The following is a 226,137-nucleotide window of genomic DNA, read 5'->3' as shown; positions in this document are numbered from 1 at the left end:
GGGCAACGCCGTGGTCTTCGCGGGCGCGACCGTCATCGTCGCCCTGCTCGCGCTCAACATCACCGGGATCCCGTTCCTCGGCCTGATGGGCACGGTCGGCGCGGTCGCGGTCTTCTTCGCCATCCTCATCGCCACGTCCTTCACCCCGGCGCTGCTGTCGCTCATCGGCATGCGGATCCTCCGGAAGAAGGAGCGCGCGAAGATCGGCAACACGGACTCCACCCGGGTCCCGAACAAGCCGATGTCGACCTGGCGCGCGGTCATCACGCTCGTCGCCGGCGTCGCGGTGCTCGGCACGATCGCACTCCCCGCCACGCAGATGCGCCTCGGCCTGCCGAGCGGCTCGTCCGAGGCCGTCGACTCCAGCCAGTACAAGGCGTACAAGGCGCTCGACAAGGAGTTCGGCGCCGGGCAGAACGGCCCGCTGCTGGTCGTCGCGAACCTGCCGAAGGCGGTCAGCACGGACGACGTCACCGCGACCGAAGTCACCATCGGTCAGGCGATCGCGAAGAACGACGACGTGAAGGCCGTCCTGCCGATCGGCGCCTCGAAGGACCGCGACATCATCGCGTTCCAGGTGAAGCCGTCCGGGGGCCCGGACAGCGTCTCGACCGAGAACGTGGTGAAGGACCTGCGCGAACTGACCGTCTCCACCGACGACGGCAAGGTCACGCTCGGGGTCGCCGGCAACGCGAGCGCGAACATCGACGTCTCCGAGAAGCTCTCGAACGTGCTGCCGCTCTACCTGGCGGTCGTGGTCGGACTCTCGCTGATCATCCTCATCATCGTGTTCCGGTCGTTCCTCGTGCCGATCACCGCGACGGCGGGCTTCATCCTGTCGGTGCTCGCGTCCTTCGGCGGCCTGACCGCGATCTACCAGTTCGGCTGGCTCGGCAGCGTGTTCGGCGTGCACGATCCCGCACCGATCCTGAGCTTCCTGCCCATCATCGAGATCGGCATCCTGTTCGGGCTCGCGATGGACTACCAGCTGTTCCTGGTGTCCGGCATGCGTGAGGCCTACGCCCACGGCGCGAGAGCGAAGGTGGCCGTGCAGCGCGGTCTGCACGCCGGTCGCGCGGTGGTCACGGCGGCCGCGATCATCATGATCTCGGTGTTCGCGGGCTTCATCTTCTCGGACTCCTCGACGATCAAGCCGATCGGCTTCGGCCTCGCGTTCGGTGTGCTCGTCGACGCGTTCGTCGTCCGGATGCTGCTCATCCCCGCCGCGATGCACCTGCTCGGCCGGAGCGCGTGGTGGTTCCCGAAGTGGCTCGACCGCATCGTGCCGGACGTCGACGTCGAGGGTGCCAAGCTCGAGCGCACCCACCCGGTCGCCGGGCACGAGGGCGGCGCAGAGCACCACGGTTCGCACGCGGCTCCGGCGGAGCCGGACGCGAACCCGCACGAGGGGCACGTGCCGACGCACCGCGCGTAGCGCCCCGCGCACCGCGTGACCGCCTGGAGGCGCGGCTCGACCACCCGGGTCGGGTCGCGCCTCCTGTGCGTCGCGTCCAGGGCCGCGGTCCGCGCCGCCCGCCGCCCCCGCCCCGCCCGCCGCAGATCGACAAAGCCGATGTCGTACGACAGCAACCTTGTCGCAGCCCCGCGCGCGCAACTGTTGCGCCCGCGCAGTTGCGACATCCCCGATGTCGTACGACAGCGGCCTTGTCGCAAGCGCGCGCACGCAAGCTTCCGCGCACGCACACAACCACCCGCACGCCCAATCCGCGCGCACACACCCACCAACACTTCGTGCGCGAACGGTATGGTGGACGGATGACCTGGACCGACGTCGATCCCCTCGCCCTCGACCGGCAGCTCTGCTTCGCGCTCGCAGCGACGAGCCGGAGCGTCATCGGGTTGTACCGCGACCTGCTCGAACCGATGGGCCTGACCCACCCGCAGTACCTCGTGATGCTCGCCCTCTGGGAACGCGACCCCCGCTCGGTGCGCGAGATCGCCCGCGAGCTCCGGCTCGACTCGGCGACCCTGAGCCCGCTGCTCAAGCGGCTGGAGGCCTCCGGCTACGTCCGCCGCACCCGCAGCACGACGGACGAACGGCAGCTCGAGGTGTCCCTGACGACCGCGGGGCACGCCCTCCGTGACCGCGCCCGCGCCGTGCCGCTCGCCGTGGCCGATCGCCTGGGCTGGCCGCTCGGCCGACTCGAAGCCCTCAAGGACGAGCTCACCGCCCTGCTCGACCGCGTCGACACCGTGTGATCCGAACTGTTTCGTGGCACAATGGTTCGTGTACGAACGAAAGGATGCACGATGGGCCGGTTCGGCCAGTGGTACGAGAAGTGGAACAGCACGCTCATCGCGAAGATGGGCCCCTCGCAGATCGGTGCCGGACACCCCGAGGGCATCGACGACCGTTCGGTCGACCGGGGCTGCCCGATCTGCGGCAGGCCCCTCTCCCTGCACCAGGTGATCCGCCCCGAGGGGCAGGTGCGATCGTCGACGCTGGTGTGCCCGCGCGACTGAGGATCTCCTCCACGGGGGAATTGCACAAAGCAACACGTCGTTCCCCCTCCGCGTGAAGCTCTTCGAACCCGCCGACTTCGGCGCCCTCCACCTGTCGAACCGCATCGTCATGGCCCCGCTCACCCGCACCCGGGCCGGTGCGCACGGCGTCCCGAACGACCTGCTCGTCGAGCACTACGCGCAGCGCGCCGGGCTCGGCCTCATCGTCACCGAGGGGACCTGGCCCGTGCAGGAGGGCCGCTCCTACCCCGGCCAGCCCGGCATCGAGACCGACGAGCAGATCGCCGGGTGGCGCCGCGTCGCCGACGCCGTGCACGCCGAGGGCGGCACGATCGTGATGCAGCTCATGCACGGCGGCCGCGTCTCCCACCCCGCGATCGCCGGGACGCCGCGCATCGTGGCCCCGAGCGCGATCGCCGCGCCCGGCCAGACGCACCTCGCCGACGGCACCAAGGCCGACATGCCGGTCCCCCACGAGCTGACCACCGACGAGGTCCGGGACGCCGTCCAGGGCTTCGTCCAGGCCGCCCGCAACGCGATCGCCGCCGGGCTCGACGGCGTCGAGGTGCACGGCGCGAACGGCTACCTCGTGCACGAGTTCGCCTCGTCCGCGTCGAACACCCGCACCGACCAGTACGGCGGATCGCCGGAGAACCGTGCGCGCTTCGCGATCGAGGTCACCACCGCCGTCGCCGAGGCCATCGGCGCCGACCGCACCGGCATCCGGCTCTCCCCCGAGCACGGCATCCAGGGCGTCATCGAGGACGACGCCTCCGACGTCCGCGCCACCTACACGGCGATCGCCGAGGGACTCCGGCCGCTCGGGCTCGCGTTCCTCGACGTCCTGCACGCCGAACCGACCGGTGACCTGGTGCAGCACATCCGGCGGACCGTCAGAGCCCCCTTCGTCGCGAACTCCGGGTTCAGCGCCCTGACGACCCGTGACGAGGCGATCGCACTCGTCGAGGGTGGTCACGCCGACGCCGTGGGCGTGGGTCGCGCGGCGATCGCGAACCCGGACCTCGCGCACCGCTGGGAGCGCGACGCGGAGCTCAACGAGCCGCGGCCGGAGCTCTTCTACGGCCAGGGTGCCGAGGGCTACACCGACTACCCGACGCTGGCCGAGGCGCGCGCGCAGGTCGCGTAGTCGACGCAACCGCTGAGGGACGGGAGGCGCGGTGCCAGCTGGCACCGCGCCTCCCGTCCATCGTCCGGTCGCGTGACGCTGCATGACGACGCGGACCACCGCTCACGGGCGGCCTGCATAGGCTCCGGACACCGGCGGCCCGACGCCGGACGCACCCAGAGGAGAACACCATGCCCGAGCCGACCCTCGCCGAGCAGGTCACCACGTTCAACGACGGCTTCACCGCCCAGATCGGTCCCGACCTGACGGCGGTGTTCGACCAGGAGCAGGCCGCCCTCCGCGCAGCCGGCGTCCCCGACGCTGCTGCCGGTGAGGGACACCGGGTCCCGGACGCCGTACTGGTGACCCCGGTGGGCGCCGCGACGTCGCTCGCGGCGGAACTCGGGCCGGATCTGACGGTCCTGGTCTTCTACCGCGGCGCCTGGTGCCCGTACTGCAACCTGACGCTGCGCACCTACCAGCGGGACCTGCTCCCGGAACTCACGGCCCGGGGTGCGCGACTCATCGCGATCTCGCCGCAGACCCCCGAGGGCTCCGAGGCGGCCGTGGCGAACGGCGAGCTCGCCTTCCCGGTGCTGTCGGATCCGGGCAACGTGCTCGCGGCCGAGCTCGGGATCGTCACCGAGCCGAACGCCGCAGCGCGGCAGGCGCACACGCAGCTCGGCTTCGACGTCGCCGACAGCAACGCCGACGACACCGCGCAGGTGCCGTTCCCGTCGGTCTTCGTGGTCGACGGCGACCGCGTGATCCGGTTCGCGGACGTCAAGGTGGACTACACGATCCGCACCGAGGTGTCGGCGGTCCTCGCGGCGGTCGACCGCGCTGCGGCCTGAGCGGCGGGTGCGTCAGCGCCGGGTGAGCGGCGGGCGGGTCAGCGCCGGGTGACGTCCGCGAGCTCGGTCCACAGGTGCGCGATCGACGCCGCGCCGTCGAGCAGCATCCGGACGTCGATGCTCTCGTCGCTCGAGTGCCAGTGGTCCTCCGGCAACCCGGTGCCGAGGAACAGGACCGGAGCGTCGAACACGCGACCGAGCAGCTCGGCCGGCCCGCCGCCCGCGTTGCCCATGCGTCCGGCGGTGGCCGTCCCGTGCCCCAGCTCCATCGCCCGGACGAGGGCGTCGAGCGCGGGGCCGTCCGGGGTGACGTACGGGTCCTGACCGGTCTCCTCGGGGATCGTCAGCTCGTACTCCACGCCGTCCGGCATCCGGTCGGCGACGAACCGCCGGAGCTGGTCCGCGACCGCGCCGACCCGCTGGCCGGGGACGGTCCGGATGCTGATCTCGGCCCGCGCCTCGCGCGGGATCACGGCGCGGGGGAACCCGGTGGGGTCGCCGGCGAGCAGGGTGAGCACCTCGAGCGACGGTCGCAGCCAGAGCAGTTCCTCGACCGACCACCCGCGCTCACCGGTCAGGCTGCGGGTCTCGGTGCGCTCCACCCAGACGTCCGCGTCGAACGGCAGGTCCCGGAGTTCCTGCCGCCGTTCCTCGCGGGGTTCCTCGACGTCGTCGTAGAAGTGAGGGATCGCGATGCGCTCGTCGTCGTCGTGCAGGGCCGCGAGGACGGCGACCAGCGCGTGCGCCGGGTTCGGCGCCGGGCCGGACACCGCCCCGCTGTACACGTCACGAGCGGGACCGGTGACCTGCAGGGTGGCACCGGTCATCCCGCGCATCGACGTGACCACGGCGGGGTTGCCGTTCTTCCACTGGATGGTGTCGGAGAACACGACGACGTCGCAGGCGAGCCGCTCGCGCTCCTCGTCGAGGAGTGCGGCGAAGTGGCTGGAACCGAGTTCCTCCTCCCCCTCGACGATGTACTTGAGGTTGACGGCCGGCCCCAGCCCGCCGCGTTCGTCGAGGTGGGCGCGGAGTCCCCACAGATGCGCGACCACCTGCCCCTTCGCGTCGGACGCCCATCGGCCGTACAGGCGCCCGTCGCGGAGGACCGGCTGGAAGGGCTCGGTCTCCACCCACTCCTCGGGCTTCGCGTGCCGGACGTCGTGGTGGCTGTAGACGAGGACGGTCGGCAACGAGGGGTCGACGATCCACTCGCCGTAGACGGTGGGCGACGGGCCGGCCCAGAGCACCTCGGTGGTGAGTCCGACCTCGCGCATGGCCGCCGCGAGCCAGCGCGCCGAGCGCTCGACGTCGATGGCACGCTCCGGCTGCGACGCGACCGACGGGATCCGGACCCAGTGTTCCAACTGCCCGAGCATGGTCCCGCGGTGGTCGCCGAGGAACCGTCCGACGGGGCTGTCTCCGCTCGAGTCGGGGGTGGGCACGGTGGTGGTTATGACCCCACGCTCCGCGCAGCCCCGGTCCAGGCGTCCCAGACGGCTCGTGGATCGGACAACGGGACGATGAACGCGTAGACCGAAGGCAGCACGGCACCGTCCGCGGAGACTGAGCGCATGAGGACCATCGGCGTCGAAGAAGAGCTGCTCCTGCTGGACCGGGACACCGGTGTCCCGGTCCCGATCGCCGACGCCGTGCTGGAACGGGCCCGAGCGGACGGGCTCCCGCCGGACGGTGCGGAGTTCGTCGGTGAGATGCACCTGGAGATGCTCGAGGTCATCACCCGCCCGCACGCCGGGCTGGCGACCCTGGGCCGGCAGGTCCTCGACAACCGCGCCCTCGCGATGCGGCTCGCCGCGGCGCACGACGCCCTCGCCGCGCCGCTCGCGACCTCCCCGTTGCCCAGCGCGCCGCATCCGCGGACCGACGAGCGGTACCGGCGGATGATCGAGCGGTTCGGAGCCGTCCCACGCCGGACGATGACGTGCGGTCTGCACGTGCACGTCGCCGTCGAGTCGGACCGGGAAGGCGTGGCGGTGCTGGACCGCATCCGGACCTGGCTCCCGGTGCTCATCGCACTCACGGCCAACTCGCCCTTCCACGGCGGCGAGGACACCGGCCACGCCAGCTTCCGCTCGGTCAGCTGGAACCAGTGGCCGACCGCGGGCCCGGCCGAGCGGTTCGGGACGGTGGCCCGGTACCGCGCCCTGGCCGACGTGATGGTCGGCACCGAGGCGCTGCTCGACCCCGCCATGCTCTACTTCGACACCCGGCTCTCGCAGAACCACCCCACGGTCGAGGTCCGCGTGTGCGACGTCCCGATCGACCCCGTGGTGACGGTCGCCGTCGCCGGCGTCGTCCGCGCCCTGGTCGACACCGCGGCGGACGCGTGGGCGGCCGGGATCCCGGCGCCGGACACCCCGGCCTCCGTGCTCCGGCTCGCGAACTGGCGCGCGGCGGTCGAGGGCCTGGACGGGCACCTGCTCGACCCGGTCACGAACCGCCCCCTGCCCGCGCACGAGGTCGTGCTCATGCTGCTCGAACACGTCCGTCCGGCCCTGACCGCGAACGGCGACGACCAGCTGGTCGAGCGGGCGTTCCACCAGGCATTCGTCCACGGCAACGGGGCGACCCGGCAACGGGCCCTGTTCGCCACGACCGGGGACCTCGGGCAGGTCGCGGTCGCGGCAGCTCGCGCGCAGCCGACGCTGGTGAGCCTCCCGAACACGAGTCGACGAGCCTGACCGCGCCGTAGGATCGTGTGGTGAAGGTGTCCATGCGTGATCGGCTCGTCGAGGCCGCGACCGAGCTGTTCTACGCGCAGGGCCTCCGGGCCGTCAGCGTCGACCGCGTCATCGAACGAGCGGGCACCACCAAGGTGACCTTCTACCGGCACTTCAAGAGCAAGGACGACCTGGTCGTCGCGCACCTCGAACGACGGGCCGAACTCGAACGGGCCGGCATCGGCGCGGCCATCGAGCACGCGGACGGCGACCCCGACCAGACCTTCGCGCTCATCGCCGGCGGCCTCGGCACCATGGCGTGCGAGCCCGGCTTCCGCGGCTGCCCGTTCATCAACGCCGCCGCCGAGTACCCGGACCCGGACAGCGCGGTGCGCCAGATGGTGCAGCGACACCGCACGTGGTGCAAGGACACGTTCGAGCAGATCGTCCGCCCGCTCGGTCTCGCCGACCCGGCCGGGGTCGCGGCGGACCTCATGCTGCTGCGGGACGGGGCGATGGTGGCGGGGTACCTCGACGACGAGGAGACGCTGGCGGCGTCCTTCCTGCGGAGCTGCCGCGGGGTGACGGGGTTGCCGCGGTGATGGGGCCGCGCTGACGAGGCCGCGCTGACGGCCGGACGACGAAGGGCCCCGGCGTTCCCGCCGGGGCCCTTCGTCTGTTCGATGTCGTGCCGTCGGACGGACACTGTGCGCTCGAAGGGACTCGAACCCCCAACCTTCTGATCCGTAGTCAGATGCTCTATCCATTGAGCTACGAGCGCGTGGCCTTGCGGCCGTGGAAGACTCTACAACAGCGGCGGCCCGGGCGCCAATCGAGCGGGCCCGGGCGTCGCCGTCGGCGTGTCGGGCCTCAGAGCGCGACGAGCTCCTCGTCGAAGACCTCGGCGAGGAACACCTCGAGCGCCCGCCACGATCGACGGTCGGCCCGCTCCTGGTACTGCGCGCCGTGGTCCGGCGCGTCCGTGCCCGGCACGGCGAACGCGTGCATGGCGCCGGCGTACGTGACGACCTGCCAGTCGACGGACGGCGTTGCACGCATCTCGTCCTGCCACGCCGCGACCGCGGCATCGGGCACCACCGGGTCGGAGCCGCCGGTGAGCACGAGGAGCTTCGCGCGGATGTCGGCCGCGTCGGACGGGTCGTGCGCGATCAGGGCCCCGTGGAAGGCGACCGCCCCGACGAGCTCGGCACCGGAACGGGCGAGTTCGAGCGCAGCCGAGCCGCCGAAGCAGTAGCCCATCACCACGACCCGGGCGGGGTCGACGTCCGGGTCCTCGAGCAGGCGGTCGAGGCCGGCCCGGACCCGGGCGCGCATGAGCGGGAGGTCCTGGTAGAACGACCCGGCGACCTGCGCAGCGGTGTCGTCACCGGGCCGGACGCCCTCGCCGTACACGTCAGCACCGAACGCGACGTAGCCGAGCCGGGCGAGCATGGTGACGCGCGCCTCCACGTGCTCGTTGACCCCGTGCCAGTCGTGCACGACGAGCACCGCGGGGCGCGGACCGGAGACGGCCGCGTCCTTCGCGAGGACGCCGAGCAAGGGCGTGCCCTCGTGGTCGTAGCGGACGGCGTCGACGCGGACGTCGGCTCCGGCGGGTTCGGGAACGGTCTGGAGGACATCGTCGATCGTGGTCACGTCCGGGAACGCTACGCGTCGATGTTGTCCCAGTCCTCGGGTCCCTCCGAGCCGGCGGGGTACTCGTCGAGCGGCGCGGTGCCGTCCCGCCAGAGCTGCAGGAACGGTTCGACGACCTTCCAGCCCTGCACGGCGCTGTCCCCGCGGACGGACAGGGTGGCGTCGCCCTCGAGGACACCGGCGAGGACCTCGCCGTAGGCGCTCAGCCGGCCCGGGTTGAAGGTCGTCTCGAGCGTGGTGCGGTCGATCGTGTAGGGGTCGCCCGGACCGTTCACGTTGAGCTCGAGCTGCATCTCGTCCGGGGCGATCCAGATGCGGAGTCGGTCCGGCCGCTGGGCACCGGAGAGCCCGTCGGGCACGTGCGGCGAGGCCTTGAACGTGATGAGGATCTCGCGCCGCTGCTTCCCGAGTGCCTTGCCAGAGCGCAGCGTGAACGGGACGCCGGCCCAGCGCCAGTTCGCGATCTCGAGCGTGAGCTGCGCCAGTGTCTCGGTGCCGAGCGTCGGGTCCACGCCGTCCTCGTCGACGTAGGACGGCAGGGCACGGTCGCCGATCGTGCCCGCGGTGTACCGCGCTCGCTTGCCGGCGGCCAGGGGGTCGCCGCCCCACGGCCGGACGGTCCGGAGCACGAGTTCCTTCTGCGTCCGCAGGTCGTCGGCGTCGATCGACGCGGGCGCCTCCATCGCGACGACGGCCATGACCTGCAGCAGGTGGCTCTGGATCATGTCCACGAGCGCGCCGGCCTTGTCGTAGTACCGAGCGCGGCCCTCGAGCCCGAGGGTCTCGTCGTAGACGATGTCGACCCGCTCGACGTGCGACGACGACAGCAGGGGCTCGACGATCCGGTTCGCGAACCGGAGGCCGAGCAGGTTGAGCACGGTGGACCGACCGAGGAAGTGGTCGACGCGGTGGATCCGCTCCTCGGGCAGGAACGAGTGCAGCAGGTCGTTGAGGGCAGCTGCGCTCGACGCGTCGGTGCCGAACGGCTTCTCGAGCGCGAGCCGGGTGCCGGCCGGCAGATCGAGGCCCTTGAGGACCGCGCAGCTCTTCTCGGTCACGGCGGGCGGCAGCGCGAAGTAGATCGCCGGGTCGTGCTCGCACTCGCCGAGGAGCGCGCGGAGGTCGTCGGCGTCGGTCACGTCCGCCTTCCGGTAGCGCGACGCGTCGACGACCGCCTGCAGCCGGTCGGACAGGTGGCTCTCGCCCGAGGCCCCTTCGTCCTCGTTCTTCGATGCCTGCGCGTTCTCGAAGGACTCGCGCACCTGTGCCTTCCAGTCGGCGTCCGAGATGTCCTCGACACCCGCTCCGACGAGCTGCACGTCCCAGTCCTCCTTGACGGCGAGGAGGGTCGCGAGGCCCGGCAGCAGCAGCCGCTTGGACAGGTCGCCACTGGCGCCCAGGATGAGCAGGGAGGTCTGGAGGCTCGACATGCCCCAGACGGTACTCACGCGTTCCGGCGCGTGGCCGGGAGTCGCCGATACGGTGGGACCAGTCCGGCGCGAGGGAGCACCATGAGCAGTGGGTACGGAGGGCGACGCCTCCGCGTCGCCGTGGTCGGCACGGGCATGATCGCCGGGGTGCACGTCCGGGCCGCGCGCGCGGCCGGTGCGGAGGTCCTCGGGGTGCTCGGCCGGAGTCCGGCGCGGTCCGAGCAGGTCGCCGCGCAGCTCGACCTGCCACGCGGGTACGCCTCCCTCGACGAGGTCCTGCAGGACGCGCCCGACGTGGTGCACATCTGCACGCCGAACGACCAGCACCACCCGCAGGCGCTCGCCGTGATCCGCGCCGGCATCAGTGTCGTGTGCGAGAAGCCGCTCGCCATCGACGCCGCGCAGGCGTCGGAGCTCGTGGACGCCGCGCGGGACGCCGGGGTGGTCGCGACGGTGCCGTTCGTGTACCGGTACCACCCGATCGTCCGCGAGATCCGCGGCCGCATCGCGTCGGGCGAGCTCGGCCGCGTGCTGGCGGTGCACGGCCACTACCTGCAGGACTGGATGCTCGACGAGGACGCCTCGAGCTGGCGCGTCGACGCCGGGGCCGGCGGGGTGTCGCGCGCGTTCGCGGACATCGGCTCGCACTGGTGCGACCTCGTCGAGTTCGTCACGGGCGAGCAGTTCGCGACGGTCTCGGCGGCCACGGACATCGTCTACCCCACGCGGCCGGCGGCGTCGGGCCCGTCGTTCTCCGGCTCGCCGGACCCCGACCCGATCGCCGACGCGTCGACGCGGGCCGAGGTCACCACGGAGGACACGGCCGTCGCCACCTTCCGGACCGGGTCCGGCCGCATCGGGAACGTCGTCATCTCGCAGGTGTCCTCGGGTCGGAAGAACCGGCTCTGGTTCGAGGTCGACGGCACCCGCGGATCGGCGGCGTTCGACCAGGAGCAGCCCGAGTCGGCGTGGTTCGGCAACGAACGGGGTGCGCAGATCGTCGTCCGCGACCCGTCCGCGGGCGTGCCCGACCAGCGGCGCCTGGCGCTCGTGCCGTCCGGCCACCCCCAGGGGTACCTCGACGCGTTCGCGGCGTTCGTCGCCGACACGTACGACGCCGTCCGGAGCGGTCCCGACCCCGCGGGGTGGCCCGAGGGGCTCCCGACGTTCGCGGACGGCGCCCGTGCCGCGCACATCATCGACGCCGTGATCGGCAGCGCGGCCGGCGGCACGTGGGAGGAGATCCGATGAAGCTCGGGATGCTGACGGCCTGTCTGCCCGGCTGGTCGCTCGACCGGATCGCCGCGTTCGCGGCCGAGCAGGGCTACGAGCGGCTCGAGGTCGGCGTCTGGCCGGGTACGGGTGGTCGCGAGTTCGAGGCTGCGCACCTGCCCGTCGCGACGTTCACGGACGACGACGCCACGGCCACGCGCGAACTGCTGGACCGCACCGGGCTCGAGATCTCGGCGTTCGCGTACTACGAGAACAACCTGCACCAGGACCTCGACCGTCGGGCCGAGATCAAGCAGCACCTCTTCCACGCCGTCGACGCCGCGCAGGTCCTCGGTGTGCCGTACGTCGGCACGTTCATCGGCCGCGACAACACGAAGTCGGTCCGCGAGAACATGCGTCTCGGCGACCAGGTGCTGCCGGAACTGGTCGACTACGCCGGCGAACGCGGCGTCACGCTCATCATCGAGAACTGCGTGATGGAGGGCTGGCACCCCGACGGCTACCCGGGCAACCTCGCGTACTCCCCGGAGCTCTGGTCCTGGGTCACCGGGCTCGGGTTCGGCCTCAACTGGGACCCGTCGCACCTGACCTGGATCGGCATCGACCCGGTCGAGACGATCCTGCCTTTCGCCGAGCACATCGTGCACGCGCAGGCGAAGGACCTCGAGCTGTTCCCGGCGAAGCGGAACGAGTACGGGTTCTTCGGCAAGGTCGACAAGGGCGACGACCCGTGGGACATGGGCTGGTGGCGGTTCCGGGTGCCCGGTCGCGGTGTCGTCGACTGGCCGCACGTGGTCGACCGGCTCTACGAGGCCGGGTTCGACGGCACCCTCAGCGTCGAGCACGAGGACCCGCTCTGGGGCGGCACCGACGAGAAGGTCCTCGAGGGCCTCCGCATCGCGCACCGCACCCTCCGCCCCCTCATCGCCCAGGAGACCTGAGCGCGTTCAGGGAGCACCGAGCACGGTGGTCGCATGAGCACGACCGTGAGCGACTTCGTCATCGACCGCATCAAGGCCTGGGGCGTGACCCGCGTGTTCGGCTACCCCGGTGACGGGATCGGCGCGTTCGACGGGGCGCTCGGCAAGGCCGACGACTCGGAACGGGCGCTCGAGTACGTCCGGCCGACGCACGAGGAGATCGCGGCGCTGATGGCGACCGCGCACGCGAAGTTCACCGGCGAGGTCGGCGTGTGCGTCGCCACGTCGAGCCCCGGCGCCTTCCACCTGCTCAACGGCCTGTACGACGCGCAGATGGACAACCAGCCCGTCGTCGCGATCGTGGGACAGCAGGGCCTGGCGTCGATCGGCACGTTCACCCAGCAGGAGTCGAACCTCGAACGGGTGTTCGCCGACGTCGCCTGCTACGTCCAGACCGTGGCCTCACCGGGCGCCGTCGGGGTCGTCGTGGACACGGCGTTCCGGACGGCGATGCTCCGGAAGCAGCCCGCGGTCGTCGTGCTGCCCCACGACGTGCAGGCGATGGCGTACGAGGCTCCCGCCGCCGAGCACTGGGTCTCCCGGTCGAGCGACGTCCCCGCGTCGACCCGGATCACGCCGCCGGCCGACGACATCGCGAAGTTCGCCGAGATCCTCAACGCCGGGGAACGGATCACGTTCCTCGTCGGTGCCGGTGCCCGGGGCGCCACCGACCAGGTGCTCGCGGCGGCCGAGAAGACCGGCGCGGGGATCATCACGGCACTGCGCGGCAAGGACGTCGTCCCTTCCGACGTCCCGCACCACACGCAGCAGGTCGGCCTGCTCGGGTCCCGGCCGAGCCTGACCCAGATCAAGGAGTGCGACACGATCGTGCTCCTCGGCACGAACTACCCGTACGGCGAGTACCTGCCGGCGACCGGGCAGGCGCGTGGTGTGCAGGTCGACATCAAGCCGGAGCAGCTCGGACTGCGCTACCCGACCGAGCTCAACCTCTGGGGCGACGTCGGCGCCACGCTCGACGCCGTGCTGCCCCTGCTCGAGACGACCGAGGACCGCTCCTGGCAGGAGCGGCTCGCGGGCGAGATGCGCGAGTGGGAGGCGGAGATGGCCCGCCAGGCCGAGGTCGCGTACGACGACGGCGTGAACCCGCGCCGGGTGATCCGTGCGGTCAACGAGCACCTGCCCGAGGGCGTCACGGTGACCTGCGACGCCGGCACCACCGCCGACTGGTACGGCCACCACATCCGCCTGCGCCGCGGCATGCGCGGCGACCTGTCCGGCCGTCTGGCCACGATGCTCGCGGCGATGCCCTACGCGGTCACCGCCAAGTTCGCCTTCCCGGACCGCCCCGCCGTGTGCACGATCGGCGACGGCGCCTTCCAGATGCTCGGGATGAACGAGCTGATCACCGTGAAGAAGTACATGCGGGACTGGCCGAACCAGCAGCTCGTGATCGTGGTCATGCACAACGACGACCTCGGCCAGGTCTCGTGGGAGATGCGGACCGAGGACGGCAACCCGATGTGGCGCGGGTCGCAGGACGTCGAGACGATGGACTACGCCGGCTACGCCGAGCTGCTCGGGTTCACCGGGATCGCCGTGCACGCGGACGACGAGGTCGAGGACGCCGTCCGCCGCGCGTTCGAGAACCCCGGCGTGACGCTCATCGACGCCTTCGTCAGCCGGAACGTGCCGCCGCTCCCACCGCACATCACCGCCGAGTACGCCATCAACACGGCGAAGAGCCTGCTCAAGGGCGACCCGGTCGAACTCGGTGTCGTGAAGGACTCCGCCAAGGCGATGGCCACCGAGGCCGTCGAGCGGGTCAAGGGAGCGCTCGGCCGCGACTGACGGACGCCCCTGTGAACAACGCGTGACGTGTTGCGGCGCACACTGGCGCGCCTGCTGTGGGTTCTCATAGGTCCGTCGCCGATGAACGCTCACACTCCCCCGCGCCGTCGACGGCGCCGCGTCGGCGGGGCCGCCCTGGCCACCGCCGGCGTACTCATCGCCCTGTCCGTCCCGTCCGCCGCACTCGCCGCCGAGGGCGACACCACGATCGACATCCTCGACGTCAACGACTTCCACGGTCGCATCGAGTCCGAGGGGACCACGGCCGACAAGGCCGCCGGTGCCGCGAAGCTCGCCTCGGTCGTGCAGTCGTACCGCGAGGCGAACCCGAACACGATCTTCGCCAGCGTCGGCGACAACGTCGGCGCTTCGACGTTCACCTCGCTCATCCAGGAGGACGCGCCGACGATCGATGCGCTCAACGCGATGGACCTCGACGTCAGCGCGATCGGCAACCACGAACTCGACAAGGGCCAGGACGACCTGACCGGTCGCATCGAGGACCGTGCCGAGTGGCCGTACATCTCGGCGAACATCGTGAAGACCGGCACCACCGACCCCGCCTTCACCCCGTACCAGGTCGTCGAGAAGGGCGGCGTCAAGGTCGGCTTCATCGGTGCGACCACCGAGGACCTCATCCCCGGGCTCGTCAGCCCCGGCGGGGTCGAGGGCCTCGCCATGGCGCCGATCGTCAGCCAGGTGAACCGGTACGCCGACCAGCTGACCGACGGCGACACCGGCAACGGCGAGGCGGACGTCCTCGTGCTCCTCGTGCACGCAGGTGCCACGACCGGCAACATCGCCGACGCGACCGGCACCGGGGCGTTCGCCAGGATCACCTCGGGCGTCTCGTCGAAGGTCGCCGCGATCGTGTCCGCGCACACGCACGCGACGTACGACCACTCGATCGCCGGCCCGGGCGGCACGCTCCGTCCGGTGATCCAGACGGGCTCGTAAGGCGTCAACTACGGCCACCTGCGCCTCACCGTCGGCGCGGACAAGAAGCTGACCGGCATCACCTCCGAGGTGAAGTCGATCAACGCGGAGACCAGCGTCCCTGCCGACCCGACGTCGACCAACGCCGTCGCCGGCATCGTGACCGCCGCGAAGGCCGTCGCCGACGTCAAGGGCTCCGAGAAGCTCGGCTCCATCACCGCCGACTTCCGCCACGCCGTGCAGTCCGACCGCACCTCGGAGAACCGCGGTGGCGAGTCGAACCTCGGCAACTACATCGCCGAAGTGCAGCGCGCCGCCACCGAGCGCAACGGCTCGCAGGTCGCGTTCATGAACACCGGCGGACTCCGCACCGACATGCTCTTCGCGTCGAGCGGTGCCGGCGACCCGGACGGCACGGTCACCTACAAGGAGGCCGCCCTCGTCCAGCCGTTCGCGAACACCCTCGTCACCGAGGACATGACCGGCGCCCAGATCAAGGCCGCGCTCGAGCAGCAGTGGCAGCCAGACGGCCTCGAGCGTCCGTTCCTCAAGCTCGGCGTCTCCAACGGCTTCGCGTACACCTACGACCCCGCGAAGGGCCGTGGCGAGCGCATCACCGCGATTACGTTGGACGGGAAGGCGATCGCCGCCACCGACACGCTCAAGGTCACCGTCAACTCGTTCCTGTCGACCGGTGGCGACAACTTCGCCGCCTTCGCGACCGGCACGAACAAGGCCGACTCGGGCCAGGTGGACCTGCAGGCGCAGGTGGACTACTTCACCGCGCAGCAGGGCGAGGCCGTCGCCCCGCCGACCGACCAGCGCGCCGTCGGAGCCACGGTCACGCCGACCCCGGCCGGCGGGTTCCAGCCCGGCGACGAGGTCACCCTGGCGCTCTCCTCGCTCGTGTTCTCGAGCGACGACCCGGCGACGGCGGGCACCGTGTCCGTCAGCGCCGGGGACGTCGAGCTCGCGACGGCCGCCATCGACCCGACCGTGGTCGACAAGGGCGACGAGCAGGGACGCGCGACGCTGACCTTCACCGTGCCCGGAGCGGTGGCGGCCGAGCCGACCGCCGCACTGCGCACCGGTGCGGCGACAGCGCTGGCAGCCGCGGTCTCCCCGGCCGCCACGACCCAGGAGCCGCTCGTCGTCACACTGCCGGGTGGGCAGACGATCACCCTCGCGGTGTCGATCCCACTCCCGGCCGCGGTGGACCCGACCGACCCCGCCGACCCGACCGACCCCGCCGACCCGACGGACCCGATGGACGGGACCGACCCGACGACGCCGGGCACGACACCCGGTGGCGGCACCGGTGCGGACACCGACGGCGACGGCGTGGTCGACACCACCGTCCCGACGAACGCGTCCGGCCCGCTCGCCTACACGGACGCGGAGCTGCTGTGGCCCGGCATCGCCGCTGGCGTCCTGGTCCTCGCGGGCATCGTCGCGCTGGTCGCCGTGCGCCGGAAGCGCGCCGCGGACGACGCGACGGTCCTGACGGACTGACGCCGCGCCTCCAGGCCGACGGGCCGTCCCACCCGGGTGGGACGGCCCGTTCCGCGTTCGCACAGGAGGCGCGGCCCGACCCCGCCGGCCGACCCGCGTGACGACGTGGTGCGGGAACCGGCCCATGGCGGCCCTTCCCCACTGCACCGGTGATCCGCGGGGTACGCTCTGCCCTGTCGCATCGCGACGCGTCGCGCCGGGTCGCCTCTCAACCCGGACGGTGGTTCCGCCCGGGGGACTCCGCGACGCGGGTGCTCTCCGTCTCCAGGGAAACGACGGAGGGCACCCACTCCTCCGCCCGCGTGCCCGGCCGACCCGGGCGCCCGCGAGCCGGGCCGAACCGGGCGTACCTGGCCGAACCAGGAACCTGGTCGAACCGGGCGTACCCGGTCGAATCGGGCGTACCCGGCCGAAAGTTTCGACCGGGTATGCCCGAAAAGACCAGGTACGCGGAAGGGCGCGCGGGTCAGCGGAAGAGCTGCTCGCCGATGTACGAGCCCTTCCGGGGCGCCGGCGGCACCGCGAACACCCCGGACCCGATGTGCGAGATGTACTCGTTCAACCGGTCCGATGCCCCGAGCTTCCGCTGCAGCGTCGTGAAGTGCGCGGGGTCCTTCGTGTACGCCGCGAACAACAGCCCCGCGTCGAGCTGCCCGTACTGGTTCAACCCGTCGGTGTAGTTGTACGGCCGGCGGAGGATCTTCACGCCGCCGTTCGCCTCGTGCGCGGCGAGGGCGATGTGCGACGTCGGGTCGATCTTCGTGGTGCCGTCCGACGCCGCGGCGTGGAAGTCCGGCGTCGTGTGCTCGGTGCCACCGGAGAGCGGCGCTCCCTCGATCTTCGTCCGGCCGAACACCCGCTGCTGGTCGCTGACGACGTCGGCGTCCCAGATCTCGATGTTCATCCGGATCTTCCGCACCACCTGGTAGGTGCCGCCGGTCATCCAACCCGCGCCGTCCCCGGGCTCGTCGACCCAGACGAAGCGACGGTAGTCGTCGTCGGTGGTGATGTTGCGGGTGCCGTCCTTGAACCCCATGAGGTTCCGCGGGGTGGACTGGTCCGGCCCGGCCGAGGCACGCCCGAAGCCGAGCACGGTCCACCGCACGGTCGCGGTCCCCCGGGCGATCCGGGCGAGGTCGCGGATCGCGTGGTACGCCACCTGCGGGTCGTCCGCGCAGGCCTGCAACGAGAGGTCGCCGCCGGTGAGGGACTCGTCGAGGTTGTCGCTCGGCAGTGTCGGGATGGCGGCCAGGTGCGCCGGCTTCTTCGACGCCAGGCCGAACCGGTCGTCGAAGATCCCCGGCCCGAGACCGACCGTGACGGTGAGGGACGCCGGCCCGAGGTCGAGCGCCTCCCCCGTGTCCGCGCCGACGCCGTCGCCGTGCGCGGGCTCGACGCTGCCGACGGTCTTGCCGGCCTGCAGCTGTGCGATCGACGCCGACCACCGGGCGAGGAGCACCTGGAGGTCGGTGGCGACGCTCGACGACATGTCGAACGCCATGAAGACGCAGTACCGCTGGGGCGCGGTCTGCACGCCGCCCTGGGGTTGCCGCGCGGCGGTCGCGTAGAACGGGTGGCTCTGCGAGAGGTCGATCGACTCGTCGCCGTTCGTGGCCGCCGAGAGCGGGTTCACCCCGGTGGCGGCGGTCGCCCCGGCTATGCCCGCCACGGCGCCGACGCCGGCACCCGCCGCCGCGACGCCCGCGCCGAACAGCCCGCGGCGGGAGACGCCGCGGGCCGTGTCGTCGTGCTCGGTCGTCACGCGGTGGCGACCTTCTCGGCCAGACGGGACAGCGGGTCCTGCAGCGCCTGGACCTGCTGCGAGATCTTGTTCGCGTCCGCGGCCTTCGTCGCTGCGTCCCACGTGTCGAACCCGCCGAGGTCGTCCGCGTTCCGGTAGTCGTCCATGAGCGTGTTCGTCGCGTCGAACTGCTTCGCGATCTGCGTCGTCAGCGTCGGGTCGAGCTTCGTCAGCCCCGGCTTGAGGTACGCGAAGGCCTGCCGTGCGCCCTCGACGTTCGCAGCGAGGTCGACGAGGTCGATGTGGCTGTAGGCCTCCTCCTCGCCGGTCACCTTGTTCGACTGGACCTCCTCGAGCAGGCCCGCCGCACCGTTGGCGAGGTCCTCGGGCTTGTAGTCGAGGGTCGGCACCAGCTTCGCGAGCAGCTCGACGTTCTCGGTGAGGTCGGACGCGGTCTTCTTGGTGGTGTCGGTGATCGCACCGGCCTGGAACAGGTCCTTCTCGACCGCGTGGAACCCGCTCCACCCGACGGCGGTGTCGAGGTTCGACGCGCGCATGTCGATGAGGTAGTCGAGGTTGCCGGCGTTGTCGGTCGCCTTGTAGCCCTTCTTGACGAACCCGTCGACGTCGCTCTCGACGTGCTCGTAGAACGGCCGGGCGTTCGCGTAGTCGGTCTTCGCGGCGGCGAGGTCGCCCTTGTCGACGTCGGCCTGCAGCTGCTTCACGGCCGCCACCATGTCGGTGACCTGGCCGTCGACGTAGGTGGCGTAGCCCTTCGTGCCCTCGTCGAGCAGGGTCGCGGCGCTGCTGTTCGCCGTCGAGGTCACCTTGCCGGTGACGGTGAAGTCGGTGAGCTCCTTCGTCGCGCCGGGGCAGTACACCTGGTACTTCCCGCCGGTCAGCGTGGCGGTGAACTGCACGGCGGCGAGCCCGGGCGCGAGGTTCTCCTTCTCGCCGAGGATCCGCTGGTCCTGCAGCAGCTCGACCTCGGTGATCGCGGTCGAGGACTCGTTCTTCACCGTGAAGGTGACCGGACCGGCCGGGACCTTCGTGGTGGACACCTTGCACGCGTCCGAGCCGTCGTTCGTCAGCGTGACGGCGACGCGGGACACCTTGCTGGAGCTGCTCGTGTCGCTGCCCGAGGACGGCGAGGAGGCCGCGCAGCCGGTGAGCGCGAGGGCGGTGACGGCGCCGAGGGCACCGAGGGTGATCAGGGGTCGGACGGTCCTACCGAACGGCATGGTCGAGGCTCCTTGCGGGTTCGCCGGCGGGTGGTCCGCGCGACGGGTCGGGACTGGGGATGGTGGTCGTGGGGGCGGGCCGACGGCGTCGGTCCCGCAGGGCGAGCAGCGCCTGGGCGACCGCTGCGACGCCGAGGGCGATCGGCAGCCAGGCCTTCCAGAGCAGGAGCTCGGCGGCTCGGGTGTCCGCGGCCGCCACGGCGGCGGCGGACCGCGCTGCGGTGGCGTCCGGGACGGACCAGACGGTGCGGTCGAGCGTGGTCGTGCGGGCGGACGGGAGGCCCCCACCGGCCAGCGTCAACACCGTGCGTTCGGTGCGGGTCGCGTCCAGGACCCCACCCCGGACCGTCCACACGCTCACGGTGTCGCGGACGGCCCAGTGGGCCGTGAAGGGACCGGGGTTCGTCGACGGCGAGATGCCGACGGGCACGCGGCCGAACAGCGCGACGAGGTCGTCGAGCGTGAGCGTAGCCGGGCGGTCCGCGGCGCTGGCGCTCGTCGTGACGCGCCACCGGTCGGCGGCGACGCCCGCGCGGGTGACGCGGCGGTGGGCCGACGTCGGCAGGGCGAGTCGCGCCTCCTGTCCGTCACCGGCCACGCGCAGTGCACCCGACGACCCGTCGACGTCCACCGTGACGCTCGACGCGTCGCCGCGGACCGCGGTCGTGCGCGGGAGGTCGACGCCGCCCGTCGGGACGGCGATCGCGAGGGCCAGGGCGGCGACGGCGAGCGTGCCGGCGACGACGGACCGGACGACGCTCACGCGAGCCGGTGCCGGACGCCACGCTCGCGGCCAGAGCGACAGCGCGAGGACGGGGACGACGTAGAGGACCCAGCCGAGCACCTCGATCACGCGCGGGTCCGGCGGGATGCCGAGCACGCCGGTGACGAGCGCGCCCTGCACGGAGCCGTTCGGCGCGAGCCAGCTGAGGTCGAGGGTGCGCTGCTGTCCGATGACGATCCAGCCGGCCTCGTGCGCCCGGCGCAGCACGGTCAGCACGAGGCCGCCGGCGACGAACACGAGGAAGACGCCGGTCCCGGTGAAGAACTTCGACAGGTCCAGCCGCACCCCGCCGGTGTAGATGCCGTACCCGATCACCACGGCGCCCGCGATGCCGATGACCGCGCCGAGTGCTGCGAGCCCGGTGTCCGACGACGCCTGGAACGTGGCGAGCAGGAAGACGGCGGTCTCGAAGCCCTCCTTGAGGACGGCGAGGAACGCCATGCCCGCGAGGGCCCACGCCGTGCCGCGGCCGAGCGCCTCGGTCGCGCTCGCCTCGAGCTCCTTCGTCAGGGTCCGCGCGTGCGTGCGCATCCAGACGATCATCCCGGTCACGAAGACGACGGCGACGATGCCGATGACCGCCTCCATGCCCTCCTGCTGCGCCTGCGGGAGCGCTTGCTCGACGACCTGCAGCCCGAAGCCGACCGCGACGCTGAGCACCACGGCGACCCCGACGCCGAGCCACATGGGGGCGAGGGGGACGCGGTTGCGACGGAGGAACGCGGCGATGATGCCGACGATGAGCGTCGCTTCGAGGCCTTCACGGAGACCGATGACGAGAGTGGCGAGCATGGCAAAGGTGAGGCTAACCTAACCCGGCTCCGACCCGCCACTCCGCGTCGATGTTGTTTGATGGTTCTCATGAACCTGCTGTCCGTCGATGGCCTGGCGGCCGTCACGAACGTGCTCGACCTCGCCGGCGTCTTCGCCTCCGCACTGCTCGGCGGGTCCCTGGCCCGGACGATGGACTTCGACCTGTTCGGCTTCCTGGTCGTCGGGTTCGTCTCGGGGCTCGGCGGCGGCATCCTCCGCGACACCCTGCTGCAGAACGGTCCGCCCGTCGCGCTCGTCGACCCGCTCTACGTGCCGGTCGCGATCGCCGGGTCGCTCGTCGCCTTCCTCGTGTCGTTCTCCGAGCTGACCTGGGACCGGCTGTTCACCGTGCTGGACGCCGCGGTCATCGGCTTCTGGTCGGTCGTCGGCGTGCAGCGGACGATCGACGCGGGCCTCGACTGGCCCGCGGCCATCATCATGGGGACCGTCACGGCGGTCGGGGGCGGTGCGATGCGGGACCTCATGCTCCGGCGGGTGCCGGCGGTGTTCGGCGGCAACGCGTTGTACGCCACCGTGGCCGTCGCCGCCTCGTCCGTGATGGTCGTCGCGTCGCACCTCGGCTCGCCGTCGATCGGCATCCTCGCGGCGATCGTGCTCTCCCTCGGGCTGCGCTGGGGTGCCGTCCGGCGAGGCTGGGGCCTGCCGAACGGCCGCGACTGGCAGCCGAAGTCGACGCTCGGGTCGCTCCTCCAGCGTGGGCGGAAGCTGCGTCCCGACGCGATCCGCCTGCTGCGACGACCGGGCCGACGGTCCGGCGTCGGCAGCGTGCACCACGAGAACGAGTCACCCGACGACCACTAGGGGTGTCATCGTCAGGTGGCTCGGCGTAGCATCGGTACCGCCGGGTATCGACCCGGCACACGTCGTCCGCTCGTCCACCGACGCGACCCGAAAGCGGCGGTTTCCGGACGGACGTGTGGTGGGGGGCTTCGCTGATGCCGCGCGGGATCAGACGCGCGGCGCGGCAGGTCCGCCACCGCTGCCGCCCCACCACGATGGCCCCGACCCTCGTCGAATCCGGAACCGCATGAGCGACGACGCCCCCGACACCACCGACTCCGACCAGCCGAGTCCCCGGACGCCGCGGGCCGAGGTGCGCGAACGCCTGCTGAACTCCGGCGCCGAGGTTTTCGCCGAACACGGCGTCCACGAAGCCCGTCTCGACGAGGTCGCTGCCCGCGCCGGGTTCAGCAAGGGCGCCGTGTACTCGAACTTCTCCTCGAAGGAGGATCTCCTCGCCGAGGTCATGCAGCGCGCCACGAACCTCGTGCTCGGCGCGCTGCGGGAACTCGTCCGCGCGGACATCGCCGCCGTCGACATCGGCGACGTCGTCCGGGCGGCGTTCGGGCGCCACGACCAGAGCGCGCAGTTCGCACTGCTGTCGGAGTTCCGCGGGTACGCGATCCGGCACCCCGAGTTCATGCCCGAGTGGGTGCGGCAGCGCCGGGTGCTGCAGGACGGCGTCCACGAGCTCGTCGACCTGTGGTTCGGGGCGCACCCGGAGATCGACCCGGGGATGCCGCTCGAGGACCTCTCCGCTGTGCTCATCGCCGCCAACGTGGGCACCGTGTTCGACTCGGCGGCGTTGCCGGGGAAGAACCCCGGTGAGGTGGTCGCCGGGCTCGTCGAGGCGGTCATCCGCCGGCGCTGAGCAGACCGGGGCGCGGGCCGCGGCGCGGCGCCCGGCCGCCGCGCGCGCCTGGCGGCGGCCCGCCGGGCGCTACGCCGGGCTGCGGCGGGTCCGCCGCCCCTCGTGGGACCAGGCGGAGGAGGGCAGCAGGCTCGGCGGCAGCACGCGCGACCGGACCACCCGCCCGCCGGAGGTCGACGCGTCGAGGGCGACCCGCGCCTCCTGGACGGCGACCAGCAGCGCGTCGGTGTCCTGGTGCACGCCGCCGGCGGCGAACCGTTCGCGATCGAGCGCATCGACGACGGACTCCAGGTGCGGGACGACCGCCGCCGGCACCGCGGCCCGGAGCCGACCGAGCACCGCACGCGCCGTCCGTGCCGCCGCCGCGGAGTCGCCGGGCGGGGCGAGGCCGGGGGCGTAGCCGTGGTCGGCCACGTCGTCGACGACCTCCCGCCAGGCGTTGAGCGCCGGGGAGCGCCCGGCACGGATCGCTCCGAGTCGGGAGCGGCGGCGCGCGGCCCGGACGACCGCCGGGGACACGAGCAGGGCGGCCGCGAGCAGCATGCCGACGACGAGACCGAGCGGCCCGGTGCCGCCACCACCCGTCGAACCGGCCGCCCCGGGTGCGGCGGACGCGCTCGACGAGGGGGTCGCCGAGTCGGCCGGTGCGGTCTGCCCCGGCGCCGGCAGCGGCGTCTCCGGTGCGGCTGGCGAGGGCGTGGCGGTGGCCTCGGTCGACGAGGTCGCCGCCTGGTCGGAGTCCGGCGTCGGCTCGAAGGCGACCCAGCCCGCGCCCTTGATGTAGAGCTCAGGCCACGAGTGCAGCTGGCGGTTCGAGACGGTGTACTCGCCGTCCGCCTGGGTCGTCCCGGCGCGGTACCCGACGGCGATGCGCGAGGGGATGCCGAGCGTACGGGCCATCACCGCCATCGCGGACGAGAAGTGCACGCAGTACCCCTCGCGCACCTGCAGAAACTTCGCGATGACGTCCATGCTGTCGCCGTCGTAGCCCTGCTCGACGGGCGCCGTCTCGGAGTAGGTGAACAGGTCGCTCCGGAACCACTGCTCGAGCGCGCGGGCTTCCTCGTAGTCCGTGCCGGCGCTCCCGGCGACCCGCTGCGCCGTCCGCGCGATGCTGTTCGGGAGCTTGTCCGGCAGCGCCAGGTCGGTGCGGATCTGGTTCGCGGACGGGGTCGCGAAGCCGCGGCCGTCGGCGCGGCCGAGGAGTCCGGACGCGGCGATCGCGTCGAGGTACTCCCCCGACCAGGTCGACGCGCCGTACACCTCGTAGGTGGCACCGCGCGGTGTCGCCGGGCCGGTCGACCGGACGGTGCTGGAGTCGCCCATCCAGCGCCACTGCGAGAGGTCGAGGTTCGTCGACCGGGACTCGATCGAGACCGCTCCGGACGGCACCGGCAGGTAGTTGCTCGAGAGTCCGGTGACCCGGATCGTGACGTCGCCGCGCGAGGACAGCCGCGGGTTGATGCCGACCGCCCACTGCTGCTGGTCGGCGGTCTCGGACTTGCTGGCGTCCGTCGTGGTCGGCACCCAGTCGCCGGTGCCGAACTCGTCGAGGTCGGCGAGCTTGAGGTACTCCGGCTGCCCGTCGGACGAGCGGTACCGGAACACCTCGAGCTCGTTCGGCTGGCGGAGGTCCTGCCCGAGGTTGAGGAGCGTGCCTGGACGACCCGGTTGCACGGGCGACTGGATCGCCCCGGTGACGCCCGACAGCCAACTCGCGTTGAGCGGCACGATCGCGGGCAGGCCGACGGCGACGACGAGCCCGATCGCACCGACCACGGCGGCCGGCAGGGCGCGCTGCACCGGCCGGACCGACAGCCACAGCAGGGCGAGGAACGCGATCGCCGTGGCGATCACGACCACGGGCGACGCCGGTGCACCCGTGACGACACCGGGCACGATGAGGATCACGAGGGCCGGGGCCGCGGCGAGCGCTGCGGTCGGCGCGACGGCGGCGAGGAACAGGGACACACCGGCGACCCAGGCGATCGCGACGGTGACGATGAGCCGGATCGCGTCCGTCTGGGGCAGCGGCGCGGGGTTCAGCCGGATCGCCGCCAGGGTCTCGCCGAGGGCGCCGTCCTGGTCGAGCCAGCCGAGGGGTTGGACGTCGTTCACCACGGCGGCGGCGCATGAGAGGACCACGAGCGCGGCGACGAGCGCCACGAACCGGATGCCGGGGGCGCGGCGCCGGACGGCCAGCATCGTGCCGACGAGCACCGCGGCGACGAGGATGCCCGACACCCACCACGCGATGCCCTGGACGAGGGGGCGCATGGCGAGTGCCGCGATGAGGACGGGCACGGGCGCGAGGGCCACGACCCAGGGGTTCGGGGAGTCCGGACGGTCGACGCGGCGGTCGGACGGGCGCCGGTCGTCCGCGCGGGTCGGGGCGGCGGGCCGCGTCGAGACGCCGCTCACCGGATGCTCCCGGGGGCGTGCGCGCCGACGACCGGGACCACGAGGGTGCGCCAGCCGGCGCGGTCGAGGATGCCGCGCACCACGGGTTCCGGCGGCACGATGGTCGCCAGGATCCCCCGGCTCGACCCGGTCGTGGCGGAGACGAGCTCGGCGGCCTGTTCCGCGGTGCAGTGCCCGGTGACGACGGCGGTCATGCCGTGCACGTCTCGGCCGCGGACGTCGGGGAGGACGTCGGTGACGTCCCGGGCGTCCGACCGGAGCCGGACGTCGGCGAGCCCGACGAGCACGTCGGTGAGGCCGCCGGCATCCCCCGCGTGCCGCGTGCTGCCGCTCGGGCCGTCGCTGACGAGCAGCACACGGGAGGTCCGTGCGGCGAGCGCACGGGCGACGCTGGCGGCGACGACGACCGCGTGCTCGAAGGCCGCGTCGCCGCCGAGGTCGGAGAGCTCGGCGAGGTCGTCCCGCCCGAGCCGCTGGTAGGACTCGCGGCGGACGTCGAGGGCGATGACCGCCTCGGGCGGCTGCGCCTGCGTGGTCTGCCGGACGTGGAGCTCTCCGCGGCGGGCACTCTGCGCCCAGTGCACGCGGCGGATCGGGTCGCCGGGCCGGTACGGGCGGAGCTCGCTGTCGTCCGCCGATCCGCCCTGGCCGACCCGTCCTTCGTCGGCGGAGACCGCGCCGGCGAGCGCTCCGGTGTCGAGCGCGGCGAGCGGGGTCGTCGCGGGGACGACCACGACCTCCTCGGCCGCGACGACGGGCCGGTCGATGCGGAGCAGGCCGAACGGGTCCTCGACGCGGATCGTCACCGGGCCGACGAGGCTCCGACCGCGCTGGACCGCCAGCGCCTCGACGTCGAGCACCGCCGGGGGCACGTTCGGACCGACGGCGGCGTAGGTCTCCGCCGTGGACGCACTGACGAGCGCGTCGTCGAGCTGTTCCCGCACCAGCAGGGTCGTCCGCGGGCCGATCGGCAGGCTCGTGCCGCGGAGCGTGATGCGCTCCCGGTAGACCTCGCCCACCTGCACGATCGCCCGCGTGGTGGTCCGGCTGCCGCGCAAGGGTGCCGCGACCACGAACGCCATCACGACGCCGAGCACGACGAGGACGAGCAGCAGGAGCCCGGCCGACACCGCGACGCTCGTCGTCCCGACGAGTCCGCCGCCGACGAGCCCGATGCCCACCGCGATGACCGTCCAGCCGCGCGCGGTCGGCCGCGGGAACGGCGTGCGGCGGAGCAGGGACAGACCACGGCGCCCGTAGCGGACGGCACCGGACCGCACGGCACCCGCCCGCAGCGCGAGCGACGACGGTGCCGGGGAGCCGGACATCAGGAGCGGACGGCGGTCGCCGTGAACGGCACGACGGTGTCGGAGACGATCCGGACGACGATCTCGCGGACGGTGTCGTCGCCGGTCCCGCCGAGGCCCCTGGCGACCGGCACGAGCCGGTGCGCGAGGATCACGGGTGCGAGGGTGGCGACGTCGTCCGGGGTGACGAACGGCCGGCCGAGGAGGGCGGCGTGGGCCCGGGCGGCCTGGGCGAGGTGGAGCGTGGCGCGGGGGCTGGCGCCGAGCACGATGTCGGGGTGGGTACGGGTCGCGCGGACGATCGCGACGATGTACGCCTCGACGTCGGGGGCGACGTGCACCGTGCGGACCGTGTGGATGAGGGCGCGGAGGCTGTCGACGTCCACGATCGGGCGGAGGCTGGCGAGCGGGTCCCCGCCACCGCGGTTCATGAGCATCTGCCGCTCGGCGTCGGCGCTCGGGTACCCCATCGTCAGGCGCGCCATGAACCGGTCGCGCTGCGCTTCCGGCAGCGGGTACGTGCCTTCCATGTCGATCGGGTTCTGCGTCGCGACGATCATGAACGGGCTGTCCAGCTTGCGCGTCACCCCGTCGACGGTGACCTGCGCCTCGGCCATCGCCTCGAGCAGGGCGGACTGGGTCTTCGGGCTCGTCCGGTTGATCTCGTCACCGATGACGACGTTCGCGAACACCGGCCCGGGTGAGAAGCGGAAGGTCCCCGAGGACTGGTCGAAGATGTTCACGCCCGTGACGTCCGACGGCAGCATGTCCGAGGTGAACTGGATGCGGTTGACCGTGCCGCCGACGGAGGCGCCGAGTGCCTTCGCGAGCACGGTCTTGCCGACGCCGGGGACGTCCTCGACCAGGAGGTGCCCTTCCGCGAGCATCACCGTCAGCGCGGTGCGGATGGCCTCGGTCTTGCCGTCCACGACGGTCGAGACGGCCGCGATGACATCGTCCCCGACGTCGCGGATGTGCTCGATCGGGAAGGCGGGGTCGGTCGGTTCCGGCACGCAGGCCTCCTCGTCTCTGGACAGGTGTCGTGCATGCTACAGCGGCCCGGTGACAGCGGGCGGTGCAGCGTCAGGTCGCGAGCTGCACCCACCGCCCCTCGGAGACGACCCGCACCGAGTCGTCCACGACGGCGATGGCGGTCTGCTCGTCGATGGCGTACGCCGGCACACCGAGGTCGGCGGCCCAGCGCTCGGCGTTCTCGAGGGTGTTCTCCGGGAACGCGTCGAGGTGCGGGAAGATCGAGAAGTCGACCACGCCCAGGGTCCGGTCGTCGGCCGCGTCCGACCACGCGACGAAGGGCGTGCCGATCCGCGGGGTCATCACCATGCTGCCGGCGCTCACCCCGACCCACACCGTGTCGGTCAGCGAGGGCAGCAGGTCCGCGAGACCGGAGGCCCGCATCCAGTGGGCCAGGTACGTCGCGTCGCCCCCGTCGACCAGCAGGACGTCGGCCTCCCGCACCCAGGCGCTCCACCGTTCGACGCCGATCGTGGGCAGGGCGGTGAGCTCCAGGACGCCGACCGAGGCCCACCCCAACCCGGCGAGGTACCGGGAGTCGCTGCCGCCGGCGACCAGGTCCCGGACCGAGACCGGCCCGCACATCGGGTGGCCCCACTGCGCGGTCGGGACGACCAACGCGTGGCTCTCCTCGACGGGCCCGCCGAGCATGTCCACGAGGGCGTCGTGGATCGTGGGGTTCGTGACGCCCCCGGACGTCAGCAGGAGTTTCACGTCGCCTCCGGTTCCGGCAGGGCCAGGGTGTTCAGGGACCACAGCGCGACCCCGTGCAGCCCGAGGTCCGCGGCGAGCGCGACACGGGCGCGGTAGGACCGGGCGTCGGACCAGTGCAGCTCGCGCCCGTCGCCGAGCACGGCGGACCACTCCGCGTCCCGCGCCGACCACCGAGCCGCGCTGCCCGCCACCGTACGCGCCGCGGCGGGGCTGAGTTGGGCGTCGCCGGAGCCGCCCCACACGTACCCGTACCCGGCGATCCCGAGGTCGATCCGGTCCGCCGGGACTCCTGACCGCTCGGCGGCGGCGACCGCGCGCTTCGTCCAGGGCAGTGCGCCGATCGGTCCCGGGTCGCTCCACGGGCCGTGCTGGTCGTAGGTCATGAGGACGAACCGGTCGACGTGGTCCTCGAGCGCACCGAGGTCGTACCCGGTGTCGCGGTACCCGTCCTCGTCGGTCGAGGCCATCACCGCCATCGAGACCTCGGCGTCGGCCCCGAGCCGCTCGTGCACGGCGTCCCCGAGCGCGGCGGCGAACGCGACCAGCCCGGCGCGGTCGCGGCTCCGGAGTGACTCGAGGTCGATCTGCACGCCGCTCATGTCGTGCGCCGCGGCGAGTGCAGCCAGGCGCACCGCGACGCGCGAGCGGTGGTCGGGGTCGGCGAGGAGCGCCGTGCCGACGTCGGGCGAGAAGTCGCCGATCGCGTCGGAGTAGTTGCTGACGAGGAGTTCGGGGGACGCACCCGCTCGAGAGGCCTTGCTCGCGAGCGAGCCCACACCGCCCGGGAGCGCGTTCAGCCCGGCGCCGTCGGCGGCCAAGGTCACGCCGTCGATGCCGATCGTCGCCGCGCGGCCGTCGGTGGCGGTCACCGCGGCGGCTGCTCCGCCACCCGGTTCGACGTAGGCCTCGACCGCGAGGGAGTCGGGAGCGGCCGGACTCTCGGCGGCGCAGCCGGTAAGCGCCAGGGCGACCACGATCGCGCTGCCGACCACGAGGCTGCTCCGCCGGTCCACCCGCACACCGTAGCGCGCGGGGCGGGGACGAACCGCGCCTCCCGTCGGACCCTCAGACCGTCAGACCGCCGCGCCCTCCCGCTCCGCGTCGGCGGCCAACAGCACCCGCGCCGCGGCGGCGACGCCGTCCTCGCGTCCGAGCTCGGTGTCTTCGTGCTCGATGTTCACCCACATCTCCGGGTCCACCTCGTGCAGCGCCTCGAGGAACCGCGACCAGTACGCCGTGTCGTGGCCCTTGCCGAGCGCGACGAAGTCCCACGCGGACGGCTTCGGCCACTCGTTGGCCCACTCGTCGCCGCCGAGGTTCGTCCGTGCCTCACCCGGCGACAATCGGCGGAACGAGTTGTCGAGCACGCCGTTGATCGCCGCGTGCGGGTTGATCCGGACGTCCTTCGCGGCAGCGTGGAACACCAGCGGACCGAGGTCGCGGACGACCGCCACCGGGTCCATCTGCTGCCAGAAGAGGTGGCTCGCGTCGAGCTCCACGCCCACGTTCGTCAGCCCGCCGCGCGACACCAGCTCGCGGATCGTCGCCGGGTTGAACACGAGGTTCTGCGGGTGCAGCTCGAGCGCGACCTTCACGCCGTGTTCCCGAGCGAGCGCGTCGATCTCCTGCCAGAACGGCACGGCCACGCTCCACTGGTGCTCGAGGACGTCGAGTGCCGCGGAGTTCCACGCGTTCACGATCCAGTTCGGCCGCGTCCCGCCGGGCTCCCCCGCGGGCAGACCGGACATCGTGACGACGCGGTCCTGGCCGAGGCGGGCGGCCAGGCGGATGCTGCGCCGGACGTCCTCGGCGTGCGCGGGACCGATCGCCGGGTCGGGGTGCAGGGGGTTCCCGTTGCAGTTCAGGCCCGCGATCGAGACGCCGGTCCCGTCGAACTGTGCCAGGAACGCGTCCCGCGCCGCGTCGTCCACGAGGATCGCGTCGATGTCCGGCACGTGCACCGGCGGCAGGAACCCGCCGGTGTTCAGCTCGATGCCGGTGAGACCGTTCCCGGCGATCACCGCGAGGGCGTCACCGAGCGGACGGTCGTGGAAGATCGCGTTGTACAGACCGAGTCTCATGCGTGCTGCTCCTGCTTCGTCGTGGGCACGTCGACCGACGCCCCGCCTGCCGCGGCAGACCGGGCCACCGCGTCGAGGACCTCCATGTTGTGGACGCCGTCGTCGAACGTGGCGTTCGCCGGCAGCGGGTCGACGGTGTTGCCCGCGACCTCGTCGAGGAAGGCCCGGGCCTGGTACTCGAACATCTGGTTCTGGCCCCAGCCGACACCGGGGGCGTCCATCGCCATGCCGCCGGCGACGTACGGGTGCTCCGGGCCGAGGACGACCTGTCGGTACCCGCCGAGGCGTGGCCCGTCGGACTGCAGGGCGAGGCCGATCTCGGACGGGCGCTCCTGGTCCCACCGGGCGGCGCCGTCCTCGCAGAACACCTCGATGACGAGGCCGTTCGGGTGCGACGTCGCGACACGCGACACCTCGAGCGAACCGACCACCGTGCCGTCGCCGAAGCGGGCGTTGAAGGTGGCGTAGTCGTCGTTCTCGACGTCCGCGGACTCACCCGTGAGCGGTGCGGCCTGGCCGCGCAGGGCGAAGCCCGCCGCGACGGGACGCTTCGTGATGGCGGTGGTGAACATGCCACCGTTGACGCTGCGCAGCCCGCCGGCGAGGAACTCCGCCACGTACGTCAGGTGCGAGCCGACGTCGGCGAGGGCGCCGGTGCCCGGAGCGCCGCCGAAACGCCACGAGAACGGGACGTCGGGCGAGGAGCCGTAGTCGGTCCAGTAGCGGGCGGAGACGTGCAGGACGCGACCGAGCGTGCCGTCCTCGACGAGCTGCCGGATCGCGGCGAGGCCCGGGGCGCGTCGGTAGGTGAAGCCGATCCGTGCGACCAGTCCGCGCTCCGCGGCGTCCGCAGCGGCCGCGGCCATCGCTCGAGCGTCCTCGAGCGAGTCGGACAGCGGCTTCTCGCACAGCACGTGCTTGCCGGCCGCCAGGAGCCCCTCGACGATCTCGCGGTGGAGCTGGTTGGCGACGACGACGCTCACCACGTCGATGTCGTCCGCCGCGGCGATGGCGCGCCAGTCGACGTCGTGGCGGGAGTACCCGAAGCGCCGCGCGGCCTCGACCGCGAGTGGTTCGTACGCGTCGCCGACCGACACGAGCCGGACCGGCGGGAGCGTCGAGCCGAAGACGGACGGCGCGTTCCGCCAGGCCGCCGCGTGGGCCTTGCCCGCCATGCCCGCCCCGATGACGGCGACGCCGATGCTGTCGTGCATGTTCTCTCCTTCGAGAAGGTGCCGTGATGGCTCTGGAACGTTCCAGAGCGGATGCGTAGACTGTACTGCGCCCACCCCATGTCCTGTCAAGGAGCGCACGTGTCGACCACCCGACCGCCGACGATCATCGACGTCGCCGTTCGTGCAGGCGTCTCGAAGTCCCTGGTGAGCATGGTGATGCGCGGAGACCCCGGGGTGTCGGACGCGCGGCGGGCGGCCGTCGTCGACGCCGCGACGGCACTCGGGTACCGTCCGAACCGCGCCGCCGCGATCCTCGCCGGCACCAGGACCCGCACCATCGGCGTGATCGTCGACGACTTCCGGAACCCCTGGTTCGTCCCGCTGCTCGACGGGGTCCGCGACGCACTCGCACCCCACGGACTCCGACTCACCCTCGCGGACACGCGCGCGAACGAGCACCTCGGATCGTCGCCGTTCGACGACCTCGTGTCACTCCGGGTCGACGGGGTCCTGCTCGCCGCCGAGGGGTTCGCCGACCTCATCGTCCCGCCCGACACCCCCGTCGTCGTCACCGGCGCACGTGACGACGTCCCCGACGGGCTCGACGTGGTCGCCTCCGACGAAGCGGCGGGCGGTCGGCTGGCCGCGGAGCACCTCGTCACGCTGGGTCACCGACGGATCGTCCACGTCACCGGTTCGGGAGGCCCGGCTCGCGTCCGCCGCGAAGCCACCGTCGCGCAGCTGGTCGCCTCGGGCCTCGAGCCGCTGGTCTACGGCACCGGGCCGACGTCGGACCAGACCGGGTACGACGGCACCCGCCGCGCCCTCGAGGACCACCCCGACCTGACCGCGGTGTTCGCCGCGAACGACGTCATGGCGATGGGTGCGATCGCCGCCGTGCGGGACGCGGGGCTCCGGGTCCCGGAGGACGTGTCCGTCATGGGCAACGACGAGACGCCGCTGGCCGCATCCCCCCTGCTGCGGCTGACCACGGTGGACCCGCACAACGACGAGGTCGGGCGGATCGCTGCGGCACGGCTCGTGGAGCGCATCGGGGGGACCGACCCGTCGGGCCCGACCCGGACGCCGATCCCGCCGTCCCTCGTGGTGCGGTCGACCACCGCGCCGCCGGCTTCCTGACGACCCGGTCGGCGGCACTGGTCGCGCAGCCCGCCAGAGGGTCAGACGCTCGCGCCCTCGAGCCGGTCGACCGCGACGGCGAGCTCCTCGAGCTCGGGAACCTCGCGCGCTTCGGCGAGCGCCTCCTCGAGCGCCGCAGCATGCACCGGCGTCGCTGCGTCGAGCAGCCGCTGCCCGGCGTGCGTGAGCTCCGTGTAGAGACCCCGCCGGTCGTCGGCGCAGAGCACACGGGTGAGCAGCGCACGCTCCTCGAGCCGGTTCACCAGGCGTGTCGTCGCGCTCGGGCTGAGCGCCGCGGCACGGGCGAGCTGCTGCATGCGCATGTGGAAGCCGTCCTGGCGGCGGAGGGCGTCGAGCACCGTGAACTCCACGACGGACAGGTCGACCTCCCGCAGCGCACGTTCGAGCCGCGCCTCGATCAGCCCGTGCAGCGCCGCGAGCGTGCGCCACCCGTGGGCGCGGACGGCGACGGACGTGTCGTCGACGGACATGAGACCTCCAGGCACACATGGTTGCTTGCGCGGATACCCAGCGTGTGCAACTATCGATATCCCGCGTCTGCAACAACCAGCGTACGCGGGACAGCTGCACCGCACAACGGAAGGACATCCATGCCCGCGGGACTCATCGCCCTCGCACTCGGCGGATTCGGCATCGGCCTGACCGAGTTCGTCATCACCGGACTCCTGCCCGAGGTCGCCGCAGACTACGGCGTCTCCGAGACCACGGCCGGCTGGCTCGTGACCGGGTACGCCCTCGCCGTCATCGTCGGCGCGCTCGGACTCACCGCCGCCACGACCCGGCTCGCCCGCAAGCCCGTGCTCCTCGGCCTGCTCGTCCTGTTCGTCATCGGGAACACGCTCTCCGCCGTCGCGCCGGAGTACGGCGTCATGATGCTCGGCCGCGTGATCGCCGCCCTCTGCCACGGAGCGTTCTTCGGCATCGGCTCCGTCGTCGCGTCGAACATGGTCGAACGGTCGAAGCGAGCCTCCGCCGTGGCGCTCATGTTCACCGGCCTCACCGCATCGAACGTCCTCGGCGTCCCGTTCGGCACCTTCCTCGGGCAGGCCCTCGGATGGCGTGCGACCTTCTGGACCATCGCCGTCATCGGGGTGATCGCGCTGGTCGGCGTGGCACTCCTCGTCCCGGCGACGCGCACCACCGAGGTCCCGTCGCTCACCCGCGAGCTCAGCGCCTTCCGCTCCGGCCAGGTCTGGCTGTCGCTCGGCATGACCGTCCTCGGGTACGGCGGAATGTTCGGCGCCTTCACCTACATCGCCTACACGCTCACCTCCGTGTCCGGGTTCACCTCGAGCGCCGTGCCGTGGCTGCTCATCGTGTTCGGCATCGGCCTGTTCGTGGGCAACTTCGCCGGCGGCAAGCTCGCCTCGCGGTCGATCGACGGCACCCTGCTCGTCGTGCTGGTGGTCCTCACCGTGGTGCTCGCGGTGTTCGCCCTCGTCGCGACCTCACCCATCCTGACCGTGATCTCGCTCGTGCTGATGGGCGCGTTCGGCTTCGCCACGGTGCCCGCACTCCAGACCCGGGTGATGCAGTACGCCGACCACGCCCCGACCCTGGCGAGCGGTGCGAACATCGCGGCCTTCAACCTCGGCAACGCGCTCGGCGCCTGGATCGGAGGGCTCACCATCGCGGCCGGCCTCGGCTACACCTCGCCGATCTGGGCCGGCGCCGGCATCACGCTGGCCGCGGTCGTCCTGACCGTGGTCGCCGCAGCCGCGGCACGCCGCGGCCGTGCGCATGGTGCGGTCACGACGGGGAGCGTCGCGACGGTCTGACGGCTGGTCGGACGGACTGGAGGCGCGGTGTCGGCTGGCACCGCGCCTCCAGTCCGTCTGCAGCCCGGTCCGACTGCCCCCGGGAACGACCGAACCCCGGTCCGTGTGGACCGGGGTTCGTGGTGGAGCGGAGACGGAGGGATTTGAACCCTCGGTCCCCAAAAGGGGACTCCACCTTAGCAGGGTGGTGCACTCGGCCGGACTATGCGACGTCTCCACGTGCTCTCGCGAGCACTCCGACCACCATACAGGAGGACGAGCAGGGTCTCGACCTCCGCGGAGCACCGCGCTTCCCGGACGGTCCCCCGAAGTGGGGACAGGGAGGGGTTGTCCGGTCGTACCCCGGTCAATAGCATCATCGAGACGCGGCCATCACATTCCGGGGCTCCACCCCGTCGCCGCGACACAGCACCGACGTCGCTCCCCGGCGCCGAACCCGACGCGCCCGATCGTGTGGCGCTCGGCCAGGGGGCGACCACAGGGGGCGCGGCCCACCACCGCGCCCCCGCTTCGGTGGACGAGGGCGTGCGCTGCCAGGACGTGGCGTGCGCGGTGCTGATGGACGTGTTTCCCCCGCGGAAGCGACACTCCAGTGGCAGGAGCCCTCGTCGGTGGCGCCGAAGCGTCAGTCTGGCTCAGAACATCGGCGGCAATCCGTCGCTTTCGCGAGGACGGGGCGCGTGGGGCGGGTGCGGCGCCCGGCCGCGGAGCGTGCTCACGCCGCCGCCCGGAACCGCTCCGGGAGCGCGATCAGCGCATCGGCGAGCTCGACGAGCGACGCCGCGCACCCCTCCAGGTCGTCCCGCTCGGCTGCGGTGGTCGCACGGTCGGCGATCGACAGGCGTTCCCGGCGCGCCACGACGGCATCGATCCCGTTCGCCAGGGCCACGTCGTCCGTGAAGAACGCGTCGAGGACCGCACGCTGCGAGAGGAGCCAGTCAGCACTCACCGCCGCACCGTTCCGCCGCAGCCACCACGACCCGAGCTCGACGAACACCCCGCCCTCGGTCGCGCACTCCCGGAGCCAGGCGACGTCGAAGCGGTCCGCGCACGGCGCCGTGCCTGCAGAGGGATCGGTGATCATCGTCCGGGCGATCCGGATCCGCTCGATCATGTGGTCGACGGTCCAGTGCGCCACGACGACCCCGACGTACCGCTGGACCGTCACCAGCCGGAGCGTCTCGAGCGGGACGAGGGCTTCGCGCACCGGGGTCCGGGACACCCGCATGTCCTCGGCGATCGTGTCGAGCCGCATGCGCTGCCCCCGGCGGTAGACCCCCCGCAGGACGTTGTCGAGCAGCCGCGCGAAGACCGCGTCGCGCAGCAGACTGCGCCGGATGCCGTGCGGGTCGTCGTCGCGACCCGCACGGTGCAGTGGTCCGTCCATGCCGCCAGGATCACGCACGGCCCGCTCCCCCGCGTTCGGGAGCGGACGCACGGTGGACCGAGCGGGCTGCTGTCGCCCTGTGGAGGAGTGCCATGCCGGCCACAGTGACAGGCGGCGCGCGGTCGCGCTAAACACTCCGGATACGAAATACTAACGGCGGTCCGCATCCGCCTTCGCGGTCAGGACGGAGAGCGGCTGCGTGACGTCCTCCAGTCCCTTGCGGGCCGCGTCGACGCCGAAGATCAGCGCCACGACACCGCCGGCGATCATCACCGCGGACCCGAGCAGGTACCCCCAGAACAGCGGCTCGCGGGACGACCCGTCGCCGATGAGCGCGCCGTAGATGAGCGGGGCGATGGCACCGAAGATCTGCGCGAGGGCGAAGAAGTACGAGATCGCCTGTGACCGCAGCTCGAGCGGGAAGATCTCGCTCACGGTCAGGTACGCGCTGGACGCCCCGGCCGAGGCGAAGAAGAACGACACGCACCAGAACACGACCTGCACGCCGGCACTGATCGCGTCCGCCTGGAACAGGAACGCGGACGTGGCGAGCACCAGCCCCGAGACCAGGTACGTCGAGAAGATCATCTGCCGACGACCCCAGGTGTCGAACAGCCGCCCGAGGATCAACGGACCGAGCAGGTTGCCGATCGCGAACGGGAAGAAGTACACGCTGGTCTCGGCCGTCTTCAGGCCGAAGAAGTTCGTGAGCACGAGCGCGTAGGTGAAGAAGATCGCGTTGTAGAGGAACGCCTGGGTGATCATCATCGTGGCGCCGACGAGCGTGCGCGTCGGGTACTGGCTGAACAGCACCTTGACGATCGTCCGGAACGGCACGTTGTCCATCGGGGTGACCGTCATGGCCTTCGACTCGTCCACGTCCGGCAGGCGGTGGCCGGTCGACCGTTCGACGGACTCCTCGATCTGCGAGACCGTCGCCTCCGCTTCCTCCTCCCGGCCGTGGGTCATCAGCCACCGTGGACTCTCGGGGATGTGCCGCCGCAGGAAGATGATCGCGATGCCGAGCACCGGGCCGAGGAAGAAGCCGATGCGCCAACCGATGTTCTCGGCGAAGTGCGCCGTGTCGAGCAGGTAGATGTTCGCGAAGGCACCGAGGGCCGCGCCGCCCCAGTACGTGCCGTTGATCGCGATGTCGACGTGGCCGCGGTACTTCGCCGGGATGAGCTCGTCGATCGCGGAGTTGATCGCCGCGTACTCACCGCCGATGCCGAGCCCCGCCACGAACCGGAAGGCCGCGAGGAACCAGAAGTCCTGCGCGAGACCCGCGATGCCGGAACCGATGAGGTAGATGGCCAGCGTGAGGATGAAGAGCTTGCGACGACCCAGGCGGTCGGACATCCGGCCGAAGACGATCGCGCCGACGACCTGACCGACCAGGTAGATCGTCCCGAGGGACGTCACCTGCTGCGTCGAGAGGTCCAGGTCCGCCTGGAACCCGGCGTTGGACACGATCTGGATCTCGAGGCCGTCGAGGACCCAGGACACCCCGAGTCCGACGACCACGCTCCAGTGGAACCGCGTCCACGGCAGTCTGTCCATCCTGGCGGGGACCAGGCTCTTGATCGCCCCGTTCGTCGTGCTGCTCACGAGAGGGGAACGTACGCCGAGATCGCCGGGATGGTTCACCGCCGGTACGGCGACCGGGACGGCAGATCCGGCGCGGAGCCGGATCCCCCTATCGAATCCGGCTCCGACGCCGGAACTTCAATCATTGCAATTGCTATGTAAACGCACAAGGCGACGGACTGGAGGCGCGGTGCCAGCTGGCACCGCGCCTCCAGACAGACAAGGCGTAACGTCGGAGAGGTGACCCGACCTGCCATCAGAACGGTCGGCGAGCTCCGCGCATCTGGTCACTCCCAGAAGTCGGTCCGCGCCGAGATCCGCGACAACCTCCTCACCGCCCTCCGCGAGGGCCGCGACCCCTGGCCCGGCCTGCACGGCTTCGCCACGACGGTCATCCCCCAGCTCGAACGCGCCCTCATCGCCGGACACGACGTCGTCCTGCTCGGCGAGCGCGGACAGGGCAAGACCCGACTCCTGCGCTCCCTGCAGAACCTGCTCGACGAGTGGACGCCGGTCATCGCCGGTTCCGAGCTCGGCGAGCACCCCTTCGACCCGATCACGACCGCGAGCCAGCGGCGTGCCGAGGACCTCGGCGACGCGATGCCGATCGAGTGGCGGCACCGCGACGACCGCTACGTCGAGAAGCTCGCGACGCCGGACACCTCCGTCGCCGACCTCATCGGCGACGTCGACCCGATGAAGGTCGCCGAGGGCCGGAGCCTCGGCGACCCCGAGACGATCCACTTCGGACTCGTCCCCCGTGGCCACCGCGGCATCGTCGCGATCAACGAGCTCCCCGACCTCGCCGAACGCATCCAGGTCGCGATGCTCAACGTGATGGAGGAGCGCGACGTCCAGATCCGCGGCTACGTCCTCCGTCTGCCGCTCGACGTCATCGTGGTCGCGAGCGCGAACCCCGAGGACTACACGAACCGCGGCCGCATCATCACGCCGCTGAAGGACCGCTTCGGGGCCGAGATCCGCACCCACTACCCGATCGAGCTCGCCGACGAGATCGCCGTCATCCGCCAGGAGGCGCAGCTCACCGCCGACGTGCCGGACGCGCTCATCGAGATCCTCGCCCGGTTCACGCGCGGACTCCGCGGTTCGAGTGCGGTCGACCAGCGCAGCGGCGTCAGCGCCCGCTTCGCGATCGCCGGCGCCGAGACCGTCTCGGCCGCAGCCGTGCACCGTGCAGCACGCCAGGGCGAGGACCACGCCGTGGCGCGGCCGATCGACCTCGAGACCGCGGTCGACGTCCTCGGCGGCAAGATCGAGTTCGAGAACGGCGAGGAGGACCGGGCGGACGAGGTGCTCGAGCACCTGCTCCGGACGGCCACCGCCGAGACGGTCCGGTCGCGCTTCCGCGGGCTGGACTTCGCGGTCCTCGTCGAGGCCCTCGACGGCGGCACCATGGTGACCACCGGCGAACAGGTCAGTGCCCGCGCGTTCCTCGAAGGACTCCCGTCGATCGGTGAGTCCGACCTGTACGACCAGGTCTGCGAACGACTCGGTGCGACGAACGACGGCGAGCGTGCCGGCGCGATCGAACTCGCACTCGAGGGGCTCTTCCTGGCCCGACGCATCAGCAAGGAGTCCGGCGGGGGCGAAGCCGTCTATGGCTAGGCAGAACCGTCGGCTGAGCCGCGACGCCCGGTACGGCAAGTACGCGGACGGGCCGGACCCGCTCGCGCCCCCGGTCGACCTGTCCGAGGCGCTCGACGCCATCGGCGAGGACGTGATGGGTGGGACGTCGCCCGAGCGCGCGATCCGCGAGTTCCTCCGCCGCGGCGGACACGCGCAACGCGGGCTCGACGACCTCGCACGTCGGGTGGCCGAGCGCCGTCGCGAGCTGACGAGCAAGAACAACCTCGACGGCACGCTGCAGCAGGTCAAGGAGCTCCTCGACGAGGCCGTCCTCGCCGAGCGCGGCCAGCTCGCGCGCGACACCGACCTCGACGACGGCGATCGCGCGCTCGCCGAGATGCAGCTCGACAGCCTCCCCCCGTCGCCGGCTGCCGCCGTGCAGGAACTCAGCGGCTACGACTGGAAGAGTCCCGCGGCACGGCAGAAGTACGAGGAGATCAAGGACCTGCTCGGCCGCGAGATGCTCGACCAGCGCTTCGCCGGCATGAAGCAGGCGCTCGAGAACGCCACCGACGAGGACCGTGCCGAGGTCGCCGCCATGATGCGCGACCTCAACGAACTGCTCGAGGCCCACGCCGCCGGGACGGACTCGCAGGAGCAGTTCGACGAGTTCATGGCGAAGCACGGCGAGTACTTCCCGTCGAACCCGGAGAACGTCGAGGAACTGCTCGACGACCTCGCCGCCCGCGCCGCCGCTGCGCAGCGGATGCGCAACTCGATGTCCCAGGAGCAGCGGGACGAGCTCGACGCCCTCGCGCAGCAGGCGTTCGGCTCCCCGGACCTGATGGGGCAGCTCGGGCAGCTCGACCAGAACCTGCGGTCCCTCCGGCCCGGCGAGGACTGGGGCGGCTCGGAGCGGATGGACGGCGAGCAGGGGCTGGGTCTCGGCGACGGCACCGGGGTGTTCCAGGACATCGCGGACCTCGACGCCCTGGCCGACCAGCTCGCGCAGTCCGGCCCCGGCTCGGACCTCGACGACCTCGACCTGGACGCCCTCGGGCGTCAGCTCGGCAACGAGGCCACGGTCGACGCGAAGACGCTGCAACAGCTCGAGAAGGCCCTCCGGAACTCCGATGCGCTCCGGCGCGGTGCGGACGGGCAGCTCCGGCTCACCCCGAAGGCCATGCGGCAGCTCGGCAAGAGCCTGCTCAAGGACGTCGCCGAACGGATGTCCGGCCGGCAGGGGGCACGCGACCTCCGACGCTCGGGCGCGGCCGGGGAGCCGTCCGGAGCGACCCGCCAGTGGCAGTACGGCGACACCGAGCCGTGGGACGTCACGCGGTCGATCACGAACGCCCTCACCCGCACGGCGGCGTCCGGGCGGGTCGGACCGGGGGTGCGCCTGGAGATCGAGGACGTCGAGGTGCAGGAGACCGAGGCGCGGACCCAGGCGTGCGTGGCGCTCCTCGTCGACACGTCGTTCTCGATGGCGATGGAGGACCGCTGGGTCCCGATGAAGCGCACGGCCCTCGCGCTGCACACCCTCGTGTCGACCCGGTTCCGCGGCGACGACCTGCAGCTCATCGCCTTCGGCCGCGAAGCCGAGGTGATGGACATCGAGCAGCTCGTCGGACTCGACGCGATGTGGGACAAGGGCACGAACCTGCACCACGCCCTGCTCCTCGCCAACCGGCACTTCCGGAAGCACCCGACGGCCCAGCCCGTGCTGCTCATCGTCACCGACGGCGAGCCGACGTCGCACCTCGAGCCGAACGGGCAGGTGTGGTTCGGCTACCCGCCGGACCCGATCACGATCGCGCTGTCCGTCCGCGAGCTCGAGAACGCCGGTCGGCTCGGCGCGCAGACCACGTTCTTCCGGCTCGGGGACGACCCGGGCCTGGCACGGTTCGTCGACGCCATGGCGAAGCGGGTGGACGGGTCGGTCGTGGCACCGGAGAACGACGACCTCGGGGTCGCCGTCGTCGGCTCCTACCTCGGGTCCCGACGCGGCGGGAACCCGCTGTTCCGCGACGACTGGGGGCTCTGACCGGCCCCCGTCCGTGTCGTCCGGGTCTCAGAAGAGCGGCCAGGGTACGGCGGGTCCGTGACCGGGCGGGGGCGGGAAGACGCCGACTGCTCGGAGCGCGGCCACCCGTGCGCGCAGGGTGTCGACCTCGGCGACGGTGAGGTGCTCGTCGAGCGCGGCCCCGAGGTCGCCGCGGAGCGCCTCCGCCACGCGGTCGAGGCCCTCGAGTTCGTCGGGGTCGAGCGGTTCCCCGATCCAGCCCCAGAGGACCGTCCGCAGCTTGTGCTCGACGTGGAAGGTCAGCCCGTGGTCGACGCCGAACCGGTGCCCGTCCGGCATCGCGAGGACGTGCCCGCCCTTCCGGTCGGCGTTGTTCACGACCACGTCGAAGACGGCCATGCGGCGGAGGGCCGCCGAGTCCTCGTGCACGAGGGTCACGGGGCGGTCCTTCTCGTCGATCGCCTCGAGCACGGGCAGCCAGGGGCTGTCCCCGGCCTCGCCGTCCTCGGCCGGGACGAGGTCCACCGCGTCCTGGTCGAGGTCGACCTCCTGCCAGCGCTGCACCATCCCGCGACCGAACGGCCCGTCGCCCATCCACGTCGGCGGCACGATGTCCCAGCCGAACGCCTCGGACACCAGGTGCGCCGCGACCTCACGGTCGGCGAGCGTGCCGTCCGGGAAGTCCCACAGCGGCCGCTCCCCCTCGATCGGCTTGTAGACGACCGCCACGCCGTCGAGGTCGGCGAGGAACGTGGCGTTCGAGGCTTCTCGGATGCGCGCCCGGATGGACAGCGATCCGTCGCTCATGCGTCCCCGGGCGGACGGCCGGCGGCGACGACCTCGCGCGTGCGCTCGACGAACGCGCGAGCGGTGCCGACGGGGATCTTCACCTGGAAGAGCTCGGCGGGTTCGGGGATCTCGACGACGGCCTCGATCTCCTCACCGTCGTCGCTCGTCTCGGCGACGATCTCGAGCTCGTCGTCGATCGGGTACGCCTCGATCACGACCTGTGCCGTCGCGGGGTCGAACCCCAGGCTCAGGGCGCCGGCGCGGAACTCGGGTTCCACGGGCTGGTCGAGCGGGGCACCGTCACGGAGTTCGACCGGGGCCTCGGTCGGGACGCTGAAGCGGTTGTCCTCCACCGTGGCGACCTCGTCCAGCAGCTCGTCGATCTTGTCGGCGAGGACGGCGGTCTGCTCCTTCTCGAGGGCGACGCTCGTCACGCGGCGGCCGTCCCGCGCCTGGATGTAGAAGGAGCGCTCGCCCGGACGGCCGACCGTCCCGACGACGAGACGATCCGGCCAGTCGAAGCCGTGCACGATGGTGGGCATACCCCGCATTGTAGGAGCGCCGGACGACACTCGTTCAGGGACTGGCAGTGCCTGCCTCGGTGTCCGCGGTCGGCCCGACCTCGTGACCGGCCCCGCCGCCGACCGCAGCGTCCCCGTTCGGCGCAGCAGCGGCCGCGAGCCAGCCGAGGTCGCCGGACTCGGTGTTCGACGCGACGACCTCGGGGCGGTGCTCCCCGTAGCGCACGATGGACACCGAGGCCGGTCCGACCGCGATCCGCTGGAAGAGGTCCAGGTGCATGCCGAGGGCGTCGGCGAGGACGGACTTGATCACGTCGCCGTGGCTCACCGCGACCCACACCGCCCCCGGCCCGTGCGCCGCCTCGATCTCGGCGTCGATCCGGCGGACGGCTGCGACCGCTCGGGACTGCATGCCCTGCATGGACTCGCCGCCGGGGAAGACGACCGCGCTCGGGTTCGCCTGGACCGTCCGCCAGAGCGGCTCCTTCGCGAGGTCGGCGAGCTTCCGGCCCTGCCACTCGCCGTAGTCGCACTCAGTGATCGCCCGCTCGATGCGGGTCTCCGGCGTCACGGTCTGTCGCTCGAGCAGGGCCCGGGACGTCTGGCGGCAGCGCTCGAGCGGACTCGAGACGACCGCGGCCAGCGGAACGGCGGCGAGGCGTTCGGCTGTCCTGGCCGCCTGCGCACGGCCGACCGCGTCGAGTGCGACCCCTGCGGTCCGTCCGGCGAGGAGTCCGGTCGCGTTCGCGGTGGTGCGTCCGTGCCGGACGAGGAGGACGGTCGCCATGTGCCCGATCCTAGGCGGACGACCGCGTCTGCTTGACGCGGGGCCAGTGAAACGTTCTGATGGACCCATGATCGGGCGCCACCGCGCGGCACTCTTCGCCACGTCGACGATGACCGGGTTCGGGATCGCGTCGTGGATCACCCGCACACCCGCGGTCCGTGACGAGCTGGGCGCGTCGATCGAGACGATGGGCATCGTCCTGCTCGGCCTGTCCGTCGGGTCGATGATCGGGATCCTCAGTGCCGGGGTGCTCGTCCGACGGCTCGGCACCCGGCCCCTGATCGTCCTCGGCGGAGCACTGCCCGTCGTCGGCATGCTCCTCGTCGCCGTGCTCGCCCCCGCACAGCTCGCCGTCGGGGTGTGGGCGGGGTTGTTCTGCATCGGGTTCGGGTGCGGCCTCGCGGAGATCGGGCTCAACGTCGAGGCCGCCGCGGTCGAACGGCAGCTCTCACGACCGGTCGTTCCGGTGCTGCACGCGTGCTTCAGCCTCGGCACCGTGCTCGGCGGCGCCACCGGCATCGCACTCACGGCCGCGCGGACGCCGGTCATCGTGCACCTGCTCGTCGCCACCGCCGTGATGGCCGGGCTCGCGGTGTTCGCCGCGGTGAACCTCCGGCCGGTGGACCGGGCGACCCCGGAGTCCACGACCACGCCCGCGTCCGCGTCCGCGACGGCCCTCGTCGCGCCACGGCTCCGGTCGGTGCTCACCCTGCAGGTCCTCCTCATCGCGGTGATCACCCTGGCGATGGCGTTCGCCGAGGGTGCCGCCAGCGACTGGCTCCCCCTCCTCATGACCACCGACCACGACGCGCCGGAGGCCGTCGGCTCGCTCGTGTTCACCGGCTTCGCGCTCGCGATGTTCGTCGGACGGATCGCCGGCACCCCGCTCGTGGCCCGGTTCGGCCGGGTCGCGGTGATCCGGGTGTGCGCGGCCGTCGGCGCGGTCGGGGTGCTGCTCGTCGTCGTCTCGCCGAACCCGGTGCTCGCCGCCGCGGCCGCCGGCGTGTGGGGACTCGGGATCGCCCTCGGCTTCCCGCTCGCGATCTCCGCCGCCGGCGACCACCCCACCGACGGCGACCGGCGGGTGTCCGTCGTGGCGACCGCGGGGTACGTGGCGTTCCTCGCCGGTCCCCCGGCGCTCGGGTTCCTCGGCGAGCACCTCGGCCTGCAGACGGCCATGCTCGTCCCCGCCGCGCTGCTCGTCGCCGCCCTGCTCGCAGCCCCCGCCGTCCGCGCCCGCACCGCGTTCGAGGAGCTCCGTCCCGCACCACTCGGGTGACGGGCTGCGCCGCCCGGACACGCGGTTCGCGGTGGACCGCGCCCGACGCCAGGATGGAAGCGTGCTCGTCTCCGTCGTCTACATGAGCCGCGCCGCCGTCCCCTTCGACGACGCCGCCCTCGCCGAACTGCTGCGCGAGGCACGGCTGCGGAACGAGGCGCTCGGCGTCTCCGGTCTGCTCGTCGCCAAGGACGGCCGCTTCATGCAGCTGCTCGAGGGCCCGGTGTGGAGCGTCGAGGACCGGTTCGCCGTCATCTCGAAGGACCGCCGGCACGGCGAGGTGAAGTCGCTCGTCCGGGAGGACATCGAGCGCCGCCGGTTCGACGGCTGGTCGATGGCGTACCGGGCGCTCGACGACTCGGACGTGGCCGCCGAGGACGGCTTCAGCCCGTTCCTCACCGAGGGCGCCGACTTCCCGCGTTCGTTCGACAGCACGAGCGCGGCCTGGTTGCTCAAGTGGTTCCGGGACCGAGAGCTCCGCGACCGCTGACCGACACCGTCAGCGCACCAGCACCAGCACGACGCGTCAGCCGAACGTCTCGGCCACGACCCCGAGCAGGCGATCCCGGTGCCGCGGGTCGACGATGCCGCCGAGCAGCAGCCGCCACATCGCGTCGAGCGCGGGGAACAGGTCCTGCCGCCCGGTACGCACGGCCGACACGAGCTGCACGCCCGTGAACATCGGCACGGTGGTCGACCCGAGCTGCTCCGCCGTGAGGTCCGTGCGCAGCTCCCCGCTGGCGATCGCGAGCCGGAACACGTCGCTGATCCCACCGATCCACTGGTCGTAGAACGCCACGGTCGCCGGGGCGAACTCACCGCGCTCGAGGGAGAGCCGGATGCCCGCGCTCACGATGGGGTCGGTGAGGAGCATGTCCGCGATCCCCCGCGAGGCGGCGACGAGCGACGCGGTCGGCGAGCTGTCGACGTGGCTGACGACGTCGAAGGTCCGCACGTTCTGCTCGTCGATCACACCGAGCGCGAGCGCCGTCTTGGTCGGGAAGTGGAAGTACAGGGCGCCCTGCGAGACGCCCGCTGCTCGGGCGATCGCGGCGATCGTCGCGGCGGCGTAGCCGACGCGCTCGAACTCGCGGGCGGCGGCTTCCAGGATCAGCGCACGTCGTTCCACCCCTCCAGTCTGAGGGTGGTGGCGTTCAGGTGAGGGCCAGGAGGGTGTTCACCTGCTCGTTGATGCCGGTCAGTGTGCTGATCGGCTTCCCGTTCGCGTACACGTCGTCGAAGGCCGGCTGCAGCAGCGCCTGCACGTCCGCGGGGTTGCGGGTGACGGGGAAGAGGAACGTCGTCTGCTCCTCGACCTGCCGGGTGAAGGCCGAGACGTCGAGTCCGCGCTTCCGGAACGACGCGACCGCCGCCGCCGTCCCGGCCGGCCGCGCGGGGAACACGATGCCGGCCTTGCCGACGATCGTCTGGGCCGCGTCGCTGCCGAGGTACGCCACCCACTTCGCGGCGGCCTCGGGGTCCTTCGCCTGCTTCGTGATCGAGTCGCCGAGCCCGTTGAACATCGACGCGCGGTGTCCGACCGGCCCGACCGGGGTGGGAGCGACGGCGATGTCGAGATCCTCCATGCCGAGGTACGTGCCGATCATCCACGAGCCGTTGAAGGACAGCGCGCACTTCCCCGAGCCGAGCTGGACGTCGGGGCCGGTGGTGGTGGAGAACACGCCGTACTTCGCCATGTAGCCCTTGTCCGCGAGCCGGTAGTACCAGGCGAGGGTGTCCTGCACAACCTTCTCGTCGTAGCGGAACTTGTCGCCCCAGGGGTTCTCGTTCGTGTAGAACCAGTCGATCGACCCGGTGAACGGCGACCACTGGGTCTGCCCGAACCCGTCGCCGCCGGACCCGTTCGACGAGATGCCGTAGACCGCGACGTCGTGCTTGTCGAACCCGGGCTCGTCCCCGCGGCGTCCCTTCGCGTCGACGGTCAGGTGCGCGAGCATGCGCTCGAACGAACCGCCGTCGTCGGGGTTCCACTCGAGACCGGCGAGCTCGGCGTCGGAGACCCCCGCCTTGGCCATCGCCGTGCGGTCGTAGAACATCGCGATGGTGTCCCAGTCCTTCGGCGACCCGTACCGGTGGCCGTCCTTGCCCTTCCAGAGCTCGGCGAGCCCGGACTGGTAGTCGGCGTCGCGGATCCCCTTCGTGGCCTCGAGCTCGTCGAGCTTGTAGAGCACGTCGAGGTCGGAGTACTGCGGGAACTTCGTGAGGTGGTCGGTGAACACGTCGGGCGCGGTGCCGGCGATGAACCCGGCGGTGAGCTTGGTCCAGTAGTCGTTCCACCCGAGCTGCGTGATCTTCACCGTGATGTCGGGGTTCTCGCGGTGGAAGGCGTCGGCGACGGCTTGGTAGGCGGGCAGCTGGTTCGAGTCCCAGAGCCAGTAGCTGACGGTCCGGGTACCGGTCCCCGAGGAGGTGCCGCGGCCGGGCGACGAGCACGCGGCGAGCGCACCGAGTGCCAGGGCGGAGGCGCCGCCGGCGAACAGGGCGCGGCGGGAGAGCGAGGTGGTCATCTGGTGCCTACTTGATTCCGGAGAAGCCGATGGAGTTGACGATGCGCTTGGCGAAGACGCCGAACAGCACGATCATCGGGAGCGCCGCCACCAGGGTCGCGGCCATGAGCCCGGCCCAGTCGGTGCCGGACTGCGGGGTCTGCGACTTGAAGACGCCGAGTGCGACGGTGAGGACCCGCGAGCTGTCGGTGTACGACACCATGAGCGGCCAGAAGTAGTCGTTCCAGCTCGTGATGTACGTCAGGACCGCGAGGGTGGCGATCGGTGCGGACGCCATCGGGATGACGAGCCGGAAGAACACCCGGACCTTGCCCGCACCGTCGATGAGCGCGGCTTCCTCGACCTCCTTCGAGATGCCGAGGAAGAACTGCCGGAGGAAGAACACCGCGAACGGCGTCATGAACATCGTCGGCAGGGCGATGCCGAGCAGGTTGTCGACGAGCCCGAGCTGCTTGATGAGCGTGAAGTTCGGCAGCAGCGTGAAGATCGCGGGGACCATGAGGCCGGCGAGGAACACCGCGAAGACCTTGTCGCGTCCGGGCCAGCGGAGCCGGGCGAACGCGTAGGCGGCCGCGGCGGAGAAGAACACTTGGCCGACCGTGACGAGGGTCGAGACGATGACGGAGTTGCCGAGGTAGCGCCAGAAGTTCAGCGCGGCCCCGGAGCCGCCCTGCGCGAGCGCCTCCTTCGTGGACTGCAGGCCGAACACCCGCTCGAACCCGCCGAGGCTGAACCCGACGGGGAGCAACGAGGTCGGGTCGGAGTTGATCGCGCCGTTCGACGACAGTGCCGTGCGGAGGATCCAGTAGAACGGGAACAGCGTGATGACGATGACGGCGATCATCGCGACCCACGCGAGGATCCGGCCGACGGACGGGCGACGGCGGTGCGCGGCGCCCGGGCGGGGCTGGCGCTTCGTGGTGACGGAACGGGTGAGTGTCGTGGTCATGATCGGGACGCTCCGTTCAGTCCAGGTCCGACTCACCCGAGCGGGTGAGGCGGTACTGGATGATCGTGATGATGCTGAGGACGATGAGGAGCGCGACGGACACGGCCGACGCGTAGCCGAACTGGAACCGGCCGAACGCCAGGTTGTAGATGTAGTTCTGCACGACGTTCGTGGCGTTCGCGGGGCCGCCCTGCGTGGTGACGGCGACGGTGTCGAACACCTGGAACGACCCGATGACGGTGATGATGAGCACCAGCGACAGGATCGGGCGGAGCAGCGGCACCGTGATGCGCCAGAACATCTTCCACTCGCTCGCGCCGTCGATGCGCCCGGCCTCGTACACCGTCTCGGGCAGGGACTGCAGACCGGCGAAGATGAGCAGGGCCGTGTAGCCGACGTGCCGCCAGACGTTGATGAGCGCGATCGAGGGGATGCCCCAGACGTCGCTCTGCAGGAACGGGATGCGGTCGAGCCCGAGGGCCGCGAGCAGCTCGTTGCCGATGCCGAGCTGGGTGTCGAGGATCCAGAGCCACACCAGCGCCGCGACGACGTTCGACACGAGGTACGGCGCGAGGACGATGCCGCGCACGAAGGTCGACTTCGTGAGGCGGTGCATCATCACCGCGATGAAGAGCGCCACGACGGTCTGGATGACGATGCTGATGACGACGTACTCGACGGTGACGACCATCGAGTGCCAGAAGATCGAGTCCTGCGCGAGCCGGACGTAGTTCTGCAGGCCGGTGAACTCCGGTGGGGTGAGCAGGTTGTAGGACGTGAAGCTGAGGTAGATCCCCCGGACCGTCGGCCACGCCAGGAACACGGCGAACCCGATCGCGGCCGGTGCGATGAACACCAGCGCCAGCCAGAGGTCGTTCCGGGGGCGACGCCTCGGGGAGGTCGTCTGGGCACGGGCGAGGGTGGCTCCCCTGCTCCGTGGGCGGGTGGCCGTCAGGGGTGACGACACGGGGCTCTCGGTGGCCATCGCGACTCCTTCGTCTGCGGTGGACTGACGTGCAGCAGTCCGTGAGCGGGGAATCTACACGTGGGGACCGTGCCGCACAAGACGTCACTTCTACGGTCCGTCACGGGGTTGTCACGAGTAGACAAGCGTGTCAGGATGACTCCCGATCGCATCGGAGCGACCTGCTCGGCGACGCATCCCCACCTGGAAAGGTCACTGATGATCTCTGTCGGAATGGTCGGCGCGGGCCAGTTCGCCCCCCAGTTCGCCAAGCTGTTCAAGCTGCACCCGGACGTCGACCGCGTGTTCGTCACCGACCTCGTCGACGACCGCGCGTCGGAGCTCGTCGAGTCGCAGCACCTGGACGGCACCTTCGCGGACTTCGACGCCGTGCTCGCCTCCGACGTCGACGCCGTCGCGATCTTCACGCAGCGCTGGACGCACGGCCCGCTCGTCGTCAAGGCCCTCCGCGCGGGCAAGCACGTCTACTCGGCCGTCCCGATGGCGATCTCCGTCGACGAGATCCAGGCCATCATCGAGGCGGTCCGCGAGACCGGACTCACCTACATGATGGGCGAGACGAGCTACTACAACCCGGCGACGGTGTTCGCCCGGTCCAAGGTCGCCGAGGGCGCCTTCGGCCGCGTGTTCTACGCCGAGGGCGACTACGTCCACGACATGGACCTCGGCTTCTACGCCGCGTACCAGTACAGCGGCGGCGACGACTGGAAGCGGACGGCGAGCTACCCGCCCATGCTCTACCCGACCCACTCCGTCGGCGGCGTCCTCGGTGCGATCCCCGGACACGCGGTCTCGGTCAGCTGCATCGGCGTCAAGGACGACCGCGGCGACGGGGTGTTCGACAAGGACGTCAGCCAGTTCGACAACGACTTCTCGAACGCCACCGCCCTGTTCGAGCTCGACAACGGCGGTGTCATGCGGATCAACGAGATGCGCCGCGTCGGGTACCCCTCGCACATCCGTGAGTCCCGGTTCCGCTACTTCGGTACCGAGGCGAGCTTCGAACAGCTCGCGAAGGTCAGCGTCTGGCAGGACAAGGAGGACTCGTACGACATCAGCGACCAGATCGACACGCAGGCGACGATGTCGCTCGACGACCCGCGCCTGGCCGACGTCGATCCTTCGCTCCGCGACGCGTTCGTGTCCGGGTACGCCGCCGTGCACGACACCTCGCGCCTGCCCGAGGAGTACGCCGGCGTCCCGACCGGGCACGAGGGCAGCCACCAGTTCCTCGCCGACGACTTCGTGCGTGCCGTCGTCGACCGGACCCTGCCGCCGGTCAACGCCTGGACCGCCGCACGCTTCACGCTGCCTGGCATCATCGCCCACCAGTCGGCGCTGCAGGGCGGGGCCCGGCTCGACGTCCCGGACTTCGGCGACGCCCCCGCTCCGGCGAACGCGGCGTCGGACGGGAGCGCGACGGCTGCCGTCTAGGATCGCATCGACCACCGTTCGGGTGCCCGTCCACAGGGACGGGCACCCGAACTCGATGCAGGAGGTGTCCGTGACCGTCCCGACGACCCCGAGGGCGGTCACCCGCGCGGACGTCGCCCGGTACGCGGGCGTCAGCACGTCCGTCGTCAGCTACGTCGTGCACGACGGGCCCCGGCCCGTCGCGGCCGAGACGGCCGCGCGGGTCCGCGACGCCATCCGGGTCCTCGGGTACCGGCCGAACGCGAGCGCCCAGGCCCTCCGGACCGGGTCGTCCAAGATGCTCGGCCTCATCGTCCCGGAGCTCGACAACCCGTTCTGGTCGGAGCTCGCGGTCGCCGTGACCCACGCCGCCGCCGCGCGCGGGTACGACGTCCTCCTCGCGAACAGCGACGGCAACGCCCCCCAGGAGCGCGAACGCCTCCGGAGCCTCTCCGCCCGGCAGGTGGACGGCATCATCATGACGAGCATCATGACCCAGCCGGACCTGTCGACCGTCACCGACCCGGGCATCCCGATGGTCCTGCTCAACACCTTCTTCGCGGTCCCCGAGTACGCGAGCATCGGTGTCGACGCGCTCCGTGGCGCCTACGACGGCACCAGGCACCTCGTCGAGCACGGGTACTCGTCGATCGGCCTGGTGATGGGCCACAGCGGCTCGATGGAACTCCGCGAGCAGGGTTGGATGCGCGCACTCCGCGACGCCGGGATGCCCGACGGCCCGATCGTGCGCTGCGACTTCACCCGTCGCGGCGGCTACGAGGCCGGTCTCCGGATGTTCGGCGACGGATCCGGACCGCGAGCCGTCTTCGTCAGCTCCGACATGCAGGCGGTCGGGGTCCTGCGGGCACTGTGGGAGCTCGGGCTGCGGGCGCCGGACGACGTCGCGATCGTGTCGTTCGACGGCGCGGCCGAGGCGGACTACACGAACCCGCAGCTCACCACCGTCCGGCAGCCGATCGAGACCATGGCGGTCGCCGCGGTCGACCGGGTCCTGGGCCTCGACGCCGACAACCAGTGGCACCGCGACCTCGTTCCCGCCGGCCTGGTGCTCGGGGCGAGTTGCGGGTGCGACGTGCGTCGCTGACGCACCCGCCTGGCGGACGGGAGGCGCGGTGCGGGGCCGACCCGCGCCTCCCGTCCGTCATCGCCTCACGCGACGGACGCACGCTCCGACACCGCGCTGAGCCGCGCCAGCGGCACCCGCTCGTGGGTGTCGTGCGTCAGCGCTGCTGCCTCCACCGCTTCGCCGGTCTCGGCGTCGACGAACCGGAGGTCCGACGTCAGCTCCGACGGCCGGTGCCGGTCCGCCCAGCCTCCGAGCGCCAGGAGCACGAGCGAGAGGTCGCGTCCCGCCGCCGTGAGGACGTACTCGTCGCGGACCCGCCCGCCCTCCGGCTTGTAGGCGTTCCGCTCGAGCACACCGCCTTCGACGAGGGAGCCGAGGCGTGCGGTGAGGACCTCGCGCGGGATGCCGAGGCTCTGCTGGAACTGGCTGAAGCGCGTCGAGCCGGCGAGTGCGTCGCGGACGATCATGAGCGTCCACTTCTCACCGAGGACGTCGAGGGACCGTGCGATGGGGCAGCGCTCGTCGCCGCCGAGGATGCCGAGCATCCGTTCATCCTACTTGGGTTCGGAATGCAGACACAACGTGCTAGGTTCGGTTTTCGTACCTAGTTCTCTCCCGATCGGAGTCCTCATGACCACCCTCACCAACGCGATCGTCCTCGTCACCGGAGCGAACGGCGGCCTCGGTGCCGAGTTCGTGCAGCAGGCACTCGACCGCGGCGCCGCCAAGGTCTACGCGACCGCACGCACCCCGCGCACCTGGGACGACGAGCGCGTCGTGCCGCTCGCCCTCGACGTGACCAGCCAGGAGAGCGTCGACGCCGCAGCCCGGGCCGCCGCCGACACCACCATCGTCGTGAACAACGCCGGCATCGGTGGGGCTGCACCGCTGCTCGAGACCTCGGTCGAGGACGTCGAGCGGGTCTTCGCGACCAACGTGTTCGGTGCGCTCCGGGTCGCGAAGTCGTTCGCTCCGCTGCTCGGCGGCGGGGCGCTCGTCGACGTGCACTCCGTGCTGAGCTGGATCGCGTTCGGCGGCGGGTACTCCGCGTCCAAGGCGGCGTTCTGGTCGCTGACGAACTCCCTCCGCCTCGAGCTCGCACCGCAGGGCACGCAGGTCGTCGGTGCACACCTCGGGTACACCGACACCGGGATGACGGCGGACCTCGACGTCGAGAAGGCCGACCCGGCGGACATCGTCCGGGCGATCTGGGACGCGGTCGAGGCCGGGGAGCACGAGGTGCTGGCCGACCAGATCAGCCGGGACGTCCGTGCGGGGCTGAGCGCGCCGCTGGAGGCGCTGTACCCGGCGTTGGCGTCCGCCTGATCAACCGCGGGCGCCGCGCTCGGTGATCGCACGCGTGGTGCCCGCGATCGAGGCGCGTTCGGCGTCCGTCAGCCCCGCCGCGCGCAGGACCCGGTCGAGGACCGCGCTCTTCCGCTCCAGGTAGTCGTCGATGCCCGTCGCGGCACCGGCTGCTCGGCGCTTCACCTCGGCGTACTCGTCGCGCAGGGCGTCGTCCGCGCGCAGGGCATCGCGGACGCCGAGGTGGTTCCGGAGTGCGAGCGACCCTTCGGCGACGACGTACGTGTTGCTCGGGGCGAAGCGGTCGGGCGTCCGGAAGGCCTCGCGGCCCGGGACACCGAGGTCGCCCCGCGGCTCGAAGCCGATCGCCGCGAGCGCGGCCACGGCGGTGGGGACGTCCTCGGGTGCCACCACGACGTCGACGTCGATCACAGGCTTGGCGGCGAGACCCGGCACGGCCGTGCTGCCGACGTGCTCGACGCGGTGCGGGAGTCCGGCGGCGTCGAGCGCGGCGGAGTACGCATCGCGGAGCTCGGCGAACCGTTCGGGCCACGACGCCTGGTACTCGACGACCTCGATCACGATCGCTCCAGTGCGGAGGGTGTGGGATTCGAACCCACGAGACATCTCTGCCCACCTGTTTTCAAGACAGGCTCCATCGGCCACTCGGACAACCCTCCAGCGACGCGACCACGTGGCGAGACGTGACCGCGTCCCGAGGAGTCTACCCGCGCCTCCCGTCCGCGCAGCGCGCCGGACCGGCCCCGCGTCAGCGCGGCAGGGAGTCGAGTGCCGCCGCGAGGCCGTCGTCGGCCACGCCGCCGGTGAGCTCGTTGCCCGCTTCGATGACGTCTTCCGGCGCCTGCCCCATGACGACCCCGCGGCCGGACGTCGACGCCCACCGCAGCATGTCGATGTCGTTCCGACCGTCGCCGGCGGCGAAGACCCGGGAGCGCGGGATGTCGAGCCACTCGCGCACGCGTTCCATCGCGGTGGCCTTGGTGACACCGAAGGGTGCGATGTCGAGCCACGAGGTCCAGCCGACCGAGTAGGACACCTTGTGCAGACCCATCTGCTCGACGATCTGCAGGAAGTCCTCGGTGTCGTGGCCGGGCGAGATCACGACGACACGGGTGGCCTCGACGCCGAGCAGCCGCTCGAACGGCACGTGCTCCCCCGCGACCGTCATGGTGTCGTCCGGGAAGTTGCCGGAGAGCAGGAAGTGGCCGGTCTCGTCCTCGACCCCGAACGCGGCGTTCTCGAGCGCGCAGTGGATGGTCTGCAGCACCTCGGTCGGGTCGAAGCGCTCCACGTGGGCACGCTCGTAGGAGCCGTCGGGCCGGCGGGCGAGGGTCAGTGCGCCGTTCGCGCAGACGATGTACTTCGGCTCGATGCCGAGGGTGTCGAGCAGGGGCACCGTCATGCCCTCGCTGCGGCCGGTGGAGAGCATGACCTCGTGCCCGGCGGCCTCGACCTCGCGGAGGGCGGCGATCACCGGCTCGGTGACGACGCCGTCCTCGCGCATCGTGGTGCCGTCGATGTCGAGCGCGACGAGCCAGCGCTTGGTCCGCATGGAGCTCCCGGAACCCGAGCCACCGTCGACGAACCGCCCCTGGGCGCTCATCGGGGTTCGATCACCTCGACGCCACCGAGGTACGGACGGAGGACCTCCGGCACGACGACCGACCCGTCGGCCTGCTGGTGCGTCTCGAGGATCGCGACGATCCAGCGGGTCGTCGCGAGCGTGCCGTTGAGGGTGGCGACCGGTGCGGTCTTCCCGCTCTCGGAGCGGTAGCGGATGTCGAGGCGGCGAGCCTGGAACGTCGTGCAGTTCGACGTCGACGTGAGCTCGCGGAAGGTCCCCTGCGTCGGCACCCACGCCTCGATGTCGAACTTGCGGGCGGCGCTCGTGCCGAGGTCCCCGCCGGCGACGTCGATCACGCGGTAGTGCAGCCCGAGGTCCTGCAGCATCTGCTCCTGGTACCCGACGAGCTTCTCGTGCTCGGCCTCGGCCTGGTCCGGGTGCACGTAGGCGAACATCTCGAGCTTGTTGAACTGGTGCACGCGGAGGATCCCGCGGTTGTCCTTGCCCGCCGACCCGGCTTCGCGCCGGTAGCAGGTCGACCAGCCGGCGTAGCGGAAGGCGTCCGACGACTCGTCGAGCGGCAGGATCTCGTCGGCGTGGAACCCGGCGAGGGCGACCTCGCTCGTGCCGGTCAGGTAGAGGTCGTCGGCTTCGAGCCGGTACACCTCGGCCGCGTGCTCGCCGAGGAACCCGGTGCCGGCCATGGTCTCGGGGCGCACGAGCGTCGGGGTGATGAGCGGCTCGAACCCGGCGGCGATGGCCCGGTCGAGGCCGAGCGACATGAGGGCGATCTCGAGCCGGGCGCCGAGGCCGCGGAGGAAGTAGAACCGCGACCCGGATACCTTCACGCCGCGGGGGATGTCGATGATGCCGAGGTGCTCACCGAGGTCGGCGTGGTCCTTCGGCTCGAAGTCGAACTCCGGCTTGGTGCCGACGGTGCGGAGCGTGACGAAGTCGTCCTCGCCGCCCTTCGGCACGTCGGGCAGGACGACGTTCGGGATCGCGCGGACGACGGTGTTGAAGGTGTCCTCGGCGGCGGTGACCGCGGCCTGGGCTTCCTTCACCTGCGCGGCGAGGGCCTGCGCCTGCTGCACGAGGGCGGCCTTCTCGTCCTTCGGGGCCTTCGCGACGGTCTTGCCGAAGGCGTTCTGCTCGGCGCGGAGGGACTCGAACGAGGTGATCGCGCTCCGCCTGGCCGCGTCCGCGGTGACGGCCTCGTCGACGACGGCGACGGACGCGCCGCGCGCTTCCTGCGAGGCCTTGATGACGTCCGGGTTGTCACGCAGCAGCTGGGGATCGATCACCGCACCATCCTAAAGGGACCCCACTGGCAGCGACCGATCGGTACCGTTGGAGCATGTCGACCCCTTCGGAGACCGCGCCCGCGGACCAGGACGCCCTCTCGACCGAGCAGCGGACGGCGGCCGTGGTCTACAACCCGGTCAAGGTCCACCTGCCCACCCTCAAGCGCACCGTCGAGAAACACCAGCAGGAAGCCGGCTGGGCCGAGACCCTCTGGTTCGAGACCTCGGAGGAGGATCCGGGCGGCGGCCAGGCACGTGCCGCGCTCGAAGCCGGTGCCGACGTCGTCGCTGCCGCCGGCGGGGACGGGACCGTCCGAGCCGTCGCCGAGGTGGTGCACGGGTCGGACGCCTCGCTCGCGCTGCTGCCGAGCGGCACCGGCAACCTGCTCGCGCGGAACATGAAGCTGCCGCTCGACGACCTCGGCGGGATGGCGAAGGCGATCTTCGCCGGGCACGACCGGTCGATCGACTTCGGCCTGCTCGGGGTCGAACGGCCCGACGGCTCCCGCGACAAGTTCGGCTTCCTGGTGATGGCCGGTCTCGGGCTCGACGCCCGGATGCTCGCGAACACGCGCCCCGAGCTGAAGAAGCGCGTCGGGTGGCTCGCCTACCTCGACTCCCTGTTCCGTTCCGTGCGGGACACCGACGGCTTCGAGTTCCGCTACCGGCTCGACGAGTCCGCGCGGAACGGGTCGGTGCGCGCACACTCGGTCATCGTCGGCAACTGCGGCATGCTGCAGGCCAACGCCATGCTCCTGCCGGACGCCGAGATCGACGACGGCGTGTTCGACATCGTCGTGATGCGGCCGCGCGGGTTCTTCGGCTGGGTGCGGATCGGCGCGCGGGTGTTCTGGGAGAACGCGATCCTGCGGTGGTTCCGCCGGTCGACGTTGTCGGACACGCTCATCGGGCGGCGGATCACCACGGCGGCGAAGCAGGAGCGCCCGCTGCGGTACATGCGTGGCGAGGAGTTCACGCTGCGCCTCGAGAAGCCGGACGAGTTCGAGATCGACGGGGACCCGGTGGGCGAGATCGTCGCGTTCCGCGCGAAGATCGATCCCGGGTCGCTGGACGTGCGGATCCCCGCGGTCGAGCCGCACACCGGGCGCGGCCGCAAGCGGTAGCGCGGGCGCGCCCGCGCCCCCGCACGACCGCAGCGGAGCCCGCGCGTCAGCGCCCGCCGGACACGATCGCCCGGAGCCACTCGCGCGCCTCGACGAACGCGGTGTCCGAGTAGCGCGCGGGCACCTCGGGCCGCACCCCGTCGGCCCGCGGGTACGACCCGAGGAACGTCACGCGCGGGCTGAACCGCCGGAGGCCGAGCAGCGCGTCCGCCACGCGCTCGTCCCGCACGTGTCCGTCGAGGTCGATGACGAACCGGTACCGCCCGAGCTCGTCGCCGATCGGCCGCGAGGACAGCAGCCCCATGTTGATCCCCCGCGTCGCGAACTGCTCGAGCATGTCCACGAGGGCGCCGGGGTGGTCGGCGGGCAGCTCGACGATGACGCTGGTCTTGTCCGCCCCGGTCGGCTCCGGCAGCGCGAGGGTCTTCGACACGAGCACGAACCGGGTGACGGCCGAGGCGTTGTCCCCGATGGACGATGCGAGCACCTCGAGGGCGTAGTGGTCGGTGATCCCCGGGGGCGCGACCGCGGCGTCGGCGGTGGGGTGCTCGTCGAGCAGGGCGGCCGCGGCGGCCACGTTCGAGGACGCCGGGATGTGCCCGTGACCGCGGACGTTCGCCTCGAGCCACGTGTGGGTCTGGGCGTACGCCACCGGGTGGGCGTTCACCGTGCGGACGTCGGCGAGGGCGGTGCCGGGTCGGGCGACGAGCACGAACTCGACGGGGACGAGGTACTCCCCCACGATCCGAACGCCGGGGATCCGGGCGAGGGCGTCCTGCGTCGCGCTGACCCCGCCGTCGACGCTGTTCTCGATCGCGATGACGGCACCGACGGACCGGCCGCTCATGACGTCGTCGAGCGCCTCGCCCACGTTGTTCACGCTCCGCCAGGGCTTCCCGGCGGCCGCGTCGACGAGCTTGAGGGCCGCCTCGGTGAAGGTGCCAGCGGGTCCGAGGTAGGAGTACGTGTCGGACGGCGCGGCGGGCTCACTCATGCCGCGAGCCTATTGCAGCGGCGCGGCCTGCTCCTGCCCGGTCAGCCGGGCCTCGCAGATCGCCTCCGCGTCGTCGTCGCGCGGGTACGAGGGCGCGGCGAACCGGCCCTCCGGATCGAGCCGCTGGAGCAGCGCGGCGGCGATCCCGTCGAGCTGGCCGACCTGCTCGTCCGTGAGCGCGTCGATCACCATGCGCCGGGCGGTCCGCACGTGGTCGGGGGCGGCGTCGACGATGGTGGCGTACCCGGCGTCGGTGAGGCGGACGTCGGTCGCCCGGCGGTCGTCGGTGGACGGGCACCGGGAGACGAGCCCGCGCTTCTCGAGCCGTGAGACGACGTGCGACAGCCGGGGCAGCGACGCGTTCGTGGCCGATGCGAGCGCGGACATCCGGAGGGTCCGCGAGTCCGTCTCGGAGAGCATCGCGATCACCATGTAGTCGAAGTGCGTGAGGTCGGCGTCGCGCTGCAGTTGCTGGTCGAGGGCGGCCGGCAGGAGTTCCATGACCGCGACGAGCTTCATCCAGGCACGCAGCTGCTCGCGCGTGAGCCACGGGGTCTCGTCGGTCATGTGCGCAGTCTACCGAATGGTTGTCGGTTCAACCAGTAGACGCGGCAGTCCGCCGACGACGGGTCCCGACGAGCAGGACGACCACGACGACGAGCAGCAGGACGCCCTCGACGACGAGCAGCCGGGCCCCGTAGTCGAACGGCAGCACGGTCGGGTTCTTCTGCCCGTGCACCTTCGCCGCGATCTCCGGCAGCACCACGAGCGCGAGGACCGTCCCGAGCACCACCGCCGCCTGCGCGACGACGAGCGCCCACGTCCGGATCGCCCGGCCGGTCCGCCGGAGGAGCATCCCGACCACGACGACGAACGGCGACAGGATCGCGTCGTGCAGGATCACCGCCCCGATCAACCAGGTCGCGAGGCCCCAGATCCGGTTCGGCCGCACGGTCGTCACCATGACGTACGCGCCGAACGCGATGACCAGGACGCCGAGCACGACGAGCACGATGCGTGCGGCCCTCATCGGATCACCTCGATCTTCTCGATCCACTTCGTCTGCAGCACGCCCGGCCGACCCGGGGCGATGATCCGCGCCGGGAACCCGTGGTCGAGGTCGAGCGTCGCGCCGTTCAGCTCGAGCGCGACGAGCGTCGTCGGGTCCTCGGCGAACTCCGGCCCCATGTCCATGATCCGGTAGCCGCCGTGGCGCTCCAGGCTCGTCACCCGGATGTGCGATCCGGCGGGTGCCTGCACCGCGTCGAGGAGGTCCTGCATCTGCACGCCCCGCCAGGTGCCCATCTGGCTCCAGCCCTCGACGCACGAGATCGGGAGGTCGACCTCGGTGGTCCCGAGCGCGACGAGCTCGGCGCGCGAGAACGTGCGGCTGACGTCGTGTCCGACGACCGTGAGGGTCCAGTCCGCGGCGGTCGCGGTGGCGAGGACACCGGCCGCGCGGGCGGTGCGGTTCACCGGCAGGTCGTTCGGCCCACGGTGTCGCTGTCGTGCGCCGAACACGTTGAAGGGTTCGGCGAGCTTGTTCGACTGGCCGGCGGTCAGGACGACGACCCCGACGGTCGCCGCGGCGACACCGGCGAAGAACCCCCGTCGTGCGACGCGCTCACGTCGGCCGGTGCTGACGGCGGACTGTCGGGAGGCGCGGCTGACGTCGTGCGCGTCGGCCTGCGCGAGTGCGGCGGGAACGCCGTCGACCCAACGGAGGACTCTGCCCGTGATCCCGCGGGGGTAGGACGCGGCCACCTGCGGGGCCGCAGCCGACGGGTCGGGGCCGCGCCGCGCCTCCCGGCCGTCCACCGCCGGCGCCAGCAGCTCGCTGCCCACCGTCGGGTCCGCGACGAAGCGTCCGTGCTCGTCGTACGCGTCCCGCTTCCGCCAGTACCGCGTGATGATCGGCAGCTTCGTCCCGATGTGCAGCACGAGCGACCCGATCAGCACGTAGGCCAGCGCGTAGTGCACCTGCCGGAACGGGAACGGCCACGGGTACCACTGGTACGTGTTCACGAGGCCGGTCGCGACCTGCACGAGCGCCGCCGACACGAACACGGCGATCGAGACCCGCTCGAGCAGGTGCAGCACGCCCCGGACGGGCGGGGTCTGCACGAGTGCCGGCATCACCGTGTTGAGCTTCGCGAGCAGCAGCGGGATGATCGCGATCCCCGTCGTGATGTGCAGGCCCTGCGTGAACTGGTAGAGCTGCGCGGGGCGGGTGGCGAACCGCATCCCGGGCAGCGGGTCCTGCAGGAAGTGGCTGTAGAGCCCGGTGCCGAAGCAGACCAGGAACGCGATGCCGAGCAACCGCCCGAGGACGACCGCCGAGCGCGCGTTCCGGTTCGGCGAGGCCATCGCCGCGCGGGCGTCGAGCAGGAGGTGCCGCACGCCGGATAGCCTCGGTCCACGATGAGAGAACGACTTCGCCCCGGCCGACTCCTGCCGACCGTGCTGGCCGTGGTCGGTGTGCTGGCCCTCGCGGGCGTCATCGCCTTCGGCGTCACGCATCTGGGCTTCCTCCGATCCGGTCATCGTTCCTCATTCGTTGCGTGGACCCTGATCGCTTGGGCGGTCTTCGCCGGAGCGGTGCTGGCGCTGCGGTACGTCCCCGCCAGGTGGACGACCCGGATCGTGGTCGGCGGGGCCGTGCTGGTCGGTCTCGCGGCGATCGTCGGGCCGCCGAACACCAGCACCGACTCTGCTCGCTACGCCTGGGACGGCATCGTGCAGCACGCCGGGGTGTCGCCGTACGCGCACACGCCGCAGTCGACCGCACTGTCCGGTCTGCGTCCGGAGTGGCTGTTCCCGGACAAGGTCGACGGCACCTGCAAGAACCTGCTCCCCCGGTACCGCGGGCTCGGTGACGGGGCCGACGGGCACTGCACCGCGATCAACCGTCCCGACGTGACGACGATCTACCCGCCGATGGCACAGCTCTGGTTTGCGGCCGTCCGGGCGTTCGTGCCGGCGTCCGCGCAGTACATACCGTTCCAGGTCGCCGGGCTGCTCGTCTCGCTCGGTGTCACGGTGGGCCTGGTCGTGGTCCTCCGCCGGGTCGGCCGTCCGACGTGGTGGGCGGCGCTCTGGGCGTGGTCGCCCCTCGTCGCGTCCGAGGCGGTGACGAACTCGCACGTGGACGCCCTCGGTGCCGCGCTCGCGACCGCCGGTGCCGTGCTGGTGGTGTTCGGTCGGCCGGTGTGGGGCGGGATCGCCCTCGGCGCGGCCACTGCGACGAAGCTCATCCCCGCGATCGTCTACCCGCCGCTGCTCGGTCGGTGGCGGAACTGGTGGGCGATCCCGGTCGGCATCGCGGTCTTCGGTCTGCTCTACGTGCCGTACGTGCTCTCGACGGGGACCGAGGTCCTCGGGTACCTGCCGGGGTACCTGTCCGAGGAGGGGTACGAGGACGGATCCCGGTTCGCCCTCGTCTCGCTCGTGTTCCGGGGCGACGCGGCGACGGTCGTCGTCGGGCTCTTGGTCCTGGCGGCGGCGTACGCGGCGTGGCGGCTGTCCGACCCGTCCCGACCGTGGTCCGGCGAGGTGCTCCTCATCGGCGTGACGTTCCTCGCCGTGAGCCCGCGCTACCCCTGGTACGCCCTGCTCCTCATCCCGTTCGTGGTGCTCTCCGGCCGGTGGGAGTGGCTGTCGATCGGGCTCGCGATCGCCCTGCGCGGCGTCTGGCCCTCGGTCGACGCCTACCGGTGGTGGCTCGCGATCGCGGTCGTCGTGATCGTCGCCGTGACGCTCGTCCGCACCCGCCGATCGGACTGGGAGCGCTGGGGCAACCGCCTGGTGTTCCGGCGCACCGACAGCCGTCGCGGGCTCGCCGCGGCTGCGCCGACGGGTGCTCGGCGCGCGGACGACGTACGCTGACGCCCATGGCACCCGCGACCCTGCTCGGCTCCACCGGCGGCCTCGTCGACCGGTTCGGACGGCGCGCGGTCGACCTCCGGGTGTCCCTGACCGAGCGCTGCAACCTCCGCTGCACGTACTGCATGCCCGCGGCCGGGCTGCCGTTCGCGCCGGACGACGCCCTGATGACCGCGTCCGAGATCGAACGCCTCGTCCGGCTCGGCACCGAGCGGTTCGGCGTCCGGAAGGTCCGCTTCACGGGCGGCGAGCCGATGCTCCGCCACGACCTCGTCGACGTCATCGCCCGCTGCGCCGCACTGCCGGACGCCCCGGAGCTGTCGCTCACCACGAACGCGATCGGCCTCGCGCACCGCGCCCGGGCACTGTGGGACGCCGGGCTCCGACGGGTGAACGTGTCGCTCGACACCGTCGACCCCGACGTCTTCACCGAGGTGACCCGGCGGCCGTTCCTGGACAAGGTCATCGCCGGGCTGTCGGCCGCCCACGACGTCGGTCTCGCGATCAAGGTGAACGCCGTGCTGCTCCGCGGCGTGAACGACGCGCTCGCCCCCGACCTGATGCGCTGGTGCCTCGACCGCGGCTACGAGCTGCGGTTCATCGAGCAGATGCCGCTGGACCCCGACCACGCCTGGGACCGGACGTCGATGATCACCGCGGCGGAGACCCGTGCGATGCTCTCGGAGTCCTTCGGCCTCGTCCCGGACGACGCGCCTCGCGACGGCGCCCCGGCCGAACGGTTCCGGGTGCTCGCCCGCACGACCGACGGGGGCGTCGGTCCGGAACTCGGCACGATCGGCATCATCGCGAGCATCACCGAGTCGTTCTGCGCGGACTGCACCCGTACCCGCCTGACCGCGGACGGCCACGTGCGGAGCTGCCTGTTCTCGGACGACGAGACCGACGTGCTCGGACCGATGCGCGCCGGTGCGACCGACGACGAGGTCGCGGAGCTCTGGCGACGCGCCATGTGGGCGAAGCCGCGTGACCACGGCGACGACAGCGACGACCTCGTGCACCCCACGCGCGGCATGAGCGCGATCGGCGGCTGACGGTGACGACGGTGCGGTTCTTCGCGGCGGCACGGGCCGCGGTCGGCGTGGACGAGGTCCGACTGTCCGGCGCGGACCTCGACGACGTCCTCGGCCAGGTGGACGCGGTCGACCCCGCGCGCTGGTCCGCCCTGCAGGAGCGGTGCTCGTACCTCGTCGACGGCGTGACCACCCGGGACCGGACGACCTCCCTCGTCGACGTGGCCGTCGTCGACGTCATGCCGCCCTTCGCCGGCGGCTGACCCTCAGCGGGGCGCTTCGGGTCCGGCCGCGGGTTCGTAGACGGTCACCTCGTCGGGCGGCACCGCGATGCGGACGCGCTCGCCGGGGACGAGGGCGAGACCGGCAGCCACCGCGACGGTGAGGTCCGCCACGAGCTCGCCGGCGCGCACACGGACGAGCCCGTCCCGCGGTTCGAGGGCATCGAGGACGCGTTCCGGCCCGGCACCGTCCCGGGTCACGACGGCGACGGTCGGGTGGTAGACCGCGAGCGCGCGCCGGCCGGGTGCCGGTACCGCGTCGGGCCGGACTGGAGGCGCGGCGCGCGTCGTCGACGCCAGCTCGCCACCGCCGTCGAGTGCGATCCCCTGCCCGGTGCCGGTCCCGCCCACGAGCGTCAGCCCGGAGAACGACGCCGCGAACGCACTCGTCGGACGACCGAGCACGTCCGCGGTGGGGCCCTGTTCGACGACCCGGCCGTCCTCGAGCACGACGATGCGGTCGGCGAGGGTGACGGCCTCGAGGGGGTCGTGCGTCACGAGCAGCGTCGGTCGCCCGGTGCGGGCGGTCCGCAGTGCCGCCCGGACCTCGGCGCGGGCGTCGACGTCGAGGGCCGAGGTGGGCTCGTCGAGGAGCAGCAGCGCGGGCTCGGTGGCGAGTGCCCGGGCGACGGCGACGCGCTGGGCCTGGCCGCCGGAGAGCGAACCCGGCGCCCGGTCGGCGAGACCGGCCACGCCGACGGCGGCGAGTGCCGCGGCGGACCGGCGCCGTGCCTCCAGTCCGCCGAGACCGGAGGCGCGCGGACCGTAGGCGACGTTGCGGGCGACGGACAGGTGCGGGAAGAGGTCCGGACGCTGCGCGACCAGGCCGACCCCGCGACGGTGCGCCGGGACGCCCGTGAGGACGCGGCCACCGAGGACGACCTCGCCGGACGCGACCCGGAGCAGGCCGGCGAGCGACTCGACGACGGTCGACTTCCCGGCGCCGTTCGGACCGACGAGGGCGACGCACTCGTCGGCACCGACGTCGAGGCGGACGTCCACGCCGCGCGCCGGCACGACGACGTGTGCCCGCAGTCCGGCGCTCACGCGAGGACCACCCGGGAGCGGACCGTGGCGGCTCCGATGACGACCAGCGCGACGACCACGAGCACCAGCGCGAGCGCGACGGCGGTGTCCGGGTCGATCTCGCGCTGCAGGTAGATCTCGAGCGGGAGCGTCCGCGTGACGCCCTGCAGGCTGCCCGCGAACGTCAGGGTCGCACCGAACTCGCCGAGCGCCCGGGCGAAGCAGAGCACCAGTCCGGAGAGGATACCCGGCAGGACACGGGGTGTCGTGACCGTCAGGAACGTCCGGGTGGGGCCGGCACCGAGGGTCGCGGCGACCCGTTCGAACCGGTCGCCGCCGACCCGGAGCGCCCCCTCGATCGAGGACACCAGGAACGGCATCGCGACGAAGGTCTGCGCGATGACGACCGCCGTCGTGGTGAACGCGATGCGGAGCCCGTGGTCGTCCAGGAACGCCCCGAGCACCCCGAGCCGACCGAACGCGGCGAGGAGCGCCAGTCCGCCGACGACCGGGGGCAGGACGAGGGGCAGGAGCACGAGGGCGCGGGCGACCCCGACCCACCGGGACGTCGACCGGGCGAACAGGACGGCGAGCGGGTACCCGAGGACGAACGCGATGCCCGTCGCGGCCGCCGCGGTGCCGAGGCTCAGGCCGAGTGCGGTCAGCGACGCGGGCGAGGTGACGAGGGCGCCGAACGAACCCCAGTCGACGCGGCCGACCATCGCGACGACCGGCACCACGACGAAGAGGCCGCCGAGCACAGCGGGGACCGGGAGCCACCACGGGACCGGGGTCCGGACCGTGGTGGTCCGGGTCCGGGCCTGGGCCGGCGCCGGGGCCGGGGCCTGGGCTCGGGCCTGGGCCTGGGCCTGGGTCGTCGTCGCGGCGTCCGCCGGCCTCGCGCTGCTCGCCATGCGTCAGGGGGCGCCGAAGCCCGCGGCCGAGAGGACCTTCTGACCGGCCGCCGACCGGACGTACGCCGTGAAGGCCTTCGCCAGGTCCGGGTTCTCGGCCTCCTTGAGCACGCTGATCGGGTAGGTGTTGACCGCCTTGCTCGCGGCGTCGAAGTGCACGCCGTCGACCTTGCCGTCGGCACCGGCGACGTCCGTGACGTACACGAGCCCGGCGTCCGCCTGGCCCGACTCGACCTTGCCGAGGACGTCCGTGACGGACTGCTCCTCGCTCACCGGGTGCAGGTCGACACCCGTGGCCTGCTCGACCTTCGCGGTCGCGGCACCGCACGGCACCGGGGTCGCGCAGGTCACGAGCTGCACGTCGGACGAGGTCAGGTCGTCCAGGTCGCCGATCTTCTTCGGGTTGCCGGGGGCCACGGCGATCTCGAGCACGTTCGTGGCGAAGTCGTGCGGCGAGCCGGAAGCGACGTCCGTGCCGACGAGCTTGGTCATGTTGGCCTCGTCGGCGGAGGCGAACACGTCCGCGGGCGCCCCGTTCTGGATCTGCGTCACGAGGTCGCTCGAGCCGGCGAACGAGAAGGTGATCGTGGTGCCGGGGTGGGCGTCCTCGTAGCGCTTGCCGAGCGTCGTGAAGGTCTGCTGGAGGGACGCTGCAGCGAAGACCGTGATGGAGCCCGTGGGGCCGGAGCTCGCGGAGTCGCTCGCAGCGGTGGTGGTGCCCCCGGTGCTGGTTCCGGAGGCACAGCCGGCCAGCCCGACGGTGACCAGCGCAGCGGCGGCGATCAGGAGTGAGGTCTTCCGCAGATGCGTCGTCATTCCCTGATCGTATCCGCAAGTGCGGTCAGTGGGCGTCCTTCGCCGAGCCAGGCCTGGATGCCGCCGTCGAGCACGACGGCGTCGGTGCCGGCGGCGCGTGCAGTGCGGGCCCACGCGGTGGCGCGGATGCCGCTCGCGCAGACGACGACGAGCGTCGCGGGGTCGGGGTCGGGGTCAGGGTCGGGGTCGGGGTCGGGGTCGGGGTCTGGGTCTGGGTCGGACGGTTCCAGGTCCTCGGGGCGGATGCTGCCCGGGATGACGCCCGTGGCGAGCTCGTCCGGCGTCCGGACGTCGACCAGGACGACGCGGCCAGTGTGGCCGGTGCGGGTGGTGCCGGGGCCAGGCGCGTCGTCGTCGGGGATCCCGTCCGCGTCGGGGATCCCGTCCTCGTCGGGGATCCCGTCCGCGTCGGGGTCGCCGGCGTCGCGTCGCAGCCGCTCGGCCAGCGCCGCCGGAGCGATCCGGGGCGGCGCGTCGTCCACCAGCGCCGCCGGACGACGGGACCCCGGACCGCGCCGGAGCGGACTCTCCGTCCAACGCCACCGCCGGGCGTCGACCGTGAGGACCCGGCCGAGCAAGGGCTCCCCGATCCCCGCGACCAACGCCGACACCTGCGCCGCCATCACCGACCCGATCGCACCGCACAGCGCGGGGAGGACCCCGTCGAGCGCGCAGGACCCTTCGTCGGGCAGCGCCTCGGGGTGGAGGTCGTGGAAGTCGATCGGGTCCGGGCCGGCGTCGTGGAACACCGAGACCTGGCCGTCGAGCCCGAGCACGGTCCCCCAGACGAACGGCACGCCGGCGCGGGAGCAGGCGTCCGAGATCGCGCGGGTGACCTCGACGCTGTCGGCGGCGTCGACCACGACGTCGTGCCCCGCGACCTGCTCCGGACGGAAGCGCTCGGCGAGTGCCACCACCTCGAGCTCGGGGTCGACGCCCCGGACCCGTTCGGCCGCGCACTCGGCCTTCGGTCGCCCGACGTCCTGCGCCGCGAAGAGCGTCTGCCGGGCGAGGTTGGACGTGTCGACGACGTCGTGGTCCACGATCGTGACCCGGCGGAGCCCCAGTCCGGCGAGGTACGTGAGGACGGGCGCCCCGAGTCCCCCGGCTCCGACGACCAGGACGGTGGCGTCGGCGAGGGCCCGCACGGCGCGGTCGCCGGCGCCCTCGAGGGCCGCGGTGCGGGAGAGGAGCCGGCGGCGGTCGTCGCTCATGCGTCGGCCGCTTCGGCGGGGACCTCGACCGACACCATCGTGGCCTTCACGGACGCGACCGCGACGGCGCCGACCTCGAGCCCGAGGTCGCGCACGGCCTCGGCGCTCATGAGCGACACCACCCGGTGTGGTCCGCTCTGCAGTTCGACCTGAGCCATCACGCCGTCGACCACCAGGTCGGTGACGATCCCGACGAACCGGTTCCGCGCCGAGCTGCGCGTGCCGGACGGGTCGTCGAGCTGTGCGCCGCGACCGCGGATGTGGGCCGCGAGCTCGCGCCCGTCGAGCACGGTGCGGCCGGCGGCGTCGGTGGACCGCGTGAACGTCCCACCGTCGACCATCCGCCGGACGGTGTCGTCGCTCACGCCAAGGTACCGAGCGGCGTCGCGGATGCGGAGCTTCGTCATGGTGTTCGCACCATACCGGTATGCGGAACTCTCAGTCTCGCCAGTCGAGGCGCCGGGCACCTGCTCAGCCGCCCCGGCTACCGTCACCAGCGTGACAGCACCCCGGACCGGCACCATCAGCGTCCCCCGCTCGGCGGGGCTCGCACCGGTCCGTTCGCGGCTCCGCGGGGTCGCGTCGAGCATCGGGACGTCGGTCGTCCGCACACCCGAACTCACGATCGGCGCGCTCGGCGTCCTCGTCTCCGCCGCGTTCGCGTGGGTGCCTTCGCTCTGGTACGACGAGGCCGCGACCGTCACGAGCGCCCAGCGCACGTGGGCACAGCTGTGGGCGGAGCTGCACACCGTCGACGCCGTGCACGGCCTGTACTACTCGCTCATGCACGTGTGGTTCTGGCTCGTCGGGTACACGCCGTTCACCCTCCGCTTCCCGAGCGCCCTGGCCGTCGGCGTCGCCGCAGGCCTCCTGGTGGCCCTCGGTCGACGACTCGGCGGCCGACGGCTCGGCATCACCGCCGGTCTCGTGTTCCTCGCCCTGCCCCGCGTGCAGTGGGCCGGGTCCGAGGGGCGCCCCTACGCGACCATCACCACCCTCGCCGCGTGCCTCACGCTCGTCGGACTCACCGCCGTCCGCCGGACCCGGACCGGCCGGAGCCTGAACTGGTGGGTCGCCTACGGTGCGCTCGCCCTCGTCGCCGTGACGTTCAACGTCTACCTCTCGCTGGCCGTCGTCGCACACGCCGTGACGCTGCTCTGGACGATGGTGCTCCGGCGCGCCGAGCTCCGGCGCGCGACGCTGTCCCGGGACGGGCGCGCACCGGGCACCCCGCTCGTCACGGGAGGCGCCCTGCTCCGCTGGGCGATCGCCGCGGGGATCGCCGCCGTGCTCGCGTCCCCGGTGGTCGTCGAGATCGCGTCGCAGTCGAAGCAGGTCGCGTGGATCGCGGGCATCGGCACGCGCACCGGCGCCCAGGTGTTCGCGACCGCGTGGTTCGGTGGCGTGGACGCGTACGCGGCCGGCGCGTGGGCGCTCATGCTCGTCGGCGTCGCCAGCGCCCTGGTCGAGGCGCACCGACGCTCGGCGACCGTCCGCTCCCTCGTCCGTGCCCAGGCGGTCCGCGTCGCGGTCCCGCTCGTGGTCATCCCGACCGCCGCGCTGGTGCTCGCCACCGCGATGGGCAAGCACCTGTACTCCCCGAAGTACGCGACGCTGAGCCTGCCGTTCGTGGCGCTGCTCATCGCGCTCGCGCTCACGCTCGTCCGTCCGAAGGCCCTCTTCGCCGCCGCGGTCGCCGCCGTGCTCGTGCTGTCGGTCCCGACCGCGGTCGCGGTGAAGCAGCCACTCGCGAAGCAGGACTCGACCTGGGCCCGTGCCGCCTCGATCATCGCCGCCGAACGGAGCACGAACCGTGCCGACGCCGACGAGGGCGTCGTCTTCGGCAGCGTCTACGGCCATCCGGGCACCACCGCGGACATCATCCGCGTGGCCTACCCGGACGCGTTCGCCGGGATGACCGACCTCGGCGTCCGCAAGGTCGGCGCGGACAGCGGTGTCCTCTGGAACCAGACCGGCGACCTCGCCACCACGATCCCGAGCCGCCTCGACGACGTCGACACCGTGTGGTTCGTCGGCGGCACCGTGAAGGCCCGCAACATCGAGCCGGAGACCGCGTCGATCCTGGCCGCGAACGGCTTCCGCGCCGAACAGCACTGGAAGACGGGAACGGTCGTCATCACGGAGTACGTCCGCCGCTGACGACCGGGCACCCTGCCGCTCGTGCGGCGACTAGTGCACCACGCGCGCGCCGTGCACCGGACCGGCCGCCCGCACAGCGACCAGGCCCGCGGCGCTGAGCTCCACCTGCACCTCGAGCGCGGTGTCCCGGTCGGCCACGAGGAACGCGACCGTCGGCCCGCTCCCCGACACGAGCCCGGCGAGCGCTCCGGCCTTCTCGCCGATCTCGAGCGTCGTCGCGAGTGCCGGCTGGAGTCGCATCGCCGGCGCCTGCAGGTCGTTGTGGAGGCAGTCCGCGAGCAGGTCCGGGTCGCCGGCACGGAGCGCCTGCAGCACGTTCGCCTCGACCACCGGGGTCGTCGGCGCGGGTGCGATGTCCGCACGGTAGCGCTCACGGTGCTCGTCGAGCGCCCGGTACACCGCCGGGGTGGAGAGCCCCTCGTCGCTCAGGGCCAGCACCCAGTGGAACTCCCCCTTGGCCAGGGCCGGGCTGAGCTCGTCCCCGCGGCCGGTCCCGACGGCTGTTCCACCGGCGAACGCGAACGGCACGTCGGCACCCAGCTGCGCCGCCAGACGCAGGAGTTCCTCACGCCCGAGGGCGGTCCCCCAGAGGGTGTCCACGGCGAGGAGCGTCGCGGCGGCATCGGCCGATCCCCCGCCCATCCCGCCGGCGACCGGCACCTGCTTGTCGATCGTCAGTCGGACCCCGCCGCGGTACCCGGCCGCATCCGCCACGAGACGGGCCGCCCGGATCGCGAGGTTCGACTCGTCCACCGGCACCCCGGTCGTGTCGATCGGCCCGGTGAAGGCGACGGAGAAGTCGTCCGCGGGCTCCGCCGACACGTCCTCGTACAGCGAGACCGCCTGGTACGCCGTCGCGACGTCGTGGTAGCCGTCGTCCTGCAGCGCCCCGACCGACAGGTACACGTTGATCTTGCCGGGGGCGCGCGTCCGCACGCGGGTCGGTGCGGCCAGCGTGGTCATGTGCCCAACCTATCCCGGCCGGGCATGGAGGCGCGGCGCATGCCCGTCGCGCAGCGCCCGGTCCTTCCCACAACGCCCGCGCCCGATCCTTCCCCCAACGGCCGCGATGGAAAGTGGAATCGGGCGTACCTGGTCGAACGTTCCGACCGGGTACGCCCGATTCCACCAGGTACGCCCGATTCCGCAAGGCAGCCCGCGCCCGCCCGCGGCCAGCCCGCACCCCGCGCCCCGCAGCGCCCCGCGCGGTCAGGCCGCCGCGGCCGCCCGGAACCCCCGCGCCAGGTCGGCGAGGATGTCGTCGACGTGCTCGAGGCCGATCGACAGCCGGATCAGCCCGTCCCCCACGCCCGCGGCCGCCCGCTCCGCCGAGGTCATCTGCACGTGGGTCGTCGACGCCGGGTGCACGACGAGCGACCGGACGTCGCCGATGTTCGAGACGTGGTCGAAGAGCTCGAGCGCACCGACGAACCGACGTCCGGCCTCCACTCCCCCCTCGAGGTCGAACGCCAGCACAGCGGACGGCCCAGCCGGCACGTACCGCTGGGCGAGCGCGTGCCACGGCGAGGAGGGCAGCCCGGCGTAGTGCACGCCGAGCACCTGCTCGTGGTCGTCCAGCCACCGGGCGACGGCGCCGGCGTTGGACACGTGCCGCTCCATCCGGAGCGAGAGCGTCTGGATGCCCTGCAGCACGAGGAACGCGGTGAACGGCGCGATCGCGGGCCCGAGGTCCGCGGACAGCTTCGACCGGGTGCGCTGGATGAACGCGCGGCGCCCGAACTTCGCGGCGAAGTCCGTCCCGGCGAACCCGGACTGCTCCGCGGTGGCGAGCTGGGGGAACTTCGACGCGTGCGCGGCCCAGTCGAAGTTGCCGCTGTCGACGATGAGCCCGGCGATCGCACTGCCGTGCCCGGCGAGGTACTTCGTCGCCGAGTGCACGACGATGTCCGCACCGTGCTCGATCGGCCGGACGAGCCACGGCGTCGCGATGGTGTTGTCGACGATGAGGGGCACCCCGGCCTCGTGCGCGACCCCGGCCACCACGGCGAAGTCGAGGACGTCGCCGCGCGGGTTCGGGATCGACTCGCCGAAGAACGCCTTGGTCTCCGGGCGGACGGCCGACGCCCACTCGTCGAGGTCCGTCGGGTCCTGCACGAAGGTGAACGCGATCCCGAGGTCGCGCAGGGTCGACGCGAACAGCGTGTACGTCGCACCGTAGAGCGACGCGCTCGACACCACGTGGTCGCCAGCGCGAGCGACACCGAGGACGGCGAGCGTGGTCGCTGCCTGCCCGGAGGCGAGCGCGAGCGCACCGACCCCGCCCTCGAGGTCCGCGATCCGCCGTTCGAGCGCGGCCGCAGACGGGTTGTTCACCCGCGAGTACGTGTGGCCCGGGGCGTCGAGCATGAACCGGGCGGCGGCGTCCTCACCGGACGGGTACACGAACGCGGCGGACTGGGCGATCGGCGGCACGTTCGCGCCGAAGCCCGGGTCCGCCGAGAAGCCCGCGCGGATCTGCCGGGTCTCGAACGCCCAGCCCTCCTCGGCCGACGAGGTCGAGTCCGCCCCCATCAGACGGCTGCCTCGGACGGCACGACCACGGACGGCCGGACCAGCGGGATGACCCGCTCGCCGAACCGTTCCATCTCCTCCAGCTGCGGCGAGAACTGCAGGAGCAGCGTGTCGACCCCGGCGTCCTCGAATTCGCGGATCCGCGCCGCCACCTGCTCCGGCGTCCCCACGAACCCGGGGCGGAGGCCACGGTTCGACACCGAGTAGTCCTCCAGCGAGGGCACGTGCTCGAGCTGCGACTTCGAGATGAAGTCCTGGTACGACTCGTACGCCTTGCCGTGCTGCACGTCGGTGATCCGGGCGAGCTCGGCCTGCGCCTCCTCCTCGGTCTCCCGGACGATCACGTACGCGGCCATGCCGAACGCCTCGAACGGCGGCAGACCGGCGTCGACCCGGCGCTGGCGCATCTCGGCGATCTTCGTCCGGAGCTCGTCCACCGTCCCGCCGTGGGTGACGTAGGCGTCCGCGTAGCCCGTGATGGCCGCCTTGCCGGCCTCGCTCTCACCGCCGGCGTAGATCCGCGGCGTGACGCGGGGCTTCGGCTCGAGGTGGGCGTTCTGGACGTCGTAGTACTCGCCCGTGAACGAGTACGGCGTCTCCCGCCACATCCCCTTCATGACCTCGACGAACTCCGCCGTGCGCTTGTACCGGTCGTCGTGCTCCGAGAAGATCCCGCCGTACTGCTTCGCCTCCTCGGCCCACCATGCACTCACCACGTTGAAGGTGAACCGGCCGCCGGAGATGTCGTCGATCGTCGCCGCCTGCTTCGCGGTCACCGCCGGCAGGTGGTAGCCCGGGCGCATCGCCGCCATGATCTCGAGCCGCTCGGTCGTCGCCGCGATCGCCGCCGCGAGCGCCCACGCCTCGAGGGACGGCGCCGCCGTGCCCTTGATGTCGTTGAGGTTGAGCTCCGGCACGAGCGTCAGGTCGAAGCCGATGCGCTCGGCGCGCTGCGCCAGGCGCTTCACGTAGTCGAAGGTGACCGGCATGTGCTCGTTGTCGACGTTGCGCAGCCAGCCGCCGAAGAGCGGGGTCCAGTATCCGAATCGCACGGGGTGTGTTCCTTGGGGAGGTGGGGAGTGACGGACTGGAGGCGCGGGGCGGGCCCGCACCGCGCCTCCAGTCCGGTGGATCGTGGTGTTCTCAGGCCGTGGCCTGCGCCGCGTAGGCGCGGTCCAGCAGGCCACCGAGGTAGCGGGCGATGGAGCGCGGCCCGGAGGCCGGTGCGGCTTCCTCGACGGCGGGGTTGTAGTTCGTGTTCGTGTTGATGTCGTACACGACCGTGCGGCCGTCCGCGGTCTCCATGAACTCGACGCCCGCGATCTGGATGCGCTGGTCAGCGAGGAAGGTGCGCAGCTGCTGCACCAGCGGGTGCTCGGCGGTGACCTCGGTCCGGACGCTGAACGGCTCCGTCCCGGGGATCTCGCACACGTCAGCCGGGCAGAGCTCGAAGCTCCCGGCGCTCGTGTCGACGCGGACGGCGTAGACGAACTCGCCGCCGACGAACTCGGCCCGGGTGATGAACGGTTCGCGCGCGGTGAGGTACTCCTGCAGCAGGGTGATGCCGTCGACGGGCTCCTCGAACTCCGGGCTGTCGACGTACGCGTCGAACTCGGCGAGCGAGTCGAACCGGCGGACCCCGAGGCCCTTGCCGCCCTGGTTGTGCTTCGTGATGAACGGCACGTCCTGGCCGGCCGTGAAGTCGTGGGCCGCCTGCTTGAGCGTCGTCGTGCCGAACACCGCCGTCGTCCGGGGCACGTCGAACCCGGCGGCCCGGAGCAGCCCGTGCTGGGCGACCTTCGACACCTCGAGCTCGAGCACGTGGCTGCCGCCGACGACCTGCCGGCCGGCACGCTCGAGCCAGCCGAGGACTGCGCGGGTGTACTCCTTGCTGTGCTCGTGGCCGCGGGTGTGCGAACTGGCCGACATGCGGGACCAGTACACGCCCGGAGCGGGGTCGGCGCCGAGGTCGATCTGGCCCTCGGTGAGGAGGATCTCCTCGACGGGGACGCCTTCGGCCTCGAAGGCGGCGGCGAGCGGCGGGAACCACTCGGGGTTCTCGTGGATGACGTACACGCGCGGAGTGCTCACATCGCCACCCTAGGCAGGTCCTGCTGGGCGGGGCCAAGTGTGTGACGCGGGCTTACTCGCTGAACACCTGCTGGCCGACGACGCCGAGGAGTTCGAGCTTCTGCGCGTCCTCGCTGCCGGGCGGGGCGGTGAAGAGCAGCAGCGACTGCGTCTGGCTCGACGTGTGGAGCACCTGGCAGTCCACGGTGATGCGACCGAGCTCCTGGTGCACGAACGTCTTGTGGTCCTCCCACCGCGTGCCGACCTCGTGCAGGGACCACAGCGCGCGGAACTCGGCGCTGTGCGCCTCCAGGTCGGCGATGAGTTCGGCGGCCCGGCGGTCGTTCGGACCCGCTGCGCCGACGGCGGCGCGGAGCGACGCGACCTGCGCCCGGGCGAGTCGGTCGTGCTGCTCAGGGGCGTACTTCGCGCGCTCGGCGTCCGTCATGAACCACCGCCAGGGCTGGTAGCGCTCGTTCCCCGGCAGGCCCGTCGTGGTGCCGAGCAACGCCGCCCCGAGACGGTTCTCGACGAGGGTCTCGCCCAGGTCGTTCACCACGATCGCGGGCGTGTCCTCGAGCCGGTCGAGCACGCGGAGGATCGCCGGGTCGACGTGGTCGGACCGGTGCACGCGTGCGGGAGCGTTGTGCCCTGCCAGGCGGAAGAGGTGGTCGCGCTCGTCGAGGGAGCAACGGAGCGCCCGGGCGATCGCCGCGACCATCTGCTCTGACGGCTGCGGTCCACGCTGCTGCTCGAGGCGCGTGTAGTAGTCGGCGGACATGCCCGCGAGTGCTGCGACCTCCTCGCGGCGGAGACCCGGGGTGCGTCGGCGCTGTCCTGAACCGAGTCCGACGTCCTCGGGGCGCAGCTGTTCCCGGCGACGGCGGAGGAAGTCGGCGAGCGCGGGACGGTCCATGGTCTTCATGGTGCACCGCGGCGGGCGCTGGAGCCAGGGACCGCCGCTCCCCCGATGAGCGGCCTCTGGATGGCCCCCTCCGGTCGCGGCATCGTGGTCGGCATGGACATCACGAACTCCACCGTCTTCATCCCCGGCGCGACCTCGGGCATCGGCCTCGGTCTCGCCCAGCGCCTGCAGGCCGCGGGCAGCACCGTCGTCATCGGCGGCCGACGCCGTGCACTCCTCGACTCGCTGCACGCCGAGCACGGCTTCGGCACCGTCGAGCTCGACGTGACCGACCCGGCGTCGATCACGGCAGCGGCGGCGTCGGTCGTCGAGTCGTACCCGGCCCTCGACACGCTCATCACGATGTCGGGCATCATGCGCGCCGAGGACCTCCGGTCGTCGGAACACCTCACCGACGCCGTCGCGACCATCGAGACCAACCTCCTCGGCACCATCCGCCTGGTCGACGCGTTCCTGCCGCACCTGCTCGGCCGTCCGGCGTCGACGATCATCACCGTGTCGTCCGGCCTCGCCTACACGCCGCTCGCCGCGACCCCGACGTACAGCGCGACGAAGGCCGCCGTGCACTCGTACACGCAGTCGCTCCGGCAGCAGCTGACCGACTCGTCGGTGTCGGTGCTGGAGCTCGTCCCGCCGGCGGTCGCCACGGACCTGATGGGCGAGGGCGTCGACTTCGGGGGCATGCCGCTCGACGACTTCCTGTCCGAGGTTGTCTCGCTGCTGCAGTCCGGTGCTGCACCGGAGATCCTCGTGCAGAACGTCCTGCCGCTCCGGTGGTCGGAGCGGGACGGGAAGCAGCAGGAGCTCATCGAGATGCTGGCGGCCCGTCGGCACTGACCCGCGACGCGGGCCGCGGTCACCCGGCGGTGGTCGTCCGGTCGGGGCCCGCTCCGTGCTCCCGCCGGGCGATCACCCGGTCGAGGGACCGGTTCAGGACCGGCAGGCCGCTGGCGATGGCTGTCACGACCAGGGCGCCGACGACGGTCCACTCCCAGGAGCGGAGGACGGCGTAGACGCCGGTCCCGACGATCACCGAGACGAGGACCGACATGTGCCGCGGCGCGCGGTCGTCGTCCGGGGCACGGTCCGGGTCCGGTTCGACCCCGGACTCGGGGTCGGGGTGGCGTCCGAGTGCGAGGAACGCCACGCCCCAGGCGACCAGTGCGGCGCCCGAGCACGATCCGGACCCAGGCGGCATCGTCGTCCGGGTGCGCGAGGGCGGCCCGGATCGACAGGGCGACCACGACCGCGCCGCCGAGGACTGGCACGGCTGCCAGCAGGAGGGCGAGCGGGCTGGATCCGGGGCGGCGCATGGTGCCCGAGCCTAGGGCGTGCCGGGGCGTGGCACCCGCGCCGTTCCCCCGGTCAGCGCATCGGCCAGCCGGATGCGCTGCGTGTGTCGCGGGTGCTCTGCACGAACGACTGCGGCGTGAAGATCGGCAAGAGGGACGGATCGACCGCGCCGAAGTTCCGGTCGACCGTGGCGATCCCGTCCGCTCCCGAGGCCATCACCATCGCCGCCTGCACCGAATCGAGCGCCGGGAGGCCGAACCGCTCTCTGTAGTACAGGACGTCCTCGAGCAGGGGTGCGAGTTCGACGTAGACGGCGTCTGCCGATGAGATCAACGATTGCCACCGTGCCAGCATCGACCGCGCCAACTCCGACACGGTGGTTCCGGAACGGGCCCCCGGCACCCCGACTTCTCGTTCCGCGAGGTCGAAAGCATCATCCTGGAGCTGGAGCTCGAGGACGTCGTTGAAGAAGAGCGTTGTCTCCGCAGCGACCATCCGTTCCAGGAAGGCCGCGGCCGCATCGTGTCCGGGCACCGCCCCTTCCAACGCAGCAAGGACGAAGCTCCGTTCGATGACGACGGCCTTCGGCATCCTCGTCACGCCCTCGGTGGGGAACACCCGGTAGGGGGTCCGGGCAGGACCAGCCCCGATCGGATCGGACTCGATGGAGCCCACGCCGTCACAACCCCCGCTGCGATGCGCTGTCGATCCGCGGGGCGACGCTGAAGGTCGATGCACGGAGGATCCCACGGACCCGCTCGGCACGTTCCTCAGGACTGCCGATCGGCCGGGTGCGGCCCGCCTCGATCTCGGCCCGCGTGAGCGTGCGGGGGACGAACATGCCCGCGTGGTCGGCTGGGCGGTGAATGCTGTTCATGCTGCTCCTTCGGTCGGGAGGAACGCTACGGAGTCCGAGCACAGAACCGCGAACATGTCGTATGCACGGCGTCCGAGCGTCGACGGTCGCGCCGTCGCGGCAATGCGGGGAGGATGGGACCGATGAACGACCGACTCGCCACCGTCCAGCGCATCGTCGCCGAAGCCGGCATCGACAGCACCGCCCGCGAACTGCCCGCATCGACGCACACCGCCGCCGATGCCGCAGCAGCCCTCGGCACCGAACCGGGCGCGATCGCGAGCAGCCTGCTGTTCCTCGCCGACGGGGAGTCCCTCCTCGCGATGACCTCGGGACGGCACCGGGTCGACACCGACCTCCTCGCCGCACAGCTCGGCGTCGAGGTCCTCGCCATGGCCACGGCGAAGCAGGTCCGCGAGGTCACGGGGCAGCCGATCGGGGGCGTCTCCCCCGTTGGTCACCCGGCGCCGATCCGGACCGTGGTCGACGAAGCGCTCCGCGAGTACGACGTCGTGTGGTCGGCTGCGGGGACCGCGAACAGCGTGCTGCCGCTGACCTTCGACCAGTTGCTGACCCTGACCGGCGGGACCGTCGTCCGGGTCAACGAGCACTGATGGTGGACGGGCGCTGATGCCGACACGGACCCGCGTCGAACTCGGACGACGAGCGGACCTCGGCGCGGACTGCGCGAACTGCTTCGGGCTGTGCTGCGTGGCGCTGGCGTTCGCGAAGTCCGCGGACTTCCCGTTCGACAAGGCCGCCGGCGACCCCTGCACCAACCTCGACGAGACGGACGGATGCCGGATCCACCCGCACCTCCGCGAGCGCGGGTTCGCCGGCTGCACGGTGTTCGACTGCTCGGGTGCCGGGCAGAAGGTGTCCCGGCACACGTTCGCGGGGCGCTCCTGGCGGGACGACGCGGCGACCCAGCGCGCGATGTTCGCGACGTTCCCGGTGGTCCGGCGACTGCACGAACTCCTCCGGTACCTCGACGAGGCGATCACCCTCGTGCACGGGCGGGCCGACGACGGCCCCTGGGTCGCGGCGTTCGAGCGGGTCCTGGCGCTGAGCGACGGGTCACCCGAGGAACTCGCGGCGGTGGACGTGGACGCGGAGTACGACCGCGCGCGGCCGCTCCTCCTCGAAGCGAGCGAGATCGTCCGTGGTGCCCCTGCCGGAAACCGCGCGGGCACGGCCAGCCGCTCGGGGTCCGGCGCCCGTCCGGGTCCGGGCAGCGACCTCGTCGGTGCCGACCTCCGCGGTGCGGACCTGCGCGGCGCGACCCTCCGCGGGAGCACCGCCATCGCCGCGGACCTCCGTGGCGCGCGACTCGACCGGTGCGATCTCCTCGGGGTCGACCTGCGGGACGCGGACCTCGGTGGCGCGGACCTCGGCGGCGCGGTGTTCCTCACGCAGATGCAGGTCAACAGCGCTCGCGGGGACGCCGGCACGGTGCTCCCCGTCGGGTTCCGCCGTCCGGCGCACTGGAACGCCGGGACCGGGACGACCGGGTCTACTCCGCCGCGGCGAGGACCGTCCGGCCGAGCCGCACGAAGTCGTCGGCGCTGAGCATCTCACCACGAGCCGTCGGGTCGACCCCGCCCGCGGTGAGCAGTTCCGATGCACGAGCACTGCTGCCGAGCACCCCGGACAGGCTCTGCCGCAGCATCTTCCGGCGCTGCTGGAACGCACCGTCGACGAGCGCGAACACCTGCGCCCGGAGCGCTTCGTCACCAGGGGGCTCGTGGCTGTCGAAGCCCACGAGCACGCTGTCGACGTTCGGCACCGGCCAGAAGACCTGCCGGCTGACCTGACCGGCGATCGACCACGAGCCGTACCAGGCGGCCTTGACGCTCGGGGCGCCGTAGACCTTGCTGCCCGGCGCGGCAGCGATGCGGTACCCGACCTCGGCCTGCACCATCACGAGCGCTCGCTCGATCGACGGGAAGGTCGCGAGCAGGTGCAGCAGGACGGGCACGGACACGTTGTACGGCAGGTTGGCGACGACGTGGGTCGGGGCTTCCGGCAGGTCGGACGCCGCGATCGTGAGGGCGTCCTGGTGCACGACCCGGAGTCGGGCATCCGGCTGCATGGCCGCGACCGTGTCCGGGAGACGAGCGGCCAGCCGACCGTCGATCTCGACCGCGGTGACGGAGGCGCCGGTCTCGGTGAGCCCCAGCGTGAGCGATCCGAGCCCCGGCCCGATCTCGAGCACCTTGGACTCGGCGGTCACCTTCCCCGACGCCACGATCCGCCGCACGGTGTTGGCGTCGTGCACGAAGTTCTGCCCGAGCTTCTTGGTCGGCGTGACGTCGAGCTGCGCAGCGAGGTCCCGGATCTCCGCCGGCCCGAGGAGCGAGGCCACGACTACCCGTCCACCGTGACGGGCTCGGCGTCCCACGCGCCGTAGACGAGCTCGGTGTTCGAGGCGATCTGCGCCGCGAGCATCGAGGCGTCGGTCCCGATGGTGTCTGCCATCGACCGCAGCGTCAGCGGGATGAGGTACGGCGCGTTCGGCCGACCGCGGTACGGCGTCGGCGTGAGGAACGGCGCGTCCGTCTCGACCATGATGAGGTGCCGCGGCGCGACGAGCAGGGCTTCGCGCAGCGACTCGGCGTTCTTGAACGTCACGGTGCCGGCGAAGGACATGTACCACCCGCGGTCGGCACAGGTCTTCGCGAGCTCCGGACCGCCGGAGAAGCAGTGGAAGACGGTCTTCTCGGGAGCGCCGACGCGGTCGAGGACCTCGATCACGGCGTCGTGGGCGTCCCGGTCGTGGATCGTGAGCGCGAGGTCGTGCTCCTTGGCGATCCGGATGTGCTCCTCGAACGAACGGATCTGGGCATCGCGGCCGCCCTCGCCGGTGCGGAAGAAGTCGAGCCCGGTCTCGCCGATCGCCCGGACACGCGGGAGCGCCGCCAGCCGGTCGATCCCGGCGAGGTGCTCGTCGAGCAGCCCCTGCTCCTGCAGCGACGGCGCTTCGTTCGGGTGGAGTGCCACGGCAGCGAGGACCCGGGGTTCTCGGGCCGCGATCGCCGCCGACCACTCGGAGGTCGCGAGGTCGGTGCCGACCTGCACGACCCCGCGCACGCCGACGCTCGAGGCCCGGCCGAGGTGCTCCCGGTAGTCGAGGGCCCCGTCGCCGCCGTCGGCGATCTCCATGTGGGTGTGGTTGTCGTAGACCGGGACGACGAGCGCCTCGGGCAACGGCGGGTAGGTCAGGTCCCGCTTGGAGCCGTCTCCGTCGCCGCGGGAGCGGAGGTGGGCGTCGGTCACGCTGCGCCCTGCTCCGTCTGTTCGATGCGCGGGAACAAGCCGGACTCGAGCGGCACGACGGTGTCGGCGCCCTGCCACTCCCAAGCACGGTCGACGCGCTGCTCGGCGATCGAACCGCCGGCACCGATCGACGCCCAGAGCTTCTCGGTGGCCTTCGGCGTGACTGGCGAGAGCAGCACGGCGACGGTCCCGAGCCCGCGCAGCGCGGTGGCGAGCACGGTGCCGAGGCGCTCGCGCTGGGCGTCGTCCTTCGCGAGGGCCCACGGCTGCTGCTCGGTGATGTACCCGTTCAGCGCGTCGACGAGCTCCCACACGGTCGCGATCGCCTCGTGCGGGGCGAAGGCGGCGATGGCCGCGTCCGCACGCTCGGTCACGGCGACGGCGAGCGCGTCGATCGCCTCGTCGGACGCGGCCAGCGCACCCCGCGACGGCACGGCGCCGTCGAAGTACTTGTGCAGCATGGCGATGAGGCGCGACGCCAGGTTGCCGAACCCGTTCGCGAGTTCCGCCTGGTACCGCGCGGAGATGTCTTCCCAGCTGAAGTTGCCGTCCTGCCCGAAGGTGATCGCACGGAGGAAGTAGTAGCGGAAGGCGTCGGAGCCGAACGTGTCGGTGATCTCGGACGGGGCGATGCCGGTCAGCTTCGACTTCGACATCTTCTCGCCGCCGACCAGCAGCCAGCCGTGGCCGAACACGCGCTTCGGGACCGGGAGCCCGGCGGCCATGAGCATCGCCGGCCAGATCACCGCGTGGAACCGGGCGATGTCCTTGCCGACGATGTGCACGCTCGGCCAGAGCCGCTGGAAGGCTTCGTCGTCGTCGCTGCCGTAGCCGAGCGCGGTGATGTAGTTGAGGAGGGCGTCGAACCACACGTACAGCACGTGGTCGCTGTCCCACGGGATCGTGATGCCCCAGTCGAAGCTCGACCGCGAGATCGACAGGTCCCGCAGCCCCTGCTTCACGAACGAGATGATCTCGTTGCGGACGCTCTCGGGCTGGATGAACTCCGGGTTCGACTCGTACAGGTCGAGCAGCCGCTGCTCGAAGTCGGACATCCGGAAGAAGTAGTTGCGCTCGGACAGGACCTCGACGGGGATCGAGTGGATCGCACAGACCTGCTGGCCCTCGTACGCGCCGGTGCCGGGGACGAGGTCACCCGGCTGCTTGTACTCCTCGCACCCCACGCAGTAGAAACCCTCGAACTCGCCCGCGTAGATGTAGCCGTCGTCGTAGAGCTTCTGCAGGAACGCCGTCACGCCGCGTTCGTGCCGTTCGTCGGTGGTGCGGATGAAGTCGTCGTTGGCGACGTCGACGGTGTCGAGGAGCGGCTTCCACGCGTCGGTCACGAGACGGTCGGCCCACTCCTTCGGCGTGACCTCGTTCGCGCTGGCGGTCCGCAGGATCTTCTGCCCGTGCTCGTCGGTGCCGGTGAGCAGCCAGGTGTCGTCGCCACGCTGACGGTGCCAGCGCGCGAGGACGTCCGCGGCGACCTCCGTGTAGGCGTGCCCGATGTGGGGCACGTCGTTCACGTAGAAGATCGGCGTGGTGATGCTGAACGAGGACCCGTCGGACATGCGCACCATCCTACGGGCGGGCGGAGGCCGCATGACGCGCCCCGCGCGCCACCTGTGGAGAACCGGACGGGAGGCGCGGTGCAGGCTCGATCCGCGCCTCCAGACCGGAGACGCGAGCGCCTACCGCGCCGCCAGCGCACCTTCGTACAGGTCGCGTTTCGACAGCCCCGTCGCGTCCGCGACGGCCGCGGCCGCCTCCTTCATGCGGGAACCGGCAGCCACCCGTTCGAGCACGAGCCGCACGCCGTCCTCGATCGTGGCCGCGCCCTGCTGCGCCTGGGCCCCCTCGACCACGATGCAGATCTCGCCCTTCACACCGTCCGCCGCCCACGTGACGAGCTCGTCGAGCGGCCCGCGCCGGACCTCCTCGTAGAGCTTCGTCAGTTCGCGGCAGACGGCAGCGCGCCGGTCGCCACCGAACCCCGCGGCCATGTCGCCGAGGGTGTCCGCCAGCCGGTGCGGCGACTCGAAGAAGACCATCGTCCGTTGCTCGCCCGCGAGCGAGGAAAACAGCCGGCGGCGCTCCCCCGCCTTGCGGGTGGGGAACCCTTCGAACGTGAACCGGTCGGTCGGGAGCCCGGACACGGCGAGCGCCATGAGCACCGCCGACGGACCGGGCAGCGCCGTGACGGTGACACCCGCTGCTGCCGCTGCCTCGACGAGCGGGAAGCCCGGGTCGCTGATCGCGGGCATGCCGGCGTCGGTCAGCACCACGACGTCCTCGTCCCGGGCGAGCTCGACGACCTCGGACGCCTTGGCGCGCTCGTTGTGCTCGTGCAGCGCGATGAGCCGCGGACGGTTCTCGATCCCGAGCGCGCGCATGAGGTGGATGGCGGTGCGGGTGTCCTCGGCCGCCACCACCGTCGCGTTCGAGAGGGTCTCGACGAGGCGCCGCGAGGCATCGCCGAGGTTGCCGATGGGCGTTGCTGCGAGGACGATCACCACCCCATTGTCGTCGCAGCACGCCCATCGGCCGCATCCGTAGGATGTGCGCGATGACCAGCGAGCTGACCGACGACCGTACCGCCGTCCCCGACGGGCCGGTCGGCTCCCGTCTCGACGACTGGTGGGGCCGTGTCCTCTCGGTCTCGTGGCGGGTCGCGGCCTGGCGCTGGGCGGGCCCCATCGCGGTCACGGTGCTCGCGGCCGTGCTGCGACTGGTCGGCCTCGGCCACCCCCACTCGCTGGTGTTCGACGAGACGTACTACGTCAAGGACGGCTGGTCGATCGTGCACCTCGGGTACGAGGGCACGTGGCCGTCGAACCCGAACGACGACTCCCTGCCGACGACGGACGAGCGGTTCGCCGACGGGCAGACCGACATCTACACGAGTGCGGCCGAGTTCATCGCGCACCCGCCGCTCGGCAAGTACCTGATCGGGCTCGGGATGCTCCTGTTCGGGGCGGACGACTCGTTCGGGTGGCGCTTCGCGGTCGCCGTGCTCGGCATCGCGACGGTGTTCCTGACCGCCGTCATCGCCCGGTCGCTGTTCCGCTCGACCCTCGTCGGCACGCTCGCGGGCTTCCTGCTGGCGGTCGACGGCCAGGCGATCGTGCTCTCCCGCGTGACGCTGCTCGACGGGATCCTGACCTTCTTCGTCGTGCTCGGGTTCGGAGCACTGCTGCTCGACCGACGGTGGACTTCCCGCCGACTGGACGCGTGGGTCGCCCGCCGGACCGCGGCCGGACGGGACACACTCTGGGGGCCGGTGTTCTGGTGGCGTCCGTGGCTGCTGGCGATGGGCCTGGCGCTCGGCCTCGCGACCGCGACGAAGTGGTCGGGCATGTACTTCCTGGCGTTCTTCGCCGTGTACTCCGTGCTGAGCGACATGGTGCTCCGGAAGCGCGCCGGCATCGAGTTCTGGTCGTCGAGCGCCTGGCTGCAGCAGGGACCGGTGTCGTTCCTGCTGACGGTGCCGGTCGCCGCGGTCACCTACCTGGCGTCGTGGACCGGGTGGTTCGTGTCGAAGGACGGCTGGGACCGGAACTGGCTCGCCTCGGGCGGGATCCGCTGGACCGGCGTCCTGTCGTGGGTGCCCGACAGCGTGCAGGACTGGTGGCACTACCAGTCCGAGATCTACGGCTTCAACATCGGCCTGCACACGCCGCACTCCTACCAGGCGAACCCGCTGCTGTGGCTCCTCATGCAGCGCCCGACGTCCATGTACTACGTCGGCACGAACGCCGGGCAGGACGGCTGCACGGCGACCCGCTGCGGTGAGGCGATCACGGGGATCGCGAACCCGTTCATCTGGTACGCCGCGGTCGTCGCGACCGTGGCGCTCCTCGTGCTCTGGATCCTGCGCCGTCGGTGGGAGTACGGGCTCGTCCTGATGGGCGTCGCGGCCGGGTACCTGCCGTGGTTGCTCTACGTGAACCGCACCGTGTTCCAGTTCTACACGATCGCCTTCGAGCCCTTCATGGTGATGGCACTCGCCGCTGCGATCGGGCTGGTGCTCGGGTCACGAGGGGATCCACGACCACGCCGGACCCGGGCGATCGTGTGGGTCGGCGTCTACCTCGGGGTCGTGGTGCTCGCGTCGGCGTACTGGTACCCGATGTGGACGGGCATGCAGATGCCGTGGGACTTCATCCGGTCCCACTACTGGGTGCCGAGCTGGCTCTAGTCGCTAGGACTGGGCGTGGAGCGCGCGTTCGATCGTCTCGCGGTCCAGCGGCTCGCCGAGCATCGGCGCTTCGGTCGTACCCGGCATCACGCCGTCGATGAGGACCTCGGCGTAGCGGCGCCAGGCGTCCGGGTCGTGGCCGCGGGTGGCGTCGGCGACGGCACCGAGCATCGTCGTCAGCATCGGGAGGTCGCGGTAGTCGAAGCCCTGGCGCACCACCCCGGCGTCCTTCGCGCGGCGGATGATCGTGCTCACCTGGTCTTCGAGCCGGTCGCGTTCCTGGACGATCGACGGCCGCGCCTTGCCCGCGCGGACGATGGCGTCCGCGAGGGCGCGATCCCGTGCGCGGAACTCGAACACGCCCATCAGGTAGACGCGGAGGGCTTCGCGCGGGTCGGCTTCGTCGCCGGCCCGGGCGGCTGCGTCGTTCATCGCCTCGAACTTGGTGGCGAGCAGGGCCTCGATCAGGGAGTCCTTGTCGGCGAAGCGACGGTAGACCGTGCCGACGCCGACCCCGGCTTCGTGGGCGATGTCGTTGAGGGTGACCGAGAGCCCGCGTTCGGCGAAGCACTTCCGCGCGGTCTGCAGGATCAGTTCACGGTTGCGTGCCGCGTCGGCGCGCAACGGACGCTCGACGTCGGTGGTGCTCACGTGACTCACCGTAGTTGAACTTTCTGGGAATAAGTGGATGCGGACCTTCCGTTTCGGTCTACACTGGTCACAAACGGATGCCGTGCATCCGGTTCTCGATCGAGACCTTCCCACTTCCCCTCCCCTCTGAACGAAGGAGGCTGCCGTGACGGCAGAACAGACCGTGCCGACCCCCACCGGGTCGGCCCCCACGACTCCCCGCTCGACGCCCGACAAGACCAACCACCGCTGGATCGCCCTGGCGGTCATTGCCCTGGCGCAGCTGATGGTCGTGCTCGACGCCACCATCGTCAACATCGCCCTGCCCTCGGCCCAGACGGACCTCGGGTTCGGCACCGACCAGCGCCAGTGGATCGTCACCGCGTACTCGCTCGCGTTCGGGTCGCTCCTGCTGCTCGGCGGACGCCTCGGCGACCTGTTCGGCCGCAAGAACACCTTCATCATCGGGCTCGTCGGCTTCGCGGTCGCGTCGGTCCTCGGTGGCCTCGCGGACTCGTTCGGCCTGCTGGTGGCCGCGCGTGCGCTGCAGGGCGTCTTCGGTGCGCTCCTCGCGCCGTCCGCCCTCGGCATGCTGACCACGACGTTCCGCGACCCGAAGGAACGCGGTCGCGCGTTCGGCATCTTCGGGTCGATCGCGGGCTCCGGCGCGGCGATCGGCCTGCTGCTCGGCGGTGTCCTCACCGAGTACGCCTCGTGGCGCTGGTGCCTCTACGTGAACGTCGTGTTCGCGGTCCTCGGTGTCATCGGCGCCCTCGTGTTCATGGCGAAGCCGCCGAAGGTCGAGCGTCCGCGCATCGACGTCGCCGGCGTCGTCACCATCACGGCCGGTCTGGTCGGTGTCGTCTACGGCTTCTCCAACGCCGAGACCAACGGCTGGGACGCCCCGCTGACGATCGTCATGCTCGCCGCCGGCGTCGTGCTCATCGCCGCGTTCGTGTTCATCGAGACTCGGGTCCCCCACCCGCTGCTCCCCCTGCGCGTCGTCCTCGACCGCGACCGTGGCGGCTCGTTCGTCGCGATCGGCCTCGTCGCGATCGGCATGTTCGGCATCTTCCTGTTCCTGACCTACTACCTCGAACAGACCCTCGGGTTCAGCTCGCTGCAGACGGGCCTCGCGTTCCTCCCGATGCCGCTGTCGATCATGATCTCGGCGACGCAGATCGGTGGACGCCTGCTCCCCCGCGTCGGCCCGAAGGTGCTCATCTTCGCCGGTGGTCTCGTGGCGTCGATCGGGCTGCTGCTGCTCCTCCGCACCGACCTGGACAGCTCCTACGCCGGCACGGTCCTGCCGGCGCTGATCGTCATCGGCCTCGGCATGGGGACGATCTTCTCGTCCGCGATGAACACCGCGACGACCGGGGTCGCCCGGGCCGACGCCGGCGTGGCCTCGGCGACCGTGAACACCATGCAGCAGATCGGTGGCTCCATCGGCACCGCGCTCCTGTCGACGATCTTCGCGGACGTCGTGAAGGACAGCCTCTCGGGGCTGAACGCAGCGCCGACGAAGCTGCAGCAGGCACAGGCGGTCCTCGACGGGTACCACGTGGCGTTCGGCATCTCGGCGGGCGTGCTCGTGCTGGTCGCCCTCGCCGGTGGGCTCCTCATCAACCGCCAGAAGGTGCGGTTGGACAAGCTCGCGCACGCCAGCGCAGCGGTGACGGGGAGCATCCCGACCGCCGCGCACTGACGCACGCGCTGCGCGCACGCTCGACGGCCCGTCCCGGTTCTCCGGGGCGGGCCGTCGTGCGTGCGGGGTCGGGTGGTGCGGCCGCGGCGGTGCGCGGGGTACGGCGGCGGGCGCGGCGGCGGGCGCGGGCGCGGAGTCGGCGCGACAAGGTCGATGTCGTACGACAACGGGGATGTCGCCCGTCCCGGCCGCGCGCGACCCCGAGCGAGTGTTGCGACAAGGTCGACGTCGTACGACAACGGGGGTGTCGCACCACAGCGCACGCGCCACAGCCGCCCCCAACCGCCGACCCCACCGCCGCCCTCACCCGGCCCAAGCCCGGCGTCCCGCGCCACCCACTCGCGCGACCGACCCGCCATGCGCGAGGATCGACTCGTGACCACCACCGAGGAAGACCACGCCGTCGTCGTCTCCGTGAGCCGCGACCCGGGGCACCACTTCAGCAAACCGACCGTCGACGAGGTCGTCCTCGTCGAAGGCTGGGGCATCGAGGGCGACGCGCACGCCGGCACGACCGTCCAACACCGGTCGCGGGTCGCCCGGGACCCCTCACAGCCGAACCTCCGGCAGGTGCACCTGCTGCACGCCGAGGTCTTCGACGAGGTCGCCGAGGACGGGTTCGCGGTCGCTCCGGGGCAGATGGGCGAGAACGTCACGACCCGCGGGGTCGACCTGCTCGGGCTCCCGACGGACACCGTCCTGCACCTCGGCGACGACGCGAAGGTCCGGGTCACCGGGCTGCGGAACCCGTGCCAACAGATCAACGACTTCGAGCCCGGGCTGCTCCGTGCGGTGCTCGGGCGCGCCGAGGACGGGTCCGTCGAGCGGAAGGGCGGCGTGATGGCGGTCGTGCTCGCCGGCGGTGCCGTCCGCCCGGGCGACCGCATCCGGGTCGAACTGCCCGAGGTCCAGGAACCGCTCCGCCCGGTGTGACGCGCAGGCGAAGGGTGCCGGTTGCGCAGTGTGTCGGATTCCCTCGCATCCGTCAGGGGTGCCGGTTACCGTGTGCGGCATGGCCCCCGTCCTGACCTCGCCGCTCGTGTCGACGCAGTGGCTCGCAGACCACCTCGGTGCTGACGAGCTCGTCGTGCTCGATGCTTCCGTGCACACGGTGGGGGCCGGACTCGAGACGATGTGGCAGACCGCGCGGGACTCGTACGAGCAGCGCGGTCACGTCCCGGGCGCCCGCTACGCCGACCTGGTCGAGGCGTTCTCCACCCCGGACGCCGCCGTGCCGTTCACCCGTCCCGCCGCCGAGCGGTTCGAGGCCGCCGCCCGCGAGCTCGGCGTGACGAGCGAGTCCACGGTCGTGGTCTACGACGACGGTCTCGGCGAGTGGTCGGCCCGACTGTGGTGGATCTTCCGCTCGTTCGGGTTCGACTCGGTCGCGGTGCTCGACGGGGGCTTCACGAAGTGGCGGGACGAGGGACGACCGGTGCGCGTCGGCGCCCTCCGGCCCAAGCAGACGTCCACCACCCCGACGGCGACAGGGGCAGCGGCAGCAGCAGCCACCGCGACCTTCCTCGCGGGCGAGGAACGGCCGCTCTGGGCGGACCACGACCGCGTCCTCCGCGCCGTCACGGGCGAGCAGCCCGCGTCCCTGGTGTTCGCGGCGCCGCAGTCCGCGCTCGGCACCGAGCACCCGCCGATCGTCCCGGGCAGCACCACCATCGCCGTGGACGCGATCCTCGACCCGGAGACGAATGCCTACCTCCGCGGGGCGGCCCTGCGGCAGGCGTTCGCCTCGGTCCTCGACGCCGACGAGATCGTCACGTACTGCGGCGTCGGCAGTGCTGCGTGCGCCGATGCGCTCGCACTCACGGTGCTCGGTCACGAGAAGGTCACCGTGTACGACGGGTCCCTCGCCGACTGGTGGCGCCGCGAGCCCGAGTCCGTCGCGTCCTGACCCCGGACCGCGGGACGGCCGCGGACCGCGGGACGGCCGCGGACCGTGCGGCGACGAGTCCCGCCACGACTAGCGTTGACGCATGAGCACCAGACGCGCGGTCGTCCTCGGCGGTACCGGCGGGATCGGTTCCGCCATCGCGCGTGACCTCCTCGACGCCTCCGGAGGCGGCACCACCGGCCGCACCGGCACCTCCGGCCGGAGCAGCGACGACTGGCAGGTCGACGTCGTCGCCCGACGTGGCGGCCCGGTCGCCGACTCCCTCATCGCAGCCGGCGCGACGTTCGTCCCCGGCGACCGTCGCGACACCTCGGTCCTCCGCGAACTCCTCCGCCCCGGCGCCGACCTCCTCGTCGACGCCGTCGGCCTCACCCGCGACGACGCCCTCCAGCTCCGCCCGTTCCTCGACGACGTCGGGTCGACCGTGTTCGTCTCCTCGAAGGCGGTCTACGCCGACGAGCAGGGACGACACGCCAACTCCGTCGACAAGCCCGTGTTCGGCGGCCCGGTCTCCGAACTGCAGCCGACCGTGACGGCGGGCGACGGCGACCCGACCAGCCGCGACGGGTACGGCGCCGCGAAGGTCGCCGCCGAGCAGGTCCTGCTCGACCACGGCGCACCGGTCACCGTGCTGCGTCCGTCGAAGGTGTACGGCGTCGGGATCGGTCGGCCGCGGGAGTGGTTCGTCGTCCGCCGTGCCCTCGACGGCCGGGAGCGCATCCTCCTCGCCGACCAGGGCCGCGGCGTCGACCACACGACCGCCGCGAGCGGCATCGCGTCGCTCGTCCGGCTCGCCGCCGGCGCACCGGACCGGCGCATCCTCAACGTCGCCGACGAGACCGCGCCGTCCGCGCTCGAGATCGTCCGCACCATCGCCGGCCACCTCGACCACCGCTTCGACGAGGTCCTGCTCGACGCGGACGCCCCCGCCTTCGTCGGGACCACCCCGTGGTCGTCCCCGTCGCCCTTCGTCCTCGACACGACGGCGGCACGTGCGCTCGGCTGGCAGCCGCCGGCCTTCGCGACCGCGGTCGTCCCCGAGCTCGACTGGCTCGTCGAGACCGCGCACGCCGTCCCGGCGGGCAGCGACGTGCCGTGGGCGAGCGACCCGTTCTGGGACCGCTTGTTCGACTACGGCCCCGAGGACGCGGCCCTCGCGCTCCTCTCGCTCGGCCTGGACTGACGCCGTGCCCCGCTCCGAGGTCCTCTTCATCGGGGGTCGCTCCGGCGTCGGGAAGTCCACCGCGGCCGAGGCGCTGCACGACCTGCTGGTGGGCGCCGACGTCCGGCACGCGGTGATCGAGGGCGACCTGCTCGACCTCGCGCACCCGGCCCCGCACGTCGAGCACCCGGAGGCGCACCTGGCCGAGCGGAACCTCGCCGCGATGTGGGCCGGGTACCGCGAGCTCGGCCACCACCGATTGATCTTCACGAACACAGTGTCGGTGCTCGAGCACGAGCACCTCGCCGCGGCGATGGGCGACCATCCGGTCGTCACCGTGGTGCTCCTCCGCGCCGGCGACGCCGTGACGGCCGAGCGGCTCACCCGGCGCGCGGGCGGCGTGCCCCCGGACGCGCAGGTCGCACACAGCGCACGGACGGCCAGGAGGCTCGACTCGGCCACCGCGGACACGGTCACCCGGGTGGACACGGACACCATGGCCCCGGCCGACGTGGCGCATCGGCTCGCGATGCTGACGGGGTGGGTCACGGGAAGGAGCACCCTGGGAGCATGAACGACAACCGGCTCGGCACCTCCGTCAGCCCGTACCTCCGCCTGCACGCCGACAACCCGGTCGACTGGCGGGAATGGGGACCCGAGGCCTTCGCCGAGGCACGCGAGCGGAACGTGCCGGTCCTCGTCTCGGTCGGCTACGCCACGTGTCACTGGTGCCACGTCATGGCCCGCGAGAGCTTCGCCGACCCGGAGATCGGCGACCTGCTCCGCCGCGACTTCGTCGCCGTGAAGGTCGACCGTGAAGAACGCCCGGACGTGGACGCCAGCCTGATGGCCGCAGCGAGCGCGTTCACCCAGCAGCTCGGCTGGCCCCTGACGACGTTCACGACCCCGGACGGCCACGTGTTCTTCGCGGGGACGTACTTCCCGCCGACGCCGGTGGGGCAGGTGCCGGCGTTCCGGCAGATCCTCGCGGCGGTCACCGACGCCTGGACCCAGCGTCGGCACGAGGTCGACGCGAACGCGAGTGCGATCGCCACGGCGATCCGGCAGGGTGCCGAGGCGGACGCGGCCACCCGCTTGGGCGAGGTGTCCGCCGGGGCCGAGCCGCGCCTCCCGTCCGTCGACGACATCCGGGCTGTCACCCGACAGCTCGCCGAGGCCGAGGACACCACGTACGGCGGTTTCGGCGGCGCGCCGAAGTTCCCGAGCGCGCCGCTGCTCGAGTTCCTCGCGGACGTCGCCGCGGACGACGGCGCCGGTGACGGCGACGGCGACGGCGACGGCGACGAAGGCCACGGCGACGCCGCCGGCCTCCTCGACCGGACCCTGCACGCGATCCGCGCCTCCGAACTGACCGACGCCGACGGTGGGGTCTTCCGGTACGCGACGAAGCGGGACTGGTCGGTGCCGCACTACGAACGGATGCTCTACGACAACGCGGGCCTGTTGGCCATCGCGGGTGCGGAGCAGTCGCGGGGCATCGCCGACTTCCTCCGCGACACCCTCCGGCGGGACGACGGCGCGTTCGTCGCCGCGCAGGACAGTGAGTCGACGATCGACGGCAAGCGGGTGGAGGGCGAGTGGTACCGACTGCCGCTCGATGCGCGTGCACGGCTCGACCCGCCGCCGCTCGACGACCAGGTGCTGACCGGGTGGAACGGTCTGGCGATCCGTGGCCTGGCGATCGCCGGGGTCCGGCACGGCGACGACGAGATGCTCGACCTCGCCCGGGGTGCCGCCGACGCGCTGCTCGCCACGCACGTGCGGGACGGCCACGTCGCCGTCCGGTCGAGCACCCCGCGTGGGGCCTCGGCCGCGCCGTCGACGATCGAGGACGTCGGGCTCCTCGCCGAGGGGCTGCTCGAGCTCGCGCTCGCGACGGGCGAGGTCGCGTACGCGGTGGCCGCGCGCGGACTGGTGGACGACGGTCTGGCGGAGCGGTTCGACGTCGACCCGGTGCTGGCCGCCGCCGGCACGGCCACGGGCGAACAGCCACAGACGGCGATGCGGTCGGGGACGGTGGCGCTCGCCTCGGCCGCCGCGATCACCGCCGCGCTGACCGGCTCGTCGTCGTACCGCGACGCCGCAGCGGCACGCGTCGCGGACCGGGCGACCACGGGGACCGAACGGCCCCTCGGTCACGCCGATGCCCTGGGCGTCGTGCTCGCTCTGCAGCGGCCGTCGCGCGAGGTCGTCGTCGTCGCCTCGGACCCGTCCGACCCGCTCCGGACGGCGGCCCGCGCGGCCCGCCGTCCCGGCACGGTCGTCGCCCTCGTCACGCCGGAGCAGGCGAGCGCGTGGACGGCAGCCGGGTTCGAGCTGTTCGAGGCCCGCGACGCGCTCGACCCCGCCGGGTACGTCTGCCACGACCGGGTGTGCGGGCTGCCCGCACGCTCGGCGCCCGACCTGGTCGCGCAGCTGCAGTGAACTGCGGCGGCCTGTAAGCTGAAATGCTCATGTCGACCACGCTGCCCGTCATCACCTACCCGCCCGAACTGCCGGTGTCGCAGCGGCGGGACGACATCGCGGCCGCCATCCGCGACAACCAGGTCGTCATCGTCGCCGGGGCCACCGGCTCGGGCAAGACGACGCAGCTGCCGAAGATCTGCCTCGAGCTCGGGCGCGAACACATCGGGCACACGCAGCCCCGTCGCATCGCGGCCCGGACGATCGCGGAGCGCGTGGCCGAGGAACTCGGCGGCGGCGAACTCGGCGGCCTCGTCGGGTACCAGGTGCGCTTCACCGACAAGGTGTCATCGGACACCCGCATCAAGGTGATGACCGACGGCATCCTGCTCAACGAGATCCACTTCGACCGTGACCTGAAGCGCTACGACACGATCATCATCGACGAGGCGCACGAGCGGTCCCTCACGATCGACTTCCTGCTCGGCTACCTGAAGCGGCTGCTGCAGCGCCGACCTGACCTCAAGCTCATCATCACGAGCGCCACGATCGACCCGGAGTCGTTCTCGAAGCACTTCGACGACGCCCCGATCATCGAGGTGTCCGGCCGCACCTACCCGGTGGAGATCCGGTACCGCCCCCTGGTGAACGAGGACGCCGGCGACGACGATGACGACGAGTCCGACTCCCGCACCGGCGACAGCGGCAGCAACGCCGACGACCGCGACACCATGCAGGGCATCACCGACGCGCTCGACGAACTCGCCCGCGAGGACCCGGGCGACGTCCTCGTGTTCCTGTCCGGCGAGAACGAGATCCGCGACGCCCAGGACGCGATCGAGGGCAAGCGCTACCCGGGGACCGAGGTCCTCCCGCTCTACGGCCGCTTGTCCGCCGCCGACCAGCACCGCGTCTTCGAACGGCGGCACACCCCGGGCATCCGACGACGGGTCATCCTCGCCACGAACGTCGCCGAGACCTCCCTGACGGTCCCGGGCATCAAGTACGTCGTCGACACCGGCACCGCCCGCATCTCCCGGTACTCGCCGCGGGCGAAGGTGCAGCGCCTGCCGATCGAAGCGGTGAGCCAGGCGAGCGCCAACCAGCGCTCCGGTCGCGCCGGACGCACGAGCGCCGGGATCGCGATCCGGCTCTACTCCGAGGACGACTTCGACCGCCGTCCGGAGTACACCGACCCGGAGATCCTGCGCACGAACCTCGCCGCGGTGATCCTGCAGATGATCTCGCTCGGGTTCGGCGACATCGAGGCGTTCCCGTTCCTGCAGCCGCCGGACTCCCGGGGCGTCAAGGACGGCCTCGACCTCCTCCGTGAGCTCCGGGCCGTCGACCACGACGGCCGGATCACCAAGACGGGCAAGCAGCTCACCCGCCTGCCGATCGACCCGCGGCTCGGCCGGATGGTGCTCGAAGCCGGACGCCAGGGCGTCGGGCGCGAGGTCATCGCCGTCGTCAGTGCCCTGAGCATCCAGGACCCGCGCGAACGCCCCCTCGAGAAGCGGGCGCACGCCGACCAGTTGCACGCCCGCTTCGCCGACCCGACGAGCGACTTCCTCACCCTGCTCAACCTCTGGAACCACCTCGAGGACAAGCAGGACGAACTGTCGTCGAGTGCGTTCCGCCGCCTGTGCAAGGCCGAGTACCTCAACTACCTCCGCATCCGCGAGTGGCAGGACCTCTACCGCCAGCTGTCCCGTGCCGCCAAGCAGGTCGACGTGCGGGTCGGGCAGTCCCGCTCCGACGACGGCGATGCCGTGCACCGGTCGCTGCTCGCCGGGCTCCTCAGCCAGATCGGCCTCCGCGACAAGGAGAAGCGCGACTACCTCGGGTCGCGGAACACCCGGTTCGTGGTGTTCCCGGGCAGCGTCCTCGCGAAGAAGCAGCCGGACGCCGTGATGGCCGCCGAACTCGTCGAGACAAGCCGGCTCTTCGCCCGTACCGTCGGTCGGATCGACCCCGCGTGGGTGGAGCCGCTCGCCGGGGACCTCCTCAAGCGCACGTACGGCGAGCCCCACTGGGAGAAGAAGCAGGGCGCCGCCGTCGCCTACGAACGGGTCACGCTGTTCGGCGTCCCGATCGTGCAGCGTCGTCGGGTGCAGTACAAGCGCGTCGACCCCGAGCACTCGCGCGAGCTGTTCATCCGGCACGCCCTCGTGGAGGGCGAGTGGGACGCGCAGCAGGCCTTCGACCGCGACAACCGCAAGCTCCGCCGCGAACTCGAACAGCTCGAGGAGCGCACCCGCCGCCGCGACATCCTGTTCGACGACGAGCGCGTGTACGAGTTCTACGACGCCCGCATCCCCGTCGACATCGCGACGACCCGCGACTTCGAGGGGTGGTGGCGGAACGCGAGGCGCGACCAACCGGACCTGCTCACGATGCGCAGGTCGGACCTCCTGGACGAATCCGCGGCCGAGGCGGCGGAGGACGACGCCGAGTACCCGGCCCAGTGGCGGAGTGGCGACCAGCGCCTCGCGATCAAGTACCGCTTCGAGCCGGGTGCGCAGGACGACGGCGTCAGCGTGCAGGTGCCGCTCGCGCTGCTCCCCCGCATGCGCGAAGAGGGGTTCGACTGGCAGGTGCGGGGCCTCCGCAAGGAACTCGTCACCGCGCTCATCAAGTCCCTGCCGAAGCAGATCCGGAAGAACGTCGTGCCCGCCGCCGACTGGGCCGAGAAGATCGTCGCCGAGCTCCCGGACGACGCACCGACCGAGCCGACCGAGTCCTTCCGGTCCACGCTCGCGAAGACGATCCAGCGCATGACCTACGTGCCCGTCTCGGAGTCCGACTTCGACCTGTCGCGCGTGCCCGCGCACCTGCTGCCGACGTGGGCGGTCGTCGACGAGCGGGGCCGACGTGTCGAGGCCGGCAAGGACCTCGCCGCCCTGCAGACCAAGCTCAAGGACCGGACCCAGCAGAGCGTCGCCTCCGCCACGGTGCGCGCTGCGGGCCGTCCAGGAGGCGCGGCTCGCGTCGCGTCCGCTGGCGGCCGTCGACCGGTCGAACAGTCCGGCCTCGTGGCCTGGCCCGACGGCGACCTCCCGGAGACGCTCGACACGAAGCAGGCGGGCGGCGTGATCCGCGCCTACCCGGCGCTCGTCGCCGAGGGCGACGGGCCCAAGGCGACCGTGGGCGTGCAGCTCCTCGCGACCCCGTCCGACCGGGCCGTCCGCATGCCCGCTGGTGTCCGGCGGCTCGTGATGCACGCCGTGCCCTCCCCCGTCTCGTACATCCAGTCGCACCTGACGTCGCAGGAGAAGCTCGCGCTCGCCGCCAGCCCGTACCCCTCGACCGCCGCACTCTTCGACGACGTGCTCGCCGCCGTCGTCGACGCCGGGATCCGCCGGGCCCACCCCGACGGGCTCGTGTTCACGAAGGCGGCGTTCGAGGCCGTCCGCGACGCGGTGTCCGCGACCGTCGTCGACACGATGTTCACCGCCGTGTCCGAGGTCGCCGCTGTCCTCCTCGCACACCGGGCGGCCGAGCGGTCCCTCAAGCAGGCGAACTCGATGTCGCTCCTGCCCGCGCTCACCGACATGCGGCAGCAGATGGAGCGGCTCGTGTTCCCCGGGTTCGTCTCGGTGGCCGGGCTCGACCGCCTCCGCCGCATCCGCGTGTACCTGCAGGGGGTGGACGCCCGCGTGCAGAAGCTCCTGCATAACCCCGGGCGCGACGCGACCTGGATGCGCGAGGTCACCGTCGCCACCGACCGCTACACCGACGCCGGAGGGACCTTCCCGCCGGCCGCCGGCGCGCACCCGGAGCTCGTGCACGCCCGGTGGATGCTCGAGGAGTTCCGGCTCAGCCTGTTCGCGCAGGAGCTCGGCACCGCCGAGACGGTCTCGCTGCAGCGCATCACGAAGGCCCTGACCGCCGCGCGCTGACGGGGCTAGTGTCGCGGCCATGATCGGCACACTCGACGTCATCGTCCTCGACTGCCCGGACCCCCGCGCGCTCGCCCGCTTCTACGTCGAGCTGCTCGGCGGTGAGATCGTCGACTTCGACGAGGACTGGGCCGAGATCGCGCTGCCCTTCACCGACCACCGACCGATCCTGGCGTTCCAGCAGGTCGCGGACTACCGCGCGCCGGAGTGGCCGGGGCAGGACGTCCCGCAGCAGAGCCACCTCGACGTCAAGGTCGACGACCTCGACGCGGGCGAGACCGCGGTGCTGGCGATCGGCGCCACCGCGACCGGGTCGGGGACGGACACGTTCCGGGTGTACCTCGACCCGGCGGGGCACCCGTTCTGCCTCATCCGGCCGTCGGACTGACCGGCTCCCCCGGCCCTTCGGACGTCGTGACCCGGGCGGCCGCTAGCATGTGGACGTGCGGGGGGACGGACAGCAGCGGACGGACGTCCGGCAGCGGCGACGACGCGCGATCGCGATGGCCGCGGGCCTGCTCGCGTTCTCGGTGGTCGCCACACTCGGCGTGACCGGGTACCGGGTCGTCCACGAACCACTCCCGCTGACGTCGACGGGTGGCGGGTTCTGCGGGTCGTGGGTCGGCACCGACGTCCCGCCGGGCACCGACACGTCGCGGATGGCCGCGAGCTTCCTCCTCCGCAATCCGAGCGACCGGGCGGTCCACGTGGACAGCCTCCACCTCCACGGCGGCGCAGGCCTGGAGCGGGTCGACGTGTCCGCGGCCGTGCTCGAGCAGGCACGGGACGACCTGGGGAACGCGATCGGCGACGTCACGAGCGTGAGTGGTGGTCATGCACTGACCCCGCCCCGGGACCTGACCGTCCCAGCCCACGGCGCCCTGCTGGTCGTGGCGGACATGCACCTCGAGCGCAGTGCCACCGCCGGGACGTTCACGGGCGTCAGGGTCGACTGGTCCGGAGCGCTCGGCGTGGAGCACCGCGACCTCCTGGCCGAGAAGGTGGGCATGCTCACGCCGGACGACCAGGACGGCTGCTTCTCGTGATCCGGGCGGTCCTGTTCTCCGCGGTCCGGGGCGCGGCAGGCCTCCGGCTCAGCCGACCGGCTCGACCGCGAGCCCCTCGACGACCGTCACGTTCGGCAGCGCGGTGAGCGCCTTCCCGGGCAGGAAGAGCTTCGCAGCGCGACGGCCAGCGCCGATGACGACCTCGGGAGCAGCGAGCACACGCGCGTCGATGTACAGCGGCCACGATGCTGGCAGGCCGATCGGGGAGATGCCGCCGTACTCCATCCCGGTGCGCTCGACGGCGTCGTCCATCGGGGCGAAGCTCGCCTTGCGTACGTCGAGCAGCTGCTTCACGACGCGGTTCACGTCGAGCTTCGTGGACGCGAGCACGACGCACGCGGCGTAGCGGACCTCGTCGCCGCGCTTCCCCGCGACGACGATGCAGTTCGCCCCGCCGGTCAGCGGGTAGCCGTAGGCCTCCGAGAACGCGGCCGTGTCCGCCAGTTCGGCGTCGATCGGTGCGCCCTCGATCGTCGCGAGCACGTCACTCGGCAGCGCGACGAGCGCTTCGGCGACGGGGATCGCGAGGAATCCGGTGGCGACCAGGGCGGGGACTCGTTCGAGCGTCGGCATGGCTCCACCCTACGGACGGACCACCTGCACGAGACTGGGGCGATGGCGGAACTCCGTGCGATCGACGTCGACCACTGGCCCCGGCGCGAGCACTTCGAGCACTACCGCGACCGGGTGCCGTGCACGTGGGAGATGACCGTCGAGCTCGACGTCACCGACTTCGCCGAGACCGTGCACGCCACGGAACGGCGGACCTACGCGTCGCAGATCTGGGCGATCGCGTCCGTGGTGAACCGGCACGCCGAGTTCCGGATGCAGTTGCTCGAGGACGGATCACCCGCGGTGTGGGACGTCGTGCACCCGATGTTCACGGTGTTCCACCCCGACACGGAGACGTTCTCCGTCCTGGTCGTCCCGTACGACGAGGACCCTGCCCGGTTCCACGCAGCCGCCGTCGCGACGATCGAGCGGTACCGGGACGACCACCGGATGTTCCCGCAGGAGGACCGCCCCAGGAACGTGTTCGACATCTCGACGCTCCCGGGGACGTCGTTCACGGGGTTCGCGTTGCACGTGCGGGACGGTTGGGACCATCTCCTGCCCATCTTCACAATCGGTCGGTACCGGTTCGCGGAGGGGCGCACGATCATGCCCCTCGTCGTGCAGGTGAACCACGCGGTCGCCGACGGGTTCCACGGATCCCGGCTCGTCGAGGAGCTGCAGACGGTGTTCGCCGAGGCGGGATGGGTCCGGAGGTGAGCGGGGAGATCTCCGTCCGACCGGCCGTCCCGAGTGACGCGGCGGCGATGGCGCGGGTGCACGTCGCCTCGTGGCGGTCGACCTACCGCGGGCTGATGCCGGACGCGTTGCTCGACGACCCCGGGTTCGTCGGCCGCCGTGAAGGGTTCTGGACGGCCGAGCTGACGGACACCCGGTCCGACCGGAACCGCATCGCGGTCGCCGAGCTCGACGGCGAGGTCGTCGGGATCGCGATGTCGGGCCCGTCGACGGACGGCCCCGCGGCGGTCCAGCTGTACGTCCTCTACCTGCTCGACGGCCACCACGGCTCGGGTGCCGGCAGCGCGTTGCTCGACGCCGCCCTCACGACGACCGACGATGCGGTGCTCTGGGTCGCCGACCCGAACCCCCGTGCCCAGGCGTTCTACCGGAAGCACGGCTTCACCTTCGACGGCGTCGAGCAAGTCGAGGACGGCGTGCGGGAGCGCCGGATGGTGCGCCCGCGACAGGAGTGACCGTTCCGGCGTGGTGCCGAGCAGGGTGATCAGCCAGCGACGGGTTCCGGCGTCGACGACAGCGATGGTGTGTCCGTGGGCGTCGCGGTCGCGGTGGGCGCCGGGGTCGCAGTGGGCATCGGGGTCGCGGTCGGCGTCGGGGTGGGGGTCGCCGTCGGTGCGGGGGTCGCCGTCGGCTTCGGGGTGGCCGTCGCTGTCGGCGCGGGCTTCGGGGTGGCCGTCGGCGTGGGCGTCGGTGCGGGCTCCTTGACGGTGGTCTTCCGCCACTGCTTCGCCTTCGCGTTCCAGACGATCTGCCCCGACGAGTACTTCTTCCCGTTGTTCAGCACGACGTCGCCGTCGGCCGGGGTCAGCAGCGCCGCGTCGACGGTGACGAACGGCGACACGGCGGACACGCGCTGGGAAGCAGTCCGCGAGACGAGGGCCCCCGGGCGCTTCGTGGACGCCACCACAACACGGACCGGTGTGGCGGCGGCCGAGTTCAGCCGGACCGCGGCGCCGGATGCCCCGGGCTGGGAGCCGTTCTGCACGCTGACGTGTGCCGGCGAGCGCAGCAGCGCGAACGCGCGACCTCCTTGCAGGCCCGCGACGGTGATCGCCGTGCTCGTCGTCCCGTCGGCGTCGGCCACCCACACGGATCCGCTGCTCCGGGTGATCCGGGCGAACGACGCCTTCGTGATCCGGTAGCCCTTCGCGACCGCGTCGATGGCGAAGACGTTGCCGTCACGAGCCGCGGAGGTGTCGTCGGAGACCGAGAGGGTGCCGATCTTCGCGTTCGCGCGGACGAGCCGGACGGAGTCGAACTTCGGCGCGAGCACCGGGCAGGCGATGCCGCTCACCGACACGGTCCCGACGGACGCGAGCGCCAGGGCGAGCCCGACGGAGCCGCCCGCCCCGACCGAACGGTTCGTGATGCCCCGCACGGTCACCGACGACGCGGACGTGGCGGTCACCCGGACGATGCCGGTCGTCGACGCCGGCCTCCCGGCGGGCCACTGGACGTCCTGGACGACGAGGTTCCCGAGCGTCCCGACGGCGACGTTGACCGCCGGTCCGCCGCTGCCGGTCGCGGTGACGTTCGCGATCGTGCCCTCGAACCAGGTCGGTCCGGCGTAGTCGACGATCTGGACCGGCGAGCTGCCGGTGACCGTCCCGGCGAGCCCGGTCGCGGTGAACCGACGGATGTGCCGTTGGACACCGGCAGCGCCCGTGCCGGAGGTGACCTTGAGGAGGCAGAGGCAGGAGCGGCCGTCGACGTCCTCGACGGTGACGTCGGTGATGTCGCCCTCGCAGTCGCCGAGCTTCGAGTGGTCGTGGGACTGGCCGTCGACGGTGGTGAAGGCGACCAGGTCGTCGCCGGTCCGCACGCCCGTGATCCGGCGCACCGCGATCGACGACGACGGGCCCTGGAAGTGGACACCGTCGGACGCGGTGTCGACGAACGCGACGTCCTCCACGGTGACGTTCCGGACGTCCCCGAACGAGACCGCGTACTGACCGCCGGTCTGGGCGCTTCCCGTGGAGTGCACGGTGAGGTCGAGGAGGGACACCCCGGACGCGCGGCGGATGAGCAGGCCGTGCGCCGCCGTCGTCTGCGAGAGCCCGTTCGCGTTCCGGTTCGTCCAGGTCCCGCCCGTGATGGTGATGTCCGTGTCGTCCGGCGGGAAGAGGTACGCCGTCGCTGCCGTCGCGGTCGACGTCGCGGGGACGCTCAGGGTGGCCTTGGTCGGCGACTGCACGGACAGGACCCGCCCGTACATCGATCCGGGAGCGCCGGCACGCGCAGCCCGCGGCCCGACGCCGAGGACCTGGACGGCGCGCCCCACCGACGCCGAGCTGAAGACGGCGGCCTTCGTGGTGACGACCGCGGAGCCGGCCCTCACCGAAGCGGTCGTGGTCGCGGTCGGCACCGATGCGCGGTTGCGGAGCACGTTGTCCGACGCCGGCCCGGTGATGCTCGCGGAGCTCGCGTCGAGGTGCGTGCCGGACGGGATGACGAGCGGCGCGGTGAGCACGATCGTGCCGCGCAGCACCTTGTCGCCGCCGCTGGCGAGCCAGGAGTTGACCGATGCGGTGGGAGTCCTCGGGACCACCGACATGGTCGGAGCGGCTGCCGCCCACGAGGGGCGCGCGGTCACGACGGCCGCGGTGACCGCGGTGAACGCGCCGACGGCGGCCAGGCCGAGCGCGCGGCGGCGCGAGGGCAGGGTGGGAGCGAGGCTCGGGAGCCCAGACATCGATCGGTTCCGTCCATCGCCACGGCGGGCGCTGCTGGCCGTGCGGGGACGGCGGACTGATGGGTACTCACTGCACGCTAGTGGACACGTCACGCACCTCCGATTCCCACGTTCGGGGGGAAGTGTCACGGAGTAGAACGGCCGCATGGTGAACGCCGTCGTCCACGTCGAACTCATCGGCCCCGAGCCGGAGCGGCTCCGTGCCTTCTACACCGCACTCTTCGGCTGGGACTCCCCCGCTGGCGCCCCGGTCGCCGCCGCGATCTCATCGCCGGACGCGTACTCCTTCATCGACCCGGTCGACGGGGCCGGGCCGGTCGCCGGCGGCATCGGCGGTGGCCCGGGGTTCGCAGCGCACGCGGTCTTCTACGTGGGCGTGGACGATGTGGACGCGGCGCTGCGACGAGCGGAGGAACTCGGCGGCACGGTCGTCCTCCCGCCACAGCGCAACGAGGGCGGCGGCGTGGTCGTCGCGCACTTCCGCGACCCCGCGGGGAACCTGGTGGGTCTCGCCGGACCCGTCTGACGGCCCTCTACGCTGGCAGCATGACGAGGCAGTCACCACCTGGACCACGGAGACGGATCGGACTGGTCGGCGCCGGGGGCATCGCCGTCGCGCACGTCCCCGGGCTCCTGCAGCTCGGCGACCTCGTCGTGCACTCGCAGGACGGGGCGCAGGCGCTCGCGGCGACCTTCGCGGACGCGGCTGCCCGAGCCGGCCGGACGATCACGGTCGCCGACTCCCTCGACGACCTGCTCGCAGCGGTGGACGTGGTCGACGTCGTCGTCCCGACACCCGCACACGCCACGGTCGTCCGCGCGGCGCTCGCGGCGGGGAAGCACGTCGTGAGCGAGAAACCGCTGGCCCGCACCGACGCGGACGCCGAGGACCTCGTCGCCCGCGCGGCGGACGCGGGTCTGCAGCTCTACCCGGCCCACGTGGTGCGCTGGTTCCCCGCGTACCGGCGGCTGCACGAGGCCGTCACCACGGGCCTCCTGGGTGACCTCGCGGTCCTGCGCTTCTCGCGCTCCGGGGCCTTCCCGACCCGCGTGCCCTGGTTCGGCGATCGCGCGCAGTCCGGGGGCATCGTGATGGACCAGATGATCCACGACCTCGACGTCGCCCGCTGGGTCGCCGGCGAGGTCACCCGGGTGTCCGCGGTCAGCGTGCGTGCCGGGTCGTCCGACGCCCCGGTCGAGGCCGCGCACGTGCTCCTCACCCACGCGTCGGGCGCGATCAGCCACGTCGCCGGGCTCTGGGGCCCGCAGCACCTCGCCTTCTCGACGGAGTACTCCGTCACGGGCACGCTCGGCAGCCTGTCGCACTCGTCCCTCGCCGAGGAGGACACCCGGTCGGACCTCGCGACCCCCGCCGCGGTGGACGGCTTCCTCCCGGCGGTCGACCCGGCCGAGGACCCGTACGCCCTCGAGCTCGCGGACTTCGTCGCCGCGTTCGACGGCGGACCACTCCCCCGTGTCACCGCGGCGGACGGCGCCGTCGCAGTCCGCCTCGCCAATGCCGCCCTCGCCTCGATCGAGTCCGGCCAGCCCGTGGAGGTCGCGTCGTGACGCTCAAGGTCGGCGTGCTCTCGTTCGCGCACACCCACGCCGTCGGGTACCTCTCCGCCCTCGCCGCGATGCCCGAGGTCGAGGTCCGCGGGTCCGACCCCGACGGGGTGTCGACCGGGACGGCACCGGGCGAGCTCCGCGGCGCCGACCTCGCGACGGCGCTCGGCGTCGGGTACGCGGCGTCGTACGACGAACTCCTCGCGTGGGGTCCGGACGCGGTCGTGGTGACGAGCGAGAACGCGCGACACCGGGAGCTCGTGGAGGCAGCGGCCGCCGCCGGCGCGCACGTGCTCTGCGAGAAGCCACTCGCCACGACGTGGGAGGACGGCCTCGCCATCCGGGATGCCGTCCAGCGCGCCGGCGTGACGCTGATGATGGCGTTCCCGGTCCGCTTCGCGTCGGCGTTCGACCGGCTGCGCGGGACGCACCGGTCCGGGGCGCTCGGGACGGTCTTCTCGGTCCGCGGAGCGAACAACGGCATGCTCCCGAGCACCCGCGACTGGTTCACCGATCCGGAACTGAGCGGCGGCGGCGCGATCGTCGACCACGTCGTGCACATCGCCGACCTCGTGGACGGGCTCACCGGCGCGACGCCCGTGTCGGTCACCGCGCTCGCGAACCGGGTCCTGCACGCCGACCGGGCCCGCGCCGAGACCGCGGGACTGGTGACCGTGACGTACGACAGCGGGATGGTCGCCGCGATCGACTGCTCGTGGAGCCGCGCGGACACCTCGCCGGTGTGGGGCGGTCTGACCCTCGACGTCGCCGGGACCGGCGGCACGGTGTCGGTCGACTTCTTCGGCGCGGCCGCCAGGGGCTCCGGCGCGGCCGACGGGCGGTCGATCGAACTGCGGTACGGGGCCGACCACGACCTGCCGATGCTGCGGACGTTCCTCGACGCTGCGCGCTCCGGGACACAGCCGCAGCCCGACGTGGAGGTCGGCCTCCGGACGCTCTCGATCGTCCTCGCTGCGCAGGAATCGGTGCGGACCGGCGGGACGGTGCCCGTCCTGCGGACCGACGGGCGGGCCATGCTGGACGCATGACCTTCGAGCAGCACGCCCAGTCGTTCGGATCGGCGGCCGACGCCTACGAGCACGGCCGCCCTGGTTACCCGGCGGAGGCAGCCGCCGCCCTGGTCCCGGAGGGCGCGCGACTCGTCGTCGACGTCGGGGCCGGCACCGGCAAGTTCACCCGGACGCTCGTCGGCCGGGCCGCCGAGGTCGTCGCCGTCGAACCGGACCCCGCGATGCGGCGACTGCTCAGCTCGGTGCTGCCGGACGTCCGTGCCCTCGACGGCACCGGTGAGGCGATCCCGCTCGCCGACGGCAGCGCCGACGCCGTGACCTTCGCGCAGGCGTGGCACTGGGTGCACCCGGGGCGCGGCGCCACCGAAGCCGCTCGGGTCCTCCGGCCGGGCGGCGTCCTCGGCCTCGTGTGGAACGTCCGCGACGAGACACGTCCGTGGGCCCAGCGGCTCGGAGCGCTGATGAAGCAGCCGGAGTCGCGGGTGATGGACTACGGCGCACCCGTCGTCGGCGCTCCCTTCGACGACGGGACCTACGAGCAGTTCCACTGGGTGCACGAGCAGGAGCGGTCGGCGTTCCTCGACATGGTGGCCTCGCGGAGCTACGTCATCGTCCTGCCTCCCGCCGAGCGCACGGCCCTGCTCGACGCGGTGCAGCGGTTGCTCGACGACGACCCCGAGACCGCCGGCCGGGCGACCGTCCCCGTCGCGTACACGACGCACGTGCACCGGTACGTGGGGCCCTGACCCCGCGCCGCGCTACGCTCGTGCCGATGCGCGCGACCGTGCGGGACGTGGCTGCCCTCGCCGGGGTGTCGCCGAAGACCGTCTCCAACGTCATCAACGGCGGCGTCGCGGTGCGCCCGGAGACCCGCGAACGCGTGGAGCGCGCGCTCGCCGAACTCGACTACGTGCCGAACCTCTCCGCCCGCGGGCTCCGCAACGGCCGCTCCGGGGTGATCGCGTTGACCCTGCCGGAGATGGGGAGCGCCTACTCCGCCGAGCTCGCACAGTGGTTCGTCGAACTCGCCCGTGAGCGCGGGTGGACCGTGCAGCTCGACCAGACCGGCAACGACCCGGCCCGCGAGCGCGACCTGGTCTCCCGGGCGCGGGCGCACCTCGTCGACGGGCTCATCCTCAACCCGGTGTCGCTCAGCGGGAGCGTCCTCGCCGGCGCCGAGGGGCTGCCACCGACCGTCGTGATCGGCGAGGTCGAACCCGAGCACGTCGACCAGGTGCACGTCGACAGCCCGGCCGCGGCCGAGCAGGTCACGACCTACCTGCTGTCCCGCGGGCACCGGCGGATCGCGATCGCCGGGGCCGCGCTCGCCGAGGGTGCGACGGCCACCAGCGAACTGCGCGAGTCCGGCTACACCGCCGCCCTCGCGGCCGCGGGGATCGAACCGGATCCGGCGCTGCGGGTCCCGCTGCCCGCGTGGTCGACGAGCGCCGCGGCGACGGCGTTCGCGGCGTGGCTCGACGAGCACCCGCTGCCGGACGCGGTGTTCGCATTCACGGACTCGATCGCGTTCGGGGTGCTGCACGTGCTCGCTGCCCGCGGGGTCCGGGTGCCCGAGCAGGTGAGCGTGATGGGGTTCGACGACGTCGACGGTGCCGCGTACGCGATCCCGGCGCTGAGCACGGTGTCGTTCGACCGGCGGGCGTTCGCCACCGCGGCGCTCGATCTGCTCACCCAGCGGATCGAGGACCGGGACGCGCAGCCGCGCACCGTCGTGATCCCGCACCGGATCGTCGAACGCGCGAGCGTCGCCGGCCGGTGACCCCGGGCGACGTCGGCGCCCGTGCGCGCGTACGCTCCGCCGCATGACCGCCTCCGACCCCGTCATGCCGACGCTCGTCGCGACCGTGCTGCAGTCCCCCGAGCCGATCGCGCTCGCCCGGTTCTACGGGGCGCTCACGGGCTGGACCGTGCACGAGGACGGGCCGACCTGGCTCCGGGTGCGGCCGGACTCCGGCCCCGGGCTCTCGGTGCAGTTCGAGCCGGCGTACGTCGCACCGACCTGGCCCGGCACCGAGGACGCGCCGGGGATGCAGCTGCACCTCGACTTCCAGGTGGAGGACCTCGCCGGTGCCGTGGCCCGAGCCGAGGAGCTCGGTGCCCGCCAGGCGGAGTACCAGCCCCAGGAGGACGTCCGCGTGCTGCTCGACCCCGACGGACACCCGTTCTGCCTGTTCCTGCCGGGCGCCTGACGACCGGCCGCCGAACGGGGGCGGTCGGCCCGCCCCCGATCAGGCCGAGCGCGCCGGGTCGGTCGCGGCGAGCACCGCGGTCCGCGTCCGCGGGTCGCCGAGGATCCGGAAGTGGCCGCCGACGGGCAGCCGCACGTTGGTGGCCCCGACGAGCTCGCTACCCTCCGGGATGAGCGTGTCGAACACCCCGTACACCGAGGTGATCCGCGTGTTCACCTCGAGTTCCCGACCGAGCGCAGCGAGCACCGGGTCTGCCGCCCGGAACGCCCGGAGGTGCGGCACGGGGGCGAGCCGTGCCCACCCGGAGCCGCCGAACGGCGTCGAGACCGCGACCATCCGGTCGATGCGCCCGTCGTCGTCGTGGGTCATCGCGTACTTCCCGATGAGCCCGCCCTTGCTGTGCGTCACGAGCAGCACGCCGTGGAGGTCGAGTTCCTCGAGGGTCGCCAGGACCTCCCGCGCGGACTGCGGCACGGGCCGGAGGTTGTGCCGCAACACCGGCAGCACGTGCACCGGGTGACCGCGGTCGTGGAGGGCGTCCATGAGCGGGCGCATGAAGTGCCACGTCTCGTAGACCCCCGGCACGACGACGACCGGCTGGCCGTCGCCGTCCCGGTAGTCGTCGGCGGTGGTCGGTCCGAGGCTCCGGACCTGCCACCGGATCGCGTACCACCAGTCGAGTGCGGCCCATCGGGCCCGACGCAGCAACGGCAGGCGGACTGGAGGCGCGGCTCGGCCCGTGTCCGTCGGCCCGCCTCCGGACGTGGTCGGGTCGGTCATCGCAGGCCCTCGAGCGTCTGCACCCGCTGGAACTCGTCGACGAGCCGGGCGAAGGCGACCGGCTGGCGCTCCTGCACGTGGTGCGGCCCCGGAAGCTCGACGAGGACGCCCCGCTGCGCGGACGACGCCACCCACCCGGACCAGTCCTCGCGGGCGATCGGGTCCTGGGTGCCGCGGACGACGAGCACGGGCTGGGTGAGCCGCGGGACGGTGTCCTCGAGGCGGTGCCGGAGCATCGGCCGGAGCTCGCGGAGGTACTGCGGCACGCTCCGGAGGTAGTCGGTCGTGAGGACGGTGTTCATCCTGATCCCCTCGACGAACGAGTCCCGCGCGAGGTCGACCGCCTGGAGGATCGCCGACCGCCGCTCCGGCACGATCACCGGGCTGATGAGGACGACCGAGCGGACGATCCCGGGGTGGAGCCGCGCGGCCTCGGCGACGACCTGGGTACCCATGGACTGCCCGGCGAGGACCAGTTCGCCGGCCCCGGCGGACCGCACCGCGCGGACGACGAGGTCGCCGAGCTCCTCGATGGACAGCCGTCGTCCGGCGCCGGGGACCCCGCCGAAGCCGGGGAGGTCGACGCTCACGGTCCGGTGTCCGGCGGCGAGGGCCGCCTGCGACCGGTGGAACGAGCGGTGCGACATCCCGATCCCGTGCACGAGGACGACCGTCGGGGCGAGGGAGTCGCGTACGCGGCCCGCGGGAGCGAGGGTGTGGAGGCGCACCCGGAGTCCACCGACCTCGACCGTCTCGACCTTCGCACACACGACCTCGACCGTACGCGGCACTGCACAGTGCGGCGTCAGCGTCGTCATCGCCGGCGCATAGGGAAGCGGTGTGCACTCGTCCCCATGACCGACACCTCCCCCACGGGCCCCGCGGATCGCGACGACGCGTCCGTGGCCCACACCACGACGCCGACCCCGTCCGCCGAGCCCGCTCCCACGTACGCGCCCAGCCCGGCCGGCTGGGGAGCAGCTCCGACGCCGACCTCGACCGCGACGCTCGACGCCCCGGCCCCCGCCTCCGCTGACCCGTGGGGCGCGCAGAACCCCTCGGCACAACAGAACCCGTACGCGCAGCAGAACCCGTACTTCCAGCAGTCCGCGCACTCCGGTTCGTGGAACGCAGCGGCCCCGGCCGGCGCGACCCCGTGGTACGGGTCGGCGGGCACCACGAAGCGCAAGAGCGGACCGAAGCCCCCGTGGTTCTGGCCCGTGGTCGCGGTGGCCGTCGGGATCGCGGCACTCCTGGTCGGCGGCGGCATCGGGTTCGCCATCGGCCACGCGATCGGCGCGCACACGAGCACGTCGACCACGCAGGTGCCGGGCACGAACGGCGGGACGAACCAGTTCCCCGGCGGCGGCACCGGACAGTTCCCGGGCAACGGCACGCAGGGCGGCACCGGGACGGGTACCGGCACCGGGACGGGCACGGGCACCGGCACGGGTACAGGTTCGGACACGAGCGGTTCCGCTTCGAACAGCTGAGCGCTACGCTCCGGGCATGCGCAAGGTCACCGCGGGCCTGTTCACCTCCGTCGACACCGTCGTGGACGAGCCGTACAAGTTCCAGTACGACAGCTTCGACGACGAGCTCGGCGCCGGGATGGGCGCGTTCATGTCCCGGACCGACACCGTGCTCCTCGGGCGGAACAGCTACCTCGAGTGGGCCGAGTGGTGGCCGGCCCACCCCGAGGACGGCTTCGGGCAGTGGATCAACCCGATGCCGAAGTACGTGGCCTCGACCACGCTCGGCGACGACCTGGCGTGGGAGAACAGCACGCGGATCACGGGCGACCTGGACGACTTCGTCCGGGACCTCCGGGAGCAGGACGGTGCCGACATCGCCGTGTGCGGGAGCATCACGGTCGTCCGGCACCTCTTGTTCGCCGGGCTCCTCGACGAACTGCAGCTCATGGTGCACCCGGCGATCGCCGGTGCCGGCCGGAAGCTCTTCGAGCCGACGGACCCGCCCACGCGCCTGCGGCTGGTCGAGAGCACCGTGACGAGCAAGGGCAACGTCCTGAGCACCTACGCGCGGCTCGACGCCTGACGGAGCCGCACCGCGCCTCCCGTCCCTGCCCGTCAGACGGGGCACCCAACCGCGCGTACCCTCGGTGGTGACCATCTCGCCACCAGAGGAAAGCCGGATCAGCATGCCCCAGGACACCCGCCCGCACGTCGTCATCGTCGGCGGTGGATTCGCCGGTGTCGCCGCCATGCGCGAGCTCGCCGATGCGCCGGTGCGGGTCACCCTGGTCGACCGTCACGTCTACAACATGTTCCAGCCCCTCATGTACCAGGTGGCAACGGGCGGGCTGAACGCCGGCGACGTGACGTACTTCCTCCGGAGCCTCCGGGCGAAGCAGGCGAACGCCGAGTTCCGGCACGGCCTGCTCACCGGCATCGACACCGACCAGCGCGTCGCGGAGATGTCCGACGGGGAGCACCTGCACTACGACTGGCTGATCCTCGCGAACGGCGTGAACACGAGCTACTTCGGCACACCGGGTGCGTACGAGTACGCGTACTCGATGTACTCCCGCTCCCAGGCGCTCCGGATCCGCGACGAGCTCTTCACCCGCCTCGAGCAGGCTGCGGCGAAGCAGGGCCCCGACGAGATCAAGATCGTCATCGTCGGCGGCGGGGCGACCGGCGTCGAGATGGCCGGCGCGCTCGCGGAGCTCCGCGACCAGGCACTCGTCGGCGCCTACCCGGAGATCGAGCGCGGCAACATCTCGATCACCCTCGTGCACCGGAGCGGTGAGCTCCTCAAGCCGTTCGCACCGCGACTGCGTCGGTACGCGGCGAAGGTCCTGCGGAAGCGCGGGGTCGTGCTGCGGCTCAACACCGGCGTGTCCGAGGTGAAGCCGGACGGCGTGATGACCGCCTCGGGTGAGTTCATCCCCGCGTCGCAGGTCATCTGGGCCACCGGCGTCGCCGCCCACAAGGAGGTCTCGGGCTGGGGCATGCCGCAGACCTCCGGTGGGCGCATCCAGGTGAACGACGACCTCAGCGTGAAGGGCGTCGAGCGCATCTTCTCCGCCGGCGACATCGCCGCGCAGGACGACGCCCTCGCGCAGCTCGCCCAGCCCGCACTGCAGGGCGGACGCCACTCGGCGCGGCAGATCAAGCGCCTGCTCGAGGGCAAGCCGACCGAGCACTTCAAGTACTTCGACAAGGGCACCATGGCGACGATCGGCACGAACGCCGCGGTCGCGCAGCTCCGTGGCGGGATCACGATGGTCGGGCCGGTGGCGTGGGCGGCATGGGTCGCGGTGCACATCGCGTCGCTCCTCGGCAACGGCAACCGGCTGTCGACGCTGTCGCACTTCTTCGTGCGCTACCTGTGGTTCATGCGGAAGCGGGCGATCCCGATCGTCGGCGACGTCCGGCCCGTGCGGCCGAACGGCGACCGCGAGCCGGAGCCGTGGCAGATGCAGAAGGCGGAGTAGCGCCGGGCTGGGGGCGCGGGGCGGGGGCGCGCCGCGGGGGCGGGGCGCCTCCCGGCCGCGGCGCGGGTCCCGGGCGCGCGTTCGGGACGCGTCTGCGACATTGCGCGTGTCGATCGACGCGTGCCGTGTCGGAGGATGCGCACGGATGCGCTGCGTGTGCATGTTCCGACGTCGCACGCGTCGATCGACGGGTGGAGTGTCGCGGAACCGGCAGCCCGGCCCCGCGCCGGCCCCGCGCCCGCCCCCGCGCGGCGCCCCCCGCGCCGCCTACGCCCGGCGGGCCGCCGCCACGTCGAAGTACGCGCCGGCAGCGATGTCCTCGAGCAGCCCCGGGCCGGTGGGCTCCCACCCGAGGAGCTCCCGCGTACGGTCCGACGTCGCCGACATCTCCATGCCGAAGAACCGGCCGATGAACCCGAAGTGGCGCTCGGCGTCGGCCGGGTCCACCGAGGTCACGGGCAGCCCGAGTCCCTCGCCGATGGCCACCGCGATCGCCCGGGTCGGGATCCCGCTCTCGGCGACGGCGTGGAGGCGCGTGCCAGCCGGCGCCTGCTCGAGCCCGAGCCGGACGAGTCGTGCGGCATCGGTGACGTGGACCGCGGCCCAGTGGTTCGTCCCGTCGCCGACGTAGCCGGAGACACCGGTGGAGCGGGCCGCGCCGACAATCGCCGCGATGAAGCCGTGGTCGCCGGTGCCGTGCGTCGTCGGGCTGAACCGGGCGGCGATCGTCCGGACGCCCTGCTCGACGAAGTCGAACCCGCGGTTCTCGCTGCCGCCGCGCATGCTGTCCGGGCCGACGAACGGGTTGGCGTCCTCCTCGGTGGACGGCCGCCCCTGTGCGAGCCCGGCGACACCCGAGGCGACGACGAACGGGCGATCGGTGCCGACCAGCGCCGAACCGATCGTCTCGACGGCGGCGCGCTCGCTGGCGTTGGTGGCGACCGGGTTCGCCCAGTCGTGCTTGTTGGCGAGGTGCAGCACACCCTCGGAGCCCTCGGCCCCGCGGCGGATGGCGTCGAGGTCGTCGAGGTCGCCGCGGAGGACGGTGACGCCCTTCGCCTCGAGGGCGGCCGCCGATGCGTCTGAGCGGGCGAGGCCGGTGACGGTGTGGCCGACGGCGAGGAGGTCGTCGACGGTGTGGGAGCCGATCCAGCCGGAGGCCCCGGTGACGAACACGTGCATGAGCTTTCCCTTCACAGGTGTCCACGACGTTGATGTCATGAACTGACATCACGCTAGCACTCGATGTCATGCACTGTCATCAGTAGACTCGGTACATGGCTCGTTGGCAACCCGGAACCCGTGAACGGCTGCAGGCGACCGCGCTGCAGCTCTTCGCGACGCAGGGGTACGACCAGACCACCGTCGCCGAGATCGCCGCGACGGCCGAGGTCACCGAGCGCACCTTCTTCCGGCACTTCGCCGACAAGCGCGAGGTGCTGTTCGCCGGCCAGGACGACTTCCTCGGCATGTTCACCGGCCCGATCCAGGCCGCCCCCGCCGATGCCCGGCCCTTCGAGCTCGTCCGGCTCGCGCTCGACGCCGCCGGCGCCTTCTTCCCCGAGGAACGGCGCCCGTGGTCCCGCGCCCGCCAGGGCATCATCGACGCCAACCCCGCACTCGGCGAACGGGAACTCGGCAAGCTCCAGTCGCTGAAGGTCCGGCTCGGTGAGGTCCTCCGCGAACGCGGGGTCGACGAACCGGCCGCCACGATCGCCGCCGAGACGGCCGTCACGGTCTTCCACCTGTCCTTCGCGCAGTGGATCGCGGCCGGCGAGGACCGACCCTTCGGCGCGATCGCCTCCGAGCGCCTCGCCGCCCTCACCGCGTTCGTGCACCCCGGTCGTTGAGGGCCCTCTTACCTTCCGCGAGCATCCTGGAACGCACCCCACCGGACCACCGCGTCCGGACGACATCGACCAGATCTCGCAGGAGGCGTCCGTGGCGACCACCGCGCTCTCGCCGGAGCAGACCGCCGGCACCACCGAGGCGACCGGCACCACCGGGGAAGCACCCGCACGCGCACGGGCGACCCCGCCGCCGCCGCTGACCCACCGCGCGCCGGCGCTCGACGGCCTCCGCACGGTGGCGATCCTCATCGTGATCCTCTACCACCTGCACGTCCCGCAGTTCGAGGGCGGGTTCATCGGCGTGACGGTCTTCTTCGTCCTCTCCGGGTTCCTCATCTCGACCCTGCTGCTCGGGGAGCACCGTCGCACCGGCCGGATCCGCCTCGGCTCGTTCTGGACGAAGCGCCTGCTGCGGCTGTACCCGGCGCTCCTCGCGCTCGTCGTCGTGGGACTCCTGCTCTGGAACTGGGTCGGCGACTACAAGGGCGCGTCGTTCTCCCCCGGCGAGGCGGCGTTCATCGCCCTGAGCTACACCGGCAACCTCTTCCGCTCGTACTGGGACACCACGCAGGGCGTCTTCGCGCACACGTGGAGCCTGTCGATGGAGGAGCAGTTCTACCTCGTGTGGCCGCCCGTCCTCGTGCTCCTGTTCGCGCTCCGGGCGCACCGGCGCTGGCTGATGACCGGACTCGGGGTCGTCATGGTCGGCGGGGCCCTCGCAGCGTGGATGACCTACCGGACGCCCGGCGGCGGTTCGACACCGGACGTGTACTTCTCCCCCGTGCTCGGGATCGTCCCGCTGGCGACGGGCTGCCTGCTCGCGCTCCTCCTCGACGACGCTCGCGTCCGGACGTGGGCTGCCGGTGTCGCCGGCCACCTCGGCACCTGGATCGGGATCGGGCTGCTCGCCGCGGTCCAGTTCTGGATCGACGACGACTGGACGCAGCACGCGTGGTCGTTCGGTGTGGTGCTGCCGGTGACCGGGCTCATCTCGGCGCTCCTCATCGGTGGACTGGTGTCCGTCCGGTCCCCGCTGTCCGTGGCCCTGGCGTGGACGCCGATGTCGTGGTTCGGCCGGCGCGTGTCGTACTCGGCGTACCTCTGGCACCCGCTCGTGATCGCCCTGCTCGGCACCTTCGCGATCGGTGCGTGGGGGAAGGTGTGGCTCGTCGGCGTGGCACTGCTCGTGGCCGTGGCGGCTGCGTACGCGGTCGAGGTGCCGGTCGAGAAGGCGCGGGCTCGAATCCGTGAGGCGCGCCGGCTGCGCGCTTCCGACCGGGCAGCGCGGGACACGGCGGACGCGACCGCCTGAGCGGCGCGGCCGGCGGTGGCCGGACGCAACCGTCCGACGGACGGGAGGCGCGGGTCCGCCCCGCACCGTCCCTCCAGTCCGACGGTCTGCCGGACGGGAGGCGCGGGCCGGCCCCGCCCCGTCCCTCCAGTCCGACGGTCAGTCGCGGGAGCGACGCCGGCCGACCAGCAGCAGCACCACCGCTCCGACCACGAGGACGACCGCGACGGTCGGCGGCACCCGGAACGCGAGGTCCTCGACGACGAGGCCCACCCCGCGTCCCGCGACCAGGACCCGTGCGGCGACCACGAGCACGACCAGGACGACGACCGCACCCGCCACGGTCACGACGACGAGCGACGCCCGCCCGAGCGGGGCGACCGCGCGCGGAGCACGTCGTCGCCACCAGACGATCGCCGCGACCAGCAGCGCGACGAGTCCGAGCACACTCGAGAGGTCCTGCACGAGGGCCCACCACGGGTACCCGGGGACCACGTCGTCCCGGAGCGCCGGGACCGCCCGGACACCCCAGCCGGCATCGTGGGAGAAGGCGTCCCAGACCACGTGCGTCGCGATCCCGACGAGGCACGCGACGATCACCGCGACCGCGCCGCGCAGCGACCACCGCGGACGGCGACCCCAGTCCTCCGGGAGTCGCGCACGCACCCCGGGCACCGCACCCGCCCACGCCGGGCGGACGAGCCACCACCACACGGCGAGCACCACGAGCGCGACCACCGGGTCGATCGTCACGACGCCCGTCCACGAGTGCGTGAACGTGTACGGCGGCAGGAACGGCGCGAAGAGCACCGCGTCCGGCGCCATCGCACCGACGGCGACCGCGGCGACGGGCAGCGGCGTGCGTCGGGCAGCGAGGGCGACCACGGTGTGACTGACGGTGAAGGGCACTCCCCGAGCATGACGGGCATCGGCGGCAGTGCGCTTCGGCCGCGGGGATGACCCGGCTGTGCCGCGCGCGGTCGGCCGCCCGTAGGCTCGGGCCGTGACCACGGAGCGCGTCGACGTCCTCGTCGTCGGGGGTGGGCCCGTCGGCCTGTTCGCGGCGGCACTCCTCGCGGTGCGGGGCGTCTCCGTCGCCGTCTGGGAGCGCCGCTCGGCAGCACCGACCGGATCCCGCGCGATCGGCATCCACCCGCCGTCCCTCGACGCCTTCGCGGCGATCGGACTCGACGGACCCGTGCTCGCCGAGGCCACCCGGGTCCGCAGCGGCGTCGCCCGGAGCCGCGGGCGGGAGATCGGGCGCCTGTCGTTCGACCGCGCCTCCGCCACGCACCCGTACGTCGCGACCCTCGACCAGCACCGGACCGAGTCCCTGCTGCGGTCCCGCCTCGAGGCGGCGGCACCCGGAGCGCTGCGTGTCGGGGTCTCGCTGACCGGACTCGAACGGCACCGCGACCACGTCGACGCGACCGGCGTCGGTCCCTCCGGGGCGCCCGTGTCCGTCCGCGCCGCGTTCGTCGTCGGCGCGGACGGCGCCCGGAGCGTCACCCGCGACCTGCTCGGCATCGGCACGAGCGGGCGGGACTACCCCGACCGGTACGTCATGGGCGACTTCGCCGACGTCGAGGACCCGGCGGACCGCACGGCCGCCCTCGTCGACGTCGGGCCCGCCGGGGTGGTCGAGTCGTTCCCGCTGCCCGGAGGGCGACGGCGCTACGTGGCGCTGGTGCCGTCGGACTTCGCGGCGGAGTCTCCGGACGGTGCCGCTCGGGTCGCGTCCATCGTGGCCGACCGCACCGGCGTCGCCCTGGACCCCTCGACCTGCACCATGCTGAGCGGCTTCCGCGTCCGACGACGCGCGGCCGACCGGGTCGGCCTCGGGCGCGTCGTGCTCGCGGGGGACGCCGCACACGAGATCAGCCCGATCGGCGGGCAGGGCATGAACCTCGGCTGGTTGGACGCCGCAGAGTTGGCCCCGCTCCTCGCCGATGCCGTCGCCTCGGGTGCGGCCGGACCGTGGCCGGAGTACGCCAGGCGGCGGCAGGCGGTCGCGCGCCGAGCGGCGCGGCAGGCGGAGGTCAACATGGCGCTCGGCCGGCCGCTGCGTGCGGTCGGGGCGGTCGGACGGGAGGCGCTGCTCCGGACGGTCCTGTCCCTCCCGACCGCGGACGGGCTGGCCGGGGTCTACGCGATGCGGTGGGCGTAGGCGCTGTGGCCTGCTTTCTCGTCTAGGCGACGAGGCGGGCGCCGGCGAGGCCGAGCTCGACCACCAGGACGAGCGACGACGCGATCACCAGCCGGAAGAGCGTCCGCGACGCCCGCCCCGCCACCACCAGCCGCACACCCACCGCCGCGAGCACGACCACCACGGCCGTCCCCAGCACCGCGAGCACCACCCCCGCACCACGGACCGGATCATCCCCGAGCACCTGCCCGCCGAGCACGAGCAGCGCGGCGACCACGAGCGCGCCGAACGCCGTCACCCCCGCACCCCGGAGCCCGAGTCGGTGCGGGAACCCGTGCACGCCCGTCGCCGCGTCGTCCACCAGGTCGGGCAGCACGTTCGTGCAGTGGATCGCGACGCCGAACACCGCCCCCGTCGCCAGCGCCCACCACGCCGGCCACGCCCCGTCCGGTCCCGCGGCGACGGCGACCACGGGCAGGAGCCCGAACGCGACGACGAACGGGACCACCGACCACACGGTCCGCTTGAGACCGGCGTCGTACGCCCAACCCGCGGCGACGAGCACGAGGTGCGCGACCGCGGCGACCGGGCCGAGGAACAGCGACAGCACCACGGCGACGCCGGCCGTGCCGAACGCCGCCGTGCGCACCGTGCCGACCGCGATGAGCCCCTGCGCGACGGGCTTGTCACTCCGACCCACCGCCCTGTCACGGTCGGCATCGATCCAGTCGTTGGCCAGGCCGATCGAGAGCTGGCCGGCGACCACCGTCAGCGCCACGAGGACCACGAGCCACGAGGGGTGTCCGACCGCGGCGGCGATCACGGCCGCGAGCACCGTCACGGTCACGGTCGGCCCGGGGTGGGACGACGCGACGAGCAGGCGGGCGGTGGAGGGCCTGCGGGTGGGGGTCACACGGTCAGCGTACGGACGGGCCGCTGGTGCCGCCGCTCGACTCCTGGAGGGGCTCGAACGTCACCTGGTCGTGCTTCGTCGTGGCGTACCGGCGTCCGGGGTAGCGGAGACCGCCGAAGTACATGTTCGTGTGCGCGACGATCTGTTCCGCGGTGATGACGACGCCGTCGTGCTCGCTGTCCGTCGTCGTGTGCGCATCGGACACGAGCGTGACATCGAGGCCACGAGCGGCCGCGGCCTGCGTCGTCGTCCGGATGCAGTAGTCGCTCTGTGCGCCCGCGACGACGAGGTGCTCCACACGCAACGCCTCCAGGACCTCCGCCAGGTCGGTGCCGACGAAGGAGTCGCGGTACTCCTTCCGGACCAAGGGCTCGTCGTCCCGGCGCTCGAGCGGTGCCGCCAGCTGCCACGCTTCGGTCCCTTCCGCGAAGTCACCGTGGTCCTGCACCCAGATCACGGGCACGTTCGCCGTCCGTGCGCGGTCGACGAGCTTCGCGACGCGACCGAGGACGCCGTCACGGTCGAGACAGTCCTGGACGACGCCCCGCTGGAGGTCGATCACGAGGAGTGCTGTGGGTGTGGGCATAAATCGATCCTCCCAGGTGGGGTGTGCGTCGCGGAAGGGAGCCACCGGCTAGCGCAGGCGCTCGAGGAGCGCGCTCGCCACGGCAGCACCCGAGGCGGGGTTCTGCCCAGTGATGAGGTTGCCGTCGACCTCGATGTGCGGTGCCCACGCCGGCCCTCCGGTCACCGTCGCGCCGTTCTCCCGAGCGTTCACACGTGCCTTCGGCGTTCCGCCGTCGACCTACCGGAAGCAGGGTCGGCGCTCGGAGTGACCACCGGACGGGACGCGCCGCCGTCAGCCCTGCGCGACCATCCGGTGCGCGAGGTCGAGGCGGGCACGGGATCGTGACGCGGGCAAGCGCCCGCTGATCTCGAGGGTGGCGAGCCCGTGGACGGTGGCCCACGCGACCTCGGCAACCGTGTCGTCCCCGCCGGGGAACGCGGCTCGGATTCCGGCGAAGGCACGACGGAGCGCGTCCGGACCGGTGCCGGAGCCGAACTCCAGGCCGGAGGGCATCGAGAACATGGCGTCGTAGACGTGCGGCTGCCCGGAGGCGAACTCGAGGTAGGCCCGCATCCGCGGCAGTGGTTCGGCGGGCACGGCTTCCAGTGCGTCCGCGATCGCCTCGAAGCCGCCGAGCGCGACCGCGTCGATGATCGCCTGCCGACCGCCGGCGAACGCGGAGTAGATGACCGGCTGCGTCACACCGATCTCGGCAGCCAGGCGACGGATCGTGACGGCGTCCCAGCCTTCGGCCGCCGCGACCTCGCGAGCAGCCCGGGCGATGCGGGCACGGCGGCGGTCGAGGTCAGGGGCTGGGCGAGGCATGACCCGACCGTAGCAGACCGACGTTAACTAACAACAGTAGACAACGGTCAGCGCGAACGCTATCGTCGTTACCGAACAACGTTAGCCAACCTCGGAAGGTCCCCTCTCATGGCTGTTGCAGCCCTCGTCGTCGCAGTCCTCGGCTGTCTCTTCATCCTCTTCATCGGTGTCCGGTTCCTCGTTGCGCCCTCGATCGCGACCGCCGGCTTCGGCGTCGCGGAGGACCGGAGACGCGCCTTCACGAGCATCAAGGGCGTCCGCGACATCACCTCCGGCATCGTGCCACTGGTCGTGCTCCTCACTGCCGGACCGCACGTGTTCGGATGGGTGCTCGTCGCGGCCGCCATCACCCCGATCGGCGACGCGATCATCGTCGTCACCAACGGCGGGACCCTCCGTCAGGCGCTCAGCGTGCACGGCGCCACCGCGCTCGTACTGGTCGTCGCCGGCCTCGTCCTCGCCCTCGTCTAGCCCGCTCACCACCGACCGGAAAGGTCCACCCGTCATGAACACCGCACCCACCGACACCGCCGACATCGTCCGCGCCTTCTACGAGCCGTTCCGCACCGGCGACACCTCCGTCTACGACGAGCTGCTGGCCGAGGACTGGGTGGACCTCCCGCTCGCCCCCGGCCAGGCGCAGGGCCCCGCCGGCATGGCAGGGCAGATCGCGATCTTCCGCCGGGCGATGCCCGACTACGACGTCCAGCACCAGGACGTCATCGTCCAGGGCGACAAGGTCGCGGTCCGCAACACCGTGTCCGGGACCCACCGGGGCGCCTTCATGGGGCACGAGCCCACGGGGAAGCGGATCGAGATGCGCACCATGGACGTGCACCAGGTCCGCGACGGCAAGATCGTCGCCACCTGGCACCTCGAGGACTTCGCCGGCCTGATGGCGCAGCTGAACGCTCCGGCCGACGCCCCCACGCCGGCGCCCTGGGGCTAGGGGCGCTCGTCGACGAGGGCGATGAACCGACTCCCGATGCCCTCGACCTCGCGCCGGACGAGCCCCGCGGTGGGGTCCGGCGCCTGGTACGGCTCGTGGTAGTCGCACATCAGATGGTCCCAGTCGGGCCACCACTTCTTCGGCCGTGCGTCCTCGGCGTACCCGCACACCACGCACTCGAGGCGGACCCAGACCTTCTTCGCACCCGTGCGGTTCGCACGGGACTGCACCAGCCACGCGGGCGGGTCCTGCTCGATCCGGTCGAGCTCGGCTTCGCTGAGGCGCGCCGGGATCCCGTGGTGGGTCGCCATCTCGAGGGGGATGTCGAGCCGGATCGCTGCGTCACGTCGGGAGAGCACCAACCCAGGGTAGGGCCGCCCGCACCAGCCGGAGTACGGTTCCGGCAAGACGGCCGGACGAGGAGGTCCCACCATGTCGCCCACTCCGGAGATCCAGGAGCGCCCCGCAGCGGACTACGCCGCGATCGCGGCCGACGTCACGATGGAGACGATGGCCGATGTCCTCCCACCGTTGACCCCTCGGCTGGCCGAGTACCTGGCGAAGCGCGGACTGGAACCGTGCGGGCCGCCGTTCTGGCGCTACCGCGTCATCGACATGACCGGCGTCCTCCGCGTGGAGGTCGGGTTCCCGCTCGCGGCGGAGCTCGACGAGCAGGTCGACATGCCCGGTGACGTCGTGTCGGGTGTGCTCCCGGCGGGCACCTACGTCACGACGATGCACGTCGGGGCTCCCGACGAGCTCCTCGACGCGACGAGCGCCCTCTTGGCGTGGGGTGACGACGCCGGCCTGGAGTGGGACCGGACCACCGAGCCCGACGGGGACCACTGGACGTGCCGTCTCGAGGAGTACCTCTCCGATCCGGCGGACGAACCCGATCAGACGAAGTGGCGCACGCGGCTGGCGTTCAAGACCCGGTCCGGGGCGCGCTGATCACCACGAACTCGGACGGTAGTCCTTGAGGAACACCCCGAAGACGTCCTCGCCCGCCTCCCCGCGCACGATCGGGTCGTAGACGCGCGCGGCACCGTCGACGAGGTCGAGCGGCGCGTGGAAGCCCTCTTCCGCGAGCCGGATCTTCGTCGGGTGCGGCCGTTCGTCGGTGATCCACCCGGTGTCGACACTGGTCATCAGGATGCGGTCGGTCTCGAACATCTCCTGCGCGCTCGTCCGCGTGAGCATGTTCACCGCGGCCTTCGCCATGTTCGTGTGCGGGTGCCCGGGCCCCTTGTAGGCCCGGCCGAACACCCCCTCCATCGCGCTGACGTTGACCACGTAGGTCCGGCGTCCCCGGCTCGCCGCCATCGCGGGCCGGAGCTTCGAGATGAGGACGAACGGGGCCGTCGTGTTGGCCAGCTGCACCTCGAGCATCTCGAGCGGGTCGACCTCGTCGACGTGCTGCGTCCAGGAGTTGTGGTCGTGGAGGTCCGGGACGAGCCCGCCGGCGTCGATCGCGGTGCCGGCAGCGAGCCGCTCGAGCGAGCTCGACCCCGGCGCCATGGCCTGCTCGGTGAGCTCGTCGGCGCGGGCAGCGGCGGCGGCGAGGATCGGGTGCGCGGTCACCGAGCGTGCGAGCGCCTGCGGGTGCTGGTCGTTCGTGTGCCCGAAGGTGACCAGCTCGGGCAGCGGCCCGTCGGGGAGCGGCGCGAGCTCGGCGTCGACGAGCGGTTGGTACGCGCCGGGCGAGCGCCGGACCGTCTGCGTCGCGTTGTTGATGAGGATGTCGAGGGGGCCGGACGCCGCCACGTCCTCCGCGAGTCCGATGACCTGGGCGGGGTCACGGAGGTCGATGCCGACGACCTTGAGGCGCGACATCCACTCGGCGGAGTCGGGCAGGCTCGAGAACCGGCGCACTGCGTCGCGCGGGAAGCGGGTGGTGATGGTGGTGTGCGCGCCGTCGCGCAGCAGCCGGAGCGCGATGTACATGCCGATCTTCGCGCGTCCGCCGGTGAGCAGCGCGCGCTTGCCGGTGAGGTCGGCCCGTGCGTCGCGCTTCGCGTGGCTCAACGCTGCGCACGAGGGGCACAGCTGGTGGTAGAAGGCGTCGACGACCGTGTACTGCTGCTTGCACATGTAGCAGGGGCGTGCCTTCAGCAGCGTGCCGGCGGTGGGAGCCGCCGTCGAGGCGCTGATGGGCACCCCGCGGGTCTCGTCGTCGATCCGGTCGGCGGCCCCGGTGGCGGTGGCGGCGATCACGCGTCGGTCGGCGTCGGCGACGGCAGCACGCTTCTCGAGGCGGTGCGCCCGCTTCACGGCCTTGAACATCTTCGCCGTCGCCTGGCGGACGCGGACGAAGTCCGGGTGCGCCTCCTCGATCTCGGTCAGCTGCTCGAGGACCCGGAGGGTGACGGCCAGGTCCTCGGGAGGGATGCCGCTGGGGTCGGGGCGCTCGGAGATCACACGAGATCCTACGCCGTCACGGACGCGCGACCGGCACACGCGTCAACGCCCGACTACTGCGCAGGAACGACGCCGCGAGCGTCGCCTCCCCGTCCAGGTACCCGGCCACCATCGCGCCGTCGCGCAGCAACATCAGGTCCGCCGCCACGCCCGCGGGGTCCGCCAGGCGCAGCGGAGCGACGATCCGCTCGAACGTCTCCTTGCACCACGAGCGGTGCCGGTCGACGGTCCGCCGGACCGCGCTCTCCGGGTCCGGGTACTCGGCGGCGGCGTTGATGAACGGGCAGCCGCGGAAGCCCGGCGTGCACGCCATCGTCCCGAGGGTCGCCGCGATGAGCTCGAAGGTGCGGTCCACATCCCCCGCAGCGAGCTCCATCGCCGCGCCGATCCCGTGGCGCTCCTGCTCGGCACGCAGCTCGAGGTGCGCCACGACCAGGTCGTCCTTGCTCCGGAAGTGCCGGTAGAAGGTCACCTTCGTCGTGCCGGCGCGTTCGATCACGCGGTCGACACTGACCGCCCTGAGCCCCTCGGCGGTGAACAACTCGCTCCCGGCCTCGATCAGTCGATCGCGCATCGACACCTTCACCACACCGCTCACGACGTCTCCTCTCGATCGCACTTGCGTTTCCCAGCTCGACTCCCTACCGTGGGTAGAGTGACTAGTCATTCTACCAGTCGCTCGCTCTCTCAGAAAGGCCTCCCGATGTCCTCCACCACCGCTGCCCGTCCCGCGGGGATCGCGGCGACATTGCGCACCCTCTACTTCGTGCGCTTCGCGTTCCAGCTCGTCTGGGCGATCGTCCTGATCCTCACCGCCTCCGCCGGTCTCGGCCCCCTGAGCGTCACGCTGCTGCTGCTCTACCCGCTCTTCGACGTCGCCGCGGCGATCATCGACCACCGGGCCTCGCGCACGACCGGGCCTGCCCCGCTGCTGTACGTCAACATGGGCCTGAGCGTCCTGGCTGCGGTGGGGCTCGGCTTCGCGGTCGCGTCCGGCGTGCCGGCCGTCATGATCGTGTGGGGCCTCTGGGCGGTCACGGCCGGAGCGGTGCAGCTGATCGTCGCGATCCTGCGCCGGAAGCTCGGTGGTCAGTGGCCCATGATCCTCAGCGGTGGGATCTCCGTCCTCGCCGGAGCGAGCTTCATCCTCGGGTCCGCCAAGGCCGAGTCCGTCTCGGGCGTCGGCGGGTACGCGATCCTCGGCGCGGTCTTCTTCCTCGTCTCGGCCATCCGGCTGCAGCGCGCCGCGAAGGCGGACCGGGCGTGAGCGGCGCCGAGTACGACGTCATCGTCATCGGCGCCGGACCCGTCGGAGAGAACGTCGCCGACGGGGCGGTGCAGGGCGGACTCAGCGTCGCGATCGTCGAGTCGGAACTCGTCGGCGGCGAGTGCTCCTACTGGGCGTGCATGCCGACGAAGGCGCTCCTCCGCGACGTCGCCGCCTTCCGCGCCGTCCAGCACCTCCCGGCGGCCGCCGCTGCCGTCACCGGCACGCTCGACCCCGCGGAGGTGTTCGCGCGCCGCGACCGCTTCGCGTCGAACTGGGACGATGCCGGACAGGTCGCCTGGCTGGAGAGCGCCGGCATCACCCTCGTCCGCGGGCACGGCCGCATCGCCGGTACCCGCAGCGTGACCGTCACGACTCCCGAGGGCACCGAGCAGACCCTCACGGCACGACACGCCGTGGTCGTCGCCACGGGCACGAGCGCTGCGGTCCCGCCGATCCGCGGCCTCGCGGACGCCCGACCCTGGACGAGTCGGGAGGCCGTCGCCGCCGACCACGTCCCGGAGCGGCTCGCGATCATCGGCGGTGGCGTCGTCGGCACCGAGATGGCGACGGCGTTCAGCGCACTCGGGTCGTCCGTGACCTTCATCGCCCGCGACGGCGTGCTGCCGAAGGTGCAGCCCTACGCCTCGGAGCAGGTCGTCCGCTCACTCCAGGACGACGGCGTCCGCGTGCTGATCGGCGCGAACCCGGTCCAGGTCCGTCGCGACCTCGGCGGCACCGTGCACGTCACGCTCGAGGACGGCGAGACCATCGACGCGGAGGAAGTCCTGGTCGCCACCGGCCGGAAGCCGAACACGGCAGACCTCGGACTCGAGCGCATCGGACTCGCGCCCGGCGCCTGGCTGACGGTGGACGAGACGCTGCGCGTCCTCGACCACGACGGGGAGACGCTCGGCGACGGCTGGCTGTACGCGGCCGGCGACGTCAACCGCCGGGTCCTCCTGACGCACCAGGGCAAGTACCAGGCGCGAGCGGTCGGTGCCGTCATCGTCGCACGTGCGACCGGAGCGGCCGTCGACGATGCGCCGTGGGGTCGGCACGTCGCGACCGCCGACCACCACGCGGTCCCGCAGGTCGTCTTCAGCAGCCCCGAGGTCGTCTCCGTCGGGCACACCGTCGCGAGCGCGACGGCCGCCGGCGTGACCGTGCGGGTGGCCGAGTACGACCTCGGAGCGGTGGCCGGCGCCGCGCTCCACGCCGACGGCTACCAGGGCCGCGCCAGCATCCTCATCGACGACGACCGCAACACGATCGTCGGCTTCACCGCGGTCGGACCCGACACCGCGGAACTCGTCCACGCCGCCACGATCGCGATCGCCGGCGAAGTGCCGCTCGACCGCCTCTGGCACGCCGTGCCCGCCTACCCCACCATCAGCGAGATCTGGCTCCGTCTCCTCGAGACCGCCGGCCGCTGACCGCTGACCCACCCCTCCCCGGAAGGAACACACCATGCCCACCAAGATCACGCTCATCATCGACAACCCCGCCGACCCGACCGCGTTCGAATCGACGTACGCGCGGATCGACGACCTCGCCCGGCAGCTCCCGGCGCTTCGTCGGGCGGAATCGGCGAAGGTCTGGCCGAAGGAGGACGGGACCCCGACCCCCGCACACCGCACGCTCGACCTGTACTTCGACAGCTACGAGGACGCGTCCGCGGCCGTCACCACGGCCACCGCGCAGGAGTTCTTCGGCCTGCTCGTCGGCTCCGGCGTCACGTTCACGGGGCTGTTCTCCGACGTGGCACCCGCCTGACCCGCAGGGACGAGCGGGTCAGCTCGCCGCGCTCTGCGCGGCGAGCTCCCGCGTCAACGCCGCCACGAAGTCGTCGATGTCCTGCTCCGACGTGTCGAACGCGCACATCCACCGCACCTCGTGGCGGCTGGCGTCCCAGTCGTAGAACCGGAAGTGCTCGCGGAGCCGCTCGGCCACGCCGGCGGGCAGCGTCGCGAACACGCCGTTCGCCTGGGTCTCCTGGCTGAACCCGACGCCCTGGATGCTCCCGTCCGCGATGCCGGCCTCGAGTGCGCCGCGGAGTCGTGCGGCCATGGCGTTGGCGTGGCCGGCGGAGCGCAGGTAGAGGTCGTCGGTGAGCAGCGCGATGAGCTGCGCGGAGACGAACCGCATCTTCGAGGAGAGCTGCATGTTCATCTTGCGGAGGTAGTGCAGGCCGTCCGACGCCGAGGGGTCCAGCACCACGATCGCCTCGCCGTAGAGCATCCCGTTCTTCGTCCCGCCGAAGCTCAGCACGTCGACGCCGGCGTCGGTGGTGAACGCCCGGAGCGGCAGCCCGAGGGTCGCGGCGGCGTTGGAGATGCGGGCGCCGTCCATGTGCAGCGTCATGCCGAGCGGGTGGATGTGGTCCGCGATGGCCCGGATCTCGTCCACGGTGTAGGCGGTGCCGAGCTCGGTCGTCTGCGTGATCGACACGACCAGCGGCTGTGCGCGGTGCTCGTCGCCCCAGCCCCACGCTTCCTTGTCGATGAGCTCGGGGGTGAGCTTGCCGTCCGGTGTCTCGACCGGCAGCAGCTTGATCCCGCCGACGCGCTCGGGAGCGCCGGCTTCGTCGGTGTGGATGTGCGCGGTCGACGTGCACACGACCGCTCCCCACCGCGGCAGCATCGACTGCAGGCCGACGACGTTCGCCCCGGTCCCGTTGAAGACCGGGAAGGCCTGCGCCTGCTCCCCGAAGTGCTCGGTGACGACCTCCTGCAGACGAGCGGTGTACACGTCCTCGCCGTAGGCGATCTGGTGGCCGTCGTTGGCCGCGGCGATCGCGGCGAGGACCTCGGGGTGGATCCCGGCGTAGTTGTCGGAGGCGAAGCCCCGGAGGTCCAGGTCGTGGAGGCGAAGGGTCACTGATCCATCCTAGGTTCGAGCGGGATGCGGGTGCCGTTGACGTCGGCCGGCGAGCGGTCCCAGAGCCGCACGACCTCGTCGCCGAGACGGGCCTCGAGGCCCGCCAGGGCACCGACCACGAACACGACGGCGGCGGCCGAGTCCGGTGCGTCCTTCCGGAACCCCTGGGCGACGGCGCGCACCCAGGCGTCGGCCGCGGCCTTCGCGGCCGCGTAGTTGGCAGCCCCGGCGGTCGGGTGCTCGACGGCCGTGGAGGACACGATCGCGAGCCGCCCGGCCGGGGACGCGACGAGGTCGTCGGCGAAGGTCCGGGTGGTGTTCCGCAGGGTCCGGAACGCGCGGTCGAAGAAGTCCCAGTCCTCGTCGGACTGGCCGGCGATCCCGCCGCCGCCGCGCCAGCCGCCGACCAGGTGGACCAGCCCGTCGACCGGGCCGTGGTCGCGGTGGACGTCGTTGGCCAACGCGTCGACTGCACCACGGTCGGAGAGGTCGCACGTGTGGGTCGCGACGCCCGGGACGGCGGCGACCAGCGCCTCCAGTCCGTCCGTCCTGGCACCCACCGCGACGACCGTCGCGCCGGCCGCCACCAGTGACCGGCTGACGGCTTCGCCGCTGGCACTGGTCGCTCCCGCGACCAGCACGAGCCGTCCGGCGAGCGGGCGACCGTCGGTCACGCGGCGACGTCCGACGTGCCGGTGATGCCCGCCGTCGATGCGATCACCGTCGCCATCTTCTTGTTGAGCGCCTCGTAGAACATCGAGAGCGGGAACTCGTCGTCCAGCACCGCGTCGGTGTAGCCCTTCGGGGCGCCCGCGAGCGTCTCCTCGGACAGGCCGCGCGCCCATCGCGACGCCGGGTGCGGGGTCAGCGTCCGGGTCAGCATCTCGTACGCGGCCAGCCAGTGCGCCGCCTTCGGCCGGTCGATCGACCGCCAGTACAGCTCGTTGATCTGGTCGCTCAGGGCGATGACGACGTCCGGGACGGCCTCCCAGTCGATCGTGAGCCGCGTGTCGGTCCAGTGCAGGACGCCCTGCTGGTGCAGCCACCCGAACAGCAGCTGTCCGCCGAGCCCGTCGTAGTTCCGCACCCGGCTGCCGGTGATCGCGAACCGGAAGATCCGGTCGAAGATGACCGCGTACTGCACCAGGCGGGCGTGGTCACGGATCGCGCGCTGGGCCGCCGACAGCTCGGCGTCGTCGACCGCGGAGAGGGTGCGTTCCAAGCGCACCGATTCCCGGAACGCGGTGAGGTCGCAGCGCAGTTCCTCCAACGAGTAGAGGAAGAACGGCATCCGCTGCTTGATCATGAACGGGTCGAACGGCAGGTCGCCGCGCATGTGCGACCGGTCGTGGATGATGTCCCACATCACGAAGACCCGCTCGGTGAGCTCCTGGTCGTCGAGCATCGCTGCAGCGTCGTCGGGGAGTTCCAGCTTGGTGGTCTCCGCTGCCGCGCGGACCACCCGGCGGTACCGGGCGGCTTCACGGTCCTGGAAGATCGCGCCCCACGTGAACGTCGGGATCGCGCGCATCGCCACCGTCTCCGGGAACAACACCGCGGAGTTGGTGTCGTAGCCCGGGGTGAAGTCGACGAAACGCAGTGCGACGAACAGCGGGTTGCCGTACTCGCCGGCTTCGAGTTCCGCGATGAACTCCGGCCAGATCACCTCGACCAGGACCGCCTCGAGGAAGCGCGAGGAACTGCCGTTCTGCGTGTACATCGGGAAGAGGACCAGGTGCCCGAGCCCGTCGACGCGGTGCTGCTGCGGCTGGAACTCGTTCAGCGAATCGAGGAAGTCCGGGACGCCGAACCCCTCGGTCTCCCAGCGCTGGAGATCACGCTGCACCGCAGCGAGGTACGACGCATCGTGCGGGAACGACGGTGCCAGTTCGTCGACCGACTGGAGGATCGTGGCCGCGTACCCGGCAGCGGCCGCGCGGTCCGACTGGTCCGGCACAGAGCCGTCGTCCGTCTGCAGCGCACGGAACGCCACGACCGCGGCCTGCAGCCGCGACCACGCGGGGAGGGCGGCGACGTCACGGACGGAACGGCGGTCCTCGACGACCTCGGGCTCACCGACGATTGCGTCCTGCTCGTGGTCCTGGACGAACTGCGACATGTCGAACCTCCCGTCATCGGGTTGCCGCGGGATGCGGAGGAAATGCGCGGCGGCAGTTCCTGACGAAATCCTAATGAATGCGCGCAGACGCATTCTTGCGCATTCCTGGCGGAAACGTGCGTGTTCTCGGCGCCGGCGCTCGAGGGCGGCTCCCCCACGCAGGACTTCGTCGTCCTCGTTCTTCCTCGCGGTCAGCGGTTCGGGGTCGGCGCGATCCGGTTCACGACGCCGCCGACACGTCCTGGACGCTGAACTGCTCGACGAGCTCACGCTTGAGCACCTTGCCGCTCGGTCCGAGCGGCAGGGCGTCGAGCACGTGCACGGCACGCGGGTACTTGTACGCCGCGATCTCGGCCGCGACGAAGTCGATGAGCTCCTGCGCGGTGACGGTCGTGTCCGGACGGAGCACGACGGCCGCCTCGATCTCCTGACCGTGCAGCTCGTGCGGGACTCCGAAGACCGCGGCCATTGCCACGTCGGGGTGGGCTGCCAGGACCTCCTCGACCTGCCGCGGGTACACGTTGTACCCGTTGCGGATGATCATGTCCTTCGTCCGGTCGACGATGGTGAGGTAGCCCTCGTCGTCCTTCGTGCCGAGGTCGCCCGTCCGGAACCACCCGTCGACGATCGCGCGCCGGGTGTCCTCCGGCCGGTCGAGGTACCCGTTCATCAGGTTGTGCCCGCGGATCACGAGCTCGCCGACCTCGCCGTGCGGCAGCAGCTCGATCGCGTCCGGGACCGCGGGATCGGCGATCTCGACGTCGACGCCCCAGACCGGCGTTCCGATGGTTCCAGGGTGCGGCGCACGCCCGACGTGGTTGAAGGTCGCGACCGGAGAGGTCTCGGTGAGCCCGTAGCCCTCGTGGATCGGGGCGCCGAAGACGTCCTGGAACCGTTCGAGGACGGCGAGCGGCAGCGATGCGCCGCCGGAGATGGCGTACCGCAGGCTCGGCCTGGCTTCGGTGCGCGTCGCGGCGTCGAGCAGCGCCATGTACATCGTCGGGACGCCCATGAAGATGCCGCACTCGTGCTCCACCATCGCGGCGAGCGCCGAGTCGCCGTCGAACTTCGGCAGCATGACGATCGTCGCGCCGGCACGGAACCCGGTGTTCATCGTGCACGTCTGGCCGAAGGTGTGGAACAGCGGCAGGGCACCGAGCAGGACGTCGCCGCGGCGCATGTCGAACGTCGACATGAGGTTCGTGTTCACCTGCTCGAGCAGGGCGAAGTGCGAGCCCTCGGCGCCCTTCGGCTGGCCCGTGGTGCCGCTCGTGTAGAGGATGGTCGCGGTGTCGAACGGGTCGCGGGGCACGTAGGTGTCGAGGGGCTCCGCGCGCTCGGCCAGCGCCTCGAGCCGGTCCGGGCCCGCGGCGGGCTGGTCCTCGGAGCCGGCGGGGGCCAGCACCGTGACGACGTCGACGTCCGCCAGGGCCGCACCCGCAGCGCCCTCCGCCAGCAACGGTGCCGCGCAGACGAGCAGCGTCGCCCCGCTGTCCCGCAGGACGTACTCGATCTCGCGTCGCTTGAGGAGTGCGTGCACGGGGACCGCGACCGCGCCGAGCGCCAGCGTGGCGTAGTAGACGCGGGGGAAGTCCGCGACGTTCGGCAGGAGCATCGCGACCCGCGACCCCTCGGACACGCCCCGCTCGCGGAGGGCACCGGCGTACGCGAGGGTCTGCGACCAGAGCTCGGCGTAGGTGGTGCGGTGGTCGCCGACGATGAGGGCGACGTCGTCCGGGTACCGGGCTGCCGACTCGGCGAGGATCGCGGCGACCGAGGCGGTGGCGTGGGTCCTCGGAGTGGTGGTGCTGGCGTGGTCGGTGGCGTGCATCCCGGTCTCCGTCTTCCTCGACGACTCCTTCGTCGACGACTTCGTGGCCCGATCCTACGGCGCGGCCACCGCCGGACCGGGAGCGCCGTCCCAGCTTCCCTGCACCCCGCTCCGCGGACAACCTGGCAGGGCGCATGGCCACCGGCGGCCTACGGTCCGACGAACGCCGCGGCCGGCGACACCGACGTCCGGCCGAGCGACGCTGGACGAGAGCGACGACGACGATGACGACCAGCACCACCAGCCCGGGCACCCGCGGGTTCCTCCGCCGCATGACCTTCGCGTGCGCCTGGGGTGAGGGCCTCGACGGGTTCGACCTCGGCGTCATCAGCGTCACCCTGCCCGCGATCACCGTCGCACTGGGTCTCGACCCGGTGCTCGCCGGACTCATCGGCGCGAGCTCCCTCATCGGCATCTTCATCGGGGCACCGCTCGCCGGCTGGCTGACCGACCGGTTCGGCCGGAAGCGCGTCTTCACCGTCGACGTCCTCGCGTTCATCGTGCTCGGGCTGCTGCAGGCGTTCGTCACGGACGGCTGGCAGCTGTTCGTCGTGCGGGTGCTGCTCGGCATCGCGATCGGCGCCGAGTACTCGATCGGCGCCGCGATGCTCGCCGAGTTCGCGCCGTCGAAGGACCGGGGGCGCCGGCTCTCCGGCTTGCTCGTGTCCTGGTACGGCGGGTACCTCATCGCGGTCGTCGCCGCGTACGTGCTGCTCGCGGCGGGGGCGAACTGGCGGTGGATGCTCGTCACGAGCGCGCTCCCGGCGGTGGTGACCGCGATCGCCCGGATCGGGTTCCCGGAGTCGCCCCGCTGGCTGCTCGGGAAGGGTCGCGAGGACGAAGCCCGCTCCGTCGTCCGCGCGCACCTCGGCGGCGACGAGTACTTCCGGCGCGAGCAGTACAGCGCCGAGCAGCAGCGGCCCGGCGGCTACCGCGTGCTCTTCGCGCCCGGGAACCGCGGCCGCCTGGCCTTCATCTCGCTGTTCTGGGCGTGCAACGTGGCGCCGTACTTCGCGATCTTCACGTTCGCCCCGACGGTGCTGAAGTCGCTGCAGCTGTCGAACGAGGCCGCGGGCACGATCACGGTGAACGCGATGGCGGCGATCGGCGCGATCGTGGGCATGCTGACGATCGAGCGGCTCGGACGGCGGCGCCAGCTCATCCCGCCGTTCTGGATCATGGCGGTGGCGCTCGGCGTCGTCGGTGTCTGGGGTTCGGCACCCGGTGTCGTCGTGGTGCTCTGCTTCGCGGTGTTCTCGTTCATGAACGCGCTGCAGGGGAACCTGACCGCCGTCTACCCGATCGAGATCCTGCCCACCGAGGTCCGCTCCACGGGCGTCGGGTTCGCCGCCGCGTGCAGCCGTGTGGGTGCGGCGGCGGGGACGTTCCTGCTGCCGGTCGGGATCTCGTCGATCGGCATCGGCGCCTGCATGCTCGTCGCCGCCGCGATCTGCGTCGTCGGTGCCGTGCTCTCGCAGGTCATGGCCCCGGAGACGACCGGCCGCGGCCTGCACGACACGAGCACGCAGCCGCTCAGGCAGCAGCCGGAGCGGGTGCGCGTCGGCGGCTGAGCACCCCCGAGGCGAGGGCGATGCCGACGAGCACGACGAGTCCGCCGACGGGTTCGTTCCACCGGACGTGCTCCCCGAGGACGAGCACGCCGAGGACCACCCCGACGACCGGCGTCAGGTAGGTCACCGTCGAGGCGCGGCCAGCGCCCCACGCCTGCACCAGGCGCGTGTTCCAGGCGTAGGCCAGTCCAGTGCCCACGCAACCGAGTGCGAGCATCGCGGCCACGATCCTCCAGTCCAGACGCACCGGGCCGGTGGCGATGACGGGCGCGACCAGCAGGAGGAGCCCGGAGGCGAGCGTGAGCTGCACCGTCGCGAGGGTCACCGGGTCGTACGCGCTGCCGACCGCCACCCGCCGCAGGTACGCCAGCCCGACGCCGTAGCAGGCCGTCATCCCGAGGAGCGCGACCTGGCCCGGGACGCTCGCCAGGACGGCCGGGTCGCCGAGGACGTCCCACGGGCCGACCAGCACGAGGACCCCGACGATGCCGAGCACGATCCCGACGACCTGTCGGCCGCGGAGCTTCTCGGACGGCACGAGCACCGCGAGCGCCGCCATCGTCATGATCGGGGTCGTCGCGTTGTAGATGCTCGCGAGGCCCGACGGGACGGTCTGCTCGGCCCACGCCATGAGCGACGACGGCACGGCGTTGAGGAACACGGACACGACGAGCAGGTGCCCCCAGACCCGCCGGTCGCGGGGCCAGCGGCGGCGGGTCGCGAGCAGCACCACGACCAGGGTGGCCGCGCCGAGGACCGTCCGCACCGTCGCGACCTGCTGCGGCTCGAGCCCGTCGAGCCCGATCTTGGCGAACAGGAAGCTCGAGCCCCAGGTGAGTGCGACGAGGAGGTAGAGGACCGCGTTCATGTCGCCTAGTGTCGACACCCACGGCGCATGCGGCAAACGCATGTGCTTCATGTCCGGATGAGGATGACGCATGACCGTCTCGGTACCCCAACTGCGCGCGTTCGTCGCGACCCTCGACGCCGGCTCCTTCACGGGCGCGGCGTCCGCACTCGGCGTCGGCCAGTCCGCGGTGTCGCACGCCGTCGCCGGGCTCGAGCGCGAGGTCGGCGGCCCGGTCGTCCGGCGCGGCGCCGCCGCCGTCGCCACACCCCTCGGCGACCGGCTGCTCGCCCACGCCCGCAGCGTGCTCGCCTCCGTCGACGCCCTGGAGGCGGTGGTCCGGCCCGCTACGGCGCGCGGCACCGTGCGACTCGCCGCCGTCCCGACCGTCTGCCAGGGCCTGCTGCCGCGGCTCCGCGAGCTCTGGGCGGTGACGCTGCCCGACGTGGACGTGCAGGTCTACGAGGGCGACGACGACGAGATGCCCGAGTGGCTCGAAGCGGGCACGGTCGACGCCGCCGTCCTGGTCGACCCGTCCCCGGTGCCCGTGGGCGGGGTCGTCGTCGCGCAGGACGAGATGGCCGCCGTCGTCCGCCGGGACCACCCACTCGCCGACCTGCCGGCGTTGACGCTCGACGACCTGCACGAGGACGGCCTGGTCGCCGGTGGCGGCGGCTGCGAGTACCAGATCCAGCGGCTGCACGAGCTCGAGGGGCAGCCGTTCCGCTACGCCCACCGGGTGCGGGAGATGAGCACGATGTTCGGGATGATCGAGCGAGGCGAGGGCGTGTCCATCGTGCCGACGCTCGGGCGGGGGATGCTGCCGCCGGACCTCGTCATGGTGCCGATGGCGCGGCGGCTCGAGCGGACCCTGGTGCTCAGCGGCCCGACGTCCCGCGAGTGGCACCCGCTCGCGCGGGCGCTGGTCGACGCCGTCTGACGCGACGCGCCGGCCCTGACCGCTGCGTGGGGCGACCGCGCAGGATGGGGTGATGGCCGAGACCCACGTGAAGACGTTCTCCGACCCGCACGAGGCCGCCGCCGAAGCCGCCGGTCTCGCCTGGCTCGCCGAGGCCGAGGCGTCTGGCGGCACCAGGATCGCCCGGGTCCTCGGACGTCCCAGTCCGACGGTGCTCGACCTCGAGCTGATCGACGACGGCTCCCCGACGACCGCGCAGGCGGAGCGCTTCGGCCGGTCGCTCGCGCACACCCACGCCGCCGGGGCCGAGGGCTGGGGCACGCCGGCACCGGGCTTCCCCGCCGGCCCGCTGCGGATGGGGCGATCCGGCACGCCGTTCGTCAGCGCCGCGGACGCCCCGGGCACGTGGGGCGAGTTCTTCGCGGAGTACCGCATCCGCGACTTCGTCCGGCGCATCGTCGACCGCGGCGGGCTGGACGCCGGCGAGGCCGCGCTGTTCGACCGGGTCGCCGACCGCGTCCAGGACGGATCGCTCGGGTCCCCGCAGCCGGCGCTCGTCGGGGACCGGCCGGCTCGACTGCACGGTGACCTGTGGGCGGGCAACGTGCTGTGGCCCGGCGACCACTCCGAGCCGACCGGGGCGGTCCTCATCGACGCGAACCCGCACGGCGGGCACGCCGAGACGGACCTGGCCCTGCTGGCGCTCTTCGGGTTGCCGCGGCTCGAGACCGTGCTCGGGGCCTACGACGCGGAGTCCCGGCTGGCGGACGGGTGGCAGGAGCGCGTCGAGCTGCACCAGCTCGCCCCGCTGCTGCTGCACGTGTTCCTGTTCGGCGGCTCGTACCGGGGCGCAGCACTCCGCGCCGCCGAGCGCTACGCCTAGCCCGCCCGCCCGCCCGCCCGCCCGACCGCCGGGGTCTTAGGAAGCGCCAAGCCGGGACATCGGGTCGTTCGGGGAACGCCCGGAATCCTCACTGGCATGACGACGTACCCGATACCCGTGACCGATGGACGCGACCGCGCGCACAGTGCCGCGCGGGCTCGGCGCCGCACCCCGATCGCCCGCCTCTTCCTCGGCGAGCGCGACGACGCCCGCTGGCTCCGACCAGCCCTCTGGGCCCTCCTCGCCGTGACGGCCGTGGTGTACCTGTGGGACCTCAGCGCCTCCGGGTACGCCAACAGCTTCTACGCCGCGGCCGTGCAGGCCGGCACGAAGTCGTGGGAGGCGTTCTTCTTCGGCTCGCTCGACTCGTCGAACTTCATCACGGTCGACAAGCCACCGGCGTCCCTGTGGGTGATGGTGCTCTCGGCGCGTCTCTTCGGCTTCTCGAGCTTCAGCCTCCTGCTCCCCCAGGCCCTGATGGCGGTCGGATCGGTCGCGCTGGTGTGGGGCACCGTGCGGCGGACGCTCGCCCGGCTCGGCACCACCACGGCGAACGTCGGCGCCCTGCTGGCCGGGTTCGTGGTCGCCGCGACGCCGGCCGCCGCGCTCATGTTCCGCTTCGACAACCCGGACGCGCTCCTCGTCCTGCTCATGACGGCCGGCGCCTACTGCACTGTGCGCGCGCTCCCGAAGGGCAGCTGGAAGTGGATCGCCCTCGCCGGGGTCGCCCTCGGCTTCGCGTTCCTCACGAAGATGCTGCAGGGGCTGCTCGTCCTGCCGGCCTTCGGGCTCGTGTACCTGTTGGCCGCCCGCACCGGCTGGGGCCGCCGGGTGGTCGGACTCCTCATCGCCGCGGGTTCCCTCGTGGTGTCCGCCGGCTGGTGGGTCGTCGCCGTGTGGCTCTGGCCCGCGGAGTCGCGACCGTACATCGGCGGCTCGACGAACAACACCGTCCTGGACCTCGTGTTCGGCTACAACGGCCTCGGCCGGATCTTCGGCGGCACGGGGAACGGCGGCGGCGGCGGCACCGGTGGCACCGCCGGGTCCTCCTTCGGCGGCTCGACCGGGCTGGACCGGCTGTTCTCGTCCGAGATGGGGCTCGAGATCTCGTGGCTGCTCCCCGCCGCGCTCCTCGCGCTGGTGGCCGGTCTCGTCGTCGTCGGACGCCGGCACGTCGCCGACCCGGCCCGCGCCGGTCTCGTCCTCTGGGGCGGATGGCTGCTCGTCACCGGCCTCGTGTTCTCGTACATGTCCGGCACGATCCACCCGTACTACACGGTGGCGCTGACCCCGGCGATCGCCGGACTCGTCGGCACCGGCGGCGCACTGCTCTGGCACGCCCGTGAACGCTTCCTGGGCCGCATCGGCCTCGCCGCACTGATCGGCGTCACGGCCTTCTGGGGCTGGTGCCTCCTCAACGAGAACCCGACGTGGATCCCGTGGCTCCGCTGGGTGATGCTCTTCGGCGGGCTCCTGTCCGCAGCGGCGATCGTGATCGGCAGCGTCCCGACGCTCCGCAAGCTGGTCACCGTCGGTGTCCTCGCCGGCACGCTCTTCGGGCTCACCGGCACCACCGCGTACGCCCTCGCCACCACGACCGTCTCGCACACCGGGTCGATCCCGAGCGTCGGTCCGGCGGGCAGCAGCTCCGGCGGGATGGGCGGCGGTACGGGTGGCGGGATGCCGGGAGGCGCGGGGGGCCCCGGCGGGTCGACCTCCGGTTCCGAGACCGACGGCACCGACAGCACCGACGGCACCCAGCAGGGTCCCGGCGGGACGCCGCCCGAGGGCATGACCGGGGAGATGCCCGACGGCACGACCGGCGGCACGACCGAGGGCACGTCCGAGGGCGCCCCGAGCGGCACCGGCGGCATGGGCGGCGGGAGCAGCACGACCTCGTCCGCGCTGCAGAAGCTCCTCGAGGCCTCGGACGCCAAGTGGGCCGCCGCCGTCAACGGCTCGCAGTCCGCCGCGCAGCTCGAACTCGACACCGACACCGCCGTGATGGCGATCGGCGGCTGGTCGAGCGACCCGGCCCCGACGCTCGCGGAGTTCAAGGCCGACGTGGCCGCCGGCGACATCGGGTACTACATCTCCTCGGGGTCCGGCGGCGGCATGGGCGGCGGCTCGTCCACCGCCTCGGCCATCCAGGAGTGGGTCACGGCGAACTACAGCAGCACCACGGTCGGCGGTCAGACGGTCTACGACCTGAGCGACCCGAAGTGACCGGCGACGACGAGGGCACGGTGGATAGGCTCCGGGACATGCCCGCGCCTCCGCTGCAGCGCACCGACGGCAGCCCCGTCCGTGCCCTCGTCGTGGACGACGAGCACGCGCTCGCGGACGCCGTCGCCCTCGCCTTCGAGGGCGACGGCTGGTCCGTGCGCACGGTCCACCGCGGGCGCGACGTGCTCTTCGCGGTCAGGGACTTCCAACCGGACGTCGTCGTGCTCGACGTGATGCTGCCGGACATCGACGGGTTCGAGGTCCTCGAACGGCTCCGCGACGCCCGCGACGACGTCCGCGTGCTGTTCCTCACGGCACGGGACGCCCCGGAGGACCGGCTCGCCGGACTGACCGGCGGCGGCGACGACTACCTGACCAAGCCGTTCGGCGTCGACGAGCTGCTCGTCCGCGCGCGGATCCTCGCCCGGACCTCGGCCCGGGTGGCGACGACGGGCGGGGCGACCGGGACGAGCGTCGGCGACCTCCGGCTCGACGAGGACGCCCGCACCGTCAGCCGGGCCGGCGAGCCGATCGAGCTCACCCCGACCGAGTACGAGCTGCTGCGCCACCTCGCCCGGAACGCGAACCGGGTGCTGTCGCGGGAGCAGCTCCTCGCGAGCGTCTGGGGGATGGACTTCGGGACGTCGTCGAACCTCGTGGACATGTACGTCTCGTACCTGCGGAAGAAGCTCGACGCCGGACGCGAGCCGATGCTGCAGACCGTGCGCGGGGCCGGGTACGTGCTCCGTCCGACGACGTGAGCCGACGCGGGAAGGCGATCCGCGCCTCCCGTCCGACCCGAGCACCACGCAGGACGCACGACCGGCGGGTGCCGTCGCTGCGGTGGCGGATCGTGGCGGCGGTGGCGCTGCTGCTCGTCGCGACCAACGTCGTCGTCGGTGCCGTGACCGTCGTGGCGTTCCGCGGGTACCTCGTGGAGCGACTCGACGCGGAACTCTCGACCGCCGCGAACCGGACCGTCGGCGGACCGGGCGGGCAGCAGCAGCCACCGCCCACGACCGGCACCGGGTCGGACCCGGACAACGACTTCATCGGCGCTCCCGGACAGGCAGCCGGTACCGTCGTCGCGATCTTCCGCGACGGGAAGGCCGTCCTCGGCGGCTACACCGACAGCAGCGGCCAGCAGCACGGGCTGAGCGCGGCGCAGGAGCGGACCCTCGCCGCGGTCCCGAGCGACGGCGACCCCGCGACGGTCGCCCTCGGGAAGCTCGGCACCTACCGGGTGCAGGCGATCGGCGACGACGGCGACGTGTTCGTCACCGCGCTGCCCCTCGGCGACCTCGACGCGGCGATCGCGCGGCTCCTGCTCGTCATCGGCGTCGTCACGGTCGTCGGCCTGCTCATCGCGGCGTGGGCGCTGACCCTGCTCGTCCGGCGGTCGCTGCGGCCCCTCGAACGCGTCGCGTCGGTGGCGTCGGACGTGACCGCACTCGACCTCGAACGCGGCGACACGGCGATCCCGGTGCGGGTCGGCCCGGCCGACCTCGCCGCGAACCGCGAGGTCGCGCAGGTCGGCACCGCGCTCAACCGGCTGCTCGGGCACGTCGCCCGGGCGCTCACCGTCCGACGGGACGCCGAGGCCGGCATGCGCACGTTCATCGCCGACGCCTCGCACGAGCTCCGCACCCCGATCGCTACCGTCCGCGCGTACGCCGAGCTGACCGCGTCCTCGTCCGACGTCGACGCGATCCACCGGAACGTCGAGCGGATCGGGCTGGAGGCCGTCCGGATGGGCGACCTCGTCGAGGAACTGCTGCTGCTCGCGCGTCTCGACGCGGTCGCCATGGCGTCCGGCCCTACGCCCGACCGGGAACCCGTCGACCTGACCTCGCTCGTGGTGGAGGCCACCATGGACGCCCGCGCCACGGCCCCGGGGCACCGGTGGACCCTGCAGATCGTGGACGACCACCCGCTCACGGTGTCCGGGGATCCCCGACAGCTCCGCCGCGTGGTGACGAACCTGCTCGCCAACGCCCGCACGCACACACCGACGGGCACCGCGGTCGTCGTCTCGCTGCAACGGGTCCGCGACACGGGTGTGGTGCGGTTCGTCGTGGCGAACGACGGGCCACCGATCCCGGCCGAGGCCCTGCCCACGCTGTTCGACCGGTTCACCCGGGGCGAGGCGTCGCGGTCCCGGGAGCAGGGGACGAGCGGGCTCGGGCTGGCGATCGTCCGGGCGGTGGTGTCCGCGCACGGCGGTCTCGTGCGGGTGGCGTCCGAGCCCGGGCGGACGGCGTTCACGGTGGACCTGCCGGAATCGCCCTGACGGGTGCAGGATGGGGTCCACCGGACGAGGGGGCCGACATGCCGAACGACTTCGCACGACTGCCGGAGCGGCCGCGCTCCGAGGACCTGGTGGTCGAGGTGCCCGCGTTCGAGGACGACCGCCCCCAGCCGGAGCCCGCGCCGCCCGCCGCGGCGCCGGAACTCGTCGCGGCGACGGAGTTCGCCAGGGCCTCGCACGCTCCGTCGACGATCCGGCGGACGCAGATCCGGGCGGGGGCGTGGATCGCCGGGGTGCTCGTGGTGGTCGCGGTGGTGCAGATCCTGCTGCCGCGGTGAGCTAGCCGCCGGTCGATCCCGTCGTGGCGAACCGTCGCTGGTAGGCGCTCGGCGGCATCTGCAGGCGCAGGACGAACGCCCGGCGGAGCGCCTCGGAGCTCCCGAACCCGGCGAGCTCGCCCGCGCGCGTGACCGAGTGCCCGCCGTCGAGGTACGCCTTGGCGAGTTCGAAGCGCACGAGTTCGACGTACTTCGCCGGGGAGTCCTGGAGCTCGTCGTGGAAGAGGCGGGTCAGCTGCCGCGGACTCACGCGGGCGAGTTCCGCCATCGCCCGGGATGCTCCAGCGGGCGGTGGGATCCGAGCGGATCGCGTCGACGACCCGGCGGAGCACGGGGCTGCGGGGACCGGGACCCTGCAGGGGCGAGGAGAACTGCGACTGCCCACCGGCGCGGCGCATGTAGACGACGAGGGATCGCGCGACCTCCCGGGTGAGGTCGCTGCCCGTGTCCTCCTCCAGCAGTGCAAGGGCGAGGTCGATGCCCGCGGTCACGCCGGCGGACGAGTACGTCGGCCCGTCCTTCACGAAGATGGCGTCCGGGAGCACCGAGGTGCTCGGGTGTCGGCGTGCCAGTTCGCGCGCGTGCTTCCAGTGCGTGGTCGCGCTCCGCTCGTCGAGCAGCCCCGCCGAGCCCAGCACGAAGGCCCCGGTGCAGACCGAGGCGATCCGACGGGTCCGGTCGGCGAGCGAGCGCGTTGCGTCGCGGAGCTCGTCCGGAACGGGGTGCGACGGGAACACCTCACCGCCGGCCACGAGCACCGTGTCGTAGCGGTCCGACGACGTCGCAGCGGTGTCGACCGGGATCCGCATCCCGATGGACGTCGAGACGTCCCGGCCGTCGGCGGAGACCATCTCGATCCGGTAGTCCCCGCCGGAGAGGTTCGACTCGGCGAAGACCTCCGCGGGGCCGGAGACGTCGAGCAGCTTCACCCCGTCGAAGACGAGCACACCGATGCGTCGTGTCACGTCAGCTCCTGTCTCCGGCCCGATCCGTGGGGATCACGGCCGGCGGAGGGGGGCCGTCGGCCGGACCCGTGGCGATCCTTGGAGGTATTGAAGCACTCGCACGCGAGCAACAGGAGGAACGGGATGAGCGCACAAGTGATCGCCGGGGTGACGGTGCCGGACAGCAGGATGGCCCAGGAGGTGACGGAGCTGGTGCGGACGTCCGCGCCCGACCTGGTCTTCCACCACTCCCGACGGGTCTTCCTGTTCGGCACCCTGCAAGCAGCCCGGGCGGGCCTGGCGACACCCGACCCGGAGCTGCTGTACACGGCCGCGATGTTCCACGACCTGGGCCTCGTGCCACCCTGGCGCGGCGACGAGCAGCGGTTCGAACTGGACGGCGCGGCCGAGGCTCGCGCGTTCCTGACCTCGTACGGCGTGCCCCAGGACGACGCCGATCTCGTGTGGACGGCGATCGCGCTCCACACCACACCCGAGGTGCCGTGGCAGATGGCCCCCGTCATCGCAGCGACGACGGCCGGGGTGGAGACCGACGTGCTCGGGATGCGCCTCGACCTCCTGACCGGAGCGGAGATCGCGGACGTCGTCGCGGCGCACCCACGGCCCGACTTCAAGCGGCAGATCCTCGACGCCTTCCGGAACGGCTTCGAGCACCGTCCGGCGTCGACCTTCGGCACCGTGAACGCCGACGTCCTCGCGCACTTCACGCCGGGGTTCGTGCGGACGGACTTCGTGGACGTGATCACCGGATCCGACTGGCCGAAGTGAGCCGGTCTGCCGCGGCGGGGTCACCGGACGACGTACACCGTCTTCCCCGGCGCCCGCCCCGGAGCCGCGGCCGCTTCGAAGGCCTCGCGCCCGGCGGTCAACGGGAACGTCGCCGACACCGGCACGTCGACGCGACCGGTCGCGAGCAGGGCATCGAGCTCCTGCAGTCGCTCCTGGTTCGCCTCGACGACGAAGAACGTCGAGCGGATGCCGTACCGCTCGACCAGCTCTGCGTCGGGTGGCACCTGCAGCACGACGAGTCCCCCGGCCGGTCGCACCGCTGCGTAGACCCACTCGGGGAGTTCGTCACCGACGGCGTCGACAGCCAGGTCGAACCCGTCCAGGCCGGCCGGCGCAGAGCCCCGCGGCACGACGACCACGTGGTCGGCACCCAGCTGGACGGCCCGGCGGCCCGCGTCCTCCGAGGACACCGTGACGGTCACCTCGGCGCGGAGCTCGTGGCCGAACCGGGTGAGGAACGATCCGACCGCACCGGTGCCACCCCGGACGAGCAGCCGGTGCCCGGGGCCGAGCTGTGCCCGGTCCACGAGCGCCTCCCACGCCGTGAGTGCCGGCAGCACGGCGGCTGCGGCGACGGTGGACGACACCGTCGGTGAGCGGTGGGCAAGGGACCCGACCGGCACGGCGACGAACTCGGCCGCGGCACCGTCCCGGTCGAACGGGACCAGGCCGAACACCGGGTCACCGACGGCGTAGCCCTCGACGCCCGGACCGACCGCGCTGACCACGCCGGCGAACTCGTGGGACGGGATGATCGGCGTCCGGTCGACGCCGCCCACCTCCCACGTCTCCGGCCACGTCAGCTCCGGCAGGGTGATGGCGGCGGCCTCGACCGCCACCAGCAGCTCGCCGTCCGCGGCGGCGGGACGGGGAGCCTCCTCGACCACCAGTTGCTCGGGGCCTCCGCGTGTGTGTGCGCGCACGGCCGTCATCGTCGTGGCGGCGTCGGTGCGCCCGTCGGTGTCCATGGGTGGTTCCTTCCTCCTGGTGGCGTGACGTCGACCGCTCGGCGGTGCAGACGTCGTCCTGCGAGCATCACCCCGCCGCGCCCTCCGCGCCAGGCTCGTCCGGACAGGTTCCCCTCGGATCCGGCCGTCGCTGCGGGGACGGCCCGATCCGAGGGGAAGCCGGCCGGACGTCGGCGGCGGATCGTGCCGACCACGCCCACGCTGGATCGTGCGCGGGACACCGGTCCCGCCCCGAACCGCGAGAGGAGCACCGACGATGTCCCGAGTCATCGCAGGCGTGACCGTTCCCGAGTCCCACGCCATCAGTGCGGCGACCCGGCTGGTGGAGGAGTCCACCGGACCGCTGCTGTTCCACCATTCCAGCCGGGTGTTCCTCCTGGGGTCACTGCACGCCCGCCTGCGCGGCCTCGATCCCGATCCCGAACTGCTCTACCTCGCGGCGCTCTTCCACGACAGCGGCCTGCTCACCCCGTTCTCCGACGTCGAGCAGCGGTTCGAGCTCGACGGTGCCGACCACGCCAGGGCCTTCCTCAGCGCGCACGGCTTCTCCGACGAGGCGAGCACCACCGTCTGGGAGGCCATCGCGCTGCACACCACTCCGGGGATTCCCGGACGGATGGGCCCGGAGATCGCGGCGATGAACCTCGGCGTCCTGACGGACGCCGTCGGGGTCGGACTCGACGCCCTCGACCCGACCGCCGTCGAGGAGGTCCTCGAGGCGCACCCGCGCGGCGACTTCAAGGAGGCGTTCCTCGGGCTGTTCTTCGAGGGGCTCCGGGACCGCCCCGCCACGGTGTACGGCACGGTGAACGCCGACGTCCTGGCGCACGTCGACCCGACCTACCGTCGGCCGGACATGGTCGAGCGGATCCGGGGTGCCGGCTGGGCGTCGTGACCGTGGGTTCTTAGGGACGGCACAGGAGACTGCTTCGGTCCCCGTATCCCCGCTGTCGAGCATGATCGACATGACGGAGACGAACCAGACCCTCGACATCGACATCGTCGTCCCCTGCTACAACGAGCAGGACACGCTCGCCGCCCACGTCCGACGCCTGCACACGTTCTGCCGCACGTCGCTGAAGAACACGTGGCGGATCACGATCGCGGACAACGCGTCGACGGACGACACCGCTCGGATCGCCGACGACCTCGCCGCGATGCTCTCGGACGTCCAGGCCGTGCACCTGCCCGAGAAGGGCCGGGGTCGTGCGCTGAAGGCCGTCTGGAGCGCATCGCCGGCAGCGGTGGTCGTCTACGTCGACGAGGACCTCTCCACCGACCTGGCCGCCCTCGAACCGCTCGTCGCCCCGCTGTTGTCCGGCCACTCCGACGTCGCGATCGGCACCCGTCTCGCCGACTCGTCGCGGGTCGTCCGTCGGGGGAAGCGGGAGTTCATCTCGCGCTCGTACAACCTGCTGCTCCGCACGACGATGGGGGTGTCGTTCTCCGACGCGCAGTGCGGCTTCAAGGCGATGACCCGCGAGGCGGCGGACCACCTCCTGCCGCTCTGCGAGGACGACGCGTGGTTCTTCGACACCGAGATGCTCGTCCTGGCCGAGCACGCGGGACTCCGCATCCACGAGGTGCCGGTCGACTGGGTGGACGACGTCAACTCGTCCGTGCACATCGCGTCGACCGCCACCGAGGACCTCAAGGGGATGTGGCGCGTCTCCCGCGGCATCGCCACCGGCCGGGTGCCGGTCGCCGAGGTGTACGACGCGATCGGGCGGCGTCCGTTCACTGCGCCGCACGTCGGGATCGTCGGGCAGGTGCTGCGCTTCGGCGCGATCGGGGTGCTGTCGACGGTCGCGTTCGCCGTGCTGTACGCACTGTTCCGGCCGACGATCGGCGCCCAGACCGCCGACTTCCTGGCGCTCCTGGTGACGGCGATCGGGAACACGGCACTGAACCGGCGGTTCACGTTCGGCGTGCGCGGCCGATCGGGGGCGGGGCGGCACCAGGTCCAGGGGCTCGTGGTGTTCGGGATCGCGTGGGCGATCACGTCGGGGTCGCTCGTGGTCCTGCACGCCACGACGCCGGGAGCGTCGCACGGCACGGAGATCGTCGTGCTGACGGCGGCGAACCTCGTCGCGACACTCGTGCGGTTCGTGCTGTTCAAGGCGTGGGTGTTCCGCGCCCGTCGGCGCCCGGAGATCATCCGGCCGGGCACGACCCCGGCGGCGGACGCGAGCACGGCCGTGACCGAGCCGATCACCGCGGTGGACGAGCGCGCGGCGTGACCGACGGCGTCGCGGACGCGTAGTTGCGCGGGCGGTATACCAGGCCGTAGCATCGCCGTACCGCACCACCACCCCACAGGGCCCGACTGCCACCACCGGTCTGCCCGCGGCGAGCGCTCCACTGATGCAGCCTGGCCGTCCGCTGCAGGCATCGCCCCACTGGACCCACCGTGAACCCCTCCCCCTTCGGTCTCTACGACCCTGCCCGCGAATCGAGCGACTGCGGCGTCGGCTTCATCACCCGACTCGACGGCACCCCGAGCCACGACGTCATCCGCAAGGGCGACGAGGCGCTCTGCTCCATCCCCCACCGCGGCGGCAAGTCCGCCGAGGGTGTCGGCGACGGCGCGGGCGTGAGCATCGACCTGTCGGTGGAGTTCTTCAGCGCGATCACGGGCGAGGAGCTCCGCGCCGGCCACTTCGGGGTCGCGAACTGCTTCGTGCCGAAGGGCACGGACCCGGCCGGCGCCGCCGATCGCGCCCGTGCCGAGCAGACCGTCACGCGCGCGATCGAGACCGAGGGCTTCGAGATCCTGCTCGTCCGTGACGTCCCGGTGGACCACTCCGTCGCCCGCCCCGAGGCCGAGCAGTACCAGCTGCCGATCGTGCAGTGGGTCTTCCGCGCGCCGGAGGGCTGGACCCGCCAGGACGTCGACGCCGCAGCGAACCGGGCCCTGCTCGCCATCGAGTCGGTCTCCTACGGGGAGGCCGCCGCCACCCGTGCCGAGCACGCCGCGCTGTACCCGCTGTCGCTCAGCGCGCGGACGCAGATCCTCAAGGGCCGCCTGAACTCGGGCGAGGTCATCGGCTACTTCACCGACCTCCGCGACCCGCGGCACTCCGTCCGGACGCTGTACTTCCACACCCGCTTCTCGACGAACACCGAGCCGCACCCGACGATGGCGCAGCCGTTCCGCCTGATGGCGCACAACGGCGAGCTGAACACCGACCGGAAGAACCGCCTGTCGGACGAGGCACTCGCCCGCGCGCGCACCCGGAGCATCGTCCGGCCGCCCGGGCAGTCCGACTCGAGCCGCCTCGATCAGACCCTGCAGAGCCGGGTGTTCGACGACGGGCTCGAGATCGTCGAGGCCGTGGTGTCGCTCATGCCCCCGGCGTGGGAGAACGACCGCACCCTGACGCCCGACGTGCGGGACATGCTCGAGTACTTCTCGCTCTACGAGGAGAAGAACGACGGCCCCGCCGCCGTGATCTTCAGCGACGGCGACGTCGTCGGCGCGCGCCTCGACCGCCTGGGGCTCCGCCCCTTGCGTTCCGTGCAGACCGCCGAGTACCTCATGGTGTCGTCGGAGGCCGGCCAGGTCGAGTTCGACGCCGACGAGGTCGTGCACCGCGGCCGGATCGAGGCCGGCGGCATGCTCGTCGTCGACCACCGCACCGGCACGCTCATGCGCACGCGCGAGGTGCTCGAGATGCTCGCGGCGCGGAAGCCGTACGGCACGCTGCTCGACGCCGCCCGGGTGAACCTCGACGACGTCCCGGCGCCGGACTACGAGCGCACGACGTCCACGCTCGGCTACGAGGGCGACCTGTCGCTCGCGGGCCGGTACGTGGCGTACTCGCTGAACCAGGAGAGCTTCCGGTTCATGCTCGACCCGATGCTGCAGAACGGCTCGGAGCGGATCTCGGCGATGGGCTACGGCAACGCCATCAACGCGCTCAGCGACACCGAGGGCGGCATGGCGAAGTACTTCTCGCAGCGCTTCGCCCAGGTGACGAACCCGCCGCTCGACTCGATCCGCGAGGCCGACGGCATGAGCATGCGCGTCGCGCTCGGCGCGAAGCCCGACGGGACCGGCACGACCAGCCGGCAGCTCGTCGTGCAGTCCCCGGTCCTCGGGCACCTGGACATGGTCCGGCTGCGCGACCAGGACATCGTGCCCCTGGAGCGCTTCGACATGCTCTACGTGCCGGTCCTCGGTGACGAGCAGGCCAACGCGGACGCCGTCCGCACGGCCACGGAGCAGCTCGCCGACGCGGTGACCGCGTTCGCCGAGCGGTCCGGCGGCATCGCGGTCCTCACCGACCGCGAGGTCTCGTCGACCCATGCACCCCTCCCGGTGATCCTCGCCGTGGCCGCCGTGAACCAGCGGCTCATCGAGACCGGTCTGCGCTTGCGGGTGTCGATCGTCGCGGAGTCCGGTCAGCTGCCATCGTCACACCACGTGGCGACCGCCCTCGGCTTCGGTGCCGCCGCTGTGTACAGCCTGTCGGCTCGGCTGCGTGCGGAGGAGAAGTACCCCGCCGCCCCCGCGCCGGCCGGCGAGCTGACCGCGACCGACCTCGCGCTCAAGCGCTTCCGGAAGGCGGCCGAGAAGGCCCTCGCGAAGACGATGGGCCGTGTCGGCCTCTGCACCGCGGAGAGCTACATCGGCGGCGAGTTCTTCGAGCCGAACTACCTCGACACCCGCGACGACCTGTTCGCCCGGGTCTTCCCGCACATGCAGGCCCCGGTCGGCGGCGTCGGTTTCGCCCGCATCGCCCAGGCGGCGACGGACTGGCACGAGCGCGCCCGCAGCGTCGAGTCCGAGGGCCAGGTGCCCATGCTCGGCCTGTTCAAGGAGCGCTCCGACGGCGCCGGGCACTCGTTCGGCGTGGCGAGCGTGCGCGGCTTCGGCGGCATGACCGAGGAGCGCCCGTCCTTCGAGCGCTCCGGCGACTCCGAGGCGCTGCGGCTCCTCACGCTCGGACAGCTCGACGACGCGTTCGGCATCTCCGACGCCGCGTACCGGAACACCGGGTACGACCGCCTCAGCGACGCTGAAATCGACGCGCACCGGATCACCCCGGGCTACGTGTCGTTCCTGCAGACCACGCACGAGGAGCGCTCGCGCCGTCCCGCCGCGCTCCGCGACGTGCTCGCCCTCCCGGCGGACGTCACGGGCATCGACACGGCGGAGGACTTCGCGCGCGAGCTCGGCCGCTTCTCGACGAACGGCAACGCCAGCGTCACGGTGCGCGGGCTGTCCGGCTCGCGTCCGTCGGACGACCAGGACCTCCCGGGAGGCGCGGCGCGCTTCCGCCTCGAGCTCACGTCGACGGGGACCACGGGTGCACTGCGCCACCAGGCCCTCGCGGACGGGCTCGGCCTGCTGTACCCGGGGCAGGTCGACGTCGACTCCGTCGACGCCGACCAGGTGACGCTCCGCGCCACCGGCTCCGCCGTGGACCTCCTCGCCCTGCTCGAGAGCGCCCCGGCCAGCGTCGACCTCGCCGAGGTCCAGCCGGCGCACGAGATCACCCGGACCCTGGCGTCCGGTGCGATGAGCCACGGCGCACTCGTCGCCACCGCGCACGAGGCGGTGGCGCACGGCACGAACATGGTCGGTGGCATGTCGAACTCCGGCGAGGGCGGCGAGCACCACTCCCGCTACGGCACGATCCGCGGCTCGCGCATCAAGCAGTTCGCCTCCGGTCGGTTCGGCATCTGGGCGGGCTACCTCGCCGACCCGATGCTCGAGGAGCTCGAGATCAAGATCGGCCAGGGCGCCAAGCCCGGCGAGGGCGGCCAGCTGCCCGCGCCGAAGGTCACGGTGGACATCGCCGCGGCCCGTGGCGGCACGCCCGGCGTCGAGCTCATCTCGCCGCCGCCGCACCACGACACGTACTCCATCGAGGACCTCGCGCAGCTCATCCACGACTGCAAGGCCGCCCGCGTCCGGGTGATCGTGAAGCTGGTGTCCTCCGAGGGCATCGGCACGATCGCGGTCGGCGTGGCGAAGGCCGGCGCGGACGTCATCAACGTCGCGGGCAACACCGGCGGCACCGGTGCCGCGGCCGTGACGAGCCTGAAGTACGCGGGCCGCTCCGCGGAGATCGGCGTGGCCGAGGTGCACCAGGCCCTCGTCGCGAACGGCCTCCGGCAGAAGGTCACGCTCCGCTGCTCCGGCGCGCACCAGACCGGCTCGGACGTGGTCACGAGCGCGCTGCTCGGCGGCGACAGCTTCGAGTTCGGCACCACCGCGCTCATGATGCTCGGCTGCGTGATGGCGAAGAACTGCAACGTGAAGTGCCCGGCCGGTCTCACCACGAACGCCGAGGCCTTCGAGGGCGACCCCCGCGCGCTCGCGCAGTACCTCCTCAACATCGCGCACGACGTCCGGCAGATCCTCGCCCGCCTCGGCCTGCGCTCCCTGCGCGAGGCGCGTGGCCGCACCGACCTGCTGCAGCTCCTCGACCACCCGGCGAGCGTCGGACGCCTCGACGTCCGGAACCTGCTCGCCCAGGTGCCCGAGAAGGTCGTGACCGACCCGGAGTACCTCGAGAAGGACTTCCACACCGACGACGCGCTCCTCGAGCGGGTCCGGACGGCCCTGGTCGACCACGAGCAGGCGCACGTGCTCGTGCACGGCGTGCTCCTCGGCAACGCGGACAAGTCCGTCGGCGGCCAGCTCGGCATCGACGTCGAGCGCATGCTCAACCACGAGCTGCAGGGCACCGACCTGTCGGCGCACCCGGCGATCACCACCGACGACCGCGGCCGGCGCCGGCTGGTCGACGGCGCGGTCACGATCCGCACGCTCGGGTCGGCCGGCCAGTCCTACGGGGTGTTCAACAACGACGGCATCGTGCTCGACCACACCGGCACCGCGAACGACGGCGTCGGCAAGAGCCAGTCCGGCGGCCGGATCATCGTCCGTGCACCGGGCGGCGGCAGCACTGCGCGGGGCGGCAACGTCCTCGTCGGCAACTTCGCGCTGTTCGGCGCGACCGGCGGCCGCACGTTCGTCGAGGGCGAGGCGGGCGACCGGTTCGCCGTGCGCAACTCCGGGGCGACCGCGGTCGTCGAGGGCGTCGGCGACTTCGGCTGCGAGTACATGACGGGCGGCGCGGTGTTCAACCTCGGCGCGTTCGGCAAGGGTCTCGGCAACGGCATGTCCGGCGGGTTCCTGTACCAGTACGACCCGTCGGGTGCGGTCGCCGAGCGCGCGAGCACCGACTCGCTCCTCGTCTTCCCCGTCACCGACACCGAGCGCGGTGCGTTCCACGAGGACGCCGCACGGCTGCTGCTCGAGTGGCACTTCGACGCCACCGGCTCGGCGCTCGCGGAACGGCTGCTCGCCGAGTGGGAGACCACCCGGCAGCACGTGTACGTCGGCATGCCGCGTGCGCTCCTGCTCACGCAGGACTCCGACGAGATCCTCGCCGCCGCGACCCGGAACGAGCTCCTCGACGAGCTCGCGTCGTCCGTGGCCACGGACAAGCTCCGCGGGTTCAAGGTGGACTACCGCGACCAGCGCACCGTCCTCGACGGCCGCGCCCCGGCGCTCGGCGACCAGGGCGACGACATGTTCTCGCTGCTGTCGTCGTACACGGTGCTCGGCGTCGCGCAGGACGTCGCGCTGGAGCGCGTCGCTGGTGCTGCGGGCCCGAACGACCCCCGCGTCACCGAGGCCGTGCGGAACCTCATCCTGACCGAGGACTTCTTCGTGAAGCAGCGCGTGGTGAAGTACCTCCGCTCGACGCTCGAGAAGTTCGCGGACGACGAGCTCGCGACCCTCATCGCGATCAAGCGGCTCGACGACTACAAGCGCGCGCTCACGCAGCGGAACAACCGCAGCATGGACGCGCCGGGCACCACCGGGTGGATCATGCACCAGAACGCCAAGAACGACGGCCGCGTCCGCGCTGCCCGCTTCGACGAGCTGCTCGCGAACGCGGCGCTCGAGGACATCGCCGGCCGTGCTCCGCTGGCGCCGACCGAGGCGGTGTCCGCATGAGCCTCCTGCCCCCGACCGGATCGCTGATCCCGGTCGACGCACCGTTCTCGGCCGCCCAGGAGTCCTGGCTCGCCGGGTTCATCGCCGGCATCGCCGCGGCGGGCAAGCGCGCGTCCGGCGGTGCGCCGACGACGACGATCGACGTGCTGTTCGGCACGCAGACCGGCAACGCCGAGTTCCTCGCCGACGAGCTGGTCTCCGGCGCGAAGGCCCGCGGGCTCGGCGGTCGGGCCACCGCGCTCGACGCCGTCACCGCGGAGCAGCTCGCCGGCATGTCGCACGTGCTCGTCGTCACCTCGACGTACGGCGAGGGCGAGATGCCCGACAACGCCGGGCTGTTCTGGGACGCGATCCAGGCGACCACCGTGCCGCGGCTCGAGGGGCTGCAGTACGCCGTCCTCGGGCTCGGTGACACCAGCTACGACGAGTTCTGCCAGGCCGGCAAGCTCCTCGACACCCGCTTCGAACAGCTCGGCGCGGCGCGGATCCACGACCGCGTCGACTGCGACGTGGACTTCGAGGACCCCGCTGCCCTGTGGACGGCCGCGGTCCTCGACCGTCTCGCGGCAGAGGCCGGAGCTGCACCCGGCGCGTCCGGCCCCGCCGGCGACCCGACCACATCGCGGACGGCGACCGGAGGGGCGGGCGCGAGCCGTGCCTCCAGGCCGGGTGCCCAGTGGAACAAGCGCAACCCGTACCCGTCGACGCTCGTCGAGAACCGGCTGCTCTCCTCGCCGCGCAGTGCGAAGGAGATCCGGCACTACGAGTTCGACCTCGGTGACTCCGGGATCGAGTACTCCGCCGGTGACGCGCTCGCCGTCGTGCCCGTCAACGACGAGGTCTTCGTGGGCCAGCTCCTCGAGCAGGTCGGTGCGAACGGATCCGAGTCGCTGGACGGCCGGCCGATCGCCGAGGTCCTGCGCACCGACCGCGAGATCCGGACGCCGTCGAAGGACCTCATCGCCGACCTCGTGCAGCGCGCGCCGTCGAGCGAGCTCGCGGCCGTCGTCTCGCACGGCGACAAGCACGAGCTCGACCGCTGGCTGTGGGGTCGGGACGTCCTCGACCTGCTCCGCGACGCCGGGCCCGCGGCTCCGGGGCTCGACGAGCTGCTGCCGAACCTCCGGCCGCTGCAGGCGCGCCAGTACTCGATCTCGTCGAGCCCGCTCGCGCACCCGGACCGCATCCACCTGACCATCGCGTCCGTCCGGTACGGCGACCCGCACCGGATGTACGCCGGGGTCGCCTCGACGTTCCTGGCCGACCGGGTCTCCCCCGACGGCACCGTGGACGTGTACCTGCAGCCGAACGCCTCGTTCGGGGTGCCGGCCGACCCGTCCGCGCCGATGATCATGATCGGCCCTGGAACCGGCATCGCGCCGTTCCGGGGGTTCCTGCACGAACGTGCGGTCGCGGGCGCGACCGGCCGGAACTGGCTGTTCTTCGGCGACCAGCACCGCGACACCGACTTCGTGTACGAGGACGAGCTCACTGCGCTGCAGGAGCAGGGCGTGCTGGACCGTCTCGACCTGGCGTTCTCGCGCGACCAGGCCGAGAAGGTCTACGTGCAGACCCGCATGCTCGAGCAGGGCGCCGAGCTGTACCGGTGGCTCGAGGACGGCGGCCACGTGTACGTGTGCGGCGACGCGTCACGGATGGCGAAGGACGTCGAAGCTGCGCTCCTGTCGGTCATCGCTTCCGAGCGGGGGCGCGGCGAGGACGATGCGCAGGCGTACCTGGCGGACATGCGCCTGGGCAAGCGGTACGTGCGCGACGTGTACTGAGCGACGTGTCCTGAGCGCTGACCCCGCGGCGATGACCGGCGACGGTTGCGTCGCACTCGTGCGCGCGGAGTCCGTCGCCCCGGTGCGGAACCCGAATCCACGCCGGGGCGACGGCGGAGAGCGGCGTGCGTCGGGAGACACCTGATCCGGGGCTCCCGTGGCGCACCGCGCCGATCCCCCACCGCACCTGCCCGGACGTCGGCTCCCTGTGCCGAGGACGAACGAACGCGGTACAAGCACCGTACGGCGCTGCACCTGTGTGCGGAACCCGTTGACCCGTCGTGCTCGGTTGTGCTACTCACCCGAGGGCGTCGCGGGCGACCGACCCGAGGTGTCGTCCCGGTCCCCCGGCACGACGGCGCGCGACCACGCCGAGTCGTCGCCCGTGCTCGTGTCCGGCGGCTCCGGCGTGAGCACGAGACCCGAACCCGAGGTCGCCGCAGTGTAGAGGTCCTCGAGCCAGCTCCGGTTGATGGACGGCACGCGACTGCCGGAGAACTTGAAGTGCAGGCTCACGTTCGGGTGCAGCCAGATGGTGCTGCGGCCGTCGCCGTGCACGACGTCGTCCTTCCACGAGAACACGAACCGGTGCTCCCGCCGGAGCATGTTCACGATCACGATCTGCAGGTGCGTCAGGGCGCGGTCGTCGATCCGGAGGTCGAGAACCTCGCCGTCGTAGATGAGCTGGCCCATGCGCCCTTCTACTCCGAGGGGCTTGTGCACGGCGGTCAAGCGTCGTAACGTACAACCAAATGGTTGCACGAATCGAACTGAGCGATGCCGAGGTCGACCGGGTCTTCCACGCCCTGGCCGACGCGACCCGGCGTGACATCGTCCGGCGCACCCTCGTCGGGGAAGCCTCCGTGAGCGAACTCGCGGACGCCTACGCGATGTCGTTCGCCGCCGTCCAGAAGCACGTCGCCGTCCTCGAAGGAGCAGGACTCGTGACCAAACGACCCCGCGGTCGGACGCGCATCGTGCGGGCCGAACCGGGACAGATCGATCGGGTCCGTGGGCTGCTCGACGCCTACGCGGACCTCTGGCGCGGGCGGATCGACCGCCTCGACGCACTGCTGGGAGCAGAGCCGGAGCTCGCAGCAGAGCCAGACTTCGCAGCAGAACCGGACCAAGACCGAGAACAAGGGAGCCACTGATGCCGACCACCTCCGTCCACACCGATCCCGAGGAACGCACGATGACCCTCGTGGCCGAGTTCCCCGTCCCCGTCGAACGCCTCTGGGGCGCGTTCGCCGACCCCCGACAGCTCGAGCGCTTCTGGGGCCCGCCCGGGTTCCCCGCCACGTTCACGTCCTTCGACCTCCGCCCCGGTGGGCGTGCCGACTACCGGATGACCTCCGTGCAGGGTGAGCGCTTCCTGTCGCTCTGGCGGATCAGCGAGGTCGACGAACCCCGCCGGATCGTGTTCGAGGACCTGTTCTCCACCGAGGACGGCGCCGTCGACGAGACCATGCCCGCGAGCGAGACCGTCCTGTCGTTCGAGTCGGTGGACGCCGGCTCCCGCGTGACGGTGGTGACGACGTTCCCGTCGACCTCGGACCTCGACCGGATGCTCGAGATGGGCATGCTCGAGGGCTACACCGAGGCCTTCGGGCAGCTCGACACGGTCCTCGCCGACCTCCGCGCGTACGCGCTCGGCGCGGGCACGGTCACCGAGGTCGTCGACGACACGCACGTGCAGATCACCCGGGCGTTCGACGCCCCGCGGCACCTCATCTGGCGCGCGCACACCGAGCCGGACCTGATGCGCCGGTGGCTGCTCGGTCCGGACGGGTGGGAGATGACGGTGTGCGAGAACGACCTCGTCGTCGGCGGCACGTACCGGAACGCCTGGGCGCCGACGGGCGACACCGCGGGCGAGCCGTTCGGGTTCGAGGGCGAGAACCTCGTGATCGAGCCGGAGCGCCGCATCGTCACGACGGAGCTCATGACCGGTGCGCCGTTCCCGGCGAACGTCAACGACCTGCGGTTCGACGAGGCGGACGGGGTCACCCTCATGACGCTGCTCATCACCTACCCGGACCAGGCGCAGCGGGACATGGTCCTCGCCACCGGCATGACCGACGGCATGGAGGCCAGCTACCAGCGTCTGGAGCGCGACGTGCTCACGTCCGCAGCCTGACCGGGCCCCGTCCACTTCCGGGCGTACCTGGTGGGATCGGGCGTACCTGGTCGGACGTTCCGACCAGGTACGCCCGTTTCCGCTTCCTACCGCAGGCGCGATGCGGACCGCGCGCGATCAGGCCTGGGCGGTCCGCTCGTAGTGGCGCGCACCGCTGCGGACGCCCGCGAAGCGGAACGGCCCGGCCGTGACGCGGGGACGCTCGACGTCCTCGCTCGTGGCGGCACCGGCCGCGTGCAGCTCGCGGTACTCCGGGACCGTCAACGGCACGCGCGCCGCCAGCAACTCGCGGACGCGACCCTGCCGACGGTGGTCCTGGTACTCCGGCCGGACGATGCCGGTGATAAGTTCGCCGACACTGCCCGAGCCGTAGCTGAACAGGCCGATGCGCTCCCCACCGAGGTCGTCGTCGAGGTCGAGCAGCGCCGCGAGCCCGATCCAGAGCGACGCCGTGTAGGTGTTGCCGGTCTGCCGGTTGTAGGTGAACCCGAGGGCCAGGTCCGACTCGTCGAAGGGCACGCCGACGTGCTGCGTGAGCTTCCGGTGTGCCTTGATCGCCATCTTCGTGAACGGCTGGTGGTGCACGAAGCGCGCGATGTCGTCGTACGCCGGACCGCCCTGGCCCGCGAGGTCGTCCCAAGCGCCGACGAACGCGTTCACGTAGGCGCTGACCGACAGGCGACCGTCGACGAGGGCGGTCGAGCGGTCGTTCGGGCGCCAGAAGTCGTCGACGTCGGCCGTGAAGACGCCGGCCGCCGGCTCGAGGTCGATGAGGTCGGGGTCCGCCGCGATGAGCATCGCGGCCGCACCGGCACCCTGCGTCGGCTCGGCGGCGGTGTCGACGTCGTAGCGGGCGACGTCCGCGGCGATCACGAGCACACGCTCGTGCGGGGCGCGGGCGACGATGCCGAGGGCGAGCTGCACCGCGGCCGTCCCGCCGTAGCAGGCCTGCTTGAGTTCGACGACGCGGACGTTCTGCGGCAGCCCGAGCAGCCCGTGCACGAACACACCGGCCGCCTTCGACTGGTCGACACCGGACTCGGTGGCGAACAGGACCGTGCGGATCCCCTCGGCACCGTGGCGGTCGATGATCTCCTGCGCCGCGGCGGCACCCATCGTGACGATGTCCTCGTCGGCGGCGGGCACGCTGAAGGCGTCCTGGCCGATGCCGACGTGGTACTTCGCCGGGTCGACGCTCAGCGTCTCGGCGAGGTCGTCGAGCTCGAGGACGTGGTGGCCGGTCGCGATCGCGATGTCGTGGATGCCGACGCGCATCGGCTGCTGCTGGGTCATGCTGCGCCTCCCGCCGGCTTCGCGCCGCGGCGTTCCATCGCGACGTGTGCGGCCATCAGCTCGCCCGGGTTGGTCTGGGCTGCGAGCAGGGAGAGCTCCCCGCACAGCACGGTCGCGGCGCAGAGCGCGGCGAGGCGACGGGCGTTCGCACCGGGCTCGCGGTCCTCGCGGCAGCCGAGTCGCACGAGGGCGTCCTCGACGACGGGCAGGTCGCCGCCCTTGCCGTTGCCGACGGTGCCGACGATGAGGTGCGGGAGCGAGGTCGCGAAGTACAGGTCGCCGTCGCGGTCCTCGGCGCTCGTGATGCCCTGGGACCCCTCGACGATGTTCGCGGCGTCCTGCCCGGTGGCCAGGTAGAAGCCGAGGAGCATGTTCGCGTAGTGCGCGTTCGCCGAGCGGATCGCGCCGGCGATGGTCGAGCCGACGAGGTTCTTCGCGACGTTGAGCTCGGCGATCCGGGCGGCACTGGACCGCAGTCGCTTCTCGACGATCTCGCCCGGGATGACGATCTCGGCGACGGTGTTCCGACCGCGGCCGCGGATCCCGTTCACCGCGGTCGCCTTCTTGTCGGTGCAGAAGTTGCCCGAGACGCTGACGTAGCGCAGGCCGGGCTCCCACGCGAGGATCGCCGGCAGCAGCTTGTCCGCCGCCTGCGTCACCATGTTGTGCCCGGACGCGTCGCCCGTCGTGAACGCGAACCGGAGGAACAGCAGGTCGCCGACGATCTCCGGGTGCACCTCGATGAGCTTCGCGAACCGGCTCTGCCCCGCGACGATCGCTTCGAGCTCGTCCTGGCGGGCGAGGATGCGTCCGGTGGCGAGGTGCGCCGCGGCGGCGTTCTCGGCGCGGACGACGACCGAGCGGGTCATGCGCTCGTCGACGACGGTCGAGACGATGCCGCCCTCGACCATCCGCGACACACGGGCGCCACGGCCGACGGACGGCCACAGCGGCGACTCGTACGTGGCGAGCGGCACCTCGTGCTCGCCCTCCACGGCGTTGCCGCTGATGCGGATCGGCCCCACCCACTTCGTGGGGATCGGGGTCAGCAGGTCAGTCATCGACGCTCCCTTCGGGCGCTTGCACCGCGACGCTGAGGTGTCTGATGTCGTGCGCCTCCCAGGCGCGGTGGATGCCGGCGAGGTCGGTGTCCGCCGGGACGAGCGCGATGCCGCAGTCGCCGCCGCCGGCACCGGACGGCTTCGCCGCCCCGCCGGCCGCTTCGACCACGTCGCACAGGGTGGCGAGCCGCTCGGTCTCGATCTGCGAGCCGACCGACGCGCCGAGGCGCTGCAGGAGCCCGCGGGCCCGGCGGAGCGCGCCGAGCGTGCGGTCGGCGTCACCGGTCTGGAGGCCCGTGGTCAGGTCGTCGACGCAGGCGCGGCTCTCGTCGAGGAACGCCTGGTACCCGCCGTTGCGGTGTCGACGGACGACGCCGACGAGCTTCGTGGTGGACGCCGGCGAACCGGTCCAGCCGACGAGCAGTTCGAGGTTCTCCGGGGCCGGCAGCCGCTGGACGTCGAACCCCTCCCACGCACCCTCGGTGTCGTCGAGGATCTCGGTGACGGAGCGGGTGTCGAGCTGGGCGGCGAGGCGCTCGCGGTCGGGAGCGCTGTAGCGGAGCCACCCGCCGAAGGTGCTCGCGGCGAGGTCACCGCCGGAGGCGCGCGGGTTCACCCGGATGGTGGCGAGCAGGGCGACCTGGAAGCGCTTCCGCTGCGAGAGCCCGAGCCCGTAGAAGCGGTCGAGCGCGCCGACCGTGGCGACCGTGACCGCCGCGGAGGATCCGAGGCCGAACTTCCGGCCGCTCGCGTCGTCGAGCTGGCTGTGGATGCGGAGGTCGTGGAAGCGCGGGGCGATGCCCTGCTCGGCGCGGAGCTTCTCGACGAGGTCGATCGTCGCCATCACGTAGTCGTACGGGTGGTGCTCGGTGTCGAGCGCGATGCCGTCCTCGGCCCGCGTCCAGGTCAGGGGGAGGTGTCCGTACTCCTCCGAGTGCACACTGCCCGAGCCGTGGCCTTCGCTCACGCGCGCGGTGATCGCCCGGTCCAGGGCGATGATCACGGACGGCTGGCCGGGCTCGACCACGGCGTACTCCCCCGCGACGAACAGCTTGCCGTGGGCGCGGAACTCGATCACTCGGTGCTCTCCTGGGTCGCGGGTGCGACGCCCGGGTCGGGCGTCCCCGGTCCTTCGGAGCGGACGAGGCGCGCGCCTGGTCCGGTGCCGGACTCGATGACGTCGCCAAGGCCCGCGAGCGCGGACGCGACGGCGGCGCGGTCGGCCGGCTGCGTGAGCACGACGACGTTCGGGCCGGCGTCGGCCGTGGCGTAGGCTTCGACCCCGGCGGCGCGCAGCTCGGCCACGGCGTCGAACACCGCGACGCTGCGCGCGGTGAGGTAGCGGATCGGGGGGAACGCGCCCTCGATCGTGGCGTGCATGCGGAGCGCGTTGCTCTCGGTGAGTTCGCCGATCCGGGTGAAGTCGCCGGCGGCGCACGCGGCGAGCATGTCCCCGACGGTCTCCGTGGTCGACGTGACCCACGACGGGTAGAACGGCGAGGTCGCGATCGTGCGACGCATCGCCTCGCGCGAACCGATCGGCTTCGGACCGGCGTCGATCGTGACCACGACCATGGCCATCGGCGGCGCGGGGATCGGCTCGGCGTACGAACCGTGGTCGTCACCGGCGTGCCAGACGGCCACCCCGCCGGGGATCGACCGGGTGGCCGACCCGGAACCGCGACGGGCGAGCCGCGAGAGGTCCCGCTGCGACAGGTCGAGCCCGTAGGCCGCCGCGGCCGCCGTGGCGAGCGCGGCGAAGCCCGAGGCGCTGGAGGCCAGCCCGGCGCCGGTCGGCACGGTGTTCTCGGAGACGACGTGCGCGCGTGCGGAGGACCCCGCGAGCGACCGCACCAGGTCGAGGAACTGCTCGACGCGCACCAGCGCACCGTCCTCGACGAGGTGACCGTTCAGCGTGAACGTGTCCCACGCCTCCCGTCCGGCGACCCCGTCGTCGACCGTGACGGTCGTCGTCGTCGGGAACACGTCGAGCCCCATCGAGACGCTGCCGGTCGCGGGGAGCGCGAGCGACGCGTCCGCCTTCCCCCAGTACTTCACGAGGGCGATGTTGGGGTGCGCGACGGCCGTTGCGGTGGTCAAACGCGGTCTCCGATCGATGTGGTCCAGGTGGCTGCGGCACCTGCGCCGCGGAGCGCGGCCGCGATGCGGTCCGCGTGGTCGTCGTCCTCGGCGAGGGTGAGGACGCATCCGCCCCGCCCGCCACCGGTGAGTTTCGCACCGAGCGCGCCCGCAGCGCGTGCGGCCGAGACGAGCCCGTCCAGGTCGTCGCTCGAGACGCCGAGCGAGCTGAGCAGGTCGTGTGCGGCGTCCATGCTGACACCGAGTGCCTGGGCGTCACCACCCTCGAGCGTCCCCCGCGCGTGCCGGGCGAGGGCACCGATGCGCGCGATCGCGGCACCGACCGTCTCCGGGTCGTGCTCGAGGCGTTCGCGGACCGAGGTCACGGCGTCGCGGGTGTGGCCGGGCACGCCGGTGTCGGCGACGACGAAGACGAACCGGGCGCCGAGGGTGACGGGTTCGACCCGTCCGCCGTCGAACCACACCGGGGCGTCCGCGACGACCCCGCGTGCGTCGAGCCCGGACGGCCGGCCGTGGGCGACCCGCTCGCACTCCTGGATGAGCTCGTGGTGGGTCTCGGCGTCGAGGGTCTCACCCAGGGCGTCGGCGACGGCCGCGGTCACGGCGGCGGCGACCGCGGCGCTCGAGCCCATGCCGCGCGCGGTCGGCACCTGGCTGTCGACCCGGACGTGGAACCGGCGGTCGGAGACGCTGAAGTGACGGAGGGTCGCCGTGACGGCGGTGACCGTGGGCATCACGGCCGCGGGGGCGAGGTCGAGCGGGCCGGTGTGCACGGCCGACTCGAGGTGGTGGCCGGGGGCGCGGTGGTCCCCGGCGTCTCCGGCGTCTCCGGCGTCTCCGGCTCCGTCGTCGATCGGCGTGACCGTCGCGACGACCCGTGCGTCGAGGACCGGCAGGACGAGCGCGGGTTCGCCGTGGACCACGGCGTGCTCCCCGATCAGGATGGTCTTGCCGTGGGACGACGCCGTCCCGGTGCGGCGGTCGCCGACTCCAGGGGTCGCGGTGTGGTCGAGGTCGTTGCTGCTCATCGTGGGTCACGTCAGCCTAACCGTCCAGGCCATGCGCGCGCTCGACACTGTCCGTACCCCGGCCGTGCGGGAGCTGCGCGTGGACGGCGCGTGGCCGGTCCGGCCCGCGTGGTGCGGGCTGGGACCACGCACCGGGAGCGCGGCGCACCATCGTGGTCCACCCACCCGGAGACCCACCCAGCCGCAGGAGCCGCAGTGGCCCACGCACTCGACCCGGTCCACCCGCGACCGGTCCCCCTCGCCGACGTGGCGCGCGCCGCAGGTACCGACCAGGGCGCCGGCCAGGCCACCGACCAGGGCACCGGCCAACGCACCGGCACCGTCACCGGTCTCGCCCTCGCCACCGCCGACCTCCGCCCCGGCATGCTGTTCGCCGCACTGCCCGGACGGCACGGGCACGGCGCGGACCACGCGGACGCCGCTCGCCGGGCCGGCGCAGCGGCGGTGCTGACCGATCCGGCCGGTGCCGATCGTGCGCACCGCTCGGGCCTGCCCGTGCTGGTGGTGGACGACCCACGGGCACGGCTCGGCGCGGTCGCACGCACCGTGTACGGCACGGACCGGCTGCCCTTCCCGGTGTTCGGGGTGACGGGCACGAACGGCAAGACCTCGACCGTGCACCTCGTCGACGCGCTGCTCCGACGACTCGGGCGGCGGAGCGGGCGCAGCTCGACGGTCGAGCGGCGGGTGGCCGACCGTGCGGCACCGAGGGTGCTCACGACACCAGAGGCCCCGGAGCTGCACGCGTTCCTCGCGAGCGCCGCGGAAGAACACGTGGGCGGGGTCGCGCTCGAGGTCAGCGCGCAGGGCCTCACCCGGCACCGGATGGACGGTGTCGTCGTCGACGTCGCCGGCTTCACGAACCTGTCCCACGACCACCTCGACGACTACGCCGACATGGACGAGTACCTCCGCGCGAAGGCACTCCTGTTCACCCCCGAGCGGTCGCACGCCGGGGTGGTGTCCCTCGACTCGGCGGCCGGGCGGCGCATCGTCGAGCGGGCGACCGTGCCCGTCACGACGATCAGCACCGACCCGCGCACGCCGGCCGACTGGCGCGTGCGGGTCCTCGACGAAGCGCCGGACGGCACCCGCTCGGTCGTCACCGCCCCCGACGGGACCCAGATCGCCGTTGACTCGCCGTTGATCGGCGCGCACATGGCGGCCAACGCGGGGCTCGCACTCGCGATGCTGGCGACCTCCGGGATCCCGCTGCCCGACCTCGTCGCGGCGACCACCACCCGACTCGACGTCGTCGTGCCCGGTCGGATGTCGGACGCGTCGCTCGCCGACGGGCCCCGCGTGTACGTCGACTTCGCGCACACGCCCGACGCGTTCGCGAAGAGCCTGTCCGCGATCCGGTCCTTCGCCGCGGGACCGGTTGCGATCGTGCTCGGAGCCGACGGTGACCGCGACCCGAGCAAGTGGCAGGCGATGGGGATCGTCGCCGCCACGGCCGCGGACGTCGTGGTCGTCGCCGACCACCACCCCCGGTTCGAGGCGCCCGCACCGATCCGTGCGGCGATCCTGGCGGGGGCCCGGTCGGTCGACGGTCCCGCCCTGGTCGTGGAGGAGCCGGACCCGAGCGTCGCGATCCGCCGCGCCGTCGCCGAGGTCGGTGCCGACGGGATCGTGTACTGGGCCGGCCCGGGTCTGACGGACTAGCGGGACGTGGCCGGACAGCACCTGCCGTACTCGTCGTTCCAGGACGCCCGCGCCGCCCTCGTCGAAGCGGGGTACGGCAGTTTGGTTGTGCACAACTGAGTTGCGTGCAATGCTGGCCGCATGCCGGTGACCGACGAGATGGTGTGCTTCTCGCTCTACGCGGCCGCCCGGGCCACCACCCAGGCGTACCGCACGATGCTCGAACCCTGGGGGCTGACGTACCCCCAGTACCTCGTCCTCGTCACGCTTTGGGTGGAGGGCGACCAGACCGTCTCCGGCCTCGGTGACCACCTGCAGCTCGACTCCGGCACGCTCTCCCCGCTGCTGCGGCGGATGGAGCAGTCCGGGCTGGTGCGTCGGGAACGCCGGAGCACGGACGAGCGCATCGTCACGGTGACGATCGGCGAACGCGGGCGTGCACTCCGTCCGGAGCTCGCCCACATCCCCGCGCGCATCGCCGCGGGCACCGGCCTGCCGGACGAACGATCCGCCGCCGAGCTCATCGCGACGCTGCAGCGCCTCACCGAGACGATGCACGCCGCGGCGCCCGCGGCGCCCCGAGACTCGGCCTGAGCGACACTCCTCGCGCCGCCGGGCCCGAGATCGGTCGCCCAGCCCGAGTCTCGGGCCCGGCCACCCGCCCGGCCGCGCGGACCCCACGACCACTGACCCCACGAAGGAAGGAACACCCATGGAAGCCCTCTACACCGCCGAGGCCCTCTCCACCGGCGCCGGCCGCGACGGCCGCGTCGCCACCAGCGACGGCTCGTTCGCGCTCGACCTCGCGATCCCGAAGGAGATGGGCGGCTCCGGCGCCGGAACGAACCCCGAGCAGCTCTTCGCCGCCGGGTACGCCGCGTGCTTCCACTCCGCACTGCAGGGTGTCGCCCGCAGCCAGAAGGTGAAGATCGAGGACTCGTCCGTCGGCGGCCGCGTGCAGATCGGCCCGAACGGCGAGGGCGGCTACCAGCTCGCCGTCCTGCTCGAGGTCGTCCTGCCCGGCCTCTCGCACGAGGTCGCGCAGGGCCTCGCGGATGCCGCGCACCAGGTCTGCCCGTACTCGAACGCGACCCGCGGCAACATCGACGTCACCATCACCGTCTCGGAGGACTGAGCATGAGCACCACCCCCACCACCATGCGCGCCGTCGTCCACGAGACCTTCGCCGAGCCCGCCGAGGTCCTCGGCGTCCAGGAGCGCCCGGTCCCCACGCCCGGCGCCGGCGAGGTCCTCGTCCGCACGGTCCTCTCCCCGATCCACAACCACGACCTCTGGACCGTCCGGGGCACGTACGGCTTCAAGCCGGAACTCCCCGCACCCTCGGGCACCGAAGCGCTCGGCGTCGTCGAGGCGCTCGGCGAGGGCGTCACGAACCTGCAGGTCGGCCAGCGCGTCGCCGGCGGTGCGTTCGGCGTCTGGGCCGAGTACTACACGGCGAAGGCCGCCGGACTCGTCCCGGTCCCCGACGCCATGCCCGACGAGGCCGCCGCGCAGCTCGTCTCGATGCCGTTCAGCGCGATCAGCCTGCTCCACTCGCTCGACCTGCACGAGGGCGACTGGCTCATCCAGAACGCCGCGAACGGCGCGGTCGGCCGCATGGTCGCCCAGCTCGGTGCGGCGCGGGGCATCAACGTGATCGGGCTCGTCCGTCGGGCGGCCGGTGTCGAGGAGCTCCGCGCACAGGGCATCGAGCGCATCGTCGCCACCGACGCCGACGACTGGCAGGACCAGGTCACGGCGATCACGGGCGGCGCACCGATCGTCGCCGGTGTCGAATCCGTCGGCGGGAAGGCCGCCGGCGACATCGCATCGGTGCTCGGCGACAACGCGACGCTCGTCGTGTTCGGCGCGATGGCCTCCCCCACGCTCGAGATCCCGTCGGGCAAGGTCATCTTCGGCCAGCTCACGGTGAAGGGCTTCTGGGGCAGCGTCGTCAGCAAGACCATGCCGGCCGAGACGAAGGGGCAGCTCTTCGGCGAGCTCATCACGCGTGTGCTGGACGGGTCGCTGACCCTGCCGGTCGCCGAGACGTTCGCCTTCGAGGACGTCCGCGACGCGGTCCGCGCCTCGGACACCGCCGGTCGCGTCGGCAAGGTGCTCCTGCGTCCGTAGACGCGACCACGCGCAGACGGGAGGCGCGGTGCCAGCTGGCACCGCGCCTCCCGTCCGTCCTGGGGTGGGCTCTACCGCCCCGCCTGCTTCGCGGGGACCGTGAAGATGTTGCCGGTGGTGACGCCTTCCTCGACCTCTTCCAGGGTGCGCCCACGGCTCTCCGGGACGAACTTCCAGATGAAGAACAGCGCCAGCAGGCCGACGACACCGAAGCCGAAGAACGTCCCGGTGATGCCCGTCGCGGCGACGATCGTCGGGAAGTACAGGCCGAGGAACGCGTTCGCGATCCAGAGGCAGAACACCGCGATGCCCATGCCGAGCGCCCGGATCTGCGTCGGGAAGATCTCGGACAGGACCACCCACACGGCGATGTTGAGGAAGGTCTGCATCGAGCCGACGAACGCGACGACCAGGAACAGGATCACCCACGGGCGGGCCGGGTTGCCCGCGGGGAGCGCGACCGAGGCGATCCCGATGAGGAAGTGGCAGACCGTCGTCAGCGAGAAGCCGATGATGAGGGTCGTGCGCCGGTTGATCTTCTCCATGTTGTGGATGGCGATGAAGCCACCGATCACGGCGATCACCCCGGGGGCGATGTTGGCGATGAGCGCGGCCGACGCCTTGAAGCCCGACTCGATGAGGACCGTCTGGCCGTAGTACATGATCGAGTTGATGCCGGTGAGCTGCTGCGCGACGCCGAGGCCGGCACCGATGAGCACGATCCGGATCAGCCACTTGTTGCCGAGCAGGACGCGCCAGCCGCTCTCGCGCTGGACCTCGGCCTCGAACGCGTTGGTGCGCTTGATGTCCGCCAGCTCGGCGGTGGCGCGCTCCTTCGACCGGATCTGCCCGAGGACCTCGAGCGCCTCGTCGTTGCGGCCCTTCGAGGCGAGCCAGCGCGGGGACTCCGGCACGCGGAGCATCCCGACGAAGAGGGCGATCGCGGGCAGGGCGCACACCGCGAGCATCACGCGCCAGACCCCGTGGCCTTCACCCCAGACGCTGCCGATGATCGCGTTCACGACGAAGGCGGCGAGCTGCCCGATCACGATCATGAGCTCGTTCCGGCCCGAGAGCGACCCGCGGATCTCGTAGGGGGCGAGTTCGGCGAGGAACACCGGCACGACGGTCGATGCGCCGCCGACCGCCAGGCCGAGGAGCACCCGACCGACGACCATCACGCCGAACACCGGCGCGGAGACGCAGACCAACGTGCCGATGAAGAAGGTGACCGCGAGCAGGATGATCGTCTTCCGGCGCCCCCAGCCGTCGGCGATGCGACCGCCGAGCATGGCGCCGATCGCGGCGCCGAAGAGGAGCGAGCTCGTGACGACGCCCTCGGTGAGGTTCGTCAGGCCGAGCTCGTCCGCCATCGGTCGGAGCGCGCCGTTGATCACACCGGTGTCGTAGCCGAACAGGAGTCCGCCGAAGGTGGCGACGAGGGCGAGGACACCGAGACGCCGGACGTGGGGGCCCTGCCCGACCGGGGGCAGGGCGGTGTTCGGGGCTGGGGGCTTGATGTCGACCATCCGGGTGACTCCTTCGTCAGTGATCAGGCTGCATCGCTTGGAAGGATCGTAACCCGAATCCATGTCCTGTCAATCACACATACAGACATTTGCTGATTGGATCGCTCCACGAAAGCCCTGGTCAGCCGTCAGTCGTCCTCAGGGGTCGGCTCGTCGAGGACGTCCCCCAACGAGGCCATGTCCGCTCCGTGGTCCGTGTACCGCCGGACCGTCCGGCGAGCGGCAGCACTCGCGGCGCCGGAGAGCCTGGGGTTCCGCCGCGCGGCATCGGCGACACGGCCGGCGTGCCCGGCGGTCGAGAGCAGGATGTTCGCCAGGGCCCGGGCATCGCCGGGCTCCGGGACCCCCGTCACCGTCCACGCCGTCCGGACCTGTTCGTCCGGCGTGACACCGCGGCGGGTGCCCATCCGGTGCCAGTCGGAGAGCGAGCCCTCGGTCCGGGAGGCAGCTCGGTCCGCTTCCCCCGCGCGGCGCCGGTCGGCGTCCCGTTCGGCGTCGGCCGCTTCGCTCCGCTCGATCCGGTCGGTCAGGCCGTCGGCACGCTTCCGGACCGCCTCGGCCCGCTCACGTGCTGCTGCATCGTCGCCGCCCGCTTCGGCGATGCGGGCAGCGTGCGCGGCAGCCGCCGCGGCGAGGATCTCCGAACGCTCCATGCACCGACGGTAACGCCTCCGACCGACAGCGGCGCACGGGCCTGTGCCCGAGGACACATCTCGGTCACGACGTCCCCGCAGCGGCGTCCCGTCGGCTACCGTCGGGGTGAGGGGGAATCATGAACAGGACGGCTGCGATCGCCGCCGCGCTGCTGGCCACGCTCGCGCTGTCCGGCTGCTCGTTGCTGCGCGGGTCGGACGGGGCGCTGCCCGCTCCCTCCAGCCCGCCGGCGACGGCCACCCCGACGCCGAGCGACACCGCGACCCCGGACGGCGAGTCGGCCGGGGACCTCCTCGAGGCCTCCGCCCACCCCCGCACTCCGACGCCCGCCCCGACCGAGGCGGCGGCACCAGCTCCGACGCTGACACCGATCCCGGCCGGCACGGTGCTCGCCCAGGGCGACGTGGCATCCCCGAAGGGCAGCATCCACTTCCACTTCCGGGTGGTCGCGAACGGCGACGACACCTTCACGGCGCAGTACTCCGGGATCACCTCGACCCTGCCCGTCCCGATCGCCGTCGGCCTGTTCGACCTGCCCCGGAAGGTCGGCGACGGACTGACCTACCACGGCGTCGGCGACCACACCCTCGGCGGACCGACGAGTGGCGCGATCGCCGCATCCGTGCCGCTCACCGGGTCCGGGGTGGACCCGTCGCACCTCGGCACGCTCGTGACGTACTCGGCAGCGGCGGCGGGGCAGGACGTCCCCGTCGAGATCGGTGCCGACAAGGTCCTCGCCGTGACGACGGTGCGCTGGTCGGTACCGGCCCGGCAGACGAACGTGCACCCGGTGGACGCGGGAGCCCGGGCGAACGCCAACGGGACGGTCCCCGCGAGGACGTCGAGCGGCGCCCCGAAGTCGTACACCGTGGCGCCGGACGACCTCATCGGCGACGTCGCCGCACGGTTCGGGATCAGCGTGCGGGCGCTCGTCTGGCTGAACGAGGGCGTCCAGGTGTTCGGCGACGACCAGCACCTCTACGAGGGCACCACCCTCAACCTCGACCCGCTCGCGCGCTGACGCGCGCCGCTGCGGCGGCTTCCGCGGCCCGAGACTCGGGCTGGGCGACGTTCCTCGGGCTCCGAGCCCCGAGAAGTGTCGCTCGCGCCGAGACTCGGCCCGCGTCGGCCCGCGACCGGCAGACGGACGGGAGGCGCGGTGCCAGCTGGCACCGCGCCTCCCGTCCGTCAGGTGCGCGCGTTACTCGCCGCGCAGCTCCAGGTACTTCGCGATGAGCGCCTTCGTCGAGGAGTCCTGCGACTCGAGCGCGGCACGGTCACCCTCGACCGCCGGGGCGATCTGCAGCGCGAGCTGCTTGCCGAGCTCCACGCCCCACTGGTCGAACGAGTCGATGCCCCAGATCGTGCCCTCGGTGAAGACGATGTGCTCGTAGAGGGCGATGAGCTGGCCGAGCACGCTCGGGGTGAGCTCCGGCGCGAGGATCGACGTCGACGGCTTGTTGCCCGTGAAGGTGCGCGCGGCGACGATCGCCTCATCGGTGGTGCCCTCGGCCCGAACCTCGTCCGCGGTCTTGCCGAACGCGAGCGCCTTCGTCTGGGCGAAGAAGTTCGCGAGGAACAGGTTGTGGACGTCCTGCCCCGGCTGCACGGCCCCGCCGTCGCCGGTCTCGTCCTTGAGCGCGTGCGCGGGCTTCGCGACGGTGATGAAGTCCGTCGGGATGAGCCGCGTGCCCTGGTGGATGAGCTGGTAGAACGCGTGCTGGCCGTTCGTGCCCGGCTCGCCCCAGAAGACCTCGCCGGTCTCGGTGGTGACGGGCGAGCCGTCCCAGCGGACGCGCTTGCCGTTCGACTCCATGGTGAGCTGCTGCAGGTACGCGGCGAAGCGGTGCAGGTACTGCGTGTACGGCAGGACCGCGTGGCTCTGCGCACCGAGGAAGTTCGAGTACCAGACGTTGAGCAGGCCCATCAGGACGGGGACGTTCTGCTCGAGCGGCGTCGTGCGGACGTGCTCGTCGATGGCGTGGAAACCGGCGAGGAACTGCTCCCAGTTCTCCGGACCGATGGCGATGACGACGCTCGTGCCGATGGCGGAGTCGACCGAGTAGCGGCCACCCACCCAGTCCCAGAAGCCGAAGGCGTTCTCCGGGTCGATGCCGAACGCGGCGACCTTGTCGAGCGCGGTCGACACGGCGACGAAGTGCTTCGCGACGGCGTTCGACTTCTCGTCATCGCTGGCGTCGGTGAGGCCGAGCTTCTCCCAGAGCCACTGGCGCGCGAGGCGGGCGTTGGTGAGGGTCTCGAGCGTGCCGAAGGTCTTCGACGCGACGATGAAGAGCGTGGTCTCGGGGTCGAGGTCTGCGGTCTTCTCGTAGATGTCCGCGGGGTCGATGTTCGAGACGAAGCGCGCCGCGAGCCCGGGCTGCACGTACGGCTTGAGGGCTTCGTAGACCATGACCGGGCCGAGGTCCGAGCCACCGATGCCGATGTTCACGACCGTCTCGATGCGCTTGCCGGTGACGCCGGTCCAGGAGCCGTCGCGGACCTTCGTCGCGAAGCCGTAGACCTTGTCGAGCGTGGCGTGCACGTCGGCGTCGACGTCCTGGCCGTCGACGACCAGCGCCGGTGAGGCACCCTTCGGGCGGCGCAGTGCGGTGTGGAGGACGGCGCGGTCCTCGGTGGCGTTGATGTGTTCACCGGCGAGCATCGCCTGGAAGCGCTCGGCGACGCCGGTGTCCTTCGCGACCTGGAGCAGGGCGCCGAGGATCTCGTCGTCGACGAGGCCCTTCGAGAGGTCCACCGTCAGGTCGGCGGCCTGGAACGTGTAGCGCTCGGCGCGACCGGGGTCGCTGTCGAACCACCCTCGCAGGTCCGGGGTGAAGCCGGCGGCGATGCCGTCCAGCTGCTTCCAACCAGCGGTCGACGTGGGGTCGACGGGAGCGGATTCGGTCACTTGGGTCCTCCTGGGTCACCTTCAAGACGTGCGAGTCCGCGGGTCACCGCAGCGCTGCGTCGCGGACCACGTCCGAGCGTAGTGCCGTCTGGACGACCGCGCGCACAGGGCCTGCGCCCCTGTGGACGGGACCCGGGCCCCTGTGGACGGGACCCGGGCCGCTCAGGCGAGCAGGGCCTCCAGGGCGACCCCGACCGGCCCGGTCGGGGCGGCGCGCCAACCCCGACCCGCCCAGAGGTGGAGTCGTTGCGGGTCCCCCGCGGCCGCCGCAGCGGTGCGCATCGGCCGGGTGAGGTGGTGGAGCGCCGGGTACCCGAGCGGCGCGTCCGGGTGGGACCGGACGAAGTCGTTGACCAGCGCCCGGGCCGGCCGCCCGGTGAACGCCCGGGTGACCGCGGTCTCGTCGAACGCCGGGTCGGCGAGGGCGTCGCGGTGTGTCCGGCTCGTGCCCGCTTCGTCGGTGCGCAGCACGTACGTGCCGACCGCCACCGCGGACGCGCCGGCCGCCAGCGCCGCGCGGAGGTCGCCCGGACCGCCGATGCCACCGGCGGCGATCACCGGGAGCGACGTCACGGCACGGACGGCCCGGACGAGTTCGGGCAGTGGCCGGTCCTCGAGGGCACGGGACGGGTCGAGGACGGCGGAGTGGCCGCCGGCGCCGGCCCCCTGCACGAGGAGCACGTCGACGCCACGTTCCTCGGCCGCGATCGCCTCGGACGGGTCCGTGACCGACTGCATCGTGACCGTCCCGCGCTGCCGGAAGGCCTGGACCACCTCGGCCCCGGGGAGGCCGAACGTGAACGAGACGACGGGGACGGGGTCGTCGAGCAGCAGGGCGACCTTGTCGTGCCAAGCGTCGTCGTCGTCGTGCTTCGGCACGTCGCTCCCGAGCGCCGCCCGGTAGCGGTCGTACTCGGCGTCGGTGATCGGGACCGGGTTCGGGACGAAGAGGTTGACCCCGAAGCCGGTCACGCCCGCGTGGCGCACCGCGGCGATGTCCGCCGCGAGGGCGTCCGGCGTCCGGTAGCCGGCGGCGAGCTGGCCGAACGAACCAGCGCGCGCCGCGGCCGTCACGAGGCCCGGCGTGCTCGGCCCACCGGCCATCGGCGCGACGTGCACCGCTCCGGCGGACCCGAGGACTCCTGGCAGCTGCACCACGCCCCCATCCTGCCCCGCGTCAGGACTGCGGTGTGAAGCGGCGGAGGCGCAGGCTGTTCGTCACGACGAACACCGACGAGAACGCCATCGCGGCACCGGCCAGGACCGGGTTGAGGAGACCAGCCATCGCGAGCGGGATCGCCGCGACGTTGTACGCGAACGCCCAGAACAGGTTGCCCTTGATCGTGCGCAAGGTCGCCCGTGACAGCTGGATCGCCTCGGCCACCACGGTGAGCCGGCCGCTGACCACGGTGATGTCGCTCGCCGCGATCGCCGCGTCCGTCCCCGCGCCCATCGCGATGCCGAGGTCCGCCGCCGCGAGGGCCGCGGCGTCGTTGACGCCGTCGCCGACCATCGCGACGCTGCGCCCCTCGGCCTGCAGCCGGCGGACGGTGTCGAGCTTCGACGCCGGGGTGGCGCGGGCGTGCACCTCGTCGATGCCGACCTCGGCCGCCACCGCACGGGCGGCGCCGTCGTTGTCGCCGGTGAGCAGGACGGGGTGCAGGCCCAGCGCGACGAAGCGGCGGACGGCCTCCGCCGCCTCGGGCTTCACCGTGTCACCGACGACGACCACGCCGAGCGCCGCGCCGTTCCGGGCGACCACGACCGCGGTGCCGCCGGCGGCCTCGGCGGTGTCGACGGCCCCGGCCAGGGCGTCGGGGACGGTGATCGACCAGGACTCCGCGAGCCACCGGACCGTGCCGACCAGGACGACGTCGCCGTCGACCACGGCCTGGACGCCCGCGCCAGGGGCCGACGCGAAGTCGGACGCGCTGGACGGGTCGAGGCCGCGCGCCCGCGCGGCCTCGACGACGGCACGGGCGACCGGGTGCTCGGACCCGTCCTCGACCGCGGCGGCGAGCCGGAGCACGGTCGCGTCGTCGGCGTCCGGACTGCCGGTGACCGATCGCAGGGCCATCGCGCCCGTGGTCACGGTGCCGGTCTTGTCGAGCACGATGGTGTCGACGCCGCGGGTGCTCTCGAGGACCTGGGGGCCGCCGATGAGGATGCCGAGCTGCGAGCCTCGACCGGTGCCGACGAGGAGCGCGGTCGGCGTCGCGAGCCCGAGGGCACACGGGCACGCGATGATGAGCGTCGCGACGGCGGCCGTGAACGCGGCGGTCACGGTGCCGCCGGACACGATCCACCCGACGAACGCCAGCACGGCGAGCCCGATGACGATCGGCACGAACACCCCGGAGACCCGGTCGGCGAGGCGCTGGACCGCGGCCTTGCCGGTCTGGGCGTCCTCGATGAGCCGACCCATCCGGGCGAGTTCGGTGTCGGCGCCCACGCGTGTGACGGTCACGACGAGCCGGCCGCCGACGTTGACGGTCGCACCGGTGACGTCGTCGCCGGGACGCACCTCGACCGGGACGGACTCGCCGGTGAGCATGCTGAGGTCGACGGCGGACGACCCGTCGCGGACGGTGCCGTCGCTCGGGATCCGCTCCCCCGGTCGGACGACGACCAGGTCACCGACGACGAGCGAAGCAGCGGGCACGCGGGTCTCGGTCGCCCCGCGCAGCACGGTCGCGTCCTTCGCCCCGAGCTCGAGCAGGGCACGGAGGGCCGCACCGGACTGCTGCTTCGCCCGGGCCTCCATGTACCGGCCGGCGAGGATGAACACCGTCACGGCGGACGCGACCTCGAGGTACAGGTCGCTCGCCTCAGGGTCGGTCGCGAACCACGAGAACGTCATGTGCATGCCGGTCGTGCCGGCGTCGCCGAGGAACAGCGCGTAGAGCGACCAGCCGAACGCGGCGAGGACGCCGACGCTCACGAGCGTGTCCATCGTCGCGGCACCGTGCCGGGCGTTCACCCACGCGGCACGGTGGAACGGCAGCGCTCCCCACACCGCGACGGGGGCAGCGAGCGCGAGGGCCAGCCACTGCCAGTCCGGGAACTGCAGGACGGGCACCATCGACAGCACGACGACGGGGACCGCGAGGACGGCCGAGACGACCAGGCGCTGCCGGAGCGGCGCAGCGGGGTCGTCGACGGGCGCGTCCGCGCCGTCGGGACCGGTCGGGGTCGGCGCCTGCGGCACCGTGGCGCCGTACCCGGCGGCCTCGACCGCGGCGATGAGCGTGGCGGTGTCGTCGGAGCCGGCGACCGTCGCCTTCTCGGTGGCGTAGTTGACCGTCGCCGTGACGCCGGGGAGCTTGCCGAGCTTCCGTTCGATGCGGTTCGCGCAGGACGCGCACGTCATCCCGGTGATGTCGAGCTCGACGACGTCCGTCACGACCGCACGACCTCGTACCCGGCCTCGGACACCGCGGCGTCGAGCGCAGCGGGTGCCACCGGGGCTGCCGACGTCACGGTGACCGAGGAGCGTCCGCCCGGCACGAGCTGGACGGCCACGTCGGAGACGTCGGCGAGCTCGCTGAGTTCCTCGGTGACGCTCATCACGCAGTGGTCGCAGGTCATGCCCTCGACGAGCAGGAGTTCGGTGTGCACGGTGGTTCCCTTCAGGATGCGGATGGACGTTCGTCAGGAGCGGACGAGCCGGGCGATGGCGTCGCTCGCCTCGCGCACCTTGGCGTTCGCGGCGTCGCCACCCTCGGCGACGGCCTCGGCGACGCAGTGCCGCAGGTGGTCCTCGAGCAGGGACAGCGCCACGCGCTCGAGCGCCCGGTTCGCTGCGGAGATCTGGGTGAGGACGTCGATGCAGTACGTCTCGTCCTCGACCATCCGGGCGATCCCGCGCACCTGCCCCTCGGCACGGCGGAGCCGCTTGAGCAGGTCGTCCTTGTCGCCGATGTAGCCGACGTGTTCGTGCACGCTGTCCTCCGTCGCGGTCGAGTACGGTACCCCCCTAGGGTATCGCTTCCGGACCAGGACGCAAGCGTGGCAGGATGCCCGGCATGAGCGCCTCGTCGTCGAACGGATTCCGCCGACTGCGGTTCACCGACGGCGACGGCTCCGCCTACTCGGACATCTTCGAGGCCGAGTACCACGGCTCCGAGTTCGCCTCGGACACGTTCGCCACCCAGGACGCCCGGTACGAGTACACCGTCGTGGGCGACGACGACCTGACCCTCCGGACCATGCGCGCCGAGGGCGGCAAGCGCGGTGGGGTGATCGGTCCGCGGGACGACCACGTGGTGTTCTGGCTCACCCGGGGACGCCTCGAGATGCACTTCGCCGACCGGACCAGGGTCGTCGAGCCCGGCAGCCCCTACATCGCCTCCTCGACCGAGGCGTACCGCTTCGAGTCGTCGGGCACGGTCTACAACGGGATCCACGTCGCCGACCGGTTCCTCCGCGAGGTCGGCCGGGACCTCGGCTTCCGACTCCCCGAGGGGCCACTCCTGTTCGACCAGCAGGACGAGGTCGTCGCCCGCCAGCAACCGCTCCGGCACCTCGTCCGGGAACTCGGGCCGGTGCTCGTCGACGACCGCGTGCTCGGACCGATGCGCACCGCGATCAACCGACGGCTCGCGACCGTCGTCCTCGACACGTTCCCGATCCGCAACCGCGGCACGGACGTCCCGGTCGCGAACCGGCTGCGCGACGCCATCCGCTTCATCGAGGACCACGCTGCCGAACGCCCCGCCGTGTGCGCGATCGCCGCCGCGTGCGGCCTCAGCCAGCGCGGGCTGCAGGACGTGTTCGCGCGCACCCTCGACACGACCCCGCACCGGTTCCTCCGGGACCACCGGCTCGACCGGGTCCGTCGCGAGCTCCTGCACGCGGACGGCGACGAGAGCGTCACCGAGGTCGGCCGCCGGTGGGGGTTCACGAACCACGGCCGCCTCGCCGCCGCCTACCGCGACCGGTTCGGGGAGGACCCGGCCACGACGCTGCGCGCCTCGCTCGCCGCCCGGCCGGGACGCGCCTCCTGGCGGCTCCGACGGGCCGTCGCGTTCATCGAGGAGCACCCGGACGACACCCTGACCCTGCAGGCGATCGCCGACGCGGCCGGCGTGCGACCGCGACGGCTCCAGCAGCTCTTCCTGGAGGAACGGGGCGAGTCCCCGATGGCGGCCGTGCGTTCGATCCGGGCCGGCACAGCGCGCAACCGAGCGGACGGATCCGGCGCTCGGCGCTGAGCGCCTCGACAGGTGGGGGACGAGAACCCGCTTCCCTGCCCGTGTCACTGGAACTTCGCTGAATCCGTCGCAGCCCGTGTGACGAACCTCTGGTGTGCCCCGTCTCATCCGTGAACAGCAACCGCTGGGAACGCCCGGCGGGACAACGGAAGGAACGACAATGGCTGACACCACCATCACCCCGGCCACCACCACCACGGCGGCAGCGCGCACCACCGGGACCCCCACCGGCTCGGCCGGCGTCACCGGCAAGACCGTCATCGACGACACCGTCGTGTCGAAGGTCGCCGGCATCGCAGCCCGCGAGGTGAACGGCGTCCACTCGCTCGGCAACGGTGCAGCCCGTGCCATCGGCGCCCTCCGCGACGCGATCGGCCAGCGCGACTTCGGCCAGGGCGTCAAGGTCGAGGTCGGCGAGAAGCAGGTCGCCGCGGACATCGTGATCGTCGCCGAGTACCCGGTCGCGCTGCAGCAGGTCGCCGACGGCGTCCGTGCCGGCGTCGCCCGTGCGCTCGAGCAGATCGTCGGCATGGAGGTCGCCGAGGTCAACGTCACCGTCCAGGACGTCTTCATCCCGGGCGACGACGACGACAGCAGCAAGGACGACGAGAAGAAGGAAGCGCGAGTCGCATGAGCAACACCCTGATCGGAGCCCTCATCGGGGCGATCCTCGCCGTCGTGGCACTCCAGTTCGGCTTCTGGGGCTTCGTGCTCGTGGTCGTGTTCGGCGCGGTCGGGGCCCTCGTGGCCGCGCTCGTGACGGGACGCATCGACCGCGGTGCCCTCGCCGACGTGCTGACCGGGCGCCGGAGCTCCCGGTGAGCGCGGGCCCGGACGTCCCGGGCCGCGTCGAGATCACCGCCCGCGCACTGACCTCGCTGGCGCGGGCCGTCGCGGCCGAACGGCTCGGCGCCCCCGCCAAGCGGGTGCGGGTCGGACTCGGCGACGCGTCCGGCGCACTCGCCCTCGACATCACCGGGCCGATCGCGGCGGGCGACGACGTCGTCGGCCGCTCGGCCCGGATCGCCGAGGAGGTCAAGGGGCGCGTCGGCGACCTCACCGGCCGCCGCGTCGGCAGCGCCCACATCGAACTCACCGGGATCGTGCGTCCGCGCGGTACCCGCACCGCCTAGGAGGCCACCATGAGCAACGGTTCCGTCGAACGACGCATCCGTCGTCGGAGCGTCCACCGCTCCCGCTCGACCGCCGTCGCGGTGACGCTCGTGGTGCTCGCGCTCGTCGCCGCCTGGGTCGGCACCGAGTCGGTCCTCGCGGGCATCGGACGCCCGCCGCTCATCGCCGACCCGCAGACGGTGGTGAGTGCAGCGCTCCGTCCGGACGCCGCGTTCGTCACCATCGCCGAGATCGTCGCCGTCGTGCTCGTCGTCCTCGGCATCGTGCTGATCGTCCTGGCCCTGGGGCCCGGCCGCCAGCACCGCTCCGTCGTCGAACACGACCGCGGTGCCGTCATCATCGACACCCGCATCGTCGCCTCGACCGCCGCGAACGCCGCCGGAGCAGCCGCCGGGGTCCCGGAGGGCAACGCCTCCGCGACCGCACGCGGCCGCCGGACCGAGGTCCGAGTGGTCCCGGTCACGGGGATCCCGGTGGACGAAGCCGTCGTGCGCGACGCGGTCCGCGACCGCCTCAGCGGGCTCGACGAACGGTTCGGCCGCAGCGTCCGCGTGCGCGTCGAGGAGAAGGGAACCCTGGCATGACCAAGAGCAACCGGACCCTCAACCGGATCATCCTCCTCGTCCTCGGACTCGTCGCCGTCGTGGTCGGCCTCGTCGTCGGCGCGGGCGTCCTGCCCGCCGTCCGCGACGCGATCGCACCGTACGTCGAGCTCCCGCGCAGCCTGGACGTGCCCACGTCCTCGCTGTGGATCGTCGTCGCCGTCTGCGCCGTGGTCGTCGTGCTCGCCCTCGTGTGGGTGTTCACCCGCGGTGGTGGCGGCACGTCCGTCGCCGTCCGAGAGCGCTCCGGCGACGACGCCGTCACGGTCAACGTCGCACTCGTCCGGGACGTCGTCGACCACGAGCTCGAGGGCGTCCGCGACGTCGTCGGGTCCCGCGTCGACACCTACCTCGTCCGACGGCAGCGCGCCGCCCGGATCCGTGTCGCGGTCCGCCGAGGCGGGGACGCGGTCACCGTGCTCGACGCCGTCGACCGCGCGGTCGCCGTCCTCGACCGGACCCTCGGTCGCCAGGTGCCGGTGCTCGTGCACCTCACCGGCGGGACCCGTTCCGCCCTGGCGAAGTCGACCCGCGTCCGCTGACAGCCGTCTGACGGACGCACCCCGAGCCTCCCGGCTCACCCACTCCAGCACCACCCACCGGGCACCCGCCCGACCGAAGGAAGGAACCCTCATGGGACTCGACGACAAGATCAAGAACGCTGCCCAGGACCTCGCCGGCAAGGCGAAGGAAGCCGTCGGCAAGGCCACCCACGACGACTCGAAGGTCGCCGAGGGCAAGAAGGACCAGGCCTCCGCCAGCGTCAAGCAGACCGGTGAGGACGTCAAGGACGTCTTCGAGAAGTAGGTCGCACGAACCGTGTCGGGGCACTCGCGAGTCGGGTGCCCCGACGCGTTCCGGCGGAACCGAACGAGGAGGAACCATGCAGCACGACCCGAACGCGCACACCCAGGTCACCGAGGTGGTCCTGCCCGCCGAACTGACGGAGCCGCTCCCCGACGACGCCACCACCGCGACGCTCGTGGCACGCACCGTCGCCGAGACGGCGCTGGGTGTCCCCGGGGTGCACCACCTCGGCGGCATCGCCTCCCGTGCCGCGGACCAGCTCCGCGAGCGGCTCGGCCGGAGTGCCGGCACCGCCGGTGTGCAGGTCGACGAGGGGGACGGCACGCTCGACGTGCAGGTCTCCGTGGTCGTCACCTACCCGCAGCCCGTGGTCGCCGTGGCCGACGAGGTCCGCGAGCAGGTCACGGCCGCGGCGCAGCAGGTGTCCGGCCTCCCGACGAGCGTCGACGTGCGCGTGCTCGACGTGCACGGTCCGTTCGACGACGAGCCGTCGCCCCTGGGCGGTGCCGCCGCGGCGTCCGCCGGCACGGAGGCCGCATCCCGTCCGGCCGACGCAGCCGCCGAGGCCGCGGCCCGCCCATGACCACCGCGTGGTCGGGCAACCGCCGGACGCGACCCCGGCGCCCCCGACCCCGCGGGGTCTGGGTGGCGAGCGGCATCGGCGTCGTCCTCGTGCTCGCCACCGCGCTCGGGGCCTTCCTCCCCCTGGTCGGGTTCCTCGGCGGCGTCACCGCGACGACGTCCGGGCTCGTGCCGTTCCCGTTCGTCCGGGTCACCGTCGTGGCGCTGCTCGGTGCCGTCGTGGTCCTCGCGCTCCTCGTCCTCGCGGCCACCCGCCGGCACACAACCACGGCGACGATCGCCGTCGTGCTCGCGGTCCTCGTCGCCCTGGCCGTCACGGTCGTGCCGGTGGTCCTCGTCGCCGTCGGGTCCGCCGACCGCGCCGGTGACGTCTGGCCGATCATCACCGAGCTCTGGGAGCGCTTCACCGGCTGACCGCGTCGCGGTCGCCAGGCCGGAGCGGCGCCCTGGGAATCCGTTAGCCTCGGCCCGTGCATCGTCTCTCCCCCGGGCAACGCTGGGTCATCGGTCTCGGCGCGTTCGCGCTCACCTGCTGCGTCGTCGGGATCGTCGCGGTCGGGGTCAGCGTGGCGCACGGCGGGACCGCGAGCGGCGCGTGGGGTGGCATCCTCGCCGTCGTCGGGCTCCTCCACCTCGGACTCACCGGGGTGGCCGGTGCGATCGTCTGGACCTCGACGCCGACCATCGCACCCGCGCGCCCACGGCGACCGGCGCCCACCCACGGCGACGTCCACCGCGTCTTCTCCTCCGGCACGCTCCGCCAGTCCGACGTGCAGGACGCCCTGTTCGGCCGCGTCGTGCGGACCGTGGAGGACGCGCTCCCCGGCTGGCGCCTCGACTGGGTGACGATCACCGACCCCGCGGTCATCCGGACGAGCGGCTCCGACCGGCACCCGATCCTGCGGCGCGGGACGCCCGAGGACCGGGTCGAGGGCGCGTACCTCGTGCTCGGGTACGAGTGGCAGCTCCGCGAGGTGGACCGCTACGAGGTCGCCGACTACCAGCGGATCGAGGTCACGCTCGAGTCCGGCACGACCGCCTGGGTCTACGTCGCCGCGGACGAGGTCTGACCGGCGGGCAGGCCCGCGTCAGACGGACGCGCAGCCGCCAGGCGCTCCAGACCCTCGTCGATCGACACCGCCGGCGCCCACTGCAGGTCCCGCCGGGTCCGGCGCTGGTCGAACCAGTGCGCCGTTGACAGCTGCTCCGCCAGGAACCGCGTCATCGGCGGCTCGTCCTGCCCGGGGCGGATCCGCCACACGGCCTCGACGAGCGACCCGGCGGCCCGGGCCACCCCGGCCGGCACGTGCCACCGCGGCGCGGGCACACCGGACGCGGTGCAGATCCCGGCGAGCAGGTCGGCGACCGGCCGGGGCTCCCCGTTCGTGACGACGTACGCGTTCCCGTGCACGCCCTCGTCGGCCGCGTGCGACAAGGCGGCGACCATCGCGGACGCCGCGTTGTCGATGTAGAGCGTGTCGATGAGCGCCGCTCCGGAGTCGAGGAGCGGCAGCCGCCCGGACCGGGCACGGTCGACGATCCGTCCGACGAGCTGCGTGTCACCCGGTCCCCACACCAGGTGCGGGCGGACGGCGACGACCGCGAACCCGGGGGCGTCCGCACCGATCGCGACGAGCTCCGCGGCGGCCTTCGTCCGGGCGTAGTCGCCGCGCGCACGCGACGGCTCGGCTGGTCCGGCGTCGACACCGACGAGCGACGAGCCGGTGTGCGCGACCGACGGCGAGGAGACGAAGACGAACCGCTCGACCCCGGCGGCGCGGGCGGCGTCGACGATCGTCCGGGTGCCGTCGACGTTCACGCGGACGAAGTCGGCCGGGTCGCCGGCGAGCGACACCTTCGCGGCGAGGTGCACGACGGCGTCCGTGCCCGTCACCGCACGGACGACGGCGGCACCGTCGGTCATCGTGCCGAGGACGTCGGACACCCCGGGCACTCCCGAGGGACGACGCTGGAACGTCCGGACCTCGTGCCCGGCATCCCGCACGGCCGCAGCCGTCGCCCGCCCGAGGAAGCCACTGGCACCGGTGACGAGGACCCTCACGGCCGGACCATCCGCCCACCGGCGAGCACGGCGGTCGCCCACCGGGACAGGCGAGCACGGTCGACCTTCGAGTTGTGCCGGATGTCGGTCGGCAGCTCGGGCACGGTCAGCACGGCGGCGACGGGGACGCCGGCGGCCGCCCGGACCGCTGCGGCGAGGCCGGGCTCGGCGAGCGCGGGACGTCGAGCGCGCCGCTGACCGGTCGTCTCCACGACGGCGACGACCTGTTGCGTGCCGCGCGGCCCGGTGCCCGCGAGTCCGGCACGGCCGACACCGTCGACGCGCTCGATCCGCTGCTCGGGACCGACCGGGGTCACCACCCCGCCCGGCGTCGTGATGACGTGCTGCAGCCGACCCTCGACCCAGAGTCGCCCGGCGGCGTCGAGGTGTCCGACGTCACCGGTGCGGTGTCCGCGCGGGTCGGCCACGCCGAGGCGCGACACCCGGTTCTGCCGCCACAGCCGGTCGTAGCGATCCCGGACGTGCGGCGCGGCGACGACGATCTCGCCGGTGACGCCGGGGTCGTCCGTCAGGGCGCCCGTCGGCTCGCCGTCGTCGTCGAGCGGCGCGATCCGCACGCGGACGTTCGCGGCCGGGACCCCGACGCAGATCCCGTCCTGGTCGGCACCGGCCGCGGCGCGCACCCCGTCGAGGTCGACGTCGGTCATGAGCAGCCCCTCGGTCATCCCGTAGGGCGTGTGGGCGCTCGCGTTCGGCATGAGTGCGGTCGCGGCGGTCAGCAGCGCCGCCGACACTGGAGCACCCGCGGACAGGAACAGCCGCACGCGGCCGAGCGCCGCACGGTCGGCATCGGTGAGCGCGGACGCCGTCGCGACGACGTTCGCGAGCGCCGCCGGCGACAGGAACACCACGGTCGCGTCGGCGGCCGCCACGGAGTCGGCGACAGCGCGAGCCGTCAGCGTCCGCGGGGCGGTGACGTCCATGTCCGGCGCGACCGACCGGGCACCGAGCGCGGGTCCGAGCAGCGCGAACGGAGCGAACCCGGCGACGAGGCCGGTCCCGACCCCGATGTCGTACTGGGTCGCGAGGGCGTCCCGCACGGCTCCGAGCTGCCCGTGCGTGTAGACGACGCCCTTCGCCGGGCCGGTCGACCCCGACGTGAAGAGCACGGCCGCGGGTGCGTCGGACGACGGCGCCTCCGGCAGCGCGACACCGGCGGCGAGACGCACGGCACCGCGCCGAGCGACGTCGACGAGTGAGTGCTCGACGCGGAGCGCAAGACGAGCGGGCGCGGGGAGCGCCAGGGTCGCGATGCGTCGCCCGGGCCAGCCGAGCGCGCGAGCGGCACCGAGGCCCGGCAGCGCGCCGATGATCCAGTCGGGACGGGCTCCGCGGACGGCTCGGGTCAGTCCGCGGAGTCCCAGGCCGGCATCGGCCACGACGACGACCGCTCCGATCCGCACGCAGGCGTAGAGGACGGCGGTCAGGTCGGCGCCCGGGGTGACGAGCAGCGACACGCGGTCGCCGGGTCGGACGCCGAGGTCGACGAGTCCGGCGGCGATCTCGTCCACACGGCGGGCGAGCAGTCGCCACGACACGGTGCGGGGGCCGCCGGCGACGGCCATCTCGACGAGGGCCGCGTCGTCGCTGTCGCGCAGGTCGTCCAACGCCGCCCACAGCGGGCGGCTCGCGTCGGTGCCGGTGTCGCTCCCACGGTCGTCGGACGGGAGGCGCGGCTCGGCCCCGGCGGGCACGTGGCCCTCCGGCAGGCGGTTGCCGAGCCAGTCGAACACCGTCCCGGCGACGTCGGCGTCGTCCGGCAGCAGGTGCCCGGCGCCCTCGAAGCGGTGGACGTCGGCCTGCGGGAGCCGCTCGGTCAGGTCGTCGAGGTACCGCTCGAGGAACACCGGGTCGCGCGGCCCCCAGAGCAGGAGCGCGGGGACGTCGAGCGCAGCGACCCCCGCGGCGATCCGGTCGAGCTCCGGCGCGCTCGGGTGGGCGGCGTCGACGGGGATGTCGGCCACGAAGCCGCCGATGCCTCCGCGCCGAGCAGCCCCGCGGTACGGCGCCCGGTAGGCGTCGGCGACGCCACGGTCGAGCCTCGGGTGCGCGATCGCCAGGGTCGTCTCGAGGAACGCCGGCGTGAGGACCGTCGCCCGGCCGAGCAGCTGCGGGCGCAGGGCCAACCGCAGCGGTGCGGGGATCGGAGCGTCGTCGGGCTGGTGCACGGCGGTGTTGCACGTCGCGACGGCCACCACGAGGTCCGGGTGGTCGACCGCCCAGCCGAGCGAGACCACACCGCCCCAGTCGTGGCCGAGGGTGGCGACGGGCCCGGTCAGTCCGAGTTCGTCGGTCAGGGCGCCCAGGTCGGCGACGCGCTGCGGCAGCGCCCGCTGGACCCCGGTGCGCTCCGAGAAGCCCATGTCGAGCTGGTCGACCGCGACGACCCGCCACGCGGGTCCGCCGGCGGCGGCGACCTCGAGCGAGGTGCGGAGCACCGAGCGCCACAGGTACGACCACGTCGGGTTGCCGTGCACGCACAGCAGCGTGCCGACGGGTTCCACGCCGAGCGCCGCCAGGGAGCCGGCCGTGTCGAGGAGGTGCCAGGTCCGGGCGGGGCGATCCGCGCCTCCCGGGACCGACGACGGGACCGACGACGGAACCGTCACGAGCCGGGACCACGCCGGGTCGAGTCCGGGCAGGGGCGGCGGGAGCGTCGCCGGAGCCGGAGCGGAGGCGACGCGTGGGAGGCCGGACCTCACCAGCGCAGCTCCATCATCGCCGTGTTGATGCCCGAGCCGACGCCACCGAGGAACACCCGGTCGCCGGGACGGATCGAGCCGCGGGCAACCTCGTCGGCCAGGGTGATCGGGATCGACGCCGGACCGACGTTGCCGAACCGCTCGTAGGTCGTGGGGACCTTGTCGCGCGGGACGCCGATCGCCTCGACGAACGCGTTCGTGTGCACGTCGGAGACCTGGTGCAGCACGTACCGGTCCATGTCGGCCCAGTCGAAGTGGGAGCGCGCTTCGTTCCAGGCGGCGACGACGAGCTCCATGCCGCCCTTGAGCAGCATCTTCGCGTCGGTGAACATGCCGTCGACGCTGCCGACGCAGAGGTCGTACCACTGGGTCGCCGCGCGGGTGACGCCGCCGACGATCCGGTGCCCGCCCGGGTGCATGTCCGCCGGGCCGAGCACGGCAGCGGCCGCACCGGAGCCGAGCGTCAGGCTGGCGAACTCGCTCATGAAGTCCTTGCGGTTCCGGCCGCCCTGGTTGAGGCGCTCGATCGTGTTGAGCTGCACCTGGTCGGCGTCCTCGCCGTCCACCACGAGCGCGTACTTGATCTGCCCGGAGTCGATCATGCCCGCGGCGACGCTCATCGCGTTGACGAACCCGAGGCATGCGTTCGCGATGTCGAAGTTGATCGCCGACGACGGCAGCCCGAGGCCGTGGTGCAGCCGGACGGCGACCGACGGCTCGAGGTGCGGTCGGGTCACGGAGGTGTTGATGAGGAGCCCGACGTCCTCGGGGCGGATGCCCGCCTCGGCCATGGCACGGCGGCCGGCGTCGATCGCGGCGTCCTGGAAGGACTGACCCTCGCCCCAGTTCCGGCGTTCCTTCACGCCTGCCACGCGTTCGAGCAGCCCCATCGGCAGGCGCAGTCGGCGGAGCACGCCGCGGAGCTTCTCCTCGATGTCGGCCGAGGTCGTCACGCGTTCGGCCACGGTCGTCGCGACCGAGAGCAGCGCGACGTTGTCGTGCTTGGCCGTCGCGTTGCCCGGCCGCTCGGTTTCGCTGCTCGTCGCCTGGTCGATCGGCCGTTCCGTCATGATCGTCACCGACACATACTTCCGCATCTGGCCTGGGTACGCGATCCGGATGCGCTGAACGGCGGCGGACAGCGCTCGTTCAGGGCCCTCAGACCTCGGTCGGGCGCGGCTCCTTGGGCAGCTTCCGGAGCTTCGCGCGACGCTTCCGCCGCTCGGGGATCATCGACCGCATCTCCTCGAGCTTGCCGAAGCAGAGCAGTCGGTCGCCGGGCTCGAGGGCGACGCCGCTGCGCGGGTTCGGGATCACGCTCGACCCGCGGTGCAGCGTCAGGACGGTGATGTCCCGGTCCCACAGCCCCGACTCCTTGATGGTCTTCCCGACCAGGTCGGCGTTGGTGTGCACGAGGAGTTCGGCCACGCCGTAGCCGGTCGACACCGAGAGTCGCTGGCGGACGTCGATCTCCGGGAACGCGACCTGGTTCGCGATGAAGTCGATGATCGCGCCGGCGATGTCGAGGCCCGTGGCGCGCTCGATGCCCTCGAGGCCCGGCGACGAGTTGACCTCCATCACGAGCGGTCCGTCGTTCCCCTCGAGCATGTCGACCCCGGCGACGCGCAGGCCCATGATCTGCGCCGAGCGGACCGCGGCTTCCTCGTACTCCGGGGTGAGCGTGACCTGCTCGACCGTCCCACCACGGTGCACGTTCGACCGGAACTCGTCGCCGGACGCACTCCGGCGCATCGCCGCGACCACCCGGTCGCCGACGACGAGCGCGCGGATGTCCTTGCCGCGGCTCTCCGAGATGAACGACTGGATGAGGACGTTCTGCTTCGTCGAGTGGAGCGTCTCGACGATCGACTCGGCGACCTTCGCCTCCGGTGCGAGGATCACGCCGATGCCCTGCGTGCCCTCGAGCAGCTTGATCACGACCGGAGCGCCCCCGACCCGCTCGATCGCCCCGCGGACGTCCGCGCGGCCCGCCACGAACGTGGTCGCCGGCATGCCGATGTCGTGCCGGGAGAGGATCTGGTTCGCCCGGAGCTTGTCGCGCGAGTTCGTGATGCCGTTCGCGGTGTTCGGCGTGTAGACGTCCATCTGCTCGAACTGCCGGACCACCGCGGTGCCGTAGTAGGTGATCGAGTTCCCGATGCGCGGCAGGACGGCGTCGTAGTCGGACAGGAGCTTGCCGCGGTACTGCAGGTCGGGGTCGTCCCCGGTCAGGTCGATCGAGAACCGCAGGGTGTTGAGCACCTTGACCTCGTGCCCGCGGTCGATCGCTGCGGCCTTGAGGCGCTCGGTCGAGTACGCGTGCGGGGCACGCGACAGGATGGCGAGTTTCATCGGGGGTGCTCCGAGGGGTCCGGGATCGACGGCGACGCCCCATCCAAGCATGCGTGTGCTCGGCCCCGCATGCGACAGGATGAGCACATGGCCCGAGAACCGAAGTCCCCGAACGGCGGACTCGTCGTCGCCGGGTGGCGGGAGTGGGCGGGGCTGCCGGGCCTCGGCATCCCGTGGATCAAGGTCAAGCTGGACACCGGCGCCCGGAGCTCGGCGCTGCACGCATTCGACCTCGAGGAGCTCCCCGGCGACCGGGTGCGCTTCTCGGTGCACCCGTGGCAGGACACCGACGCCGATGCGGTCACGATCGAGTGCGACGTGCACGACCGGCGCGTCGTCCGCAGCTCGACGGGGCACACGCAGGAGCGGATCGTCGTGCTCACCGAGATCACCCTCGCTGGGCGCGTCTTCCAGGCCGAGGTCACGCTGAGCAACCGCGACCAGATGGGCTTCCGGATGCTCGTCGGCCGTGAGGCGCTGCGCCAGGGCTTCCTCGTCGACCCCGCGCGGTCGTTCATGGCCGGGCGGGCGCCGAGGGAGATCCGCCGCCGCAACCGCGGTCGCGCCTAGGTCGCCGGGTCCTTCCGGGCGTACCTGGTCTTTTCGGGCGTACCCGGTCGTTTCGTTCGGCCCGGTACGCCCGATTCGACTTGGTACGCCCGAAAAGACCAGGCATGCGGACGGCGGACGGGAGGCGCGGCGCAGGTGCGCAGGCAGGCGGACGTGGGTCGCGCCTGAAGTCCAGCGCCCGGGTCAGGACCGCAGGTGCCGCGCAAGGAACGCGATCTGCTGCGGCGCCATGCGCCGCCAGTAGGCGTGCGTGTGGCCGCCGGGCTCGAAGCCGCCGGCCGGGCGCTCCGCGAAGCCGTTGACGTAGGTGCGGACCGCGGGCTCGAAGCCGTCGCCGGTGCCGCAGTCGACGCGGACCGCGACCCCGTCGAGGGAGCGCTGGCGTCCGAGCGCGGTGCTCGCGCGGAAGTCGGCGGCGTCGTCGAACGCGCCGCGAGCGGTGTCGCCAGCCGACGTCCAGAGCGCCGGGCTGATCGCGGAGACCGCCCGGACCCGTGCCGACCCGAGCACCCCGCCGAGGTGCAGTGCGCCGTACCCGCCCATCGAGTACCCGGTGAACGCGAGCCGGGCGGTGTCGGTGAGCAGGGGGAGGAACTCGTCCACGACCATCGCGGCGGGGTCGTCGCCGTCAGCCCGCCGGTGCCAGTAGCGGTTGCCGCCGTCGACCGAGGCGATCGCGAAGGGTGCGCCCCCGGCGGCGACGTGCGCGGCGAGGAACCGGTCGTACCCGAGGTGGGAGCCGAAGAAGTCGGTGTGGTCGTCGCCGTAGCCGTGCAGGGCGACCGCGACGGGCAGGGGTCCGTCGACCTCGGGCGCGGCGATCGTCCAGCCGACGGTCTCGCCCTTCCGCGCTGACGACACGAACGAGCCCGAGGTGGAGGGCACCGGGTCGACGTCGGGGATGGTTCCCGCCGGGCCGTCCAGCCCGAGCACCCGGTACATCGTCGACCGGCCGGGCAGGAGGCGGAGGTTGACGGCCTCGGCGGTGGCACCCGCGGCGACGACGGCCGCCCCACCGACGAGCAGGGACCGGCGGGTGATCCGCGCGGCACGCGAGCCGCTCATGCGAGGGGCACCGTCCCGTCGGAGGTGACGCGCTTCATCACGAGCGTGGAGGAGATCCGCTGCACACCGGGCAAGGTACCGAGTTCGGTGTCGTAGAACTCCTGGTAGGCGGCGAGGTCACGTGTGAGGACACGCAGGAGGTAGTCCGGGTCGCCGAACAGCCGCTGCGCCTCGACGACGTTCGGCATCGCCCGGACCCGCTCCTCGAAGCCGCCGATCGTCTCGAGGTCGGTGCGGCCGAGGGTCGCGAACACGATCGCCTCGAAGTGCAAACCGACCGCCTCGGGTGAGACCACCGCCCGGTACCGCTCGATGGCCCCGGACTGCTCGAGTGCCTTCAGCCGACGGTGACACGAGGAGAGGCTCAGCCCGACCTCGGCGGCCAGGTCGGTGGCGCTCATCCGGCCGTCGTGCTGCAGCAACGAGAGGATCTCCCGGTCGAGTGCGTCCATGGCGGCAATCATTGCAGGACATCCGGGTGTCGCGCGGGAGAACCGGAGCACATCCCGCCCGATCTTCCGTAGCGTCTCGGGCTGTGGACCTGACCCTCGTGCTGCAGTTCTGGACCGTCGCGCTCCTGCTCGCACTCACCCCCGGAGCGGACTGGGCGTACGCGATCGCCGCCGGGCTGCAGCCGCGCTCCGTGCTGCCGTCGATCGCGGGGATGGTGGCCGGGTACGTCGTCGTCGTGGTCGTCGTGGCGCTCGGCATCGGGGCGCTCGTGACCGAGTACCCGGCGGCCCTGGCCGTGCTGACGTTCGCCGGGGCGGCGTACCTGCTGTACCTCGGGGTGAGCACGCTCCGCGCGCGGAGCGCGCCTGCGGTCTCGGCCGACGCGGCGGTCCCGGCTGACGCGGCTGACGCGGCTGACGCGGCTGACGCGGCGAGCGCGCGGACCCGGTTCCTCCGGGGCGCCGGCGTGAGCGGCATCAACCCGAAGGGGGTCCTCCTGCTGCTGGCGCTCCTGCCGCAGTTCGTGTCCCCGCACGGCTGGCCCGCGCCCGTGCAGATGGGCGTGCTCGGCAGCCTGCACCTGCTCGACTGCGCGGTGGTCTACCTGCTCGTCGCGCTCGCGGCACGGCGGATCCTCGGGTCCAGGCCGCGGGCGAGCATCGTCGTGACGAAGGTGTCCGGCGTGCTCATGGTGCTCATCGGGCTCGGGCTGCTGGCCGAACAGGTCGTCCCGCTGCCGCGCTGAGCAGGGCGGCAGCGATCGTCCGCGCCGTGTCGGTGCCGAGCGCCGGGTTACGCAGGCGCATCGCGAGGTAGCCCGAGACGACGAGGAGGAGCTGGTCGGCGAGCTCCGCGGCTCCGGACGGCACCAGGGGTCCGGCGAACGCGGTCAGACGTCGGCGGAGCGTGCCGGTCTCGAGCCCGAGGACCTCGTGCACGCCCTCCGGGGCCTCGGCGTACTCGGCGGCGGTGCCGAGGAAGGCGCACCAGCGGGAACCCCGCTCGGTGGTGCGGTAGGCGTCGAGCGCGTCGAACACCGCGAGCAGCCGCCCCCGGTCGTCCGGCGCGGCGGCGACGGCAGCGTCCCAGACGACGAGCCAGTCGTCGTGCCGACGCTCGAGGACGGCGGCGACGAGGGACTCCTTGCTCGGGTACCCGCGGTAGAGCGTCGCGCTGGAGACACCGGCTCGTGCGAGGACGGCGTCTATCGGGGTCGCGACGATGCCCCGCGTGAAGAAGAGTTCCTCCGCGGCGTCGAGGAGCTTCTGCTCGGTCCCTGGACGCATCGCCATGAGAGCACCCTAGGCTCTCCAATGTGAAACGATCGTTTTCGAACCGGCAGCGGCTGTTCCTCGCGAGCGGCCTCGGCCTCATCGCGGCCACCTACGGGCTCGTGCGGTTGGCCTACGGCTTGTTCCTGCCCGACGTGCAGCACGACCTCGGCCTCGGCGCCGACGTCGCGGGCGGGATCTCGGCGGGCGCATCGGCGGTGTACTGCGTCGGCGCGGTGATCGGGTTCCTGTTCGCCCGACGGCTCCCCCGGGTGCTCGTGTCCGCCGCGGCGCTGGTCGCGGGCGCCGGGGCGCTCGGGATGGCGGCGGCGTCGGGGCCGCTCTGGTTCGGCGCAGCGTCGGTGCTCGGGTCGGCCGGCGCGGGGCTCGCGTCGCCCGCGCTGGTGCAGCTCGTCGCCCGGCTGGTTCCCGACGCCGAGCAGGACCGGGCACAGTCGATCGTCAACGCGGGCACCGGGCCGGGGCTGGTCGGCGCCGGGGTGCTCGCGCTCGTGCTCCTGCCGGACTGGCGCACCGCGTGGGGGTGGTCGGGGGTCTTCGCCCTGGTCGTCGGCGGCGTGCTCCTGGTCGCGTCGGGCGGCGACCGCCCGCGTCCCCCGGCGCCAGCGCGCCCCCGGGCCACGCCGGCAGGGTGGCTCCGCGCCCACGCCTCCCCCATCGCCGTCGCGCTCCTCTTCGGCGCCGGATCGGCCGCCGTCTGGACCTACGGCCGCTCGGTCCTCGTCGACGCCGGCGCCCCGGTCGTCGTGTCGGTGTCGGCGTGGATCGCGCTCGGGGCCGGCGGCGCGGCCGTCGTCGTGACCGCCCGCTGGACGAGCCGGCTCGGCGCCCGCACGCTCTGGGCGGTCACCGCCGGATCGGTCGCGCTCGCCGTCCTCGCCCTGGGGACCCTGCCCGCGTGGACCGTCCTCGCACTGTTGTCCTGCGCGGTGTTCGGCTGGGGGTACACCGCCGCGACGGGTTCCCTCATCGCGTGGAGCACCGAGATCGATCCCGAGCGGGCCGCGGCCGGGACGTCGATGCTCTTCGTGGCACTCGTGCTCGGGCAGGCGGGCGGAGCGGCCGGCGCCGGCGCGGTCGTCGCGGCGTGCGGGTACCCGGCGGCGTTCGTCGCGGGGGCCGCGGTCACTGCGGCGAGCGCCCTCGCCGTCCTGGTGCGGAGCCGGGTCAGAGGAGCGGGCGCAGCTCGATCTTCCGGTTGCACGCCGCCGACGCCTCGCCCGCGACGCGCAACGCGGTCTCGGCGTCCGGCAGGTCCATGACCCAGAACCCGGCGACGAACTCGGCGGGAGCGCCGACCAGCCCGGGCGTCGTCGAGGTCGCTCCGCCCCGGGCGTCGACGACCACGGCGTCCGACGGCGCGGACACCCCGGCGGCGATGACGATCGCGGCCCCCAACCGCTCGTTGAACGCGTCGACCGCGTCCATCTCGGCGCGGGTCGCCGACTCGGTCCGACCGGTGGCCTCCGCCTGCCCGTCGTCGATCACGTTGACGAGGAACTGCATGGCCCGGACGCTACTCCTGCGGTAGCGTGACGGCGGGCTCCCCGGAGCACCCCGAACACCCGAGCACCCCGAACACCCCGACGACAGCGGAGTCATGGCAACGAAGCGCTGAGCCGGCACCAGAGCCGGCTCCCCCTCCACGCGGACCACCCGTCCGCGCGCTTCCAGTACGCCCGCGCGGCACCGACGCCGCGCGACGACTCCGAGGGATTCCCCGTGTTCTCCATCCGCGCCCGCTCCCGGGCCACGTTCGCCACGTTCACCGAGCACCGCTGGGTCACCTCCGCGGTGCTCGTCGACACCATCGGCGCCGGCCTCACGCTGCCGCTGACGATCGTCTACTTCACCCTCACCACCGACCTCTCCCTCGCGCTCATCGGCGTGCTCTCGACGGCGGCGTCGCTGCTCGCGCTGCCCGTGGGCCTGCTGGGCGGGGTGCTCACCGACCGGTTCGGCGCGAAGGCGTCGATGATCACGAACAACCTCACGTCCGCGGCCGGCTTCGCGCTGTACCTCGTGGCGCACGACCCGGTGGTCGTGTTCGCCGCGATCTTCCTCGCGAACGCGTCCGAGCGGCTCTACTGGACGTCGTGGACGGCGTACGTCCACGACCTGTCCGACGGTCGACCGTTCGAGCGGTGGTTCGCCTTCCTCGAGGCCACCAAGGCAGCGGCGCTCGGCGCGGGAGCCGTCGTGGCCGCCGTGACGCTCGCCGGCGGCGGGCACGAGGGGCTCCGGTGGCTGGTCCTCGCGAACGTCGTGACGAGCGTCGCGGCCGCGGTCGTGTTCGCCACACGGCCCACGGGCGGTGCGCGCACGTCCGAGCCGGGAGGACGCGACGTCGACGACCACCGGACGGGCTCGCTCCGGGAGTTCGCCGCCGACCGGTCGATGCGCCTCATCACCCTCGGGCAGTTCCTCATCGGCCCGGCGATGGTCCTGCCCAACGTCGCACTCAGCGTCCTGTTCGTCGAGCGCTGGCACATGCCGGCGGCGGTCGCTCCGGTGCAGTTCGCCGTCGCGACGGGGCTGGCGGCGTGCCTGCAGACCTCCGTGACCCGGTGGGTCGCCGGCTTCGACCGCGGCGTGCTCGTCGCCGTCGGCGCCGGGCTGACGGCGCTGGCCGTGGTGCCGCTCGTCGTCCTGCCCCCGCTGTCGGGAGCGGCGGCCTGGTCGTACGTGGTGGCCGTCGCGGTGCTCATCGCCGCAGCGGACATGGTCGCCCTGCCCGCTGCGAACGCCGTGATGGCGGAGGCGCCGCACCCCGCGGTCCGCGGTCGGGCGATCGGCGTGTTCCAGACGGCGGGTTCGGTCGGCATGGCGGTCTTCCCGCTGTCCCTCGCCCTCCTCGACACCGACGTGCCGTGGCTCCTCTGGGCGGTCACGGCGCTGGTCTTCGCGGGTGCGGCCTGGGCCTGGCGTGCCGCCGTCGCGGAGCTCCCGGCCCGGGTGCGCGTCGCGACGGCTGCGGATGCCGACGGCTGACGCCACCACGGGCTCTGGACGGGAGGCGCGGTGCACGTGACCGACGTCGGTCACCCGCACCGCGCCTCCAGGCCGACATCCCGGTCCGGTGCGCGCACCGGCTACCGTGGTCCGCATGGGGACGACGGCGGAGTGGTCGCGGCTGCCGGTGGGGCGCCGGGAGCTCCGCCAGGACGTACTGCTCGCGGTGGTCCTCGGTGCCGGGCTCGCGGTCACGACGACGCTCTACGCCGCCGCCGGCACGTACGGTGACGACCAGGCCGCGTGGTGGGTGTCGGCGCTGATGATCATCGCGAACGCCGCCCCGATCGCGTTCCGCCGACGCTGGCCGATGAGCATGGCCGTCGTGTCGGCCCTGGCGTTCGCGGCGCTGCAGCTCCTGCACGTGCCCGAGGTCTTCCTCGTCAACTTCACCCTGTTCATCGCGCTGTACACGGTCGGGGCGTGGTGCTCCGACCGCGTCCGCGCCGAAGTCGTCCGGTGGGTCGTCATCGGCGGGATGTTCGCCTGGCTGTTCCTCGCGATCGCGTTCGGGTGGGCGGTGCCGAACGCGCTGCCCAATGACGACGGCGGGCTCCTCCCGCCGTACATCGCGTACTCGCTGCTCAACATCGTGATCAACGTCATCTACTTCGGCGCTGCCTGGTACGCGGGCAACCGGGCGTGGGCCTCGGCCGTCGCGAAGCACGAGCTCGACGTCCGGACGGCCGAGCTGGCTGCGGAGCGCGAACGGAGCGCCGCCCAGGCCGTGACGATCGAACGCGTGCGGATCGCCCGCGAACTGCACGACGTCGTGGCCCACCACGTGTCGCTGATGGGCGTGCAGGCCGGAGCGGCGCGACGCGTGATCGACCGGGACCCCGAGCAGGCCGCGGTGTCGCTCGGCGTCGTCGAGGGCAGCGCGCGGACCGCGGTCGAGGAGCTCCGCCGGATGCTCGGCACCCTGCGGTCGGACGAGGACGGCCACGCCGGTGACGACCACCGCGACGCACCGAGCACGGAGGGTCTCGGGCGCATCGGCGAACTCGCCGACGCCGCACGCACGGCCGGTCACCCCACCGAGTTCGTCGTCGTCGGCGACGCCCGAGCAGTGCCGCCGACCGTGTCCGCGGTGGCCTACCGGATCGCGCAGGAGGCCGTGACGAACATCCTCAAGCACGCCGGACCGACCGCCCGGGCCGACGTCCGGGTGCGCTACCTGGCCGACTGCGTCGAGGTCGAGGTCACCGACGACGGACTCGGCGACCGCGCCCCGCGGAACACCGCGGGCAGCGGGCTCGGGCACGTGGGGATGCGCGAACGGGTCGCCGCGGTGGGCGGACGGATCGAGATCGGGCCGCGCGCCCGGGGAGGCTGGCTGGTGCGGGCATGGCTGCCGACGACCTGACCATCGTGCTCGCGGACGACCAGGACCTCGTCCGGGCCGGGTTCCGCGTCATCCTCGAATCCGAGCCCGGTTTCCGGGTGGTCGGCGAGGCATCGGACGGCGCCGAGGCGGTCGAGGCCGTGCGCGCCCACCGGCCGGACGTGGTCTGCCTCGACGTGCAGATGCCGAACGTCGACGGGCTCGAGGCGGCACGGCGGATCGCGGCGCTCCCGGACCCGCCCGCCGTGCTCGTCCTGACGACGTTCGACCACGACGACGCACTGTTCCAGGCGCTCGAGGCGGGGGCGAGCGGCTTCCTGCTCAAGAACGCCTCCCCCGAACGGCTGATCGACGCGGTCCGGACGGTGGCCGGCGGCGACGCCCTGCTCGCCCCGGACGTGACCCGCCGGGTGATCAGCCGCGCGACCGCCGGCCCGACGGCACCCTCGTCCGCGGCCGGCGACGCGGCGGTGGCGGCCGCCGGGCTCACCGAGCGCGAGGCCGAGGTCCTGCGCCTGCTCGCCCGCGGGTCGAGCAACGCCGAGATCGCCGCCGAGCTCTTCGTCGGCGAGGCCACCGTGAAGACGCACGTGTCGAACCTGCTGCAGAAGCTCGGCCTCCGCGACCGCATCCAGGCCGTCGTCTGGGCGTTCGAGCACGGCGTCGCCGGTACCACGGGCTGACCCGACGCACGCCCGCTCCCCCGTGCGGCGGAGACGCAGGACCCGTCCCCGGCCGGAGGCGGCCCGACCCGGTCGCGCAATAGCGTCGACGCAGGCGGTTCGGACCGCCGCGAGAGGGGAACGGGATGCTCACCATCGACGGGGTGACCAAGCAGTACGGCGACCGGCGCGTGCTCGACGACGTGACGTTCACGGTCGGCGACGGACGCCTGACCGGGTTCGTCGGCGGCAACGGTGCCGGCAAGACCACGACCATGCGGATCCTGCTCGGCGTGCTGCAGGCGGACGCCGGGACCGTGTCCATCGACGGGACGCCGATCGGCCCGGCCGACCGCCGCCGGTTCGGCTACATGCCCGAGGAACGCGGGCTGTACCCGAAGATGCCGGTCGCGGAGCAGATCACCTACTTCGCCCGGCTGCACGGCGTCGAGAAGCGCACGGCCGCCACCCGCACCGCGGACCTGCTCGACCGGCTCGGGCTCACGGCGCACGCGGCGGACCCGGTCGAGAAGCTGTCGCTCGGCAACCAGCAGCGGGTGCAGGTCGCCGCGGCGCTCGCCCACGGCCCCGAGGTCCTCGTGCTCGACGAACCGTTCTCCGGCCTCGACCCGATGGCGGTCGACGTCGTGCTGGCCGTCCTCCGCGAGGCCGCGGCCGGCGGGGTCCCCGTCCTCTTCTCCAGCCACCAGTTGGACGTCGTCGAGCGCCTCTGCGACGACGTGGTCGTGATCGCCGACGGCACCATCCGTGCCGCCGGTCCGCAGGAGGAACTGCGGAAGCTGGCCGGGCCGCCGGCGTGGGAGCTGCTGGTCGACGGCGACGTCGCCTGGCTCCGCGACGAACCGGGCGTCACCGTGCGCGAGTTCGACGGCGGGTACGCCGTGTTCGAGGCGTCCGACGCGGTCGCCCAGTCCGTCCTGCAGCGGGCCGTCCAGCACGGCACCGTCGGGTCGTTCGCCCCGCGGGTCCCGCGGCTCAGCGAGGTCTTCCGGGAGGTCGTCCGGTGAACGGCTCGTTCGTCCAGTCCGTGCGGCTCGTCGCCGTGCGCGAGGTCCAGGCGCGCGTCCGCAGCAAGGCCTTCGTCGTGTCCGCGTGCATCCTCGTCCTCATGGTCGTCGCCTCGATCGTCGTCGGCGGCATCGTCGGCAAGGCGACCGCCGGGGACACCACCCCGGTCGCGGTCGTCGACGGTGTCAGCCTTCCGACGAGCAAGGGGCTCGACGTCAGGCAGGCGCCGACGGCGGCGGCCGCGGAGCGCCTGGTCGAGCGGGGCGACGTCGACGCGGCGATCATCCCCTCGGACGACCCGCTCGGCTACAAGGTCGTCGGACTCGACGACGCCCCGACCGACGTCGTGCAGGCGCTCAGCGTCTCGCCGCGCATCGAGCTGCTCGACCCGAACGCGATCCCGGGCGGGCTGATCTACATCGTCGCACTGGCGTTCGGCGTCGTCTACTTCGCGTCCGCCGTGACCTTCGGGCAGTCGATCGCGCAGAGCGTCGTCGAGGAGAAGTCGACCCGCGTGGTCGAGATCCTCATGGCGGCGATCCCGGCGCGGGCGCTGCTCGCCGGGAAGGTCCTCGGCAACAGCGTCATGGCGTTCGCGCAGATCGTCGGGGTGGCGGTCGCGGCAGCGGTCACGCTGGCGGTGACCGGGCAGGACAACATGTTCACCGTGCTCGGGCCGAGCATGCTCTGGTTCGTCGGGTTCTTCGCGGTCGGGTTCGTGCTCATCGCGTCCCTGTTCGCGGCGGCCGCGGTGCTCGTCTCGCGCCAGGAGGACGTCGGCAGCGTCACCACCCCGGTGATGATGCTCGTGATGATCCCGTACATCCTGATCATCGTCGCGTACGACAACCCGACGGTCCTCGGCGTGATGTCCTACGTGCCGTTCAGTGCCCCGATCGGGATGCCGATGCGGATCTTCCTCGGGACGGCCGAGTGGTGGGAGCCGGTCCTCTCCCTGGTCATCGTCGCGGTCTCGGTCGTGCTGGTCGTCCTGGTCGGTGCGCGCATCTACGAGAACGCACTGCTCCGCACCGGCGGCCGGGTGAAGCTGGCGGAGGCACTGCGCGGCTGAGGTCAGGCGGGGAAGGCGCGGAGCGCGCGTTCGACGACGGCGGCCAGCTGCTGTCGGCTCGCGCCGCTGCTCGCCTGCACCGCCAGCCCGGCGGACACCGTCACGACGTAGCGTGCGAGCTCGTCGGGGTCCTCGTCAGCGGCGAGGTCCCCGGCGTCGTGCGCTGCCCGGAACCGCTCGGCGATGCGCTGCTCGCCACCCGCACGGCTCTCCTCGAGGAACTCCACGATCCGGCGGTCGTCGTCGCCGGCGGCGAGTCCGCCCTGGATCGACAGGCACCCGGTCGGGCGGCCCGGACACGTGACCGCGGCGACGTTGCTGCGCAGGTAGTGCTCCGCGACGGCACGGGCGGTGGGTTCCGCGAGGGCCTCCCCCACGTAGGCCATCTCGACCTCCGCGTACCGCTCGAGTGCCTTCCGGAAGGTGGACTCCTTGTTGCCGAACGCCGCGTAGAGACTCGGGCGGTTGATGCCCATCGCAGTGGTCAGGTCCTCCAGGCTCGTGCCTGAGTAGCCCTGCCGCCAGAACACGTCGACGGCCCGGTCGAGGGCTTCGTCCGTGTCGAACCCACGCGGCCGTCCTCGTGTCGCCATCACGCGCCTCCTGATCTGTACCGTCCGGACCAGAATAGCGCCTTCGCCTTTTGAGTACCAGTCGGTACAGATTTGACATCAACGCGCGGAGGGTCTACGTTCCACATCTGTACCGAACGGTACGCAACTGCTCCTGCGGGAGCCGGAGAGAGGAACGACCATGGGTGACTTCACCGGGACCACAGCACTCGTCACGGGCGGGACGTCGGGCATCGGCCTGACCGTCGTGCGCCGACTCGTCGCGGAGGGGGCGCACGTCGTGGTGACCGGACGCAGGCAGCACGCGCTCGACGCCGTCACCGAGGAGTTCGGCGACGCCGTGACGGCCGTGCAGGGCGACGTGGCGGTCGCGGCCGACGTCGAGCGCGTGTTCGACGCGGTCGCAGCACGGGGCGACGGGCTCGCCCTCGTGTTCGCCAACGCCGGCGGCGGCGAGTTCGCACCGCTCGGCCAGATCAGCTGGGACCACTACGCGTCGACCTTCAACGCCAACGTCGGCGGTGTGATCAACACCGTGCAGGGCGCGCTCCCGCACCTGGCGTCCGGTTCCGCGATCGTGCTCACCGGCTCCAACATCGACGTCAAGGGCAACCCGGCGTTCAGCGTCTACGCCGCGACGAAGGCCGCGGTCCGGTCGCTCGCACGGAGCTGGGCGGCCGAGCTCGTCGAGCGGGGCGTCCGGGTCAACGTCGTGGCGCCGGGGCCGATCGGCACGCCGGGGCTCTCCGGCCTCGCGAACAGCCCCGAGGACGCCGAGGCACTGCTCGGCGGGCTCGCCTCCGGTGTCCCGATGCAGCGGCTGGGGACCGAGGACGAGGTGGCCGACGCCGTGCTGTTCCTCGGTTCGCCGCGGAGCAGCTACGTCACCGGCGCCGAGCTCTACGTCGACGGGGGCGCGAGCCAGGTCTGAGCGCAGCGGGCGGCGGGCGTCGGGCGCGGGCGCCGGTCGGCCCTAGCCGACCGGCGGCACGTCGCCCGTCATGTCGACCCGCCCGGTCGTCTCGTCCCACGTGAACGTCGCGTTCGTCCGGCCACTCGCGTCCGCGGTCGACTCGTCGGGCTCCGCGTAGTGGTAGGTCACCGCGATGCTCGACGGGCCGGTGCGCGTCACGTCCGGCACGAAGGAGTACGCCAGCTTCGTCGCGGTGCCGAGGTACCGGCCCTCGTGGAAGAGCAGGATCGCGACCGGTGAGCTCCCCGTGGCGTGGTCGAGGCTCACGACAGCCCAGGACAGCGGAGCGCAGGGGTCGTACCCGGCGAAGTCCGATGTCGACGTGTCCCAGCGCGCGTCCTCGAGTCCGACGGGCAGCGGGAGCTCCGCGATCGCCCGGGCCGAGGCGGCCGCCCCGCTCGTCGGCCCGCACGTCGGCGTCGGCGTCGGCGTCGGTGCGACGGTCGGGGCCGCGACCGGTGTCCCTGCCGGTGTGCTGGGCGCGGCACTCGCCGTGACGGTCCGGGTCACGGTCGGCGCCGCGGTGCTCCCACCGCTGCACCCGGCCAGGCCCACGGCGATCGCCACGACGACCAGGATCGTGCCCGAGCTGTACAGGGTGCGCATGCACCGAGCATCCTCCTCCCGCTCGTGGAGCACACGGCGTACTCTTGGGAACGGAAGCAACGACGATTCCGGCCAAGCCTCGTCGAGCGCGTTCCCTCGCACGACGAGGACGACTCCCCGACCAAGAGCCTCTCGTGTCAGAACACCTCATCGAGTACGTCGCCCGTGACCGTACGGGCATCACGGCCGTCGTGACGCCCACGAGCGTCATCGACGTCGACACCGTGATCAAGCACATCCGTTCCGGGCACACCGGGTACTACGTCGCCGCCGACTCGTGGAAGCGGACCCCGGTCCGGAGCCTGTCGTTCCTCGGCGGGGCGTACCTCTTCGCGAACTGGGACGGCTCGAAGCGGAACATGCTGCACGACCTCGCCTTCCGCTCGCCCACCCAGGCCATCGAGACGAAGCCACTCCAGCAGTCCCGGTTCAGCCGACTGCTGGCCGCGGTCTTCGGCGGGAGCCCCGCGCGCCGCTGACCGCGCACACGACGGACGCCCCCGTTCGTCCTGGTCCAGGATGGGCCCGTGGAGGACGCGGCCGACCTGTGGGTGCAACGACTGCGCGACGGCGTGGTGCCGAGGCCCTGGCCCGTCGTCGTCGCCGCGGCGCTCCTGGCACTCGGCGCGGCTGCCGCCCTGGTCGCGGAGTTCTCCGGCCCGGCGGTCTTCGACCACGTGACGGGATCACGCGGGCGGTTCTGGCTCGTGGTGTTCCCGCTGTTCCTCGTCGTGCTCGGCATCAGCATCGTGATCGGCACGTGGTGGAGCGGACGGCGGGACCGCCGGATCCTCGCCCGCGTCCGGGAGACCGGCCGGACGCCGGCCTTCTTCCTTCCCGTGACCACGACGAGCCTCCGCACGACCGAGGAACTCCCCCGCCCGCGGCCCGAGGTCTGGACGGTCGACGCGGCCGGCCTGCACGGGTGGGCACCGCGGCGGGACGCGCCGGTGATGGACCTGCCGTGGTCGCGGATCCGCAGGATCGACCTCGCCACGAAGGACTCCCGTGGCACGCGGGTCGACTACGCACTCTGGTTCGACTTGACGGACGGCAGCAGTCTGGTCCTGCCGCCGCGGACGACGCTCGGACGACCGTTCGAGGCCGGGCCGACGAAGCTCGACGTCCTCATGCGCGTCCTGCGGTCGCTCCGTCGCGAGCTGGCGCACGGAACAGCTCGACAGGACGCGGTGGACGGGACCACCTGACGGACTGGGGGCGCGGTGCCAGCCCGCACCGCGCCTCCCGTCCGCGCGCCGCCGCGGTGCGTTTTCTTCCCATGACGCGCGCGATGGAATGCTGAATCGGGCGTAGCGGGCGAAACCAACAAACCAGGTACGCCCGAAACCGCACGGTACGCCCGAATCCACTCCGACCCGCACCACACCGCACCCGTCTCACCCGGCCGGGTCGTCCGGGCGACCCGATCCGTCCGACCGGGACCGTGTCCGCCGGAACCGCTTCCCGGTCTCCTCGTCGACCGCGACGCTGCCGGTCGGCAGGTTCGAGAAGTCCGGCGCGATGACCGTCGGCTCCGGACCGGACGCGGCCGCATCGAGCACCAGGATGCCGGTCCGGGCGTTGAGCGTGCGCCCGGCGAAGAAGTCCGGCGAGCGGACCCACCAGACCACCATGAGCACCACCCCGATGAGGATCGAGCCGACCCCGACCACGGCGACCGCCCCGATGCCGAGGATCGTCACGTCCTTCCCGTCGTCGCCCTGCAACCAGTCCGGCTGCGCGAACTGCACGAGCCCGTAGACGAAGGTGACCGCCAGCGTCAGGCCGCCGAGCAGGGGGACGACACCGCGCATGACCAGGTTCCGGACGCTGGTGAACAGGGTGCGCCGGTAGACCCAGACACACGCGAAGCCGGTGAGACCGTAGTAGAAGGCGATCATCAGCCCGACGGAGCCGATGAGCGCGGTGAGCAGGTTCGTCGAGATGACGGTGAAGAGCACGTAGAACCCGATCGAGGCGACCCCCATGCCGATCGTCGACCAGGTCGGGGTGAGAAAGCGCCTGTGGATGCGGGCGAACTGCGACGGCAGCGCCTTGTACACGGCCATCGACAGCGAGGTCCGGGCCGTCGGCATGATCGTCGTCTGGGTCGACGCCGACGCGGACGTGAGGATCGAGAACGACAGCAGCGCCATGGCGGCGTGCCCGAGGAACGACGTGCCGAACAGCGCCGGGCCGATGGCGGAGAACACGTCGTCCGCGTTGCCCTGCGACCCGAGCCCGATCCCCTTCGTCCCGACGCCGGCGAACGCGATCGCGGCGATCGAGACCAGCGCGTAGATCACGAGCAGCAGGACGGTGCTGATGACGGCGGCGCGACCGGGCGTCTTCTCGGGGTCCTTCGTCTCCTCGTTGAGCGAGACCGCGGTGTCCCAGCCCCAGTAGATGAAGATCGCGGTGAGCATCGCCGGGGCGATCACCGAACCGAAGTCCATCCCGCTCGGCCACAACCAGGACCACGACGGCGTGAGCGACCCGTCGACGCCGTTGCCCGTCGCGACCCGCACGAGCGCGACGACGGCGAACATGACGAGCACGAGCACCTCGATGCCCAGCAGGACGTACTGCATGCGGGCCGAGACCTCGACCCCGACGTAGCAGATGAAGGTCATGACGGCGATCCACGCGACCCCGGCCACCGTCGACCAGAGCGTGCTGTCGGCGAGCGCACTGATCGCCGGGTCGTTCGTGACGACCCCGACGAAGGCGTACCCGTACGACCCGGCGATCTGCGCCAGGTTCGCCATCACGATCACGTCGGCGGCGATGATCCCCCAGCCGCCGAGCCACCCGGTCACCGCACCGAACGCCCGGGTCGCCCAGGTGAAGGTCGTGCCGCAGTCCGGGTCCTCGCGGTTCAGCTCCTGGTACGCCACGGCGATCATCCACATCGGGATGAACGCGAGCAGCATGATCGCGGGCGCCTTCACCCCGGCGAGCAGTGCACCGCCGCTCGCCACGACGAGGCCGAGGCTCGCGGCCAGGCTGTAGGCCGGCGCCGTGGACGAGATGCCCATGACGACGCTGCCGACCAGCCCGATGGCACCGGTCCGCAGTCCCTTCTCCGTCCCGACCGTCTCGGTCGACACCGTCACGACGCGTTCGTCTCGCATGACCACCACACCTCTCCGGATGGCGAGCGACGGATACCGTCGCCGTCGCACCACAACACTGTGGATACGAGCACTGAAACTAGCCCTCAACGACGCTTTCCGCACCCTGCTGTGTCAATCTTGGCGCATGCAGGTCGTCGTGATCGGGGCCGGTGTCGCCGGGCTCACCGCCGCCAGGCTCCTCGCGGGGGCCGGGTACAACGTCGTCGTGCTCGAGGCCCGGGACCGCATCGGCGGGCGGGTGCACACCGACCGGAGCGACGGCCACGTCACCGACCTCGGGGCGTCGTGGATCCACGGGGTCGAGCACAGCGCCGTGGCCGCCGCGGTCGCCGCGTTCGGGATCCGCACGACCGAGTTCACGGTGGGCGGCTACCAGGTCGACGGCCGACCGATCGCGTACCACGGCCCCGACGGGACACGTCTCGACGCCGAGGCCGCGAGCCGGTTCGCCGCGGACGTGCACACCGCGGATCGCGCGCTCGTCGACGCGATCGGACGATCAGGCCCCACGGACACCTACCGCGACGTCGTCGAACGGGCCCTCGCGGCGCAGGAGTGGGACGCCGACCGGACCGAACGGGTCCGAGAGCACCTGGAGCACCGGAGCGAGGAGCAGTACGGGGTGCCGAGCGACGAACTGGCGGCGCACGGCCTGGACGACGACGCGATCGCCGGCGACGAGGTCGTGTTCCCGGACGGCTACGACGCGCTGCCCGCCCGCCTCGCCGAGGGCCTCGACATCAGGCTCGGGCAGGTCGTGACCGGCGTCCACCACGGTGACGACGGGGTGGACGTGACGAGCACGGCGGGCACGATCCACGCCGACGTCGCGGTGGTCACGGTCCCCGTCGGCGTCCTGCAGTCCGACGGGTTCGTGATCGACCCGCCCCTGCCCGAGCGGCACCGGCTCGCACTCGGCCGGCTCCGGATGAACGCGTTCGAGAAGGTCGTCCTCCGGTTCCCGGAGCGGTTCTGGGACGAGGACGTCTACGTCGTCCGCCAGCTCGGGCCCGAGGGGCGGTGGTGGCACTCCTGGTACGACCTCACCCGGCTCGACGGCACCCCGACCCTGCTCACGTTCGCGGCCGGTCCGGCGGCGCGGGCGATCCGCGGGTGGAGCACCGACCAGGTCGCCGACTCCGTCCTCGAGCAGCTCCGCCGGTTGTTCGGGGACCGCGTCGTCGCCCCGGTCTCGGTGCAGGTGACGGCGTGGCAGGACGACCCGTTCGCCGGGGGTTCCTACGCGCACATGCTGCCCGGCTCGACGACGACCGACCACGACGACCTGGCGGAGCCGATCGACGGCCGGCTGCACCTGGCGGGCGAGGCGACGTGGACGGACGACCCCGCGACGGTCTCGGCGGCCCTGTACTCCGGGCACCGTGCGGCGGTCGCGGTGCTCGGGCACGACGTCCCCGTGGTGCGGCTCTGGTCGACCGACGGCCCGTGGGAGGATGGCTGAGCACGCAAGCACGAGGGGGAGCACATGCTCGCAGCAGAGGTGTCGAACGCACGGTTCCAGCGGACGAGGTGGCGCGAGGGGTACGACCAGGACCAGGTCGACGACTTCCTGGACCGGGTCCACGCGACGCTCGCCGGGTACGAGGCCGGTCGGCCGGTCGACCCGCTCACGCCCGAGGACGTCACGGCCGTGCGGTTCCAGCCCACGATGTTCCGCGAGGGCTACCGGCAGGACCAGGTCGACGACTTCATCGACCTGGTGGTCGTCGCGCTCCGCGAGCACACCCGACGCTGAGGCCCGGCGCGGCGGCGCGGCCGGCGCGGCTCACCCCGGCGCGCGATCGCGCGCGCCCGCCGTCGCGCGCGCGGCTCAGGCGATCGCGCCCGCGCCCGCGGCGGACGCCGCCGTCACGTCCCCGATCCGCAGCCCCGTCGCGACCAACCGGTCGACCGCCGGCGTCCGCCGACCAGCCGGCCACCCGAGCACCGTCGTCGCCAGGGGCGCGTCGAGCACCGGCACCGCGACGTGCTCCGGCCACTGCCACGCCCGGCTCGACCGCGGGATGACGAGCAGCGTCCGGCCGAGGGCCACGAGCTGCGCGAGCTGGGACTGCGAGTGCACCTCGGGGCCCGGGCCGTCGGGGTAGGTCCCGTCGACGAGCGGCCAGCGCGCCATCGGCAGGTCCGGCACAGCGGTGACCTCGGCCATCGTCAGCGATCGGCGGCCGGCGAGCGCGTGCGACGCCGGCACGATCGCGACCTGCGCCTCGGAGTACAGGTCGACGGACTCGATCCCGGCGAAGTCGTCGAACGGACGGTGCATCACCGCGACGTCGGCGGTGCCGTCGAGCAGCAGCCCGGCCTGTTCGCCGATCTCGCACAGCACGACGTCGACCGGGGCGCCGTCCGCGTCGGCAGCGTGGGCGTCGAGGAGCGCCTGCAGGAACTCGTGCGACGACCCGGCCTTCGTCGCGAGCACGAGTCGCTGCTCGACCGCACCGGCACGACGCGCACGGCGGACCGCGGCCCGCACGCCGTCGAGCGCGGCCGGCGCCTCACGGAGGAGCGCCGCTCCGGCGGCCGTCAGGCGGACACCGCGACGGTCCCGGTCGAACAGCTGCACGCCGATCCGCCCCTCGAGCTGCCGGATCGCCCGCGACAACGGCGGCTGGGCCATCCCGAGGCGGAGCGCTGCCCGGCCGAAGTGCAGTTCCTCGGCGACGGCGAGGAAGTACCGGAGTTCACGCGTCTCGACATCGTCCACGCTCGGAGCCTACGACCGTCCGGTCCGTGGTGATGCCGTCCCGGTACCACCACGGACCGGATCGGTGTTGGACGCCGCCGCCGGCACGGACCGACGATCGACCCATGGAGAACGACGTGACGACCGCGCTGGTGACCGGCGCGAACAAGGGCATCGGGTACGCGATCGCGGAGGGCCTGGGCCAGCAGGGACTCCGCGTCATCGTGGGAGCCCGGCAGGACGCGGACCGGGACGAGGCGGTGGACCGGCTCCGCGCGCAGGGCATCGATGCGCACGGCGTCCGGCTCGACGTGACGGACGACGAGGGCGTCCTCGCCGCCGCCACAGAGATCGAGGAGCGCTTCGGCCGCCTCGACGTGCTCGTGAACAACGCCGGCATCTCGGGTCCGTTCGACCCGGTGACGTGGACGCAGGACCCGACGACGCTCGACCTCGACGTCGTCCGCCAGGTCGTCGACGTCAACGTGTACGGCGTGGTGCGGGTGACGAACGCGCTGCTGCCGCTCCTCGGCCGGTCCCCCGCGCCCCGCATCGTGAACGCGTCCAGCAGCATGGGGTCGCTCGGCCGCCAGCCGGGGCCGGTGATGGCGGCGTACTCGCCGTCGAAGACGTTCCTCAACGGGATCACGACGCAGTACGCGCGGGCCTTCGCGGACACGCCGATCATCGTGAACGCGGCGTGCCCGGGGCTCGTCGCGACGGACTTCAACGGCTTCGCCGGTGACCGCACCGCCGTGCAGGGCGCCGCGACCGCCGTGCGGCTCGCGACGCTCCCGGACGACGGGCCGCGGGGCGGCTTCTTCGAGGACGCGGGCGTCGTGCCGTGGTGACCACCGCTGTCGGACTGGAGGCGCGGCGCACGTTCCGCACGCGGCGGACGTCCGCCGCGCCTCCAGTCGCGGTTCGTCGTGTCGCCGTGATGGCCGGGGTGCTAGGTTCGCGGTGATCGTGATCCGACGACAGGAGGTGGGACCCATGCACGCAGCATCGACAGTGGGCGCTCCCTCGCCGTCCACGATCGCGCGACACCACTAGTCGCCGCACCGGGAGCGCCGAACCGCGTTCGCGAAAGGCGACTCCCATGCAGAACACCCTGCAACAGCACCACCGCGCCCTCGTCCTCGGTGGCGGCGGCTCGACCGGCAACGCCTGGCTGATCGGCGTCGTCGCCGGTCTGTCCGACGCCGGCGTCGACGTGACCGACGCCGACCGCACCATCGGCACCTCGGCCGGGTCCACGGCCGCCGTCCAGTTCGCCGGCGCGGAACCGGCCGAGCTCCTCGCGCAGGCGTCGACGCCTCCGGGGCCACGACTGGCACCCCCGGGTCGCCCGACGACCACGCACCTCGACCGGTTCCGCGCGGTCATCGCGGCCTCGGCGGACGCCGCCGAGATGCGCCGACGGATGGGCGCGGCAGCGCTCGAACTCGAAGCCGCGTCCGACGGCTCGTGGCCTGCCCGGTGGCGGGCGATGGTCTCGGCACGGCTGCCGATCTCGGCGTGGCCGGACCGCGACGTCGCGATCACCGCGGTCGACGCCACGACCGGGGAGCCGGTCGTCTTCGACCGGACGAGCGGCGTCGAGGTCGTCGACGCCGTCGCGGCGAGCTGCTCGAGCGGCCTGCCGTTCCCGATCGGCTCCGGCCGGTACATCGACGGTGGGTACCGACGGAACGAGAACGCCGATCTGGCGGCCGGAGCGGAGCGGGTGCTCGTCCTGTCGCCGTTCGGTGGGCGGACGATGCACCCGCTCGCCTGGGGCATGCAGCTCCAGGCCCAGGTCGAGGAGCTCCGCGCTGCCGACAGCCTCGTCGAGACGGTGGCGCCTCCAGCCGCGGACGAGCACCTGTTCGGGCCGAACGCGATGGACCCGGCGCTCCGCCCGGAGGCCGCGAGGGCCGGTCACCGGCTCGGGACCGACCTGGCGGACCGTGTCGGCGCGTTCTGGCGCTGAACCCGGGCACCCAGGCGCCCAGGCCGCCAGGCGGCCAGGCGGCCAGGCGCGCAGGCGGCCAGGCGCGCAGGCGGCCAGGCGCAGGCGGCCGGTCACTCCGTCCCGTCGTCCTCCTCCGGGTTGAAGTGCGACTCGTCCCCGACGTGTCCGGCGGCGAGACCGTCGGGCTCGTTGGGGATCGTGCCGTCGTCGCCGAGGCCGTCCGGCTTCGGCGTGCCCTCGGGGTCGTTCTTCGGTGCGGTGCCGTCGGTGTCCGTCATGGTCTGCTCCCGTGCAGTGATCGGTCCGGGCCGCCGTGACCCGGAGGTGTGGCGTCAGACGGTACGTGTCCGTGCTCGGAGAACCCCGCGTCCCGTCGGTCCGGCGACGCGTTCCGGATGTCCGGGCAGCGCCTAGGCTGACGACGTGAACTCGGCGCGCCAGCAGCTCTCCGCGCTCGTCGGGTCCGGGGCGGCGCCGCTGGTGACGGGGATGCCCGTCGCCGAGCACTCCCGCCGGGCGGCGGTCCTCATCCTCTTCGGCGCTCTCGACCGCGTCCCGAGTGACCGACCGGCGCGGGACGGCGCCGTGTCGCAGGACCTCGACGTGCTCCTCCTCGCCCGCGCCGCCACCCTCCGGTCGCACGCCGGCGAGATCGCGTTCCCCGGTGGCCGCGTCGACCCCGAGGACTCCGACACCGTCGCGGCCGCCCTCCGTGAAGCACGGGAGGAGACCGGGATCGACACCGACGGCGTGGACGTCCTCGGGACGATCGCCCCGGTGCCGCTGGCGTTCTCGCGGCACCTCGTCACGCCGGTGCTCGGCTGGTGGCGCGAGCCGTCGCCGATCCGGGTCGTGGACGAGGCCGAGTCCGCTGCGGTCTTCCGCACCCCGGTCGCCGACCTGCTCGACCCCGCCCACCGCGGCGTGACGGTGATCCGCCGGGAGGGGCGGGAGTGGCGCGGGCCGGCGTTCACGATCGACACCGGCTCGGGCACCGGGCCGCTCGTGGTCTGGGGCTTCACGGCGATGCTGCTCGACGCACTGTTCGACCGCCTCGGCTGGGCGGAGCCGTGGGACCACGACCGCGTGGTCCGGCTCCCGGGCCGCCGCGCCTGACCGCCGAGCAGGGCCGCCGCGCCTGACCGCCGAGCAGGGCGCCGCGCCTGACCGCAGAGCGACCACCCGGAACCTGCGACGCGGCCGTCCCGTACTGTTCGACTGTGCGTACCGAGCCGCGTGACTGGTTCCTCGCCCGCGACGAACGCGGCAACACCGCCACGAGCGTGCACGCGGGCCACCCCGACGGCGAGGACGGCGCCGGTGCCTGGTCCGAGGGCAACCTCGTCCGCCCGCTCGTCCACGGCGCGCCCTACTTCGAGCGCATCCACGCCGAACTGTCCGCGCTCGAGCCCGGCGACCGTGTGTGGTTCACCGACTGGCGTGGCGACGCCGACGAACGGCTCCTGCCGGACGGTCCGACGATCGGAGACCTGCTCGCCGACCGGGCCCGCGACGGCATCGAGGTCCGTGGACTCATCTGGCGCTCCCACGGCGAACGGGTCTCCGCGTCGATCAGCGCCCGGTCGAACGAGCTGCTCGGTCGGAAGATCAACGACGCCGGCGGCGAGGTCCTGCTCGACCAGCGCGTCCGCGTGTTCGGCTCGCACCACCAGAAGTTCTTCGTGATCCAGCACCGGGCGGACCCGTCCCGGGACGTCGCGTTCGTCGGCGGCATCGACCTGTGCCACAGCCGCCGCGACGACGCCGCGCACGAGGGCGACCCGCAGCCCGTGTCGATCGACGCCCGCTACGGCGAGCGCCCGGCCTGGCACGACGCGTCGATGGAGCTCCGCGGGCCGGTGGTGGCCGACGTCCTCGCGGTGTTCGCCGAGCGGTGGGACGACCCGCACCCGCTCGACCGCAGCCTGCCGTACCGGATGCTCCTGCAGCGTCTCGTGCACATGCCCCGTCGCCCGGAGCCCCTGCCCGAGCGCACGGCACCGCCGCCGCACGCCGGCCACCACGCCGTCCAACTGCTCCGCACGTACGGGGTGAAGCACCCGCCGTTCCCGTTCGCTCCCGAAGGAGAGCGGAGCATCGCACGCGCCTACGGCAAGGCGTTCGCCCGCGCACGGTCGCTGCTCTACATCGAGGACCAGTACCTCTGGTCCCGCGAGGTCGCCACCGGCATCGCGGAGGCACTCGAGCGGAACGAGGACCTCCGGGTGATCGTCCTCGTGCCGCGGTACCCGAACTCGGACGGGGTGCTCGGCGGTCCCCCGGCCCGGCTCGGCCAGATCGACGCGCTGCGGACCCTCCGCCGGACCGCCCCCGACCGGGTCGGCGTGTTCGACCTCGAGCACGAGTCCGGCCGGCCGATCTACATCCACGCGAAGGTCTGCATCGTCGACGACGAGTGGTTCACGATCGGGTCGGACAACTTCAACCGGCGCTCGTGGACGTCCGACAGCGAGCTCACGTGCGCCGTCGTGGACAGCGCCGACGACGGGAGCTCCCTCGCACGGGACCTCCGGCACGAGCTCTGGGCCGAACACCTCGCCACCACGCCCGACGACGACCGGTTCGCCGGGTCGGGCGCCGAACTCCTCGCGCTCTGGCGCGCTCACGCTCGCGCGGTCGACCACTGGGACGAGGACGGCCGGTCCGGCCCACGCCCGCCGGGCCGCATCCGGCAGCACGAGCCGGAGCCGGTCTCGGCGCTGCAGCGCCTCTGGGCGCGCCCCGCCGCGCGCCTCGCCGTCGACCCCGACGGCCGGCCTCGCCGGTTGCGCGGCTCGACCCGGTTCTGACGGGAGGCGCGGTGCCGGCCCGCACCGCGCCTCCCGTCCGACAGCGGTGCCCGTCCACCGCCGTCGGCTCCGGTGGACGCGTGGGGGCACGCGGGGACTGGTGGGACGACCCGGGCGACGACCTGGACCTGCACCCGACGAGCGCGCTCACCCCTCGCTCGCAGCACGTGCCCGGCGCCGCTGTCGCGCTCCAGATCGCCAGCGCTGGACACTTGTTCTAGCGCCCCCGCCGACCGGTCCGGTGTGGGAAGTCCGTCGTCGGGATGACGTCAGGCGCGAGCACCGCCCGTATCGTTGGTGCCGCTCGCGGTGGGAGGCTCCCGCTCGCGACGAGGGGAGAACGACATGGTGGGCAACGTCAGCGGCGCGCACGTCCTGGTGATCCTGGTGGTCCTGGCGCTGGAGGTGCTCGCGCTCGTGCAGGTCTGGCGCGACCGGCGGCGCAGCGACGTGGTCAAGGTCGTCTGGACGGTGGTCATCATCGCCCTGCCCGTCATCGGCGTCGTCGGCTGGGCCGTGAACTGGCTGCTCGGCCGCGCCGCCGACCGGCTGAACCGGTCGAGCGGGCCGACCGCGTAGCTCAGACCCGGGCCAGCTCAGACCGTCGCTTCGGTGCCCCGCACCTTCCCGACGACGACGTCGACGATGCCCGCGAGCAGCGCCGCCCCGACGAACCCGAGGGACACCCCGAGTCCGAGCGGCAGGCCCTGCGTGTAGTCCCCCTTCGAGTTCGCCAGCACCGAGTAGAAGACACTCCCGACGGCGGCGATCCCGATCGCCGAGCCCACGCGGGCACCGACCTGGATGAGGCCGCCGGCCGAACCGCCCTGCTCGACCGGCACCTCGGACAGCGTGAGCGTCTGGTTCGGCGAGATCGTCAGACCGGACCCGATGCCCGCGACGAGCAGCGGGACGACGAGCCACCATCCGAGGTCCGAGCGGTAGTGGTTCGCGACGACCCACACCACCGCGCCGAGGCCGATGAGCACCAGGATCGTCCCGATGACGATGAGCTGGCGCCCGAACCGGTGCACGATCCGTCCGCCGATCGTCGACGCGATGCCGGAGCCGACCGCGAACGAGACCGAGGACAGGCCGGCGAGCAGTGCCGAGTAGTGCAACCCGGACTGCAGTGCGAGCGTCAGCACGAAGAACAGCGGCGTGAACCCGGCGAAGTACAGCGTCGCGAGGCCGACCCCGAGCGAGAACGACCGGCGGCGGAACAGCCCGAGGTCGATGACCGGCTCCTTCGTCCGCCCGTACCGACGCTCCCACAGCACGAACAGCACGGCGAGCACGACGGCGACGACCACGAGCCACCACTTCGTGTTCCCCTTCCACTCCTGCGACTGCACGAAGGGCAGGAGCAGCGCGACCACGGCAGCGCCGAGCAGCACGATGCCGACCGGGTCGAAGTCGTGCTTGCGGCCGCGTTCCGCCCGGCTCGCCCCCGGCAGGTACCGGAAGGCCAGGAGGATCGTGACGAGTCCGACGGGCAGGTTCACGAAGAAGACGAACCGCCACCCGTTCTCGGTGCCGAACGCCGTGATGAGGAGGCCGCCGACGAGCGGGCCGATCGCGGTGGCGATGCCGACCGTGGCACCGAAGAGCCCGAAGGCCGTGCCGCGTTCCTTGCCGCGGAACAGCTGCTGGATGAGCGCGGTGACCTGCGGCGTGAGCAACCCGCCGGCGAGGCCCTGCACCAGGCGGGCGAGCACCAGGACGATGCCGTTCGGGGCGAAGCCACAGAGCGCGCTCGCCAGGGTGAAGAGCCCGACGCCGACGACGAACATCCGCCGGCGTCCGGTGGCGTCCCCGAGCCGTCCACCGGGGACGAGCAGCAGACCGAACGACAGCGCGTACCCGGAGAGGATCCACTGGACGGCCTCGGGGGTCGCTCCGGGCAGCCCCGTGGAGATCGACTGCAGGGCGACGTTGACGATGGAGACGTCGAGCAGCACGATGCCGCCGCCGAGCAGGCAGATGACGAGCGCCTTCCAGCGGTTCGGATCGGGCTGGTCGCCGCCATCCCCGCCGCCACCGGCCGCGTCGGCCTCCGGCGGGGCCGCGTGGTGTGCTGCGTGGTGCTCGACGAGGGGAGCCGCATCGGGCTCGACGGGTTTGCGGTGTTCAGCTGCCATGACGATGCCACGCTAGGCCGCGGTCCCTGTCCGGTGCGGCCAGCACGGACGGTGCGCTGTACCCCACCGGTGAGCATGCGCACAGCCCGGCGGGGCACGGCCGGCGCACTCCGAGCCCGGCCGGACCACTAGAGTGGCGCCGAAGGAAAAACGCGGCCGATCCGGTCGTGGCGACACGTGGGCCGGTCGGTCCGCCACTTCTGAGCAGTCAGGAGTGCGCGATGCACGACACCCGTCCCCCCTTCGACCCCGAGCTGGCCGGTTTCCTCGAGACGCTGCAGGCCAGGGGGCCCTTCCGGTTCGACCCGTCGATGCTGCCCCGGATGCGCCAGCTCGACTGCAGCGAGGCGGAGCTCGACGCCCGACTCGACGCTCGCGGCCTCGAACGCCAGGAGCGGACGATCCCGGGCCACCTCGGCGCCCCGATCACGGTCGCCGTCATCCGGAGGAGCGGTCAGGCCGGCCGGACCGCCGGGACCGGCACCGCACCGTGCTTCCTCGCGATGCACGGCGGCGGGATGATGTTCGGCCACCACCTCGGCAACCTCGAGTCGTACGACCCGTTGCTCGCGCACGACGCCGTCCTCATCAGCGTGGACTACCGACTGGCCCCCGAGCACCCGGACCCGACACCCGTGGAGGACTGCTACGCGGCCCTGGTGTGGACCGCCGCGCACGCGGACGGACTCGGCATCGACCCGGACCGGATCGTCCTCGTCGGCCAGAGCGCCGGCGGTGGCCTCGCCGCCGGCACGGCACTGCTCGCCCGGGACCGCCAGGGGCCGTCGGTGTCCGCGCAGATCCTGGTGTCGCCCATGCTGGACGACCGCGACGCCACGGTGTCGACGCAGCAGATCGACGGCGTCGGGGTCGCGGACCGCGACTTCGTCCGCACTGGATGGACGGCCTACCTGGGCGACCGTCGCGCGACGGACGCGGTCTCCCCCTACGCCGCGCCGGCTCGGGCGACCGACCTCCGAGGGCTCCCGGCGACCTACATCGACTGCGGGAGCGCCGAGGTGTTCCGCGACGAGACCGTCGCCTTCGCCAGCCGGCTCTGGGCAGCCGGGGGCGACGCTGAGCTCCACGTCTGGCCCGGAGCCTTCCACGGCTTCACGAGCATGCAGCCGGAGGCGTCGATCTCACGCGCTGCGGTCAGCGCGTTGGCGGGCTGGACGACACGGTTCCTGGAGCGTCAGGTCGCACCCGCTCCGGCGGTCTGACGCGGGGACGGCGGACTGGAGGCGCGGGGCGAGCCCAACCCGCGCCTCCAGTCCGACGGCCACCGCCGGTTTCAGTGCCCTGTCGGCTCGTCCACGTCGTCGACGTCCCGCCAGTTCCCGATGACCGGGAACTCGGTGACCCGCAGCCGGGCGGAGCCGTACGGCACGAGGCGGAGGTCGTCGTCCGGACCGTGGTCGAGCACCGGGCTGGGCGGCGGCACGTCCGCCTGCGCCCCGGCCGTCCGCCACTCGGTCGCGCGTGCACCGGGGGCGTGCAGCACGACCGCGGCGCGCTTCCGGTCCCGCAACGACCACGGGGCATCCGGCACCGGGCCGCGGGTGACCCGCCACTCCGCCGCGTCCCGCAGGTCGGACAGCGCCCAGTTCCAGGACCCGCGGGGGTGCACCTCCCACTCACCGATGCCGGGAGCGCCGTCGTGCGACACCCACCGCTCGCCGGGCGAGTACACCATCGTCAGGGGGCCGAGCCGCACCGCTGCCGCCTGGCGTTCCCGCCGGACCACCCGGGCCCGCATCGGCAGGACGAGGACGACGTCGCCGGCCGACGACCAGTCCCGCGTCAGCGTCACGTACCCGTCCTCGGCGACGATCGCGACCGGTTCACCACCGACGGACAGCGTCGCTTCCGTGGCCCACGTGGGGATCCGGAGCCGGAGCGCGAACGGGACCGTCCGATCCGTCGTCACCCGGATCGTCACCGTCTCGTCGAACGGGTACTCGGTGTCGACCACGATCGACAGGGCGTCGTCCCCGACCGAGGTAGCGACCGCCGACGGCGCGTACGCGACCACCCGCAGTCCGTCGTCGTCGCGCAACCACAGGTGGGACACGAACTTCGGCCACCCCTGGTGCAGGTTCGCCGTGCAGCACCCGAAGTGCGGCTCGAGTCCGAAGATCCCGGCGTCGTCGGAGGAGAAACTCCACTCCCGTCGGGCGACGGACACCTCGACCTGGTTCGCCTGCTGGTGGTACTGGTGCCCGCGCATCTCGGCGTCGCTCGACGCCGGCAGCAGGTTGTACGCGAGCGACTCGAGCCGGTCACCGTCGACGGCCCGTCCGTAGACCTGGGCGTGCACGGCCGCGGTGAACATCATCTCGACGACCTGGCACGTCTCGATGCCGGCGGTGGCCTCGCGTCCACCGAGCCACTCGTCGCCCGAGAACCACCCGCTCGCCTGGCCGTGCCAGCGGTCGAGGGCGGCGAACGATGCTTCCGTCCGCGCCACGTGCCCACCGAGGTCACGGTCGCGGAGCGCGTCGACCGCGCCCGTCTTCAGCCCCATCGCGACGTTCGGCCCGTGCGTCCGGTGCGAGAAGACCCGTGCGGGTCCGGTGATGAGCTCGTCCGCCAGGTAGTCGTCCCAGCGGGTCGTCTGCTCGGCCAGCAGGTCGACGAGGTCGAGCAGCCAGGCGTCACCGGTCCGCTCGTGGAGCCACCAGACCGACAGCGCGTTGTCGGCGCCGCGGGCACGTCCCCACGACGTCAACGGGCGACCGGGCAGCGCACCGAGCTGGTGGCGGAAGTACCGCTGGAGGAACGGCGCGACCCGGTCGTCGCCGGTCGCGTCGGCGTGCTGCGTGAGCACCTTGAGCGCAACCATCCGCGGCCACCAGTCGTCGTTGCCCGCCGGCCCGAAGAACCCGTCCTCGCGCTGCGACCCGAGGATCCACTCGATCCACGGTCCGGCCAGCGCGAGCAACCGCGAGTCCTGCAGCACGTGGGCGAGCGGGACGAGTCCGTCGAGGTAGTACGGCCCGCGTTCCCAGTTCTCGCCCGGGCCGCCGCGCCAGCCGCTGTCCGGACCGACGTCGGGCCAGATCGCCTCGAGCTGCCCGGTGATGTTGTCGGCCTGCAGCCGGAGCTGGTCGAGCAGCCAGCCCCGCGGCGTGATGCTCCCGAGCGCGAGGGGCCGGTGCGGTCGACCGGCGTCGGTGGTGGTCGGCGTGGCGGTGCCGGTGTCCTTGCCGGTGTCCTTGCCGGTGTCCGTGATGGTCATTTGATGGATCCTCCGATGAGACCTCTGGTGTAGTACCGCTGCAGGGCGAGGAACAGCACGACGACCGGTACGGTCGCGACGCACGCGACGGCCGTGAGGAGCCCCGGGTCGATCACCGGGACACCCGGGATCTTGAAGGACGTGCTGATGCTCGAGAGTGCGAGCGGAAGGGTGTACTTGCTGTCGGTCGACAGGAACGTCACCGAGCTGAGCAGGTCGTTCCAGCCGGCCATGAAGCCGAACAGGGCGACGGTGACGAGCCCCGGCCAGGCCAGCGGGAGCATCACGGAGCGGAGGATCCGCCCCGTGCCCGCGCCGTCGATGGCCGCCGCGTCCTCGAGCTCCGGCGGGATGCCGTCGAACGTGTTCCGCATCACGAACACCGAGAACGGCAGCTGCAGCGTCACGAGGACGAGCACCACCCCGGCGAGCGAGTCGAGCAGCCCGAGCTTGCCGAGCACGATCGACAACGGCGTGAGCAGCCCCTGGAACGGCACGACGAGCGGCGCCAGCAGGAGCACGAAGACGATCGACGAGCCGCGGAACCGGATCTTCGACAGCGCGTAGGCGGCGAGCGTCGACACGACGGCGACGAGCACGGCGACCGCGATGGCGACGATGAACGAGTTGACGATGTTCTGCCGGAGGTCCACCGAGGGGTCGAAGACCTTCGTGTAGTTCCGGAGCGTCAGCGTCGCGAGCGACTCGAACCCGATCCCCCGCGCATCCGCATCCGCCGGCAGGAACGACCGGAACAGGATGTAGACGATCGGTGCGATGAAGAGCAGCGCGAGCACCGTGCCGACGACGAAGTAGGCGACGTCACCGGCGCGCGGTGCGCGACGACGCCGACCAGGGGTCGCACCCGGCACGTCGGTGCGGCCCGTCGTCTCCGGCCTGGAGGCGCGGCTCGCCTCCCGTCGGGAGGCTGCGGTCGTCCGCCGGGTCACGTCGGTGGCGCTCATCGCTCGTCCTCCACGCCCGTCGACCGGAGCGCGCGGAGCTGCACCACTGCGATGACCAGGATGATCACCGTGAGGATCATCGACAGGGCGGCTCCGTAGCCGAGGTCGTACCGGACGAACGACTGCTGGTACGTGTACATCACGGTCGTCGTGGTGGAGCCGCTCGGCCCGCCCTTCGTGAGCACGTAGAACTGGTCGAACACGAGGATCGAACCGGACACCGCGAGCAGGAGGCAGAGCGCGAACTGCCGGCGGACGAGCGGGAAGACCACCGAGCCCTCCCGCCGCCACCAGCCGGCGCCGTCGATCTTCGCCGCTTCGATCACCTCGGTCGGCACCGCCTGCATGCCGGCCATGAGCAGGATCATCGCGACGCCCATCGACTTCCAGACGGTCAGGACGACGACCGCCCAGAAGGCCGAGCCCGGTGCCGTGAACCAGGCCGTGTTGCCGTCGGTGAGTCCGACCGACCGCAGGAGCACGTTGATCACCCCGGTCCCGGGCACGAGCAGCACGTTGGCCATGTACGCCGCCGCGGTGAACCCGATGACGACCGGCATGAAGAACGCCGTGCGGACGAAGGACACCATCCGACCCTCGCCGCGGACCATCGTCGCGGCCGCGTAGCTCGTGGCCATCCCGAGCGGCACCGACACGACGGTGAAGAGCAGCGAGAAGCCGAGGGAGCGCCAGAACGCCGCGTCCTGGAACGCCTGCGTGTAGTTCGCGACGCCCGCCACGCTCACCTTGCCGAGCAGCGGCCAGTTCGAGAAGGACATCCCGACGAGCAGCACCATCGGGACGACGAAGAACACGACCGCGAGGACCAGCGCCGGGGCGAGCAGCACCCACGCGAGCGTCTGGCGGCGCCGGCTCCCGGGGCGCGGACGGGAGCGGGTGCCCCCGTCCGCGACCCCGGCGAGCGCCGAGGTGGTGACGGCCGTCACTGCCCGACCTGGCTGTAGGCCTGCTCGATGAGCGAGTTCGCCTGCTTCTCGGCGCTGGCGAGGGCGGTCTTCGCGTCGGCGCCCTGGAAGATGACCTTCTGGGACTGCTGCGCCCACGGGCCGTTCGGGTCGTTGATCACGGCGTTGTAGGCGATGCTCTTCGGGAGCTTGCCGATCGCGAGCGTGTCGACGATGTCCTTCGACCAGTCGTCCGTCGCCAGGCTCTTCGCCACCGTGAGGTCCGGGGCGATCCAGCCCTGCGACAGGTCGATCTTCGCGGCCTGCTTGGAGCTGACCAGCCACTTCATGAGCGACCACGCACCGGTCGTGTTCTTCGCGCCGGCGGTCATGCCGATCTCGTCACCGCCGAGGAACGAGCCCGACCCGCCGTCCACCCCGGGGATCCCGACCGCGCTGCCGAAGTCGGCCTTCTTCGCCGTCAGGGTGTTCGCGCCGCCGAAGACGATGCCGACCTTGCCGTTGAGGGCGTTCTCCTGCCCGACGTTGCCGGGGTCCTGGTTGGGCTGGTCGGTCTTCTGCATGAGCCCGGACTTCCACATGTCCTGGTACCAGTCGACCATCCCGACCAGTTCGGGGCTGGTGAACTCGGCCTTCTGGTTCTTGCCCGCCGCCGTGAGCACGCTGCCGCTCTTCGCCCACGAGCTCGGGAAGCCCGTCCACGCCTGCCCCACGCCGCCGAGGGTCGAGAAGCCGGAGACCCCACCGCCGAGCGCCTGGATCTTCTGGGCCGCCGCCTTCACCTCGGCGAGGGAGGTCGGCGGCTTGTCCGGGTCGAGTCCCGCCTTGGTGAAGAGCGACTTGTTCCAGAACATCTGCGAGCCGGTGAGGGCCACCGGCAGCGCGAAGTTCTTGCCGTCCAGCGTGCCGATCTCGACACCGGCCGGGGCGAGGTCGCCCTTGTTCGACAGGCCCTTCACCTTGTCCGTGACGTCTGCGAGCAGCCCCTGCGTCGCGAGGAGCGGCGTGTTGACGATGTCGTAGCTGACGAGGTCCGGCACCGAACCGGCCCGGGCGGAGTTCGCGAGCTTCGTGAGGTACTGGTCGGCCTGGATCGTGGAGAGCTTCACCGTGACGCCGGGGTTCGCCTTCTCGTACGCCTTGACCTGGTCCGTCAGGTCGACGCCGCCGTCGCGCTGCCAGAGCGTGACGGTGCCCTTCGCCGCACCGCCGCTGTCGGCCGTGCCGCTCGAGGAGCACCCGGCCAACGCCAGTGCCGCGACCGTCAGGGCGGCCGCCGCGACCGCGGTCCGCCGGATCGTGGATGTCTTCATCGTCATCTCCGCATCTCTCCTTGCCGCATCGTTGCCGCAAGCTTTGCTGTGTTTGCCGACGCTAGAGTGCGCTTGCTGGCGTGTCAATGCTTGACGTCCGAATCGTGATGCGGCAAGGTTTGCCGAGTGCCGTACGTTCGCAACGCAAGGAGGACGCCGTGGTCAACCGACGGGAGGTGACGCTCGCCGACGTCGCCGCACAGACCGGCGTCTCCGTCGGGACGGTGTCGAAGGTCCTCAACGGCCGCGGGCAGATCGCCGAAGCAACGCGGCAACGCGTGGCCGCAGCGGCGACCCAGCTGGGACTGCACGTCCGCGCCGAGACACCAGCCGCGCCTCCCGACCGGTCGTTCCTGGTCGGCGTGCTCTCCACCGACGCCTACGGACGGTTCACCATCCCGATCCTCACCGGAGCCGAGGACACCTTCGGGCCGGGTGAGGTGTCGATGCTGCTCGCCGAGAGCCGCGGCGACCCGATCCGCGAAGCGCACTACGTGCAGACGTTCCTCAACCAGCGCGTCGACGGCATCGTCGTGGCCGGTCGCTCGAGCGATCCGCGCCCCTCGATCACCGGACTGCTCGGCGTGCCAGCGGTCTACGCGCTCTCGCCGTCGCTCGATCCCGACGACGTCTCGATCGTGCCCGACGACGAAGCCGGCGCCGCGCGCGCGATCGACCACCTGATCGGCTCCGGCCGACGGTCCATCGCCGTGATCTCCGGCGCCCGGCGGCACACCGCGAGCTCCCACCGCGTCGAGAGCGCGAAGCGTGCGATCGCAGCTGCCGGGGCAACGCTCGCCGGCGGCGACGCCCTGTACGGCGAGTGGAGCGAGCGCTGGGGCTACGAAGCCGCCACGCGGTTGCTCGGCACCGAGTTCGACGGGGTGTTCTGCACGAGCGACCAGATCGCACGCGGGGTCGTCGACTGCCTGCGCGAAGCGGGGATCGCCGTGCCGACCGCGGTCGGGGTCGTCGGGGTCGACAACTGGAGCGTCATCACCGACGCGGCGCGGCCCTCGATCACGTCGGTCGACCTCAACCTGCGCGAGGTCGGACGGCAGGCGGCGGACCTGCTCATGCGGAAGATCGCCGGTGAAGCCGTCGAGGGTGGGGTCCGGACGGCGGAGTGCTTCCTCGTGCCGCGGCAGTCGACGTGAGCGAGCTCTCCGCGATCCTCGCTGCTGCCGGCTTACCGACTGATGGTCCCTACGAGATCAAGGGCGGGTGGGTCAGTCGGGCGTGGGTCGGGGACTCGTACGTCGTCCGGGTCGGCGACCAGGCGGCCGGGAGCGCGTACGAGCACGAGGCCGGGGTCGTCCCACTGCTCGCCGGCACCGACGTCCCGCACGCCCGGCACATCGCACACGGGTCCTCTCCCGATGGCGCGTGGTCCGTGTCCGCCCGGCTGCCCGGTCGGACGCTGCACGACGCGTGGCCGTCGGCCTCGGTGGGCGAACGTCGGTCGATGATCCTGTCGTTGGGGCGGGCGCTGCGCGCGCTGCACCGTGTCCCGGTGCCGTCCGGGCTCCGGCCGCCGTGGCTCGTCTCGGCACTCGCCGGCGGGTCGTGGCCGGCGTACCACCCGCCGGTCGTCGAGGCGGCACCGTCGCTGGTCGACGATGCGGCTCGGGTCGGGCTCGACCCGCACCTGGTCGCGGACGTCCGCGCCTGGGTGTCATCGCGCTCGTCGCTGTTCGCCACCGATCACCACGTGCTCGTCCACGGGGACCTGCACGGCTCGAACATCATGGTCGACGGTGGGCGGGTCACGGGGTTGATCGACTTCGCCGAGGCCGTGGCGCAACCGGCGGACGTCGAACTCGACACGATCCTGCGGTGGTGTGCGCGCCCGGAGGAGTTCCCGCCGACGCCGTCGTCGCGGGGGCTCGATGCTGCTTCGCTGGCGCCGGTGCCGGGGTGGTTGGAGGAGGCGTACCCGGAGTTGTTCGCGCGGCCTGGGTTGCGGGCGCGGCTGGAGTACTACGACCTGTGGGTGGAGTTGGCGATCCTCGGGCACCATCCAGATGCTGCGGTGCGGGAGCTCGCGGAACGGCGCATCGGGCGGACGGTCAGTGGGCCGGGCTGGTAGGACACTCCCGGGTGTCAGCCGGCCTTCTCGCTCTCCCGCCGCGACCACGATCGCAGACTCGAGGAAGCCACCAGCGCGGCGCCGATCATCGCGGGGTACCCGCTCACCGCTCCGAAGCCGACGGCATCGAACGGGTTGAAGGGGCGCGTCGTCCCGGTCGACCAGGTGACCCCCTGGACCACGGCGAACACGACGATCAGGAGCGCGACCACGCCCGCGGTCGCACCGACAGCGGGCCAGCGCCACCCGCACCCGACCGCCAGCGCAGCGAGGACCGCCAGGAGCAGCAGGACCAGCGGGTGGGTCGTGAACGGCCCGGGCACGTCCAGCGTCGCGACGAGGAACGTGGCGAACTCGAAGACCAGACCAGTCACGAATCCGACCAGCAGTGCAGCCGTAGTGCGTTTCGTCGTGGCCATGGTGATCCTTCCCCCCAGCGACTCGCGTCAGCGGACTGATGTTCCAGTCGGTTACCGGTCATGTTCGCGATGAAACGTACCAACGCTCCTACCCATCGTCTGCCTCTCATCCTCGCAGGAATCGCAGTGGCTAGCACGGCCGCCGCTCCCACGCCGACCGGCGTGACGAGGAGCGCGGGACGACCTTCTCCGCGGAGGAAGCCGACGGCGATGCGATCGCCGCCGAGACGGGCGCCGCGGGCTGACCCAGCCGGGTTGCGCCCCCGAGTCGGGACCCATCGGACGGGAGGCGCGGTGCCAGCTGGCACCGCGCCTCCCGTCCGGTGGTCGGTTGCGTCAAGGACGCGTCGTGCCCCGCAGCGTCGCGGACGGCAGCTCGCCGAAGCGTTCGGCGTACGCGCTGGCGAACCGGCTGACGTGCAGGAAGCCCCAGCGGGCGGCGACCTCGGACACGGTGACGCTGCCCGCGCAAGCGGTGATGAGGTCCTCGCGGGCCCGCTCCAGCCGGAGTCGTCGCAGGTAGGCCATCGGCGTCGTGTCGAGTGACCGTCGGAAGCTCTCCTGGAGGCTGCGGACGCTCGTCGAGACGGCGGACGCGAGCTCTCCGACCGTCCACGGCCGCACCGGGTCGTGGCGGAGGAGCTCGACAGCGCGGGAGACCGACCGGGACCCGGATCCTCCTCCGGGCGTCTCGAGCGCAGCCGAGTAGTTGTGCGGGTGCCCGAGCAGCAGGCTGTGCAGGAACACCTGCTCGAGGCTGCGGACCGCGAGTGGGTGTTCGAGGAGGCCCGGCGTCAGCCGGGAGGCCTCGTCGACGAGCCGGACGGCCTGCGACACGGCCCGGCCGCCGTCGGTCGTGAGGTCGAACTCGGCATCGAAGTCGAGCGGTGTCGAGGCCGGCGCGTCCAACAACAGCTCCAGCTCGGTCTGCAGGTCGCGGTGCGGGATCATGATCGCGACCTGCGCGAACCAGTCGCTGCAGTCGAGCTCCACCGATCGCCCCGGCATGAAGACCCCGGCGGTCTGCTCGGTCCCCCGGAACCGCCTCCCCGGGGCAGTCCGCATGGTCGTCTCCGACCGGACGGGGATGTCGAGGTGGTAGTTGACCGGCTCCGCCGTGCGCATCCGGACGGCCTCGCGGAAGTGCATGTACCCAAAGGTGATCCGCCCCGCCGTGAGCGCGTTGAGGTGCATGCGCAGGCCCGGGGCGGGCTCGGACGGGGTGATCTGCACCGGGAGGAACACCTCGCCGAGCACGGCGGCGGCCTCGTCCACGGTCGTGCTGGCGGCGACTCGATGGGAGGCGAACATCTCCACTGCACTCCCGGTCATGGCGCGACTCTACCGGCCGCGTCCACGTCCACCGGGCACGATCCCGCGCTCACCGACGGTGACTCCGCGCGCAGCGGATGGCGCGTGTCCTCGGGGCCTGTCTACCGTCGATTCCCACCGTCGAAGTCCACGAGCAGCTGCCTCGGACAGGGAGGATGAAGATGACCGTGCTGGAAGCCCCACCGCTGTTCGACCGTCCGCTCCCGCCGCGTGTCGTGACCGCGTCGGCGAGCGGCCAGGACGCGGACCGGATCCTCGTGTTCGGCGACGCGGTGTTCGCGCCCGGAGAGTCCCTGCACCATGCCTCGCGGACGATGGCGGTCGCGTTGGCTGCACGCTCCGGACGTGGTGCCGACGTGACCGCGGTGCCCTGGTCGAGCTGGTCCGGCCAGACGCTGGTCTCGGCCGGGAGCGGGATCCACGTCACCAACTACGACGTCGTGGTGGTCTGCCTGTCCGGCAGCGTCGTCCACAGCCGCACGACGACCACCGCGGTCGTCGGCGCAGCCGAGGAAGCGCTCGTCCTGGTCGATCAGCTCCGACCGCAGCTGGCGCCGACCGCGGAGATCGTGCTCGCGCTGGCGCACAAGGAGGACCAGGCCGCCCTCGTGACCGCGTTGCAGCAGGCGCGACGAGACCTGGTCGTGCTCGGCGTGGACACCGACGCGACCACGTGCACCCCGCCGCTCTTCCTCGAGGTCACGCACCTGCTGCTCGAGCAGCAGCGCGCCCGCGCCGGGAGCCCGCAGTGGCTCCGCTCGGGGCCGCAGCCGATCGAGCACCGCTACGAAGCCATCCGTCGCCTGGGCATCGTGGACGCCCCGGCCGATGCGGCCCTCGACCGGATGGTGCAGCACATGACCGAGCTCTTCCGCACGAACGGGGCCGCCATCACCTTCCTGCCGGCGGGACGGCAGTGGTCCGCCGCGAGTCTGGGGATCCCTCGCGGAACCGGAGCGCTGCAGGACTCCTTCTGCCGCACGACGGTGCTGCGCTCAGGACCGACGGTCGTCGGGGACGCATGGGACAGGAGCCGTCCGCAACTCGCGCGACGAGGGCGGATCCGCTTCTACGCGGGCCATCCGTTGGAGGACCTGGACGGGACCCGGGTCGGCGCGGTCTGCGTGTTCGACCCGGCTCCACGTGGGGAGGACGCCGTCGAGCTCGACCTCCTGCGCGACTTCGCCGTCCTGGCACGCAACGCCCTGTACGGGCTCTGAACTTCACCAGCTTCGGGTCTGGTGAAGCGCCCCGTGCCGGACGGCGCGGGCGCGACGAAGACGGGAGGGGCGGGATCGGGTACCCCGCCCTCCCGTCCGTCCTGATCGGGTGGCGATCGGCTACCGGTCCGCTGCTGCCCAGCCGAGCCGCGCACCGAGCCCGGCCGCGAGGACATGTGCGTCCCGGAGCGGCATCCACCAGCAGGTCCAGCTGACCTCCTCCCCTCCGTCCGCTCGGGAGCGTTCCCCGGCTCGCCACCGCTCGGTGACGTCCGCCTGTTGGAGGGACATGAGGAAGAAGTGACGGACAGCGATCTCGTCCCGGGCAGGTCGCACGTCGTACCGCTCCGTACCCAGCGACCGCACCACACTGCCTGAGCGGCCGGTCTCCTCGAACAGCTCTCGCTCCGCAGCGCGCTCGGGCGTCTCGCCGCACTCGATGGTCCCGGCGGGCACCCGCACCCCAGTCCGTGTCAACGCAACGGTGTCGTGGGTGAAGACGAGGATGTGTCCGTCGTGGATCACGTAGCAGACGACCTTGTCGACTTCGAGTGGCACGAGTCCACGGTACGACTCGGAGCCAGGCCTGCGCTCACCCGAGCGGCTCGACGCCGTAGCTCGTGACCACTGCCCGCAGCTCGTCCAGGTACGTCTGCGCCTGCACGGTGAGCGGCACCGAGGCGTGCGCGATCCACCCGATCTCGATGCGCTCGTCGACGTCGAGCGGGATCGCGACGATCTCGGGGTCGAGGTCGTCGCTGATCAACCCCGTCGAGATCGTGTACCCGCCGAGCCCGATCATGAGGTTGAAGATCGTCGCCCGGTCCGACACCCGGATCTCCCGCTTGCTCGACATCGTCGACAGGATCTCCTCCGCCAGGTAGAAGGAGTTGTTCGCGCCCTGGTCGAACGTGAGCCGAGGCAGGTCGGCGAGATCGGCGAGGGTCGCCCGTTCCCGCGACGCGATCGGGTTCCGCCGGGCCACGAAGATGTGTGGCTCCGCGACGAACAGCGGCGTGAACACGACCCCGGCGTCCCGCAGCAGCTTCCCGAGGACCTGACGGTTGAAGTCGTTGCGGTAGAGGATGCCCACCTCGCTCCGCAGCGTTCGGACGTCCTCGATGATGTCCCAGGTGCGCGTCTCACGGAGCGAGAACTCGTACTCGTCCGCAGCCGCCGCTTCGACCATCCGGACGAACGCCTCGACGGCGAACGAGTAGTGCTGTGCGGACACCCCGAGCAGCCGACGCGACGGCTGCCCTCCGACGTAGCGCTGCTCGAGGAGGGAGACCTGCTCGACGACCTGCCGGGCGTACCCGAGGAACTCGACCCCGTCGACGGTGAGCACGACCCCTCGGGCCGAGCGTGTGAACAAGGGGCGCCCGATCCGCGTCTCGAGGTCCTTCATGGCAGCCGACATGGTCGGCTGCGCGACGTAGAGCAGATCGGCCGCTGCGCTGATCGAACCCTCCGACGCGACCTCGATGAAGTACCTGAGCTGCTGGAGCGTGATGTCGTTCGAGACGCGAGCCATAGCCTGAGGCTATACCTGCGCATAGTGATTCCGGATTACCTGATGACCCGCGCCTCCCGTCATGATCGAGGGACACCTCCAACAGCGCCCTCGGGCGCTCGACGTACGGACTGCCGACATGGCGAACGACCTCACCTTCAGCATCACCAGGACCCGCTTCGACGAGGACTACTCCCCCGCCGACAGCTCCCGGCTGACCACGAACTTCGCCAACCTGGCGCGCGGCGAGCACCGTCAGCAGAACCTCCGGAACGCCCTGGCCATGATCGACGAGCGCGCCAACGACCTGGCATCAGGGGCTGACGCCGACCGCTACAGCGTCGAGCTCGACATCGTCTCGGTCACCGCACACTTCGTCGACGGGAGCGCGGACGGTGAGTTCCCCTTGATCGAGGTGCTCGACGTCACGATCGTCGACCAGCACACCGGCGAACGCCACCAGGGGATCCTGGGCAACAACTTCTCCTCGTACCTGCGTGACTACGACTTCGCGGTGCTGCTGCCGTCCGCTGGGGGCGTTCCGGACGACTTCGGCCAGCTCCACGGGGCGCTCTTCCAGCGCTTCCTGGAGTCGGATGCCTTCCGCTCGCAGTTCGATGCCGAGCCCGTCGTCTGCATCAGCGTCTCGACGAGCCAGACCTACCAGCAGACGGAGACCGTCCACCCGGTCCTCGGCGCGGAGTACCACCACGAGCACTCCTCGCTCACCGACGACTACTTCGGCCGGATGGGCATGCAGGTGCGCTACTTCATGCCCCCGGGCGGGAAGGCGCCGCTCGCGTTCTACTCCCGCGGCGACGTCGCCAACGACTACTCGGACCTGCAGCTCGTCGGCACGATCGCCACCATGGAGACGTTCCAGAAGATCTACCGGCCGGAGATCTACAACGCGAACACCGCCGCACCGAGCACCTACCGCCCGAGCCTCGAGCACACGGACTTCTCGACGCCGCCCGTCACCTACGACCGCGAGGAGCGCAGCCGCCTCGCCATCACCCAGGGCCGGTACACCGAGGAGCACCTCGTGAAGCCGCACCGAGCACTCCTCGAGCGGTGGGCTGAATCAGCCCTCGCCCGCTGACTTCCTCTGCCCTCTGACTGACTGGACCATCACTTCCATGAGCTCTCTCCTTCCCACTTCGATCGTCGGCAGCCTGCCGAAGCCGTCCTGGCTCGCCGAGCCCGAGCGGCTCTGGTCCCCCTGGCTCCTCGACGGCGCAGCGCTGACCGAGGGCAAGCACGACGCACTCCGGGCTGCCGTCCACGAGCAGGAGCGCCACGGCATCGACATCGTGAGTGACGGCGAGCAGACCCGCCAGCACTTCGTCACGACGTTCATCGAGCACCTCGACGGTGTCGACCTCGAGCGCAAGGAGACCGTCCGGATCCGTGACCGGTACGACGCCGCCGTCCCGACCGTCGTCGGTGCCGTCAGCCGTCGCCAGCCCGTGTTCGTCGAGGACGCGAAGTTCCTGCGTGCCCAGACCGACCGTCCGATCAAGTGGGCGCTCCCCGGCCCGATGACGATGATCGACACGCTCTCCGATCAGCACTACAAGAGCCGCGAGAAGCTGGCGTGGGAGTTCGCCACGATCCTCAACCAAGAGGCTCGGGAGCTCGAGTCCGCCGGCGTCGACATCATCCAGTTCGACGAGCCCGCCTTCACCGTCTTCCACGACGAGGTGCAGGACTGGGGCGTCGCCGCACTCGAGCGCGCTGCCGAGGGCCTCCGCGCCGAGACCGCCGTGCACATCTGTTACGGCTACGGCATCGAGGCAAACAACAAGTGGAAGGAGACACTCGGGGCCGAGTGGCGGCAGTACGAGCAGTCCTTCCCGCTCCTGCAGCAGTCCTCGATCGACATCGTCTCCCTCGAGAGCATCCACTCGCACGTACCGATCGACCTCGTGGAGCTCATCCGTGGGAAGAAGGTCATGCTCGGAGCGATCGACGTCGCGACCGAGACCGTCGAGACCCCGGAGGAGGTCGCGGAGGTGCTCCGTCGGGCTCTGGAGTTCGTCGATGCGGACAAGCTCATCCCGAGCTCGAACTGCGGGATGGCTCCGCTGGCGCGGGGCGCGGCGCTCGCGAAGCTCAGCGCGCTGTCCGCTGGCGCGGACATCGTGCGGGCCGAGCTCGTCGGCGCTGCCGTCCCGGCGGGACGCTAGTCGCCCCTGCTCGTTGCGCCGGGCGGATGCTCGGCTCTCGATCCTGCCTGGAGGCGCGGCTGCCGTCCGACCGACAGGTCGCGTCGGTGCGGGCGTCACCTTCGTACTCGAGCACGATCCCGGATTCGACGTGCGCTCGCCATGACGATCGTCGCGAACACTGCTGCGACGATCCAGGTCCCGACGCCGAGCGGGCCCGCGAGGGCGAGGTCGGGCGGGTACTCCGCCGATGAGAACAGCAGCACCACGCCGCCCGATGCGTTGAACGCACCGTGCCCCGAGGACGGCGGGCCACAGGGAGCCGCTCCAGATCCGGAGCCAGCCGAGGAACGTCCCGACGGCCGTGGATCCGACGATCATCAGGCAGACCCCGAACAAGTCCGGACGATCGAAGTCGTAGCCCAACAGGATGATCGGGCTGTGCCAGACGTCCCAGACCACACCGGTGATCAGTACGGACGGCCAGTCCCCGAGCGGCCGGAGCGCCGGCTGCAGGAGCCCGCGCCACCCGACTTCCTCCCCGAATGCGAGCACCCCGTTCGGCACCGCAGCGATCGGGATCGCCACGACCTGCACGAGCACGAGCAGACCGATCGGCGAGACGTCCCGCGCTTCCTCGGGAAGCATCGCGGCGTACCCGCTGAACGTGTCGAGGTCGAGGCGAACGAGACGCAGGAGTGCGGCGACGGCGATGCCGGCGAGGACGACGAGCGAGAGCAGGACGATCGCGCCGAGCGAGAAGCGCACCAGCCTTCCGACAGGTCGCATCGGTACGATCCCGAGCCGCCGGAGCGCCTGACGCACGGGAACACGTTGCTGCAGCAGCACCACGATCGCCGCTGCTCCGCAGGGTGTGAACATCATCGCCGGCAGAACCCACAACGCGTGTGCCGACGCCAAGCCTGCCGGATCGATCCAGAGGGGGGAGGCAGACGAGCCACGCGAGAGCACAAGCCAGGACCGTGAAGACCAGGACCGGCGTCCAGCGGACCGTCCCACCGTCAACGCGCGGCATCAGGCGCCTTCCGGACTGCTCGGTGCGCGGCTGCCACGCTCCACAGACCGCCGGCCAGCAGCACGGCAGCGCAGAGGACCACCGCGAACACGCTGCTCGCCCGCTCTGTCAGAGCTGCGGTCGTCCCGAGAACGATCACGCCAGCCGCGGCAACGCTGGTCGGGAGCACAGCAGCTTGGTGTCCCCGGCGCCATGCTGCCGGGTCCTGCATCGTCGTTCGCGTGCGGACACCGACGAACGCGTTCCGGCCGACGACACCGCGCGCCGGCAGGACGACGGAGACCACGGTCAACACGGCGGCAGCCATCTCGACGAAGATCAATCTCTCTCCCTTTCTCAGTCGGGCCGGGCGAGCGCCCGGCTGGAGGATCAGTCGTCGCACGACTGCCGCACCTCCTGCTCGATCAGCGCCGTGGCGATCGCATCGGCCGCATGCGGAGCCTTCGCGAGCGTGTGGACGACAGCAGTGACTCCGGCCGCGTCGGCGATGACCGCTCCTGCCGCTCGGACCTCTCCGTTGATCCAGGTCGATGCCCCCTCGCGCTGCCAGCTCACGGTGCGCGCGGACCGAGCTCCCGGCTCGAGCGCCCAGTCGGCATAGCGACAGAGATCGTCGAACGTGGACCAGACGCCCCCCTGCCGACGCGAAGGACGACGCCCCGAGCGCCCACGGCGTGATCGCGCGACCGAAGAGCTTCGGCACCACGCGCTCTCCCTCGGCAGGCACGAGTGCCGCCGAGGTGATGCCCGCCGGCTCGAGGACCTGCTCGCGCACGGCGTCGAACCAGTCACCGTGCACCTCGTCGAGCACTGCACCGAGGAGCGCGTACCCGAGGTTCGAGTACACGAACCGGCCACAGGGTGTGACCGGCACCGCGGTTGCCGGGTCGAGGGGAACGCCGACGGCCTCCCGGTACGGATCGCCGAACACGCTGTCACGCATCGTGGGCGGAAGTCGCGGCAGCCCGGAGGTGTGGTGGACCAGGTCCGCGACGGTCATCTCGGCGTCGGACACGCCGGGGAGGTAGTGCGCGACCGGCCGATCGACCTCGAGGGTGAGCCAGGCCGTGGTGCCCACGATCCCCTTCGTGATGCTCCCCCATTCGAGCAGTGGGGCGGTGGCGTACGGGCCGCGGGGCTCACGGACGGTTCGCCAGCCGTCGGCCGCACGAACGCTCGCGCGCCAGTGGCCGGATATCGTCCGCGGATCTCGCACAACGGCTCCGACCACTACGAGCCGAAGCCGTCATCGTCGGGTTCGGTCGACCGCTCGCGGTGCCGTGCCACGAACCACGTTGCCGGCCCGATGATCGGGACGAAGAGGACGACGACAGTCCATGCGAGCAAACGGCGGCCAGAAGTCGAACCCGATCGGATCAGCGACAAGAACGCTGCGAGTGCGAGCAACAGCGCAACAACGGACACGGTCATCAGCACTCCGTCGAGCGCCGTCGGAACGAGTGGACTCATCGTGTGCTTCTCCGCCCGGGCATCATCTCGTTCACTCCCAGCGGTTGTACGTGATCGCGCCGTTTCCCTTGGCGCTGAGGCGCTGCACCGCGGAGTAGGTGCTCCACGCAATCGTTCCCCATGGGGTCGGCACGCCTCGCTTCACGACGACCTTGCACTTCGCGGTGGCCTGTCCGCCACTGATGTAGCCGCTGCTCTTGGAGGTCGTCACCTGAGTGAACGGCTGGACGTTCCTGACCACCGTGCACGAGTAACCGAGCATCTTCCTCGCGGCAGTACCGCTGTACTCGTACGACATCGAGACCTTCGTCTCGGTG

At 72.2% G+C, this 226,137-nt stretch carries 222 protein-coding genes, 3 tRNA genes and 5 pseudogenes (2 of these 230 cut by a window edge); 116 read left to right on the top strand and 114 right to left on the bottom strand.

All coding sequences use genetic code 11. The features are described from left to right. The 5 genes from FS825_RS11505 to FS825_RS11485 all read left to right on the top strand — a co-directional run. Window positions 1-1,435, top strand: the 3' portion of a protein-coding gene (locus FS825_RS11505) for an MMPL family transporter (RefSeq protein ID WP_144713071.1). Its footprint begins 1,205 nt before the window's first position; the window shows 1,435 of its 2,640 coding nt (coding positions 1,206-2,640); its start codon lies off the left edge, out of view; it ends in the stop codon at window positions 1,433-1,435. Between the two features lie 341 nt (window positions 1,436-1,776). Beyond that, window positions 1,777-2,220 carry a MarR family winged helix-turn-helix transcriptional regulator gene (locus FS825_RS11500; protein WP_144713069.1) on the top strand — a complete coding sequence of 148 codons (444 nt, stop codon included), beginning with the start codon at window positions 1,777-1,779 and terminating at the stop codon, window positions 2,218-2,220. A gap of 51 nt (window positions 2,221-2,271) precedes the next feature. Continuing rightward, window positions 2,272-2,484 carry a hypothetical protein gene (locus tag FS825_RS11495; RefSeq protein WP_144713067.1) on the top strand — a complete coding sequence of 71 codons (213 nt, stop codon included), beginning with the start codon at window positions 2,272-2,274 and terminating at the stop codon, window positions 2,482-2,484. 52 nt (window positions 2,485-2,536) lie between these two features. Beyond that, complete coding sequence (locus tag FS825_RS11490) at window positions 2,537-3,631, top strand: alkene reductase (RefSeq protein WP_144713065.1); 1,095 nt, start codon at window positions 2,537-2,539, stop codon at window positions 3,629-3,631. Between the two features lie 170 nt (window positions 3,632-3,801). Continuing rightward, on the top strand, window positions 3,802-4,464 hold the full coding sequence (locus FS825_RS11485; RefSeq protein ID WP_144713063.1) for a peroxiredoxin-like family protein: 663 nt from the start codon (window positions 3,802-3,804) through the stop codon (window positions 4,462-4,464). A gap of 38 nt (window positions 4,465-4,502) precedes the next feature. On the opposite strand, the gene FS825_RS11480 is transcribed toward FS825_RS11485, so the two are convergent. Then, window positions 4,503-5,909 carry a M20/M25/M40 family metallo-hydrolase gene (locus FS825_RS11480; RefSeq protein WP_260981139.1) on the bottom strand — a complete coding sequence of 469 codons (1,407 nt, stop codon included), beginning with the start codon at window positions 5,907-5,909 and terminating at the stop codon, window positions 4,503-4,505. A gap of 129 nt (window positions 5,910-6,038) precedes the next feature. Here FS825_RS11480 and FS825_RS11475 point away from each other — a divergent pair, with 129 nt between their 5' ends. Next, window positions 6,039-7,166: a carboxylate-amine ligase gene (locus FS825_RS11475; protein ID WP_144713062.1), complete on the top strand. Its 1,128-nt coding sequence runs from the start codon at window positions 6,039-6,041 to the stop codon at window positions 7,164-7,166. Between the two features lie 20 nt (window positions 7,167-7,186). Then, complete coding sequence (locus FS825_RS11470) at window positions 7,187-7,747, top strand: TetR/AcrR family transcriptional regulator (RefSeq protein WP_260981138.1); 561 nt, start codon at window positions 7,187-7,189, stop codon at window positions 7,745-7,747. A 106-nt stretch (window positions 7,748-7,853) separates the two neighbouring features. Here FS825_RS11470 and FS825_RS11465 read toward each other — a convergent pair. The 3 genes from FS825_RS11465 to FS825_RS11455 form a co-directional block, all read right to left on the bottom strand. Beyond that, window positions 7,854-7,926: transfer RNA gene (locus FS825_RS11465), tRNA-Arg, on the bottom strand. 89 nt (window positions 7,927-8,015) lie between these two features. Further along, complete coding sequence (locus tag FS825_RS11460) at window positions 8,016-8,801, bottom strand: dienelactone hydrolase family protein (RefSeq protein WP_144713060.1); 786 nt, start codon at window positions 8,799-8,801, stop codon at window positions 8,016-8,018. Window positions 8,802-8,812: 11 nt separating this feature from the next. Continuing rightward, entirely contained in the window at window positions 8,813-10,231 is a 1,419-nt protein-coding gene (locus FS825_RS11455) for a glucose-6-phosphate dehydrogenase (protein WP_144713058.1), read from the bottom strand. An 81-nt stretch (window positions 10,232-10,312) separates the two neighbouring features. Here FS825_RS11455 and FS825_RS11450 point away from each other — a divergent pair, with 81 nt between their 5' ends. The 5 genes from FS825_RS11450 (at window position 10,313) to FS825_RS11430 (ending at window position 16,701) form a co-directional block, all read left to right on the top strand. After that, window positions 10,313-11,482 carry a Gfo/Idh/MocA family protein gene (locus FS825_RS11450; protein WP_186377200.1) on the top strand — a complete coding sequence of 390 codons (1,170 nt, stop codon included), beginning with the start codon at window positions 10,313-10,315 and terminating at the stop codon, window positions 11,480-11,482. Continuing rightward, window positions 11,479-12,405 (top strand): sugar phosphate isomerase/epimerase family protein, encoded by a 927-nt coding sequence (locus FS825_RS11445; protein WP_144713057.1) that lies wholly within the window; start codon window positions 11,479-11,481, stop codon window positions 12,403-12,405. The genes FS825_RS11450 and FS825_RS11445 overlap by 4 nt, the downstream gene beginning before the upstream one ends. A 33-nt stretch (window positions 12,406-12,438) precedes the next feature. Then, a complete protein-coding gene (locus tag FS825_RS11440; RefSeq protein ID WP_144713055.1) occupies window positions 12,439-14,253 on the top strand; it encodes a thiamine pyrophosphate-requiring protein in 1,815 nt (604 codons plus the stop codon). Window positions 14,254-14,334: 81 nt separating this feature from the next. Beyond that, on the top strand, window positions 14,335-15,210 hold the full coding sequence (locus FS825_RS11435; protein WP_144713053.1) for a bifunctional metallophosphatase/5'-nucleotidase: 876 nt from the start codon (window positions 14,335-14,337) through the stop codon (window positions 15,208-15,210). Window positions 15,211-15,279: 69 nt separating this feature from the next. After that, window positions 15,280-16,701: a bifunctional metallophosphatase/5'-nucleotidase gene (locus FS825_RS11430; RefSeq protein ID WP_144713051.1), complete on the top strand. Its 1,422-nt coding sequence runs from the start codon at window positions 15,280-15,282 to the stop codon at window positions 16,699-16,701. A gap of 466 nt (window positions 16,702-17,167) precedes the next feature. Here the strand turns inward: FS825_RS11430 and efeB are convergent, their stop codons facing one another. The 3 genes from efeB to efeU are packed head-to-tail and all read right to left on the bottom strand — an operon-like array spanning window position 17,168 to window position 21,259. Further along, entirely contained in the window at window positions 17,168-18,463 is a 1,296-nt protein-coding gene (gene efeB / locus FS825_RS11425) for an iron uptake transporter deferrochelatase/peroxidase subunit (protein ID WP_144713049.1), read from the bottom strand. Next, window positions 18,460-19,683 carry an iron uptake system protein EfeO gene (gene efeO / locus FS825_RS11420; RefSeq protein WP_144713047.1) on the bottom strand — a complete coding sequence of 408 codons (1,224 nt, stop codon included), beginning with the start codon at window positions 19,681-19,683 and terminating at the stop codon, window positions 18,460-18,462. The genes efeB and efeO overlap by 4 nt, the downstream gene beginning before the upstream one ends. Continuing rightward, a complete protein-coding gene (gene efeU, locus FS825_RS11415; RefSeq protein WP_144713045.1) occupies window positions 19,670-21,259 on the bottom strand; it encodes an iron uptake transporter permease EfeU in 1,590 nt (529 codons plus the stop codon). Before efeU ends, efeO begins: the two co-directional genes overlap by 14 nt. Before the next feature lie 69 nt (window positions 21,260-21,328). Here efeU and FS825_RS11410 point away from each other — a divergent pair, with 69 nt between their 5' ends. Then, a complete protein-coding gene (locus FS825_RS11410; RefSeq protein WP_144713043.1) occupies window positions 21,329-22,102 on the top strand; it encodes a trimeric intracellular cation channel family protein in 774 nt (257 codons plus the stop codon). Window positions 22,103-22,328: 226 nt separating this feature from the next. After that, window positions 22,329-22,952 carry a TetR/AcrR family transcriptional regulator gene (locus tag FS825_RS11405; RefSeq protein WP_144713041.1) on the top strand — a complete coding sequence of 208 codons (624 nt, stop codon included), beginning with the start codon at window positions 22,329-22,331 and terminating at the stop codon, window positions 22,950-22,952. A 69-nt stretch (window positions 22,953-23,021) separates the two neighbouring features. Here FS825_RS11405 and FS825_RS11400 read toward each other — a convergent pair whose 3' ends face one another. From FS825_RS11400 to FS825_RS11370, 7 genes are all read right to left on the bottom strand, one after another. Next, complete coding sequence (locus FS825_RS11400; RefSeq protein WP_144713039.1) at window positions 23,022-25,373, bottom strand: transglutaminase TgpA family protein; 2,352 nt, start codon at window positions 25,371-25,373, stop codon at window positions 23,022-23,024. After that, a complete protein-coding gene (locus tag FS825_RS11395) occupies window positions 25,370-26,701 on the bottom strand; it encodes a DUF58 domain-containing protein (RefSeq protein WP_144713036.1) in 1,332 nt (443 codons plus the stop codon). The genes FS825_RS11400 and FS825_RS11395 overlap by 4 nt, the downstream gene beginning before the upstream one ends. Beyond that, the gene (locus FS825_RS11390; RefSeq protein WP_260981137.1) at window positions 26,701-27,693 is read right to left on the bottom strand and encodes an AAA family ATPase; all 993 of its coding nucleotides are present in this window, start codon (window positions 27,691-27,693) and stop codon (window positions 26,701-26,703) included. The genes FS825_RS11395 and FS825_RS11390 overlap by 1 nt, the downstream gene beginning before the upstream one ends. A gap of 70 nt (window positions 27,694-27,763) precedes the next feature. Further along, window positions 27,764-28,426 (bottom strand): Type 1 glutamine amidotransferase-like domain-containing protein, encoded by a 663-nt coding sequence (locus tag FS825_RS11385; protein ID WP_144713033.1) that lies wholly within the window; start codon window positions 28,424-28,426, stop codon window positions 27,764-27,766. Next, window positions 28,423-29,439, bottom strand: a complete 1,017-nt coding sequence (locus tag FS825_RS11380; protein WP_144713030.1) for a glycosyl hydrolase family 18 protein — start codon at window positions 29,437-29,439, stop codon at window positions 28,423-28,425. Before FS825_RS11380 ends, FS825_RS11385 begins: the two co-directional genes overlap by 4 nt. Window positions 29,440-29,499: 60 nt before the next feature. Continuing rightward, window positions 29,500-30,507, bottom strand: a complete 1,008-nt coding sequence (locus FS825_RS11375) for a sugar phosphate isomerase/epimerase family protein (protein WP_144713027.1) — start codon at window positions 30,505-30,507, stop codon at window positions 29,500-29,502. After that, complete coding sequence (locus tag FS825_RS11370) at window positions 30,504-31,721, bottom strand: Gfo/Idh/MocA family protein (protein WP_144713024.1); 1,218 nt, start codon at window positions 31,719-31,721, stop codon at window positions 30,504-30,506. The genes FS825_RS11375 and FS825_RS11370 overlap by 4 nt, the downstream gene beginning before the upstream one ends. A 99-nt stretch (window positions 31,722-31,820) precedes the next feature. Between FS825_RS11370 and FS825_RS11365 the strand changes: the two genes are divergently transcribed. Beyond that, complete coding sequence (locus tag FS825_RS11365) at window positions 31,821-32,822, top strand: LacI family DNA-binding transcriptional regulator (RefSeq protein WP_260981136.1); 1,002 nt, start codon at window positions 31,821-31,823, stop codon at window positions 32,820-32,822. Between the two features lie 41 nt (window positions 32,823-32,863). Here FS825_RS11365 and FS825_RS11360 read toward each other — a convergent pair whose 3' ends face one another. Next, window positions 32,864-33,313, bottom strand: a complete 450-nt coding sequence (locus tag FS825_RS11360) for a MarR family winged helix-turn-helix transcriptional regulator (RefSeq protein WP_144713019.1) — start codon at window positions 33,311-33,313, stop codon at window positions 32,864-32,866. A 120-nt stretch (window positions 33,314-33,433) separates the two neighbouring features. On the opposite strand from FS825_RS11360, the gene FS825_RS11355 reads away from it, so the two are divergent. Next, window positions 33,434-34,621, top strand: coding sequence for an MFS transporter (locus FS825_RS11355; protein WP_144713016.1), 1,188 nt, complete (start codon window positions 33,434-33,436; stop codon window positions 34,619-34,621). 128 nt (window positions 34,622-34,749) lie between these two features. On the opposite strand, the gene FS825_RS11350 is transcribed toward FS825_RS11355, so the two are convergent. The 3 genes from FS825_RS11350 to FS825_RS11340 form a co-directional block, all read right to left on the bottom strand. After that, window positions 34,750-34,838, bottom strand: a tRNA-Ser gene (locus FS825_RS11350). A 498-nt stretch (window positions 34,839-35,336) separates the two neighbouring features. Further along, window positions 35,337-36,008, bottom strand: coding sequence for a GntR family transcriptional regulator (locus FS825_RS11345; RefSeq protein WP_144713013.1), 672 nt, complete (start codon window positions 36,006-36,008; stop codon window positions 35,337-35,339). 150 nt (window positions 36,009-36,158) lie between these two features. Then, window positions 36,159-37,616, bottom strand: coding sequence for an MFS transporter (locus FS825_RS11340; RefSeq protein WP_313960542.1), 1,458 nt, complete (start codon window positions 37,614-37,616; stop codon window positions 36,159-36,161). A gap of 219 nt (window positions 37,617-37,835) precedes the next feature. On the opposite strand from FS825_RS11340, the gene FS825_RS11335 reads away from it, so the two are divergent. Beyond that, on the top strand, window positions 37,836-39,221 hold the full coding sequence (locus FS825_RS11335; protein ID WP_144713010.1) for a MoxR family ATPase: 1,386 nt from the start codon (window positions 37,836-37,838) through the stop codon (window positions 39,219-39,221). Beyond that, window positions 39,214-41,229 (top strand): vWA domain-containing protein, encoded by a 2,016-nt coding sequence (locus tag FS825_RS11330; RefSeq protein WP_144713007.1) that lies wholly within the window; start codon window positions 39,214-39,216, stop codon window positions 41,227-41,229. Before FS825_RS11335 ends, FS825_RS11330 begins: the two co-directional genes overlap by 8 nt. A 27-nt stretch (window positions 41,230-41,256) precedes the next feature. Here the strand turns inward: FS825_RS11330 and FS825_RS11325 are convergent, their stop codons facing one another. The 3 genes from FS825_RS11325 to FS825_RS11315 are packed head-to-tail and all read right to left on the bottom strand — an operon-like array spanning window position 41,257 to window position 43,305. Next, window positions 41,257-42,015: an SCO1664 family protein gene (locus FS825_RS11325; protein WP_144713004.1), complete on the bottom strand. Its 759-nt coding sequence runs from the start codon at window positions 42,013-42,015 to the stop codon at window positions 41,257-41,259. After that, on the bottom strand, window positions 42,012-42,539 hold the full coding sequence (locus tag FS825_RS11320; protein WP_144713002.1) for a DUF3090 domain-containing protein: 528 nt from the start codon (window positions 42,537-42,539) through the stop codon (window positions 42,012-42,014). Before FS825_RS11320 ends, FS825_RS11325 begins: the two co-directional genes overlap by 4 nt. Before the next feature lie 34 nt (window positions 42,540-42,573). After that, window positions 42,574-43,305, bottom strand: a complete 732-nt coding sequence (locus FS825_RS11315) for a histidine phosphatase family protein (RefSeq protein WP_144712998.1) — start codon at window positions 43,303-43,305, stop codon at window positions 42,574-42,576. Between FS825_RS11315 and FS825_RS11310 the strand changes: the two genes are divergently transcribed. Together FS825_RS11310 and FS825_RS11305 are read left to right on the top strand one after the other, a co-directional pair. Continuing rightward, window positions 43,190-44,584, top strand: coding sequence for an MFS transporter (locus FS825_RS11310; RefSeq protein WP_395886088.1), 1,395 nt, complete (start codon window positions 43,190-43,192; stop codon window positions 44,582-44,584). The genes FS825_RS11315 and FS825_RS11310 overlap by 116 nt on opposite strands. A gap of 61 nt (window positions 44,585-44,645) precedes the next feature. Next, a complete protein-coding gene (locus FS825_RS11305) occupies window positions 44,646-45,074 on the top strand; it encodes a BLUF domain-containing protein (protein ID WP_144712993.1) in 429 nt (142 codons plus the stop codon). Window positions 45,075-45,110: 36 nt separating this feature from the next. On the opposite strand, the gene FS825_RS11300 is transcribed toward FS825_RS11305, so the two are convergent. From FS825_RS11300 to FS825_RS11285, 4 genes are read right to left on the bottom strand one after another with little or no spacing between them, the layout of a single operon-like run. Then, window positions 45,111-45,713 (bottom strand): ScbR family autoregulator-binding transcription factor, encoded by a 603-nt coding sequence (locus tag FS825_RS11300; protein WP_144712991.1) that lies wholly within the window; start codon window positions 45,711-45,713, stop codon window positions 45,111-45,113. Window positions 45,714-45,738: 25 nt separating this feature from the next. Then, window positions 45,739-47,112: an ABC transporter substrate-binding protein gene (locus FS825_RS11295; RefSeq protein ID WP_144712989.1), complete on the bottom strand. Its 1,374-nt coding sequence runs from the start codon at window positions 47,110-47,112 to the stop codon at window positions 45,739-45,741. Between the two features lie 7 nt (window positions 47,113-47,119). After that, on the bottom strand, window positions 47,120-48,061 hold the full coding sequence (locus FS825_RS11290; protein WP_144712987.1) for a carbohydrate ABC transporter permease: 942 nt from the start codon (window positions 48,059-48,061) through the stop codon (window positions 47,120-47,122). 16 nt (window positions 48,062-48,077) lie between these two features. Beyond that, window positions 48,078-49,046 (bottom strand): carbohydrate ABC transporter permease, encoded by a 969-nt coding sequence (locus FS825_RS11285; RefSeq protein ID WP_144712985.1) that lies wholly within the window; start codon window positions 49,044-49,046, stop codon window positions 48,078-48,080. Window positions 49,047-49,244: 198 nt separating this feature from the next. Here FS825_RS11285 and FS825_RS11280 point away from each other — a divergent pair, with 198 nt between their 5' ends. Further along, the gene (locus FS825_RS11280; protein WP_395886052.1) at window positions 49,245-50,480 is read left to right on the top strand and encodes a Gfo/Idh/MocA family protein; all 1,236 of its coding nucleotides are present in this window, start codon (window positions 49,245-49,247) and stop codon (window positions 50,478-50,480) included. Window positions 50,481-50,550: 70 nt separating this feature from the next. After that, window positions 50,551-51,564, top strand: a complete 1,014-nt coding sequence (locus FS825_RS11275; RefSeq protein ID WP_260981135.1) for a LacI family DNA-binding transcriptional regulator — start codon at window positions 50,551-50,553, stop codon at window positions 51,562-51,564. 65 nt (window positions 51,565-51,629) lie between these two features. Here FS825_RS11275 and FS825_RS11270 read toward each other — a convergent pair whose 3' ends face one another. After that, complete coding sequence (locus FS825_RS11270; protein WP_144712983.1) at window positions 51,630-52,091, bottom strand: winged helix-turn-helix transcriptional regulator; 462 nt, start codon at window positions 52,089-52,091, stop codon at window positions 51,630-51,632. Between the two features lie 85 nt (window positions 52,092-52,176). Between FS825_RS11270 and FS825_RS11265 the strand changes: the two genes are divergently transcribed. Further along, window positions 52,177-52,872 (top strand): SDR family oxidoreductase, encoded by a 696-nt coding sequence (locus tag FS825_RS11265; RefSeq protein WP_144712981.1) that lies wholly within the window; start codon window positions 52,177-52,179, stop codon window positions 52,870-52,872. Here FS825_RS11265 and FS825_RS11260 read toward each other — a convergent pair whose 3' ends face one another. The 4 genes from FS825_RS11260 to serS form a co-directional block, all read right to left on the bottom strand. After that, the gene (locus FS825_RS11260) at window positions 52,873-53,478 is read right to left on the bottom strand and encodes a GrpB family protein (protein ID WP_186377199.1); all 606 of its coding nucleotides are present in this window, start codon (window positions 53,476-53,478) and stop codon (window positions 52,873-52,875) included. Continuing rightward, window positions 53,447-53,531, bottom strand: a tRNA-Ser gene (locus FS825_RS11255). The genes FS825_RS11260 and FS825_RS11255 overlap by 32 nt, the downstream gene beginning before the upstream one ends. Before the next feature lie 89 nt (window positions 53,532-53,620). Further along, a complete protein-coding gene (locus FS825_RS11250; protein ID WP_144712979.1) occupies window positions 53,621-54,475 on the bottom strand; it encodes an HAD family hydrolase in 855 nt (284 codons plus the stop codon). Next, the gene (gene serS, locus FS825_RS11245) at window positions 54,472-55,740 is read right to left on the bottom strand and encodes a serine--tRNA ligase (protein WP_144712977.1); all 1,269 of its coding nucleotides are present in this window, start codon (window positions 55,738-55,740) and stop codon (window positions 54,472-54,474) included. Before serS ends, FS825_RS11250 begins: the two co-directional genes overlap by 4 nt. 53 nt (window positions 55,741-55,793) lie before the next feature. Here serS and FS825_RS11240 point away from each other — a divergent pair, with 53 nt between their 5' ends. After that, the gene (locus FS825_RS11240) at window positions 55,794-56,864 is read left to right on the top strand and encodes a diacylglycerol/lipid kinase family protein (protein ID WP_144712976.1); all 1,071 of its coding nucleotides are present in this window, start codon (window positions 55,794-55,796) and stop codon (window positions 56,862-56,864) included. Window positions 56,865-56,910: 46 nt separating this feature from the next. Here the strand turns inward: FS825_RS11240 and pheA are convergent, their stop codons facing one another. From pheA to FS825_RS11220, 4 genes are read right to left on the bottom strand one after another with little or no spacing between them, the layout of a single operon-like run. Beyond that, a complete protein-coding gene (pheA, locus tag FS825_RS11235) occupies window positions 56,911-57,858 on the bottom strand; it encodes a prephenate dehydratase (RefSeq protein ID WP_144712974.1) in 948 nt (315 codons plus the stop codon). 9 nt (window positions 57,859-57,867) lie between these two features. Further along, a complete protein-coding gene (locus tag FS825_RS11230) occupies window positions 57,868-58,425 on the bottom strand; it encodes a MarR family winged helix-turn-helix transcriptional regulator (RefSeq protein WP_144712972.1) in 558 nt (185 codons plus the stop codon). Between the two features lie 28 nt (window positions 58,426-58,453). After that, a complete protein-coding gene (locus tag FS825_RS11225; protein ID WP_144712970.1) occupies window positions 58,454-58,888 on the bottom strand; it encodes a hypothetical protein in 435 nt (144 codons plus the stop codon). Next, entirely contained in the window at window positions 58,885-60,258 is a 1,374-nt protein-coding gene (locus tag FS825_RS11220; RefSeq protein ID WP_186377198.1) for a molybdopterin-dependent oxidoreductase, read from the bottom strand. Before FS825_RS11220 ends, FS825_RS11225 begins: the two co-directional genes overlap by 4 nt. 21 nt (window positions 60,259-60,279) lie before the next feature. Here FS825_RS11220 and FS825_RS11215 point away from each other — a divergent pair, with 21 nt between their 5' ends. Genes FS825_RS11215 through FS825_RS11205 form a run of 3 tightly spaced genes read left to right on the top strand, consistent with a single transcriptional unit; the run spans window position 60,280 to window position 63,034 of the window. After that, window positions 60,280-61,743 (top strand): glycosyltransferase family 87 protein, encoded by a 1,464-nt coding sequence (locus FS825_RS11215; protein ID WP_144712968.1) that lies wholly within the window; start codon window positions 60,280-60,282, stop codon window positions 61,741-61,743. Between the two features lie 5 nt (window positions 61,744-61,748). Beyond that, complete coding sequence (gene moaA, locus FS825_RS11210) at window positions 61,749-62,792, top strand: GTP 3',8-cyclase MoaA (RefSeq protein ID WP_144712966.1); 1,044 nt, start codon at window positions 61,749-61,751, stop codon at window positions 62,790-62,792. 2 nt (window positions 62,793-62,794) lie between these two features. Next, complete coding sequence (locus FS825_RS11205) at window positions 62,795-63,034, top strand: MoaD/ThiS family protein (RefSeq protein ID WP_144712964.1); 240 nt, start codon at window positions 62,795-62,797, stop codon at window positions 63,032-63,034. A gap of 3 nt (window positions 63,035-63,037) precedes the next feature. Here the strand turns inward: FS825_RS11205 and FS825_RS11200 are convergent, their stop codons facing one another. Genes FS825_RS11200 through FS825_RS11180 form a run of 5 tightly spaced genes read right to left on the bottom strand, consistent with a single transcriptional unit; the run spans window position 63,038 to window position 67,429 of the window. Then, window positions 63,038-64,099, bottom strand: a complete 1,062-nt coding sequence (locus FS825_RS11200; RefSeq protein WP_144712962.1) for an ABC transporter ATP-binding protein — start codon at window positions 64,097-64,099, stop codon at window positions 63,038-63,040. Further along, window positions 64,096-64,992, bottom strand: a complete 897-nt coding sequence (locus tag FS825_RS11195; protein ID WP_144712961.1) for an ABC transporter permease — start codon at window positions 64,990-64,992, stop codon at window positions 64,096-64,098. The genes FS825_RS11200 and FS825_RS11195 overlap by 4 nt, the downstream gene beginning before the upstream one ends. 3 nt (window positions 64,993-64,995) lie before the next feature. Then, a complete protein-coding gene (gene modA, locus FS825_RS11190) occupies window positions 64,996-65,808 on the bottom strand; it encodes a molybdate ABC transporter substrate-binding protein (protein ID WP_144712959.1) in 813 nt (270 codons plus the stop codon). Continuing rightward, the gene (locus tag FS825_RS11185; protein ID WP_144712957.1) at window positions 65,805-67,022 is read right to left on the bottom strand and encodes a ThiF family adenylyltransferase; all 1,218 of its coding nucleotides are present in this window, start codon (window positions 67,020-67,022) and stop codon (window positions 65,805-65,807) included. The genes modA and FS825_RS11185 overlap by 4 nt, the downstream gene beginning before the upstream one ends. Then, window positions 67,019-67,429 carry a TOBE domain-containing protein gene (locus tag FS825_RS11180; protein ID WP_144712956.1) on the bottom strand — a complete coding sequence of 137 codons (411 nt, stop codon included), beginning with the start codon at window positions 67,427-67,429 and terminating at the stop codon, window positions 67,019-67,021. The genes FS825_RS11185 and FS825_RS11180 overlap by 4 nt, the downstream gene beginning before the upstream one ends. A 91-nt stretch (window positions 67,430-67,520) precedes the next feature. Between FS825_RS11180 and FS825_RS11175 the strand changes: the two genes are divergently transcribed. After that, a complete protein-coding gene (locus FS825_RS11175; RefSeq protein ID WP_186377197.1) occupies window positions 67,521-69,182 on the top strand; it encodes a glycosyltransferase family 39 protein in 1,662 nt (553 codons plus the stop codon). 30 nt (window positions 69,183-69,212) lie between these two features. Here the strand turns inward: FS825_RS11175 and FS825_RS11170 are convergent, their stop codons facing one another. The 5 genes from FS825_RS11170 to FS825_RS11150 all read right to left on the bottom strand — a co-directional run bounded on the left by FS825_RS11170 (window position 69,213) and on the right by FS825_RS11150 (window position 74,700). Further along, on the bottom strand, window positions 69,213-70,145 hold the full coding sequence (locus FS825_RS11170; RefSeq protein WP_144712952.1) for a 4-(cytidine 5'-diphospho)-2-C-methyl-D-erythritol kinase: 933 nt from the start codon (window positions 70,143-70,145) through the stop codon (window positions 69,213-69,215). Between the two features lie 246 nt (window positions 70,146-70,391). Further along, complete coding sequence (locus FS825_RS11165; RefSeq protein WP_144712950.1) at window positions 70,392-71,714, bottom strand: O-acetylhomoserine aminocarboxypropyltransferase/cysteine synthase family protein; 1,323 nt, start codon at window positions 71,712-71,714, stop codon at window positions 70,392-70,394. Beyond that, complete coding sequence (locus FS825_RS11160; protein ID WP_144712948.1) at window positions 71,714-72,766, bottom strand: LLM class flavin-dependent oxidoreductase; 1,053 nt, start codon at window positions 72,764-72,766, stop codon at window positions 71,714-71,716. Before FS825_RS11160 ends, FS825_RS11165 begins: the two co-directional genes overlap by 1 nt. A gap of 91 nt (window positions 72,767-72,857) precedes the next feature. Continuing rightward, entirely contained in the window at window positions 72,858-73,805 is a 948-nt protein-coding gene (locus FS825_RS11155) for an ATP-grasp domain-containing protein (RefSeq protein ID WP_144712945.1), read from the bottom strand. 52 nt (window positions 73,806-73,857) lie between these two features. After that, a complete protein-coding gene (locus FS825_RS11150) occupies window positions 73,858-74,700 on the bottom strand; it encodes a helix-turn-helix transcriptional regulator (protein ID WP_144712942.1) in 843 nt (280 codons plus the stop codon). A 54-nt stretch (window positions 74,701-74,754) separates the two neighbouring features. Here FS825_RS11150 and FS825_RS11145 point away from each other — a divergent pair, with 54 nt between their 5' ends. Further along, complete coding sequence (locus tag FS825_RS11145) at window positions 74,755-75,546, top strand: SDR family oxidoreductase (protein ID WP_260981134.1); 792 nt, start codon at window positions 74,755-74,757, stop codon at window positions 75,544-75,546. Window positions 75,547-75,565: 19 nt separating this feature from the next. Here the strand turns inward: FS825_RS11145 and FS825_RS11140 are convergent, their stop codons facing one another. The 3 genes from FS825_RS11140 to FS825_RS11130 form a co-directional block, all read right to left on the bottom strand. After that, window positions 75,566-75,907 (bottom strand): hypothetical protein, encoded by a 342-nt coding sequence (locus FS825_RS11140; RefSeq protein ID WP_144712939.1) that lies wholly within the window; start codon window positions 75,905-75,907, stop codon window positions 75,566-75,568. Between the two features lie 167 nt (window positions 75,908-76,074). Beyond that, window positions 76,075-76,677 carry a hypothetical protein gene (locus tag FS825_RS11135; RefSeq protein WP_144712936.1) on the bottom strand — a complete coding sequence of 201 codons (603 nt, stop codon included), beginning with the start codon at window positions 76,675-76,677 and terminating at the stop codon, window positions 76,075-76,077. A gap of 4 nt (window positions 76,678-76,681) precedes the next feature. Continuing rightward, window positions 76,682-76,879 carry a hypothetical protein gene (locus FS825_RS11130; protein WP_144712934.1) on the bottom strand — a complete coding sequence of 66 codons (198 nt, stop codon included), beginning with the start codon at window positions 76,877-76,879 and terminating at the stop codon, window positions 76,682-76,684. Between the two features lie 122 nt (window positions 76,880-77,001). Between FS825_RS11130 and FS825_RS11125 the strand changes: the two genes are divergently transcribed. Then, window positions 77,002-77,472, top strand: a complete 471-nt coding sequence (locus tag FS825_RS11125; protein ID WP_144712932.1) for a YbaK/EbsC family protein — start codon at window positions 77,002-77,004, stop codon at window positions 77,470-77,472. A 16-nt stretch (window positions 77,473-77,488) separates the two neighbouring features. Next, window positions 77,489-78,427, top strand: a complete 939-nt coding sequence (locus tag FS825_RS11120) for a pentapeptide repeat-containing protein (RefSeq protein ID WP_144712930.1) — start codon at window positions 77,489-77,491, stop codon at window positions 78,425-78,427. On the opposite strand, the gene rsmA is transcribed toward FS825_RS11120, so the two are convergent. From rsmA to rsmI, 4 genes are all read right to left on the bottom strand, one after another. Then, window positions 78,372-79,223: a 16S rRNA (adenine(1518)-N(6)/adenine(1519)-N(6))-dimethyltransferase RsmA gene (gene rsmA, locus FS825_RS11115; protein ID WP_144712928.1), complete on the bottom strand. Its 852-nt coding sequence runs from the start codon at window positions 79,221-79,223 to the stop codon at window positions 78,372-78,374. The two genes, FS825_RS11120 and rsmA, sit on opposite strands and share 56 nt — an antisense overlap. A 2-nt stretch (window positions 79,224-79,225) precedes the next feature. Then, entirely contained in the window at window positions 79,226-80,134 is a 909-nt protein-coding gene (locus tag FS825_RS11110; RefSeq protein WP_144712926.1) for a TatD family hydrolase, read from the bottom strand. Next, window positions 80,131-81,708: a methionine--tRNA ligase gene (gene metG, locus FS825_RS11105; RefSeq protein ID WP_144712924.1), complete on the bottom strand. Its 1,578-nt coding sequence runs from the start codon at window positions 81,706-81,708 to the stop codon at window positions 80,131-80,133. Before metG ends, FS825_RS11110 begins: the two co-directional genes overlap by 4 nt. Window positions 81,709-81,828: 120 nt before the next feature. Then, a complete protein-coding gene (gene rsmI, locus FS825_RS11100; RefSeq protein WP_144712922.1) occupies window positions 81,829-82,650 on the bottom strand; it encodes a 16S rRNA (cytidine(1402)-2'-O)-methyltransferase in 822 nt (273 codons plus the stop codon). A 53-nt stretch (window positions 82,651-82,703) separates the two neighbouring features. On the opposite strand from rsmI, the gene FS825_RS11095 reads away from it, so the two are divergent. Then, window positions 82,704-84,335, top strand: a complete 1,632-nt coding sequence (locus tag FS825_RS11095) for a dolichyl-phosphate-mannose--protein mannosyltransferase (protein ID WP_144712920.1) — start codon at window positions 82,704-82,706, stop codon at window positions 84,333-84,335. Window positions 84,336-84,338: 3 nt separating this feature from the next. Here the strand turns inward: FS825_RS11095 and FS825_RS11090 are convergent, their stop codons facing one another. Then, complete coding sequence (locus FS825_RS11090; RefSeq protein ID WP_186377196.1) at window positions 84,339-84,986, bottom strand: TetR/AcrR family transcriptional regulator; 648 nt, start codon at window positions 84,984-84,986, stop codon at window positions 84,339-84,341. A gap of 145 nt (window positions 84,987-85,131) precedes the next feature. On the opposite strand from FS825_RS11090, the gene FS825_RS11085 reads away from it, so the two are divergent. The 9 genes from FS825_RS11085 (at window position 85,132) to FS825_RS11045 (ending at window position 97,113) form a co-directional block, all read left to right on the top strand. After that, the gene (locus FS825_RS11085) at window positions 85,132-86,673 is read left to right on the top strand and encodes an MFS transporter (RefSeq protein WP_144712912.1); all 1,542 of its coding nucleotides are present in this window, start codon (window positions 85,132-85,134) and stop codon (window positions 86,671-86,673) included. A 375-nt stretch (window positions 86,674-87,048) separates the two neighbouring features. Next, window positions 87,049-87,606, top strand: coding sequence for an MOSC domain-containing protein (locus FS825_RS11080; RefSeq protein ID WP_260981133.1), 558 nt, complete (start codon window positions 87,049-87,051; stop codon window positions 87,604-87,606). Window positions 87,607-87,685: 79 nt separating this feature from the next. Further along, the gene (locus FS825_RS11075; protein ID WP_144712908.1) at window positions 87,686-88,579 is read left to right on the top strand and encodes a sulfurtransferase; all 894 of its coding nucleotides are present in this window, start codon (window positions 87,686-87,688) and stop codon (window positions 88,577-88,579) included. 82 nt (window positions 88,580-88,661) lie between these two features. Next, window positions 88,662-89,762, top strand: coding sequence for an NAD-dependent epimerase/dehydratase family protein (locus tag FS825_RS11070; protein ID WP_144712906.1), 1,101 nt, complete (start codon window positions 88,662-88,664; stop codon window positions 89,760-89,762). Window positions 89,763-89,766: 4 nt separating this feature from the next. Next, the gene (locus FS825_RS11065) at window positions 89,767-90,315 is read left to right on the top strand and encodes an AAA family ATPase (RefSeq protein WP_144712904.1); all 549 of its coding nucleotides are present in this window, start codon (window positions 89,767-89,769) and stop codon (window positions 90,313-90,315) included. Next, window positions 90,312-92,186 carry a thioredoxin domain-containing protein gene (locus tag FS825_RS11060; protein WP_144712902.1) on the top strand — a complete coding sequence of 625 codons (1,875 nt, stop codon included), beginning with the start codon at window positions 90,312-90,314 and terminating at the stop codon, window positions 92,184-92,186. The genes FS825_RS11065 and FS825_RS11060 overlap by 4 nt, the downstream gene beginning before the upstream one ends. A gap of 29 nt (window positions 92,187-92,215) precedes the next feature. Further along, on the top strand, window positions 92,216-96,067 hold the full coding sequence (hrpA, locus tag FS825_RS11055) for an ATP-dependent RNA helicase HrpA (protein ID WP_144712900.1): 3,852 nt from the start codon (window positions 92,216-92,218) through the stop codon (window positions 96,065-96,067). Window positions 96,068-96,086: 19 nt separating this feature from the next. Continuing rightward, a complete protein-coding gene (locus FS825_RS11050) occupies window positions 96,087-96,455 on the top strand; it encodes a VOC family protein (protein ID WP_144712898.1) in 369 nt (122 codons plus the stop codon). A gap of 55 nt (window positions 96,456-96,510) precedes the next feature. Further along, complete coding sequence (locus FS825_RS11045; RefSeq protein ID WP_144712896.1) at window positions 96,511-97,113, top strand: hypothetical protein; 603 nt, start codon at window positions 96,511-96,513, stop codon at window positions 97,111-97,113. Between the two features lie 48 nt (window positions 97,114-97,161). Here FS825_RS11045 and FS825_RS11040 read toward each other — a convergent pair whose 3' ends face one another. Further along, window positions 97,162-97,707 carry a YbaK/EbsC family protein gene (locus FS825_RS11040; protein ID WP_144712894.1) on the bottom strand — a complete coding sequence of 182 codons (546 nt, stop codon included), beginning with the start codon at window positions 97,705-97,707 and terminating at the stop codon, window positions 97,162-97,164. 42 nt (window positions 97,708-97,749) lie between these two features. Here FS825_RS11040 and FS825_RS11035 point away from each other — a divergent pair, with 42 nt between their 5' ends. Beyond that, window positions 97,750-98,406, top strand: coding sequence for a CatA-like O-acetyltransferase (locus FS825_RS11035; RefSeq protein ID WP_144712892.1), 657 nt, complete (start codon window positions 97,750-97,752; stop codon window positions 98,404-98,406). Next, window positions 98,403-98,900 carry a GNAT family N-acetyltransferase gene (locus FS825_RS11030; protein WP_260981132.1) on the top strand — a complete coding sequence of 166 codons (498 nt, stop codon included), beginning with the start codon at window positions 98,403-98,405 and terminating at the stop codon, window positions 98,898-98,900. The genes FS825_RS11035 and FS825_RS11030 overlap by 4 nt, the downstream gene beginning before the upstream one ends. A gap of 29 nt (window positions 98,901-98,929) precedes the next feature. Here FS825_RS11030 and FS825_RS11025 read toward each other — a convergent pair whose 3' ends face one another. Further along, window positions 98,930-101,137 carry a hypothetical protein gene (locus tag FS825_RS11025; protein WP_144712888.1) on the bottom strand — a complete coding sequence of 736 codons (2,208 nt, stop codon included), beginning with the start codon at window positions 101,135-101,137 and terminating at the stop codon, window positions 98,930-98,932. 145 nt (window positions 101,138-101,282) lie between these two features. Here FS825_RS11025 and FS825_RS11020 point away from each other — a divergent pair, with 145 nt between their 5' ends. Genes FS825_RS11020 through FS825_RS10995 form a run of 6 tightly spaced genes read left to right on the top strand, consistent with a single transcriptional unit; the run spans window position 101,283 to window position 105,944 of the window. Beyond that, window positions 101,283-101,663 (top strand): VOC family protein, encoded by a 381-nt coding sequence (locus FS825_RS11020; protein WP_144712887.1) that lies wholly within the window; start codon window positions 101,283-101,285, stop codon window positions 101,661-101,663. Between the two features lie 20 nt (window positions 101,664-101,683). Beyond that, complete coding sequence (locus FS825_RS11015) at window positions 101,684-102,706, top strand: Gfo/Idh/MocA family protein (protein ID WP_144712885.1); 1,023 nt, start codon at window positions 101,684-101,686, stop codon at window positions 102,704-102,706. After that, entirely contained in the window at window positions 102,703-103,752 is a 1,050-nt protein-coding gene (locus FS825_RS11010; RefSeq protein ID WP_144712883.1) for a Gfo/Idh/MocA family protein, read from the top strand. Before FS825_RS11015 ends, FS825_RS11010 begins: the two co-directional genes overlap by 4 nt. Next, window positions 103,749-104,480 (top strand): class I SAM-dependent methyltransferase, encoded by a 732-nt coding sequence (locus tag FS825_RS11005; protein WP_144712882.1) that lies wholly within the window; start codon window positions 103,749-103,751, stop codon window positions 104,478-104,480. The genes FS825_RS11010 and FS825_RS11005 overlap by 4 nt, the downstream gene beginning before the upstream one ends. A gap of 26 nt (window positions 104,481-104,506) precedes the next feature. After that, the gene (locus FS825_RS11000; RefSeq protein WP_144712879.1) at window positions 104,507-105,514 is read left to right on the top strand and encodes a LacI family DNA-binding transcriptional regulator; all 1,008 of its coding nucleotides are present in this window, start codon (window positions 104,507-104,509) and stop codon (window positions 105,512-105,514) included. Between the two features lie 43 nt (window positions 105,515-105,557). After that, complete coding sequence (locus tag FS825_RS10995; protein ID WP_260981131.1) at window positions 105,558-105,944, top strand: VOC family protein; 387 nt, start codon at window positions 105,558-105,560, stop codon at window positions 105,942-105,944. 39 nt (window positions 105,945-105,983) lie between these two features. Here the strand turns inward: FS825_RS10995 and FS825_RS10990 are convergent, their stop codons facing one another. Together FS825_RS10990 and FS825_RS10985 are read right to left on the bottom strand one after the other, a co-directional pair. Beyond that, window positions 105,984-106,724, bottom strand: a complete 741-nt coding sequence (locus tag FS825_RS10990) for an esterase/lipase family protein (protein ID WP_144712877.1) — start codon at window positions 106,722-106,724, stop codon at window positions 105,984-105,986. Then, a complete protein-coding gene (locus FS825_RS10985) occupies window positions 106,721-107,494 on the bottom strand; it encodes an alpha/beta fold hydrolase (protein ID WP_186377195.1) in 774 nt (257 codons plus the stop codon). Before FS825_RS10985 ends, FS825_RS10990 begins: the two co-directional genes overlap by 4 nt. 84 nt (window positions 107,495-107,578) lie before the next feature. On the opposite strand from FS825_RS10985, the gene FS825_RS10980 reads away from it, so the two are divergent. The 3 genes from FS825_RS10980 to FS825_RS10970 all read left to right on the top strand — a co-directional run bounded on the left by FS825_RS10980 (window position 107,579) and on the right by FS825_RS10970 (window position 110,184). Beyond that, entirely contained in the window at window positions 107,579-108,217 is a 639-nt protein-coding gene (locus tag FS825_RS10980) for a hypothetical protein (RefSeq protein WP_144712873.1), read from the top strand. A gap of 16 nt (window positions 108,218-108,233) precedes the next feature. Then, window positions 108,234-108,782: a dihydrofolate reductase family protein gene (locus tag FS825_RS10975; protein WP_144712871.1), complete on the top strand. Its 549-nt coding sequence runs from the start codon at window positions 108,234-108,236 to the stop codon at window positions 108,780-108,782. Window positions 108,783-108,885: 103 nt separating this feature from the next. Continuing rightward, window positions 108,886-110,184, top strand: coding sequence for an NAD(P)/FAD-dependent oxidoreductase (locus FS825_RS10970; RefSeq protein ID WP_144712869.1), 1,299 nt, complete (start codon window positions 108,886-108,888; stop codon window positions 110,182-110,184). Between the two features lie 267 nt (window positions 110,185-110,451). Here FS825_RS10970 and FS825_RS10965 read toward each other — a convergent pair whose 3' ends face one another. Continuing rightward, complete coding sequence (locus FS825_RS10965) at window positions 110,452-111,366, bottom strand: SDR family oxidoreductase (protein ID WP_144712867.1); 915 nt, start codon at window positions 111,364-111,366, stop codon at window positions 110,452-110,454. Window positions 111,367-111,461: 95 nt separating this feature from the next. On the opposite strand from FS825_RS10965, the gene FS825_RS10960 reads away from it, so the two are divergent. Then, window positions 111,462-112,034 carry a TetR/AcrR family transcriptional regulator gene (locus tag FS825_RS10960; protein WP_144712866.1) on the top strand — a complete coding sequence of 191 codons (573 nt, stop codon included), beginning with the start codon at window positions 111,462-111,464 and terminating at the stop codon, window positions 112,032-112,034. A 91-nt stretch (window positions 112,035-112,125) separates the two neighbouring features. Next, a complete protein-coding gene (locus FS825_RS10955; protein ID WP_186377194.1) occupies window positions 112,126-113,346 on the top strand; it encodes an acyltransferase family protein in 1,221 nt (406 codons plus the stop codon). A 138-nt stretch (window positions 113,347-113,484) separates the two neighbouring features. Here the strand turns inward: FS825_RS10955 and FS825_RS10950 are convergent, their stop codons facing one another. Continuing rightward, window positions 113,485-114,234 carry a DUF4184 family protein gene (locus tag FS825_RS10950; protein ID WP_186377193.1) on the bottom strand — a complete coding sequence of 250 codons (750 nt, stop codon included), beginning with the start codon at window positions 114,232-114,234 and terminating at the stop codon, window positions 113,485-113,487. A gap of 94 nt (window positions 114,235-114,328) precedes the next feature. On the opposite strand from FS825_RS10950, the gene FS825_RS10945 reads away from it, so the two are divergent. Then, complete coding sequence (locus tag FS825_RS10945; protein ID WP_144712860.1) at window positions 114,329-115,492, top strand: FAD-dependent oxidoreductase; 1,164 nt, start codon at window positions 114,329-114,331, stop codon at window positions 115,490-115,492. Window positions 115,493-115,514: 22 nt separating this feature from the next. Here the strand turns inward: FS825_RS10945 and FS825_RS10940 are convergent, their stop codons facing one another. The 4 genes from FS825_RS10940 to FS825_RS10925 all read right to left on the bottom strand — a co-directional run bounded on the left by FS825_RS10940 (window position 115,515) and on the right by FS825_RS10925 (window position 117,777). Continuing rightward, entirely contained in the window at window positions 115,515-116,384 is an 870-nt protein-coding gene (locus FS825_RS10940) for a UbiA family prenyltransferase (RefSeq protein WP_144712859.1), read from the bottom strand. A 4-nt stretch (window positions 116,385-116,388) separates the two neighbouring features. Then, window positions 116,389-116,970 carry a cysteine hydrolase family protein gene (locus FS825_RS10935; RefSeq protein ID WP_144712857.1) on the bottom strand — a complete coding sequence of 194 codons (582 nt, stop codon included), beginning with the start codon at window positions 116,968-116,970 and terminating at the stop codon, window positions 116,389-116,391. 48 nt (window positions 116,971-117,018) lie between these two features. Beyond that, on the bottom strand, window positions 117,019-117,162 hold the full coding sequence (locus FS825_RS10930; protein WP_222126920.1) for a hypothetical protein: 144 nt from the start codon (window positions 117,160-117,162) through the stop codon (window positions 117,019-117,021). 81 nt (window positions 117,163-117,243) lie between these two features. Beyond that, the gene (locus tag FS825_RS10925) at window positions 117,244-117,777 is read right to left on the bottom strand and encodes a TetR-like C-terminal domain-containing protein (RefSeq protein ID WP_144712855.1); all 534 of its coding nucleotides are present in this window, start codon (window positions 117,775-117,777) and stop codon (window positions 117,244-117,246) included. A 108-nt stretch (window positions 117,778-117,885) separates the two neighbouring features. Between FS825_RS10925 and FS825_RS10920 the strand changes: the two genes are divergently transcribed. After that, window positions 117,886-118,248, top strand: coding sequence for a DUF4267 domain-containing protein (locus FS825_RS10920; RefSeq protein ID WP_144712854.1), 363 nt, complete (start codon window positions 117,886-117,888; stop codon window positions 118,246-118,248). Window positions 118,249-118,282: 34 nt separating this feature from the next. Continuing rightward, window positions 118,283-118,726: an ester cyclase gene (locus FS825_RS10915; RefSeq protein WP_144712852.1), complete on the top strand. Its 444-nt coding sequence runs from the start codon at window positions 118,283-118,285 to the stop codon at window positions 118,724-118,726. On the opposite strand, the gene FS825_RS10910 is transcribed toward FS825_RS10915, so the two are convergent. Then, window positions 118,723-119,085 carry a hypothetical protein gene (locus tag FS825_RS10910; RefSeq protein WP_144712850.1) on the bottom strand — a complete coding sequence of 121 codons (363 nt, stop codon included), beginning with the start codon at window positions 119,083-119,085 and terminating at the stop codon, window positions 118,723-118,725. The genes FS825_RS10915 and FS825_RS10910 overlap by 4 nt on opposite strands. A 73-nt stretch (window positions 119,086-119,158) precedes the next feature. Between FS825_RS10910 and FS825_RS10905 the strand changes: the two genes are divergently transcribed. Continuing rightward, window positions 119,159-119,677, top strand: a complete 519-nt coding sequence (locus FS825_RS10905; protein WP_144712848.1) for a GyrI-like domain-containing protein — start codon at window positions 119,159-119,161, stop codon at window positions 119,675-119,677. Here FS825_RS10905 and FS825_RS10900 read toward each other — a convergent pair whose 3' ends face one another. Then, the gene (locus FS825_RS10900; protein WP_144712846.1) at window positions 119,678-121,144 is read right to left on the bottom strand and encodes an SDR family NAD(P)-dependent oxidoreductase; all 1,467 of its coding nucleotides are present in this window, start codon (window positions 121,142-121,144) and stop codon (window positions 119,678-119,680) included. A gap of 16 nt (window positions 121,145-121,160) precedes the next feature. Then, entirely contained in the window at window positions 121,161-121,742 is a 582-nt protein-coding gene (locus tag FS825_RS10895; RefSeq protein ID WP_144712844.1) for a TetR/AcrR family transcriptional regulator, read from the bottom strand. Between the two features lie 105 nt (window positions 121,743-121,847). Here FS825_RS10895 and FS825_RS10890 point away from each other — a divergent pair, with 105 nt between their 5' ends. From FS825_RS10890 to FS825_RS10880, 3 genes are read left to right on the top strand one after another with little or no spacing between them, the layout of a single operon-like run. Further along, complete coding sequence (locus FS825_RS10890; protein WP_144712842.1) at window positions 121,848-122,411, top strand: hypothetical protein; 564 nt, start codon at window positions 121,848-121,850, stop codon at window positions 122,409-122,411. After that, the gene (locus tag FS825_RS10885) at window positions 122,408-123,847 is read left to right on the top strand and encodes a dihydrolipoyl dehydrogenase family protein (RefSeq protein ID WP_144712840.1); all 1,440 of its coding nucleotides are present in this window, start codon (window positions 122,408-122,410) and stop codon (window positions 123,845-123,847) included. The genes FS825_RS10890 and FS825_RS10885 overlap by 4 nt, the downstream gene beginning before the upstream one ends. A 34-nt stretch (window positions 123,848-123,881) precedes the next feature. Further along, window positions 123,882-124,187, top strand: coding sequence for an EthD domain-containing protein (locus FS825_RS10880; RefSeq protein ID WP_144712838.1), 306 nt, complete (start codon window positions 123,882-123,884; stop codon window positions 124,185-124,187). 18 nt (window positions 124,188-124,205) lie between these two features. On the opposite strand, the gene FS825_RS10875 is transcribed toward FS825_RS10880, so the two are convergent. The 4 genes from FS825_RS10875 to FS825_RS10860 all read right to left on the bottom strand — a co-directional run bounded on the left by FS825_RS10875 (window position 124,206) and on the right by FS825_RS10860 (window position 129,241). After that, on the bottom strand, window positions 124,206-125,291 hold the full coding sequence (locus tag FS825_RS10875; protein WP_144712836.1) for a threonine aldolase family protein: 1,086 nt from the start codon (window positions 125,289-125,291) through the stop codon (window positions 124,206-124,208). Beyond that, the gene (locus FS825_RS10870) at window positions 125,288-125,965 is read right to left on the bottom strand and encodes an SDR family NAD(P)-dependent oxidoreductase (RefSeq protein ID WP_260981130.1); all 678 of its coding nucleotides are present in this window, start codon (window positions 125,963-125,965) and stop codon (window positions 125,288-125,290) included. Before FS825_RS10870 ends, FS825_RS10875 begins: the two co-directional genes overlap by 4 nt. Then, the gene (locus FS825_RS10865; protein ID WP_144712834.1) at window positions 125,962-127,410 is read right to left on the bottom strand and encodes a DUF6421 family protein; all 1,449 of its coding nucleotides are present in this window, start codon (window positions 127,408-127,410) and stop codon (window positions 125,962-125,964) included. Before FS825_RS10865 ends, FS825_RS10870 begins: the two co-directional genes overlap by 4 nt. A 220-nt stretch (window positions 127,411-127,630) precedes the next feature. Beyond that, window positions 127,631-129,241 (bottom strand): long-chain-fatty-acid--CoA ligase, encoded by a 1,611-nt coding sequence (locus FS825_RS10860; protein WP_144712831.1) that lies wholly within the window; start codon window positions 129,239-129,241, stop codon window positions 127,631-127,633. 224 nt (window positions 129,242-129,465) lie between these two features. On the opposite strand from FS825_RS10860, the gene FS825_RS10855 reads away from it, so the two are divergent. After that, window positions 129,466-130,812, top strand: a complete 1,347-nt coding sequence (locus FS825_RS10855; protein ID WP_222126919.1) for an MFS transporter — start codon at window positions 129,466-129,468, stop codon at window positions 130,810-130,812. Here FS825_RS10855 and FS825_RS10850 read toward each other — a convergent pair. Further along, window positions 130,775-131,680, bottom strand: coding sequence for a DMT family transporter (locus tag FS825_RS10850; protein WP_144712826.1), 906 nt, complete (start codon window positions 131,678-131,680; stop codon window positions 130,775-130,777). The genes FS825_RS10855 and FS825_RS10850 overlap by 38 nt on opposite strands. A 70-nt stretch (window positions 131,681-131,750) precedes the next feature. Between FS825_RS10850 and FS825_RS10845 the strand changes: the two genes are divergently transcribed. From FS825_RS10845 to FS825_RS10820, 6 genes are all read left to right on the top strand, one after another. Then, window positions 131,751-132,599 (top strand): LysR family transcriptional regulator, encoded by an 849-nt coding sequence (locus FS825_RS10845; protein ID WP_144712825.1) that lies wholly within the window; start codon window positions 131,751-131,753, stop codon window positions 132,597-132,599. 52 nt (window positions 132,600-132,651) lie between these two features. Then, entirely contained in the window at window positions 132,652-133,461 is an 810-nt protein-coding gene (locus FS825_RS10840) for a fructosamine kinase family protein (protein ID WP_144712824.1), read from the top strand. A gap of 96 nt (window positions 133,462-133,557) precedes the next feature. Next, entirely contained in the window at window positions 133,558-135,687 is a 2,130-nt protein-coding gene (locus tag FS825_RS10835) for an ArnT family glycosyltransferase (RefSeq protein ID WP_144712823.1), read from the top strand. A gap of 38 nt (window positions 135,688-135,725) precedes the next feature. Beyond that, window positions 135,726-136,448 carry a response regulator transcription factor gene (locus FS825_RS10830; protein WP_144712821.1) on the top strand — a complete coding sequence of 241 codons (723 nt, stop codon included), beginning with the start codon at window positions 135,726-135,728 and terminating at the stop codon, window positions 136,446-136,448. Further along, the gene (locus FS825_RS10825) at window positions 136,445-137,977 is read left to right on the top strand and encodes a sensor histidine kinase (protein ID WP_144712819.1); all 1,533 of its coding nucleotides are present in this window, start codon (window positions 136,445-136,447) and stop codon (window positions 137,975-137,977) included. Before FS825_RS10830 ends, FS825_RS10825 begins: the two co-directional genes overlap by 4 nt. Window positions 137,978-138,015: 38 nt before the next feature. Further along, the gene (locus FS825_RS10820) at window positions 138,016-138,273 is read left to right on the top strand and encodes a hypothetical protein (RefSeq protein WP_144712816.1); all 258 of its coding nucleotides are present in this window, start codon (window positions 138,016-138,018) and stop codon (window positions 138,271-138,273) included. Between the two features lies 1 nt (window position 138,274). Here the strand turns inward: FS825_RS10820 and FS825_RS18975 are convergent, their stop codons facing one another. Further along, complete coding sequence (locus FS825_RS18975; RefSeq protein WP_260981129.1) at window positions 138,275-138,541, bottom strand: helix-turn-helix domain-containing protein; 267 nt, start codon at window positions 138,539-138,541, stop codon at window positions 138,275-138,277. Window positions 138,542-138,782: 241 nt separating this feature from the next. Beyond that, window positions 138,783-139,202, bottom strand: a pseudogene (locus tag FS825_RS18970) (AraC family transcriptional regulator); the annotation flags it as partial. 159 nt (window positions 139,203-139,361) lie between these two features. On the opposite strand from FS825_RS18970, the gene FS825_RS10810 reads away from it, so the two are divergent. Then, a complete protein-coding gene (locus tag FS825_RS10810) occupies window positions 139,362-140,006 on the top strand; it encodes an HD domain-containing protein (protein ID WP_144712814.1) in 645 nt (214 codons plus the stop codon). 20 nt (window positions 140,007-140,026) lie between these two features. Here the strand turns inward: FS825_RS10810 and FS825_RS10805 are convergent, their stop codons facing one another. Next, entirely contained in the window at window positions 140,027-140,995 is a 969-nt protein-coding gene (locus FS825_RS10805; RefSeq protein ID WP_222126918.1) for an NADP-dependent oxidoreductase, read from the bottom strand. A gap of 256 nt (window positions 140,996-141,251) precedes the next feature. On the opposite strand from FS825_RS10805, the gene FS825_RS10800 reads away from it, so the two are divergent. The 4 genes from FS825_RS10800 (at window position 141,252) to FS825_RS10785 (ending at window position 150,760) form a co-directional block, all read left to right on the top strand. After that, the gene (locus tag FS825_RS10800; protein ID WP_144712813.1) at window positions 141,252-141,890 is read left to right on the top strand and encodes an HD domain-containing protein; all 639 of its coding nucleotides are present in this window, start codon (window positions 141,252-141,254) and stop codon (window positions 141,888-141,890) included. A 61-nt stretch (window positions 141,891-141,951) separates the two neighbouring features. Continuing rightward, window positions 141,952-143,235: a bifunctional glycosyltransferase family 2/GtrA family protein gene (locus FS825_RS10795; RefSeq protein ID WP_144712811.1), complete on the top strand. Its 1,284-nt coding sequence runs from the start codon at window positions 141,952-141,954 to the stop codon at window positions 143,233-143,235. A 170-nt stretch (window positions 143,236-143,405) separates the two neighbouring features. Further along, window positions 143,406-148,976, top strand: coding sequence for a glutamate synthase-related protein (locus tag FS825_RS10790; RefSeq protein ID WP_144712810.1), 5,571 nt, complete (start codon window positions 143,406-143,408; stop codon window positions 148,974-148,976). Next, on the top strand, window positions 148,973-150,760 hold the full coding sequence (locus tag FS825_RS10785) for a sulfite reductase subunit alpha (RefSeq protein ID WP_144712808.1): 1,788 nt from the start codon (window positions 148,973-148,975) through the stop codon (window positions 150,758-150,760). The genes FS825_RS10790 and FS825_RS10785 overlap by 4 nt, the downstream gene beginning before the upstream one ends. 294 nt (window positions 150,761-151,054) lie before the next feature. On the opposite strand, the gene FS825_RS10780 is transcribed toward FS825_RS10785, so the two are convergent. Beyond that, window positions 151,055-151,483, bottom strand: a complete 429-nt coding sequence (locus tag FS825_RS10780; RefSeq protein ID WP_313960544.1) for a DUF7882 family protein — start codon at window positions 151,481-151,483, stop codon at window positions 151,055-151,057. A 29-nt stretch (window positions 151,484-151,512) separates the two neighbouring features. On the opposite strand from FS825_RS10780, the gene FS825_RS10775 reads away from it, so the two are divergent. Then, the gene (locus tag FS825_RS10775) at window positions 151,513-151,914 is read left to right on the top strand and encodes an ArsR/SmtB family transcription factor (protein WP_144712806.1); all 402 of its coding nucleotides are present in this window, start codon (window positions 151,513-151,515) and stop codon (window positions 151,912-151,914) included. Next, window positions 151,914-152,900 (top strand): SRPBCC domain-containing protein, encoded by a 987-nt coding sequence (locus FS825_RS10770; protein WP_144712804.1) that lies wholly within the window; start codon window positions 151,914-151,916, stop codon window positions 152,898-152,900. Before FS825_RS10775 ends, FS825_RS10770 begins: the two co-directional genes overlap by 1 nt. Window positions 152,901-153,017: 117 nt before the next feature. Here FS825_RS10770 and FS825_RS10765 read toward each other — a convergent pair whose 3' ends face one another. The 5 genes from FS825_RS10765 to mvk are packed head-to-tail and all read right to left on the bottom strand — an operon-like array spanning window position 153,018 to window position 158,382. Then, window positions 153,018-154,193: a hydroxymethylglutaryl-CoA synthase gene (locus FS825_RS10765; RefSeq protein ID WP_260981127.1), complete on the bottom strand. Its 1,176-nt coding sequence runs from the start codon at window positions 154,191-154,193 to the stop codon at window positions 153,018-153,020. After that, window positions 154,190-155,254, bottom strand: a complete 1,065-nt coding sequence (locus tag FS825_RS10760) for a hydroxymethylglutaryl-CoA reductase (RefSeq protein WP_144712802.1) — start codon at window positions 155,252-155,254, stop codon at window positions 154,190-154,192. The genes FS825_RS10765 and FS825_RS10760 overlap by 4 nt, the downstream gene beginning before the upstream one ends. After that, on the bottom strand, window positions 155,247-156,332 hold the full coding sequence (locus tag FS825_RS10755) for a phosphomevalonate kinase (RefSeq protein ID WP_144712800.1): 1,086 nt from the start codon (window positions 156,330-156,332) through the stop codon (window positions 155,247-155,249). Before FS825_RS10755 ends, FS825_RS10760 begins: the two co-directional genes overlap by 8 nt. After that, window positions 156,329-157,354 carry a diphosphomevalonate decarboxylase gene (mvaD, locus tag FS825_RS10750; protein ID WP_144712798.1) on the bottom strand — a complete coding sequence of 342 codons (1,026 nt, stop codon included), beginning with the start codon at window positions 157,352-157,354 and terminating at the stop codon, window positions 156,329-156,331. The genes FS825_RS10755 and mvaD overlap by 4 nt, the downstream gene beginning before the upstream one ends. Then, the gene (mvk, locus tag FS825_RS10745) at window positions 157,351-158,382 is read right to left on the bottom strand and encodes a mevalonate kinase (RefSeq protein WP_144712796.1); all 1,032 of its coding nucleotides are present in this window, start codon (window positions 158,380-158,382) and stop codon (window positions 157,351-157,353) included. The genes mvaD and mvk overlap by 4 nt, the downstream gene beginning before the upstream one ends. 195 nt (window positions 158,383-158,577) lie before the next feature. Between mvk and FS825_RS10740 the strand changes: the two genes are divergently transcribed. The 4 genes from FS825_RS10740 to FS825_RS10725 all read left to right on the top strand — a co-directional run bounded on the left by FS825_RS10740 (window position 158,578) and on the right by FS825_RS10725 (window position 162,159). Beyond that, window positions 158,578-160,047 (top strand): Mur ligase family protein, encoded by a 1,470-nt coding sequence (locus tag FS825_RS10740; RefSeq protein ID WP_260981126.1) that lies wholly within the window; start codon window positions 158,578-158,580, stop codon window positions 160,045-160,047. Window positions 160,048-160,167: 120 nt separating this feature from the next. Beyond that, window positions 160,168-160,620 (top strand): MarR family winged helix-turn-helix transcriptional regulator, encoded by a 453-nt coding sequence (locus tag FS825_RS10735; RefSeq protein WP_186377192.1) that lies wholly within the window; start codon window positions 160,168-160,170, stop codon window positions 160,618-160,620. A 118-nt stretch (window positions 160,621-160,738) separates the two neighbouring features. Continuing rightward, the gene (locus FS825_RS10730) at window positions 160,739-161,161 is read left to right on the top strand and encodes an organic hydroperoxide resistance protein (protein WP_144712794.1); all 423 of its coding nucleotides are present in this window, start codon (window positions 160,739-160,741) and stop codon (window positions 161,159-161,161) included. Window positions 161,162-161,184: 23 nt separating this feature from the next. Further along, window positions 161,185-162,159: a zinc-binding dehydrogenase gene (locus FS825_RS10725; protein WP_144713182.1), complete on the top strand. Its 975-nt coding sequence runs from the start codon at window positions 161,185-161,187 to the stop codon at window positions 162,157-162,159. Between the two features lie 71 nt (window positions 162,160-162,230). Here FS825_RS10725 and FS825_RS10720 read toward each other — a convergent pair whose 3' ends face one another. Together FS825_RS10720 and FS825_RS10715 are read right to left on the bottom strand one after the other, a co-directional pair. Continuing rightward, a complete protein-coding gene (locus FS825_RS10720; protein WP_144712792.1) occupies window positions 162,231-163,688 on the bottom strand; it encodes a sugar porter family MFS transporter in 1,458 nt (485 codons plus the stop codon). 128 nt (window positions 163,689-163,816) lie between these two features. Beyond that, the gene (locus tag FS825_RS10715) at window positions 163,817-164,341 is read right to left on the bottom strand and encodes a hypothetical protein (protein ID WP_144712790.1); all 525 of its coding nucleotides are present in this window, start codon (window positions 164,339-164,341) and stop codon (window positions 163,817-163,819) included. Window positions 164,342-164,460: 119 nt separating this feature from the next. On the opposite strand from FS825_RS10715, the gene FS825_RS10710 reads away from it, so the two are divergent. Next, window positions 164,461-165,363 (top strand): LysM peptidoglycan-binding domain-containing protein, encoded by a 903-nt coding sequence (locus FS825_RS10710; protein WP_144712788.1) that lies wholly within the window; start codon window positions 164,461-164,463, stop codon window positions 165,361-165,363. A gap of 180 nt (window positions 165,364-165,543) precedes the next feature. Here the strand turns inward: FS825_RS10710 and pgi are convergent, their stop codons facing one another. From pgi to FS825_RS10685, 5 genes are all read right to left on the bottom strand, one after another. Beyond that, a complete protein-coding gene (gene pgi, locus FS825_RS10705) occupies window positions 165,544-167,253 on the bottom strand; it encodes a glucose-6-phosphate isomerase (RefSeq protein ID WP_144712786.1) in 1,710 nt (569 codons plus the stop codon). Window positions 167,254-167,415: 162 nt separating this feature from the next. Continuing rightward, a complete protein-coding gene (locus tag FS825_RS10700; protein ID WP_313960541.1) occupies window positions 167,416-168,411 on the bottom strand; it encodes a nitronate monooxygenase in 996 nt (331 codons plus the stop codon). Between the two features lie 19 nt (window positions 168,412-168,430). Beyond that, a complete protein-coding gene (locus FS825_RS10695; protein WP_260981125.1) occupies window positions 168,431-170,656 on the bottom strand; it encodes a heavy metal translocating P-type ATPase in 2,226 nt (741 codons plus the stop codon). Next, a complete protein-coding gene (locus FS825_RS10690) occupies window positions 170,653-170,871 on the bottom strand; it encodes a heavy-metal-associated domain-containing protein (protein ID WP_260981124.1) in 219 nt (72 codons plus the stop codon). Before FS825_RS10690 ends, FS825_RS10695 begins: the two co-directional genes overlap by 4 nt. A gap of 33 nt (window positions 170,872-170,904) precedes the next feature. After that, a complete protein-coding gene (locus tag FS825_RS10685; protein ID WP_144712784.1) occupies window positions 170,905-171,195 on the bottom strand; it encodes a metal-sensitive transcriptional regulator in 291 nt (96 codons plus the stop codon). A gap of 83 nt (window positions 171,196-171,278) precedes the next feature. On the opposite strand from FS825_RS10685, the gene FS825_RS10680 reads away from it, so the two are divergent. From FS825_RS10680 to FS825_RS18965, 10 genes are all read left to right on the top strand, one after another. Beyond that, window positions 171,279-172,466, top strand: coding sequence for a helix-turn-helix domain-containing protein (locus tag FS825_RS10680; protein ID WP_186377191.1), 1,188 nt, complete (start codon window positions 171,279-171,281; stop codon window positions 172,464-172,466). Window positions 172,467-172,626: 160 nt separating this feature from the next. Then, on the top strand, window positions 172,627-173,100 hold the full coding sequence (locus tag FS825_RS10675; RefSeq protein ID WP_144712780.1) for an Asp23/Gls24 family envelope stress response protein: 474 nt from the start codon (window positions 172,627-172,629) through the stop codon (window positions 173,098-173,100). Then, complete coding sequence (locus FS825_RS10670; RefSeq protein ID WP_070418041.1) at window positions 173,097-173,288, top strand: DUF2273 domain-containing protein; 192 nt, start codon at window positions 173,097-173,099, stop codon at window positions 173,286-173,288. Before FS825_RS10675 ends, FS825_RS10670 begins: the two co-directional genes overlap by 4 nt. Then, window positions 173,285-173,599 (top strand): hypothetical protein, encoded by a 315-nt coding sequence (locus tag FS825_RS10665; protein WP_144712779.1) that lies wholly within the window; start codon window positions 173,285-173,287, stop codon window positions 173,597-173,599. Before FS825_RS10670 ends, FS825_RS10665 begins: the two co-directional genes overlap by 4 nt. A gap of 9 nt (window positions 173,600-173,608) precedes the next feature. Then, window positions 173,609-174,184 carry a DUF6286 domain-containing protein gene (locus FS825_RS10660; protein WP_144712777.1) on the top strand — a complete coding sequence of 192 codons (576 nt, stop codon included), beginning with the start codon at window positions 173,609-173,611 and terminating at the stop codon, window positions 174,182-174,184. Next, window positions 174,181-174,744 carry a hypothetical protein gene (locus FS825_RS10655; protein ID WP_144712775.1) on the top strand — a complete coding sequence of 188 codons (564 nt, stop codon included), beginning with the start codon at window positions 174,181-174,183 and terminating at the stop codon, window positions 174,742-174,744. The genes FS825_RS10660 and FS825_RS10655 overlap by 4 nt, the downstream gene beginning before the upstream one ends. Window positions 174,745-174,835: 91 nt before the next feature. Beyond that, window positions 174,836-175,009, top strand: coding sequence for a CsbD family protein (locus tag FS825_RS10650; RefSeq protein ID WP_144712773.1), 174 nt, complete (start codon window positions 174,836-174,838; stop codon window positions 175,007-175,009). Between the two features lie 76 nt (window positions 175,010-175,085). Continuing rightward, window positions 175,086-175,592 carry an Asp23/Gls24 family envelope stress response protein gene (locus FS825_RS10645; protein WP_144712771.1) on the top strand — a complete coding sequence of 169 codons (507 nt, stop codon included), beginning with the start codon at window positions 175,086-175,088 and terminating at the stop codon, window positions 175,590-175,592. Beyond that, window positions 175,589-176,005, top strand: a complete 417-nt coding sequence (locus FS825_RS10640) for an MFS transporter permease (protein ID WP_144712769.1) — start codon at window positions 175,589-175,591, stop codon at window positions 176,003-176,005. Before FS825_RS10645 ends, FS825_RS10640 begins: the two co-directional genes overlap by 4 nt. 56 nt (window positions 176,006-176,061) lie before the next feature. Next, entirely contained in the window at window positions 176,062-176,661 is a 600-nt protein-coding gene (locus FS825_RS18965) for a gamma-glutamylcyclotransferase family protein (RefSeq protein WP_260981123.1), read from the top strand. Here the strand turns inward: FS825_RS18965 and FS825_RS10630 are convergent. The 4 genes from FS825_RS10630 to FS825_RS10615 form a co-directional block, all read right to left on the bottom strand. Continuing rightward, window positions 176,637-177,653: an NAD-dependent epimerase/dehydratase family protein gene (locus tag FS825_RS10630; RefSeq protein WP_144712767.1), complete on the bottom strand. Its 1,017-nt coding sequence runs from the start codon at window positions 177,651-177,653 to the stop codon at window positions 176,637-176,639. The genes FS825_RS18965 and FS825_RS10630 overlap by 25 nt on opposite strands. Continuing rightward, window positions 177,650-180,376, bottom strand: a complete 2,727-nt coding sequence (locus FS825_RS10625) for an alpha/beta fold hydrolase (protein WP_144712765.1) — start codon at window positions 180,374-180,376, stop codon at window positions 177,650-177,652. Before FS825_RS10625 ends, FS825_RS10630 begins: the two co-directional genes overlap by 4 nt. Beyond that, entirely contained in the window at window positions 180,373-181,446 is a 1,074-nt protein-coding gene (locus tag FS825_RS10620) for a 3-oxoacyl-ACP synthase III (RefSeq protein ID WP_144713172.1), read from the bottom strand. Before FS825_RS10620 ends, FS825_RS10625 begins: the two co-directional genes overlap by 4 nt. A gap of 88 nt (window positions 181,447-181,534) precedes the next feature. Then, the gene (locus FS825_RS10615; protein ID WP_144712763.1) at window positions 181,535-182,728 is read right to left on the bottom strand and encodes a RimK family alpha-L-glutamate ligase; all 1,194 of its coding nucleotides are present in this window, start codon (window positions 182,726-182,728) and stop codon (window positions 181,535-181,537) included. Window positions 182,729-182,815: 87 nt separating this feature from the next. Between FS825_RS10615 and FS825_RS10610 the strand changes: the two genes are divergently transcribed. Beyond that, entirely contained in the window at window positions 182,816-183,298 is a 483-nt protein-coding gene (locus tag FS825_RS10610) for an ATP-dependent zinc protease family protein (protein WP_144712761.1), read from the top strand. A 183-nt stretch (window positions 183,299-183,481) separates the two neighbouring features. On the opposite strand, the gene FS825_RS10605 is transcribed toward FS825_RS10610, so the two are convergent. Beyond that, window positions 183,482-184,363, bottom strand: coding sequence for an alpha/beta hydrolase (locus FS825_RS10605; RefSeq protein ID WP_186377190.1), 882 nt, complete (start codon window positions 184,361-184,363; stop codon window positions 183,482-183,484). Then, window positions 184,360-184,815, bottom strand: a complete 456-nt coding sequence (locus FS825_RS10600; protein WP_144712759.1) for an Lrp/AsnC family transcriptional regulator — start codon at window positions 184,813-184,815, stop codon at window positions 184,360-184,362. Before FS825_RS10600 ends, FS825_RS10605 begins: the two co-directional genes overlap by 4 nt. 83 nt (window positions 184,816-184,898) lie before the next feature. Between FS825_RS10600 and FS825_RS10595 the strand changes: the two genes are divergently transcribed. Continuing rightward, the gene (locus tag FS825_RS10595) at window positions 184,899-185,561 is read left to right on the top strand and encodes a LysE family translocator (protein ID WP_144712757.1); all 663 of its coding nucleotides are present in this window, start codon (window positions 184,899-184,901) and stop codon (window positions 185,559-185,561) included. Here the strand turns inward: FS825_RS10595 and FS825_RS10590 are convergent. After that, window positions 185,512-186,108: a TetR/AcrR family transcriptional regulator gene (locus FS825_RS10590; protein WP_144712755.1), complete on the bottom strand. Its 597-nt coding sequence runs from the start codon at window positions 186,106-186,108 to the stop codon at window positions 185,512-185,514. The two genes, FS825_RS10595 and FS825_RS10590, sit on opposite strands and share 50 nt — an antisense overlap. 23 nt (window positions 186,109-186,131) lie before the next feature. Between FS825_RS10590 and FS825_RS10585 the strand changes: the two genes are divergently transcribed. Then, window positions 186,132-187,370 (top strand): MFS transporter, encoded by a 1,239-nt coding sequence (locus FS825_RS10585; protein ID WP_144712753.1) that lies wholly within the window; start codon window positions 186,132-186,134, stop codon window positions 187,368-187,370. On the opposite strand, the gene FS825_RS10580 is transcribed toward FS825_RS10585, so the two are convergent. After that, the gene (locus tag FS825_RS10580; protein WP_144712751.1) at window positions 187,276-187,614 is read right to left on the bottom strand and encodes a YciI family protein; all 339 of its coding nucleotides are present in this window, start codon (window positions 187,612-187,614) and stop codon (window positions 187,276-187,278) included. The two genes, FS825_RS10585 and FS825_RS10580, sit on opposite strands and share 95 nt — an antisense overlap. Before the next feature lie 216 nt (window positions 187,615-187,830). On the opposite strand from FS825_RS10580, the gene FS825_RS10575 reads away from it, so the two are divergent. From FS825_RS10575 to FS825_RS10555, 5 genes are all read left to right on the top strand, one after another. Further along, on the top strand, window positions 187,831-189,099 hold the full coding sequence (locus tag FS825_RS10575; RefSeq protein WP_186377189.1) for an MFS transporter: 1,269 nt from the start codon (window positions 187,831-187,833) through the stop codon (window positions 189,097-189,099). 115 nt (window positions 189,100-189,214) lie between these two features. Next, window positions 189,215-190,486 (top strand): sensor histidine kinase, encoded by a 1,272-nt coding sequence (locus FS825_RS10570; protein WP_260981122.1) that lies wholly within the window; start codon window positions 189,215-189,217, stop codon window positions 190,484-190,486. Further along, window positions 190,468-191,148, top strand: a complete 681-nt coding sequence (locus FS825_RS10565; protein WP_144712747.1) for a response regulator — start codon at window positions 190,468-190,470, stop codon at window positions 191,146-191,148. The genes FS825_RS10570 and FS825_RS10565 overlap by 19 nt, the downstream gene beginning before the upstream one ends. A gap of 125 nt (window positions 191,149-191,273) precedes the next feature. Further along, a complete protein-coding gene (locus FS825_RS10560; protein WP_144712745.1) occupies window positions 191,274-192,155 on the top strand; it encodes an ABC transporter ATP-binding protein in 882 nt (293 codons plus the stop codon). After that, window positions 192,152-193,228 (top strand): ABC transporter permease, encoded by a 1,077-nt coding sequence (locus FS825_RS10555; RefSeq protein WP_144712743.1) that lies wholly within the window; start codon window positions 192,152-192,154, stop codon window positions 193,226-193,228. The genes FS825_RS10560 and FS825_RS10555 overlap by 4 nt, the downstream gene beginning before the upstream one ends. A gap of 2 nt (window positions 193,229-193,230) precedes the next feature. Here FS825_RS10555 and FS825_RS10550 read toward each other — a convergent pair whose 3' ends face one another. Continuing rightward, window positions 193,231-193,821 (bottom strand): TetR/AcrR family transcriptional regulator, encoded by a 591-nt coding sequence (locus FS825_RS10550; protein WP_186377188.1) that lies wholly within the window; start codon window positions 193,819-193,821, stop codon window positions 193,231-193,233. A gap of 160 nt (window positions 193,822-193,981) precedes the next feature. Between FS825_RS10550 and FS825_RS10545 the strand changes: the two genes are divergently transcribed. Next, complete coding sequence (locus FS825_RS10545) at window positions 193,982-194,731, top strand: SDR family NAD(P)-dependent oxidoreductase (RefSeq protein ID WP_144712739.1); 750 nt, start codon at window positions 193,982-193,984, stop codon at window positions 194,729-194,731. A 42-nt stretch (window positions 194,732-194,773) separates the two neighbouring features. On the opposite strand, the gene FS825_RS10540 is transcribed toward FS825_RS10545, so the two are convergent. After that, the gene (locus FS825_RS10540; protein ID WP_144712736.1) at window positions 194,774-195,379 is read right to left on the bottom strand and encodes an LppP/LprE family lipoprotein; all 606 of its coding nucleotides are present in this window, start codon (window positions 195,377-195,379) and stop codon (window positions 194,774-194,776) included. Between the two features lie 134 nt (window positions 195,380-195,513). Between FS825_RS10540 and FS825_RS10535 the strand changes: the two genes are divergently transcribed. Together FS825_RS10535 and FS825_RS10530 are read left to right on the top strand one after the other, a co-directional pair. After that, window positions 195,514-195,858, top strand: a complete 345-nt coding sequence (locus FS825_RS10535; protein ID WP_144712734.1) for a hypothetical protein — start codon at window positions 195,514-195,516, stop codon at window positions 195,856-195,858. 48 nt (window positions 195,859-195,906) lie between these two features. After that, on the top strand, window positions 195,907-196,587 hold the full coding sequence (locus FS825_RS10530; protein WP_144712732.1) for a hypothetical protein: 681 nt from the start codon (window positions 195,907-195,909) through the stop codon (window positions 196,585-196,587). Between the two features lie 189 nt (window positions 196,588-196,776). Here the strand turns inward: FS825_RS10530 and FS825_RS10525 are convergent, their stop codons facing one another. Beyond that, window positions 196,777-198,513 (bottom strand): APC family permease, encoded by a 1,737-nt coding sequence (locus FS825_RS10525; protein WP_144712730.1) that lies wholly within the window; start codon window positions 198,511-198,513, stop codon window positions 196,777-196,779. Here FS825_RS10525 and FS825_RS10520 point away from each other — a divergent pair. From FS825_RS10520 to FS825_RS18955, 3 genes and pseudogenes are all read left to right on the top strand, one after another. Further along, complete coding sequence (locus FS825_RS10520; protein ID WP_313960540.1) at window positions 198,512-199,978, top strand: flavin monoamine oxidase family protein; 1,467 nt, start codon at window positions 198,512-198,514, stop codon at window positions 199,976-199,978. The two genes, FS825_RS10525 and FS825_RS10520, sit on opposite strands and share 2 nt — an antisense overlap. A gap of 24 nt (window positions 199,979-200,002) precedes the next feature. Next, window positions 200,003-200,098 (top strand): annotated as a pseudogene (locus FS825_RS18960) (DivIVA domain-containing protein); the annotation flags it as partial. Further along, window positions 200,087-200,254 (top strand): annotated as a pseudogene (locus FS825_RS18955) (DivIVA domain-containing protein); the annotation flags it as partial. The pseudogenes FS825_RS18960 and FS825_RS18955, both read left to right, overlap by 12 nt. A 93-nt stretch (window positions 200,255-200,347) precedes the next feature. Here FS825_RS18955 and FS825_RS10510 read toward each other — a convergent pair. Beyond that, window positions 200,348-201,241 (bottom strand): LysR family transcriptional regulator, encoded by an 894-nt coding sequence (locus tag FS825_RS10510; protein WP_144712726.1) that lies wholly within the window; start codon window positions 201,239-201,241, stop codon window positions 200,348-200,350. A gap of 104 nt (window positions 201,242-201,345) precedes the next feature. On the opposite strand from FS825_RS10510, the gene FS825_RS10505 reads away from it, so the two are divergent. Beyond that, window positions 201,346-202,071 carry an SDR family NAD(P)-dependent oxidoreductase gene (locus FS825_RS10505; protein ID WP_144712724.1) on the top strand — a complete coding sequence of 242 codons (726 nt, stop codon included), beginning with the start codon at window positions 201,346-201,348 and terminating at the stop codon, window positions 202,069-202,071. A gap of 251 nt (window positions 202,072-202,322) precedes the next feature. Further along, window positions 202,323-203,195, top strand: coding sequence for a patatin-like phospholipase family protein (locus FS825_RS10500; RefSeq protein WP_144712722.1), 873 nt, complete (start codon window positions 202,323-202,325; stop codon window positions 203,193-203,195). A gap of 92 nt (window positions 203,196-203,287) precedes the next feature. Here FS825_RS10500 and FS825_RS18645 read toward each other — a convergent pair whose 3' ends face one another. After that, complete coding sequence (locus FS825_RS18645) at window positions 203,288-203,455, bottom strand: hypothetical protein (protein ID WP_186377187.1); 168 nt, start codon at window positions 203,453-203,455, stop codon at window positions 203,288-203,290. 145 nt (window positions 203,456-203,600) lie between these two features. Here FS825_RS18645 and FS825_RS10495 point away from each other — a divergent pair, with 145 nt between their 5' ends. The 4 genes from FS825_RS10495 to FS825_RS10485 all read left to right on the top strand — a co-directional run bounded on the left by FS825_RS10495 (window position 203,601) and on the right by FS825_RS10485 (window position 206,566). Then, on the top strand, window positions 203,601-204,293 hold the full coding sequence (locus tag FS825_RS10495) for an NUDIX hydrolase (protein WP_395885998.1): 693 nt from the start codon (window positions 203,601-203,603) through the stop codon (window positions 204,291-204,293). Between the two features lie 104 nt (window positions 204,294-204,397). Continuing rightward, entirely contained in the window at window positions 204,398-205,987 is a 1,590-nt protein-coding gene (locus FS825_RS10490) for a phospholipase D-like domain-containing protein (protein ID WP_144712721.1), read from the top strand. Between the two features lie 80 nt (window positions 205,988-206,067). Continuing rightward, window positions 206,068-206,208 carry a hypothetical protein gene (locus FS825_RS18640; protein WP_186377186.1) on the top strand — a complete coding sequence of 47 codons (141 nt, stop codon included), beginning with the start codon at window positions 206,068-206,070 and terminating at the stop codon, window positions 206,206-206,208. A gap of 124 nt (window positions 206,209-206,332) precedes the next feature. Beyond that, the gene (locus tag FS825_RS10485; RefSeq protein WP_144712720.1) at window positions 206,333-206,566 is read left to right on the top strand and encodes a PLDc N-terminal domain-containing protein; all 234 of its coding nucleotides are present in this window, start codon (window positions 206,333-206,335) and stop codon (window positions 206,564-206,566) included. Window positions 206,567-206,583: 17 nt separating this feature from the next. Here the strand turns inward: FS825_RS10485 and FS825_RS10480 are convergent, their stop codons facing one another. Beyond that, a complete protein-coding gene (locus FS825_RS10480) occupies window positions 206,584-208,128 on the bottom strand; it encodes an MFS transporter (RefSeq protein WP_144712718.1) in 1,545 nt (514 codons plus the stop codon). A gap of 221 nt (window positions 208,129-208,349) precedes the next feature. Here FS825_RS10480 and FS825_RS10475 point away from each other — a divergent pair, with 221 nt between their 5' ends. Next, window positions 208,350-209,351 (top strand): alpha/beta hydrolase, encoded by a 1,002-nt coding sequence (locus FS825_RS10475; RefSeq protein WP_144712716.1) that lies wholly within the window; start codon window positions 208,350-208,352, stop codon window positions 209,349-209,351. Between the two features lie 71 nt (window positions 209,352-209,422). Here FS825_RS10475 and FS825_RS10470 read toward each other — a convergent pair whose 3' ends face one another. The 4 genes from FS825_RS10470 to FS825_RS10455 are packed head-to-tail and all read right to left on the bottom strand — an operon-like array spanning window position 209,423 to window position 214,579. Then, window positions 209,423-211,369, bottom strand: a complete 1,947-nt coding sequence (locus FS825_RS10470) for a glycoside hydrolase family protein (RefSeq protein WP_144712714.1) — start codon at window positions 211,367-211,369, stop codon at window positions 209,423-209,425. After that, the gene (locus FS825_RS10465; protein ID WP_144712712.1) at window positions 211,366-212,334 is read right to left on the bottom strand and encodes a carbohydrate ABC transporter permease; all 969 of its coding nucleotides are present in this window, start codon (window positions 212,332-212,334) and stop codon (window positions 211,366-211,368) included. Before FS825_RS10465 ends, FS825_RS10470 begins: the two co-directional genes overlap by 4 nt. Beyond that, window positions 212,331-213,281, bottom strand: coding sequence for a carbohydrate ABC transporter permease (locus FS825_RS10460; RefSeq protein WP_144712710.1), 951 nt, complete (start codon window positions 213,279-213,281; stop codon window positions 212,331-212,333). The genes FS825_RS10465 and FS825_RS10460 overlap by 4 nt, the downstream gene beginning before the upstream one ends. Continuing rightward, window positions 213,278-214,579, bottom strand: coding sequence for an ABC transporter substrate-binding protein (locus FS825_RS10455; protein WP_144712708.1), 1,302 nt, complete (start codon window positions 214,577-214,579; stop codon window positions 213,278-213,280). The genes FS825_RS10460 and FS825_RS10455 overlap by 4 nt, the downstream gene beginning before the upstream one ends. 152 nt (window positions 214,580-214,731) lie before the next feature. Between FS825_RS10455 and FS825_RS10450 the strand changes: the two genes are divergently transcribed. Further along, window positions 214,732-215,730 carry a LacI family DNA-binding transcriptional regulator gene (locus tag FS825_RS10450; protein ID WP_186377185.1) on the top strand — a complete coding sequence of 333 codons (999 nt, stop codon included), beginning with the start codon at window positions 214,732-214,734 and terminating at the stop codon, window positions 215,728-215,730. Further along, on the top strand, window positions 215,727-216,662 hold the full coding sequence (locus FS825_RS10445; protein WP_260981121.1) for a phosphotransferase: 936 nt from the start codon (window positions 215,727-215,729) through the stop codon (window positions 216,660-216,662). The genes FS825_RS10450 and FS825_RS10445 overlap by 4 nt, the downstream gene beginning before the upstream one ends. 14 nt (window positions 216,663-216,676) lie before the next feature. On the opposite strand, the gene FS825_RS10440 is transcribed toward FS825_RS10445, so the two are convergent. Both FS825_RS10440 and FS825_RS10435 read right to left on the bottom strand, forming a co-directional pair. Further along, on the bottom strand, window positions 216,677-217,081 hold the full coding sequence (locus tag FS825_RS10440) for a hypothetical protein (protein ID WP_144712702.1): 405 nt from the start codon (window positions 217,079-217,081) through the stop codon (window positions 216,677-216,679). A 336-nt stretch (window positions 217,082-217,417) separates the two neighbouring features. Then, window positions 217,418-218,413: an AraC family transcriptional regulator gene (locus FS825_RS10435; RefSeq protein ID WP_144712700.1), complete on the bottom strand. Its 996-nt coding sequence runs from the start codon at window positions 218,411-218,413 to the stop codon at window positions 217,418-217,420. 161 nt (window positions 218,414-218,574) lie between these two features. Here FS825_RS10435 and FS825_RS10430 point away from each other — a divergent pair, with 161 nt between their 5' ends. Further along, window positions 218,575-219,633, top strand: a complete 1,059-nt coding sequence (locus tag FS825_RS10430) for a GAF domain-containing protein (protein WP_144712698.1) — start codon at window positions 218,575-218,577, stop codon at window positions 219,631-219,633. 120 nt (window positions 219,634-219,753) lie between these two features. On the opposite strand, the gene FS825_RS10425 is transcribed toward FS825_RS10430, so the two are convergent. Further along, window positions 219,754-220,191, bottom strand: coding sequence for an NUDIX domain-containing protein (locus FS825_RS10425; RefSeq protein ID WP_144712696.1), 438 nt, complete (start codon window positions 220,189-220,191; stop codon window positions 219,754-219,756). A 34-nt stretch (window positions 220,192-220,225) separates the two neighbouring features. After that, a complete protein-coding gene (locus FS825_RS10420) occupies window positions 220,226-221,167 on the bottom strand; it encodes a LysR family transcriptional regulator (RefSeq protein WP_144712694.1) in 942 nt (313 codons plus the stop codon). Between the two features lie 118 nt (window positions 221,168-221,285). Between FS825_RS10420 and FS825_RS10415 the strand changes: the two genes are divergently transcribed. Both FS825_RS10415 and FS825_RS10410 read left to right on the top strand, forming a co-directional pair. Further along, window positions 221,286-222,248: a putative oxygenase MesX gene (locus tag FS825_RS10415; protein WP_144712692.1), complete on the top strand. Its 963-nt coding sequence runs from the start codon at window positions 221,286-221,288 to the stop codon at window positions 222,246-222,248. A gap of 37 nt (window positions 222,249-222,285) precedes the next feature. Continuing rightward, entirely contained in the window at window positions 222,286-223,335 is a 1,050-nt protein-coding gene (locus FS825_RS10410) for a methionine synthase (protein WP_144712690.1), read from the top strand. A 339-nt stretch (window positions 223,336-223,674) separates the two neighbouring features. Here the strand turns inward: FS825_RS10410 and FS825_RS19125 are convergent. The 6 genes and pseudogenes from FS825_RS19125 to FS825_RS10390 form a co-directional block, all read right to left on the bottom strand. Beyond that, window positions 223,675-223,962: pseudogene (locus tag FS825_RS19125) on the bottom strand (CPBP family glutamic-type intramembrane protease); the annotation flags it as partial. 374 nt (window positions 223,963-224,336) lie between these two features. Beyond that, window positions 224,337-224,732, bottom strand: a complete 396-nt coding sequence (locus FS825_RS18945; protein ID WP_260981119.1) for an SdpI family protein — start codon at window positions 224,730-224,732, stop codon at window positions 224,337-224,339. Continuing rightward, on the bottom strand, window positions 224,720-224,905 hold the full coding sequence (locus FS825_RS18940; RefSeq protein ID WP_260981118.1) for a hypothetical protein: 186 nt from the start codon (window positions 224,903-224,905) through the stop codon (window positions 224,720-224,722). The genes FS825_RS18945 and FS825_RS18940 overlap by 13 nt, the downstream gene beginning before the upstream one ends. Before the next feature lie 166 nt (window positions 224,906-225,071). Further along, window positions 225,072-225,566: pseudogene (locus FS825_RS19120) on the bottom strand (serine hydrolase); the annotation flags it as partial. A 14-nt stretch (window positions 225,567-225,580) separates the two neighbouring features. Further along, window positions 225,581-225,781 carry a PLD nuclease N-terminal domain-containing protein gene (locus FS825_RS10395; protein WP_186377183.1) on the bottom strand — a complete coding sequence of 67 codons (201 nt, stop codon included), beginning with the start codon at window positions 225,779-225,781 and terminating at the stop codon, window positions 225,581-225,583. 70 nt (window positions 225,782-225,851) lie between these two features. Further along, on the bottom strand, window positions 225,852-226,137 hold the 3' portion of the coding sequence (locus FS825_RS10390) for a hypothetical protein (RefSeq protein ID WP_144712684.1). The gene runs 443 nt beyond the window's last position; 286 of the gene's 729 nt are visible here — the last part of the coding sequence; its start codon lies off the right edge, out of view; it ends in the stop codon at window positions 225,852-225,854.

It is taken from the genome of Curtobacterium pusillum (assembly GCF_007680845.1).
Lineage (GTDB): Bacteria > Actinomycetota > Actinomycetes > Actinomycetales > Microbacteriaceae > Curtobacterium > Curtobacterium pusillum_B.
Note: the sequence above shows the minus strand (reverse complement) of the source record. Positions and strands in the feature narration are given on the sequence as shown.

Coding starts and splice junctions, on each gene's coding strand:
- FS825_RS10730 (WP_144712794.1), top strand. CDS start 160,739: ATGGAAGCCCTCTACACCGCCGAGGCCCTCTCCACCGGCGCCGGCCGC.
- FS825_RS11410 (WP_144713043.1), top strand. CDS start 21,329: ATGAACCTGCTGTCCGTCGATGGCCTGGCGGCCGTCACGAACGTGCTC.
- FS825_RS11405 (WP_144713041.1), top strand. CDS start 22,329: ATGAGCGACGACGCCCCCGACACCACCGACTCCGACCAGCCGAGTCCC.
- FS825_RS11000 (WP_144712879.1), top strand. CDS start 104,507: ATGCGCGCGACCGTGCGGGACGTGGCTGCCCTCGCCGGGGTGTCGCCG.
- FS825_RS10650 (WP_144712773.1), top strand. CDS start 174,836: ATGGGACTCGACGACAAGATCAAGAACGCTGCCCAGGACCTCGCCGGC.
- FS825_RS18645 (WP_186377187.1), bottom strand. CDS start 203,455: ATGACGGACACCGACGGCACCGCACCGAAGAACGACCCCGAGGGCACG.
- FS825_RS11015 (WP_144712885.1), top strand. CDS start 101,684: ATGACGAGGCAGTCACCACCTGGACCACGGAGACGGATCGGACTGGTC.
- FS825_RS10520 (WP_313960540.1), top strand. CDS start 198,512: ATGACCACCACACCTCTCCGGATGGCGAGCGACGGATACCGTCGCCGT.
- FS825_RS10525 (WP_144712730.1), bottom strand. CDS start 198,513: ATGCGAGACGAACGCGTCGTGACGGTGTCGACCGAGACGGTCGGGACG.
- FS825_RS11325 (WP_144713004.1), bottom strand. CDS start 42,015: ATGAGCGACGGATCGCTGTCCATCCGGGCGCGCATCCGAGAAGCCTCG.
- FS825_RS10615 (WP_144712763.1), bottom strand. CDS start 182,728: ATGAAACTCGCCATCCTGTCGCGTGCCCCGCACGCGTACTCGACCGAG.
- FS825_RS10660 (WP_144712777.1), top strand. CDS start 173,609: ATGAGCAACGGTTCCGTCGAACGACGCATCCGTCGTCGGAGCGTCCAC.
- FS825_RS10965 (WP_144712867.1), bottom strand. CDS start 111,366: ATGCACGTGTTCGTCACCGGGGCCTCCGGCTGGATCGGCTCCCACACC.
- FS825_RS10415 (WP_144712692.1), top strand. CDS start 221,286: ATGGCGAACGACCTCACCTTCAGCATCACCAGGACCCGCTTCGACGAG.
- FS825_RS10805 (WP_222126918.1), bottom strand. CDS start 140,995: ATGGACACCGACGGGCGCACCGACGCCGCCACGACGATGACGGCCGTG.
- FS825_RS10725 (WP_144713182.1), top strand. CDS start 161,185: ATGCGCGCCGTCGTCCACGAGACCTTCGCCGAGCCCGCCGAGGTCCTC.
- moaA (WP_144712966.1), top strand. CDS start 61,749: ATGGCACCCGCGACCCTGCTCGGCTCCACCGGCGGCCTCGTCGACCGG.
- FS825_RS11020 (WP_144712887.1), top strand. CDS start 101,283: ATGGTGAACGCCGTCGTCCACGTCGAACTCATCGGCCCCGAGCCGGAG.
- FS825_RS11070 (WP_144712906.1), top strand. CDS start 88,662: ATGAGCACCAGACGCGCGGTCGTCCTCGGCGGTACCGGCGGGATCGGT.
- FS825_RS10820 (WP_144712816.1), top strand. CDS start 138,016: ATGCCGAACGACTTCGCACGACTGCCGGAGCGGCCGCGCTCCGAGGAC.
- FS825_RS11440 (WP_144713055.1), top strand. CDS start 12,439: ATGAGCACGACCGTGAGCGACTTCGTCATCGACCGCATCAAGGCCTGG.
- FS825_RS10395 (WP_186377183.1), bottom strand. CDS start 225,781: ATGACCGTGTCCGTTGTTGCGCTGTTGCTCGCACTCGCAGCGTTCTTG.
- modA (WP_144712959.1), bottom strand. CDS start 65,808: ATGACGACGCATCTGCGGAAGACCTCACTCCTGATCGCCGCCGCTGCG.
- FS825_RS10835 (WP_144712823.1), top strand. CDS start 133,558: ATGACGACGTACCCGATACCCGTGACCGATGGACGCGACCGCGCGCAC.
- FS825_RS10795 (WP_144712811.1), top strand. CDS start 141,952: ATGATCGACATGACGGAGACGAACCAGACCCTCGACATCGACATCGTC.
- metG (WP_144712924.1), bottom strand. CDS start 81,708: ATGTCCGACGGGTCCTCGTTCAGCATCACCACGCCGATCTTCTACGTG.
- FS825_RS11265 (WP_144712981.1), top strand. CDS start 52,177: ATGACCACCCTCACCAACGCGATCGTCCTCGTCACCGGAGCGAACGGC.
- FS825_RS11290 (WP_144712987.1), bottom strand. CDS start 48,061: ATGACCACGACACTCACCCGTTCCGTCACCACGAAGCGCCAGCCCCGC.
- FS825_RS11285 (WP_144712985.1), bottom strand. CDS start 49,046: ATGGCCACCGAGAGCCCCGTGTCGTCACCCCTGACGGCCACCCGCCCA.
- FS825_RS11395 (WP_144713036.1), bottom strand. CDS start 26,701: ATGTCCGGCTCCCCGGCACCGTCGTCGCTCGCGCTGCGGGCGGGTGCC.
- FS825_RS10845 (WP_144712825.1), top strand. CDS start 131,751: ATGACCGTCTCGGTACCCCAACTGCGCGCGTTCGTCGCGACCCTCGAC.
- FS825_RS10645 (WP_144712771.1), top strand. CDS start 175,086: ATGCAGCACGACCCGAACGCGCACACCCAGGTCACCGAGGTGGTCCTG.
- FS825_RS10550 (WP_186377188.1), bottom strand. CDS start 193,821: ATGGCGACACGAGGACGGCCGCGTGGGTTCGACACGGACGAAGCCCTC.
- FS825_RS10610 (WP_144712761.1), top strand. CDS start 182,816: ATGGCCCGAGAACCGAAGTCCCCGAACGGCGGACTCGTCGTCGCCGGG.
- FS825_RS11260 (WP_186377199.1), bottom strand. CDS start 53,478: ATGTCTCGTGGGTTCGAATCCCACACCCTCCGCACTGGAGCGATCGTG.
- FS825_RS10565 (WP_144712747.1), top strand. CDS start 190,468: ATGGCTGCCGACGACCTGACCATCGTGCTCGCGGACGACCAGGACCTC.
- FS825_RS10915 (WP_144712852.1), top strand. CDS start 118,283: ATGAACACCGCACCCACCGACACCGCCGACATCGTCCGCGCCTTCTAC.
- FS825_RS10600 (WP_144712759.1), bottom strand. CDS start 184,815: ATGGACGCACTCGACCGGGAGATCCTCTCGTTGCTGCAGCACGACGGC.
- FS825_RS11035 (WP_144712892.1), top strand. CDS start 97,750: ATGGCGGAACTCCGTGCGATCGACGTCGACCACTGGCCCCGGCGCGAG.
- FS825_RS10480 (WP_144712718.1), bottom strand. CDS start 208,128: ATGGCAGCTGAACACCGCAAACCCGTCGAGCCCGATGCGGCTCCCCTC.
- FS825_RS10420 (WP_144712694.1), bottom strand. CDS start 221,167: ATGGCTCGCGTCTCGAACGACATCACGCTCCAGCAGCTCAGGTACTTC.
- FS825_RS11170 (WP_144712952.1), bottom strand. CDS start 70,145: ATGACCACGCTGGCCGCACCGACCCGCGTGCGGACGCGCGCCCCCGGC.
- FS825_RS11240 (WP_144712976.1), top strand. CDS start 55,794: ATGTCGACCCCTTCGGAGACCGCGCCCGCGGACCAGGACGCCCTCTCG.
- FS825_RS11485 (WP_144713063.1), top strand. CDS start 3,802: ATGCCCGAGCCGACCCTCGCCGAGCAGGTCACCACGTTCAACGACGGC.
- FS825_RS10465 (WP_144712712.1), bottom strand. CDS start 212,334: ATGAGCGCCACCGACGTGACCCGGCGGACGACCGCAGCCTCCCGACGG.
- FS825_RS10935 (WP_144712857.1), bottom strand. CDS start 116,970: ATGCCCACACCCACAGCACTCCTCGTGATCGACCTCCAGCGGGGCGTC.
- mvk (WP_144712796.1), bottom strand. CDS start 158,382: ATGAGCAGCAACGACCTCGACCACACCGCGACCCCTGGAGTCGGCGAC.
- FS825_RS11050 (WP_144712898.1), top strand. CDS start 96,087: ATGATCGGCACACTCGACGTCATCGTCCTCGACTGCCCGGACCCCCGC.
- FS825_RS10970 (WP_144712869.1), top strand. CDS start 108,886: ATGCCCCAGGACACCCGCCCGCACGTCGTCATCGTCGGCGGTGGATTC.
- FS825_RS11270 (WP_144712983.1), bottom strand. CDS start 52,091: ATGCTCGGCATCCTCGGCGGCGACGAGCGCTGCCCCATCGCACGGTCC.
- FS825_RS11215 (WP_144712968.1), top strand. CDS start 60,280: ATGAGAGAACGACTTCGCCCCGGCCGACTCCTGCCGACCGTGCTGGCC.
- FS825_RS10925 (WP_144712855.1), bottom strand. CDS start 117,777: ATGCCTCGCCCAGCCCCTGACCTCGACCGCCGCCGTGCCCGCATCGCC.
- FS825_RS10640 (WP_144712769.1), top strand. CDS start 175,589: ATGACCACCGCGTGGTCGGGCAACCGCCGGACGCGACCCCGGCGCCCC.
- FS825_RS11445 (WP_144713057.1), top strand. CDS start 11,479: ATGAAGCTCGGGATGCTGACGGCCTGTCTGCCCGGCTGGTCGCTCGAC.
- FS825_RS11005 (WP_144712882.1), top strand. CDS start 103,749: ATGACCTTCGAGCAGCACGCCCAGTCGTTCGGATCGGCGGCCGACGCC.
- FS825_RS10540 (WP_144712736.1), bottom strand. CDS start 195,379: ATGCGCACCCTGTACAGCTCGGGCACGATCCTGGTCGTCGTGGCGATC.
- FS825_RS11475 (WP_144713062.1), top strand. CDS start 6,039: ATGAGGACCATCGGCGTCGAAGAAGAGCTGCTCCTGCTGGACCGGGAC.
- FS825_RS10735 (WP_186377192.1), top strand. CDS start 160,168: ATGCCGGTGACCGACGAGATGGTGTGCTTCTCGCTCTACGCGGCCGCC.
- FS825_RS10800 (WP_144712813.1), top strand. CDS start 141,252: ATGTCCCGAGTCATCGCAGGCGTGACCGTTCCCGAGTCCCACGCCATC.
- FS825_RS10655 (WP_144712775.1), top strand. CDS start 174,181: ATGACCAAGAGCAACCGGACCCTCAACCGGATCATCCTCCTCGTCCTC.
- FS825_RS11185 (WP_144712957.1), bottom strand. CDS start 67,022: ATGAGCGACGACCGCCGCCGGCTCCTCTCCCGCACCGCGGCCCTCGAG.
- FS825_RS11095 (WP_144712920.1), top strand. CDS start 82,704: ATGACCAGCGAGCTGACCGACGACCGTACCGCCGTCCCCGACGGGCCG.
- FS825_RS11140 (WP_144712939.1), bottom strand. CDS start 75,907: ATGCCGCCTGGGTCCGGATCGTGCTCGGGCGCCGCACTGGTCGCCTGG.
- FS825_RS10410 (WP_144712690.1), top strand. CDS start 222,286: ATGAGCTCTCTCCTTCCCACTTCGATCGTCGGCAGCCTGCCGAAGCCG.
- FS825_RS11370 (WP_144713024.1), bottom strand. CDS start 31,721: ATGCACGACAGCATCGGCGTCGCCGTCATCGGGGCGGGCATGGCGGGC.
- FS825_RS11225 (WP_144712970.1), bottom strand. CDS start 58,888: ATGAGGGCCGCACGCATCGTGCTCGTCGTGCTCGGCGTCCTGGTCATC.
- FS825_RS10500 (WP_144712722.1), top strand. CDS start 202,323: ATGCAGAACACCCTGCAACAGCACCACCGCGCCCTCGTCCTCGGTGGC.
- FS825_RS11455 (WP_144713058.1), bottom strand. CDS start 10,231: ATGTCGAGCCTCCAGACCTCCCTGCTCATCCTGGGCGCCAGTGGCGAC.
- FS825_RS10590 (WP_144712755.1), bottom strand. CDS start 186,108: ATGGCGATGCGTCCAGGGACCGAGCAGAAGCTCCTCGACGCCGCGGAG.
- FS825_RS10485 (WP_144712720.1), top strand. CDS start 206,333: ATGGTGGGCAACGTCAGCGGCGCGCACGTCCTGGTGATCCTGGTGGTC.
- FS825_RS10860 (WP_144712831.1), bottom strand. CDS start 129,241: ATGCACGCCACCGACCACGCCAGCACCACCACTCCGAGGACCCACGCC.
- FS825_RS10715 (WP_144712790.1), bottom strand. CDS start 164,341: ATGGAGCGTTCGGAGATCCTCGCCGCGGCGGCTGCCGCGCACGCTGCC.
- pheA (WP_144712974.1), bottom strand. CDS start 57,858: ATGAGTGAGCCCGCCGCGCCGTCCGACACGTACTCCTACCTCGGACCC.
- FS825_RS10980 (WP_144712873.1), top strand. CDS start 107,579: ATGACCGACACCTCCCCCACGGGCCCCGCGGATCGCGACGACGCGTCC.
- hrpA (WP_144712900.1), top strand. CDS start 92,216: ATGTCGACCACGCTGCCCGTCATCACCTACCCGCCCGAACTGCCGGTG.
- FS825_RS11450 (WP_186377200.1), top strand. CDS start 10,313: ATGAGCAGTGGGTACGGAGGGCGACGCCTCCGCGTCGCCGTGGTCGGC.
- FS825_RS10990 (WP_144712877.1), bottom strand. CDS start 106,724: ATGACCGACCCGACCACGTCCGGAGGCGGGCCGACGGACACGGGCCGA.
- FS825_RS10890 (WP_144712842.1), top strand. CDS start 121,848: ATGTCCTCCACCACCGCTGCCCGTCCCGCGGGGATCGCGGCGACATTG.
- FS825_RS10775 (WP_144712806.1), top strand. CDS start 151,513: ATGGTTGCACGAATCGAACTGAGCGATGCCGAGGTCGACCGGGTCTTC.
- FS825_RS10760 (WP_144712802.1), bottom strand. CDS start 155,254: ATGACTGACCTGCTGACCCCGATCCCCACGAAGTGGGTGGGGCCGATC.
- FS825_RS11360 (WP_144713019.1), bottom strand. CDS start 33,313: ATGTCCGTCGACGACACGTCCGTCGCCGTCCGCGCCCACGGGTGGCGC.
- FS825_RS10475 (WP_144712716.1), top strand. CDS start 208,350: ATGCACGACACCCGTCCCCCCTTCGACCCCGAGCTGGCCGGTTTCCTC.
- FS825_RS10975 (WP_144712871.1), top strand. CDS start 108,234: ATGCGCAAGGTCACCGCGGGCCTGTTCACCTCCGTCGACACCGTCGTG.
- FS825_RS10570 (WP_260981122.1), top strand. CDS start 189,215: ATGGGGACGACGGCGGAGTGGTCGCGGCTGCCGGTGGGGCGCCGGGAG.
- FS825_RS11130 (WP_144712934.1), bottom strand. CDS start 76,879: ATGAACAGCATTCACCGCCCAGCCGACCACGCGGGCATGTTCGTCCCC.
- FS825_RS11145 (WP_260981134.1), top strand. CDS start 74,755: ATGAGCGGCCTCTGGATGGCCCCCTCCGGTCGCGGCATCGTGGTCGGC.
- FS825_RS11295 (WP_144712989.1), bottom strand. CDS start 47,112: ATGACCACCTCGCTCTCCCGCCGCGCCCTGTTCGCCGGCGGCGCCTCC.
- FS825_RS11025 (WP_144712888.1), bottom strand. CDS start 101,137: ATGTCTGGGCTCCCGAGCCTCGCTCCCACCCTGCCCTCGCGCCGCCGC.
- FS825_RS10840 (WP_144712824.1), top strand. CDS start 132,652: ATGGCCGAGACCCACGTGAAGACGTTCTCCGACCCGCACGAGGCCGCC.
- FS825_RS11165 (WP_144712950.1), bottom strand. CDS start 71,714: ATGGGGGCGGACTCGACCTCGTCGGCCGAGGAGGGCTGGGCGTTCGAG.
- FS825_RS10810 (WP_144712814.1), top strand. CDS start 139,362: ATGAGCGCACAAGTGATCGCCGGGGTGACGGTGCCGGACAGCAGGATG.
- FS825_RS11125 (WP_144712932.1), top strand. CDS start 77,002: ATGAACGACCGACTCGCCACCGTCCAGCGCATCGTCGCCGAAGCCGGC.
- FS825_RS10850 (WP_144712826.1), bottom strand. CDS start 131,680: ATGAACGCGGTCCTCTACCTCCTCGTCGCACTCACCTGGGGCTCGAGC.
- efeO (WP_144713047.1), bottom strand. CDS start 19,683: ATGCCGTTCGGTAGGACCGTCCGACCCCTGATCACCCTCGGTGCCCTC.
- FS825_RS10765 (WP_260981127.1), bottom strand. CDS start 154,193: ATGACCCAGCAGCAGCCGATGCGCGTCGGCATCCACGACATCGCGATC.
- FS825_RS10905 (WP_144712848.1), top strand. CDS start 119,159: ATGTCGCCCACTCCGGAGATCCAGGAGCGCCCCGCAGCGGACTACGCC.
- FS825_RS10920 (WP_144712854.1), top strand. CDS start 117,886: ATGGCTGTTGCAGCCCTCGTCGTCGCAGTCCTCGGCTGTCTCTTCATC.
- FS825_RS10995 (WP_260981131.1), top strand. CDS start 105,558: ATGACCGCCTCCGACCCCGTCATGCCGACGCTCGTCGCGACCGTGCTG.
- FS825_RS11040 (WP_144712894.1), bottom strand. CDS start 97,707: ATGCCGACGCTCGAACGAGTCCCCGCCCTGGTCGCCACCGGATTCCTC.
- FS825_RS11180 (WP_144712956.1), bottom strand. CDS start 67,429: ATGACGAAGCTCCGCATCCGCGACGCCGCTCGGTACCTTGGCGTGAGC.
- FS825_RS18975 (WP_260981129.1), bottom strand. CDS start 138,541: ATGGCGGAACTCGCCCGCGTGAGTCCGCGGCAGCTGACCCGCCTCTTC.
- FS825_RS11315 (WP_144712998.1), bottom strand. CDS start 43,305: ATGGCGACCGTCCTCCTCGTCCGGCACGGACGCACCACCGCGAACGCG.
- FS825_RS10560 (WP_144712745.1), top strand. CDS start 191,274: ATGCTCACCATCGACGGGGTGACCAAGCAGTACGGCGACCGGCGCGTG.
- FS825_RS10770 (WP_144712804.1), top strand. CDS start 151,914: ATGCCGACCACCTCCGTCCACACCGATCCCGAGGAACGCACGATGACC.
- FS825_RS10545 (WP_144712739.1), top strand. CDS start 193,982: ATGGGTGACTTCACCGGGACCACAGCACTCGTCACGGGCGGGACGTCG.
- FS825_RS10785 (WP_144712808.1), top strand. CDS start 148,973: ATGAGCCTCCTGCCCCCGACCGGATCGCTGATCCCGGTCGACGCACCG.
- FS825_RS10960 (WP_144712866.1), top strand. CDS start 111,462: ATGGCTCGTTGGCAACCCGGAACCCGTGAACGGCTGCAGGCGACCGCG.
- FS825_RS11330 (WP_144713007.1), top strand. CDS start 39,214: ATGGCTAGGCAGAACCGTCGGCTGAGCCGCGACGCCCGGTACGGCAAG.
- FS825_RS10680 (WP_186377191.1), top strand. CDS start 171,279: ATGAGCGCCTCGTCGTCGAACGGATTCCGCCGACTGCGGTTCACCGAC.
- FS825_RS10455 (WP_144712708.1), bottom strand. CDS start 214,579: ATGACGATGAAGACATCCACGATCCGGCGGACCGCGGTCGCGGCGGCC.
- FS825_RS10710 (WP_144712788.1), top strand. CDS start 164,461: ATGAACAGGACGGCTGCGATCGCCGCCGCGCTGCTGGCCACGCTCGCG.
- FS825_RS10430 (WP_144712698.1), top strand. CDS start 218,575: ATGACCGTGCTGGAAGCCCCACCGCTGTTCGACCGTCCGCTCCCGCCG.
- FS825_RS11500 (WP_144713069.1), top strand. CDS start 1,777: ATGACCTGGACCGACGTCGATCCCCTCGCCCTCGACCGGCAGCTCTGC.
- FS825_RS10605 (WP_186377190.1), bottom strand. CDS start 184,363: ATGAGCGGCTCGCGTGCCGCGCGGATCACCCGCCGGTCCCTGCTCGTC.
- FS825_RS11320 (WP_144713002.1), bottom strand. CDS start 42,539: ATGCCCACCATCGTGCACGGCTTCGACTGGCCGGATCGTCTCGTCGTC.
- FS825_RS11250 (WP_144712979.1), bottom strand. CDS start 54,475: ATGAGCGCCCAGGGGCGGTTCGTCGACGGTGGCTCGGGTTCCGGGAGC.
- FS825_RS10470 (WP_144712714.1), bottom strand. CDS start 211,369: ATGACCATCACGGACACCGGCAAGGACACCGGCAAGGACACCGGCACC.
- FS825_RS11230 (WP_144712972.1), bottom strand. CDS start 58,425: ATGACCGACGAGACCCCGTGGCTCACGCGCGAGCAGCTGCGTGCCTGG.
- FS825_RS11150 (WP_144712942.1), bottom strand. CDS start 74,700: ATGGACCGTCCCGCGCTCGCCGACTTCCTCCGCCGTCGCCGGGAACAG.
- FS825_RS10880 (WP_144712838.1), top strand. CDS start 123,882: ATGCCCACCAAGATCACGCTCATCATCGACAACCCCGCCGACCCGACC.
- FS825_RS11435 (WP_144713053.1), top strand. CDS start 14,335: ATGAACGCTCACACTCCCCCGCGCCGTCGACGGCGCCGCGTCGGCGGG.
- FS825_RS11280 (WP_395886052.1), top strand. CDS start 49,245: ATGATCTCTGTCGGAATGGTCGGCGCGGGCCAGTTCGCCCCCCAGTTC.
- FS825_RS10435 (WP_144712700.1), bottom strand. CDS start 218,413: ATGACCGGGAGTGCAGTGGAGATGTTCGCCTCCCATCGAGTCGCCGCC.
- FS825_RS10505 (WP_144712724.1), top strand. CDS start 201,346: ATGGAGAACGACGTGACGACCGCGCTGGTGACCGGCGCGAACAAGGGC.
- FS825_RS11495 (WP_144713067.1), top strand. CDS start 2,272: ATGGGCCGGTTCGGCCAGTGGTACGAGAAGTGGAACAGCACGCTCATC.
- FS825_RS11375 (WP_144713027.1), bottom strand. CDS start 30,507: ATGAGACTCGGTCTGTACAACGCGATCTTCCACGACCGTCCGCTCGGT.
- FS825_RS11060 (WP_144712902.1), top strand. CDS start 90,312: ATGAACGACAACCGGCTCGGCACCTCCGTCAGCCCGTACCTCCGCCTG.
- FS825_RS10830 (WP_144712821.1), top strand. CDS start 135,726: ATGCCCGCGCCTCCGCTGCAGCGCACCGACGGCAGCCCCGTCCGTGCC.
- FS825_RS10720 (WP_144712792.1), bottom strand. CDS start 163,688: ATGGTCGACATCAAGCCCCCAGCCCCGAACACCGCCCTGCCCCCGGTC.
- FS825_RS10865 (WP_144712834.1), bottom strand. CDS start 127,410: ATGTCGCAGTTCGTCCAGGACCACGAGCAGGACGCAATCGTCGGTGAG.
- FS825_RS11355 (WP_144713016.1), top strand. CDS start 33,434: ATGCCCGCGGGACTCATCGCCCTCGCACTCGGCGGATTCGGCATCGGC.
- FS825_RS10440 (WP_144712702.1), bottom strand. CDS start 217,081: ATGGCCACGACGAAACGCACTACGGCTGCACTGCTGGTCGGATTCGTG.
- FS825_RS11195 (WP_144712961.1), bottom strand. CDS start 64,992: ATGGCGAGCAGCGCGAGGCCGGCGGACGCCGCGACGACGACCCAGGCC.
- FS825_RS10580 (WP_144712751.1), bottom strand. CDS start 187,614: ATGCAGTTCCTCGTCAACGTGATCGACGACGGGCAGGCGGAGGCCACC.
- FS825_RS10670 (WP_070418041.1), top strand. CDS start 173,097: ATGAGCAACACCCTGATCGGAGCCCTCATCGGGGCGATCCTCGCCGTC.
- efeU (WP_144713045.1), bottom strand. CDS start 21,259: ATGCTCGCCACTCTCGTCATCGGTCTCCGTGAAGGCCTCGAAGCGACG.
- FS825_RS11345 (WP_144713013.1), bottom strand. CDS start 36,008: ATGGACGGACCACTGCACCGTGCGGGTCGCGACGACGACCCGCACGGC.
- FS825_RS11120 (WP_144712930.1), top strand. CDS start 77,489: ATGCCGACACGGACCCGCGTCGAACTCGGACGACGAGCGGACCTCGGC.
- FS825_RS10855 (WP_222126919.1), top strand. CDS start 129,466: ATGACGACCAGCACCACCAGCCCGGGCACCCGCGGGTTCCTCCGCCGC.
- FS825_RS10675 (WP_144712780.1), top strand. CDS start 172,627: ATGGCTGACACCACCATCACCCCGGCCACCACCACCACGGCGGCAGCG.
- FS825_RS11075 (WP_144712908.1), top strand. CDS start 87,686: ATGGCCCCCGTCCTGACCTCGCCGCTCGTGTCGACGCAGTGGCTCGCA.
- FS825_RS10620 (WP_144713172.1), bottom strand. CDS start 181,446: ATGACGGAACGGCCGATCGACCAGGCGACGAGCAGCGAAACCGAGCGG.